Consider the following 230,686-nt stretch of genomic DNA (forward strand, 5'->3'; position numbering starts at 1 on the left):
TCCTGTTCACAATACTGGACTCCGGAAAGGCCGGAGGACTGGAAGCGTTGGAGCTGGGCTTGCCAGTACGCCAGACGCCCATCTTGACCTGGATTCATCGTGTTCTCCCATGCAATCTGTTGCTGATGGGCTGAGTGTCCGGGATTACGTGGGGCGCTGAAAGGAGGGGGATTTAGAAGCGCTTACGCTCACCAATTTTTAGCAAAAATACCTTAGCCCCAAAAAATATTAGAATTCGCTTAGGTACATTAGAGACTGACATTATCGAGAAACCAATAGGGCATATTTTATAGGCTCAAAAGCAAATTGGGAAGATATTGAAGGTAAACTACCCCAATATAAAGAATATGAACCAAGTAGAAAATAAATTAATAATCACAAGCGGAGAGTATATATTTATATCAGCGGCTATTTAATTTTCAGGGTCTTAACAATCCTTCGTTCTAATTCAATAAAAGATCAAGAATTGGTGGATGCCTAATCATTCATGGTTTTAACAATTTACCGTGCCAACCCAACAAAAGATCAAGAATTGGTGATAGCCCAATGGTTCATGAGTCTGACAATGCGCCGTGCCAAACCCAACAAGCCAAGAATTGGTGTCACCCAATTTTTCAGGGCTTTAACGATTCGAGACGCCAACCCAATGCACAAAATAGAAGATAATTTTAATAGTTTCAAATAATTGGCTAACAATTATGTCGACGACGGACGCGGTGACAGCCCGCGACTCCGAACAATTTACTCCCCGCCGCGCCCGTCACACATGACGATAGCGCAGAACCGCTCGCGCGGTCCTGCGCTATCGCGTCGGAGTTGAGCTTCGCTCGCCCGGTTTGATAACCGCCGCGCTCCGCGCTCTGGCTATCAACCCGTTCGAGTGGACGCATTTGCGCCCGCGAGCGACTCCCCCCGGGAGTCACTTCGCAGCCACAAACGCGCCACTCAACTTCGACGCGTTGGCGTATTTCAAGATAGATTTCCCTCCGCACAAACCAATTGAAAAATATAAATTTGAAGACAATAGGCACACACATATGCTACCGTTACCGATATGAAGCCTATCAACTGGAATCCGACCAAAAATCAGACACTGATCGAAGAGCGGGATATTTCGTTTGAAGATGTGATATTTTCTCTACAATCAGGAGGTTTGCTAGATGACATGGCTCATCCCAACAAAGAAAAATTTTCCCATCAACGGATATTCGTTGTAGCCATTGATGAATATGCCTACTTGGTTCCATACGTTGAGAATGATGAAGAAATATTCTTAAAGACAATCATCCCAAGTAGAAAAGCAACCAAGCATTACCTTGGAGATAAAGATGAAAGAATATAAATTAGACACAGAAGAACAGAACATCTTGGACGCTTTCGATGCTGATGAGTTTCGGTCAGATATGACCTCCTCTCGTCGGGAGTCTATTAAAAAATCTGCGGTTCACGCATCAAAAAAGGATAAAAGAATAAATATAAGAATATCAAGTCGTGATCTGGCTGTTCTTCAAAGAAGAGCCTTAACAGAGGGTATGCCTTACCAAACACTGTTATCAAGCATTCTACACAAATATGCTTCAGGCACTCTTTACGATGTTACGGCAAATAAATAGCCAACAATTTATTCGACGACGGACGCGGTGACAGCCCGCGATTCTTAATTTCTACTCCCCGCCGCGCCCGTCAATTCAGACGTTGGCCGCGTTAAAAACAAAGCCGCATCACAAGATTTAAAGACCGAATAAAGATGTTTTCATCATGCGCTAACGCGGGAAATAAAGTGCCAGATTCCAGAGCCGAAGAATTGGCCTCCCCGTTCGCTGATGCTCTGACAGGCCGTGCCACGTTCGCCGTGCCAGCCCAAAAAAATCGTGCGCTGATGCGTGACAGATCGTGCCAGACTGACAGGCTAAAAATAGAACGGTTGCACTTCGCTACAACAAAAGTGGTTCTATTCATTTACCAAAAATTGGCCTCCCCGTTCGCTGATGCTCTGACAGGCCGTGCCGCGTTCGCCGTGCCAGCCCACAAAAATCGTGCGCTGATGCGTGATAGATCGTGCCAGACTGACAGCCTAAAAATAGAACGGTTGCACTTCGCTACAACAAAATGGGTTCTGTTCATTTGCCAAAAATTGGCCTCCCCGTTCGCTGATGCTCTGACAGGCCGTGCCACGTTCGCCGTGCCAACCCACAAAAATTGATCCGGCCCAGCACCTCCGGACACAGCAAGAAGTGAGTACACTGTAAGCGCCGTTAAATCGCCCTACTTGCCCTTGTCAAAAAAAGGGACTTTTTTCGCACATTTCTCCAGCGGCACATTCCATGGCAGGAGGGCCTCCCATTTTTCCAGGGTGTCGGCCTGGGCGATATGCTCCAGCAGATAGCGGATATAGGCATACGGTTCGAGGCCGTTGGCCTTGGCGGTTTCAATCAGGGAATAACAGGCGGCGCTGGCGCGCGCGCCATGCGGGGTGTCGGCAAACAGCCAGGCTTTGCGGCCCACGGCAAAGGGGCGGATGGCGTTCTCCGCCAGCACATTGCTGATATGCAGGTCGCCGCGTTGGCAGTAGCCACTCAGGTATTCCCACTGGTTGAGGCAGTATTCCATCGCCTTGCGGGTGAGGCCGCCTTTCATCACCTTGCCGACCTGCGTTTCCAGCCAGGTTTTCAGTTCGTTGAGCAGGGGCACGCTCAACTGCTGGCGCAGGCGGTATTTCTCCGCCGTGTCCAGGCCCTTGATGTTGTCCTCGATGCGGTAGAGCCTGCGGATCATGCCCAGGGCAATATCCGCCAGGGTGGGTTTGCCACGGGCCTGTTTGCCGCCCGCCGCCTTGACGGCCTCCACGAACTTGCGGCGGGCATGGTCCCAGCAGCCAATGCGGGTGATGGCGTTGTTGCGGCACACGGCGGCGTAACCGGAATAGCCGTCGGCCTGGAAAATGCCGTGGAAGTCCATCAGTAGGCGTTCGGGACGCTCCCGCCCGGCTGGGGTCGTATTCAAACAAGACCGCCACCTGGTTCGGCGGGCCGCCCCGCACCACCCACATCCATTTGTCGGCCTGGGCGGTTTTGCCGTCCTCCTTCAGCACCTGGATGCGGGTTTCATCGCCTTGCAGGTAAGCGCCGCTGTTCTGGGTTTCGCGCAGCAGGTTGAGCAGGGGTTTGAAGCTGTCCTCCAGACGGATGATCCAGTGGGCCATGCTGCTGCGGCTGAGTTCCGCGCCGTGGCGTTTGAAAATGCCCTCCAGGCGGTACAGGGGCAGGCCATCGGCGTATTTGGCGATGATGACCTGCGTCAGCAGGTTGAGGCTGGCATGGCATTTGCCCAACGGATGGGGCGGACGGGCGGCGGCGACCAGCGTTGGCCCGCCATCTGCCGTTGCCGGGGCGGGATCCTGGCTGGCCCCGGCGGCAAACACGGCTTTTCCTGCCAGTATTCCAGCACCACCAGTTGCGCCGGGATGTAGTCCAGCTCTTCCTTGACCTTGGTGAAAACGTGCGGGTCGCCCCGGCTTTTCCGCATCACCCAACAACAGCTCCACCCGTTGGCGCTTCAGCCCGGGCGGGAAGCCGCGCTGGCGTTGGCTGGGGCGGGGCCTGGCGGGTTCCGCCTCCGGCAGTCGTCCGGCGATGTCCTCCAGCGCGGTTGCCAACTCGGCTTCATCAAACAGGTCAATCTGGAAGGGGAGCTTTTCAGACTGGGCGCTAAACCGCTGTATTTTGGCCAGGCGCAGCATTTCTTCCAGGAGCTGGATATGGTGGTCACGCTGTTTCAGGACGGCGGCAAATTCCGCCTCTTGCTGCGCCAGCAACTGGCGCAGGCGGGCAGCGTCCAGGTCGCTATGGGATGTGGTTTTGGGGGCTGGCGGCGGTGCTAAATCCATGGGTTAAATGATAACAAAATCATCAGGATAAGTCGCTAAAACAGCGCCCCGTAGCACAACTTTTATGCCCTTTGAGCAGGCTGATGTCATAACCGTCCAGCAGCCAGTTGATCTGCTGGGCCGTCAGCGCCATCACCCCGCCATCCCCCGTTTGCGGCCAATGGAACTTCTCTTCCGCCAGGGCTTTGTAATACAGCACAAAGCCATTGTCTTCCCAATACAGGCATTTGATTTTCGTGCGCTGGCGGTTGGTGAAGGCGTACAGCGCCCCGGCAAACGGGTCGTGGCCCAATTCCTGCGCCACGATCGCCGCCAGCCCCTGGGCGGCCTTGCGGAAATCAATGGGCGGGCGGTAAAGGTAAATGTCCGGCATCTCCCCGGCGGGGCGGAAATAACGGGCCATTACAACTGCCCCAGCAACCGGCGCAGCAAGGCCACATTGCCGGGGTGGATATTCCTGATCACCAGGCCATTCGGCAGGGACAGCTCCAGGCCATCGCCCGTCCGGGCGTCTGTCCCCGGCTGCGCCGGGCGGACAGTCACGAAACCGGAAGGCTCTGGCAATACCGGGCGTTTGCCATCCCCGGGCGGCTTGCCCGCCGTACCGCATAATTTGCGCCGCCAGTAGACAAAGCCGTGGTAACTCAACTGTTCCTGTTCACAATACTGGACTCCGGAAAGGCCGGAGGACTGGAAGCGTTGGAGCTGGGCTTGCCAGTACGCCAGACGCCCATCTTGACCTGGATTCATCGTGTTCTCCCATGCAATCTGTTGCTGATGGGCTGAGTGTCCGGGATTACGTGGGGCGCTGAAAGGAGGGGGATTTAGAAGCGCTTACGCTTAATCCCTACGATAAGGCCAAACTATTGGCTTGTGGGGTGGCTATAGATTCGACAGCCAAGGGCGGTAGCGTTTCCAAATAACCCAAAACAAAATAATAGGATAACAAGTCATATATGGTCTCCACAGTCAACCCTTTCCGGCAAAGATCCAATAAAAACCCTCAAGGCGCAGTTCCTGTGCCTTTTGGTGCAACAGCCTATGCTGATTTCTTTGCCTGAAACGCCGGTATTGTCAAGGAGGAGTCCCGCAGGGAAGCTCCTTGACAATGCCGGTGTGTAAGGCATCCTGCTGGCGGGCTGTTGTCTTCGTCATGTGTCTTTCCTCTGTATTGCGGGTGACGGTTTTGCTTAGGGACAGGCATTGAACAGACCAAACTGCATTCGTATATCCGGCTTCTTTACGCGGGGCGCATTGCCCCAGAGCCATCATGGAAACCGCGTAGCAGGTGCCTATCGTTCGACCGGGCTTGGATTGCGCCACTCTCGTTACCGGCTTTTCCTGCTACTGGTTTAACCTGTCAAACCATGAACGTACTGTCGTCAACGCAAGGTCAGGGAGAGGAAAACGGGGTATCAGGCTGGGCAATACCCCGCTTGGTAAGGTTTGCCGCTTTTCCAGCACGCCCACACGGTCCGCGCCAGTTTGTTGGCCAGTGCGACAGCGGTTTTGTTATGCCCGCTGCGCTGCTCCAGTTTGACCGCCCATTCCTGCAAGCGGCCAAGGGGTTTGCCGGATTTCGCCTGCCGCTTGGCAGCCACCAAAGCCGACCGCGCCCCGTGGACCAGCAAGGTACGCAAGTAGGTGTTGCCTTGTTTGGTGATGCTGCCCAGGAAACGGCGGTTGCCACTGCTGCTTTCGCGTGGGGTGATCCCCAGCCATGAGGCAAATTGGCGGGCGGACTGGAACTGTTCGGCTTTGCCGACCGCCGCGACCAGGGCAGTGCTGGTCAGCAACCCAATGCCGGGGATGGTTTGCAGGTTGGCAACCGTTTCATTCTGGCGGGTGGCATGGATGAGCTGCTGTTCCAGTCCTGCCATATGGGTTTCCAGCGTTTCCAGTTCCTGCATCAACGGGCGCAGCATGTACAAGGTGAGTGAGGACAACTGCCCCACATGAAGGTTGGCTTCCCGCAAGGCTTCGCGGTCACTGGCAGGCAACGGGATGCCCTGTTCGCGGAACACGCCGCGCAGGAAATTCATCCGTGCCACCTTGGTGCGTTTCCATTGTTCACGCAAGCGGTGCATCTGTTGCAGTTCCTGCTGCCCGATGCTTTTGATGGCCACCGGCTTGATCCCTTCACAGCGGTACGCTTCCAGCAGGGCTTCGCAATCGGTACGGTCGGTCTTGTTGCGGCGGCGGTAGGGGCGGACATATTGTGCGGGCAGCAACAGGGCTTCGTGTCCCCATTCACGGAATAACCTGCCCCAATGGTGGGCACTGCCGCAGGCTTCCATCACCAGCAGGGCTGGCTCTTGTTCATGGATAAACTGACGGAAAGCGTCGCGGTCAAGCCGCCGCCGCTGGGTGATGCGGTATTGTGGGGTGGCAATCGCCAACTCGAAAACAGAAGTGGCAAGGTCGATGGTGATAATGGTATTTTTCATGCTTGGTCTCCATGGTTTTCAGCGTTTAACAGTGGCACTATGATGCCGTGCTGGGGCTGTGGAGACCATTCCATCATTCGACGACGGACGGCGTGACAGCCCGCGATCCTTACTTTCTACTCCCCGCGCCGCCCGTCAATTCAGACGTTGGCTTCTTCTATAACCATCATCCACTAACAAACTTAAAAGGTTTAATTATGCTTAAGAATTTATTTATCATTTCAATGGCGACAATCGTATCAGGCTGCGTGACTACATACGTAAAAAAAGATAATCCATCAATGGTTGCATCTGAAGGTGATATATCTAAATGTAAAGTTGAAGCTTATGAAAAAGCTCCTCCTAAAATTCAAACACAAGATAATAGCTTAGCTGTATTAGGCTATATGATGAAAAATCCTCAAAGTTCTACAACATCCACATCATGTTATGGTGCGGGTAGTTATGCAAATTGCACAACAAATAAGAATAACTCAGGATACAATCCACCACCTCAAACTATAGAGAAAGACTTAAATGAGTCTTTACGTGATGACTTATTTAAAGTGTGCATGGATAAATCAGGGTATACACCCAAAAAATAAAACAATTGGTGCGCCGCACTGATGCGCGGGAACTGCCCTACCGCGAATCCATCTTGACAATCTGCATGATGTACATACAATGTAACTATGATGCAGTTCGAGTGGGATACTAAAAAATCAGCAGCCAACCTGAAAAAGCATGGCATCTCCTTTGAGGAGGCGCGGTCAGTTTTCTATGATGAGTTTGCTGTTCAATTTTACGATGATGATCATTCTGATGATGAAGATCGTTTTTTAATGCTTGGCTTGAGCTGCGAATCCAAAATATTGCTCGTTTGTCATTGTGAGCGTGATGCTGGTCAAACCATCAGAATCATCTCCGCCCGCAAAGCCACTAAGAATGAGCGTAAGCTTTACAAAGGTAGCGCGTTATGAAAGCAGAATATGATTTGTCAAAAATGAAACCCCGTAAAAACCCCTACGCTTCAAAATTAAAGAAATCAGTCACTATACGCTTAGGTGAAGATGTCGTTGATTATTTCAAAGACATGGCTGAAGAGTCGGGCGTTCCTTATCAAAGCCTGATCAACCTTTATCTGCGTGATTGTGTCCGACAACACCGCAAAGTTGATATTTCGTGGATGTCAAATCAGGCTTAAAAATTAAGAGCCAACAAGTTGCTCGACGACGGACGCGGTGACAGCCCGCGATTTTTAACAGCTTACTCCCCGCCGCGCCCGTCAATTGAGACGTTGGCTTTTCGTGAGCCGATAGTTTTCAACTGATTAGGCGAGCAAAAAGATAAAGAATTCGTAGTCGCGCTGGTGCGCGGAAAATATTTTTCCAAGCCCCAATCAAAGATTAAGAACTGGTGGTTGCCCAATCTTTCAGGGTTCGATAATGTGCCGTGCCGATTCAATCAAAGATAAAAAACTTGGTGCTTTCCCGATCTTTCAGGGCTTCAAGGATTCGCCGTGCTAGCCAGACCAGAGATAAAGAATTGGTAGTTGAGCGATCTTTAAGGGTTTTGGCAATGCGCCGTGCCAGCCTGATCAAAGATAAAGAATTGGCGGTTGGCCGATCTTTCATGGCTTTCACGATATGCCGAGCCAATCCGATCAAAGATAAAGAACTGGTGGCTGCCGAATATTTCAGAGTATTCCAGAATGTGCCGCGCCAACCCAACGAAAGATAAAGAATTGGTGGCTGCCCAATCTTTCAGGGCTTTCACGATAATGCGGAGACAGCCCAGAGAAAGATAAAGAATTGGTGGTTGACCAATCTTTCAGGGCTTCCACGATTTGCCGTGCCACCCTGATCAAAGATCAAGAATGGGTGGTTCCCGATCTTTCAGGGCTTTCATGATAGGTTGTGCCAGCCTGTGAATAGAGATCAAGAACTGGTGGTTCGCCGATCTTTCGAGGCTTTCAGGATATGGAATGCTAGGCCGATCAATGGGCGAGAGCGGGATTACGAGATTGTCATACTCTAGGACTTACGCATTGACGAAGCAGCCCTGTCTGTGTCAGGAATAAGTTTTTCACGCGACATAAAAGCCAATGATAAGAAGGCCCAAACGCCCACCGACAGCCAATTGCACCCTGCCAATGTACATGGGGTTTCTGATGAGTGAACCGAAATCAAGCACCTGCACCCGCCTGTCGGAAGTGATGGGCATCTCGCATGACAGTGTAAACCGCTTCCTGTTGCGGGAAGCCTATGAGCCAAAAGACCTGTTCAACGAAGCATCGCGGCTGCTGAACCTGGTGGGCGGGACATTGAATGTGGATGACAGTACGCTGGACAAACCCTACAGCCAGCATATGGAGCTGGTTGGACACTTCTGGTCAGGCAAGCACCACCGGGTGGTCAAGGGGCTGAACCTGATCACGTTGTATTACAGTGACCCGCAAGGGCGCAGCCTGCCGGTCAACTACCGGGTGTATGACAAGGCAGAGGGCAAGACCAAGAATGATTATTTCCTCGACATGCTGGAGGACGTGTTGGCATGGGGGCTGCAACCCGCCTTCATGACCGGGGATAGCTGGTATTCCTGTGTGGGCAACCTCAAAACGGTAAGAAACCACCGCATGGGGTTCCTGTTCGCTGTGGAAAGCAACCGCCGGGTATCCACCGAAAAGGGGTCATGGGTGCAGGTACAGAAACTGGACATCCCTGCTGACGGGCTGAGGGTCTGGTTACGCGAATTTGGCGAGGTAAAGCTGTTTCGGACGCAGTTAAAAGACCAACTGCGCCATTACGTGGTTTTCCTCCCGAATGCTGACGCCTATGACACCTTCCAGCAAGCGGATTTCCAGACCCTGCATGACCAGCATTGGCAGATTGAGCAATACCACCGCATGATCAAGCAGGTCTGCCATATCGAGAAATTCCAGGTACGCGGCAACGTCCCGATACGTAACCATATCTTTGCCGCCTTGTGCAGCTATGTCCACCTGCAACAGATGCAGTTTGTTGACATCATCAGCAACGCCTACCAATGGCAACGCGACTTGTACACGGATGCTGTGGCTGCTTTTGTCAGCCGCTTCATGCAAGGCAAGCAGCACCTCAACCCACAATTTCAGGCCGCCGTCAATGCGTAAGTCCTATATGAGTAAGTGGTTGTTCCGGTGGGTTGGGCTGGTTTTCTTGTCTGCCTGCGCCCCGCAATATGAAACCCGCTACGAACTCACCCCGCCTACCAGCACCGCAGGTCTGGCCTGCCTCAACCGCTGCCAGACGCAAACGCAAGCCTGTAACCAGCAATGCAGCCAGCAATACGCCCAATGTGGCGTGCAGGCCGGGCAACAGGCAAAGCTGGCTTTACCCGGCCAGTTGAAAGACTACGACAGCAAACTGAATGTCTGGCAAAATGACATGGAACGCTACGAATCCGACCTGCGCTTTTACGAAATGGAAGTGCGCCAGCGCGAAGTGCTTGCCGACCTGAACCGGTTTGCTTGCGACCGTGATGGCAAGGATTCGGCAAGCTGCGTGCGCCATCCCTCCCGCCTGCACAGTTCCTGGCTGTATGAACCGCGCAGCCCCGGCTCGCCACCCTCCCGCCCGACCCTGGAAAGCGAAACCGCCCGCATCCGCAACCTGAGTTGCTCCCAGGATTGCAAATGTGACGGACAATACCGCCAGTGCTACGCCAGTTGCGGCGGCACGGTCAAGCCTTACCAGTTCTGCACGGATAATTGCCCGACACGTCAGTGATAATCACCCATTTACTGAGCAATCTGCTGGTAATCTGCCAGCAGGCTTTGTATGCTTCGCTCCTTTGATAATCAATCAGTAAGCCCGTGAGTGCCATGCAGGAACAGTACCACCACAAGTCGCTGGAAACCGAAGTCCAGCAATTCTGGGAACAAAACCGTACTTTTGAAGTGACCGAGGATCCGGACAAGGAAAAGTATTACTGCCTTTCCATGTTCCCGTACCCTAGCGGCGTCCTGCACATGGGGCATGTGCGCAATTACACCATCGGTGACGTCATAGCCCGCTTCCAGCGGATGCGCGGCAAGAATGTGCTGCAACCGATGGGTTGGGATGCATTCGGCCTGCCTGCCGAAAATGCTGCCATCAAGAACAACACGGCTCCGGCGGCGTGGACTTACAAGAACATCGACTACATGCGCGGCCAACTCAAATCCATGGGCTTGGGTATTGACTGGTCACGTGAAATCGCTACCTGCAAACCTGAGTATTACCGCTGGGAACAGTGGTTTTTCACCCAGTTGTACGAAAAAGGGCTGGTGTACCGCAAAAAGTCTACCGTCAACTGGGATCCGGTCGACCAGACAGTGCTGGCCAACGAGCAGGTGATCGACGGGCGTGGCTGGCGTTCTGGCGCACTGATCGAGCAGCGTGAAATTGACCAGTGGTTTCTGAGGATTACCGCCTATGCTGATGAATTGCTGGAAGAGATTGGCAAACTGCCAGGCTGGCCGCAACAAGTCCGCACCATGCAGGAAAACTGGATAGGGCGTTCCGAAGGTGTGGAACTCGAATTCGGCCTAGCCGGTTCCGACAGCAAGCTGACGGTTTTCACCACCCGCCCCGATACCCTGATGGGTGTGACCTACGTGGCGGTCGCCGCACAGCATCCGTTGGCGCTGAAAGCGGCGCAAAACAACCCGGAACTGGCGGCTTTCATCGACGAATGCAAGCAGGTTAAGGTGGCCGAAGCCGACATGGCGACCATGGAAAAGAAAGGCATGGCGACCGGCGAAATGGCTATTCATCCAGTTACAGGTGATACCGTGCCGGTGATGGTGGCCAATTTCGTGCTAATGTCTTACGGCTCCGGCGCGGTGATGGCTGTGCCTGCGCATGACCAGCGCGACTGGGAATTTGCCCAGGTTTACGGCTTGCCCGTCATTCAGGTCATTGCCCCAGCAGATGGCAGCGATATTGACCTGACTGCCGCTGCTTTCACCGACAAAGGTGTACTGGTCAATTCCGGTGACTTTACCGGTCTGACTTCCGTTGAAGCATTTGAAGCCATCGCCAACTGGTTGACAGAAAAGGGCAAAGGCCGCCGCCGGGTGAATTTCCGCCTGCGTGACTGGGGCGTATCCCGCCAGCGTTACTGGGGCTGCCCGATCCCGGTTATTTACTGCGATGACTGTGGCGCAGTGCCGGTTCCAGAGCAGGATTTGCCAGTGGTATTGCCGGAAGATGTGGCGTTCGACGAAACCGGTGGTTCCCCGATCAAAAAGATGCCGGAGTTCTACCAGACGACTTGCCCAACTTGTGGCAAGCCGGCCACCCGCGAAACAGATACTTTCGACACATTTTTCGAGTCATCTTGGTACTATGCCCGTTATACCTGCCCGAATTACAGCGAGGGGATGCTGAACCCACAGGCGGCCAACTACTGGTTGCCGGTTGACCAGTATATTGGCGGGATCGAACACGCCATCCTGCACCTACTGTATTCGCGTTTCTTTCACAAGCTGATGCGCGACAACGGGCTGGTGGATTCGGATGAGCCTTTCACCAACCTGCTGACCCAGGGCATGGTACTGGCCGAAACCTTCTACCGTGAGAAACCGGCGGGCGGCCAGGAATGGTTCCAGCCGACTGCGGTGAGTGTGGAGCGTGATGACAAGGGTCGCGTGACCGGCGCAACCCTGCTGGCGGACGGCCAACCGGTGATTCCGGGGGGCGTCACCAAAATGTCCAAATCCAAGAACAACGGCGTCGACCCACAGGAAATGATCGAGCGTTATGGCGCGGATACCCTGCGGCTGTTCTCCATGTTCGCCGCCCCGCCAGACCAGAGCATGGAATGGTCAGATTCTGGTGTGGAAGGCGCGCAACGTTTTCTGCGCCGTTTGTGGAAACAAGTATTTGACCACGTTTCTTCAGGCGTTACCGAAACTATGGAGGCCGGTAAACTGGACGACGCCCAACAAGCATTACGCCGCAAGGTTCACCAGACTGTGCAGAAAGTTGGTGATGACATGGCGCGCCGCCATACCTTCAACACCGCAGTCGCCGCCAACATGGAGCTGCTCAACGACATCGCCCGTTTTGCGGACGAAAGCACCCAAGGACGTGCAGTGCGGCAGGAGGCGCTGGAAATGGCAGTGCTGATGCTGGCTCCCATTACCCCGCACATCTGCCACGCGCTGTGGCAGGCATTGGGACATGACGAAGACGCCATTATTGATACCCTTTGGCCAGAAGTGGACGAAAGTGCCCTGGTACAAAACACGTTGGAACTGATCGTGCAGGTCAACGGCAAGGTGCGCGGCAAGGTACAAGTCAGCGCAACCGCCAGTGAGGACGACACCAAGGCGTTAGCACTGGCAAACGAAAACGTACAGAAATTCCTTGATGGCGTGAACGTACAAAAAGTCATCGTCGTCAAGGGGCGTCTGGTCAATATCGTGGCAAACTGATGAAAAAGCTGCTGCTCATCCTCAACGTGCTGGTCTGGCTGACTGCCTGCGGCGGCGAACCCTTTCACCTGCGCGGCGAAAAGCCGTTGCCTGCGGTGTTAAGCCAAGGCGTTTATCTGGCAGGCATCGACCCGCGCAGTGATTTCGGTATTGCCTTGCGTGACGGGTTGGAGGACGCCGGAGCCGAGATCAAGCAGGATGAGCAAGCCGCAGCAACCACCCTCACTATCCTCAAACTGGATGAAAGCCGTTCGGTATCCGGTTATTCCTCTACCCGGCAGGTGCGCGAGTTCAACCACTTCGTCAACGTCAATTTCAGGGTCAAGGCTCGTGGCATGGCGGAAGGGGTGGAGCGTTCCGTGAATGCAGAACGTTCTCAGGTATACGACGGCAAATACGTGCTTGGCACGGCGGAGGAAGAAGCCGTGATCAAGGAAGACTTGCGCCGGGAAGCTGTGCGGTTGATCCTGCTGCGTTTGCAGGCAGTTAAGCCTTGATCCGTTGCTGAACGATTTTCGCCAGCGCTGACGAATCCAGATCCCCATCCCCCTGATCCACCAACGCCTGCATGTAGTCGGCGGCACGGTGCGTGCCCGGCATGTTCAAGCCGAATGACGCAATCGTATCAGTGACGATGTGCATGTCCTTGTTGTGCAGTTTGGCCATGAAGCCGGGCTGGTAGTTTTCATCCAGAATCCGTTGCCCGTGCAGTTCCAATACCCGCGAATAAGCGAAACCGCCCAATAAGGCTGCCCGTACCTTGGCAGGGTCTACGCCCGCTGCTTTGGCCATTTCCAGTGCTTCGGTAACAGCCACAATGGTCTGCGCTGCAATTAACTGGTTGCAGGCTTTGGTCAATTGGCCTGCGCCGTGGCCGCCGATGTGGGTGATGGTTTTGCCCATGGTTTCGAGGGCAGGGCGGGCATATTCCAGATCGTCTGCGCTGCCGCCAACCATGATGGTGAGGGTTCCGGCAATTGCGCCGACATCGCCGCCGGAGACGGGGGCATCGAGGAAGCAGATGCCTTTTTCTGCCAGTTTCGCCGCGATTTCACGGGTGGTGACTGGGGAAATGGTACTCATGTCGATCACCAGCAGGCCGGGTTTTGCGCCTTCGATTACGCCGTTTTCACCCAAGAGTACGGCTTCCACATCCGGCGTGTCGGAAACCATCGAGATCACGATGTCGGCGTTGGCGGCGAGTTCCGCAGGGCTGGCGTAGAAGGCGGCTCCAAGGTCGGTGAGTTCCTGCGCGGATTCGGGGCGGCGAGCGTAAACAGCCAGTGGGAAACCGGCTTGCAACAGGTTTTTGCACATGGGGTTGCCCATGATGCCAGGGCCGATCCAGCCGATGGTGGGTTTAGTGGTTTGCATAAGCTTGCCTTGTTTTGCTACTTCTTGAGATGTCCGGAATTACTGGGATGGATCAGCCCCCTCCTTTGACTGAATCCTGTCCTCCTTCCCGGACAGCAGGTTGCGGATGTTGGACTGATGCCGCCAGAAAATCAGCACTGCCATGAATAGTACCCCCAAGGTAGGCCAGATATGTTGTGTGATGAACCAGAAATACAGGGGTGAAAGCGCAGTGGCAATTAATGCAGCAAGCGAGGAAATCTTGAAGCCTTTCGCCATTAGCAGCCAAGTCGCCACAAACGCCAAACCCGCATAGACATTGACGCCTAGGAACACGCCGATCGCCGTTGCGACGCCCTTGCCCCCCTTGAAGCGGTAGTAAAGCGGGTAAAGATGCCCCAGAAAGGCTGCGATGCCAATCAGGATCAACCAGTTATAGTTCAGGTCAAACAGCCTGCCGACCAGCACAGGGATCAGCCCCTTGAGCAAATCCCCCACCAGGGTGATAGCTGCCGCCTTCTTGCCGCCATGCCGCAATACATTGGTCGCACCGGGGTTGTTGGAGCCTATGGTGCGCGGGTCGGGCAGCCCCATCAGCTTGCAGGTGATGATGGCAGTGGAAATGGAGCCGAGCAGGTAGGCAAGCACAATCAGCAAGTATGGCATGGCGTTATCCGTGGTCAAAGGTCGATTATTGTAAAACCGTAATGCTAGCAGAGAAGCACAGTCCGTTGACATACAGTTTGCCAGTGTCAGCCCTGAGTATGGCCTGATGGCGAGCCAGCCTATCTGTGCTACAGTACGCCGCCATCAACGATACAAGACTTGGGCGGGGAACCAAATGACTGAAACAAAACCAAAAGCGGCGGCAAAACCGGCGGCAGAAGTACACATGAACACTGATCACGGGCTTGACGCAGCGCTGGAACAGATTCAGGAAGAAACCAGTAAGCACACCCGGCAGCAGCAGAAAATTATGCAGCAGCTGGCGCATGACATTGAAGCAACCTTCGGGCGTATCCAGCAAAACATCCAGAATCGCGAGCAAGTACAGCATCAAGTTACCGAGGAATTGCTCAACAGCATCCGTGCGCGATTCTCGGCTTATGACGAACAGCGCGAACACATCCTGGAAACCATGACCCAGCGTGAGCACGCGCAAAACACCATTACCCAGGAACTGCTGGAAAACATCAGCAAGCGCTTCGCCCTCCAGGAAGAGCAGCGTGAAAGCATCCTGCAAGGGCTGCGCAGCGCGTTCGAGCAGATCCAGCTTGATAACCAGGAGCGCGATTCACACCACGACTCCATGCTGGAAGCGTTGGCACAGCGGATGCGCGACATGAACCAAGAAATGCAGAACAGTAGTCAGGCGCGTGACCAAAGCCAGGAAAAAATGCTCCATTCGCTGACCGGCCATTTGAAGCTGATGCAGGAAGAGATGCGCCAGGAACAGCGCGAGCATGAAACCCTGATCAAGGCCGAGCGCGAACACCACGAGCGCAACTACCGGCGTGTCCGCTGGCTGGCCTTGCCCGGCATGGTGCTGGCTGGGCTGGCCGTGTTCTATATGGTGCACATCGTCAACGTCATGGAAGATGCGATGGGGTCAATGAGTGGTGACATGAAGGCCATCAAGGGAACCATGCAGGGCATGTCCACCAATATGGATCAGATCACCGCCTACACCGGCGACATGTCACAATCCGTCGGTAGTATGCAGCCGATGGCGGCGGACATGAAAACCATGAGTCAGGACATGGCCAACATGACGCAAAACGTGCAGGGGCTACACGACAGCACGCAGCAGATGAACCAGAACGTGGCCTACATGGGGCAGGATGTGAACCATATGAGCAGGCAGGTTGCCCCGACCATGAAGGGGATGCGGGCCATGATGCCTTGGGAATGGAAGTAACAGAAGGGGAGTATTGATTGCAGCACCTTTATTCACATACTGTTGGCAAAGGCAGGCCGCTGGTGCTTCTGCATGGCTGGGGAATGAACAGCCGCGTGTGGGGGCCTGTCCTGTCCGAGCTGGAAAAGCTTGCCCGGGTCACCTGCATCGACCTGCCGGGGCACGGCAACAACAGCCATTTGCCGCTTGGCTTGCTGGAAACCGCCATCGACCAACTTGCCGGTCACATTCCGCAAGACGCGATCATGATGGGCTGGTCGCTGGGCGGCCTGATTGCGCAAGGTCTGGCGCATGCCCTGCCGGACAAGGTTGCCGGTCTGGCCATGATTGCCAGCACCCCCAAATTCGTGGCGGAAGGCGGCTGGCAGCACGGTGTTAGCCCTGAGTTGCTCGCCACTTTCGGCAATAACCTGCAAGTTGACTATATGGGAACGGTACGGCGCTTTTTCGCCCTGCAATTTCTCAATACCAAAACCGATAGCCGTATGGTCAACGTCCTGCGGGAAACCATCATGGAACAGCCTGCCAGTATCAGCGCGCTGGAAGATGGCCTCAACATCTTACGTACTGCCGATTTTTCGCAGATGCCAGTCAAACAGCCCAGCCTGTGGATGCTGGGGAAGCTCGACAAGCTGATTCCGGTGTCGTTGGCTGACGCGCTGCCCGGTATGGGGTATGGGCATATCGCACTGATCAATAGCGCAGCACATGTGCCTTTCGTGACTCACCCGGCGATTTTCATGGGGCATGTTGGAGCATTTCTGAAAACATTCTGATGAGGTTGTGCTGGCTTATGCCATCAGTGTATAATCGCCGCCTTTTTAGCAACCCTTAAATCTGGAGCCTAGGCGAATGTCTCTGAGTGCAGAAGAAAAGGCTGGTGTTGTCGCGCAATACCGCCAATCAGATACAGATACCGGGTCCCCGGAGGTGCAGGTTGCGCTGCTGACAGCGCGTATCAAGCATCTGGCGGACCATTTTGCAAACCACAAACATGACCATCATTCCCGTCGCGGTATGCTGGCCATGGTAAACCAGCGCCGCAAGCTGCTGGATTACCTCAAGCGCAAGGATTTGGGCCGTTACCAAGCCCTGATCAGCAGCCTCGGCCTGCGTCGCTAATCCGATACAAGCCAGACAAAACACCGCCTTTGTGCGGTGTTTTGTTATATAGATTTTGATTTTTTAAAGTAAGTTCGTCACGCAGTAAGGTTGTTGAAAAGGGTTTTGCCATCAACCTTCGTCAAAATTCTTCTCAACAGCCTGCCCGTGACACCCCACAAAATCCAATGAATCCTTATAAGGAAAAGAAACGTAATGGCTAAAATTACCAAAACATTCCAGTACGGTAACAACACCGTCACTATCGAAACCGGCGAAATCGCCAAACAGGCCAGTGCTGCTGTTATCGTCAATATGGACGATACCTGCGTACTGGTCACCGTCGTAGGCCAGAAAAACGCGGTTGAAGGCCGTGATTTCTTCCCGATGACTGTTGATTATCAGGAAAAATTCTATGCAGCAGGTCGCATTCCCGGCGGTTTCTTCAAGCGTGAAACCCGCGCAACTGAAGAAGAAACGCTGGTTGCACGCCTGATCGACCGCCCGCTGCGCCCGCTGTTTCCGGATGGCTTCACCAACGAAGTTCAGGTTATCGCCATGGTTGTTTCCATGAACCCCGAAGTTCCGGCTGACATTCCGGCCATGATCGGTGCATCCGCTGCGATGGCGCTGTCCGGTATGCCTTTCCAAGGCCCTATCGGTGCTGCCCGTGTTGGCTACCGTAATGGTGAATACCTGTTGAACCCTTCCAAAGCTGACCTGGCCACTTCCGGTCTCGATTTGGTGATTGCCGGTACTGATGCAGCTGTACTGATGGTTGAATCCGAAGCGAAAGAACTGAGCGAAGATGTGATGCTGGGCTCTGTCATTTTCGGTCACGACCAGATGCAGGTTGTTATCAACGCGATTAACGAACTGACCAAGGAAGCTGGCACTGTTGCATGGGACTGGTCTGCACCAGAAGCCAATACTGCATTGCAGGCAGCCGTTGCTGGCGAGTGCGAAGCGCCTCTGACCGAAGCGTTCCAGATTGCTGACAAGCAACAGCGTTATGGCCGTATCGACGAAGTGCTGGTTGCTGCGGTGGAAAAACTGACCGCGAAAGAAGGCGAAGAAGGCTTCTCCGCTGACGACATCAAGGGCGAGTTCAAGAACGTTGAGAAGAAAATCGTGCGCGGCAGCATCCTCGACGGCAAGCCACGTATCGATGGTCGTGCACTGGATATGGTTCGCCCGATTACTGTCCGTCTGGGCGTGCTGCCACGCGCACACGGTTCCGCGCTGTTCACCCGTGGCGAAACCCAGGCGCTGGTTGTTACCACGCTGGGTACTGAGCGCGATGCACAGGTTATCGACGCAATTACCGGCGAATACAAGGATAACTTCCTGTTCAACTACAACTTCCCACCGTACTCTGTGGGTGAAGTTGGCCGTTTCGGCGCGCCAAAGCGTCGTGAAATCGGCCATGGCCGTCTGGCCAAACGTGGTGTGAAAGCCATGGTGCCGAACACGGATGATTTTCCGTACACCATCCGCTGCGTCTCCGAAATCACCGAATCCAACGGTTCCAGCTCCATGGCTAGCGTGTGCGGTAGTTCCCTGGCGATGATGGACGCAGGCGTTCCCTTGAAAGCGCCGGTTGCGGGTATCGCGATGGGTCTGATCAAGGAAGGCGACCGTTTCGCAGTTCTGTCCGACATTCTCGGTGATGAAGACCACCTCGGCGACATGGACTTCAAGGTAGCCGGTTCCTCCGAAGGCATCACCGCGCTGCAAATGGACATCAAAATCAACGGCATCACCAAGGAAATCATGCAGCAGGCACTGACCCAGGCGAAAGCGGGCCGTCTGCATATCCTCGGCGAAATGGCCAAAGGCATCGAAGCGCCACGTGACGAGATTTCCCAGTACGCGCCACGTTACGTCACCATGAAGATCAACCCGGAAAAAATCCGCGAAGTGATTGGCAAGGGTGGCGAAACCATCCGTGGTATTACCGAGAAGACCGGTTGCAGCATCGACATTAACGACGAAGGTTTTATCAAGATTGCGGCAGTTGATGCCAAGGCTGCTTACGAAGCGCGTGCCATCATTGAATCCATCACTGCCGAGGTGGAACTGAACAAGGTTTACGAAGGCAAGGTTGCACGCATCATGGACTTCGGCGCATTCGTCACCATCCTGCCGGGCAAGGACGGTCTGCTGCACATTTCCCAGATCAGCAACGAGCGTGTTGAGAACGTAACCGACCACCTGAACGTGGGTGACACTGTGCGCGTCAAAGTTATCGAGATTGACCGTCAGGGGCGTCTGCGTCTGAGCGCGAAAGCCATCGCTGAAGGCGAATAATCCGCACTTCCATCCTGCAAACCTTTCTTCCCTTGCTGGAGGAAGGGTTTTTAAATCAGTGGCTAATGCGTGATGTCTAAAGTTAATTGTAAGAACAGTTCACGTATCACCTTCTACATCCCCGGCTTGTTCCAGCCCCTAGGGTTGTGGTGTAAAGACTTTGCTTTTCAGCCAGTGGCAGAAAACCTGTTACGCCTGAGCGCAAATGCCGGTGTGGAAAACCTACCCGTGACCGGTCTGGAAAATACCTTGTTCCACTGTGCCGGGCATCCTGCTGACACCGAGCTTCCCTTTGCCCGCTACCGTTACCAACTGGATTTTGGCGCATTGCCACGGCAGCCATTGATGTGCGCTGACCCGGTTTTCCTGCAAAGCGGTATTGACCAGGTATTGCTGCACCCGGAATTACCGCTAATCTCACCGCAGGAGCTGGGGGAATTGCTGGCTCTGTTAAACCGCCATCTGGCCGAAGACGGTTTGCAGCTGGAGGCGCAGCACCCACAACGCTGGTATTTGCTGGGTGAAAGGGTAAATGACCCTACATTACGTACTACACCTCTTTCCCAGGTGCTGGGGCAGGGTATCTTCCAGCTACTACCGCAAGGTAACAAGCGCTACTGGCATTGCCTGCTGAACGAAATCCAGATGCTCCTGCACACCAGCGGCATCCCAGCCGTCAACGGCCTCTGGCTGTGGGGAGCCTCCAGCCCATTTTCACTCCCACCTTTGCAAAAGGGGGGGCAGGGGGGATTTCTCGGCCCATCCGTCACCGCCCAAACCTTGTCAATAGCGACTGATACCGCCCATCAACCCGTCAGCAAATGGGCGGAATGCACATTCGGTTCTGGCGAATACCAGATCATCCTCGACGATTTGCTAATCCCCTCGGTCAGCGATAACCCCCAGGCATGGCAACAGGCTGTCGATAAGCTGGAAAAAGACTGGTTTGCGCCCGCGCTTTCCACCATGAAAAGCGGCCAGTTTACTGTCAGCCTGACAGCCTGCGACGGGCGAATCTTTTATGCTGAACCGGCATCCGCCTGGAAATTCTGGCAAAAGCGATCTGCGGGCTGGGAACAGCTTATTTGATACTGGTAACAATGCTCTCGAAGCTACCGTCGTGCAATGTGGTGGAAACCGTTTCACCCAACCGGAGAGGAGTGGTGTTGCGTAAGACCTGCCCGGTTTGCGCATGGTGCACGATACTGTAGCCGCGTTCCAGCGTGCCCAAAGGACTCAATGCGTGTAACTGGCCTGCCTGCATCTGCAAACGGCGTCGGGCTTTTTCCAGTTGTTGCTGTATGTGCACGGCAAGCGTCTGACGGTTACGGGCAAGTTGTTCCTGCTGCTGGCGGATTTGCCGGGCAGGCGACTGGTTCCGCAGGCGGGTTTGCAGGTTGGCAAACCGCTCCTGCTGTTGTTGCAAGCGGCGGGTAAGGGCAGTACGTAGCCGCATGTCCAGTTCATCCAGTCGTTGGACTTTTTGTTGTAAGCGATTGGTAGGGCGCTGGTTCTCCAGCCGCTGTTGCAGACGGCGCAGTTGTTCGCCCACCAGTTGCAGCCTGCGCGCCTGGCTGCGTTGCAGTTGCAGGTACAGCCGCCGCAAATGGGTTTGGAGGGCAAGCATGTCGGGGCTGACCAGTTCGGCAGCGGCGGAGGGGGTAGGCGCGCGCACGTCGGCGACGAAATCGGCAATGGTGAAGTCAATTTCATGCCCCACGCCGCTGATGATAGGTGTTGTGCAAGCATAAACCGCCTGGGCGACGGATTCCTCGTTGAACGGCCACAGGTCTTCGATGGGGCCGCCACCGCGTGCCAGGATCAACACATCACAACGCTTATCATCGTCAGCCTGACGGACGGCCTTGACGATTTGCTCCTTCGCGCCATCACCTTGCACCAGCACCGGGTAGATGAGGACGGGAATCTGCGGGCAACGGCGTTTCAGCACATTGAGGATGTCACGAATGGCAGCCCCGGTGGGAGAGGTGATCACGCCAATGCAGCGCGGAAACGGGGGCAGGGGGAGCTTGTGTTCCGTAGCAAATAGGCCTTGCGCCTGTAACTTGCGCTTGAGTTCCTCAAACTGGCGTTGCAATGCGCCTTCGCCCACGTCTTCCATGTGTTCGATGATGAACTGGTATTCGCCACGCGGTTCATACAGCCCGACCTTGCCGCGCACCATGACTTTCAGGCCGTTGCGTGGCTGGAGTTTCAGGGATATGGCGCGGTTGCGGAACATGGCGCAGCGTACTTGTGCGCCAGCATCCTTCAGGCTGAAATAGAGATGGCCGGAAGCGGCACGCACGAAGTTGGAGATTTCACCTTCCACCCACAAGGTAGGGAAACCCTGCGCCAGCAGTTGGCCGACTTCGTTGTTGAGCTGGGAAACGCTGAGAATGGTTCGTTCGGTTTGCATGGGGGGAACATAGCAAAAAAGCCGGTACATTGTCCGGCTTTTCTGGGGTCTGCAAGAGACGGATTTAGAAGCGTGGGGCGGCGGTTTTGGCTGCTTCAGCCTGTTCCTGGGCAGCCTTGCCAGCAGCTGCAACTTTCTTGAAGATTTTCATGGCGTCTTCATCTTTACCGTCATTGGCGGCCTTGACGCCTGCTTCCAGCTGTTGTGATGCTGTCATATCACCCCAGAACCATCCAAAACCTTTCGGGACAGCGGCGTTTTCTTTCTCGGCAGCCTCATAGGCTGCTTTGAGTTCATCTGATGCGCCATCCTTGAGGGCGACCTTCTCTTCTTTTTTCTCCTCCTTCTTGCCTTCAGCAGGCTTGCTGTCGGCTGCTTTTGCTTCTGCCGGTTTCGCGTCGTCAGCTTTCTTGTCGTCTGCTGCAAATGCGACCGAAACCAAAAGGGACAGCGCCAGGCTTGTAAACAACGCTTTGAGTTTCATTTAACCTCCTCCGGTTATGTTAATGCGCTTTGAAAAAGTAAAACCTGAACGTCGGAAAACACATAAATATCAGTTTCCCGAAAACCGGTCAAACACTATTTTCGCAGTTCGGAGGTTGGTTTTTAAGTTATTGTTTATATTTGTTTTTCATTAATAAAAAGCCGGGAGATACCCGGCTTTCCCGGCTATTATGCAGTGGGGGAGCTTAGAAGCGTGGGCCTGCGCTTTTGCCTGCCTCGGCTTGCTTCACGCCATTTTCGGCAGCAGTCTTGACTTCAGCAGCCAGGTTTTTGGCCTTGTCATTATCACCGCCGTTCGCAGCCTTGATTGCGTCTTCGAGCTGTTTACCGCTGTCACGCCATGCAAAACCGGTTGGGACGTCACTGTTTGCTTTCTGGGCAGCTTCAATCGCTGCTTTTACTTCAGCGTCAACGCCATCTTTCAGGGTAGCTTTATCAGCAGCAAATGCGGAAGTGGCAATAGACAGAGCCAGCGCAGTGAACAGTGTTTTTAATTTCATCAACGGGTTCCTCCTCTCCGTAAAATTATATCAATGAGATAAATCAAATAATTGAATTATCACGGGTCTATTGATAGCAGTTTACCGGCTTGAGGTCAAACCTTATAATGAGTCGCTTCTTTTCAAAGACCGGACAAAAGCCCCATGCGTATCCTTCAGGAAGCCCTTACCTTTGACGATGTCCTTCTGGTGCCAGCACACTCCAGCGTACTGCCAGCGGACGCCAACCTCCAATCCCGTCTGACCCGTGACATCACCCTCAACATCCCCTTGCTGTCGGCAGCGATGGATACGGTAACGGAAGCCCGTTTGGCCATTGCACTGGCTCAGGAAGGCGGCATGGGCATCATCCACAAGAACATGAGCATCCAGGCACAGGCCGATCAGGTGCGCATGGTGAAAAAATACGAAAGTGGCATTATCAAGGATCCCTTCACCGTCAGCCCGACCACGACCATCCGCGAAGTGCTGGCCTTGACCCGCGCGCATAATATTTCCGGCGTACCCGTCGTGGAAGGTGAAGATCTGGTGGGCATCGTCACCGGGCGCGACCTGCGCTTTGAAATCCATCTGGATGAGCCGGTCAGTACCATCATGACCCCGAAAGAGCGGCTGGTAACGGTGGAAGAGGGCGCAAGCAAAGGGCAAATCCGCAAACTGTTGCACAAACACCGGATTGAAAAGGTATTGGTGATCAATGACAAATTCCAGTTGCGTGGCCTGATCACGGTCAAGGATATTCAGAAATCCACCGATTTCCCGAATGCCTGCAAGGATGATCAAGGCCGTTTGCGCGTTGGTGCGGCGGTCGGTGTGGGTTATGGCACGGAAGACCGGGTGCGCGCGCTGGTGGAAGCGGGGGTTGACGTAGTGGTGGTCGATACCGCGCATGGGCATTCCCAGGGCGTTATGGATCGCGTCAAATGGGTGAAAGACAACTTCCCGCAGGTGCAGGTGATCGGCGGCAATATCGCCACAGGCGAAGCAGCGCTGGATCTGGTCAAGATGGGCGCGGATGCGGTTAAGGTTGGCATTGGCCCCGGTTCCATCTGCACCACCCGTATCGTGGCTGGCGTGGGCGTCCCGCAGATTTCCGCTGTCATGAATGTGGCGAAAGCGCTGGAAGGCACGGGCGTCCCGCTCATTGCTGACGGTGGCATCCGTTATTCCGGCGACATTTCCAAGGCAATTGCTGCTGGGGCGCATACCGTGATGCTGGGCGGCATGTTCGCTGGTACTGAGGAAGCACCGGGTGAAGTCGAGTTGTTCCAGGGGCGTTCCTACAAGTCTTACCGGGGCATGGGTTCCCTGGGTGCGATGGCGAAAGGCTCCAGTGACCGTTACTTCCAGGAAGGCTCCGAAAACGCAGCCGATAAGCTGGTGCCGGAAGGTATCGAAGGCCGTGTGCCGTATAAAGGGCCGCTGGCTCCGATTATCCACCAGATGATGGGGGGCTTGCGTTCCAGCATGGGTTATGTCGGGTGTAAGGATTTGGAAGAAATGCGTACCAAGCCGCAGTTCGTGCGCATTTCCAGCGCTGGTATGCGTGAGTCCCACGTGCATGACGTAACCATTACCAAAGAATCACCAAACTATCGAGTGTAGTTGTTTACCCCCCTACCCCCAGCCCCTACCCCGCAAGGGGGAAGGGGAGCAAGAGAGTTACCATGACCCAAAATATTCATGCTGATCGCGTCCTGATCCTTGATTTCGGCTCCCAGTACACCCAGTTGATTGCCCGCCGGGTGCGGGAGGTGGGCGTTTATTGCGAAATTTACCCGTGGGATGTGGAGGCGCAGGCCGTTGCCGACTTTGGCGCGAAAGGCATTATCCTGTCAGGCGGCCCGGAATCGGTGACGGACGCGGAGCCACCCCGTGCGCCGGATACCGTATTCTCGTTGGGTGTGCCGGTACTGGGCATCTGCTACGGGATGCAGACCATGGCGGCACAACTGGGCGGCAAGGTGGAAGCTTCCAGCCATTGTGAGTTCGGTTATGCACAGGTGCGGGCGCGTGGCCATACCGAACTGCTGCGCGAAATCGAAGACCATGTTTCGCCGGAAGGTTTCGGCCTGCTGGATGTGTGGATGTCACACGGTGACAAGGTGACAGAATTGCCGACAGGCTTCAAGCTGATGGCCAGCACCGATTCCGCGCCGATTGCGGCGATGGCGGATGAAGCCCGTCATTTGTACGCCCTGCAATTCCACCCGGAAGTGACCCACACCAAACAGGGCAAGCGCATTCTGCAACGCTTTGTACGTGACATTTGCGGTTGTGAAGGCTTGTGGACGACAGCCAACATCATCGAAGACAACATCCAGAAAGTCCGTGAGCAGGTGGGTTCGGATGAGGTCATCCTTGGCCTGTCCGGCGGGGTGGATTCTTCCGTGGTTGCTGCGTTACTGCACAAGGCGATTGGCGACCAGTTGACCTGTGTATTCGTCGATACCGGCCTGTTACGTTACCGCGAAGGCGACCAGGTAATGGCGATGTTTGCCGAACACATGGGCGTGAAAGTTATCCGCGTGGATGCGGAAGCGCGTTTCCTTACTGCTCTCGAAGGTGTTACTGATCCGGAGAAAAAACGCAAGGTTATCGGCGGCATGTTCATCGATATTTTCGACGAGGAATCCGCCAAACTGACCTCTGCCAAATGGCTGGCGCAAGGCACGATTTACCCGGATGTGATCGAATCCGCCGGAGCCAAGACTGGCAAGGCGCACCTGATCAAGTCGCACCACAATGTCGGTGGTCTGCCGGAAAACATGAAACTGGGTCTGGTCGAGCCTCTACGTGAGCTGTTCAAAGACGAAGTGCGGGTGATGGGTGTAGAACTTGGCCTGCCACCGGAAATGGTCTACCGCCACCCGTTCCCCGGCCCTGGTCTGGGCGTGCGTATACTCGGTGAAGTGAAAAAAGAATATGCTGACCTGCTGCGTCTGGCTGACCACATTTTCATTGAAGAGCTGCGCAAGCACGACTTGTATGACAAGACTTCACAGGCGTTTGCGGTATTTCTACCAGTGAAATCGGTTGGTGTGACCGGCGATGGCCGCCGCTATGACTACGTGGTGGCGCTACGGGCGGTGGAAACCATTGACTTCATGACCGCGCGCTGGGCACACCTGCCTTACGACTTCCTTGATCTGGTTTCCCGCCGTGTCATCAATGAAATCAAGGGGATTTCACGGGTTGTTTACGACATCTCCGGGAAGCCGCCGGCCACGATTGAGTGGGAGTAAAAGCAAGCAGGGCGGACATTTCTGCCTCGCCCTGCGTTGGTTTTCAGGGAATAGGGCAGTGGCTTGTGCCACCCCCGTTCCTCTTACTCAGTCATCGGAATCCAAGCCGCCATGGAACTCCAGCCACATCACATTGATGATGCCGAAGGCGCAGGCCAGCAGGACGCCAAGTAACCAGGCAAAATACCACATGTTGAACCCTCCTCAATAAACCGCGTGGTCATTGTCGCGGATGAACTTGACCGTGACCTTGCCCCACAGCTGCCTGTAGCACCAGATGGTGTAGAACAGGATGATGGGCACAAAGATCATGGCCGCCCAGAACATGATCGCCAGCGTCAGATGGCTGGAGGCGGAATCCCAGATGGTCAGGCTATGGCTGGGGTTGAGGCTGGACGGCATCACAAACGGGAACAGCGAGACGCCCGCCGTCATGATCACGCCCACCACGCTCAGCGAACTGTTGAGGAAGCTCAGCACCGGGCGGTCTTTCCCTGCCAGCAGCAGCACGCCGAATGCGCCCAGGAAACCCGCCAGTGGCGCCATGACCGCCAGCGGGTACTTGCCATAGTTCGCCAGCCACGCACCCGCCATTGGCACAACCTCCTTCGCCACCGGGTTGGGCAGCGCGTTGTGGGAAGGCTCCCGGGTGATGGCATAGCCATCAACCCCCGCCCACAGCCAGATGCCGGCCAGGCCAAAGGTGACGAGCACACCCATGGCCGTCAGTTGCGCCGCCCTGCGGGAACGCCGGTAAACCGCCTCATCGGTGCGCATCATCAGGTAGGTCGCGCCCTGCATCATGAACATCAGCAGGCTGACCAGCCCCGCCAACACCGCAAACGGGTGGAACAGCGCAAACAGCGAGCCGTGGCTGGAGATGCGCAGGAACTCATCGAACTCAAACGGCACCCCCAGCAACAGGTTGCCAAACGCCACCCCGATCACCAGCGGCGGGATCACCCCGGCAGCCACCAGCCCCCAGTCCCAGGTATTGCGCCAAACCGGGTTGGCAATCTTGGAACGGTAATCAAAACCGACCGGGCGGAAGAACAGCGAAAACAGCGTCAGCACCAGCGCCCAGTAGAAGCTGGAGAACGATGCCCCGAAGGTGATCGGCCAGGCCGCAAAGATTGCACCCGCCGCCAGGATCAGCCACACCTGGTTGCCGTCCCAATGCGGCGCAATCGTGTTGATCGCCACCCGGCGCTCCTCATCCGTCTTGCCGACATAGCGCAGCAACGCACCCACGCCCATGTCAAAGCCATCCGTCAGGGCGAAACCGATAAACAACACCCCAACCAGCGCCCACCAGATGAGCTTGAAAGTTTCATAATCAAAAATCATGTCCGTACTCCTTACACCCGGCCGTTGAGTTTGTCAGCCATCACAGCGCCTGCGTGGCCACCACCGTTCTTCTCGAAATGGTAGCGCCCGGTATGCAGGCTGCTGGGGCCTTGCTTGGCAAACTTGACCATCAGGTACATCTCAACCACCAGCAGGATGGTGTAGAAGAACACAAAGCCCGCGATACTGCCGATCAAATCCCATTCCGTCAGGGTGGACGTGCCCAGGAAGGTCGGCAGCACCTCACCAATCGCCCACGGCTGGCGGCCAAACTCGGCCACAAACCAACCGGACTCAATCGCAACCCACGGCAATGGCAGGCTGAACAGCGCCACCCGCAGCAACCAGCGTTTGGTGCAGGCGGTTTTCTTGGCGGTGAAGTAGAACGCCAGGGCGAACACCAGCAGCATGGCGAAACCGGAGGCCACCATCAGGCGGAACGCCCAGAACAGCGGTGCAACCGCCGGCACGGTATCTTTCGCCGCCATCTGCACCTGCCCCTCAGTCGCATCCACCACATTGGGCGTATAGCGCTTCAGCAGCAGGCCATAGCCCAGGTCGTCCTTCAGGCGGTTGAAGCTTTCCACATCCACCTCCGTGGCAACACCCGCCCGCATCTTGGTGAACAGGTTATAGGCCAGGATACCGTTACGGATGCGCTGGGTGTTTTCTTCCACCAGGTCGTTGATGCCTTTGACTTCCCCGGTGAGGGAGCGGGTGGCAATCAGGCCAAGGGCGTAGGGGATTTTGACCGCAAACTCGTTTTCACCCTTTTCCTGGTTCGGCCGGGCGATCAGGTTGAAACCGGCAGGCGCAGGCTCGGTATGCCATTCCGCCTCAATGGCGGCCAGTTTCATCTTTTGTACGTCACCGGCTTCATAACCGCTTTCGTCGCCGAGCAGGATCACGGAGAGGATGGAGGCGAAACCGAAACCGGCAGCCACCGCAAATGAACGGCGCGCAAACCCAAGGTCACGGCCTTTGAGGATGTACCACGCGCTGATGGAGAGCACGAACATCGCCCCGGTCACATAACCGGCAGCCACCGTATGGATGAACTTCACCTGCGCCACCGGGTTGAGCAGCACGGCGGCAAAATCCACCATCTCCATGCGCATGGTCTCATAGCTGAACTCCGCCCCGACCGGGTTCTGCATCCAGCCATTGGCAATCAGTATCCACAGCGCCGACAGGTTGGTGCCAATCGCCATCAGCCAGGTCACGCCCAAATGCTGCACCTTGCCCAGGCGGTCCCAGCCGAAGAAGAACAGGCCAACAAAGGTGGACTCCAGGAAGAACGCCATCAGCCCCTCAATGGCCAGGGGCGCACCGAACACATCGCCGACGTAATGGGCATAGTAGGCCCAGTTCGTCCCGAACTGGAACTCCATGGTCAGGCCGGTGGTGACGCCGAGGGCAAAGTTGATGCCGAACAGCTTGCCCCAGAATTTGACCATGTCCTTGTAGACCTGCTTGCCGGTCATGACATACACCGACTCCATGATGGCCAGCATGAATGTCATCCCCAGCGTCAGCGGGACAAACAGGAAATGGTAAAGCGCGGTTACGGCAAATTGGAGCCGCGACAGCTCGACGACTGCATCAGTTATCATGTTACCTCCCTAATAAACTGATTTTGCAGGAGCCTGCCATATGGGCTTGGCTCCTGCAAAAGGTTCCACATGAATGTTTTTATTGGCTATTCGCTGGTGCTGCCGCGCTAGCGGCGGGAGCGGGAGCGGGAGCGGGAGCTGGCGTAGCGCCAGTTGGGCTTACTGCCGGAGCCGGTGCGGCTGGAGCCTGGCCTGATGGTATCGGTACCAGCATGTAACCAGGGGGGATCATCATCATCGGCGACTGCTGCATGGGCATCGGCATATAGTTTTGTGGCGGCATCATCGGCATCTGCATGTTAGGCGTACCACCTTGTGGGCCTTGCTGCATCATCGGCATACCACCCCAAGGGTTGCCCCAGCCATTAGCCTTCGAGCTATTACCGTAACCGGTCATATTATTGTAACCACTACCGTAGCCATAACCATTGCCTTGCATATTGCTGGCTGTATTGCCCCGTCCGCTACCGGCGGCATCGGAGGCCATGTCAGTCTTGCCTTTGCCTTTGAACGTTATGGAAAAGTCCACGTCACCGTCGGCATCTCCCTTGCCTTGCCCCCAGGCATTGGCGTCACCACTACCTGTACCGTAGCCTTGACCACTGCCAGACGTATTGCCAGCACCACTCCCCTGGCCACTGCCTGCGCCTGAACCGTTATCAAAACCATCAAAGAATTCAGCAGAAGCCGTTGTTGACAAAGCCAACAGGGCTGCCAAAACACTAATTGTTACTTTCATCTGAGCCATCCTCTCTAACGCTTTACAGATTTACTATCGTTTACTATTGAATCTTCGGCCTAATGATTGAAACCACCTCCATACAGGCAACAAGCAAGTTCCCAAATTTAAAAAGTGGCTCTAGAGGTGGCTGAAAAACAGGGGTTTCCCCAACATCCACCCTAGAGCCAAAAACCTCTCGTGTTAGGAGAAACGGAGGTATCCATTCATAATGCCTTCCCAGCGCTGACGCACCCGAGGGGGATAATCAGCAAGGTCAGCAAAGTAGCCACAGCCCCGCCAAAAATCAGCGAGACCGCCATTCCCTGAAAGATCGGGTCGGAAAGGATCACCATCGAGCCACCAAACAATGCTAGTGCCGTGATGATGATCGGGCGGGTACGTGCTTCGCAGGAATGGATCACCGCCTCCATCACGCTTTCGCCATTGACCACGGCTTCACGGGCAAAATCCACCAGCAGGATGGAGTTGCGCACAATGATCCCTGCCAGCGCGATGAAACCAATCATGGAGGTTGCGGTGAATTCCGCATCCATCAGCCAATGCCCCGGTACAATGCCGATCAGGGTCAACGGAATCGGAGCCATGATGATGGCAGGCAGGATGAAGTTACCGAACTGCGCCACAATCAGCATGTAAATCAGCACCAGCGCGGCGGCGAAGGCAATCCCCATGTCGCGGAAGGTTTCCCAGGTCACTGTCCATTCGCCGCCCCATTCAAAGGCAGACTTGCCCTCAACGCCTTGTGGCGTTTTCAGCCAATAGGCTGCGTCAGCCAGTTGCGTCCCGTCAGGCGTTACATACCCCTGGCCGTCGTTGGCGTTTCTTAGCAAATCTTCCACCTGGCTTTGCCCATAGACCGGGGCAGCCAGTCGGCCAACCGTTTCCGCCGTCACGAATTCAACCGGGCGTAGATCCTTGCGGTAAATTGGTTTGTCTTGCTTGTCGAATACGAAGGTTCCCAGCTCATGCAGGGGCACGGATTGACCCATCCGGTTGGCAACCGGCAATTGGGACAGGCGGTAAATCTGCGAACGCGCATTCAGCGGCACTTGCATGATGATTTTGGTCGGGTCAATCAGGGCATTTTTCTTGATGTCACCCAAAATGAAGCCACCCATCGCCATTTCCAGTGTGCGGTTCACGTCTTCCGCCGTGATGCCATTGCGTTGCGCTTTATCGGAGTCGACCATGAAACGCAGGATGTCATGCTCTGCGGTCATTAGGCTGTCGACATCATCCAGATTCTCGGCTTGTCTGAAGAAAGCCATCATGTCAGTCGCGACCTTGCGGCGGGTTGCCGCATCCGGCCCGTAGATTTCGGCCACCACCGATTGCAGCACCGGTGGGCCAGGCGGCATTTCGACCACTTGCAACTGGCCAGCCGTAGCTTTCAGTAATGGTTGTAACAAGGCGCGGGCTTCCACGGCAATCTGGTGGCTGGTGCGTTTGCGCTCATGCTTGCTGGTCAGTTGTACCTGGATGTCAGCCTGCCAGGGTTGGTTGCGCAGGTAGTAATGCCGTACCAAGCCATTGAAGTTATAGGGTGAAGCAGTGCCAACATAGGTTTGCAGCGCGGTCACTTCCGGAATGCCTTTCAGGGCGGTCGCCATGCTGTGCACGAGATTGGCCGTCACCGGCAGGGCTGTACCTTCCGGCATGTTCAGCACCACGTTGAATTCAGGCTTGTTATCCAGCGGCAGCATTTTCACCCGCACCGCTTTGAGCGGGTAAAACAGCGCCATGAACAGGAAGAAAACCACCACAATACTGGCCAGGAAGATCATGCCCTTCTTGCGGTTGGTCGCCAGCGGCACGATCATGCCACGGAACAGCTTTTCCAATCTGGCAGCCTGCTTGTGTTCTTTGGCTGCCGATTCCCGCAAACTGTTTAGGGATGGCTTGAAACGGTTGGTCAGCCACGGGGTAAAAGCAAACGCGGCAAACAACGAAATCACCATTGCCACCGAACCGAGTACCGGGATAGGCCGCATGTAAGGCCCCATCATTCCGCTGACAAACCCCATCGGCAGCAAGGCGGCAATCACCGTCGCCGTCGCCAGGATAGTCGGGTTGCCGACCTCACGTACTGCATCTACCGCTGTTGAAATATCGGTATCCTCAACCAGCAGCCAGCGTCGGTAAATGTTTTCCACCACCACGATGGCGTCATCCACCAAGATACCAATGGAGAAAATCAGCGCAAACAAGCTCACCCGGTCAATGGTCATGCCGAGTATCCAGGCCGCAAACACCGTGGTGGTAATAACTGCCGGAATCACGATCAACACCACGCCCGCCGCCCGGAAACCCAGGAAAAACCATACCAATATGGTTACAATACCGGTCGCTACGAACAGTTTGAAAATCAGTTCGTTGACCTTTTCCTTGGCACTCTCGCCGTAGTTACGGGTGATTTCGACATGCACATTATCGGGGATGACGCGGCCTTTCAGCATATCCAGCTTGGCCAGTATGGCATTCGCCACATCCACGCCGTTGGTACCGTGTTTTTTTGCCAGCGCTAGCGTGACTGCGGCAGCGTTATCCGCTTGTTCCGCACCTTCGGGGGTATCCTCAGTGATCGCGCCAGTGTAGTAAGCGACGGCATTGGAGGCTTCACTTGGGCTTTCTGTAACACTGGCGACATCACGCACATAAACCGGCTGGCCATTGACGACCGACACAATCAGGCGTTTCACGTCTTCAGCGGAATTCAGGAATGCGCCGCTGTAGATTTTGAATACCCGCTGGTCAGGCTCGACCGTGCCGGTATTGCGTTCGGAATTGGCCATTCGGATGGTGTTGGCAACCTGCCCCAGCGACACCCCGAAGGTCGCCAGACGTTCCGGCAGGATTTCCACCTTGAGTTCATCCCGACGCCCATCCACAATGAAACTCTGGCTGGTATTGACCACTTCCCGCAGGCTTTGCAACACGTCCAGACCGACCAGACGCAGGTTGGCGTCATCAACCTGGTTCGACCACAAGGTCAGGGTTACCAGCGGAACATCATCCGCGCCCTTGGGCTTGACCAGCGGCTGGTCGACACCTATCGGAATGCGGTCCCTGTTCGACTCCAGCTTGTCATAGAGTTTGACCAGGGATGGCTCCAGTTGCTGGCCGACAATGAATTGCACCGTGACCATCGACTGTTCGCGGGCGGAATAGGAATACACATGATCCACGCCGGTCATTTCCGACATGATGCTTTCCAGCGGGCGGGAAATCAGGTTTTCGACTTCCTGTGCCGATGCGCCAGGGTAGCGGACAAAAATATCCACCATCGGCACCGAAATCTGCGGGTCTTCCTGACGTGGGGTCATTTGCAGCCCGAGCAAGCCTACCGCAAAAAATGCCAGCAACAGCAATAGGGAAAGTGGTGAGGTAATGAATGCACGCGCCATCGCACCCGCCACGCCCAGGTTATGGTGTTGCGGGTGCTCAGCTTGTTGGGATTCGTCCATGGTGCCTACTGTAAAGGGTAAAGTTATTTATGGCTGGCGTTATTGTCGCCGCTGTTTGTTGCATCAGGCGTTGCTGCGGATCTGGATTCCGGCGGCATCCAGCCGGAAGACACCCCTACCGGCGGGCTATCAATAATGCGCTCACCTGCGGTCAGGCCGGAAACGATTTCAACCCGGTCATCCCCTTGCGATGAACCCAGGCGTACCATGCGCAGTTCGGAGGTGTTATCCGCCTTGACCACCAATACGGCGGGCAAGCTGCTCCCTTTCAGCAATGCACTGTTTGGAACGGTAATGACCTGTGAATCACCGCGTTTCGATTCCGGCAAATAGATTTCTGCATACATACCCGGCGCAGTACTGATTTCCATGGGGATGTCGAATTTCACGGTGACGGTATGGCGGCTGGCGTCTGCAACGGGGTAAATTTCCGATACCCGTACTGAAGTATGGGTGCTGCCGTCGATACGCGCCGGTACCAGCATATCCTGCTTAAGGCTACCGACCAGACCGGCAGGCACATCCGCCTGCAAGCGCTTGTATTTGACGTACCCGAATTTCACCAGTGGCTGGCCCGGTTGCACGGTATCACCCACTTCCACCATTTTTTCCATGATGATGCCTTCAAAGGGCGCGTAAGCGCTGGCATCACGCAGGGATGCATCAATTTCCTGCAACTGGGCATTGGCCTGCTGGAGCTGGCTTTGTGCCTGGGAAACATTGGCGGTTGCATTGGATAAATCCGCCTGCCGGATCGCGTCTGAGTCGTAGTTGCCCATGAACGATTTGGCGAACGGACGCACCGCCAGTTGGTCAAACATGGAAGGCATGGCAAAACCCGGCATCGCGCCAACATCCTTGCTGCGGGGCGAAGCCAGTTCACGGTAATACTGGCTCTGCGCATTGGTTACCCCGGCCTGCGCCTGACTGATCTGGGCAACCACGGCACTGCGTTTGGCACGTAATTGGGAATCGTCAACCTGAAAAACGACACCACCTTGCGGCAAGCTGGTACCAACCGCACCTGCCACGTATTTGACAACGCCCGGAATCTGGGCAGACAAGGTGACTTCCTTGTAAGGGATTACCGTGCTGCCCAAAACGGCATTGGATGAGGAACCCGTGGTTCCCACCGGAATGATTTCAGCAGCTTGCGCCGCCCACGATGAAACAAGACCCGCGAGCAGGGCAGCAGTGAAGCCCCGCCTCAGGATATTTTTGTTACCCACAGACCCTCCTCAAGATTCTGTGTTAGCAAACAACACCAAACTCACCCGTCAGAAACCCGACCTGCTCTCTCCACTTCAGGCCGGGTTCCAGTGCCATCATGCTTAGATACGGGTAATACCCAGCATTTTCATGATGGACTTTTCATAGAACGGCTCGGAACTGCCTTTTTTCATCTTACGGATGAAATATTTCTCGAAAGCAATTTTGGCCATGTGCACCCATTTGCCTTTCTTCGCCCAGACCATGTTGCGCGGCGGGATTTGCGGGATAGCCACGAAAGCAGCGCCGGTATCGCCAAAATCAGCCAGACAGATCGTGCTCCAGGTGCCAGTCGTGTGCGGTTCTTTACCTGCCAGCTCATCGGCAATATTATGCACGGCGGATGTGACCATCGACTCGATCATGTAGCCAGTTTTCGGCATACCGGTTGCCACCGGGGTGGGTTCCAGCGGTGGGATGGCAATACAGACGCCGGCAGAATAGATATTTTTGTATTTGGGGCTGCGGTGCAGCTCATCCACAATGACAAAACCGCGCGGGTTACACAGACCTTCCACTGCGGCAACTGCGTCCACGCCCTTGAACGCTGGCAGCATCATGGCGAAATCAAAGGCGATTTCGTGTTCCTTTTCGACTTCACCTTTGGCAGTCATTTCGGTGACGTACATTTTGCCTTCTTCGACCTTGTGGGTCTTGGCGTTGGTCAGCCAGTTGATATGGTGGTTACGTAACTCGGATTCCAGCATCCCTTTGGAGTCGCCCACACCACCCAAACCTAGGTGGCCGATATAAGGTTCGGAAGTCACGTAAGTCATCTTGAACTTGTCACGCACCTTACGCTTGCGCATGTCAGCGTCCAGAATAAAGGCGAATTCGTAAGCTGGGCCGAAACAGCTGGCGGCAGGCATTGCGCCCACGACAATGTGGCCACTGCCTTTTTCCAGCAGCTTCTGATACGCCTCGTAAGCCTTTTCTGCATGGGTGACATCACAAACCGACTGGGTATGGCCACCGTGCGGGCCGGCGCCTTCCACTTCGTCAAAGAACAGTTTTGGCCCAGTGGCGATAATCAGGTAGTCGTAGCTGACAACATCGCCGTTATCCAGATGCAAGCTACTAGCCTCGGCGTCAATCTTGTTGCAACGGCTGGCGATGAACTTGATTTTTTTCTTGCCCAGGTATTTCTCAATCGGAAAAATAATGTCAGCGCGGGTACGCCAACCAACAGCAATCCAGGGGTTGGAAGGGATGAACTGGAAATAATCCCGTTCATTGATGACAGTGATGTCATGCCCTTTACCAAGGATTTCCCGTAACTCATAAGCAGCAGGCATCCCGCCTGTACCAGCACCAAGAACGACAACGTGGGCCATATTGAACTCCTAGCGGTTTTTTTGAACATTTTGCATGTTGGCAGCACACACCCTGTGGGATAAAAAGATAGACCAACGCAAGCTCCAGATGGTTTTCCATCTAAACCCGATAAAACCATACCATGCACAAAAAGTCAAAAAATTATTTAAAATTCAATATGTTAGAATATTAATATGTATTAATATATCTGAATGTAATAATATTTTCATATTAAAAAAACAGCGAATACTAAAGATCTGCACTATCAAATATAACCTTCAACAAATCGCTTAGCCATCGGAAATACCTATGCATACAGGCTTAACCCCCACCCCCTAGTCGGGGGCTTAGTGCCTTGATTCTTTTTTCAATTTCGAGCGCTTCTTGTGCGAGTATTGATACCTGCAAGCCAACTTTGGTTGGAATAACACCTGTTCTGGTACGTACAAACAGCGCCACCCCTAAATATTCTTCAAATTTTATGATTTGTTCGGACAAGCTGGGTTGTGTCACATTACACATCTCTGCCGCTTGTCCAAAATGTCTTACATTTGTAGCTGCTACAACATATCTCAAAACCTGAAAGTTCATCGCTCCATCCCTAGCATCAGAATATTAAAGAATAATAATATAATTAAATTCTAATGTATAGGAAAAACCCCATGCAGACATTGAGTTGCAGTGTCTTACACCCTACTTTCCTGCAATGGATCCCAGTGCTGACGGCGAAAACATATCTGCCAACTCATTGCTTTGCTGACGCTGCATCCAACTGTAGATTTTTTTTGCATCCACATCATGTCTGGCCAAGACTGCTACTGCCATGTCCAAACCACGAGGGAAACTCCGTTGTATCACTGCTTGCATTCCTAACGCATTGAAACGCTTGCGTGCTGCTTCATCCTTGACTGCCACCATGAGGTTCAAGTCAGGGTGCTTTTCCAACACCAAAGGTGTCAACTGGCTGGAAATTTCGTAATTACTAAAGGTAATGACAATGGTTTGCGCATGTGACATCTTGATGGTGTGCATCAGGCGCAAATCGGTGGCATCGCCGAAACCGACATTGTAGCCATTCGTGCAAGCGTCCATGAAGCAATCATGGTTAACCTCAATCGAACGGTAGGGCAGGTCATGTGCATCCAGGGCATTGGCGACCCGCCGCCCGACCTCTGCCATGCCGACAATAATCACGGGTGTATCAGAAGGCTGATTGTCCGTTTGGGTTCGGCTATTATTCCAGTCTTCGTCAGCCCACTTGCGGGCAAGTTTTCTACCCAGCAGCACCAGAATTGGCGTAAGTGCCATACTCGCGGCGACACTGATAATCAGTATAGCTGCATATTCCGTTCCCAATGCCTGATTCACAGCCGGTATGGCAAAAATGACGAAAGCAAATTCACTGCCCTGCGAAAGCAGAATCCCCATTTGCAAGGCACTGCGTGCTGGTGTGCCAAGCAAGCGTGCCGCCACATAAATCAGCATTGCTTTAAGCCCGACCAGCGCCAGCGTGACCAGCAGGATTTCTCCCCAGCGATCAAACAGTACATCAAGGTTCAATGTCATCCCCACAGTGATGAAAAAGAACCCCAGCAACAAACCCCGGAACGGCTTCACCTCAGTCTGGATGATGTGGCGGTAACGGGTTTCCGAAATGATCATGCCAGCCAGAAATGCGCCCAATGTCAGGGAAAGTTCAAGCAAGCCGGTAGCCGCAGCAGTCGCCAGAACAATAAACAGTGCAGTAGCCGTGAAAACTTCATCATCCTTGTAACTGGCAATCCACTGGAATAACGGGCTAATCAGGAAGCGCCCAAGCATGATTGCAGCTCCAAAGGCAGCAACCGCTTTCAACGCAGCAAGACCGATGGTACTGGTTAGCGCAGCTTCATTGCCCCCCAATGAGTTGGCCAGAATCAGCAGGAAAATCGCGCAGATATCCTGAAAAATCAGTACGGCAGTAGCGGAAACCGACACAGGGCAACTGCTTTGCTGGTTATCCGCCAAAATCTGCGCAGCTACTGCTGTCGAAGAGAGCGCCAGCGTTGCGCCTGCCACGATAGCCACATCCAGACTTATACTCGCAAACAATACCGCCAGTATTGCCAGCAACAGCGTCGTCAGGACAATTTGTAACGGCCCCAGCCCAAGGATGTCCCGCCGCGCATCCCAGATATGGGCAATCGAAAAGTGCAAGCCTATGTCAAACAACAGGAATACAACCCCAAGCTCGGCCAGCAGATGGGTGGTTTCACTCTCCTCAATCCAGCCGAAGCCGTGTTCACCGATCAACATGCCCGCCAACAAGTAGCCAACAATCGGACTCATGTGCAGGGGGCGCATTACCACCACGGCCAGAATACCAATGATCAACAGGGTCAGAATGGGTTGTAGATGCAGTGCCTGTTCCATGTGGCAATCCTTTTGTCCTGAATAAAAAAGGGGATGTATGAAAACATCCCCTTTCTTTGCTTCAAATGCAACTCACGTTGCCATTTTTACGCTGTTTCAGTCATCGGAATCCAAGCCGCCATGGAACTCCAGCCACATCACATTGATGATGCCGAAGGCGCAGGCCAGCAGGACGCCAAGTAACCAGGCAAAATACCACATGTTGAACCCTCCTCAATAAACCGCGTGGTCATTGTCGCGGATGAACTTGACCGTGACCTTGCCCCACAGCTGCCTGTAGCACCAGATGGTGTAGAACAGGATGATGGGCACAAAGATCATGGCCGCCCAGAACATGATCGCCAGCGTCAGATGGCTGGAGGCGGAATCCCAGATGGTCAGGCTATGGCTGGGGTTGAGGCTGGACGGCATCACAAACGGGAACAGCGAGACGCCCGCCGTCATGATCACGCCCACCACGCTCAGCGAACTGTTGAGGAAGCTCAGCACCGGGCGGTCTTTCCCTGCCAGCAGCAGCACGCCGAATGCGCCCAGGAAACCCGCCAGTGGCGCCATGACCGCCAGCGGGTACTTGCCATAGTTCGCCAGCCACGCACCCGCCATTGGCACAACCTCCTTCGCCACCGGGTTGGGCAGCGCGTTGTGGGAAGGCTCCCGGGTGATGGCATAGCCATCAACCCCCGCCCACAGCCAGATGCCGGCCAGGCCAAAGGTGACGAGCACACCCATGGCCGTCAGTTGCGCCGCCCTGCGGGAACGCCGGTAAACCGCCTCATCGGTGCGCATCATCAGGTAGGTCGCGCCCTGCATCATGAACATCAGCAGGCTGACCAGCCCCGCCAACACCGCAAACGGGTGGAACAGCGCAAACAGCGAGCCGTGGCTGGAGATGCGCAGGAACTCATCGAACTCAAACGGCACCCCCAGCAACAGGTTGCCAAACGCCACCCCGATCACCAGCGGCGGGATCACCCCGGCAGCCACCAGCCCCCAGTCCCAGGTATTGCGCCAAACCGGGTTGGCAATCTTGGAACGGTAATCAAAACCGACCGGGCGGAAGAACAGCGAAAACAGCGTCAGCACCAGCGCCCAGTAGAAGCTGGAGAACGATGCCCCGAAGGTGATCGGCCAGGCCGCAAAGATTGCACCCGCCGCCAGGATCAGCCACACCTGGTTGCCGTCCCAATGCGGCGCAATCGTGTTGATCGCCACCCGGCGCTCCTCATCCGTCTTGCCGACATAGCGCAGCAACGCACCCACGCCCATGTCAAAGCCATCCGTCAGGGCGAAACCGATAAACAACACCCCAACCAGCGCCCACCAGATGAGCTTGAAAGTTTCATAATCAAAAATCATGTCCGTACTCCTTACACCCGGCCGTTGAGTTTGTCAGCCATCACAGCGCCTGCGTGGCCACCACCGTTCTTCTCGAAATGGTAGCGCCCGGTATGCAGGCTGCTGGGGCCTTGCTTGGCAAACTTGACCATCAGGTACATCTCAACCACCAGCAGGATGGTGTAGAAGAACACAAAGCCCGCGATACTGCCGATCAAATCCCATTCCGTCAGGGTGGACGTGCCCAGGAAGGTCGGCAGCACCTCACCAATCGCCCACGGCTGGCGGCCAAACTCGGCCACAAACCAACCGGACTCAATCGCAACCCACGGCAATGGCAGGCTGAACAGCGCCACCCGCAGCAACCAGCGTTTGGTGCAGGCGGTTTTCTTGGCGGTGAAGTAGAACGCCAGGGCGAACACCAGCAGCATGGCGAAACCGGAGGCCACCATCAGGCGGAACGCCCAGAACAGCGGTGCAACCGCCGGCACGGTATCTTTCGCCGCCATCTGCACCTGCCCCTCAGTCGCATCCACCACATTGGGCGTATAGCGCTTCAGCAGCAGGCCATAGCCCAGGTCGTCCTTCAGGCGGTTGAAGCTTTCCACATCCACCTCCGTGGCAACACCCGCCCGCATCTTGGTGAACAGGTTATAGGCCAGGATACCGTTACGGATGCGCTGGGTGTTTTCTTCCACCAGGTCGTTGATGCCTTTGACTTCCCCGGTGAGGGAGCGGGTGGCAATCAGGCCAAGGGCGTAGGGGATTTTGACCGCAAACTCGTTTTCACCCTTTTCCTGGTTCGGCCAGGCGATCAGGTTGAAACCGGCAGGCGCAGGCTCGGTATGCCATTCCGCCTCAATGGCGGCCAGTTTCATCTTTTGTACGTCACCGGCTTCATAACCGCTTTCGTCGCCGAGCAGGATCACGGAGAGGATGGAGGCGAAACCGAAACCGGCAGCCACCGCAAATGAACGGCGCGCAAACCCAAGGTCACGGCCTTTGAGGATGTACCACGCGCTGATGGAGAGCACGAACATCGCCCCGGTCACATAACCGGCAGCCACCGTATGGATGAACTTCACCTGCGCCACCGGGTTGAGCAGCACGGCGGCAAAATCCACCATCTCCATGCGCATGGTCTCATAGCTGAACTCCGCCCCGACCGGGTTCTGCATCCAGCCATTGGCAATCAGTATCCACAGCGCCGACAGGTTGGTGCCAATCGCCATCAGCCAGGTCACGCCCAAATGCTGCACCTTGCCCAGGCGGTCCCAGCCGAAGAAGAACAGGCCAACAAAGGTGGACTCCAGGAAGAACGCCATCAGCCCCTCAATGGCCAGGGGCGCACCGAACACATCGCCGACGTAATGGGCATAGTAGGCCCAGTTCGTCCCGAACTGGAACTCCATGGTCAGGCCGGTGGTGACGCCGAGGGCAAAGTTGATGCCGAACAGCTTGCCCCAGAATTTGACCATGTCCTTGTAGACCTGCTTGCCGGTCATGACATACACCGACTCCATGATGGCCAGCATGAATGTCATCCCCAGCGTCAGCGGGACAAACAGGAAATGGTAAAGCGCGGTTACGGCAAATTGGAGCCGCGACAGCTCGACGACTGCATCAGTTATCATGTTACCTCCTAAGCAATGACCTGATGTGTTGATTGAATATATGCCGGAAGCCTTTGTTTCAGCTCTCAATACCCTCGGCTTCACAGCATACCCAAGCAAACTACTCCAGATTGCGCCGCAACAACATTGATTAGCATCAAAATGCAAAATCTTTTTGGTCAATGGTTGCAGTGCGCCAGCCTTAAGTGCAGGTGGGGTGCAAAATGAGCGTGCTGTGTTAAAGTATTGCGCCATCAAGACAACCACCGGCACGGAGATCACAAGTGCGTCTGAGCGTAGAACAATACCGTCAATGGAAAACCAAACGGATCACCCTGCTGGGTATGTCCGGCGTGGGAAAAACCTACATTTCCAGCATGTTGCGTAACCATGGCTGGTTCCATTATTCCGGCGATTACCGAATCGGTACACGCTATCTGGATGAGGACATCCTCGACCTGATCAAGGAACAGGCAATGAAAGTGCCGTTCCTGCGCGAACTGTTACGCAGCGACTGGATTTATATCCGCAACAACATCCGCGTCAACGACTTGGGCCCGGTGCTGTCGTTTGTCGGCAAGCTAGGTAACCCTGAACTGGGCGGCGTGCCGCTGGATGATTTCATGAAACGTCAGGCGCAGTACCGTGAAGCCGAAATTGCCGCCATGCACGACGTGCCCGAGTTCATCCGCAAGGCGCAATTGATCTATGGCTATTCCCACTTCGTTAACGATGCCGGTGGCAGCCTGTGCGAACTGGAAGACCCCAGCGTATTTGAAACCCTGTCCGAAAACACCCTGATCCTGTACATCAAGGTCACGACCAAGGACGAGGAACAGAAGCTGATTGACCGCGCCCGCAGCGACCCTAAACCGCTCTACTACCGCCCCAATTTCCTGAAAGAGCACATGGCAGTGTATTTGCAGGAAAAAGGGCTGCAATACGCGGCGGAAATGGAACCGGACGAGTTCACCCGCTGGGTATTCCCGCGCCTGTTCCACTCGCGTATTCCGCGCTATGAAGCCATTGCCCGTGATTACGGCTATACCGTCACTTCGGAGGAAGTGACTCAGGTGCGTAACGAAGACGATTTCAACGCCCTGATCGAAATGGCCATCGGCCGTCATCAATAATCCGGGGGTGAAGGGAAGCAATGCCACTCGTCGCACATACCAGACTACCGACATTTGAGCGTCTGAAACAGGAAGGGCAGACCGTCCTGAGTGAGGATTATGCCTTCCAGCAAGACATCCGCGAGCTGCATATTGGCTTCCTCAACATGATGCCGGATGCAGCGCTGGCGGCGACCGAGCGGCAGTTCCTGCGGCTGGTGAATGAATCCAACCTGATTGCGCAGTTCCACATCCACCCGTTTACGCTGGGAACGTTGCCACGTGGCGACAAGGCGCAGGCGCATATTGCCCAATACTACGACAAGTTTGAGGATTTGCAGGAGCAGGGGCTGGATGCGTTGATCATTACCGGTGCAAACCCGGCGGCACCGCATCTGGAAGACGAACCATTCTGGGATGGCTTATGTGAGGTGGTGGCATGGGCGCAGGAAAATGTTACCTCCACCTTGTGTTCTTGCCTCGCCAGCCATGCGCTGGTGCAGCATTTGTGGGGCATCCGCCGCCGTCCGCTTGGTTTCAAGCGCTGGGGTGTTTACAGCCATGCCGTCACCATGCCCGAACACCCGCTGGTCAATGACCTGAATACCCGTTTCGACGTGCCACATTCGCGCTTTAACCAGATTGACCGCGAGCCGTTGGAGGCTGTAGGCGTGCAAGTGCTGGTGGAAAGCACGGAAGCGGGCGTACACATGGCCGTCAGCCCCGACTTGTTCCGCATGGTCTTCATGCAGGGGCATCCCGAATACGACACGGTGAGCCTGTTGAAGGAATATCGCCGCGAAGTCACCCGCTGGTTTGACGGTACGCGCGCGGATTACCCGCCGTTCCCGCAAAATTACCTGCGGCCCAAGGCCAAGGCTATCCTCAACGAATACCGGCTGGAGCAGGAAAAGGCCAAACGGCTGGGCAAGCCGTTGCCAGATTTCCCCGAAAAGCTATTGCTGCCGATGTTGCACAATACCTGGTGTGACACCGCCAAGGTGTTTTACAGCAACTGGATCGGCAAGGTTTACCAGCTGACCAACAACGACCGCCGCAAGCCCTTCATGGAAGGCGTTAACCCCGACGATCCGCTGGGATTACGCCAACAATTGGGGATTTGAGCTAAGCTTTCCGCATGAAAGCCTGGAACATATTGCTAACGCTGGTTTCTGCCCTGTTGCTGGTCGGCAGCATCAAGGCTGTGCTGGATTATTGGCAATACGATGAGCTGGCTGCCGATGTGGCGCAAATGATGCTGCACCAGGTCAGCGTGGAAGATGTCCGCCAGCAGGTGCGGGAAGCCATTGCCAGGGATGATCCTGCCGACGCCCGCATGTACCTGCGGCTTGCCGGGATGTTTGGTTACGCGCTTGACCCCGCCGAATTTGCTACCGAATTACAGCGTCTCGAATCCCCCTTGCATACCGCCCGGCGCACTGTGAACGATTTCGCCGCTGGGTTCCTGCAAGGGGAGGCTGCAAGTGGCGCGGGTGTGGCAGGCGCGTTGACCTCCGATTTCACTGTGGTAGGGGATGCGCGCGATCTGTGGGAACAATACCAGCTTTACGCCAAGGGGGAACCGGTCAATGAGCTGATCGTTACCCTGGCGGGCGTGGGTGTCGGCCTGACGGCGGCGACGGTTGCCAGCGCAGGGACAGCAACCTCGGCCAAGGGTGGGGTTTCCACTGCCAAACTGGCGGCGCGGACGGGCAGGCTGACGCCCAGATTCCAGAAATTCCTGCTGAAACAGGGCGGTGATGTCTTTGATTACAAGGCATTCCTGCTGGTAGCGCGTGCCGAAAAGAACCTGGATGGCCTTGGCAAGGCTGCACTCAAGGCTTATGACCCGCAAGCTGCCCGCGCCATCAAACAAACGGCGGAACAGTTGAACAATATCCGCCGCTCAAGCTCTATGGCTGATGTATTGCATTTGGTTCAATACGTTGACGATGCTGGTGACTTAAGCAGGCTGGAAAAAGTTAGCCTGAAATACGGGCAAGAAACCAAGGGCGTGATGAAGCTTTTGGGCAAAAGTGCCATCGGTACTGTTCGGGTATTACGTAAGTCTGGTGAGTTGCTGATCAGTGTCGCTAGTGCACTGATTTCACTCATCGCCTTTTTGGTATCGTTTAGCGGTATAAATAGAAAAAACGTATCGCTATAAATTATAATTTCGGTTAAACTTTGGCCTAAATTCGCATACTAATTACGCTATCATTAATATTATTTTTATCACGCTAATAGGGTCATGGGACTACTTGCTTTTAAAGATGCGGTTCATCTTGTGTCACGCACAGGGCTGGGTGCGGAGTGGGATGTTGCCAAAAAACTGGAGGGGCGATCCAGGCAAGATGCTGTGGATCAGGTGCTGTATGCGCCGCCAGCCCTAATAAAGCCTGCCCCGGCCATGACGCCGTGGTTCAAGCTTGAGCCGATGCGCCTGAATGATATGAAAAGCCGCAACTCGGCTTGGTCGATCGCGCAACACGAGGGGAAACGCTTGCAGGCATGGTGGGTGGAGCAGATGCTATTAACCCGCAACCCGTTCCACGAGCGTATGACCCTGTTCTGGCACAACCATTTCACGTCATCCATCCAAAAAACCCTGCAACCGAGCCTGCTCCATAAACAAAATCTGTTGTTGCGCCAACACGCGCTGGGCAATTTCGGTAATTTGCTGCACGCTGTCGCCCGCGACCCGGCCATGTTGGTCTACCTGGATTGTTACCAGAACACCAAAGACCAACCCAATGAAAACTTTGCCCGCGAATTGCTGGAGCTGTTTACTATTGGGCGTGGCCATTACCGCGAAGCTGATGTGAAAGCCGCTGCCAAAGCCTTTACCGGTTGGGGGGTTGATGATAATACTGGCAAATTTATTATACGCACGGCCAATCACGATGGTGGCAAGTCGGTTTTTCTCGGCAAAACCGGCAATTTTACGGGCGATGACATTATCGGCATACTGCTGGCGCATCCACGTACTGCTGAACGCATGACTGAAAAGTTTTGGTTGGCATTTGTCAGTAATCAGCCCAACCCTGCCGTTGTCAAAACCTGGGCACAGCAATTCCGCCAATCCGGTTATGACACCAAGACCCTGATGCGCACACTGTTGAACAGTGATGAGTTCTGGGCTGAACGCAATCGCGGCACGCTGGTCAAGTCACCGGTGGAGCTGGTGATAGGCACTCTCCGGATGCTGCCCTATCCGCGTGAATCAACCGGGGAAATGTTGAACTTGTGCCGCCTGCTGGGGCAGGAGTTGTTTGACCCCCCCAACGTGAAAGGCTGGAGTGGCGGTGACAATTGGATTAACACCCAGACGTTGCTGGTGCGTAATGCCTATCTGGCCAAATTGTCGCGCGGCAACCTGAATGAAAAAGCTGCAACAAATTTGAGATTGCCTGACGCGTCAGCAGAACAACTGATCGAGTGGATGTTGCCGGTCAAGCCGCTCAAGCCGCTGCCGGAAACGCCGGGCGCACGGCGTCTGGTGCGCTCCCTGTTGCTTGACCCCGCCTTTCAGGTGTCCTGACAACGATTATGATGAAGTGGATGTTGACTGAATGAATCGTCGAGAATTTCTGGGAATGGCGGCCTTGTTGCCGCTGCTTGGCTCTTTGCCTGCCGAGGTTATGGCTGCGTCTGGAAGCCGCCCGACCCAGCGCATCCTGGTGCTGGTCAAACTGGCCGGTGGCAATGATGGCCTCAATACCCTGGTTCCCTATACGGATCCCTTGTATCAACAGTACCGCCCTACCATCGGCATCCCCAAACATCAGGTGCTGGACATCGGTCAAGGTTATGGCATGAACCCTTACCTTAAGGTGCTCCAGCCATGGTGGGAAAAAGGTAACATGGCCTGGGTTCAGGGGGTCGGCTACCCTAACGCCAACCTGTCGCATTTCCGTTCCATTGACATCTGGGAAACCGCCTCCGATGCTGGCAACTACCAGGATATTGGCTGGCTGGGTTCGCTGCTGCCCGGTTGCAAGCCAGGATTACACGGTATCGTCATTGGCGACAGTAGCGGCCCGATGAGCGGCAAAAACTGCCATACCATCGCGATGGAAAGCCCACAGACTTTCCTCAGCCAGATCAAGTTGCTGGAAGACATGCCGCAGACCAATGCCAACCCGGTATTGGCGCATCTGGCCAACGTCCATCACCAGCTGTATGCTGCTGGTGAGCAATTGGGCACAAAGCTGCAACGTCCGACGCCATTGGGGGTGAATTTCTCCACCAGCGAAATTGGCCGCGATCTGGAAGCGGTTGCCAAAATGATCCTTTCCGGCGTTGACGCGACCGTTTACATGGTGACCCTGGACGGCTTTGATACCCACACCAACCAGAATAATGTCCAAAGCAACCTGCTGCACCACCTGGGCGGGGCGCTGGATTCGTTTGCCCAGGCCATGCAGCGCGGCGGGCGCTGGAACGATGTCATGCTGATGACTTATTCCGAATTCGGGCGGCGAGTGCAGGAAAACCACGGCAAAGGCACCGACCATGGTGCAGCCTCGGTGCAATTGGTGATGGGCGGTAAGGTTCGTGGCGGGATTTATGGCGACCGGCCTGACCTGAAACAACTGGATGCCGACGGCAACCTGCAACACACGGTTGATTTCCGCAAGGTTTATGCAACCGTGGCGCAAAACTGGTTAAGGCAAAAACATCCGTGGGGGAAATTTGGCACGCTGCCTTTTGTTTAAGTCTGCGAACCTTTCCGGCATAATCCGCCTTCCTGCAAGCAACAGAAAGGCGACCCCATGTGGTTCAAAAACCTCTACCTGCTCCGGTTGAATGCTGAGTTCAGCCTGACCCCCGAAGAACTGCACGAAGCCCTTGAAAGCAAGCCTTTCCAAGGGTGTGGCAAGGATCAGCGTGAGGCCAGCGGCTGGGTTTCCCCATTAGGCCGTGATAGCGACCAGCTCGCCCATGCCGCCAATGGCTATATGCTGATTACCCTGTCACATCAGGAAAAGATGTTGCCCGCCTCCGTCATCCGCGAGGAACTGGATGCAACCGTGGCTGAAATTGAGGCAAAGGAAGGACGCAAGGTCAGCAAGCGGGAAAAGCAGGATCTACGCGATGAAATCGAGTTTGAACTGCTGCCGCAAGCATTCACCCGCACCAAAAAGCTGGATGCCTGGATCGACCCGCAACACGGCTGGATGGTGATCAATACGTCCTCCAACACCCAGGGCGAGCGCCTGACCCATCTGCTGCGCAGTTGTCTGGGAAGTTTGCCGGTTGTCCCGCCCAAAACCGATATGTCCCCCGCGACCCTGATGACCCAATGGCTGGCGGAAGAGGGCAGCCTGCCCGCGCCATTTGTCTTGGGGGAAGATTGCGAACTGCGCAGCCAGGGCGATGAGCAGAGTGTGGCGGTGTTCAAGCGGCACGAGTTGACCACGGAAGAAGTACAAACCAACCTTGCCCATGGCAAGATGGTTTCCAAACTGGGTCTGGTGTGGGATGAAAAGATCAGTTTCATCCTCAGTGATGACCTCTCCATCCGCCGTGTGCGTTTCCTGGATGTGCTGGAAGACAGCCTCAAGGATGCCGACCCGCAGTCCCATGCGGAAAAGCTGGACATTGAATTCAGCCTGATGACGGGCGAAGTCACCCGTTTGCTAGCAGATTTGATGCAGTGCTTTACTGCGCCAGAGGCGGTTGCAGAGCCTGCCTGATTTTTTCAATCCTGGCTGTCTGGTTGGCCAGAGCAGCCTCGGGTATGCCGCCAAGGGCATACCACTGTTTCAGCAGGGGCAGCGCATCCAGCGCCGGGTCATGCTGTTGCTGGCGGCTGAGCATGGCCTGGGGCAATTGCGCGACCTGATACTTCATGCGTGACTGCTGGAATTCGGTTGGGGTTTCCACGCCGAGCAGGATTTCCAGTTGCAGGCACAGCAACTCACCGCTTGAGCGGTTGGCGATTTGCTCATTGGCACTGGTTTCTACCTGTTTATTGAGTAGAGACTGCGCGGCCAAGTTGTCCAGTTCCGCCAGTTGCTGTTGCTGGCGTTCCAGTTCCTGCTGGCGTTTGGCATCGGCTTGACGGGTTTCTTCGGCAGCGCGGGCGTCACGCTCCTGTTGTTGTTGCTGGCGTTCATCGCGGGCGCGGGCGAACAGGGTGTCCATCGGTTCGCGGAACTGTTTCCACAGGCGTTGTTCGTCAGACGGGCGGGAGCCGAGGGTAATTTGCCAGGCCGCTTGCAATGCCTTGGCCTGTTCAATGGCTTGGCTGGTGTCGGCTGATTCCAGCAGTGCGCGGGCTTGCATCACCAGTTGTTCGCGCTCTTGCCAGTTGCGGGTGCGCTCGACCTTGAAATGGGTTTCCAGGGCATCCATGGCGGCTTTGAAACGGGTATTGATGCTGCCCCAGGCTTTGTGGCTGACGGCTCCGGCGTCTTTCCATTGTTTGCGTAACTGGTTGGCCTGGGCTTGCAGGGCGCGCCAGTCGGCGTTATCCCAATCCGTTGTGTTGTCGAGCGTTTCCAGTTCGTTGCAGATTGCCTGGCGTTGTTTGAGGTTGGCTTCGCGTTGCTGACCCTGTTCGGCGAAATATTGTTTGCTGGGTTCATAGGCTGCGCTGACGGTGGAGTCAAATGTTTTCCATAGCAGGCGTTGTTGCGCAGGTTCCATTTGTGCCAGTTTGCGCCATTCTTCGCGTAAACCTTGAATTTTTCTGGCGCGTTCCTGTGGGTCAATTTCATCTTCTTCGCGCAGGTGTTCGGCGGTTTCGATCAGCTGGCGGCGTGCTTGATCCGTTCCCCAGCGCCGCCAGTCCTGAATCTCCCGCAGGAAGGGCGTCAGCATCTGGAGGCGGCGCTGGAAGAAGGCGAGATCCTTACCAGGCAAATCGGTTTCCTTCAGGTCGACCGTCAGCGCCTTGTGGATTTCGATGGCTTCGCCGTATTGCTCCGTTTCCAGATGGCCTTCCAGTTTTTTCAGGGATACGCGCAGTTCTTGCAGGGCATTTTCCTGCTGGCGTTTTTGCTTTTCCAAGCGGCTATTGAGGGTGCTGATGGAACGGTGGAATTGTTGTTCCAGTTCACCGAGGCTGTTGCGCAAGGTGCGGGGGCGTTTGCTGCCAGTCCATTCGCTTTGCAGGGTCAGAATGTCTTTGCTGTGAATGGGTTGCTGGCGGTTTTTCAAGTTGTCGGCAGCTGCACTCAGGCGGGTGAGCGTTTCCAGGGCTTGCAGATCCTCAGCCATGGCGTTGCGCAGGTGACTGATTTCTTGCTGGCGTTGCGCCCAGATGGTGTCCAGTTTGTCCTGCTCTGCAGCGGGTAGCTTGCCTTGCTGATCCCATTGTTGTTGCAGACCGGCAAGGGTGGCATCTAACCGGCCGAGGCTTTGTTGCTCCGGGGTATGCTGTAGCTGGCGTAGCAGTTCGGAAGCGGCAGCCAACAGCTGTTGGTGCTGATCCCGTAGTGGGCGCAGGCTGGCTTCCTGTTGTTCATGTGTGGCCAGCCGCTGGTTGAAATCTTCCCCGGCATCGGTAAAACGTTGCTGCTGGGTTGCGCTGGCGTTTCTGGACAGGCTGCGCCAGCTTTGTTGCATGACTTTCAGACGGGTTTTGTCCTGTTCCCAGGAACTATTTTTGCCCAGGTTTTCAGCTTCGGCACATAGCTTTTCAATGTCTGCCTGCCGTTGTTGCTGTTGCTGCTCCTGTTCCAGGCGTTCCTTGATCAGCTGGCGTAGGCGCTTGTTGTTCTTGCCGTGGGTTTTTTCCAGTTCTTTCAGCTTTTCAATGTCATCCAGATGTTGTGCAGCCAGGTACTGGATTTCACGGGAAGTATCGTTGCTGGCAATGCTGAACAGCAATTCCTGGTCTGCAATGACGCCAATGGCCTGATGGCGCAGTTTTACGCCACGGGTAGGGTCGCGGGCGATGCTGCGTAACAGGGCAGGGTTGTTTAGCCAGTGGAAAACATCAGCCAGCAAGTGGTCGTGGTGGTGGTCAGTGCTCGCCAGCCCAACCAGCCGCTGACGGGCGCGCTCGCCGATGGAGCCAGGCGAATGCCCCAGTTGCACCAGGGTCGGCAAGTGGGTCAGACGCACGACGGCTTCCATGCGGACGGCGCTGTGCGGATCGGTTTGTGCTAGCCGGATCAGCTCAATGCTGTCACCGGCCAGGGTATCCAGTGCCTGAATACGCACTGTTGCGTCAGCATGTTGCCACTTTGGTTTGAAAAAATTGCCTAACATACGCTTTTTTGTCTTCTTTTGGTGCGATTATTTGACGCGCATTCCGGGCTCCGCACCCGTGTCTGGCGTCAATATAAACAGGTCTTTGCCGCCAGGGCCTGCTGCCAACACCATGCCTTCGGAAACACCGAAACGCATTTTACGTGGGGCAAGGTTGGCAACCATGACGGTCAGGCGGCCTTCCAGATCGGCAGGATCATACGCTGATTTGATGCCTGCGAATACATGGCGGGTTTCCCCACCCAGATCGAGAGTCAGTTGAACCAGTTTGTCTGCCCCTTCGACAGACCCGGCCTTGATGATTTTGGCCACGCGCAAGTCGAGTTTGGCAAAATCGTCATACTGGATGGTTGCGCTGATGGGGTCATCGGCCAGCGGGCCGCTTGCTTTGATGGTTTCTGTTGGTACAGGTATGGCCTGTTGATTGTCTTCAAGCATGGCATCCACCATCGCTGTTTCCACGCGGGTCATGAGGGCGGTGAACTTGGCGATTTCGTGGCCAACCAACGGGGTGGCCGTGCTTGCCCAGGTCAGTTCACCGGCATTCAGGAAGCTTTCTGCATCCGCCGCCAGTTGCGGCAGCACCGGCTTCAGGTAGGTGACAATGGCGCGGAACATATTGATGCCTTGGGTGCAGACATCCTGCACTTCGGCCAGTTTGTCGGGGGCTTTGGCCAGCACCCAGGGTTTTTGTTCGTCAACGTACTGGTTAGCTTTATCCGCCAACGCCATGATTTCACGCATGGCCTGGTTGTAGCGGCGGGTTTCGTAAAGCTCGGCGATACGTTCGGAAGCGTCGCTAAACTCCTGATAAAGCGCACTATCTGGCAGACTGGCTGACAGTTTGTTGTCAAAGCGCTTGCTGATGAAACCGGCGCAGCGCGAGGCGATGTTGACCACCTTGCCTACCAAGTCGCTGTTGACCCGCGCCACGAAATCTTCGAGGTTGAGGTCGATGTCATCCACACCATTGCTAAGCTTGCTGGCAAAGTAGTAACGCAGCCATTCCGGGTTCAGGTGCTTGAGGTAGCTTTCCGCCTGGATGAAGGTACCGCGTGATTTGGACATTTTCGCCCCGTTGACGGTCAGAAAGCCGTGGCAATGGACGGCTGTCGGGGTACGGAAACCCGCCCCGTGCAGCAGCGCAGGCCAGAACAGGGTATGGAAGTAGGCGATGTCCTTGCCGATGAAATGATACACTTCGGCATCACTATCCGGTTTCCAGAACGCATCGAAATCCAGACCCACGCGTTCACACAGGTTCTTGAAACTGGCCAGATAACCGATTGGCGCATCCAGCCATACGTAGAAGTATTTGTCGTCGGTGTCCGGGATTTTGAAACCCCAGTAAGGCGCATCGCGGGAAACATCCCAGTCGCTCAAGCCTTGGTCGGACTCAAACCATTCCATCTGCTTGTTGGCGATTTCCTTTTGTACTGCGCCGCTGCCCAGGAATTCGCGCAGGAATGCCTCGAAATGCCCGAGCTTGAAGAAATAGTGTTCGGTTTCCTTCTCGACTGGCTTCGTACCTGAGATGGCGGAAACGGCATTTTTCAGATCGGTCGGGGAATAGGTCGCGCCACAGGCTTCACAGTTGTCGCCATACTGGTCGGGCGCGCCGCAGCGCGGGCATTCGCCCTTGATGAAGCGGTCGGGCAGGAACATTTTCGCCTGCTCGTCGTAAGCTTGACGGATGGTGCGTTTTTCAATATGCCCGTTGTCACGCGCCGCCTTGTAAATGAATTCGGCGAAATAACGGTTTTCGTCGGAATGCGTGCTGTAGTAATTGTCGAAACCGACATTGAAACCGGCGAAATCACGCTGGTGTTCCTCACCAATACGGGCAATCAGTTGTTCCGGCGTGATGCCTTCCTGCTGGGCGCGCAGCATGATGGGCGTGCCGTGGGTGTCATCGGCGCAGACGTAATAGCATTCGTTGCCGCGCAGCCGCTGGAACCTTGCCCAAATGTCGGTTTGGATATATTCAACCATGTGGCCGAGGTGGATGGGGCCGTTGGCATAGGGAAGGGCGCTGGTGATGAGTATTCTTCTTGGCTTCATTGCTTGCGTCTGATTGTCCTGATGAGAGCGTGATAAGGTATCAGGTTGCAGGGGATTGTGCTACTGCCTTTACCCTGGCCATAAAAGGCGGTTAGGGTAAAAAAGGGCGACCAAGCCTACAATACAATCTTCAGAGCAGGAGTTAATAGGAGCTGATAATGGGTGAAAACGCGAAAATGAGCCTGACGGCCAAGGTTCTGGTTGGCATGGTGCTGGGCATTCTGGTGGGTTTGTTGATCAATGTGACCGGTTTGAACGCGCCGGGCAGTTTTATCAACGAATTCGTGGTAAACGGTTTGTTTCATGTGGTTGGCAAGCTGTTTGTCAATGCCCTGAAAATGCTGGTGGTGCCGCTGGTGCTGTTCTCGCTGATCTGCGGCGTGTGCGGGATCGGCAACCTCAATACGCTGGGGCGGGTGGGTTCCAAAGCTTTCTTGTTGTACATCATGACGACCGCTATCGCCATTGCCACCGCCATACTGTTCGCCGCTTCGGCAGGTATCGGCCAGGGTATGGGGGTAAGGTCTGATGCGGCATTTACGGGCAAGGAAGCGCCGCCGCTGACGGATGTTTTCATCAACATCATTCCGGGTAACCCGATTGCCGCGATGGTCAATGGTGAAATGTTGCAGGTCATTTTTTTTGCCATCCTGGTTGGTGTTAGCCTGTTAATGGTGGGCAGGAAGGCGAAAAGCTTCATTGCAGGCGCTGAAATTGGCAATGAAATCATGATGAAAATGGTCGGCATTGTGATGGCGGCGGCACCTTACGCGGTGTTCGCCCTGATTGCCAAGTCGATGGCGGAACTGGGGCTGGATTTGCTGGCGCAACTGGCGGGTTATGTGCTGGTATAGTCTTTTCATTTTAGTCAGCTACAATAGGACGGATGATCAACTTCCCCATCCTTCATCATGCCGACTTACTACTCTAAGGATCTCCGTGAACGTGTTGTTGCTGCCTATGACAAGAGCAAACATAAATCCCACGTTTGTGGGACGTTTTCCATAGCCCGCAGCACCCTGGACAAATGGTTGGCCCTGAGGGAAGAAACCGGCAGCCTCCAACCCCGGACACATCCCCGCCCTGGGCACAGCCATAAGGTGAAAGACGTTGAAGCTTTTCGGCAATGGGTGGAGAGCGAAACCCCGTTTGAACGCATCGAGGATTTGCTGCCACGCTTTGAAGCGCATTATGGCAAGGCCATTTCTTATCGTGGCCTGCATAAATGGCTGCAACGGATCGGTTGGAGCCATAAAAAAAACGTTCTTTCTACCAGCAAGCCAAACCGCTAGACCGCTGGGTTTTCCTGTGGCTACTTGGGCATCTGGAGAAAAAATACGGTCAGGATCATATCCTGTTTGCGGACGAGGCAGGATTCTACAGCACCGAACGCTATGAGTGGGGCTGGGCAAAAAAAGGGGAGCCTTGTGACATCCCCCGCCCTGGAGGCCGGGGACATAAACGCAACTGGATCAGCGCTATCCGCGCCTCTGATCAAAGCTGGCAAATGCCGTGGGTAGTGACCGGCAACATTAACCGGATGATTGTTGAACAATGGTTGGAAGCCTTGGGAAAATCGTTGCAGCAAGGTCAGGAAAAGCCCAAACCTTATGTGCTTGTCTGGGACAATGCGAGCTTCCATTTAGGCGGTGACCTGGAGGCGATTGCCATGAAATACCAGATTCGTATCATTCAGTTACCCGCTTATTCGCCTGATCTCAACCCCATCGAGCAATGCTGGGCAACCTTGAAACATTATGCGCGTCTGGCCATGGGAAAAGGTAGCACCCTGGACGACGCGATTGATTACGCATTCAACAGACAAAGTGTAGCCGACTAAAATGAAAAGACTATACTGGTTGCCGCCCTGTTCTTCCACCTGTTCATTACCCTGATGCTGACGCTGAAACTGTTGTCGGGGCTGAACCCCTTCACCTTTATCAGCAAAATGCGCAATGTGCAGGTGTTTGCGTTCAGCACTGCCAGTTCCAACGCCACCATTCCTGTCACTTTGCGCACTGTGACCGAACGCCTGGGCGTCAATAATTCGGTGGCGTCTTTTACCGTGCCGTTTGGTGCGACCATCAACATGGATGGCACCGCCATCATGCAGGGGGTGGCGACGGTTTTCATCGCCAATGTCTATGACGTGGAACTGGGCATGAGCGGTTACCTGACCGTGATTGCCATGGCGGTGTTGGCTTCGATTGGTACGGCTGGGGTACCGGGCGTTGGCCTGATCATGCTTTCGATGGTGTTCACCCAGGTGGGTTTGCCGGTGGAAGGGATTGGCCTGATCCTGGGGGTTGACCGCTTGCTGGACATGATCCGTACTGCTGTCAATGTTTCCGGCGATGCCGTGGTTTCCACCATCGTTGCCAAAAGCGAGGGCAAGCTGGATCAGTCGGTGTATGACGATCCGGATGCCGGCGTGGTTACGGATGATGCCCTGGAACTGGATGAAGCGGTGGAGCAGGAACTTGCTGGTGTGGTTGAGGCTACCCATTCACGTAAGGAATAGTGTGCTGAAGACCCTCACCCCCCAACCCCCTTTCCCAGAGGTAGAGGGGGAGCAAGAGAGGTGATGCTTTTCTTAGCCACTCTACCTCTAGGGGTTGGGGTGAGGGATGTAAATCCCCTTACTGGTACAACCCCCCCCGCACAATGTAGTTGGCGGCAAAGTCAGTGTTGAGCGGGTGCAGGATAATGTTGCCCACCAGCAGGCTGGCGTCATTGTTTGGCCCGCTGGAGAGGGTTTTGCCGTCCATGTTGAGGTCGCTCGCCAGATAACCGCGCATGATGAAGTTGGTGTTCGCCTGCTGGTTTTCCGTGTCGGTGATGACATTGCCCAGCAGGGTGGTGACATCGTTGCCTGGCCCGTTGGCCGTCAGGGTGTTACTGGCGTTGAGGTCGCCTGCCCACATCATGGCAACTTTGCCGACAACTAGGCGGCTGTCTTCCCCCTTGACCGCAGTTGAGGATGACGCCAGGTTAAGCAGCCTGGCGGAATGGTCGAGGCTGATGGGGCTGGCGCTGACAATGCCCAGATGGTTGCGGTGGCGCACGCTCACGTAGTAGCTGCCTGCCGGGGTATTGGCGAAATGCAGGTCGGGGGAACCGGTTTGCGGATCCACCAGGTCGCCGTCACGCTGCAACATGACTGCGCGGGTGGCGGCAATCGTGCCCAAGCTGCTGCGCAGGTCGACCAGCGCCCAATCCACGATGGCGTTATTGCCGGTGGCTTCCCGCACCATCGCACTGAGGGTTTCAGTTCCCGCGTGGTTGAATGGCGCGGCCTTGTAGGGTTGCTGGGCTGGCAGCAAGCCCTGGGTGTTCAGCGCATCCGACATCAGGCCGGAAGCGCTGTCGTAAGCCCCCTGTAGCAAGGTGCGAACATTGAGTAATACCCCATCGTCGGTACTATTATTCACGACCGTGACCTTGAAAGTTTTCTTGCCGCTAAGGCCGCCGTCATCGGTAACGGTGACTTCCACTTCGTACAGGTTGTCGCGGTTGGTGTCCGTCGGCGCATCGTAATCCGGGATGCCACGGAAGCGCAGGATGCCGGTTGCGGGCGCAACCTCGAACCGGCTGGCGTCGACGCCACCGGTAATGCTGTAGGTGAGGCCGCTGCCTTCCGCCGTGCCAGCATCCGGGTCTTGTGAAATGATGTCCAGCACATTGGCGGACGAGTCTTCATTGAACGTGACTGCCGCAGCCGAGGTGATGATGGGCGCTTCGTTGACATCCATGACCTGGATGCTGAAATCGCGGGTGTATTGTTGCCCGTTGGCGTAGGTCGCCGTGATCTGGAACTGGTAGACATTGTCCTTGTCGCTGTCCATCGGCACTTCGTAGTTGCCGGGCGCAGGCAGGTAGCCGGGCGGCACGATAGCACGGGTTTCGGCATCAGCACGGGCAGACTTGGTGATGACGATGTTCGGGTTAACCATCTGGATGGTCTGGCAATCCGCTGTGGTTGAGCTGCCAGTAGTAATGGTGAAATATTTTCCATCATTGCCCTTCAGCGCATAGGTAATGGTATTACCGCTTGCATCCTTGGCTTTGATGAAGGCAACGATGTTGCTGTTTTCATCTATGACCAGGTCGGCTGGTGGGAGGGACGGGTCGTTGACCCACTCTTCACAGACCGTGGTGGTGGTGCCGGTGACGGTTCCCGAGAATTCGGAGGTTTCCCTGAATTCTGCGCCTTCCATGCGGGTCAGGGTCACGGCCAGTTTGTCCGTGCCGTTCAAGACCTGGTTGGCGTTGAAGGAGCCTTTGTAATTCTGGTTGCCGCTGGTGGTAACGGTAATGTTGCGTCCACCCAGGTAAATCTGGCCTTCACCGTGGCCGCTGGCGTCTGCTGTGCCGTTCTTGAAGAATTCCATCCGGTAGGTTCCGGATACCACATCAAGGTCAAAGTCATAGGTGATGATCTTGCTGCCATTGGTGATGCCCAGGGTCTTGAACTCAGGGTAGTTAAGCAGGCTGTTCGGGCCGTTGTCAGTATCGCCGACATCATTTTCAGTTACGCCGTAAGCGTCTTCAGTACCACCAACAAGACCAACAAGATCAATACCTAGCCCGCCATTGCCGTGGATACTGTTGCCCAGGATGCTGTTGCTGTTTGTGCTGCCCTGCACATTGACGCCATCACCGCTGAAATGGGTAATTTCCAGACTGCGGATTTGGCTGCCGGTGCTGCCAGCGACCAGCGTCAGGCCATTGCCAGCACCGCCGTTGCCGTTCAGTTCAATCACGGGTACGGCGGTGGTGCTGTTGAAAGTGGCCTGTTTGCTGCCGTCCAGGATCAGGGGTTGGTTGATGTCAGGCAGGAAACTGTTCAGGGTAATGGTCCAGACGCCGCCGCTGTAGTTCGGGTCGGTGGTCGCGAGTTTCAGGACGGCGTTTTCCTTGCCTGCTGGCAAACCGGCCTGTTGCAAGGCTGCGTCACCACCCAGCAGGTTGGCATTGAGGATGAACTGGCGCAGGGAACCCGCGCCGCTATCATTGGTGTTGCTCACCGTATCGAAGTTGAAACCGAAATTCACGTTGGTGAGATCACTTGCTGCCACGGTGACGGCTTGTGCTGCTGTAGCACCCGCCGTGGTTGCCAGGGCTGAATCACTACGGTAGGTGATGACGCCCAGTTCCGTACCTGCGCCATTGTGGGGGCGGGTAGACCCGACGCTGTTAACGTCCAGCCGCACGGTATAGCTGCCTGCCAGGATGCCGGTGAACGTGTAATTGCCGCCGCCCGCCGTTGTGGTAGTGGCAACGATGGTATTGGAGCTGTCGAGCAATTCCACGGTTGCGCCATCAATACCGGCCATGCCCTGGGTTGCGTCGAAGCTACGCGCGGTTCCGCCGTAATTCACGTCTTCAAACACTTTGCCGGACAGATTCTTGGCCGCTGCTGCCGTAACTGCTGCCGAGAATTCGGAGGTATTGTTGCTGGCATCTGTCGCTGTGGAGGTAATGTAGGTTCCGGAAGCAACCGTTGGCAGGGAAACCGTGAAGCTTGCATTGCCGCTGGCGTTGGTTGTAACCGTAGTATTGCCCAAATAGCGCTCACCCTCGCCGTAACCGGTCGGATCAGCCGTGGTATTGGCGAAGAATTCAAGCGTAAATGTCGCGTTGGCAATGCTGTTTAATGTACCGGAAACTGATGTATTGGCTCCGGTCAGGGTTGCACTTGCCAGAACCGGGTAGTTTTGTAATGCGTTCGGGGCGGATGCCGGGTCAGTGTCTCCCACATCGTTCGGCGTCACGCCGTCCAGTTCCCACGGCGGTGTGGAACTGCCGCCTTCCAGGTCGATGCCGATACCACCGTTGGAATGAATCGAGTTGCCGCTGATGCGGATATTACGCCCTGCCGGGCCCGTCCAGAATGAGCCAATCCCGGCGCTGGTATTATGGGCGATGATGTTACACGTACCGGTACATGCGCCGTTGACGGTAACACCCGCAGTGCCGCCAATCAGGCCGACGCCATCCGTATTGTAATAACCGATACCGAATCCGCTATTGCCGAGGGCGGTTGTGCCATCAGCGCCCACGCCGATGTAGTTGCCCTGAACCACGCCATTGGTGGAACCGCCACCGTAGAAATAGATACCAAATGCGCCGTTGCCGGAAATGATGTTGCGCTTGTCAGCAGTCGTGCCACCGATTTTCATGCTGTCGCCTTCGGCAGCAATACCACCCAGCATATTCGGCTTGGCGACCAGACCGCTGGCGCTTACACCAATGTAACTACATTCCACCGTGTTGTTGGTTTGCAGCGTATTGCTGGTCGGGAAGTTGATCGGGAAGCGCGACAACAGGATGCCATAGCGGCTGAAGTCATTGATGATCAGACCCTTGACGGTGCTGTTGGATGCATACAAACCAAGACCATCTACGTTGACGCCAGCCGAACCACCGTTGATTTCAATCAGTGGTTTGGGGCAGGTCGTGCCCGGCTGGGATGCACCATCAATGATCACTGACTGGGTGATGCCCGGTAATGCTGATGTCGGTTTGATCGACCAGTATTCATCACCGTTGCTGGCTATACCATCCGGGTTGGTATAGCCCGGCTGGGAAGTCGGGATATTGAAGGTGATGGTATCGGTTGCCGGTGTCGAGTTGGCGCATTCGAGTGCATCCCGCAAAGAGCCTGAACTGTTGGTGGCATTGTCCGTATCCGCCGTCGTGGTGACTACCAGTGAACAGGGGGTGGTATATACCACCGTTGGTGAGAATTCGGACGTACCCGTGCCACCAAGGGTCGCGGTTGCGGTCAGAATATCACCTTCCACTACGCCAACAGGGGTTGGAATCGTGATACTGAAAGCTTTCATGCCTGTCTGGTTGTTGCCGTCGGCATCCGTTGCCAGCGCACAGTTGCTGCTGTCGGCATCGGCGGCGCTGCCTTCCACGAAACTGGTCAGGTAGGTTTGGCCTTCGCCGTAATCGTTGGATAAACTAAACTTGTTGTCACCGACTGCCGCCGCCCCGCCAGGGCTGACATCCGCTTCAAACAGTTCTACGGTTGCTCCTGTTGGTGCACAGCCTTTGAGGATCAGGTTGCTGCCAGACAAGGATACTTGTGAAAAGATCGGGAAGTTGAGCAAGCTGTTCGCGCCCGTGTCGGCATCATTGACATCGTTGGTTGTGATGCTGCCGTTGGTGTCGCCAGCCTCAAGGTTGATGCCCAGACCACCGTTAGCGTAGATGCTATTTTGGGAAATAATCGCGGCTTTTGCGGTGCCGCCACCATTGAAGTTCCAGGCATGAATGCCATCCCAGCCGTTGTGGGCAATCAGGTTGTCACTAATGAGGTTTAAGTCGGCGGAGCTGATGATCTCGATACCGTGTAGGTTGCCGATATTGGTGGCACTATGCAATGGGTCAGTACCAATGAAGTTGAAACTGACCGTATTGTTTTTGGAACTGCGGATTTTGACCCCCGCATTCTGGAAGCGGTTGATGGCGAGGTATTTGACGGTGCTGCCACCGTTAGTACCCGACAGGATCAGACCGTTATGCCATTGGTCCAGGTTTTTGACAATGGTGCCATCCAGTTCAATAACGGGGCGGTTGGCGAAGGCAAAGCCTGCCCGTGCCGGTTGTGTGGAGGCGTCAATGATTACATCGTCACCGATTTCTGGCATGGCTGTTGCCACCGCAATGCTCCAGTACTGGTTGGCGGCATTGAATTTGGGGTCGCTGGTGGGTAGCTCGAAAATGGCATTTTCTTTGCCAGCCGTGCGCCCGGTTTGTGCCAGCGTGGCTTCTCCACCCAGCAGGTTACTGTTGAGGATAAACTGGCGCAGGGAGCCTTGCAGGGCATCATTGGTGTTGACGACGGTATTGAAGTTGAAGCCGAAATCCACCCCGCTGATGTCGCTGCCGGAAAGGGTAAGCGGTGTGACAGATTGGGCCTGCTTGCCAGCCAGCGTACCGCCGCTGAAGGTAAATGTGGTGGTGTTCAGGGTTGCGATGCCATCGTGTACCTCGGCATCCGTGGCATCAGGCTTGCGCCCACCGACTTCGTTGGTTACAGCCGTCAGGCCGTTGGAGCGGTAGGTCTGGACGCCCAGTTCGGTGCCGTTGGAACCGGAACGGGTGGAGTTGACTGTGCTGTTGACGACGCGGACGTAGTAGGTGCCAGTGGGGACATTGGCCAGACTGTAGCTACCGTCTGCCGCCGTGCTGGTCGTGCTGACGAAATTGCCGCTGGCATCATACAGCTCAACCGTAGCGCCACCGACGCCTGCCGCACCGCTGGCGTTGGCATCACGGCCAGCGCCGCCGCCGTAGTTCACATCCTCAAAGACTTTACCTGAAAGGTTTTTGGCCGTACTTATAGTCAGTGCATAATCCTCCACCTCGCCGTCGCTGGCGGCGGCAGTACTGCTTAGGCCGGTATCAGTAGACAAGCGGAAACGTGCGAAGGTGCCTGTAATAGTGTTCGGCACAGCGGCAAAACCCGTAAAGCTGAGTGCTGCTGCCGGGTTGGTCGCGCCGCTTGGTACAGAGACGCTGGCGCTTTCCCCCGCATCCGCAAAGTCGCCATCGCCGTTGAAGTCGATGAAGCCGTACAGCGTCGCCGCGCCGCCGGTGGTGTTGCTGACGCTGATATTGGCTGCCGGAATGCTGTAGCTGGTGTCGCCCTGGGCCAGATCTGGGAAGGTGCTGATGCCGTCTTCGTCATCCGTACCGTCTGTGTCATCACCATCGGCATTGGCGCTGGCCAGGGAGGTGCTATCGGGGTCAATGGTTGCACCCAACCGGATGCCGTTGACAATCGTATGTGTCGCCTCACCGTAGGCCGTTGCACCTGCTGTGCCATCCGGTGCTGTCGAGCCATCGGCAGGGGCATCAGAAGAATCATGCTCACCGCAGGCGCAGCCCGGCAGGCTCTTGAAGCCCAGCGAAGCTGTAATCACCCGATTGGGCGTGTCATCAATATTGTAGGTGATGGATTCGCCACAGCTACGCGCCGCCGCCCCAACCGTTATGCCTGGGCTGTCACCGAATGCAATCGAATGTAACAGGGTAGTATCAGGGGATGTCGCGGTGAATGTCCGCAAACCTTTTCCTGACAGAATTGAGCTGAAAAGGAATGAAGATGAGCCCAACGCTGGTGTGGTGTAGGTTGTCCCTGGATTGGGATCCGCTACGCTGGAAAATTCCGGTGTCGCTGTCTGATCAATATTGAAGAAGGTATAGGCAGCGAGCATCCAGTCGGTTTCAGACCCGGCATCAATGCCGTTGTGATTATAATCCGGCGTTACCATAAAGGCATGGGGACCGCCGCTTGGTATGTCGGCTTCCTTGAGATACCAATAGGATTGCGCGCCATTGGCGATACCCGTGCCCATGCCCACGGTTTCATCACCAAGGTGGGTCATTGGCACGCCGCCGTAAGTGACGCCGGATATGGGCAGGTACGCATCTGTCGAGCCATCGATACCTTCGAAGCTGCTGACAAACACGAGTACTCTGTCACTGCCGGAAGGTGGTGTATATGTTAGGACATGACGTGACCAGTCATAGGACGTATCAACATAACCTACTTCGATGTGAGAGATACTGTTTGGCAGGATACCTGTGCATTGCCCGGAACCACCAACCTGTGGATTAGGTTCTTTTGTCGGCAAGCTGTATATGGCCAATGCATAGTCTTCCACCTCACCATCACTGGCGGTAGTGGTGCTGTTCAGCCCGCTATCGGTGGACAGACGGAAGCGTGCAATCGTGCTGGAGATGGACGGCACTACTGCAAAGCCGCTGAAGGTGAGGGCAGAAGACGGATTTGTTGCGCCATTCGCCACTGTAGCGGTAGCTGTTTCACCCGCATCTGCAAAGTCGCCATCGCCGTTGAAGTCGATGAATCCATACAGGGTTGCATTGCCACCTGTGGTATTGGTCACGCTGATATTGGCTGCTGGGATGCTGTAGCTGGTATTCCCTTGCGTCAATACAGGGAAGGTACTGATGCTGTCTTCGTCATCGCTGCCGTTAGTATCATCTCCATCAGCATTGGTGCTTGCCTGGCTAACGCTATCAGCGTCGATGGTTGCGCCCAACTGGATGCTGGAAACAATGGTATGCGTGGCTTCACCGTATGCATTGGTGTTGTTGCCGTTGGGCGCGGTTCCACTTATGGGGGCATCGCCACGATCAACAACATTACAACTGGAACCTGCTGCATAAATGGCGGGCACAACAATATCCTGACGGTCGCTGCTAGTTGTGTTCCACAGCCAGAAAATGTCTTGTACCGGGTACTGGGTTTCACCATTCACGCCGTTCACCCGGTCAGCCACCTTCCCGGCCAGGGCTTTCATGGCGACACGTTGCTCAGCCGTGTAATTGCTGTTGGTGTCGAGGTGGGCAGCGCTCATGCCGTCAAGGTCTTCAGCGTAGTAGGTGTAGAACCAGGTCATGTAATGCAGCAGGTCATCCAGTCGTCGCTGGTTGTTGCCGCTGCCAAATGCGCTGGCGATGCCAAACACGATGTCCGGGTCAGTCAGGGCGGCATAACTACGGGCGATTTTTTCACGCTGGAGCGCCGTCAGCCCTTGCCGGTCGGAAGCATTTACCGAGTAGTTGTCTCCTGCTTGCGGGTCGCCTTCCGTGCGTTCTGAACAGAAACCCACGACATGTTTGCCATCGAATTCAAAGTCATAGGTGTTGGGGTGGGAATTGGCGATACTGTCATTGGAAATACCGGTCGCGCCATTGTTCAGGCAGCCGGTAGCGACAGTATTAGTCAGGCCGAACCCATAGCCGGATGTTTGTACACCGGTTGCCGGGCTGGTCAGCGCAATAGTCCAGTAGCTGCCCGACAGGCTGGCGTCAGAATCCAGCGTCGTGTCCGAACCTGCGTGCAGTGTGGTTATTGCCCAGCCAGATACAGGTGACTGGTTATCCAGTTTGGATATGCGTAACTGGTAGTTGGTGGAAACTTGCAAGCCATCTGTGCTGCTGAACTGATATTGGCCATTGGTATCGGTGATAGTGCTGGCAACAACGGTACTGGTGGCCGGGTCATATAGCTCGACGCTAGCCCCCTGAATGTAACTACCCGCACCATCGTTTTGGATGCCATCGCTATTCGCATCGAACCAGACTTTGCCACTTAACCCACTTTTGCTTGCAGAGGCGCAAAATTCAAGGCTGGAAGCCCCCCCCGTTGGGACGTTGTCACCATAAAGGGAATTGCTGGTGATCAGGGTTGCAATGGCTGTTGCATTATCTACCCGGTAAAAATCATTGAAGGTCAGAATAAAGAGATTACCCTTGCCATCATTGAACAGGGGGTTGGTTCCCGTAATGCTTGATCCATTCGTTCTTTTAATTATTTTATTGAAAAGGATATTCCCTGTACCTGAGTCAATTTTGATGAGGTGTGTAGTCGTGTCAGGAGCCTGGACTGTCCAGTAAAGATAGCCGTCACTCCACGCCAGGTCACCACCGTTGCCAGGCGAATGAATACTGACGGAACTCACATCAACCACCTGTGTAACCAGTGACGGGGTTTCCGGTTTAAATTTGACAATGGATAGTTTGGACGCATAGAAGGCCTGGGTATAGAGATAGCCCTCAGTGTCTCCCACAAATGCTGTACTGCCATTGGCTCCGGTGATCGTACCGTGATTGGCGATGATTTTATTGGCGGTACTTTTTGAAAGGTCAACTTCAAGAACCTGATCATTGTTATTCAATATAAAGACACGCCCGCTACTATCGTAAGTAACATCGTGATACTGGCTCAGTCCGGCAGTTGTGGACGACAAACCGGAAGCTTGTAAGGTAGTGTTATTCCAGTCGAACGATACGATCTGGTCTGCATTATATTTTGACAGCAGCATTTTTTCATTTGATGAAGTGGTGCAGGCTGGTGGAATGCCGTTATCAATTCCGAAGTTTTGGTCAGCGGTAGTATTTCCAGCAGTGACGTTAACGTTTGCCAACGGATTGGTCGTACCGATAGTGGAACCCGCTGGCAATTCAGGATCTGTCGTATCAACCTCAACCTGATAGGTATCCGGGGCGACGCCAGTGAAAGAATACGCCCCGTTGGTATCCGTTACCGCCGTTTGAAGTTCTGTGGTTTTGGTGCTGTCAAACAGTCTGACGGTAATGTTGGGCAGTTTGCTTTCGGCAGCATCCAGCGTGTCGTTGTTGGGATTATTGTCGGTGTAGACCGTGCCGGTGATGATGCCGGTCGGGCAGCTGGTTTCGCCGTCACGGCCATCGTCGGTGGTATTCAGGATGGTGTAAACATGCCGACCAGAGGCCGCCGGAGCGGTGAAGCTGACCACAATTTGCGAAACCAGTACATCCGGCGTCAGCAGGCCGAAGCTGCGGTGATCATTGGCATTATCGGTGCTGGTCAGGGTCGCTGTCGCTGCATTCCATGCCGGAGCTTGTGCAACCGGATCAGGATTTGCCCATACACTCAGGTCTCCAGTGCGATAACGCCAGCCGCTGAAATCAGTAATGGTATTGCCGCTACTGTCTTTGGCGGTAAGAGTAACTGTGTCGTCTTCATCCAAATCCAGTAACAACAGGTCAACGTTACCGGTCGGTTGGTCGAAATCGTAAGTGACCGTGGTAGTACCGCCACTTCCCGGCCCCATATAAATGGCAGTGCCGCTGGCAGGCAGGTTTTCATCCAGCCAGGATTGTTGGCGTGCGCCGCTATCAATGGCAGTGTCGCTCGCATAATGTGCACCACTGTCCTGGGTAACGGTGATGTCGACCGTGCCGTAGCCCGGTAATACCCGATCCGCGTAAGTAAACGAATTGATGCCACTGACCAGACTGGTAGGCATGTCACCGAGTTCCAGTAAGCCGGTGCTACCGGAAGGCGTTACACAATAATTGTTACTGTAAGAGGAGTAACTGTAACCAAAATCCAGCCCGTGGTTGTTTTCCCCGGCACTACCGACAGTAAAGCTGATTTCTGCCGTACCGCTATTATCCACAGCATCTGAATCACGGATGTCGGTAAAGCTGCTATTGTCTGTCTTGGCATCCGCGTCCTGCGTGGTTAATGTGTAGCTATTCAAGGTGGCCTGGCTACTGTCGATCTTCAGGGTACAGTTTTCGCCAGCATCCATGAACATGGCGTTGCCGCCCGGATTGATACCTGAAGCCGGTTTATTGGAAAAGTAGTACTCACCATTGGCATCGGTTGTAGCAGTTTCCGAATCAATGCCACATTGCAGGGTAACATCAACGCTGGCGATACCAGCCTCATCAGCGTCCTGGATGCCATCGCTGTCGCTGTCCAGCCAGACGCGGTTGCCGATTTCGGTGGGGGCAGGGTCACACAACACTTCCAGTTCACCCATGCCGGTGCTTTTGCCCAGCGTTGCCCATGAAATGTGGTAGCTGTTGTCTTTAGCCCCGGTACGGTTGTTTAACCAGACTACGCCATTGGAACCCCAGCTATTCGCATCGTAAGCCGATGCCAGTACATGTTCCTTGCCTGGCGCGAATGCCAGGCCACCAGCAGCGATTTCATTCATGCTTTCCCAGGCATTATCCGACGGGCCCAAATCACCCCAGTAATACTCCTGCGTACTTTTGCTGTCTTTGGGAATGGCGGTGCTACAGCCCGGTTCGGAATCAGTCAGGTAGCCTGTATCGGTTTTACACAGGCGCAGCACATCACCCATGGTATCGGCATAATCCAGGGTTGGGTCGTCACAGGCTGGTTCATCATACGAATTCGTGCCTTTTTGCAGTCCTGCGCGGTCAATAATTCCCACAATGATCGAGCCATCAGTGTCGAACTCAAGGTTGGCCACAATGGGGGAATGGAATTGCGGGCGAACATTCACGGCATCTGCCTGCGGCAACCAGCCTGACCATGCATCAGGGCTGTTGGTTCCATAACGGCTACGTGGCTGATTGATGGCGAAATCTTTCACATGACTGAAACCAGACGCTGCATTGGCAGGGTCAAAGCGCAGTATATGCCCCCGAACCAGACTTGGATTGTAAGGGTCACTGGCGGCATCACACACACCGCCCACATACACATAGCCACGATGGTATTTGACTGCCCATGGGCGGAATGTCCCTGAGGTGCAACTCTGGTTCATGGCATAACCACCCAATACATCTGCTGCTGTAGGGCTGGTGGCTGGGCTGGCATTGTTGATGCCATAGAGCTTGCGGTCATTCAGGTTGACCAGCCACAAACGGTTGTTGGGTTCATCATAGTCGATGTCGCCTACCCCACGTTTACCGACCATATCCCAGGCAGCGACATCATGTGAAGGCAACCAGGGGCCGTTGGCGAGGTTATTGCAGCTATCAGCAGGATTCCTTACATCATCACCTGTGTCGATACCAATGGTGCGCAAGTCAACATAAGCGGCTGCGCCAGTATATGCAGCACCGGGATCCGTCATATCAATCTTGTAAATACCGCCAGTACCTAATGGCCCCAAACCGCTGAAACGCCGCATGGTTGCCGAGGCATACAAGGTTTTGGTGGTTTTTTGGTAAGCCATTCCCCACAGCGCCCCTGTCTGGCTGGTGTTGGCTTTAGTGACCGGGGGCGGAGTCTGGTTATCATGATTGCCTGTTGCGTCGTAAGGGAAGGTGAACAGGCTGGCATAATTGCCAACATCGGCAATGTCAGGGTCGCCGTTGACAAAGTTGAATGCGGCAACCGCCGGGGTGGCCTGACAGTATTCTACCGGGTCACTGACACCCAGGTTAGCTGCACAGTTGCCGCTGGCCGTGACAAAGCGCACTGTACTTGCGGCATCTGTACCGACTACGCCGGGGTGGAGTCCGTTGGGCAAATTGGTGTATTCCAGCCGGTATGGTGCCCCCGCTGTTAGCCCGACCAAAGTATACCAGCCCCGTGAGTCAGTAGTGGCAGTAGCTGCTAACGTATCCGTACTGTCGTAAGCCGTAACCACAACCCCGGCAACCCCTTCTTCCTGGCGTTCGCGTATACCGTTTTGGTTGTAATCGCGGAAGGCAATCCCGCCAAACTCTCCCGCGCTGGCATTACATGCCAGATCAAACCCAAAGTCCTGGTTGGCCAGTGTGCTGTTGGGGGTAACCACCACGTCTGCCAGCGGGTTGGTAGTGCCGATATGGGCACTCGCTGGCAAGTCAGCGTCACGGGTGTCGACCTCAATCCGGTAATGCAGTGCAGGGCTGATGTCGGTAAAGCTGTAAGTACCGTCCGTTGTGGTCGTCGTCGTTGTTACCTGAGTGTCATCGTTGGTTATGGTCGCTGTGCCATTATTGTCATACAGCATGACCGTGACATTGGCCAGGCCACTGTCTGTGCCAGCGTTAAAGGTGTCACTGCTGTCAGTGTCCGCATACACCGTGCCGGAAATGTTGCTGGTAGGGCAGGTGGAAGCAACGGCTACGGCCACGTCGTCAATGATTAACTCGTTACCCTTTTTGTCAATCGGGAACCCGCCCACCGTACACCATGCCCCGGAAATGCTGGAGTTCGGGTCACACCAGCCGCCATCGGTACCAATATGCCCGTAATTCACAAAGCGGATGGTGGATGATGTGCCGACAGCGGTAAATTCGATACGGTATCGCTGGATGCCTTCGCCTTGCCCAGGTGCTTTGAAATGTACCGACCCACTCGGTGTATCCACCCGCATGACGCCGGACGACCATGTACCACCTTCAGGAATGGCAGAGAAATACAAGCGGTAGCGCTGCCCAGGCGTTGAAGAAAAAGTACGCGACAGCATGACGGGTTCGGGGCCCCAGTCAGATTCCCCTAAATTGACACCGGGCGTTACATCATCGGGGTCAGTGCGCAACTCGATGGCGTCAGGTGGGTTGAGCATCCTGCCATTGCCATCAAACTCCAGGGCTGCCCCTGTGTCGGGGTAATACCGGCGTATCATGCCATTACCGAAGTAGATGGAGCGCCCTTGGGTTGCGGTAAACGGCGAGACTTCCACCGTGCGAGCGTAGGTATCGTTACCACCGCCAGTGGCAGTCCAGCCGCCGCGGATCACAAAGGGGGTTGCCGACGTATGTTCCCCGAAATATTGTTCGGTGGCCAAATCATCAAAGTTATCACTGAAAATGGTGCTGCTACAGGTTTGCTCTTCACCGCGCACAATGGTGACATCAGGGCTGTCGGGGGGAATATCCATTGCCACCGCAATTGGAAAATCTTCCACTTCACCATTGCTGGCATGATTAGCTGGTGTGCTGGCCGTGACGGTTACATCGGTAGTCAGGCGCAAACGTATAAACGTTGTACCCAACTCAATGTCACTCGGAATGGTATTCCAGGTTAATGTAACTGTTGCATCGGTATTATCTGCTACGCTGATCGAAGCGGCTTCATCCAGATCAAATGCACCATTTTGGTCAAAGTCAATCCAGCCATAGAGGTTTCCAGCCGAGCCAGTCGTATTGGTTGTCTTGATGTCGATACTGTAGCTGAGCGCTGTCATTTTCAGGATAGGAAACAGCGTGATGGCTGGGTTGCCATATTGTTTGGGCGCGCCATCCTCATCATCCCCGTCGCCCATCGCATTATGGGTGTTCTGGCTGGCCGTTTCAGCATCGGGGGCATTATTTCCCAGGTGGATGCCTGCCACGATATGGTGGCTGGCATCGCCATAGCTGGCTGGTGCATCGCCATAATCCTTGTCAGTCAATACAGGGTCAAAGCCAAAGTTCTTGTTGGCGGTTGTTCCACCAGCAGGTATGACGACCAGTGTCAGTGGGTTGTCAGTACCAATGACTGCACCTGCTGGCAGGTCGGTATCTGTGGTATCCACCACCAGCCGGTAGGTCTGGTTGGGATCCAGGCCATTGAAGCTGTAGGAACCATCCGTTGTGGAGGTGTCGGCATAAGCGATGAAGGTGTCATCCGCCGTATTGGAGGGCGTGAAGTTCTCGTTATAGAGCGTCACCCGGATATTGCCTAGCCCTGAATCACCAGCGTCGTAGCTATCGCTGCCATTGCTGTCAAGATACACCTGGCCACTGATACCACCAGTAACAGGGTTGCCGGTAAAGTCCAGCCAGACCCGCCGGAATGTCCCACTGGTGCTGGAACCATAATCATCACAAACACCCAGCACCCAGTCGCCCTGGGCATTTTCACCATTGAAGCTGGCCAATGTGGCAGAACCTTCCGGATTGAACTGATTTTCGTAATAGGGGCTGGATGTGTTGTGGTTGGTCGCTGTGGTTGTGCCAATGGCAGAGGCAATATCATTACTAAAACTGTCATCCAGCAGAATGTCGATATGGTCAGCATTGCCCCCGACATCGGTGAACAGGAATATGCTGGTTCCGCTTGGGGAGGTCAGTTTGACATCCAGATCCTGACGGCGGGCGTGAGAAATGGTGATGCCAACATTCAGATCGGTGACTGTAAAGTTATCGCCAACAGGAATGGTGATATTGGTGTAACCACTGGAACATCCACCGTTTGGGATGCTAGTTGATGTCGTGTTCTGGTAAGTAAAGGCCGCAGCATTTGCCGACCCGCCTGATACGACTGTCAATAGCAGCCAGACAAACAGGATTTGCAGGGCAAAACCCAATGTGTTTCCGTAGAATCGGTTCTCGGGCATTGAGGTCTTCATTGTAATCATTCCGTTATCATTATGATTATTCGGCATTTATTGTTTTACCCAATTTATATTTTATAATTATTATTTATAAGTATATCATTCCAGGATATTAGTTCAAATAACTTTGATGGTTGCAGGGGTGCATCCCGTTACCTGTTTACAAGCCCCCTTTCACGATGTAGTTGGCGGCATTGTTGCCATTGAGCGGATGCAGGATCACGTTACCAATCAGGTTGTTGATGTCATTGCCCGGGCCGCTGAACAGGGTCTTGCCATCCATGTTCAGGTCGGTTGGTAAATAACCATGCAGGGCATAGTTGGTATGGGCTGCGGGGTTTTCATTGCTGGTCAGGATAGCGCTCAGCATGACGGTGGTGTCATTGCCTGGGCCGCTGGTGGTCAGGGTGTTGCTGGCGTTGATGTCGCCCACCCACAGCAGCGCCGTGCTGCCGGTAATATAACGCGCATCCGTCCCCTTGGTTGCGGTCGTGGTCAGGCTGAAATCGACCAGCGTTGCCGCGCTGCCTAGGCTGACCGGGCTGGCGGTGATGACCCCGAGGTGGTTGCGGTGTCGCAGGCTGACGTAGTAATTGCCCGCCGGGATGCCGCCAAAGCTCAGGATGCTGGAACCGGTTTGCGGATCCACCAGATCGCCGTCGCCCTGGATGGCCACGGCCCGTGAGCTGACAACCGTGGCGGAGCTGGAACGCAGTTCCACCAGTATCCAGTCGACCATGGCGTCGTTGCCGGTCGCTTCCCTGACCGGTATGCCTAGCGTTTCCGCGCCTGCATGGTTGAACGGCGCGGTGGAATACGGTTGCGCATCCGGCAACAGGCCGAGTGTATTGAGTTTCGCCGCCATCATGCCGCTGCTGCTGTCGTAAGCGCCTTGCAGCAACGCGCGTGCTTGCAGTTTCACCCCGTCATCCACCGCCCGGTTAAGGACGGTAATGTTGAAGGTCTTTTCCGTTTCCAGCCCGCCATGATCCGTAACCGTCACGCTGACTTCGTAAACGTTGTCCTGGTTCTGGTCGGTGGGGGCGTCATGGTCAGGAACGGCCTTGAAGTTGAGCACGCCGGTCTGGTTGTCGAGCGTGAATTGGTGCTGGTCTGCGCCGCCACTGAGGGAATAGGCCAGACCGTCGCCCTCGACATCGCCCGCATCCTGATCCTGGCTGTTGATGTCCAGTGCCAGTTTGGAACCATCTTCCTCCACACTGACCGCCGCGCTGCTGGTAATGAGCGGTGCTTCATTGACATCCATGACCCCCATGCTCAGGGTGCGGACGTATTTCTGGCCATTGCTGTCGGTTGCGGTGATTTCGAGGTCGTAAACGTTATCCTTGCCCTGATCCAGCGGCACTTCAAAGTTGCCGGGCGCTGGCAGGCCACCGGGGATGACCGCGCGGGCCTGTGCAGGCGCATTTTTGATGATCACGTTTTTGACGAACTGTAGCTGGCTGCAATCCACCGTACCATTGACGGGTGGGGCAATGGTGAACATGTTGCCATCCACGCCGCCACTGATGGCGTAGGTAATCGGGTTGCCGCTGCTGTCCCTGGCTTTCAGGTAAGTGATGACCGCTGCGTTTTCATCAATCATCAGGTTGGGCAGGGCTGCACCGGGGTTGCTGAGCAGGTCGGTGCAAACCAGCGCAGTGTTGTTGGTGGCCGCGCCGGAAAATTCCGAGGTGCTGCCATAGGTGGCCGCGCCGGTTTTCCGGGTAACGGTGACGGTGATGAATTCAGCGCTGGAAACTGCCTGATTGGCATTGAAACTGCCCTTGAAGTTAAGCGCGCCCGTACCTGGATGACTGAAATCCTTGCCACCGAGGAAGGTTTGCCCCTCACCGTTGCCGCTGGGGTCTTTGCTGGTACTTTTGAAAAATTCAATCCGGTAATCACCTGCTGGCACATCCAGGATGAAGTCATGGGTAATGATTTTGGAACCGTTCGCGCCAAATGACGCGGCCTGCACATCCGGGTAATTGAGCAGGTCGTTGGCACCGCTGTCATTGTCGCCAACATCATTGGCGGTTACGCCGAATGCATTGTCAGACCCGTCGACCAGATTGATGCCCAGGCGGCCATTGTCATGGATGCTGTTGCCCAGGATGGCGTTACCAGCCGTGCCGCCCTGCACATTGACACCATCGCCGCTGAATTGGGTGATTGCCAGGCTGCGGATTTGGCTGCCAGAGCTACCAGCGACGAGTGTCAGGCCATTGCCCGCGCCTCCCTTGCCGTTCAACTCAATCACGGGTACACCAGTGGCGCTGTTGAACGTGGCCTGCTTGCTGCCGTCCAGCACCAGCGGTTTACTGATGTCTTGCAACGTGCTGGCAAGCGTGATTTTCCAGGCACCGCCGCTGTAATTCGGGTCGTTGGCTGGCAGCATCAGGATGGCGTTTTCCTTGCCTGCCACCCGCCCGGACTGGGTCAGGGAAGCATCACCAGCCAGCAGGTTGGCGTTCAGCAGGAACTGGCGCAACGAGCCTTGCCCATCGTTATTGGTATTGACGATGGTGTCGAAGTTGAAACCAAAACTGACGCCGGAAATATCACTGCCCGTGACACTGACCGGTTGCACCGACTGCGCCTGCGTATTGCCGGGGAAGGTGAAATTACTGGTGTTCAGTTTCAGGTTGGTGGTATTGGCGGCGGCATCAGCGACGGCAGGTTTGTGCCCACCGATTTCATTGCTTGTCGCGCTTGCGCCATTGCTCCGGTAAGTTTGCACAGGCAGTTCCGAGCCGTCAGAGCCGCTGCGGCTGGAGGATACGGAATCGTTTACCACCCGGATAAAGTAATTGCCGTCGGGCAATTCGCCAAAGGTATAAGTACCACCAGCGCCAGTGGTGGTATAGCGCAGGTATTGCCCCGATGCGTTGTAAAGCTCAACCCGCGCGCCGCTTACACCCACGGTTCCGGCGGTACCGAAGGGGCGGCCAGCATCGCCGCCGTAATTGACATCTTCAAAGATAACGCCGCTGACATCGCTGGTGCTGACCTGCGTGTCGCATTCCAGCGCGCCGAAATGTTTGAATGATGCTGCATCGGCATAGATGAAAATACTGCGGGCGCTGGAGCCGTTGTCATCCACCACCAGTCCCTTGGTGCGGAAACTGGTGATATTGCTGTATACCGCGCCTGCCGCGTAAGCCGGGTCAACGGCGCTTGGGTCGTCGATGCCCCTGGCTGATGGGGGTAGGGTATAGCGGATGCTGCCACCCATGTCCACGGCTTGCAGCTTGCTGCCAGCGCCACTGAAGGTGGCGGCAGTGCTGAAATATTCAATGCCGTCGGAATACGGCTCACCCGCCGAGCCATCCAGGTCAAAACTCATCAGCACCAGATCGACCGGGCTGATCGCGGTGGATGTGCCGGTGTTGACCAGATTGACGGTCATGTCGAAATATTTGTCGGCTTGCGCGCCGCGTAACTTGCCGCCGAGATCACCTTCCAGCCAGCGTTCCAGCAGATCGGCTTGCAAGGCATTCAGCGTCACCAGGGCGTCCACGCCGCTGGTGACGCTGCTGAAACGGTAAACAGAGCCGGGTTGCTTGGCCGTTCCTGAAACCAGGGTTGCCGTGCCGGAGAAATCCAGCTCCAGCGGGTTATCAACGGTTTGGCCGCAAATTTGTGTTGGGAACAACGGGTCAAAACCAAAATCCTGGCCGGTGGTTGTGTCGCCTGCCGTCACGGTAACGCCTGCCAGCGGGTTGGGCGTGCCAATGGTTTTGCCACCGAGATCAGTATCCGCCGTATCCACGCTGATCCGGTAAGTCAGTGCCGGGTCAACATTGCTGAAGCTGTACTGACCATCCGCCGCTGTGCTGACGGTGGCAACGACTGCCCCGCTGGCCTGGTTAAGCAGGTTGACTGTTACCGCCCCGATGCCGGGTTCCGCCCCAGCGTCGTAGCTATCATCGCCGTTGTTATCAGTGTAGATTGTGCCGCTGATTGCCCCTGTCGTCGCTTTGAGGGTAAAAGCTTTGTAGGTGACGGAACAGTTGTTTGGCGCATCCATCTCCGTTGGGCGGGCAAAAACAGTACGGACTGTATTGGTAGGCGTAACACCAATTACATCGAAAATCTGTGCGCCAGTCTGTGTCTCATCATAGAAGGTGATATTGTCAGCAATACTGTTACCGTCAAATGGCCCTTGATTACGGGTATCGCCGGAAAAGATCATCCTGCCACCACCCGTGAAAGTGCTGTTATTGATGAAGTTTCCACCAGCAATTTTGGCGTTTGAGCCGTTGTGGAATGCCTGGTTGTTTTGCCACGAGCCACCCGGTGTTCCTGCGGCTGTTGTAATCAGGATAGTGCCCTCATTATCCATCAATGGGCTATTGTTGTTGAACCCATCATAAGAAACCAGGGTGCAATAGTTGGAAACATCCGAATTGGCATTGATATTCATGAATTTCTTGGCATAGACACGTCCATAGTTGTCAAACTTGCCATCCGGGTTGAAATTGCCCTCCAGTTCCAGCCGGTGGTTGTTGGTCAGGGTGGTGCCGTTTTGGGTGTTGAAATCCTGCTGTGCCACCACCAGACCGTCATTGATGAAGGTGGAGTTGTTACCCAACTGGAAACTGTTGGCCATGTTCATGGTGGCGTTGGTGCGGTTGCGGAAAGTGGTCGCGCCATTGGTATTCAGGCCGCCGACGAAGCTGAGCGTCCCGTAGTTGTCGATGACTGTGCCGCTGTTGTAGGAAAAGGTTTGCAGGCTGGCCGTACCGTAGTTGGTCAAGGTTCCGGCGGCATTGTTGAGGTTGCCGGGTGCGAAGCTTGCGCCGGTTTCCACGCAAATGCTTGCGCCAGTACCGAATTCAACTGTACCCGTATACGTACCGCTGGCAATTTTGAGCGACTGCCCCGCATTCAAGGTGTAATTGTTCCCTGTTCCGGTATCGGTGTGGGAGTAACTGCCGGTACAACTGCTTGCCCATACCTGCCCACTCAGGTTGTACAGCAAGACGAGTGTCAACAGGAAATACTGACCGGATACCGGTTGGAGGCTTTTCATGATGTCATACACTAATTTTGGTTATTATTTGATGATAAATATTTTTATTATCTCAGGGTAAGTATAACAGCATAATAAGCTGATTCAATTATCATTGGTCTTTTGTTAAATCACTGCCCACTTGCACGCACGCCTTTATCCCGCTAGATTGCACGGCAGATTACAGGAGGCCCCATGAGCGATACCGTCACCATTTACCACAACCCGCGTTGTTCCAAATCACGCCAGACACTGGAACTATTGGAAGGCGAGGGCATTTCCCCCAGCGTTATCAAATATCTGGAAACTCCGCCGGATGCCGCGACCCTGGACAGGCTGCTCGACATGCTCGGCCTCCAGCCCCGCGACCTGATGCGCAGGAAAGAAACTGAATACAGCGAACTCAAGCTGGATAACCCGGCATTGACCCGCGCCCAACTGATCCAGGCCATGGTGGAACACCCGCGCCTGATCGAACGCCCCATCGTGGTCAAGGGCGGCAAGGCCGCTTTGGGCCGTCCACCGGAACAGGTGCTCGACATCCTATGAAAACTGTCCTGATCCTGTACTACAGCCGCCACGGTTCGGTGGCGAAGATGGCGCAACAGATCGCCCGCGGCGTGGAAAGCGTCCCCGACAGCACGGCCATGCTGCGTACTGTGCCGGAAGTTTCTGAAGTTTGTGAAGCCGTGGCTGACAGCATCCCCGACAGCGGAGCGCCCTATGTCACGCTGGACGACCTGAAAACCTGCGATGCGCTGGCGCTGGGTAGCCCGGGGCGTTTCGGCAACATGGCCGCGCCGCTGAAATATTTTCTGGAAAAGACCAGCAGCCTGTGGCTTTCCGGCACGCTGACCGGCAAACCTGCTGGGGTATTCACCTCCACCTCCAGTCTGCACGGCGGGCAGGAAAGCACCCTGCTGTCGATGATGCTGCCGCTGCTGCACCACGGCATGGTCATTTCCGGCCTGCCTTATGCAGAAGCCGACCTGATCAGCACCCAAAGCGGCGGTACACCCTACGGCCCTTCGCATGTGTCCGGCAGCGACAGCTCCCGCCCGCTGACCGATGAAGAAAAACGCCTGTGCAATGCACTCGGCAAACGTCTGGCCCAACTGGCGCATAAACTATGAAACTGTTACTGCTGTGGCGCACGCTGTCCGTTGGCGGCCTGCTCGGCCTGATCCTGCTGGTGATCCTGTGGAACGGGTGGCTGACCCCGATCCAGCACATGCCACGCTGGCTGGAGTTGCTGATCCTGCTTGCCCCCCTGCTGTATCTGGTGCGCGGCATCCTGCACGGGCGCATTTCCACCAGTGTCCACGCTATCCTGATTTCTTTACCCTATGCCACCCTTGGCGTCTGGTATGCGGTCAGCCCGCCTGAACAGCTTTACGGCTACCTAATGTTGGCCTTGAGTGTTGCGCTTTATCTTGGCAGTTTCATGAGCGTCAAGCTTGTGGGGAAAAAAGCCGTGCAGGAGTCAGCTCCATGATGCGCATAGGTCACGGCTATGACGTACATGCTTTCACTGAAGGCGACCATATCGTGCTGGGAGGCGTCAGTATTCCCCACACCCACGCCTTCAAGGCGCACTCTGATGGCGACGTGTTGCTGCACGCCATTTGCGACGCGCTGCTTGGTGCGCTGGCGCTGGGGGACATTGGCCAGCATTTTCCCGATACTGCCGCCGAATATGAAAACATCGACAGCCGCATCCTGTTGCGCCATGTTTATGGTTTGGTGAAAGCCAGGGGGTATGCCATCAACAACCTTGACAGCACCATCATTGCGCAAGCCCCGAAAATGTTGCCGCACATCCCGGCCATGCGCGCCCACATCGCCGCCGACCTTGAATGTGCAGTAGAACAGGTAAACGTCAAAGCCACCACCACCGAAAAACTGGGGTTTACTGGCCGCAAGGAAGGCCTTGCCGCCCACGCCGTTGTATTATTGGGAGTAAATCATGACTGAAAAACTCACTGACGAAGCCCTTGCCAGCATTCTGGAAGGCTTGCCCGGCTGGGTGCTGCGCGAAAACAAGCTGCACCGTGTCCTCAATTTTGTCGACTTCGTGGAAGCTTTTGGTTTCATGTCCCAGGTCGCCCTGATCGCCGAACGCATGAACCACCATCCCGAATGGTGCAATGTTTACAAAACCGTTGCTATCAGCCTCACCACCCACGATGCCGGTGGTATTACGCAAAAAGATATTGAGTTGGCCCAATCTGTGAACAGGTTGGCAGGTTATCCTGCCTGAGTCAGATGAGCCAGTGCGTCACCGGCAACCTCACGGACTTCACTGTCTTCATCCGTTTCATGGCAGGTTTGCAGAAACATGATGGCGCTTTGATCAGCGCTAAGCCCCAGGTAATGGCAGGCATCTGCCCGTATGCGCGCGTCCGGATGTCCTGCCAGTTTACCCAGTTTTGGCACCTGCTGGCGCAATAATGCCGTACCGGCCAAATCCTCCATCACCACCCCAATCCCGATCCGGGTACTCAAAGCCGTGCGGGGATCCCCCAACAGTTTCAGCAACACCTGCATGGTAGCCGGTTCCCGCTGTATCCGTTCCGTTACCTCTGCCGCCCGCCCTGTCGATAGCTGCGCATTGAAACGAATATCCGTTTCGTGCTCCTCCAGCATCCAGCGAGGAAAAGTACGCCAGTTGTTGTCTGTCATGCCCACACCTGTGTTTTGCTGATTTTCGTCATATCCCAGTTTGCTATCGCCCAGTCCCAGAATGCCGTCAAGTTGGCGAATGCGCCCATCTCCGGGCAAGGTTGCCCGAGAAAGCGCAGGCTGGCAACCAGCCGCTGCAAGCGGTCTGTGGTACGGATAGCCGGAGCAAGATTCTGCTTGCTGAGTTTCTGCCCGGAAGCGTTCAGCACCAGCGGCACATGCACGTAATCAGGCCGGGGAAACCCTAGCAGTTGCTGCAACCAGATTTGCCGGGGCGTATTGTCCAGCAGGTCAGCGCCCCGCACCACCTGGTTTACCCCCTGGAAAGCGTCATCCACCACGACTGCAAGCTGGTAGGCAAACAAACCGTCTGCCCGCAGGATCACGAAATCGCCCAGTTCACTTTCCAGTCGCTGGCAATATTCGCCCTGAATCCTGTCTGTAAAACAGATGGGTTCGTCATGGGTGCGCAAACGGATGGCGTGTTGGCTGGAATGGTTTGGTGCAAGTTTGCCGCGACAGGTTCCCGGATAGACCGTCCCGAACGCGCCCATATGGCCATGTGCCTGTATGTCTTTACGCGAACAGGTGCAGGGGTAGGTATGCCCGTGCAAACTGGCAAGCGCCTCGTGATAGGCGTCCAGCCGCTGGCTTTGGTAGAGGATATCCCCATCCCACCCGAAACCGTAAGCGGTAAGGGTATGGATGATGCTATCAGCAGCACCCGACTGCTCGCGCGGTTTGTCGATGTCTTCGATGCGGAGCAGCCATTTTCCCCCGGCTTGCCGTGCCGCCAGATAACTGGCGGTAGCCGCAACCAGCGAACCGAAATGCAGGGGGCCGGTAGGGGAGGGTGCAAATCTGCCAATAACAGGCAAGGTCTTCAGGAGCCGGTTCAGACAGCCATCTGCTTTTCCTTGATTTCCTGGGTAGTTTTGCAGTCAATGCAGAGTTCGGCGGTGGGGCGGACTTCCAGACGTTGCAGGCCGATTTCAATCCCGCAGGCATCACAATAACCATAGTCATCTTCATCCAGACGGGCGATGGTTTTTTCAATCTTGCGGATCAGCTTGCGTTCACGGTCGCGGGCGCGCAGTTCCAGGGCGAATTCTTCTTCCTGGGTGGCGCGGTCGGCGGGGTCAGAAAAGTTGGTCGCGTCTTCCTTCATGTGGTCAACCGTGCGGTCAACTTCTTCCATCAAGGATTTTTTCCAGGCGACCAGGATATTGCGGAAATGCTCAAGCTGCTTTTCGTTCATATACTCTTCACCCGGCTCCGGGATGTAAGGTTCGATGCCTTCAACAGGCAGGGCAGCTTTTCTTTTCAGATAGGCGACGTTGTCAGTTGCCATTTTTCTCTCCAACAAGTTAAGTGGCGGTGGCCAGATTATTTGTTAATGACATATTGTCTTTTTTCATGCATGACCAATAATTCGCGCGGCGCATTATAACGGAATTGAACCGGATGAACATGATTTTTCTCGACTATTTATGCATCAACCTGTAAATCCATGGTATTTCCCCTGTTTTGTTCACATAAAGCGGAACTGAAAACGGACAGCCTCCTCACCTGGGTCTGAAATATTCAGCAGTAATTCCTGGGGGATTCCAACCGGTATCAATTGCCCTTCATGGTCAGGGATGTATTCGTCCGGCTGGAAGCGGCGCAGGGCGAGGACTTCATTCTGCTTGTTCAGGAAACTGATTTCGATCAGGGGATAAGTCTGCGGAAAACCGGCATCATTCTGGATGGAAGCGCTGATCGTCAGCACATCGGGGGTATTCGGGTGGGAGTAGACATTCCGGCTCAGCAAATGGATTTTATCCACTGCACGGGGAATCCTGATGTCACAGCCAAGAACCAGACATATCTGCCGGGTGGCTGCTGCGGTCATGGGCTGCCGCGCTAGCCAGTTGCGGCTGGAATACAGGAGTTGCAATAGCAACAGCAGAGCCAAAGCGGCAATCCCGACGTACAGGAATAGGTGGGAAGACGATTTCCGCTGAGCCGGGCGTTGGATAGCTTTTTTTTCAGGTAGTGCAGTGCTTGCTTTAGGCTTGCGGGATAAAAAGTGCCAGTCAAAGTCAGGAGGAGATATTTTCGGCTTGAGTCCGGCCTTTTCTGGTTCAGGCAGGGAGGCAGGCGTGGCAACACCCAGCTGGGCAAAACGGCGCTCTTCCGGTAGGGTGGTGCTGAGCATTTTCATCGCATCAAAAATGGCGTCGCATTCACCACAGCGCAACAGACCTTGTGCGGCAGTCAGCTCTTTCATGGTGACGCGAAAAATCGCGTTGCAGTGGTTACACTGGGTATACATGATTCCACGCCATCTAAGTAATCGCTTTATTTTAGTTGTTATGTTTCAGGAATTCACATCCGAAGGTGTAGAAAATAACACCGACTAGCGCTTTTTTACAAAAAATACAGATTAACGGGTGGGCTAGCGGCGAATGCCTGTTACCCTGATCCAGTCTTCTTTTTGGATAATGGTGAAATCAGCCAAGGCAGGCTGATAAGCAGCACGGATGGCGTCGGCCTGTTCCGCCAAAATACCTGACAACACCAGCTGGCCACCGGGGCACAAGGCTGACAGCAGGGTCGGGGCAAGCTCCACCAACGGCCCGGCGAGGATGTTGGCCATGACCAGATCATACGTGCGGGTGGGCAAATCCTCGGGGTAACAAACTGGTAGGAGGGCGGGGTTGATGCCATTGCGTCCGGCATTATCCCGGGTGGCTTGCAAGGCTTGCGGGTCAATATCCGTACCGACTGCCAGTTGTGCTCCCAGCTTGAGGGCGGCAATGGCCAGGATGCCAGAGCCACAGCCGTAATCCAGCGTTTCCTTACCCGTCAGTTCCTGGCCATCCAACCATTCCAGGCACAGGGCAGTCGTTGGGTGGGTGCCAGTGCCGAAAGCAAGGCCAGGGTCGAGCAGCAGTTTCACGCTGCCATCGTCCGGCAATTCGTACCAGCTTGGGTAAATCCACAGGCGCTGGCCGAAGCACATCGGCTGGAAATTATCCATCCACGCGCGTTCCCATGGTTGGTCTTCGACGGTTTCCACAACGGTGGAGGCAATATGCCAGTCAGCCTTACGGGCTTCCAGCATCAACAACAGGTTGCTGAGGTCGGTGTCTTCTTCGTACAGGGCGGTGATGACCAGATTGTCCCACAGGCGCATTTCACCCGGTTTGGGTTCGAGGATGGGGTCATCCTCGGCATCTTGCCAAGTGATGGAAATCGCATCGGCGGCTTCCATCTGTTCCACGATCTCGTCCTGGAAGCGGGAAGTGGTTTGGCAGACCAGTTGTCGCCAGCTCATTTCATACCCAGCATTTTTTCGAGGTAGTGGATGTCAGCACCACCGGTTTGGAACGCGGGGTCTTCCATGATACGGGTTTGCAGTGGGATGTTGGTCTTGATGCCTTCCACCAGCATTTCGCTGAGTGCGCCGTGCATACGGCTGATGGCAGTGGCGCGGTTTTCGCCATGCACGATCAGCTTGCCGATCATGGAGTCGTAGTAAGGTGGCACGCTGTAGTCGGTGTAGATGTGGGAATCCACCCGCACGCCGAGGCCACCCGGCGCATGGTAACGGGTGATCTTGCCCGGTGATGGAGCGAATGTCCTGGGGTCTTCCGCATTGATGCGGCATTCGATGGCGTGGCCGTGGGGCGTGATGTCTTCCTGTTTGATCTCCAGTTTTTCACCGGCAGCAATCAACAGTTGCTGTTTGACCAGATCCACGCCGGTGATCAGTTCGGTGACTGGGTGTTCCACCTGCAAGCGGGTGTTCATCTCGATGAAATAGAACTCGCCGTCTTCAAACAGGAACTCAAACGTACCCGCGCCACGGTAGCCGATGCGTCGGCAGGCTTCCGTGACCTGCTCGCCGATGCGGGCACGTTGTTCAGGCGTGATGCCGGGGGCAGGGGCTTCTTCCACCACTTTCTGGTTGCGGCGCTGCATGGAGCAGTCGCGTTCACACAGGTGGATAGCGTTACCGTGGGAATCGGCCAGCACTTGCAACTCGATGTGGCGTGGATGCTGGAGGAATTTTTCCATGAACACTACGTCATTGCCGAAAGCGGTTTTGGCTTCCGCGCGGGTCATGGCGACTGCACCAACCAGCTCGTCCGGGGCGTTGACGACGCGCATCCCGCGTCCACCGCCGCCGCCAGTGGCTTTGACGATCAGTGGGTAGCCGATGCGGGAACCCATTTTGAGGATTTCCTCCGGCTCATCTGGCGTGCCGCCTTCGGAGCCGGGTACACACGGTACGCCTGCGGCAATCATGGCTTCCTTGGCGCAGATCTTGTCACCCATCAGGCGGATGGTTTCCGCGCGAGGGCCAATGAAGATGAAGCCGCTGGATTCCACCCGTTCGGCAAAGTCGGCGTTCTCCGACAGGAAGCCGTAGCCGGGGTGGATAGCGTCAGCGCCAGTCACTTCCGCCGCGCTGATAATGGCGGGGATGTTCAGGTAGCTGTCGATGGAGCGTGGCGGGCCGATACAGACGGACTCATCCGCCAGCCGCACGTGTTTCAGGTCACGGTCAGCAGTGGAATGGACGGCTACAGTCTTGATGCCGAGTTCACGGCAGGCACGCAAAATGCGCAGGGCGATTTCACCCCGGTTTGCGATCAGTACTTTTTTTAACATGTTTTCACCTCAAAGGTGTTTTACCCAATCACAAACTTTATTCAATGATGAACAGCGGCTGGCCAAATTCGACCGGTTGCTCGTTTTCAACCAGGATTGCCTTGACCGCGCCAGCCTTGTCGGACTGGATTTGGTTAAGCATTTTCATCGCTTCAATGATGCACAAGGTATCGCCAACCTTGACGCTTTGGCCAACTTCGACGAAAGGCTTGGCAGTGGGTGAGGAAGCGCGGTAGAAGGTTCCCACCATGGGGGATTCGACTGTGTGCCCGGTGGGTGCGGCGGCGGGCGTTGCTGCCGGGGCATCTGCAACGGGAGCCAGGGCGGCTGGTGCGGCAAGCTGGGCTGGCGGCGCGTAAAACTGTTGGGGCGCAACGGCCATGCCGGAATTGATACGGCTGATACGGACAGAATCCTCGCCTTCCTTGATTTCGATTTCTGCGACATCGCTGCCTTCTAGCAAGCTGATCAATTTTTGTATTTTACGGACGTCCATCATGGGTTAATGCTCTGTCGTGTTTGTTGAGTTTCTGTATAGCGGCATACAGTGCGAGTTCATAGCCCAGTGCACCCAGCCCCAGGATAACGCCGTCGGCAATATCGGAAAGGTAGGAATGATGGCGGAAAGCTTCCCGCCGGTACACATTGGACAAATGTATTTCGATAAATGGGATGGCAACCCCCAGTAGGGCGTCGCGCACGGCAATACTGGTATGGGTATAGGCACCGGGGTTGATGAGGATAAAATCCACCTGTTCATCCATGGCCTGGTGGATGCGGTCAACCAGCGCGCCTTCTGAATTGCTTTGGAAACAGAGCAGGTTGTGCTGCTGCTGGTTCGCCAGGTTGGTCAGGCGGGCTTCGATTTCCGTCAGGGTCAGGCTGCCGTAGTGGCCTGGCTCACGCTTTCCCAGCAGGTTCAGGTTTGGCCCATTGAGTAGCAGCATGGTTGCCATTAAAGTCCGCCTTTCTGTTCTGAAATACCCATAAAAGGACGGCATTCTACACCGAACTGCGGCGATATGCAGCAATTCGGTGTGAAAATTGGAGATATGCAAAGCTGAGGGGATACCCTTGGTTAGCGCCCCTTGAACAGAGAACCGAGGATGCCGCGCACGATCTGGGTACCAATCCTGCGCCCTGCGCTGGAGGTGGCGGCACGGACTGCGTTCTTGACCATGGTTTCGCCGATATTGCCGAGGAAGTTGTCCTCCTGGCGTGCGTTGCCAGCGGATTTGGCAGCGCGGCGGGCGGCTTTTTCCTCTTCCTGTTGTGCTTTCAGTGCCGCTGCTTCGGTTGCAGCCGCTTCGGCACGTTTTTGCAACAGTTCGTAGGCGGATTCACGGTCAATGGTGGTGTCGTAACGCCCCGTGAACGGGCTGGAGCGCAATAGGCCAGCACGTTCCGCGTCGGCCAGTGGCCCCATGCGTGATTGCGGCGGGCGGATCAGGGTGCGTTGCACGACACTGGGGATACCTTTGTCTTCCAGCACCGACACCAGTGCTTCGCCCACACCCATCTGCATGATGGTTTCGGCGGTATCCAGGTTCGGGTTCTGGCGGAAAGTTTCTGCTGCGGTGCGCACGGCTTTCTGGTCACGCGGGGTGAAGGCGCGCAGGGCGTGCTGGATACGGTTGCCCAACTGGCCGAGTACCGATTCCGGCACATCCAGCGGGTTCTGGGTGATGAAATAGATACCCACACCTTTGGATCGGATCAGTTTGACTACCTGTTCCACCTTGTCGACCAGCGCTTTGGGGGCGTCATCGAACAACAGGTGGGCTTCATCGAAGAAAAACACCAGGCGCGGTTTGTCGAGGTCACCGACTTCCGGCAAGTCTTCAAACAGTTCCGCCAGCAGCCACAGCAGGAAAGTGGCGTACAGGCGCGGGGTATTGATCAGCCGGTCGGCGGCGAGGATGTTGACATGCCCATAGCCGCCCGCACCGGTGCGCATGAAATCCCACAAGTCCAGTGCCGGTTCGCCAAAGAACTGGTCTGCACCTTGTTGTTCCAACACCAGCAGGGCGCGCTGGATGGCGCCGATGGAGGCGGAACTGACATTGCCGTAGGTGTTGCTGAATTGCTTGCTGTTTTCCCCCAGGAACTGGAGCATGGCACGTAAATCTTTCAAATCCAGCAGTAACATGCCCTGATCATCAGCCACCTTGAAGGCAATGTTGAGCACACCTTCCTGGGTGTTGTTCAAATCCAGCAGGCGAGCCAGCAGCAGCGGCCCCATGTCGGACATGGTGGCACGTACCGGGTGGCCACGTTCGCCGGACAAATCCCAGATGACGGTCGGGCAGCCCTCGAACCTGAAATCATCAATGCCGATTGTCTGTACGCGCTCGTCAATTTTGGGGTGAGGGTTACCGGCTGCGGCAATGCCGGTCAGGTCGCCCTTGATGTCAGCCATGAAGACGGGGACGCCAATACGCGAAAAGCCTTCCGCCAGCACTTGCAGGGAAATGGTCTTGCCGGTGCCGGTAGCACCTGCAATCAGGCCGTGGCGGTTGGCGAAACGCGGATTCAGGTAGATGTTGTCTTCACCCTTGCCGATCAGGATTCCGCTCTGTGCTGACATGAATGACTCCTTTGGTTCTAGTATTTTTAGGCAGTTAAGAGTGTAGCAGGAAACCGGCCCCGTTCTCTATCGGAGGTGCAATTTTCGCAGGGTTTCCAGCGTGATGGCTCCGGCGGCAAGCTGGTTATTCTCCTGGTAGCGGGTGAGGGCAGCGCGGGTTTTTGGCCCCAGCACGCCGTCTGGCGTGCCCTGATAGTAACCTTGTTGCTGCAGGTGGCCCTGAAGTTGCAGGATGGTGTCGTGGCTGACGCTGGTTTCACACAGCGCGGGCATTTGCACGATGCGTTCCGGGCGGGTTTGCTTGTGGCTGGGGATGGCCTGGGTTTTGGCCGGAAGCTGGGTGGTGACGACCTTGGAGGGCTGTTCCACACGCGCCAGTTTGACGGTGGTGTAAACGGCGGGCATTTCCTTGCGCACGACCTTGGCGGGTTCCACCAGCACTTTGCGGATCACCGTTTCGGTGCGGGCAGGAATGATTTTCTTAATGGTGCGGGCAGGGGTGTCAATGACTTCACGGGTCACTTCCGTGTATTCCGCCGGTACTGCCAGCAGGCAGTAGGGGGGAACCTGTTGTCCGGTATCTGACTGCACTTGTGGGCAGGCGGGGTTCCAGCGCTGGGTGGCTTCCTTCACCTTGATGCGTTTGGTTTCGGTGCGGTAGGTGGGGGGCAGGGTTTCGATTTCGACCCGTTCACGCTCGACCTCGATGGTTTCGGTGACCTCTTTGAAAACGGCGGGGATAATGCTGTATTCCACGTAGGCATCCGCTATTTTTACCTTGCGTCCGCCGTAGCCCATTTGTACCGGGGTGGTCGAATAGGCCGCGCCTGCTTCAAACACCGTGACGTTTTCGCTGCTGGTTTGATAGCTGGCCGGAGCCAGTACCTGTGCCTGGCAGATAATGTCTTCCTGGGCTTTAGCGCTGGCAGCAGGTAGGGTTGTCAAGGTGGCAACCAGTAGGATGGCGGGTTTGATAGGGGTGTGTGGAAGTGGTCGTAAAAATTTCATGGCATGTTCTGGTGGACTGCAATTCGGGTTAAATTTCAGGTGGGGATTCTAAACAAAAACAACGTAAAAAACCTGATGTGCTAGTATTTTTCTTTTTCTGATTGCCAGACATTACCCATGCAAGTCCGCGCCGAACAGATCGAAGACCATCTCCAGCGTTCCCTCGCCCCGGTTTACCTGGTGGCGGGTGATGAGCCGTTGCAGGTGATGGAAACCGCTGATGCCATCCGCAAAGCTGCGCTGAGCCAGGGTTTCAGCGAGCGCGACGTGCTCAATGTTGACGCCCAGTTTAACTGGAATATTCTGTACGATGCGGCAGGCGCGCTTTCCCTGTTTGCCGACCGCAAACTGCTGGATGTGCGTATGGCGAGCTGCAAGGCTGGGCAGTCTGGCGTCAAGGCATTGGCGCATTATCTGGACTGCCTGCCCAGTGATAAAATTCTGTTGCTCCAGACCGGCAGGCTGGATAAAGCCTGTAAAAGTAATGCCTGGGTAAAGAAAGTTGAACAGTTGGGCGTGCTGGTGCAAGTGTGGGATCTTTCACCCGCGCAAACCCTGGCCTGGATCGCGCGGCGGATGCGCCAGACAGGCTTGCAGCCCGACAACGAAGCGGTGCGCTACCTGACCGAGAGGGTGGAAGGTAACCTGCTGGCAGCGGTGCAGGAAATCGGCAAGCTGGCCTTACTGTTCGGCAGCCAGCCGCTTACGGCCAGCGACATCATGACCGTGGTGGCCGACAGTTCCCGCTTCAGCGTGTTTGATCTGGCCGATGCTATCCTGGCGCAGGATGCCCGCCGTATCTGCCATATCATGCGGGTGTTGCAGGAAGAGGATACGGCAGCCCCGCTGCTGGTGTGGGCGCTTTCCGACCTGTTGCGCCAGTTGTATGCAGGCCGTGAAAACATCCGCAGCAACCTTTCCATCCAGCCCTTGCTGATGCGGATGCCGAAACCGCGTCAGGCGCTGTTCCAGAATGCCCTGCGGCGGATGATGGCGGCAGATTGGCCGCAGTTGTTTGCCCATGCTGCGCGGCTAGACCGGCATAGCAAGGGGGTGGGGCAGGATGCTTCACGCCATCCGCAGCGGCTGTGGGATGAAATGCTGGATTTGGCGCTGGCGTTGGCTGGGCAGCGGATGACTACTCCACCTTGATGCCATGGCTGGCATACCAGCTGCGGTCGATTTCCCACTGTATATCTTGGATGCCGGGTTGTTCCTTGGCTAATTTCCCCGCCTTTTCCTGTACGTGCGCCAGTTCCTTTTGCGCGGCGATCATTGCCGGGCTGTCAGGGTTGCTGGTATCCAGGCCGGGTTTGGCGATATTGAAGAAATGCAGCACCGATACCTGTGCAGAGCGCGGGCTACTGAGGGTGGCAATGCCGTTTTCCACTTTTATGGCCCGGAACGGGTAAGGGTAAGCCTGTAGCTCAGTATCGGCCTTCAACATCCCATTCAGCTGGTTGAGGGTAGGATCCTGCTTGAGGAACCACAGCAGGGCAAGGCCAAGGAACAGGGCGAGAACAATCAGGAATTGCTGTTTGTTGGACATGGTAAATATACCTTCAACAGGAAGCTTGCTTTACGGTAGAAGATAGATTAGCATTTAATTATATTCTAAATCAAAAAATATATAATATAGTGATGAACCAATATGACTGTGGTAGCGACTTATAGGCCGTCTTTCGTAAGGGGAAGGTATAGCCAACACGAGTGAAAGGTATTGGCTATACCCTCCTAGCGGTTGGGCGTCCTTCGGGGCGCCCTTTTTTATGTGCGTTTCCCGCTGAGATTGACTGCCAGATCAATCGCTTCCCGTAAACTGCCTGTTTCCGCCTTGCCTGTCCCTGCCAGCTCCAGCGCCGTGCCGTGATCCACTGATGTGCGGATAACCGGCAAGCCCAGCGTAATATTGATCGCTTTGCCGAAACCGGCGTGTTTGAGCACCGGCAGCCCCTGGTCGTGGTACATGGCCAGTACCGCATCAGCGCCTTGCAGGTTGCGGGGCGTGAACAGGGTATCGGCGGGCAGGGGGCCGGTCAGGTGCATCCCTTGCTGTTGCAGGCGCTGTAGTGTGGGGATGATAACATCCAGTTCCTCTGTTCCCAGATGCCCGCCTTCGCCAGCGTGGGGGTTGAGGCCGCATACCAGGATATGGGGTTCGGGGATGGCAAATTTTGCCTGCAAGTCATGGCGCAGGATATTCAGCACCTGGGTCAGCAGTGCCTGCGTGATCAGGGAACTGACCCTGCTGAGCGGCACATGCGTGGTTGCGAGCGCTACCCGCAGTTTGTCAGCGGCCAGCATCATCACCGGCAGGGGCGTACCGGTCAGTTCGGCCAGGAATTCGGTGTGGCCGGTGAAGGGTATGCCCGCTTCATTGATAATGCCTTTGTGCAACGGCGCTGTTACCATGGCGGCAAACTCACCGCTCAGGCAACCTGCTGTTGCCCGCCGCAGGGTTTGCAGGACGTACCCGGCATTGGCAGGGTTGAGGACGCCCGCTTCAACCGGTTCAGCGCACGCAATCGGCAGGATGAAGCATTCCCCGGCTGCACAGGGCGTTTGCGGCTCTTCCGGGGAATAGGGGCGCAAGCGGACGTTGATGCCCAGTTGCCGGGCGCGTTCCTGCATGACGGCGGGGTCGGCAATGATCACCAGGTCGGTGGGCCATTGCTGTTGCTGCAACAACATCAGGATGATGTCGGGGCCTATCCCGGCGGGTTCCCCGACGGTGATGGCGAGGCGTGGGCGCTGTGCCATGGTTAGTGCAATTTCAGGCCGCTGCCGGTTTCAACCGGGATGCGGTATTCGATATAAGCCCCGTTGCGTAGTTCCAGCAACCATGCCTGATACTGCTGTTCCACTGCGGCATCACTTTCCTGTGCGCCGGAGGCTTGTAGGCGGTTGCGCAGTTCACGCTTGCGCAGGGCGTCGGCCATCAGTTTGCGGCGGGTTTGTTCGCGGAATTCGGCATAGTCGATGCCTTCCTGTTGCAAGGCTTGTTGGAAAGCGGGCAGGCTCAGCTTGTTCTGGCTGGCAATGCTTTCAATCGCCTTGTTGAGGGTGACATCATCAATCTGGATGCCGGACGCTTCCGCCTTTTGCGTTTGCAGGCGTTCCATGATCAGGTTGTCGACCGCCGTTTTGAGCAGCGCCTGCGGGGCAAGGCTGGCGGCAGCCTTGCTGGAAGTGCGCAATACCTGCGCCCGTTGGTGGGCTTCGCTCAGCATCACGACATCACTGTTGACGACTGCTGCAATCTGGTCGAGTGGGACGCTGTTGTCGGCGCGTAGCGGCGGGCTGGCCAGTACCAGGAAAAGTGCGGTTGCGCCCAGTCGTGGGAGAAATTTTGCCTTATTCATATCCATACACCCTATCTCGCAGCAGGTCACGGGTTCCGCTGCCGAAGTTGCCCAGCCCTTTCAGTTCCAGCTCAACGAACACCGCGTTGTCGCGGGTGGTGTTGTCGGGAAGCAGGTAGTTGCGGCTGGCGACACGGGTTTTCCAGCAGCAGCTTTCATATTCTGCACCGATGACGGTTTCCAGGTCACGGTCATTCTGCAAATCGTGTTCCCACGCGCCGATGGCCTTCCAGCGTGGGTTGACCGGCACTGAGAATGACAGGCTGGCGGATTCAAAGTCATCCTTGCGCTGGGCGTAACCGACATTGACGATACGTTGTTTGTCATCCTTGTAACGCAGGCGTACTTCTCCGGCGTTGAAAGTGTTTTCCCCGCTGTCCCAGTAAGCAGTGCTGCTGAGGCGGGTACGCGGGTTGATTTCGCCAGCGGCTTCGAGGATGAGTTCGGATTTGTCACCCTGTACCGGTGCTTCATCCGGTAGGGTCACTTTGCGGTCGTCGAAATAATACATCTGGCCGATACTGGCGCGGAACAGCTCACGCCCGTCGTCTGGCGACTGGACACGGGTGGTGAGGGAGGCTGACAGGCGGTTGGTGTCGCCGATCCGATCCTTGCCGGTGAAACGGTTTTCCGCAAACAACTGGTCGTAACTGAGACTGCGCTTGGATGAGTCAAACACCGGAATGTTGCTTTGGTCGCGGTAGGGCGTGTAAGTGTAGAACAGGCGAGGTTCCAGTGTCTGCACGTAGCGGCCATCCTTGATATTGCGCTCAAAAAACAGGCCAGTATCGAGACTGGCACTGGGAAGGCTGCGGGTAATGCGTGTTTCGGTGGCATTATCCAGATCATATTCGGTGTGGTGCAGGGTCAGGGATGGGCGGATGTAAGCAGCGTCAGTGGAAAATTTCTTGCTCACGCGGGCACTCAAGTCGAGGCGAGTGCCATTGGTTTCCGTTTTGCTGCCGGAAAAGTGGGTGAACTCGGTTTCGGTGCTCAGGTTGAGGCCATTGCCGCGTTGCGGCGGGCGATAACGCAGCAGCAGCTGCGGCAGCCGGGCATGGGGCGCAACTCCGCCATCCAGCACTTGATAGTTTTGCAGCAGGCTGGAAAAAGACCAGTTTTCCCCGGCAGTGCGGTATTCCAGACGCCGCTCCAGGTTGACCACACTGGTGGATTCCAGGGAATTGCCCAAGTCGACGAAATACTGGTCATCCGACACGCCTTCCGCTTTCAGTTCCAGGCTGGACACAGACCCTAGCCGGGTGTTGTTTTGCACGTTGAAATAATAACGGTTGTTCTTGTCGCTGGCGCGATCATCCGGCAGTAGCGCATAAGTTAAGGTTCCCTTGTGCTTTTCTGTCAGGTAACGGTATTCACTGCCCAGTTGCAGGCCGCGCCGCCCCAGCAGGGTGGGGGTGAGGGTCAGGTCGTAATTGGGCGCAAGGTTGAAATAGTAAGGGATGCTCAGTTGTAGCCCGGAACGTTCATTGCTACCGATGATCGGCCACAGGAAGCCGGATTTACGCGCGTCCGTCAGCGGAAAGGAAAAGTATGGCAGATACAGCACCGGCACATTGCGTATTTTCAGGGTAGCGTTACTGGCGGTTCCGCGCTCTTCATCGTGGAGCAGGTTGATGGTAGTGGCGTTTAAACTCCAGTCTGGGCTGTCGGCGGGGCAGGTTGTGTAGGTGGAATTTTCCAGACGTGTCAGCCCGGGGGGGTCCTGCACTACGCGCTTGCTGTAACCGTGACCATCGGCCTGTTGCAGGTAGTACTCCGCATCCTGCATTTCCCCGGTTTCCTTGCCCAGGTCGTAATGCAGTTCACTGCTGCGCAACTGCATGTTGCCGCTGCTGAAACCGACATTACCGGAGCCGCTGACAATCCCCTCCGGCTGCTGGTAACTGGCACGGTCTGCGCGCAGGGCTTTGTCACCCTGGGATACATGCACATTGCCTTCCATAGTTGACAGCCCTTGTGCGCGGAACAGGGCAGTATCCGCCTCTATATAGACGGCTTGCGGTGGGAGGCTGGATGGGCGTTGGTCACTGCCAACCGGGATGGTTTCCGGAACCGGGCACTCCATCCACTCGGTCTGGGCAAAAACGACCACTGGACTGCACGACAGGCTTATTAATACGCAGCGCAAGCAATGCTGTTGTAGTCTGGTTACCATGCGTTATGTGCGGCATTCAAAGCGCCCTAACATCGCATACTCTGGGGATGGACTCAATCGAAAATATCCCTCTGTCTGGTTCATTTTCGTTGAAACCGTAACACGTAAAAGTGTAACCTACCCGCACTTGCGACGGGTAGCCCGAAAATTCTGGTGACATTCCCAAAATGCAGTAGTTTCTAGCTCAGAAATAAATAAAGTTATTTATTTCTGAATAAATTTAACATATGATATTGAAATGTTGAATAATTATTCAGATAATAGTTATTTAGTCATAATCAAGTAGCAAGCTGATTTGTTGGTTCTTGAGAGGGAGACGCAGTGAGAACTACTGAATATTCAAATGGGATGTCAAACCTGACGGGGTTTGAGGCAAAAAGCCACGACAATGAAACAGGACATAAACCCATGCAGCCAGATGATTCAAATACAAAGCGTAGCCGAGGGCGTCCCAAGGGCGCGACTTCCAGCACCTTGGCCGAAGTCCGGGCACAGGCTGCGGAAGAAAAACGCAAAATCAGGGAAGAGTTGAGCCACAAGATCAATGTGTTACGCCATCAGCTGGATGAAATGGACAACAGCTATAAGGACGAAGTGCGTGAACTGCGCGAAGCCCTGCGCATGAGCGAGCAGCGTGAAGCCTTTTACCGGGCGGCTTTGGAAGAGCGTTTGCTGATCGTCGCTGATCACGTCCACAAGAGCCTGACTGAATGGGCTGCTGCGGAACTGGAAGAAGGCCAGATTACCCAGCGTAAACGCGGGCGTCCGCGCAAAACGTTTAAATAGGACGGGGAACACACGGTCGGTTTAATGCATGTTTTTGCGCCATTTAAACGGATGGCGCAGTCAGCAGGCTTTCCAGTATTTTCTGGTAGATAATCGCCAGTGCATCCAGGTCAGCGACTGACACGCGCTCGTTGACTTTATGGATGGTCTTGTTGACCGGCCCCAGTTCCATTACCTGCGCACCGGTTGGCGCGATGAAACGCCCATCCGATGTGCCGCCAGATGTCGACAGCTCCGTATCTTGCCCGTTAACGTTGCGGATTGCCTCGACACTGGCAGCAACCAGCTCACCACGCGGTGTGAGGAACGGGTTGCCGGATAATGTCCATTTCAGCTCGTAATGCAAGCCGTGCCGCTTGAAGATGGATTCCACCTGTTCACGTAGACCAGCTTCTGTCTGTTCTGTCGAGAAGCGGAAGTTGAACTCAACCGTTACCGTACCCGGAATCACATTGTTCGCGCCCGTACCACCCCGGATGTTGGAAATTTGAAAACTGGTCGGCGGGAAAAACGCGTTGCCCTTGTCCCACTCAATGCTGACCAGCTCCGCCAGTGCTGGTGCAGCGCGATGGATGGGGTTATCCGCCAAGTGCGGGTAGGCGACATGCCCTTGCTGGCCAACCACGGTCAGGATGCCGTTGAGCGAACCGCGCCGCCCGTTTTTCACTACGTCGCCCACGCAGCAGGTGCTGGAAGGTTCACCCACCAGACACCAGTCAATCTTTTCGTTACGCTTTTCCAGCGCTTCCACTACCTTGACCGTACCGTTGATGGAAGGGCCTTCTTCGTCACTGGTAATCAGGAAAGCAATGGAACCCTGATGATTGGGGTTTGCGCGCACGAAGTTTTCAGCAGCCACTACGAAGGCGGCGATACTGCCTTTCATGTCTGCCGCACCACGCCCGTACAGCAACCCGTCGCGGATTTCCGGCTGGAACGGGTGGCTGTCCCAAGCTTCCAGCGGGCCGGTAGGCACTACATCGGTGTGTCCGGCAAAGCAGAAAACAGGAGACTGCGTGCCCTTACGCAACCACAGGTTGTCGACATCACCGAAACGCATGTGCTCGGCAACGAAATCGAGAGGGGCAAGCCTGTCAGCAATCAGTTGTTGGCAGCCTTCATCCAGCGGGGTGACGGAAGGGCGTGAGATCAGGTCGATGGCAAGATCAAGAGTAGCAGACATTCTTTTCCTTAATTCTGAAACAGTTCGCGGTAAGTATCCGGCGAAAAACCAACAACGTGACGAGCACCCAAATCCAGCAACGGGCGTTTGATGATAGCAGGGTTTTCCTCCATCACCACCAGCGCCAGGGTTTCATCCATGTTCGCGCGGGTTTCTTCCGGCAGATTGCGCCAAGTCGTGCCACGTTTGTTGACCAGCGTTTCCCAGCCGAATTCTGCTGTCCATTCACGCAGCCACACCGGGTTCAGGCCATCCTTGCGGAAGTCGTGGAAGGTGTAGGGAATGGCACGCTCTTCCATCCACGCGCGGGCTTTTTTCACCGTGTCGCAGTTGCTGATGCCGTACAGGATGGTCATTTGTCGTACCACTTGTGATAGGAGCGGCGGCGGCCAGCGCGTTGGGTGATCACGCCTTCGATACGATCCATGCCGCTGATTTCGAGGGGTGGGTAGCTTGCGTTGAGCGCGACCAGGATGTGTTTGCCGTCAACGATGCGCAACTGGCGGAAGATGTATTCGTCCTTGTTGTCAACGGCGAATACATACGCGCCATCGCGCACGATACCGGTCGGGTCGATGATAATGATACAGCCCTTGGCAAATTCCGGTTCCATGCTGTCGTCGATGACTTGCAGGGCGTAGGGTTCAGATTCGGCGCAACTGCCGAGTTCACCCATGCCTCCACCTTGTTTGAAATTCGGTTGCAGGTTTTGTTTGAAGGTTTCAACATTGATGCGGGTTTCGGACATGGTTTATGCCTCCACGGGGGTGTTGCGGCTGAATTCACTGGCGATGACATGGCGCTGCGGTTCGTACCAGTGCAATTTGTCATGCAGTTGCACGACTTCACCGACGATGGTTAGGGTAGGGGCGCGCACGCCGCGTTCCTTCACCAGTTGTGGCAGGGTAGCGATGGTGCCGATGTGGATGCGCTGGTTGCGGGTAGTGCCTTGTTCCACCAGTGCGGCAGGTGTGTCGCCGGAGCGGCCAAATTCCTGCAATTTCTGGCTGATGACTTCGATGCCGGTCAGACCCATGTAGAACACTACGGTCTGGTTGGGCTGGGCAAGCTGCGGCCAGTTCAGGTCGATGGTGCCGTCTTTGAGGTGGCCGGTAGCGAAGGTGCAGGACTGTGCGTAATCGCGATGGGTGAGCGGAATACCGGCGTAGGATGAGCAACCGGCAGCGGCGGTAATACCGGGTACAACCTGAAAGGGAATGCCATTCTCCGCCAGCGTTTCGATTTCTTCGCCGCCACGCCCGAAGATGAACGGGTCGCCACCTTTGAGGCGCAGGACACGTTTACCCTGTTTGGCAAGTTCCACCAGCAAGTCATTGATTTTATCTTGAGGAACCGCGTGGTTAGCTTTTTCCTTACCCACGTAAATGCGCTCGGCATTTTGGTTGGCCATGTCCAGGATCGACTTGGAAACCAGCCGGTCGTAAACCATCACATCGGCCTGCTGCATCAGGCGCAGCGCCTTGAAGGTGAGCAAATCCGGGTCGCCGGGGCCTGCGCCGACCAGATAGACTTCACCGATGCTGTGTTCGGATGGGTATTTGTCGAGCATTTCATCCAGCAAGCGGCGGGCGTCGGCTTCGTGTCCGGCATACACCAGTTCGGCAAACGGGCCTTTCAGCGCCTGTTCCCAGAAACCTTTGCGCTGCTCTTCTGGCAGGCGTTTTTTTACGATGTCGCGGTATTCTTCGGTGATCCCGGCCAGTTGGCCGCAACTGGAGGAAATCATGGTTTCCAGCCGCATCCGCAACTGCCGAGCCAGTACCGGGGATGCGCCACCGGTGGAAACCGCGACGATAACCGGGGAACGGTCAACCACGGAGGGCACAATGAAACTGCATAGCGACTGGTCATCCACCACATTGACCGGAATATTGCGTTTGTCTGCCAGCGCAGCCACATGCGCATTGACCCGCTCGTTGTTGGTAGCGGCGATAATCAGGAATTGGCTTTCAATATCGCTATCCGCAAATTCACGCGCCTGCCAGACAGCATTTTGCTGGTCGAGGGTATTACGCATTTCGTCAGTAATGGCTGGGGAAATCACCGTGACATGCGCGCCAGCTTTGAGCAGGCTATCAGCCTTGCGTTCGGCAACCTTGCCGCCACCGACGACCAGACAATTACGGCCATGCAAATCGAGGAATACGGGAAAACGATCCATTAATCACCTGAGAATAACTATTTACCGCGCTTCGGGCGGCTTTCGTAATGAACGACACCCTTGACCAGTTCGCCATACGGGAAATCGGCAATGTTACCGTATTTTGACAGGCCGATGTTGAGCAATTCGTAAATGTCCTGCACCGACTTTTCACCCGCCAAAGCCGGAAATAGCTCCAGTTGCAGCGATAAGGTTCCGCCGGCCTGCACTTTCAGCTCCTTGTTGTGCGGCAAGGGGCCGTCAATGAAGGTTTCGCGCAGGGCAAAGCGGGAATTCTCGCGCAAGGTGTTCAGAAAGACGGTGCAGTTGGCGAGACTGGGTTCCGAGCGGCAACCGATACCCTCCCGCGTGGCCAGCAGGAAGCGGCTTTTGCGGCTGCAATCGCAGCGGCGGTTGTTGATGGCTTTCTCGAATACGCAACGGTTTTCGTTGATTTCGTGATAGACGGCGCGGAACTGGTCTTCATCCATAACGTTAGCGGCTTACTTTTCCCATTCCATGAGGATAGGCTTTTCGCGGTGTTCCAGCAGGCGTTCTTCGGCTTCCAGCTGACTGGCGGCCATGATCAGTTTGTAAGTGGCCTTGTCGCCGGGTTCCTGTTGGGCGCGCAGGTTACGCGCGGCTTCGCGGGCTTCCTTGTAGGTTTCGCAAGTCTGTTTCAGATCCAGGTTTTTGATCAGCTGGGTCGGCTGGGTGATACGGAAAACGTAGTAGGGCATGGGGCTTACCTATTTCAATAAAACTTTGATCTGTGCCAGCAACGGGTCGGTCAGCGGTTCCAGACGCTTGCGCATCACCGAACCGACCGAATCATTGCCGCCAAAATACGGGATCAGGGTATCTTCTCCCATTTGCGCCAATATTAGCATGGACTTAAATAAGGGTAGAGTCTCCGCATTCAAGTTTTCCAGCACGGTTTTTATGTCGGGCGGGCAATCACCGCTGCATAATTGTTCTGCGCGTTGTAAAGCCGTATCGATTTCACGCACGCCGCGGAATTCGGGGAACGGCAGCTTGAAATGTGCGCCCAGTGCGATGAACAGGGCAATTACCACGTCTTGGTCGACGGGTTTGTCCAGCGCCAGTTGCAGGGTACGTAGCCAGTTCTGGCCATTGGCATCCAACAGGTTGGCAAGGGTTTGCGCCCAGGGGTTGGCAGTGGCCAGCGGTTCGGCCAGTTGCGTGCTGACGTCGGTGTAACGCCGGTTGGCTTTGGCGGGCAGCGGGATCAGGGTCGGCTTGGCGAACAGGAAACCGACATAGAACGGGTTCTTGCGTTTGGCGCGGTTCCACAGGCTTTCACGCTCTGCGGCGGAAATCAGCTCGGCTTGCAGGCACAGGCGCACGCTGTCGACCACATCCAGCTGTACTTCTTCGAAAGGCAGGAATTCCAGCAGGTAGGCGGCGAGTTCCTTGCCCAGCGGGCCTGCCACCACGTCAGGCTTTTCCAACAGGCGGCGGGCGTTGTGGGCGCTAGGACTGGCCCACCAAGCGCGGCGGCCAATTTCGTGGGTCAGGGTTGGGGCGTGGACGACGGCAACTACCGCTTCCGGCTCGCCCAGCAGCAGCATTTGCTCCAGGTTGTTGCGGGTGTGGCCCATGCGCGTCCAGCGTTTCAGGAACACAGGGTAGCCGCCGGGGGAACCGGTCACTTTGGTGGATAGAAGTTCGCGCACCCAACGCAGGTATTGCTCATCGCGGGTGGTAGGATTCAGGCGCACCTTGGCTTCGCCTTTTTCCGTCAATGCGTGTACGGTCATGGTGGCCTCGTTGATACGCACTGCCTGCAAGGGCTGGGCAAGCAGTACGTTCAGGCGCAGGTTGTCTTCGTTGGAAAGCTGCAAGGTGTGGTGTTCCTTTTCCCAGATAACTACTAGGAATTATCGGGGCAGGGGGGGCAGAAGCCAATAACCCTGTTGTGGTAGGGGTTAGCCTGTAACCGCTCCCCACACAGCATACACTGGGTCGGAAAGATGAGTTTCGCGGCTGTGTTTGTCGTCCTCCGGGCGTGGCAGCCCGCGGATGGATTCGGTGTGTAACTCCGTCAATCCATCGGTTTTGAGGAAATAATCCAGCACCAGCCCTTGGCGTTCAAACGGATGCATTTCCGGCCAGATGTCGATGACCTTGGGTGGGAACCAGCGTTCGGAGAAGGTCATGACCACCACGCCGCCAGTGCTGGTAACGCGGGCGAGTTCGCGCATGACTGCCAGTGGTTGGGTGAGGTATTCGACCGAGACGGTGCAGATCACGGCGTCGAAGTTGTTGTCGGCAAACGGCAGTTGCGGGTTCTGGTTCAGGTCTTGCACGACGGAGGCATTCAGGCGTGGGTTGGCGTCCAGTTCCGCCTGATTCATGCCGAGGCCGGTGACGTGCAGATCGGTGAGGGAAGCGGGCAGGTGGGAAACCCAACTGCTCATCAGGTCAAGCACCTTCATACCCGGTTTGAGCAGTTTGGCGTAGATGGCGCTGACTTCGGCGATGGCGGTTTTGTCCAGATGGTTGACCAGGCGTTCGTTGGTGTAGAACAGCGCATCCTCTCGTTCGTCCATACGGGTAAACGGGTAGGTGGCGTAGAAATCAGTGGCGACGCCGGGGTAGGGAGCCTGCAAGCCGGGGCCTTTTTCCGTCACCATTTCGGCAATGTCATTGCACGCGCCACCGTGTTCCTCAATCGGTGGCAGGGTTTCCACATAGCGGGCTTGTAGGGTCAGCGGGTAGCGCGCTAATGGATGGTTGGGGTCACCGGCCAACTTGCCCTCTGCCTTGCCGATCACGCGGAAGGGCTGGAAATTACCCTTGTAGCAGTTGAGCGCCTGCCACGCGAAACCCTGTGGGTAGAACCTGCCGACTCGTGGCTCAATCAGCATGAAGCGCTGTTTGCCCTCGAACTGGCTGGCGGCGAAGGTGGCGACACGGCGGGCTTCGTGGGCGGGAACCAGTTCCCCGGCAGGGAAGGCTTGCGTGCAGCTTTGCCCCGGCTCCAGCTGGTTGATGCAGGTTTCCATGCTGAAGGGGAAAATGTCGCGCCAGTAGCTGACCTTGCCCGCATAATAGCGGTCGCAATGGCTGGCGGCTTCGCTTTGCCAGGTAAGGGTGAACTCGAATGCTGCGCGCTTGGCTCGATCCATGGTGGTGCTGACCTTGTAGTTGTGCTACCGCCAAACTGTATTATTCTTTCAGCTTGATTAGCAAATGCCCTTCCTCTACGTGTATGTCTTCAATACCGGCAGCAAAGGATTTCCAGAAGCCTTCCCCATTGCCGAATTCGTTGACCAGATCGACATTTTTCAGATTGCCCAGCCAGGCGTTGGGTAGTGGTAAGCCCCACACGCTGACACCCTTGAGCCTGACAATGGGGCGGTTGTTGGCGTAGGCCAGCTCCAAGCCGGTATTCACTTTCAGGGTTTTGCCGCCGATGAAGGGAAAGTCGGGGTCTAGCGGCAGCAATATTTTGGCACTGGCGAGGTTGTCAGCCAGGTCGATGACGGCTTTTTCCCCCAGCTCGGTTTTGGTCGCCAGCAGCGCGTTCAGTTCTTTTTCCGTGAAGGAGACCTCACGTTTTACGCCTGCTTCGCTGTAAGGTTCTGGGGTTAGGTCTTCAGCCGACTGCTGGCTTGTTTCCAGCAGGTCTGGCAGGCCGATTTGCTGAAGTTTGCGTTCCAGCATGGTTTCTTCCTGCTGGTCGAGCTTGATGGGTTTGAAAGGCTTTGGGGACAGGAAATACTGCACAACCCATAAGGTAACGCTCACGGAGAGCAGCACGGCCAGTAGCATCAACCCAATCAGATGTAAGCACCCTATTTTTTGCTTTGAATTTGTATCCATTTATATTCCAGCAAGAAAGTAACCGCTTGGGGTCATCGTATGCTAAAGCTTTAGCATCATATCGCTGGCCGGGTTTGTGAAAATCTGCCAGAGTTCAGGATTTGACGATTAACGGGTGGTAGTATGTCGGAATTTGAGCTGATCCGCGAATACTTTTTTTGGCAGGACATACCCGGTTCCGTGCAGGTTGGGGTGGGTGATGATGGTGCGGTGTTGCGCGTGCCAGTAAACCGGGAGCTGGTTGTTTCCGTTGATACTTTTAACGCGGGTGTCCATTTTCCGCTGGAAACCCCACCACATGCCATTGGCTACAAGGCGCTGGCGGTGAACCTGAGCGATCTGGCTGCGATGGGGGCGGAACCGGCCTGGTTTACCCTGGCAATTTCCATGCCGGAAGCCGACCGCCAATGGGTAAGTTGCTTCACGCGCGGGTTGCGGGAACTGGCGCAACAACACGGTATTTTCCTGATTGGTGGTGACACCACGCGCGGCCCGCTGAGCGTTTCTATCCAGGTTATGGGCTGGGTAGAACCCGGGCAGGCACTGTTGCGCAGTGGTGCGCGTCATGGCGACCTGATTTGCGTTTCGGGTACGCTGGGGGATGCGGCTGCGGGGTTGGCGATTGTGCAGCAACGTTTGCAACTGTCCGGGGGTGCGGCTGAGCATTGCGTCCAGCGTTTGAACTGCCCATCCCCCCGCTTGCAACTGGGTGCAAGCCTGCGGGGCAGGGCCAGCGCCTGCATGGATATTTCCGATGGCTTGCTGGCGGATCTTGGCCATATCCTGAAGGCTTCCGGTGTGGGCGCGTATTTACGGCACGGGGCGTTACCGTTATCTCCCGCACTGCAACAACTTGAGCTTGCGCAAAGACTGGACTTCGCACTCAGGGGCGGCGATGATTACGAGTTACTGTTCACTCTCCCAACAGATTGTTTACGTGAGGTGATGGAGTCAGCGGATAACCTGGGTATCCGGGTGACAGTTATCGGTGTAATTGACGCCAACCAGCCGGGGCTGTCGCTGGATTACACTTTTCATGACGAACGGAGCGGTTATGAACATTTTTCTCAATAATGCCATCTTGTATGGGAACCTTTGTAAATATACGATTGTCTACCAAAACAACAATCACATAGGGCTTTGACACATGGACAACAGAATGAAAACAGGGGCTGCGGCCCTGGCTCTGGCAGCACTGATCTCTGGTTGCGCCCCGGTTCCGGGTACGACGCCTCAGGCGGGTGCTACGACTGGGGATTACAACGGTTATACGTCGTATGGGACTACCGGTACAAACACCAATACCTCAACCAACTACGGGTATAATACCGGGACTAATACCAATACCTCCTATTATGACTACGGTACGGGTAGCGCATCTTCCACTGCTGCTACGACCACTACGCCTGGCTATGATTATTCCGCCGGGGGCAGCTATGGTACGGGTAGCAGTACCAGTAGCACCGGTTCCTACGGTTCAACTTACTACGATTACAACTCATCCGGCAGCAGCGGCGGCACAGCCAGCAACTCTGTAGGTGGGGCTTATGCTGTGCAGGTGGTGGCAAGCCCTAACCGCAGCACTGCTGATGCCATGGTCAGCCAGATGCAGTCCATGGGCTTCAATGCCGTGGTTGATAACGTGGGCGGTTATAACAAGGTGCGTGTTCCGTTCAACAGCGAGAGTGAAGCAAAAGCGAACTTGGGGCGTATCCGCTCAAGCGTTCCGGACGCTTTCTACACAGTGCGTTAATCGCCATCCATCCCTACAATGCCCCCGCTCATGGGGGCATTGCGCGTCTCGTAACAGCATTTCATCCGTTCTTCCATCTGGTTTGGGATTTCCTGATTAATTAGTGATAAAAAATTTATGTGTTGAACATAACGGGTTTTTTAGATTATGTCCGTCACCCAAGCTAAATATTTTATTGCACTGGTTTTTCACCTTATTATTGTATCCAGCGCTGACGCCGGGTTGTACCGCTGGGTTGATGCGGAAGGCAATGTCCATTATTCGGACGTGATCCCCGCTGAAACCAACAGTCGGGAACACAGTGAACTGAATGAGCAGGGCATGACCGTCAAAACGTTTCCGGCAGCACCAACGCCAGAAGAAACCGCTGCCCGCCAACGTCAGGAAACGCTGGCTAAATTGCGTAATGCACTGGAAAACAAGCAGCAGGAACAAGATAAGTACCTGCTGGCCAACTATGAGGATGTGGCAGAGCTGGATGCGGTTTTCAACAGCAAGCTGGAAGTGCTGGACAAGAACACCCGCTCGATACAGGAGCGCCGCAGTTCACTCGCCAGCCGTCTGGAGGCAATCAGGATGCAGGCACGCAAGTTGGAAAGCGCCGCAGAACGCAAGAAACTGACAGGTTACATGCAAGAGGCGGAGCAAACGCTGGCCAGTTACGACTATGCTTTGCAGGAAAACCAGACCGAGCAGGATCGCCTGCGCCAGCGTTATGAGAAAGACCGCCAGCGTCTGAAAAAGCTGCTCAGCGCGTCACCATTGTCCCCACGCCCTGATCCGTCAAAAGCTCCAGCAACACTGCATGTGGCACTCGACCGTCAATGATGCTGGCATTTTTCGCACCACCGGCAATGGCATCCATCGCGCAGGCGAGTTTGGGTAACATGCCGCCTTGAATGGTGTCATCGGCAATCAGATCCTGGATGTCCTGCTGGCTGAGGCGTTCGATCAGGACACCCTGCTTGTCGAGTACGCCGGGGGTGTTGGTCAGCAGTAGCAGGCGTTCAGCATTCAGCACTTCCGCCATTTTGCCTGCCACGATGTCGGCATTGATGTTGTAGCTGGTTCCATCCTTGCCTACACCTACCGGGGCAATCACCGGGATGAAACGGTCTTCTTCCAGCATCCGCACCACACTGGCGTCGATGTCGGTGACTTCGCCGACATGGCCGAGGTCGATGATTTCAGATGGCTGGTTTTCGGCGGCCTTACGTTCCAACACCATCTTTTTGGCAATGATCATATTGCCATCCTTGCCGGTAAGGCCGATGGCGCGCCCGCCTGCCTGATTGATCATGTTGACGATCTGCTTGTTGACCAGCCCGCCCAGCACCATTTGAACCACATCCATGGTTTCGGCGTCAGTGACGCGCATCCCGTCGATGAAATGGCTTTCCTTGCCAATCTGTTTCAACAGGTTGCCGATCTGCGGGCCGCCGCCATGGACAACCACCGGGTTGATGCCGACCTGTTTCAGCAGCACGATGTCACGGGCGAAACCTTGTTGTAATTCCGGGTCAGTCATGGCGTTGCCACCGTATTTGACCACGATGGTTTTGCCAGCGTATTTCTGGATGTAGGGCAACGCCTCCATCAGGATGGAGGCGGTATTATTCGGGCTGGTGTTCGTCATGCTTGATGTAAACCTTGTAGTTGTCCTTGAAATCGCGCAGGTTGTCGCCGAGCATGTGGCGGAACTGCTTGCTGAGGTAATCCATGGCTTCGTCCATGTCGGCGATGTATTCCTTGCGGTCAACCGATGCTGAGGCGACCACGAAGGCATTGAAGCGGGCAGCGGCGTACAGCATGGCAGCGCCAATCTTGCCGGGGTCGCTGTGTTCCAGCGCGGTATTGGCTTGCTCAACGAAGGTTTCGGCAAGATTCCAGAATTCCTGGTCGTTGTCTTGCGGGCTGGGGCCTTTTTTCTTGCTCATTACGCAAATCCTCGGGGTCAAGGGGGGCAAGATTAAAACGGCAGCGGCTCCGTGGTCAATTGCAGGCGCTGAATATCGTTGTGGAAACGGGCGCGGATCACCTCCAGTTGCTCCTGTGTATCCGCCTCAAAACGCAGCGTCAGGCAAGGGCAGGTATTGGAAGCCCTCGCCAATCCCCAACCATCAGCGTATTCGGCGCGGATGCCGTCGATCAGGATCAGGCGCTGCGCTTGCAGTTGCTGTTCCTGTTTCCAGATGTCCATGGCTGCGTTAGCCGCTTCGTAGGAGCCGAAACAGAGTTTCAGTTCCGGCGTGCTATAGCCTTCCGGGATGCGGGCAAATACTTCTGTCGGGCTGACGGTTTCATGTGACAGGGTTTCCAGCAGGCGGGCGGCGATGTACATGCCGTCGTCGTATTCCATGCCCCGGTCGCGCAGCACAATGTGTCCACTGAATTCACCACCCAGTACAGCGTTGTTATCATGAACAAATTTTTTCAGCAGGGAATGCCCGCTGATGCACATGGCAGGTACACCTCCGGCTTGACGGATCAGCTGATCCAGCCGGTGGCTGCATTTCACATCATAGGCCACCATTCGCCCTGGCTGTTCACGCAGCACTGACTGTGCCAGTAGCATCAGGATGCGGTCAGGCCAAATGATATGACCGGAACTATCCACCGCAATCATGCGGTCGCCATCACCGTCAAAGGCAATGCCAATATCCAGCCGATGTTGCCGGATCAGGGTTTGCAGTGCTTGCAGGTTGGCTGGCTGGGTCGGGTCAGGGGAATGGTTGGGGAAAGAACCATCTACCTCGCAAAACAAGGGGTAAACTTCGCAGCCAAGGTCACGGAACAGATGTGCTGCCAGCAGTGCGGTAGCGCCATTGCCACAGTCCAGCCCAATGTGCAAGCGGCGTTGCAGGTGAATCTGCTGACAAATGGCGTGCTGGTAACTGTGCAGGATGCTGGCGGTTCGCAGTTTGCCTGCCTGTGGCTGATGCCAAAGCTCGCCGCGCACAATACGCTCATATAGGCGCTGGATACGCTCGTTGTACAATGATTCGCCGTTGATGACGATCTTGATGCCGTTCTGGTCGGGTGGGTTATGGCTGCCGGTAATCATCACGCCATGTGGGGCAAACCCGGATTGCACGGCGAAATACAATACTGGCGTCGGTATCAGCCCGAGATCAATGACATGGCAGCCAGTTTCCAGCAGACCTTCAATCGCCGCCTGTGTCAGTGAAGGGCTGGAAAGCCGCCCGTCACGCCCCAGCAGCACGCTTTGTTCCCCCATGTCGCGCAGCTGCGAACCGATGGCTTGCCCGATCAGGCGCACGCTGCGTTCGGTGAGGTTATCCGCATACACGCCGCGCACGTCATAGGCGCGGAACAGCGAGTGGGCGACAACGGGGTGCAGAATCGTCATGGTCTGGCTCAGTGGCGTCCGGAGTGCCCGAAACCGCCATCGCCACGGTGCGACTGGTCGAAATCATCCACCTGTTGCAAGGCAACCTGCACGACCGGCACGAATACCAGTTGGGCAATGCGTTCACCCGGCTCGACAGTGAACCTGTCTTTGCTACGGTTCCAACAGGAAATGAACAGTTGCCCCTGATAGTCGGAATCAATCAAACCAACCAGATTGCCCAGTACAATACCGTGCTTATGGCCCAGTCCGGAACGCGGCAGGATCACGGCGGCCAAGCCCGGGTCGCCGATATGGATGGCAATACCGGTTGGTATCAGGACAGTATCGCCCGGATGCAGGGTGATTGCTTTGTCCAGGCAGGCGCGCAAGTCCATCCCCGCAGAACCACTGGTCGCGTATTCCGGCAAGGGAAATTCAGTGCCGATACGGGCATCCAGGATTTTGTATTCAATCGTTGCCATTAGCCTGTTGTGTTCCGTTGGTTATATTGTGCCGCCACCAGTTTCATCAGGGCTTCCGCCAGTTGATGTTTATCCATTTCCGGCAATGAATAATGGCCATCTTGCCATACCACTTCCAGCGCATTGGTGGGTTGGTCGAAAGCTTTGCCGTCGGCGACGGAATTGGCGGCGATCATGTCGATTCCCTTGCGTTCCAGCTTGCTGCGGGCATATGCCATCAGGTCGTGGGTTTCAGCAGCAAAGCCGACTGTGAACAGGTTGGGGTATTCCTGCTTGATTGTAGCCAAAATATCAACAGTACGCTTCATTTCAAGATGAAGGGTATCGGCGTTTTTCTTGATTTTCCGGTCAGCGACGGCAACAGGGGTGTAATCGGCGACAGCAGCTGTGGCGATAAACAGGTGTGACTGACGGGCATATTCGCAGGTCGCTTTGAGCATGTCGGCGGCGGATTCGGTAATGACGCGCTGTACGCCGGGGGGGCAATCCAGCGCGACATGGCCGGAAACCAGTATCACTTCCGCGCCCATTTTCGCAGCAGCCTGAGCGACGGCATAACCCATCTTGCCGGAACTGCGGTTGGTCAGGAAACGCACTGGGTCAATCGCTTCGCGGGTGGGGCCGGCAGTAATCAGCACCCGCACTCCCTGAAGCAGGACGTTGGTGGCGCAACATTCCTCCAGTTCCTGCAATAGGCTGGCAGGTTCCAGCATTCGCCCTGGGCCGGTATCACCACACGCCTGTTCGCCTTCGGCAGGGCCAAATACACGGATACCGCGTTCCATCAACAGACGGACATTGTGCTGGGTCGCCGGATTTTTCCACATTTGCTGGTTCATGGCCGGAGCCACCGCCTGTTGAGCCTTCGACGCCAGACAAACCGCGCCCAGCAAGTCATCCGCCAGCCCCCACGCCAATTTCGCCAGCGTATTCGCGGTTGCAGGCGCAATCAGGATGTAATCCGCCCAACGTGCCAGTTCGATATGCCCCATCCCCATTTCCGCAGCAGGGTCAAGCAGTTCTGTATGCACCGGGTTGCCTGATAGCGCCTGTAGGGTCAGTGGGGTAATGAATGCCTGCGCCCCAGCCGTCATGCAGACCCGCACGTTCGCTCCCTGCTTGATGAGCAGCCGTGTCAGTTCGGCGGATTTGTAGGATGCAATGCCGCCACTTATCCCTAAAAGAATGTTTTTGCCGGGGAGGAATGACATAAGATTTAGCCTCTGACCCAATGAATAAAAAGCAATAAACTATGGCAATCACTGACTGGCCGGTCGATGAACGTCCGCGCGAAAAGCTGCTGTCACGCGGTGCTCAAGCCCTGTCTGACGCCGAACTGTTGGCAATTTTCCTGCGTGTAGGTATTCGCGGAAAGACTGCCGTTGACCTTGCGCGCGAGTTGCTGCAAGGCTTCGGTAGTTTACGACAATTGTTTGACGCAGATGCACAAAATTTTTGTGCAGTGCAAGGTATGGGGGAAGCTAAGTACGTCCAGCTTCAGGCGGTGTTGGAAATGTCGCGCCGCTATCTGGCGGAAAAGATGCGCCGTGGCGACCCGCTAAGCGACCCGGAAGCGGTACGTTTTTACCTGACCTCCAAATTGCGTGACTACCGTTTCGAGGTGTTTGCCTGTCTGTTTCTGGATAACCGCCACCGGGTTATCCAGTATGAGGAGTTGTTCCGTGGCACGATTGACGGCGCTAGCGTGCACCCGCGCGAAGTGGTGCGGCGCGCGTTGCACCACAATGCAGCAGCGGTCATTTTTGCCCACAACCACCCATCCGGGGTGGCGGAGCCGAGCCAGGCGGACGAGCGCATTACCCGTAAGCTTCAGGACGCCTTGCACCTGATTGATGTGCGGGTACTGGATCATTTCATCATTGGGGATCATGTTGTTTCCTTTGCTGAACGCGGCTTGATCTGACAGGTTTCCCGCATGGCAAATGATGAGCAAATATGACAGACGTGCTAACATGTATGTATATGACCAATAATTTTTCTTACCCCATCAAAAGGACTTAGCCGTGATTACAACGGAACAGGAAAAACAAGTCAGTGGCACCATGGAATTGCTGAGCGCCTACATCGCCAAGCCCCCATGGGAAGAGTGGATGGTTGAAGTCTTTTCCGACGCCATTGCCTACGCAGCCGAGATGCTGGAGTTGTCAGGCGATGAAGTGCTGGACTACCTGGAGGAAGAACCTCAGGGGCAAATGGCGCATTCCCACGTTTTTGAACACTTTGTCACCACCGAAACCAATGAAGATGGCGAAAGTGTGTTGCAGGAATTCATGCGCGCCCGCGTCCAGCAAGAGGAAAAATCCTTTGCCTGCCAGTATCTGGAGGCGCTTAGCCAGTCACGCCTGGGTTTGTGGGAAGTGGTCGGCAAAACCGGGCAATCTGTTGATGTGCGTCAGCTGGGGAGCGCTGAACCTGCTGTGCGGGTGAGCCTGGATGCAGGCAAAATCCCGGCCAATATCTGCATTGCCTCCCGTGTCCTTGATTTGCCGGGTGATGAACATGTATTCAGTTTCGGCATGTTGCCCATTGAGCGCAGCGAGGCCGAAGACATTATTGCCTATCTGGAACAAGTGCGCGGTGAAATGCTGGAGGCGGCGCAGGGTGAAGATGGGCAGGCATACGATGCCGAGGATATTGAAGCTGCGATCGAAGAAGAATTGGGTGATTTGATGTTCCAGGAAACGCTGACGGCGTGGGTCGGGCAGGGTTTTGAAACTTGACTGGAACAATGTGAAAAAAAAGCCGCTATCAAAGCGGCTTTTGAACAGATTTTTCTACGTTTTTCTAAACAGGTTTTAGTAGTAGTTACGTTGTTACAACGTCGAAGGGGTGCTTGCATTTCCTCCTAGCTATGCGTCTGAGCGCCTTCCAGTGCAAGCACGGTGCAAATTATAGATAGGGTGGCTGGTGTTGCCTACTGGGAACAGGCAAGCTCCTGCAAGGGTATGCCCTAAGGCTGGATCAGGATTCCTTCGATATGGTCATATTCATGCTGGATAATGCGGGCAATAAAGCCGTGATAACGTGTTTCCACTGCTTGACCATCGCGGGTCAGATAGCGCACCTGTAGCTGTTCCGCCCGTTCCATGGGCACACGGGTATCCGGCACGCTCAGGCAACCTTCGTCATACAGGCTGGTTTCTGCTGACCGCCAGAGGATTTCTGGATTGACCAGGGCTAGCGGTTCCATTAGGGGTGCATCCGGATAGCGCTGGTTGGGGCGTGAGGCAACAATGATGATGCGTAGCGGGGAGAAGACTTGCGGCGCTGCGATGCCGACGCCATTGGCTGCCAGCATCGTCGCCAGCATATTGTCGATCAACTGCTGGATGGCGGGGTCATGTACATTGCTGACAGTGTGTGCACGTTGTTGCAGGATGGGTTCCCCGCGTTTGGCGATGGGAAGGATGTGTGGTTCATGCATGGGAAATAGTATCCCCGTGCCGATTTAACCAGTCAATGCCATAAACACCTGCGGCAATCTTTCCGGCAAGCGCTGCACATTATCAATCACCGTAAACCGTTTGCCGAAAATATCCCGTACATATTCATCCGCGCGCGGATCCAGGCTGATGCAGTAGGTGTAAATGCCTTTCTGGTCGAGTTCCTTCACCGCCTGCCGGGTGTCCTGCGTCAGCAGTTGCGGATCGTCCACATCAATGTCAGATGGCTCCCCATCGGTCAGGATCAGCATCAGTTTTTTGTCAGCCTGCTGGTTTTCCAGATAGTGGGCAGCATGACGTACCGCCGCGCCCATACGGGTGGAATAACCCGCATCCATCGCCGCCAGACGCGATTTCACAGAGTCGCCCCAAGATTCCTTGAAGCCCTTGATGTGCTGATAACGCACTTCATGGCGGGTGTTGGATGCAAACCCGGCAATCGCGAATGGGTCGCCCAGCGCTTCAATCGCCCATGCCAGCAGCGACACCGCTTCCTGGCTCAGTTCGAGAATGCTTTGGGTAGCACCTTCCGGCACTTCGCTGATGGAAGCTGACAAATCCAGCAACAACATGACTGCGATATTACGCCCGTCATGTTTATGGCTCATGTTGATGCGCGGATCAGGATTTGCCCCGCCCTTGAAATCGATCAGCGAACGGATCGCCACATCCAGATCGAGTTCGCTGCCCTCTTCCTGATAACGTACCCGCGTGTAATTCTGTGGCTTGAGCAGATCGACAATCTGCTTGAGACGCTTTGCCAGCGCCGCGTGTTTCTGCAACAGGCTGTCAATCACTGCCGGATTACCCGGAGGATGCAGGCTTTCATACACGCTTGTCCAGTCAGGGCGGTAGGTCTGGCTGTTGTAATCCCATTCCGGGTAATGGCGTGGCGGCAGACCTTCCACTTCCTGGCTGTGGGAGGTTTTGTGCTCGTCGAAAAATTCTTCGTCGTCGCTTTCCTCGATGTACTGCCACAAATGGCGGTTGTCATCACGGTAAGGGATGGCGGTCTTGTTGAAATACACGCTCGGTAACTGGTCGGATTGCAGGCGCGTTTTCGCCACAAACAGCAGCGCCAGATTCACCATATCCTGCATGGTCGCGTTACCTTCCGCCATCTTCTCGTGGAAACGGCGGGAGAATTCCACAACTTGCGGGTGCTGATAGCCATGTTCAGGATTTAGAATTGCATACGACAGCATTGCCAAGCGGTGACGCAGGCAGGATTCCTTGGTGACATCACATTCGCCTTCATCGGGAACCGGGTGCAGGGCCATGAAAATACGCCGTAAACCCGGGTATTCCTGCATGGCCAGCCATTCGACGCGGCTGTCTTCAAAACGCTCGATGGCGATGCGCTGCTGTGGACTGAAATTATCCACTACCACTTTTTCCGACCAGCGCCGGTGCGCCGCCATGTGCGCCAGTACCGCTCGATAACGGTCAATCCCGCGCACACCATTGAGGTCATCGAATACGTCAGGGATACGAATACCGTGCTCGTCGAAATACGGCTGTTGTGCCCGCATGTCACGGAAGTCGATGGAATAGGGAACCAGCAGTTCGTTTTCTTTCCAACAGGCTTGCAGATACAGGTTCAGCTTACGCTCGTTGTGGGTAAACAGCGTACCGTGACGCTCATGCTGCAACATCGCCTTGGCGTCGGCGGATTGCAGGCCGAAATACTCTTCCTGCCGCTGCGGGTGTTTGCCATAGTTGCGAATGCCGTATTCGATCCAGTTTTTCAGACCACCAAGCGCCAACTGGTTGATCAGGTAAGGCATTTGCTCCAGCAGTTTGGGTAGGCCGGGGCTGGGAATGGTGGTGTGGAAGCCGTGGATGGAGCCGGTGGTGCGTTCCATCATGTCGAACAGGATGTCGATGTAATTGCCAACCAGCTCTTCGCTATCGAGGCGTCGGCAGACTTCCGGCAATACCTGCATGAAGACCGGAATGGCACGCCCATTGGGTGTGCGCGACATTTTCCACACAGTCTGACTGACGCGAGTGAGCGTGCCTTCGCCCAGCTTGTAGGCGATGGTCGGCATTTCTTCGAGGTAGGTCAGTACCGGGTCGAAACCGCGCCCGATTTTGCATACCAGTGATGCGCCTTCGAGGTAGTTGTCAATAGCTTCCTCACTCAACAGAGCGAGGGCATCCTGCATACAGGCGGCAAAAGCGTCATCAAGCTGCTTGAAGTTGCAACTCAGTTTTTCACGGTAACGGGCGGTGACCTCATCCATCAGGATCACCCGAAGATGGCGTCGATGCTGTGATTCAGGGTGCTGCGGATGTCGGCGTCATCGGTAATCGGGCTGACCAGTGCCATACGGCAGGCGTCACCGGCTTCGATGCCGTCCTTGATCAGGTTGGCTGCGTAGACCAGCAGGCGGGTGGAAATGCCTTCGTCCAGACCATGACCTTTCAGGTTACGTGCGGTGTGGGCAATTTTGACCAGTTTGTCCGCGATGTCAGCACCAACGCCAGTTTCAGCTTGCAGGATGCTGGATTCTTTTTCCGTTGTTGGGTAGTCGAAATCAAATGCGACAAAGCGTTGCTTGGTGGATTGCTTGAGGTCTTTCATCAAGCTCTGGTATCCCGGATTGTAGGAGATGACCAGTTGAAAATCGGAGTGTGCCTGCACCAGTTCGCCCTTCTTGTCGAGTGGCAGGGTGCGGCGGTGGTCGGTCAGCGGATGGATCACCACGGTGGTGTCCTGACGCGCTTCGACAATTTCATCGAGGTAACAGATGGCACCGATACGGGCTGCGGTGGTCAGCGAGCCATCCAGCCAGCGGGTGCCGTTGGCTTCCAGCAAATAACGACCTACCAGATCGGATGCGGTCATGTCCTCGTTACAGGCAACCGTGATCAGCGGTTTGCCCAGTTTCCACGCCATGTGTTCGACGAAACGGGATTTACCGCAACCGGTCGGGCCTTTCACCATTACGGGCAGGCGGGAACGGTAGGCAGCCTGGTAAAGCTCCACTTCGCGTCCGGTGGCCTGATAGAACGGCTCTTGCTGGATGAGGTATTGGTTGGTGTCGGTCATGGCGAAGATCCTTCAATGGGGAGAGATGATGAGAGGCGCATGTGCGCCCCTCAACCCTACTACTGTGGTTGCTTGCGGCTTACTTGTGTACGCCTAACTTTTCGCGCCAGCCTGGGTACAGCTTGTCAGCATCGCCAGGGAAGGATTCGAACGCGCGGGCAAATTCCTTGTGCTCTTTCGCGAATTCGATCGGGTCAGCACCGGATTTCCAGCACTCGTAAGATTGGCGCAGGGAAATTGCACCAGCCGCCGGGCTGTCGATGTGGCCGTAAGAACCACCACCGGATGTGTTGATAACGTTACCATGACCCAGGTTCGCAAAGAAGCCTGGCAGACGCAGTGCGTTCATACCGCCGGAGATGATTGGGGTAGTTGGCTTCATGCCGTACCATTTCTGGTAGTAAGCAGGGCCTTGGCACTCGTCACGCTCAATCATGTAAGCAATGATCTTGTCGGAAGCATCGCCTTCCATTTTGCCGTAGCCCATGGTGCCGACGTGGATACCGGAAGCACCTTGCAGACGGGACATCTTGGCCAGAACGAATGCCGTGTAACCACGCTTGGCAGATGGGGAAGTGACCGCACCGTGACCGGCACGATGGTAGTGCAGGTACTGGCTAGGGTACTGGCGACGAGCAGTCGTTACCATGCCTGGGCCACCCACGTAACCGTCAACCAGGAATGCAACCTTGTCAGCGTCAGGGCCAAAGGTTTCCAGGATGAAGTCAGCACGAGCACACATTTCGTAGTGGTCGTCAGCCGTGATGTTGGCGGAGAACAGTTTAGCCTGGCCGGTTTCGTCCTGCGCGCGCTTCAGTGCATCATAAACGAGTGGGTAAACTTTCTTGGCTGGGCAGAATACCTGGTTGCCTTGCGGTTCATCGTTCTTGATGAAGTCGCCACCGAGCCAGAACTGGTAAGCAGCGTGAGCAAACGGCTCAGGACGCAGACCCAGCTTGGGCTTGATGATAGTACCCGCGATGTAACCACCGTCAACAACCGGACGGCCCAGGATACGCCACATGTCAGAGATGTCTTTGGATGGGCCATCGAACAGCTGGATAGCACGCTCAGGCATGTAGAAGTCGTACATCTTGGCGTGTTCAACGTCGCCCATGCCCTGGTTGTTACCGATAGCCAGGGTCAGGAAAGAAACCAGCATCATGCGACCGTCAGTAACGTTGCGGTCGAACAGCTCCAGAGGGTATGCGATGCGCATTTCTTCGGTAGCTTCGTCGATGTGGTAAACCAGTGCGTCAACGCCTTTGGTGAAGTCGTCAGTGGTGCAAACTTCAACGTTGGTACCAGTGGAAGATTCAGCAGCAAAGTGGGCAGCTACTTCCAGGTAGCCATAGCCAGCAGCAGGCTTCATTTTGTAGGCAACCAGAATGTGCTTGCCACCTGCAATCAGGTCTTCTTCCTTCAAGCTCAGGTCAGCATAACGGCCGGATTGGTCCATGATTTCTCTCCTCAATAAGTAAAAACTACTTCAAAACCTTGCGAACGGTGTGGATTATAAGTGAATGATAAGATAAGTAAAACTCATTTATACTGATTTAAACATAATGATTAATTATGTTATGATATTTGCAATAAACCCCATATTTCTGAGTAAATTAGTCGGATGCATATTTCATTTCGTCAGATACAGGTTTTTCAGGCGGTTGCCCAAACCGAGAATTTCACCCGTGCCGCAGAATTGTTACACATGACCCAGCCCGCCATTTCGATGCAGGTCAAACAACTGGAAGATAATACGGAACTTTCCCTGTTTGAACGTCAGGGCAAGCGCATTGTGATGACCGCAGCGGGGCGGGCAATGCACGCTTATACTTGCGAGATCCTCGCCCAGTACCAGGGCATGGTCGAGACGCTGAAAGAGCTAAAAAACGTCCATCAGGGCTATATCAAGGTATCGGCAGCCACGACTTCGATCTATTTCATCACCAAAATGCTGGCGAGTTTTTCCCGGATACATGAGGGCATCACGGTTTCGTTGCACATCACCAACCGCAAGACGCTGGTGGAACAATTGCAGAACTACGAAGCTGACCTGGTGGTGATGGGGGAACCGCCCGCCAACCTTGACCTGTATTCGCAGCGCTTGATGTGCAACCCGTTGGTGATGATTGCGCCCGCCAGCCATGCCCTGGCTGGCCGTAAAGGTATTCCCATTGGGGAAATCGTCGCAGAAAAATTCGTGGTGCGCGAACAGGGCTCAGGCACGCGCGCCGCCATCGAGCGTTTCTTTGCCGAACACGGCCACACTTTTTCCAGTACGCTGGAAATGGGCAGCAACGAATCCATCAAATATTCGGTGATTGCGGGGCTGGGATTGGGCATTGTGTCCTTGCACAGCATCAGGCTGGAGCTGGAAACACGGTCGCTGGCGATATTGGATGTGGGGGGCTTTCCTATCCAGCGCTATTGGCATATCGTGACCCGCGACGGCAAATGGCTGTCCCCGGCGGCGCAGGCATTCAAGGAATACGTCATCGCCGAGGCGGCAACCTACGCGCAGGATTACCAGCAGTTGCTGCTGTAACTACTGGCTGGTGTTTGCATAACCATCCGTCAGTGTTGCCAGGAAGCTTGCAAGGGTATCCATTTCTGCATCCGTCAGCCCCAGGTTGCCGACCCGGGCATCCAGGTTCTCGGCCACTTCCGGTAATTCCCAGCGGCCAGTACCCGCGTCGCGGGCATTGTGGTAGGCAATCATTTCCTTCAGGTCGCTGAACATGCCGTTATGCCCATACGGTGCAGTGATGGCGATATTACGCAAGGTAGGGATCTTGAACTTGCCGCGTTCGGAAGGCGGCATGTCCACCCTGCCGCCCAACCCATAATCCCGGAAATCCATGGCATCAGGGTCCACGCCTGCCGGAATATTTATGTTAAATGGCAGGCCAATATTGGCGTAGCCGAAGGTGGTGAACAGTGGTGGCGTGTTGTCTGCTTGCGGCGTGGAAGGGTGGCAAGCGGCGCAATTGCCTTTTGCCGGGTCGTTGAAAAGTTGCAGCCCATAAGCCTCCTGTTCCGTCAAAATCGCCTTGCCAGCCAGATACTGGTCATATTTGGAATTGAACGGATGGAACAGGGCGGTGCGTTCAAACGCGGCAATAGCATCGGCAATGCTTTGGTAGGCCGTCACAGTGTCGGCAAACACACTGTCCCCGTAAACTTGTGTCATCAGGCTGGCGTAACTGGCTGCTTTTACCTTGCTGACAACGCTGGCAGGATCCGGGTTGGCCATTTCCAGCGGTTCCAGGAAGGGGCCTTTTGCCTGCATGGTCAGGTCGTTGGCGCGCCCGTCCCAGAATTGCCCGCCGATAAATTCACCCAACGTGGCATCGAAATGGAATGCCGGGCTGTAAAGGGCATAGGCCGCGCTCGGCGTATGGCGCTCATCAAACAGACTTGTGTTTGCGCCCACCGACGTGGGTGATTCCTGGTCTGGGTCAGTAAATGCCTGCGCGGGGTCATGGCAGCTGGCGCAAGCCTGCCCGGCAGGGGAGGATAAATTGGTGTCGAAAAACAGCTTCTGCCCCAAAGCCTCTTTGGCTGCCCGCGCGGAATCGGTGGACAATATGGTATCCGTACCGTCGTTGCAGGCGGTACACAGGATGGCGAGCAGAACGCTGGCGCTGGCTAACTGGATTTTCACGGCTTAAAGCCCTGCCTGTTTATCGCTATGTTTCATGGGTTTGTGATTGTCTGACAAAGCCAGTCTATCAGGTTTTTTCAATCATACCGTTAAGATAAGTCAATAGTCATAATCTATGGCCGTAGCGGTAGGGAACCCCTGACAACGGGCGCACACAACCTTATATTTTCTGATATAATCCCGCTCTTCATGATTTAGGTGATCGAACAATAATATGGCCACATTCGCCAAGGAAATTCTCCCTGTAAATCTCGAAGACGAAATGCGCCAGTCCTACCTGGCTTACTCGATGAGTGTCATTGTCGGGCGTGCATTACCAGATGTTCGGGATGGTCTGAAACCGGTTCACCGCCGTGTCCTGTTTGCCATGAGTGAGCTGGGCAACGACTGGAATAAACCCTACAAGAAATCTGCCCGCGTCGTCGGCGACGTGATCGGTAAATATCACCCACACGGTGACACGGCTGTTTACGATACCGTGGTACGTATGGCGCAACCGTTTTCATTGCGCTACATGCTGGTGGATGGGCAGGGTAACTTCGGTTCCGTGGATGGCGACGCGCCTGCTGCGATGCGTTACACCGAAGTGCGTATGTCGAAGATTGCGCACGAATTGCAACTCGACATCGACAAGGAAACGGTTGATTTCGTCCCCAACTACGATGGCAACGAGAAAGAGCCTTCTGTATTCCCGACCCGCATCCCCAACCTGCTGGTGAATGGTTCCTCCGGTATCGCAGTTGGCATGGCGACCAATATTCCGCCGCATAATCTGACAGAAACGGTTAATGCCGCTCTCGCGCTGCTGGCCGATGCGGATATGGAAATTGCCGATTTGATGGAATACCTGCCCGGCCCGGACTTCCCGACCGCAGGCATTATCAACGGCGCACGCGGCATCCGCGAGGCGTACCATACTGGCAAAGGCCGTATTTATGTACGTGCCCGTGCCGACATCGAAGTCGATGAACGCACCAGCCGCGAAACCATCATCGTCACCGAGCTGCCTTATCAGGTCAACAAGGCGCGTTTGCTGGAAAAGATCGCCGAACTGGTCAAAGAGAAAAAGATCGAGGGCATTTCCGAACTGCGTGATGAGTCCGACAAGGACGGTATGCGCATGGTCATCGAACTCAAGCGCGGCGAATCCGGGGATGTGGTGCTGAACAACCTCTACAAGCAGACCCAGATGCAGAGCGTGTTCGGCATCAACATGGTGGCGCTGGTGGACGGCCAACCCCGTCTGCTGAATCTCAAGGAGGTGTTGGAAGCTTTCCTGCGTCACCGCCGCGAAATTGTTACCCGCCGAACCATCTTTGAAGTGCGCAAGGCGCGTGAACGTGCCCATATCCTCGAAGGTCTGGCGATTGCGCTGTCCAACATCGACGACATCATCGAGCTGATCAAGGCTGCCCCCAGCCCGGCGGATGCGAAAGCCGGTTTGCTGGCGCGCGCCTGGAATCCTGGCATTGTTACCGACATGCTGACCCGTTCCGGCGCTGATACCTGCCGCCCGGATGATCTGCCTGCGCAATACGGCATCCACGAAGACGGCTACTGGCTATCAGAAGTACAAGCGCAAGCCATCCTCGACCTGCGCCTGCATCGCCTGACCGGTCTGGAAAAAGACAAGATTCTGGCCGAATACCGCGAGTTGCTCGACAAGATTGCCGATTTGCTGGAAATCCTTGCCAACCCTGACCGCCTGATCCAGGTGATCCGCGATGAACTGCTGGCGGTGCGTGATGCCTACGGTGATGAACGCCGCACCGAAATTAACGTGGTCGGCGAAGACCTGAGTATGGAAGACCTGATCGCCGACGAAGAAGTCATGGTCACGCTTTCCCACGAAGGCTACGCCAAGTCACAGACGCTGGATACTTACCGAGCGCAAAAACGCGGTGGGCGCGGCAAGGCAGCCACTTCCATGAAGGATGAAGACTTTATCGAAAAGCTGTTTGTCGCCAGCACCCACGACACCATCCTGTGCTTCTCCAGCCGTGGCCGCATGTACTGGCTCAAGGTTTACCAGTTGCCGGTCGGCGGGCGTGGCGCGCGCGGCAAGCCGATGGTGAATCTGCTGCCGCTGGAAGAGGGCGAACGCATCAATGCGGTGCTGCCGATCCGTGAATACGCCGAAGACAAGTATGTATTCATGGCAACCTCCAACGGCACAGTGAAAAAGACGCCGTTGACTGAATTCTCGCGCCCCCGCACCGCCGGGATCATCGCTGTTGACCTGCGTGACGGCGACAAGCTGGTGGATGTGGCTGTCACTAACGGCGATAACGACGTGATGTTGTTCAGCACTTCCGGCAAAGCCATCCGTTTCCACGAATCCGATGTACGTGCCATGGGGCGTACTGCTACCGGTGTACGCGGCATCCGTCTGGAGGAAGGGCAGGAGGTCAACGCGCTGATTATCGTCGGCGAAGGTGAGTTGCTGATTGCCACTGAAAACGGTTACGGCAAGCGTACCCGCGTGGATGAGTTCTCTACGCAAGGCCGGGGTGGGCAGGGTGTCATCGCCATCCAGACCTCCGAACGCAATGGCGACTCCATCGGCGCGGTGCAGGTTCGTGATGAATGTCAGATCATGCTGATCACCGATGGTGGTACGCTGGTGCGCACGCCGGTGGCGGACGTTTCCATCGTTGGCCGCAACACCCAGGGCGTCACCCTGATCCGCCTCAATGCAGGCGAAAAGCTGGTGCAGATTGCCCCGATCCTGACTGAAAACAGCGATGACCTGCCAGAAGGCGACGAAGACAGTCCCACAGATACAACCGAAGACCAGGAATAAGCACACATGAAACGAGTATTCAATTTCAGCGCTGGCCCGGCAATGCTGCCGCAGGCCGTCCTTGAACAAGCCCAGGCCGAAATGCTGGACTGGAACGGCAGCGGTATGTCCGTGATGGAAATGAGCCATCGCGGCAAGGAGTTCATGTCCATCGCTGCCCAAGCCGAAGCTGACCTGCGCGAAATCATGGCTATTCCGGCCAACTACAAGGTGCTGTTCCTGCAAGGCGGTGCGAGCAGCCAGTTCGCGATGATTCCGATAAATTTGCTGCGTGGCAAGACCACTGCCGATTACGTCGATACCGGTGACTGGTCAGCCAAGGCGATCAAGGAAGCCAAGCGTTACGGTGAGGTCAACGTGGTCGCTTCCACCAAGGAAGGTAATTACACCAGCGTTCCGGCGTTTGATATCTGGAAATGTGATCCGAATGCTGCCTATTTGCATTACACCCCGAACGAAACCATCCGTGGCGTTGAGTTCGCCTGGGTTCCGGAAACCGGCGATGTACCGTTAGTGGCCGACATGTCTTCCACTATTCTGTCCCGCCCGGTCGATGTCAGCCAATTCGGCCTGATTTATGCGGGTGCGCAGAAAAATATCGGCCCGGCTGGCTTGACCATTGTCATCGTGCGTGAAGACCTGATTGGCGAAACCATCGCCGGTACACCGGCGATGTTCGATTACAAGATTCATGCTGACAACGAATCCATGTATAACACCCCGCCCACCTATGCATGGTATCTGGCGGGTTTGGTGTTCCAGTGGATCAAGCAGCAGGGCGGCTTGACCGGCATGGCGGCCATCAACGAGCGCAAGGCGCAGAAACTGTATGCGGCGATTGAAGCCTCCGGTGGTTTCTACAACAGCCCGGTTGCGGCGGATTGCCGTTCGTGGATGAATGTGCCGTTCACGCTGGCGAATGCTGATCTGGACAAGCCATTCCTGACGGAGGCTGCGCAGGCAGGTTTGACCACGCTGAAAGGCCACCGCTCGGTTGGTGGTATGCGTGCCAGCATCTACAACGCGATGCCGGAGGCTGGTGTGGAAGCACTGGTCAGCTTCATGCAGGACTTCGCGCAGAAGAACGGTTAAACACGCCTACGTTACCCCCCATACCCGACCCTTCCCCCGCAAGGGGGGAAGGGAGTAAGAAGGAAAAACATTCACACCACAGGACTAGCCCCATGTATAAAATTCAGACCCTTAACGCCATTTCCCCCAAAGGTTTGAACCGCCTCCCCACCGATAAATATTCCGTTTCCGATAACCAGTCTGATGCCGATGCTATCCTGCTGCGTTCCTTTAAACTCCATGATTACCCGTTTTCTAACAACCTTCTGGCAGTAGGCCGTGCTGGTTCCGGTACCAACAATGTGCCGACTGTAAAACTGTCTGAACGTGGCGTGGTGGTATTCAATGCCCCTGGCGCAAACGCCAATGCGGTGAAGGAACTGGTCATTGCAGGTATGTTGATGGGCTGTCGCAATATTGGCCCCGCTATGAACTTCGTCAACGGCCTGAAAGGCAGCGATGAGGAAATGCACGTTGCTGTTGAAGCGGGCAAAAAACAGTTTGGCGGTTTTGAGTTGCCTGGCAAAACTCTGGGGGTCGTCGGCTTGGGTGCTATTGGTGTAAAAATTGCCAATGCTGCCCGCAGTTTGGGCATGAATGTCATCGGTTACGACCCAACCATTACCATCGAACGCGCCTGGCAACTGGATTCCGATGTGGAAGCCGCGCCCAATATCGACACGTTGTTGGCGCAGTCTGATTTCATCACCTTCCATGTCCCCCTGATCGACAGCACCCGCAACCTGATCAGCACTGAGAGCCTGTCCAAACTGAAAGATGGCGTGGTGCTGCTCAATTTCGCCCGTGATGGCATCGTCAATGACAGCGCGGTGCTGGCTGGTCTGGAAAGTGGCAAGGTGTATGCCTATGTGTGCGATTTCCCGAGCAACGTGCTGCGTACCAATCCGCGTGTGATTTCGTTGCCGCATTTGGGTGCTTCCACCCGCGAAGCCGAGGAAAATTGCGCTATCATGGTGGCCGACCAAGTGCGGGATTATCTGGAAAACGGCAACATCACCAACTCAGTCAACCTGCCAAATGTAAAATTACCGCGCGCAGGACTTGCGCGGATTTCGTTGGTCAACCAGAATAACCCCGACATGTTGGGCAAGATTTCTCACGTTATGGGGCAGGCCGGCATCAACATCAAACACATGCTGAACGATTCCAAAGGCGACATGGCTTATACGCTGATGGATGTGGATTCGGTAGTGGCTGATGATACGCTGGCAGCGTTGGCGGCTATCCCCGGAGTCCTGAAGGTACGATTGCTTTGAGTAACACGACTGATGTTTCCGCCACTCATGCAGGGCTAGCCGCCCTGCGTGAGCGTATTGATGCCCTGGATACGCAAATCCTGGGGCTACTGAACGAGCGTGCGCGCTGTGCCGAGGAGGTGGCGCACACCAAGCTGGCGGAAGACCCGAACGCCAAATTCTACCGTCCGGAGCGGGAGGCGCAAATCCTGACCCGGATGCAGTCATTGAATAACGGCCCGTTACGCAACGAACAGATCACGCACCTGTTCCGCGAAATCATTTCCTCCTGCCTGGCGTTGGAAGAATCCATGCGCATCGCCTATCTGGGGCCAGCCGGGACGTTTACGCAGGAAGCTACCCACAAGCATTTTGGGCAAGCGGTCGCCACCTTGCCGGTGGAGTCCATTCCGCAGGTCTTCCGTGAGGTGGAAGCGGGTAGGGTGCGTTACGGCGTAGTGCCGATTGAGAACTCTACTGATGGCGTGATTACCCATACGCTGGATATGTTTGTGCAATCAAACCTGCGGGTGTGCGGGGAAATTTCCCTGCGCATCCACCAGAACCTGATGTGCCAGCACGCCAGCTGGCAAAGCGTGCAGAAGGTTTATTCCCATGCGCAGTCGCTGGCGCAATGCCGTTTCTGGCTGGACAAGCATTTGCCCCAAGCGGAACGCATTCCGGTCAGCAGCAATGCGGAAGCAGCGCGGCTGGCCTCGCTGGATGATACGGCTGCTGCCATCGGCGGTATCCAGGCTGCGCCCATTTATGGTTTGCAAATTGTCCACGACAATATCGAAGACAACCCCAACAACACTACCCGTTTCCTGGTGATCGGTGATCAGGTGGTGTCCCCGAGCGGTAATGACCGTACCTCCCTGTTGGTTTCTACCCGTAACCAGCCCGGTTCCCTCTACAAATTGCTGAAGCCATTGTCTGAAAACGGTGTCGACATGACCCGCATTGAATCACGGCCTTCGCGCACCACCAATTGGGAATATTTCTTTTTCCTGGATGTGCGCGGGCATGAACAGGATGCGGCCATCAGCAAGGCATTGGAGGCACTGCGGCAGGAAGCAGAAGTGGTACGGGTGCTGGGTTCCTACCCTGTCGCCATCATGTGAGCCTGACCCCGGGAGGAGTGTAAACCTTAGGCTATCGTATTGATAATGCAGTAGCAAACCAGGAGGGGATCTTTGCAAGGGTAATGGTCACCTCTAAACCCGATGGTGTTATACTGCGCCGATCCTCATCGCTGGAAACGACTGATGCCGCTGGACAATGACAACACCAATGCCGGGCTTCTTCCCCATTTTCCTTCCCGGCAACCACGAATGCGTTGGGAAAACCTGCTGCCATTGGCGACCCGGCTGCTGGTGTGGATGATCCTGTTTGGCCTGTTGTATCTGCTGGGTTCCTTCTTCACACTGATTTTCCTGACCTTTGTGTTTGCCTACCTGCAATCCGGCATTGTTGATGTGCTGGCTAAGCGCGTGCGCCATCTGCGGGTGCCGATGGTGTTCCTGACAGGCACACTGTTCCTGAGCGTCATTATTGCTGTGACAGTATTCCTCGCCCCGCAGGTCTACCAGCAGGCAGCGGGCTTTGCCAAGGGGTTCGGCGTCTACATGCAACGGTTGGATGTGGAATTGCTGGATCTGGCCGAGAAATATCCGTTGTTGCAAGAGGCTATCCCTGAGTTGCGCAAGCCCGCCCCAACACCAGTTGCTACCAGCACTGCGCCTGCATGGGCAATGCCGGGGCAGCCGAACCCTCCGCCTGCTGTCTCCCTGCCTGCGCCGCGCACGTTTAGCGAGACGCCCAGCGGGGCTTTGCTGGAATTGCTGAGTGGGGCAGGGGATTCTGCCAGTGGCCGGGATGTCATCAAGGCGGGGCTGGATCGGCTGGCGAATATCAGCCGCCAGACGGCTGGCATGTTGGCGACTTTCCTGCTGGCCTTGCTGTTTTCGTTCCTGATTGTGCTGGACTTGCCGCGCCTCTCTGCCAGTGTGCGTGAGCTGGAAAATACCCGCCTACGCTTCATTTATGTGGAGGCTGCTGACAATATCTATCAGTTTGGCAAGGTGCTGGGGCACGCGATGCAGGCACAGTTTTACATCGCCATTGTCAACACTTTCCTGACAGCTGTAGGGCTACATTTGATGGGGCTGGGAAATGATGTGGCTTTCCTGTCTGTGATCGTGTTCTTGTGCAGTTTTATTCCGGTGGCGGGGGTGTTCATCAGTTCTGTACCCATTTGCCTGATTGCCCTGAATGCGGGCGGTGTCAATCTGGTGTTGCTGGCCATCGGCATGATTACCTTCATCCACATGGTGGAAGGTTACATCCTCAACCCCCTGATTTATGGGGCGCGTTTGCGTCTTAATCCGGTGATTGTGCTGATCATCCTGACAGTTGGGGGCAAGTTGTTCCACATCTGGGGTTTGATTCTGGGTTTGCCGGTGTGTACTTACCTGTTCAGTTACGCGATTCGCTATCGGGAGGGTGAGGCTGTGCCGGGTAAGGTTAAGGTTTCCCACCATTAAGATAGTAATGCTTACGGCATGGAATTATTACTAGCCCTCTTCATCGTCGCCATCATTGCCGGCTGGGTCGACTCCATCGGTGGCGGCGGCGGCCTGATCAGCATCCCTGCCCTGTTGTGGGCAGGCTTTCTGCCGCTGGAAGCGCTGGCGACCAACAAGCTGCAAGCCAGTTTCGGTTCCTCAACCGCTGCCATCAATTATACCCGCCACGGGTTAGTGGATGTAAGTGGGCAAAAACTGGCAGTGGGACTGACCTTTCTAGGCTCGGTGTGCGGCACGTTGCTGGTGCAGCAGATAGATTCCAGCCTGCTGGAAAAGGCCATTCCGGTGCTGTTGATGCTGTTTGCCTTGTACTTTCTGTTTTCACCTAACATAAGCGACCTGGATAAGCATCAGGTCATTTCTCCAGCCACTTTCGCGACGACAGTTGGGTTTGGGGTCGGTTTCTATGACGGCTTCTTTGGCCCCGGAACGGGAACATTTTTCACCATGAGTTACGTGGCCCTGTTGGGCTATGGCTTGCCGAAGGCGACCGGCAACACCAAACTGCTAAATTTCACCAGCAACTTTGCGTCGCTGCTTTTCTTCGCGCTTTCCGGGCATATCGTCTGGGCGGTGGGGCTGGTGATGGGGGTGGGGCAAATGATCGGCAGTTACATCGGCTCGCACATGGCAGTCAGGCATGGGACACGCCTGATCCGCCCGGTGCTGGTAGTGGTGTCAGTGCTGATGTCACTCAAGCTGCTGCTGGGTTGAAGTAAGTGTCGCGGAAGGAGCTGAACGGGTAGTCCAGTAGCAGACGGCGTAGTTTACCTTCCACGCTGCCACGAAGGGCAAACTGGTGGATGGCCATTTTGGCCGGGATTTCCACCTGTCGGGAAACTTCACGGTATTCGTGGCTATCCAGGTCATAGGGGTGGATATAGAAAATACTGCTTTCCTGATCCAGGTTGCGGGATAGCCACTGGGTTAGCCAGTAGGGGTAAATGCGGAAATAGCCCCCGCCAAGCACGGGGATGTTTTTACCTAGCACCCGGCTGACGCTCATCGGGTAGCTGCGTAGCCCCTGTTCAGCCATGCGTTGCAGGATGCCAGCGTCGCCCACGCCATAGCAGCCGCGCACGGTCGACAGCATGATGGAGGAGTCATACACGATACCTTCCGTTTTCAGTGCATCGCAATACCAGCCCAGGATCTTTTCGCGGACGGAAAAGGTGGGGGCACGGAAGCCCAGGATCTTTTCGCCGCCAATGTCTTCCAGAATGGCGACGGAGCGGTGCAGTTCGGCGCGGAATTGTGCTTCTGTCAGGTTGTAAAGACGTCGGTGGGTATGGGAATGGCAGGCAAGCTCATGCCCCGCCCGGCTGATCGAGCTGACCAGTTGCGGGAATTTTTCCGCCACCATGCCCTGCACGAAGAAAGTGCCGGTTACGTCATGCTCGTCAAGAATGTCCAGCAAACGGCTGGTGTTATAGAGCACGCGGCTGGAAACTTCGCGGTCGAAATCGTAAACGGATTGCTGCCAGTCTTCGATGTCTGCGCTGAAAATCATGCTTTCGCCTCCTGGGAAGGAATGTTTGGCTCACCCTTGCCGGGAGAGGTGTCAGGGGTTTGGGTACAAGAAAGGTAAATGTCACTGAGGATGTCCAGCACCCGTGCTTCGGAGAAATGCTGCTCGACATGGGCGCGGGCGGTCTTGCCCATCGCCAGACGCTGCGAAGGGTTGCGGATGAGCCACAACATGTGCCCAGCCAATGTCTCCGGCGCATCCAGCGGCGTTTTGAAACCGGTTTCGCGGTCGATGACAGCTTCTCGGCTACCTTTGACATCGGTACAGATTACCGGCTTGCCGCAGGCCATCGGTTCGATCAGGGCGCGGGGGATGCCTTCGGCAAACGAGGTCAACATCCCCACGTCAATGCTTTGGTAGAAAGCCGGCATGTCATTGCTGTAGGCGAGGATTTCCACTACATCCTCTAATCCTTTGGCGCGGATAGTAGCCTCTACATCTGCCAGCAAATGCCCCTGCCCAATCAGTTTCACCCTGAAATGACGGGTCTGTTTTGCCAGCAGTCCCACTGCATCCAGCAGCAGCGTATGGTTCTTGATCGGCTCAAACCGTGCCACCATCCCGAACACAGTCGGATGCTCTTCGCTCCCTTCCCCCCTTGCGGGGGAAGGGGTGGGGATGATGGGGGGAACGTTCGGCGAAAACCTCCCCAAATCAATCCCGTTCCCCAAAAACACCATCTGCGCCTCTTCCAGTAGCCTGTATTCCCGTGCCAGTTCCATGTCACTGCGCAACTGGAACAGCGAGTAGCGCACCGTCGGTTTGAGTAGCTTTTCGATCAGCAGGAATACTTTGCGCGCCAGCACACCGGTATTTTCCGCGATGCTGTAGCCGTGGCTCTGGTAAATCCAAACGGTTTGGCGGTCAAAAAAAGCCAGAAAACGCCCCACCAGCCCCGGCACGCCGAAGTGCAGGTGCACTGCGTCATAGCCGCCAGCACGGATAGCACGGCGCAAATTCCAGGCGGAACGCATCAGTTGCAGCGGGTTCAGGCTGCGGTGCAGGGCGGTAGTTACCACGTTCATGCCCTGTTCCTGCATCAGCGCCACCTCAGGGCCGTCGATACACAGCAGATCAACCCTGACTTTACCTGCAAGCCGCTGGTTGAGTGCGCATGCACGGTGGAAAACCAGTGCGTAGGCGGAACTGCTGACGGTACAAACTTCCAGTATTTTCATCTTGTTGGCCTTGTCAGTAATAGCGGTGTAGTAGGGTGCGGGCAAGCCCATCCATCACGATGGCAGGGGTGTTACGTATCAGCCAGGAAGCCGCATTCTGCACACGGGAACGCGCCTTGCGTGGTGGCTTGATATTGATCCGGTAGTAGTAAATCCGGTGCGAGCGGTTGGCCAGTTTCAGCTTGAACTGGTGCTGGTTGCCGCCTGCTGAAGAGCGCCCGAGGTTATAAGTTTTGCGCCCGGTGGCTGCGCAGTGTTCGGTGATTTTCCAGAGCATGGCCAGGAACACGTTGTGTTTTTTGTAATCACGGTGGATGCCTGCCCACGCGCCATAGATTTCATCCTGGCTGGTGAAATTGAATGATGCCACCACCGGTTTGCCTTCCATGTAGCCCACAAAAATATCGGTCTGGTTGGGGCATTGCGCCAGCAGGTCGGTAAAAAAGTGCCGGGGATGGGGTAGGCTGCCAATGTCATGCAAGCTCATGCGGTACAAGGTGTAGAACTCGTCCAATAGTTCGGGCGTACTGCCGGTCACTGCGCTGAAACCTTGTCTCAACGGGCGTCGGATATTCTTGCGGGTATTGCCGGACAATTGGCTCCAGAGCTGTTCCAGCGAGGGCTGGAGGTCGATATTCAGTTCCACCTTGTCTGATTCGTCCACCAGGCAGGGGATATGTTGTGCTGTACGGATTTCCAGCATCCTGATGCCGGTGCTTGCCAGTTCATTTACCAGTTGCCCGATCATCGGGGTGTAATCGGTATCCGCAATACCGGGGATGTAGCCGGTCTTGTCAAAGCCCGCGCCAAGGATCAGGGTTTTGTTCCCCAGCAGGTTGTCGCGCGCAAAGGCTGGTATGGTGAATGGTTTCCCATCAGTGGACAATTCCAGTTGTACCGCCTGCAAGCGAAATTCACGGGCGATGAGGGCGCGGAAGGCGTGGCTGGCAAAAATGCTGTCGGTATCTGCACTTGTCAATATGACCGGGTCGGGAATAATGGCTAGGCTCATGCTTTCAGGCCAAGATTATTATTTTGATTGTCCCCCTTATACGGTTGAGGCCATGTAAACGCCACCATTGCCTGACCAGCGGGGAGTTTGGATGAATGGACGGTGATAAAGCGTAAATGTTTTCCGCTTATCCACAAAATGCTTACGACCGCAAGGTATCCTTTGCGGTATTGCGGGTTGTGGTGGGAGAATGAAGCCACTATTAAACTAAAGAACTACCTCGCCCCGGGAAACATGTTAACTGTCACCAATAAAAACAACCTTCCCCAGCATCCGTTCCATGCTAGCGCGCCCTCTCCACAGGTTACAGCGCTTGCAACCCCTGGTCGCGCCTTGACACTGGAAGATATTTGGCGGCGGTTGATGCGGCAAAAATGGGTCTTGCTGCTGACGGCACTTTCCATTCTGCTGTTGACGGCTTATATCACCTGGACAACGACACCCACTTACCGTTCCGGTGCCACCATACAGATCGAAAAAGACGGCGTGCAAATCGTGAATTTTGGCGCTGTCACCAGCCTGTCGCCCGACATGGGGGAGCAGGATCCATTTTTCCGCACCCAATACGAGCAATTGAAAAGCCGCAAATTGGCAGAAAGGGTCATTGCCGACTTGGATTTGCAGGCACGCCTGTTTGAGCGTCCTGAAAAAGTCACGCTGCTGAAAGCGCTCGCCAGTTTCGTGAAAAGCCTGCTCACTTCGCTGTTGCCCGTTGGGGATACTGCTGGCAAGCCACCCGCGACGATGGACTATGCCGAAGCATTCCAGAAACAACTGTACGTGGAACCGATTGAAAAGACCCACCTAGTCAAAGTGTTCTTTGAAAGCCCTGACCCTGTACTGTCGGCGGAAATTGTCAATGCCCTAATCAATGCCTTCATCAAGGACAACATCAGCTCACAAAGCGAAACCGACACCTACGCCAAGGAATTTCTGGAGCAGGAACTGGAAAAGGCACGCAGCCGCCTGACCTTGCAGGAAGCCAAGCTGATCGAATACGCCAAGCAGAACGGCATCCTCGAAGTTAACAACAGCCAGTCCAGCCAGGAACGCAAGCTGGATGAATTGTATTCCGCCTTGGGTGAGGCCGAGCGCAACCGCATCCAGGCCGAAAGCCAGATGATTTCGGGGCGCAAGCACGGCAATGTGCGTGAAGTCCTCAACAACCCGGTGGTGGAAGGTATCAAGCAAAATCTGGTGACGCTGGAAGCCGACTACCAGGAAAAACTGAAACTGTTCAAGCCCGCTTACCCCGACATGCAACGCCTGCAACAGCAAATCCTGGAAACCCGCCGCCAGTTGCAGAAAGAGGTTGGCGGCCTCAAGCAGTCGCTGGATGCCGAATACGTTTCTGCCAAAAAACTGGAAGATGATCTACGTGCCGAACTCGATACGTTCAAGGGCGAACTGGTTGACCAGCGTGACCGTGGCATTGAATACAATGCCCTCAAACGTGAGGTAGAAAGCAGCCGTGACCTTTACGATGGCCTGTTGCAACGCCTGAAGGAAGTCAATGTTGCTGCCAATGTCACCAGCAGCAACATCCGGGTGGTGGATGTGGCCGCACCTGCCAGTGATATTTTCCGCCCCAAGAAAGCCCTCAACCTCATTCTGGGCGGCCTGGTGGGGCTGATGCTGGGGATAGGCGCTGCTTTACTGCGTGAAACGCTCAGCCAGAGCGTCGCCTCGGTGGGTGAATTGCAGGCGCTCAGCGGCCTACCGGTACTGGGAACCATCCCGCATGTGCGCAACCGTTCGGAAAGCCATCTGGCGTTGGCAACCGCGCGCGATGCCGGTTCCCTGCTGGCCGAAGCCTATCGGGTAGCAGCGGCGAACCTGCGCTTCGTGCTGCCGGGCGGCATGGCACCGCGCGTGACCCTGATTGCCAGCGTTAACCCGGCGGAAGGCAAATCCACCTCAGCGGTTAATATTGCACTGAGCCAAGCGCAGCAGGGCATGAAGGTGCTGCTGATTGACGCCGATTTGCGCAAGCCTTCCATCCACGTCAAGATGGGCTTGCCGAATGCCAGAGGTTTGAGCAATTTCCTCAGTGGCGAAACGGATGTTGCCAGCGTCACCCACCCTTCCCGTGAACTCAAAGGTTTGTATTTCATCACGGCAGGGACTCTGATCGCCGACCCGGTAAGGATGGTTTCCAGCCCGGCGATGGCGCGCTTGCTTAATCTTGCCTCCAAGCATTTTGACAGCGTGATTGTGGATGGGCCGCCGGTTGCCGGGTTTGCTGACGCCATTTACCTGTCTTCGATGGCGGAAGCCACGGTGATTGTTGCCGATGAGGATCATATCAACCGCAAACGCCTGTTGAACGTCATTGAGCAATTGCGCCGGGTCAAGCCCAACGTGGTTGGCTTCCTGATGGTCAAGTCACAGGATGACGTGACCGACTACCGTTATTACGACCGCTACCAGACGCGCATACCTTCCTCCGGACGTCCTGCCAAAAAAGCACCGAAAGGCAAAGGCAAGGGTCTGAATCTGGCTCCTGTGCTTTAATGCTGGATGATTTCTGAACGTCTTCTTCTCGCCGATGTCACAATGGCTATACTTTGTGTAATGGCAGCGGGCTTGCGGGGGAAGGTTATTATGTTCAAGACATACTTTTTCAGGTATTGCAGCATTATCTGCTTGGCGGTGGCGCTAGGTTTATTGTTGCCAGCTTGTGGCAACCGGCCTGAGACAGCGCCTGCGCCGGAAGAAGCCCCCGTCGTTTATTCAATGCAAGAAGCGCCACCAGCGGAAGACGCGCTTGGGGAAGAAGCACCAGCGATGCTGGCTCCAGCACCGCCACCTGTGGCTGCCGAAAAAATAATGTTGGAACCAGAATTCGGCAATATTCTGTTCAACCCACCCACCGAGATGACTAGGGACAAAACCGAGCGGATCGAAGTCAGGATCAGCCGTGAAGCCCTTGATGATGCTGGGCTGATCGGCAGGGGAGAGGTTATCCGCGATACGGTACGGGTCAGCAACCTCATGTCGGTGGCGTTGTACGGCGACAAATTCCAGGTGGCCAGCATCACTGATGAGAAGCAACTCGTCGAACCGACCGGTTATACCGAGTGGTCATTTGACGTAACGCCACTGGTAGTAGCCAAGGGTCAGATACTGACACTGAAAGTTTCCATTCACCTGCCCTCCGGCGTGAAAAACAAATTGGTGTACTCCCGCCCGATCAGCATTGATGTCGATGGTAAAAGCGCGATCCTGAAATGGTTGGTGGAAAACTGGAAACTGCTGGTGTTGTTGGCATTTGTGGCAGCGCTGGTGTCTTACCTGGTTAGGAACCTGCAAAAAGCTAAAAAGCCCTACAAGCGTTCCGGCAACGAAGCCGTGTTCATCAGTTACCGCCGCGATGACAGCAGTGGCTACACGCTTGCGATCTATGAGCAGCTCAAGAAAGCGTTGGGTGACGACGCCGTTTTCATGGATCTGGATGATATTCCCCACGGCGAGGATTTTGTCGAGCACATTGAAAAAGTGCTTGCCAAGGCCAACACCCTGCTGGTCATGATTGGGGAACGCTGGGTCAACGCAGCCAATGCCAAGGGGCGGCGGCTGGACGACCCGGGCGATTTTGTGCGTCTGGAAGTGGCCAAGGCACTGCACCGCAATATCCGGGTGATTCCGGTGCTGTTGAAAAACGCCCAGATGCCAGGGGTGGATGAGTTGCCGGAAGACTTACACAAGCTGACCCGTAAAAATGGCATCCGTATCCATGATGACCAGTTTGAGGCGAGTGTGCAGCGGTTGCTTGAGGCAATTGCGGCTCAATGATCTGTACGCTAACGGTGACTGACATCTTGTAAATTTTTGGCAGACGCCGTGGATTGCTTATACACTGCTGGTATCAAAATCAGGCAAGGAACAAGTGCATGGCGTTTCAGGATTCGGCCTTACGCAAGGCTTTCCCCAATGGCCTCAACGGCGAAATTGCACGCGGCGCAAGCGGCACGACAGTCGTTGCCATACAGTATGCGTTAGGAAGGCTCGGCCACCTGCACGACCTGTGCGATGGCAAGTTTGGCGGCAATACCGAAAACGCGGTGAAAGCGTTCCAGACAGCCGTCGCGGTTGCGCCAACCGGCAAGGTGACATCCATTCTGCTGACCTTGTTGGACATCGCTGTTGCATGGCTGGATTTACGCACTCCAGCGATGAAGGCGGTTGATCCGCTGGCGTTCCTCTCCAATTTCCGCGCACTGGCCATGCCGGAAATCCGCCTCAACAGTAGCAGTGAAATTTTTTCCTGGACTAGCCCGGCGATTCAGACGGCCTACGGTAGCTGGGTCGGGCATTACTGGGAAGTGATCAAGCAGAACCGGGTGGAGGCTGATTGCAAGGGCATGGCGCTGTTCCTGATGGATCAGTTCCGCAAGCAGATCAGGGAAGACCGTTTCGTCAACCTGCCGCACCCCGTGTTGCGCGGTGCAGCGGAAAAAACCTGGATCGTGGCGACCCGCGACAAGACGCGCGGTTTTTTCAGTCGTTCGGATAACAGCGCCCAGGTCAGGCGTACTGGCTATGAGGCAGTGTTGAATGTGGAAAAGCTTGATCCCCAGCAATCCATGCTGTCCGGCGTAGCGGTGCATTACCCCGAAATTAGCGCCCATCAGGTAGCCCGTGCTTGTCCCCGTGTATGGGACTGGAACCCGGCCTTCAGCAATGATGGAGACACCGGCAAGCCGGAAATACCGGTCAACCAGTTGCAACCCGGCCACCTGATTTTCATCGACCACACCGGCAATGGCAGCTTTGACCACACCGTCAACGTCATCAAGGTGGAACGTGATGCCAACAACCGTACCCGTAAGCTGGTGATGGCGGTTGGCTCGTTTGATGATGTGCGGGATAATTTCTCCGACACCGAACCCAACAGCCTCTCGCAGATCAACACCTACGCCGAGGAAGTGACGGTGGAACTGGATGCCAGCGGGCGTATTACCAACTCCCTCGTAAGCTGGTCATCCGAGCCGGATTACCTCGTTAAAACCCGTTACAGCGCGCGCACCACCCTGATGGAGCAAAAACCAGGTGGCAAGCTAATTATTGGCCGCTGGGGCTGAGGCGAAAAAAAGCGGCCCGCAGGCCGCCGAGGAGTTACACAGATACCGCTTTGAGAGGAGGAGGATCGCGCTTTCGGTATCAGATTTGCCGTACTTGAATATTTAGAGTCTGGATACGGTAGGCAATTTGTCGTGGCGTCATGTTCAGCAAGCGGGCAGCTTTGGCTTGCACCCAACCGGCTTCTTCCAATGCGGCGATGACGCGCTCACGTTCGTCAATATCAGGGTCATTCAGGTCGATCTTTGCGTTATTGGTGGAACCGTTGCTTTCCGACATTGAATACGCCGGGGCGCTGTCCAGCCCGCTGAGGCGGATCACCTGCGCGTCAATGTGCCCGTCGGGGCTGAGGATGGCGGCGCGTTCCATGCAGTTTTCCAGCTCACGCACATTGCCCGGCCAGCCATGGTGCATGAGGGCACGGATGGCGCTGTCGCCGATTTCCAGTGGTCGCCCCTGTTTCTGACTGATTTTGTTGACCAGAAAGCGGGCGAGGTCGGGCACGTCTTCCAGCCGTTCGCGCAACGGCGGCATGATGATAGGCATGACGTTGAGGCGGTAATACAGGTCTTCGCGGAAATCGCCCGCGCGCACTTCCTCTTCCAGATTGCGATTCGTGGCGGCGATCACGCGCACGTCGACCTGCAAGGTTTTGCTGCCACCGACGCGCTCGAATTCGCCTTCCTGCAATACCCGTAGCAACTTGGCCTGGAAAGCGGGGGTGATTTCACCGATTTCGTCGAGGAACAGCGTGCCGCCGTCAGCTTGCTCGAAACGCCCTTTGCGCTGGCTGACCGCGCCGGTAAATGCGCCTTTTTCATGGCCGAACAGTTCCGACTCCAGCAGGTTGTCGGGCAGGGCGGCGCAGTTGAGTTTGACGAAAGCATTGTTGGCACGCGGGGAATGGTAGTGGATGGCGTTAGCGATAAGCTCTTTACCGGTACCGGACTCGCCACGGATCAGCACGGTGGTGTTCCATTTCGCCACCTGTCGTGCCTGATCAAACACGATCTGCATCACGCGGGTGCGGCCAATCAGGTTGGCGAAGCCGGATTCGCCCTTGACCTTGCGGCGCAATGAGTCGCGTTCTTTTTGCAGTTCCTGTTTATCGCTGGCGACCTGGGTGACGAGTACCACATTCTGACCAATCAGGTTGCCAACCATTTCGAGGAAGCGGCGACGTTCGGCCAATACATGCAGCTCTGCCGGGGGCTGCGCTGCCAGTACGCCAACGATTTCATCGCCACGTGCGCGGATTGGCACCGCAATCAGAGGCAGGGCGGAATTGTACACGCCCAGCCGGTCGAGGAAGCGCGGTTCATCAGCCAGTTTGCGGATGATCAGGGGTTTGTCCATTTCCATGACTAGCCCCATGATGCCTTCGCCGGAACGGTAGCGCACGTTTTCCACAGTCGGCTTGTTCTGCCGGTGCAGTTCGCACAGCAACAGGTCGCCGCTGGCTTCATCCAGCAAGCTGACCATGCCGTGTTCCAGCTGCCCTTGTTCATGCAGCACGCGCAGCACTTCACGCAGGCTTTCGTGCAGATTCAGGGAGCGGTTAAGCACCTTGCTGACTTCATAAATGCAGGCCAGCTCGTCTTCCAGCAGGGTTAGGGTGCGCTCCAGTTGTGCGGAATCATGCCGGTCGGTCATTCCATGGCCTCGCTTCGGTATTTGATCGGCAGGTTGATCAGGATGCGGCAGCCATCGGTGTAATCCGGGTCGATGCGGATGCCTCCGCCGTGGCTGTTGACGATTTCCTGCGCCATGCTCAGACCCATGCCGGCCTTGCCCCGCCCGCGTTTCCAGGCGCTTTGGAAGGGTTCAAACACTTTCAGGCGCTGTTTGGGGGGGATGCCAACACCGTTGTCGGTAATTTCCACGAAAATGGTGTCATCCTTCAGGCAGGTGTGGATGTGTAGCTCCGGGTTTTTGCGCCCGGCCTCCTCCAGTGACAGCAGGGCGTTATCAAGCAGGTAGTGGAACATGCGGCGCAACGAGGCTTCGCTGCCATTGATGGCGGGCAGCACGGGTTCCGGCTTCCATTCCACTACCGCGCCGACAGAGAGCAGACGATCAGTGGAAATGACCAGCAAATCCTTGAGTGTCTGATTGATGTTGACCAGGAAATGACGCTCCTGCTCAACACGCGGCAGCACTTTGCGCATGGCGTCGATGGCGCGTTGTGAGGAGTCCAGCACCTGTCGCAGAATGGGGTAGAGCGCTTCCGGCGAGGAGTGTGGCATGGATAGCGCGGCCTGGATGACGTTGACGGGTGTTTCCAGTTGGAAAATGGCTCCGGACAGGGTTTCGCGGATGCTTTGGGTCAGTTCCTGTTCCGCCATCTGTACCTTGAGTTGCTGGAGGCGGGCGCGTTCGGCTTCGGCCTTGCGGGTGGTGATGTCGGTGGCAACCAGCAGCAGGTAGTGGCCGCTTTCATTGCCAGCCTTGAAATAGCTTTGCGCGGCGTGGTCGAGTTCTTCCACCTGAATGCCGGACACGGCGAACCAGCATTCTGCGCCGTTGGGGGCATCGAAGCGCACCTGTATGTCGTTGAAACCGCCGAAGGGATTGTCTCCCAGCCGGTCGGCGAGGGCATCCATGAACAGGTGGGCGGGTTCGGTATCACCAAAACCGGCTTTGAGTTGTTTGTACGTCTGATTGTCGAGCAGCACGTTGCGTTTGCTGTCCAGCAGCACCACGATGGTGGGGGCGAGGTCGAGAATGGTTTCCGACAGTGCTTTCTGGTGCTTGAGTTCCTGCTCCAGTTGGTGAAGGGTGGTGATGTCGCGGTGCATCCCGAGGAAGTTGGTGACTTGCCCTTTGGCGTCTGTGACCGGGGCGATGGTGACTTCTGCCAGATAGCTTTTGCCATCCTTGGTGCGGTTGACCAGTGCGCCGCGCCATACCTTGCCGCTCTGGATGGTTCGCCACAGTTCGCGGTACAGCTCCAGCGGGGTGGTTTTGCAGGAAAGGACGGATTCGTTCTGCCCGCTGATTTCATGGCGGGTGTAGCCGGTCAGTGTCTCGAAATTGGCGTTGACGTAGAGGATGTTGGCGCGGGTGTCGGTGATGGAAATCGCTACCGGAGCCTGTTCCACGGTTTCGAGGATGGCTTGCAGCGACAGGCCGGGGCCGACATGCTCGAAACCGGGAATGCCGGTGAAATCCGCGTGCAGTTCGTTCAGCGGTGTCGCAATTATCTGGTTCGGCATTGGCATGGCGTCCTCACAACATCAGAATGTTCTAATGTTGCTAAGCAATATGTATGCCATGGAAGGAAAGCCGCAAAGAAACCCCTCCCGGCCTCCCCTTATCAGGGGAAGGGCGTTCTTGTACTGCGGCGGTAGAGGCGTCTTGTCCCTCCCCTGATAAGGGGAGGTTAGGAGGGGTTTCTTCATTGTCATGAATACGACAAAACAGGAAATTGTCAGAAACACGACAACCCGCAACAGCCATGGAAAAATGTCGCAAACACCACAGCCTCGCAATTGATGTCGTAAACAGCACCAATAAATAGATTATGAAAGTCTATATAATTCAATATATTATTTGTAATTCTTGTGGCTGGCACGCTCCCTGCATCATTACCTCCACTGACGAATTTCAGGGAATGCGCAATGGAATACTTCATGCTCCTGCTGGGAACCGTACTGGTGAATAACGTGGTGCTGGTCAAGTTCCTCGGCCTGTGCCCGTTCATGGGCGTTTCCAAACAGATTGATTCCGCCATTGGCATGGGCATGGCGACCACCTTCGTGCTGACGCTGGCCTCGGTGGCAGGCTGGATGCTGGAACATTGGGTGTTGCAACCGCTTGATCTGGGTTTCCTGCGTATCCTGTCTTTCATCCTGGTGATTGCCGCGACGGTGCAGTTTACCGAAATGGTGATCAAGAAGATTTCGCCCGCGCTGTATCAGGTGCTGGGGATTTTCCTGCCGCTGATTACCACCAATTGCGCGGTGCTGGGCGTGGCGCTGTTGAACGTGCAGGAACAGCACAGTTTTGTGCAAACCCTGTTGTATGGCTTTGGGTCGGCGGTGGGTTTCACGCTGGTGCTAGTGATTTTTGCCGGTTTACGCGAACGGCTGGCACTGGCGCAGGTGCCGGCGGCCTTCAGTGGCTTGCCGATTGCGTTTGTGGTGGCCGGTCTGCTGTCGCTGGCGTTCATGGGCTTTGCCGGTCTGGCGGCGCATTGAGTAAGGGAGGTGTTGTGATGAGTGCAATTCTGATGCTGATGACTCTGGGGCTGGTGCTGGGCGGTTTGCTGGGTGTTGCGGCCCGCTACCTGAAGGTGGAAGGCAACCCGTTGCAGGCTGAAATTGAATCCTTACTGCCCGGTTCGCAATGTGGGCAGTGCGGTTATCCCGGCTGCTCGCCATTAGCGGAAGCGGTTGCCAGCGGGCAGGCTCCGGTGACGGCTTGCCCGCCTGGTGGCAAGGCATTGGCGGAAATATTGGCGGCGAAACTGGGTGTGAGTATTGATCTCTCCGGTGTGGAAGACAAAGGGCCAATGATTGCCTACGTGCATGAAAACCTGTGCATCGGTTGCACTAAATGTTTCAAACGCTGTCCAACTGATGCGATTTTGGGTGGGCCAAAGCAGATTCATGCGGTATTTGCCGATGCTTGCACGGGTTGCGAGAAGTGCTTTGATGTGTGCCCGACTGAATGCATTGAAATGCGCCCGCTGACACCGACTTTACAAACTTGGTATTGGCCGAGTCCGGCTGTGGCAGTTGCCTGATGTTGTTTCTATGCCTGTAGAAGAATATGGGGGGGCTGATATTTTCCCAGTTAGTGGTCTGTATGACCCTGTTTCACCTGATACTCGGCATCAATTACCCGGCCTTCGCGTTCGCGCAGGATGACAGTTGTTGCACCTGGCTGTTGCAGTTTTTTGCACATCTACCACAGTCTCAGCACACTGTCAAGACCTGTGTGATTATAGACTCTACAGTCATGTTAAACTCCAGCAGGCACGGCAGGTACTACGCAGTTTGAGGCTCATTATGTGTTTCGGGGTCTTAGCCCATCAGCAGGGACAACAAGGAATGTAGAGCAGCTTGTCCGCGTTTCCTGATGTTATGCAGGCACTCGAAGAAAGCCCACTATACTTTAACCGCCCATAATTGCTGATTTTCCGAAGGTCTGAAAATTGAGGGTTAGCAATGAATCCAGTGCTTTCTTATGGGTCGTGTGGGTTTGCGCCAAACATGCATCAATGGTCTGGGTAAACCCGGCAAAGGTTTCATGGTAGCGGGAATACAGGCATTCCTTTTTCACAAACTTCCATAAGCGTTCAATCAGGTTCAGGTTGGGTGAGTAAGCGGGCAGGAACAGCAACGGTTTCCCCCAAGCCCTGCACCCGTTGGCAACGCTGGTAACGGGCATTGTCCAGCACCAGCGTCACCGGAATGTCCAAGGCCATGGCATGGATTTGCCTGAGCAACAGGCAAACACTGTCGGCATTGATGTAGCTGTCATTGGTGACGGTGATCAGTTCATGCGTGATGGCATTTAACGCACCGAGTACATTGTAACGCTGGCGTCCGGCAGGGGCACGGATGAACAGCCGGGTAAAGCACCACAGGAACCCCAGGAATGGGGCGAGTACAAAATGGGCGGCATCGACAAAGAAAACGGCGCGTTTCCCGGCTTTGGCGTCCTCAAGGCGTGGTTCCAACTCTTTTTTTAAATGTGTCCTGGACTGTTGGATCGGCTTTTGCGGGTATCATCCCCACTTTCCTGACCGACAAACCCAGACTATGCAGGAACATGCGCACGGCTTCCTGTTTGAGTCCGATGCCGGTTAAACGGTGTATCTCGGCTATCGCCTGCGTGATCCGGGTAGGGGGATGACGTTCAAAATGGCTTTTCAGTTGTTCCCGGAAAGGTTCCAGCTGGCTGACCGGGCGATAGAAATCCATTTGTTCCAGGGCGGTGACCCCGCCTTGTTGATAACGTTTCAGGTAACGGGTGACTGTCGTTGAGCTGACCTGCGCCAGCCGCTCAATCTCACCATGTGCCAGCCCCTGGCTTTTTAGCCACAACACCTCCATCCGTAGCTATGGACAGGCTGAGTATAATACCTTAGCGAGGTGTCCGGGATTATTAGACCAGATCACCTGACAACGGCGGCTGACATCAGACACTGTTGAGTTCACCAGCATTTTCAGCAGCCACTAGTCCAGGGCTTTGGTATGCGGGCTGTTGGGGGTATACCAATCCAGTTGCTGCGTGGTGGTCGGGTCACCTTCGCAATGGCGGCAACGGTAGCGTTTGGGACGCAGTTCAATCAAGACCTTGCGCTCAAAAATCAGCAGATGCTGTAAACGGATGGGGCGGTCGTAACCATGAAAATCACTGATTTTGCGGCCGCAGCAACGGCAATGCGTGTAATCCAGCATGCTTTTCACTCCAGGATCAGGGAGCCTTTCTCACCGTTTTGCACCGACAGGATTTCTACATCTGGAATGTCCAGGGGGATTTGAAAACTGGCAGGCATCGGCTTTCCTTGCTAATGGTCTGGATGGCTCAGGATACTACATCTTGTGTGTGACCACGGGAAATCCCAAAGAACCTTCGCAATCTCGCGGCAAATCCTATAATCTGCTGTTTTCCCACACCGGATTAAGACAGAACAATGCGTGTATCCCGATTCCCCATTTCCACCCTGCGTGAAACCCCGGCGGATGCTGAAGTCATCAGTCACCAACTGATGTTGCGGGCGGGCATGATCCGCCGCCTTGCCTCCGGCCTGTATACCTGGATGCCCTATGGCTTGCGTGTGCTACGCAAGGTCGAGGCCATCGTGCGCGAAGAGATGAACAACGCCGGAGCCATCGAGGTGCTGATGCCATCGGTACAGCCAGCGGAGCTGTGGCAGGAATCAGGGCGTTGGGAAAAATACGGGGCGGAACTGCTGCGCATCAAGGATCGCCACGCGCGGGATTTCTGCTACGGCCCGACCCACGAGGAAATCATCACCGACTACGCACGCAAGGAACTCGGCAGCTACAAGCAATTGCCAGTCAATTTCTACCAGATCCAGACCAAGTTCCGCGATGAAGTGCGCCCGCGTTTTGGCGTGATGCGCGCACGCGAATTCCTGATGAAGGATGCCTACTCCTTCCACCTGACGCAGGAGTCCTTGCAGGAAACCTACGACGCCATGTTTGCCGCTTACTCACGCATTTTCCAGCGGCTGGGGCTGGATTTCCGCCCGGTGCAGGCGGATACCGGCTCCATCGGCGGCAATGCCTCGCACGAATTCCACGTACTGGCGGAATCCGGGGAAGATGCCATCGCGTTTGCCAGCGGCAGCAACTACGCCGCCAACATCGAGCTGGCCGAAGCGGTTGCGCTGCTGGCTGAGCGTGCTGCGCCATCCGAAGACATGCGCGAAGTCGACACCCCCAACGCCAAAACCATCGAGGAGCTGGTCACACAATTCGGCTTACCGGTCGAAAAAACGGTCAAGACCCTGATCGTGGCCGCTGCAGATGATGTTGATGCTGATTTCGTGGCGCTGCTGGTACGTGGCGACCATACCCTCAACGAAATCAAGGCGGAAAAGCTGCCGGAAGTCGCTTCCCCGCTACGCTTCGCCCGCGAAGACGAAATCCGCGCCATTATCGGTGCAGGCCCTGGCTCCCTCGGCCCGGTCAACCTGCCCATTCCGTGCATTGCCGACCGCACGGTTGCCAACATGGCTGACTTTGGCGCTGGTGCCAATAGCGACGGCAAGCACTATTTCGGCATCAACTGGGGACGCGATGTGGCGCTGCCAGCAGTTGCCGACCTGCGCAATGTGGTGGCGGGTGACCCTAGCCCAGATGGTTGCGGCACGCTCTCCATCGTGCGCGGCATCGAGGTTGGCCACATCTTCCAGTTGGGCAGGAAATATTCCGAAGCCATGAACGCCACGGTGCTGGATGAAAGTGGCCGTGCGCAGGTGATGACCATGGGCTGTTATGGCATCGGCGTTTCCCGTGTGGTTGCTTCCGCCATTGAGCAGAACAATGACGGATACGGCATCCGTTGGCCGGACGCGATTGCGCCGTTTACTGTGGTTATTGCGCCCTTAAACATGCAGAAGTCGCCGGAAGTCGCCGCCAAGGCCGAAGATCTGTATGCGCAATTACAGGCGGCGGGCGTGGATGTGTTGCTGGATGACCGTGCGCTGCGCCCCGGCGCGATGTTTGCCGACCATGAGCTGCTGGGTATTCCGCATCGCGTGATCATTTCCGAGCGCGGTTTGCAGGCGGGCGAAATCGAGTACAAGGCACGCAGCGGCGGGGATGCACAGAAAGTGCCGTTGGCCGAAGCGTTATCCTTTATTCAGGGATGCTTGCAAGGCTGACAGTATTCACCTGGAGATTTTTATGGAACATGTCAGGGTGTTGCTGGCTGCGGCATCCTGACAATACATTGGCTGAATTTTTTACACACCTGCGTCCGAGGCGTATTGACAGCGGCCTGAAATTTATAGGTTAAGGTTATGCCCAACTTGTTTGCAGATATCCCCGTTGACCTACCCGAAGAACTGTTTGAAACCCTGTTGGAAGCCTCCTCAGTCAAAATCGAGCGCATCGTTTCGCGCGGTCACGCTAGCCCGCCGGATTTCTGGTACGACCAGGAACAGGATGAGTGGGTCATAGTGCTGCAAGGCGAAGCAGGTCTGGCGTTTGCCGACCAGGAAGGGGAACTGACTCTACGACCAGGGGATTACGTGTTGATCAAGGCACACGCCAAGCACCGGGTTACCTTTACTGCACCAGACAGGGATACCATTTGGCTGGCGGTGTTTCTGAATTCCGATAACCAAGGGTAGGGCATGGAATGGCTACCAGCCCTCTTGTGATTAAGGTGAAATTATGAACTCAAGCTCATATTCTAAGTATAATACGCGCCATTATGAGATTGTATGACCTGTTCACCAAATGGAAATCTGCACACTGGGCGCACTGGCTATGGCGCGTCCCGCTGTTGCTGTTTTTGGCGTTGTGTGCGTGGCTGCTGATTTTCCGTTGGGTTCCAGTGCCGACTTCAGCATTCATGTTGCAGCAGGATGTTGTTGCGTTATTCGACAAGGAAACGCCGTTTGTGCGCCACGACTGGGTGAGCCTTGGGCAGATTCCGCGCCATATGCAATTGGCGGTGATCGCTTCCGAAGACCAGCGCTTTGCCGAGCATTGGGGAATAGATGTGGAAGCGACCCAGGCCGCCATCCAGGCCGAGCTGAAAGGCAAGGGTAAAGGCGGCGGTAGTACCATCACCCAGCAGCTGGCAAAAAACCTGTTCCTGTGGGAAGGCCGCAGTTATGTCCGCAAGGGACTGGAATGGATGATCGCCAGCCTGATCGAAATCTTCTGGTCGAAGGAGCGGATTCTGGAGGTTTACCTGAACAGCGCGCAGTTTGGCCAAGCTGATTACGGCGTGGGGGCAGCCGCGCAAAACCTGCTGAGAAAACCGGCCAACAAGCTAAGTGCGGCAGATGCGGCGCTGCTGGCGGCTGTCCTGCCTGCCCCTGAACATTACAGTGCCACCAAGCCTTCTGCTTACGTGCGTTCGCGCCAGAATCGTATCCTGCGGCAAATGCGCTCACTCGGTGGAGCGTCCTATCTGCAAAAACTGGATTAGGGTAACACTACCTGCACCGATTCCGATGGCCGCAGCAATTCCTTGCCACTGCGCTTGAAAATGATGTCGAGTTCGTAAATCGCGCCCTCCGGCTCAATCCGCACCGCTTCCACGCCCTGGCTGTAGACCTTGCCGCTGCGGGCATCGCCATTCACGACAACTTGCGCAGACGCACCTACCGGGTAACGCCGCAACACGTCCGCCGTTACCAGTACCCGCGCCAGCATCTGGTCATCAGGTGCCACCGACACCAGCGGCTGGTCTTGCTTGCCAGCAAAAATGACCGCGCCTTGCCACGCCGTATTGGAAACCACAATACCGGCAAACGGCGCTTTCAGTTCGGTGTGTTCCAGTGCTACCTGCGCGGCTTCTTCCGCAGCCTTGGCGGATTCCATTTCAGATTGGGCGACCGCTTGCTTGAGTTCGCTGCCTTTCAGTTCCTCCTCGGCAATCAGGCCACGGTCGAACAGCTCCTGGGTGCGGTTCATGTCGCGCTCGGCTTCATCCGTGCTCAGTTGGGCGCGGGCAATGCGGGCTTTGGCTTCCTTCAATTCGGCTTGTTGCTTGCGTTGGTCCATCTGTAACAGCAGCTCGCCCTTGTTGACATGTTGCCCGCTGGTGACATTGACCTTTTCAATCACGCCACTGTCGGTTACGCGCATGTCGACCTTGTGTACCCATTCCAGCCGACCTTTCAGTTCCAGTGCTTGCGCCGACAGGCTCGCCAGCAGACCTGCCAGCAATAAACCGGTTGTCAGGATCGTCTTCATTCAGGTTTTTCCTCTTTTTTCTTTTCCGGTTTGGGTAATGGCCAGACGGGTTTGCCTTGCAGGGCATTCAGTTGCGCAAGGGCTAACGTCCGGCAAAACTGGATTTGTTGCTTCTGCAAGCGTGCCTTGCTCTGCTGGGTCATGGCATCGCCGAGGTCGGATTTGACTTCCTGCTCATACAGGGTACGGCTACGTTCCAGATAATAGTCCCGCCACAGGATTTCAGATTCGGCGCGAGCCGCCGCTACCCGGAAAATATCCAGCCGTAACAGCAGTTCGATGATCGTCTGACGCAGTTCCATGTCGATGATGGCACGTTCATCACTGCTGGCGTCATCACGCCGGTCGTCCAGCCATGTGTTGCTTTGCAGGCTGGCTTCGGCCAGTTCCTCTGTGGTGGGCATTTCACTGGGAAATTCCCCGATCTCCGGTGGGTTCAGGTCGCTGGGCAGTTTGAGCGGGTTGTTGATGGCTTGTGCCAGCAGCGAGCGGGTCAAGCGTTGTGAGGCAATACTGGCGGATGTCTGCTGGCGTACCACCTGATATTCCGCATCCAGTTCCGCCACGTCCAGTTCGGAAAACTCTTTCAGTTCCATGCGCGTGCGGGTGCGGTCGAGCGGGATGTAATACACCGCCTGGTTTTCGTTGTCACGCACGGCGCTGGAATCAGCCAGCAGCACATCGAAGAAGCGTTGCATGATTTCCAGACGCTGTGCTTCCAGCGGGGAAATCAGCGTTGGCAGCAATTGGTCACGCTGCCGGTCGGGGGTGGCGTTATTATTGTAGGCGAGGTTGTGGCAGTCCAGATACAAGGGTTCCGGCTGCGGATGGCGTTGGGCAATGTCCGCTGCCAGTTGGGTGCGCGGGTGGCCTTGCGCATAGTTGAGCGCCTGATCCAGACTGATAGGGTCGGGCACTTCAGCGGCTTGGGTAAAAGAGGTCAGCAGCAGGCCGTAGAGCAGGATTATCCCCGCATGAGGTTTAACTCTTGGCATCATCTGCCTTCAGTGCTGCTCCTTGTTCGCGCTTGAATTTGGAAAAGGGTGTTTCCTCATACTTCTTGCCGACAATGTATTGGCCGAACAGCATGAATTCACCTGCATCCTTGGTTGCGCCGGTCAAACGCCCATTCTTGATCGGTGTGCCATCCAAGCCGATGAACTGGAATACCGGCGTGGCACGGACGCGAAATTCCTTCAGGGCAAAATCCTTCTGGCTGATACTTTCGCCCTTGAAATCTGTCATTTCCAGATCACCTTCGATGTCAACACTGATGATGCGGAAGTGATCCTTGAAATAATCCTGAATATCACTGCGGTTAAGCACCGTGGTTTTCATGCGGTGGCAGAATGGGCACTCATCCATCTCAAACATGATCAACAAGGCTTCCTTGCCGTCCTCTTTGGCCGTGGCGATTTCATCCTGCATATTGCCGAAACTGTCGTCAAAGAACTGGCTGACATCACGCACTTCGACTTTGCCTGAATCTGCCGTATCTGTGGTGGTCTCGGTCTTGTTCTCTTCGGCCTTATCCGGTGCGGCTACCTCGGTGGATTTGTTAGCGGCTGGCTTATCGGCGCTGGAAGCGCTCGCGGCAGCCGCGTCTGCGTCAGCCGGTTTTTCTTCCGCCAAAACGGTGGGGATGGAAATGCTCAATGACACGAGCATGGTCAGCAAAATCTTGCGTAACACGTGAAATCCTCCTGAATTTATTATGTGCCAAATGACGTTTTGCTTGTGACGAATACGGCAAGGAAAATATTCCCGCATTCAAGCCAGGGTTTACCCTAGCTTCACTAATGGGTTAACGCGAAGTATAGCACGGCAGGAATGATGATCAGGCTGGCAAGATTGCCCAGCAACACAATAGAGGCGACCCGTTGCGGTTCCTGCTGGTATTGTTCCGCCACCAACACATTCAGCACGGCTGGCGGTAAGGCAGCGAAAATCAGCAATTGTGCGTGTTGGTTGGCATCCAGCGTCAGCAGCGGGCTAACCAGGAATACGCTGGCAATACCGGCGGCAGGCCCGACGATAGCTCCGAATGTCCCCAGCTTCCAGTCGCGGAAATTCACATCCAGTAGCCGCACGCCCAACGAAAATAGCAGCAACGGAATCGACACTTGCCCCAGCAGCTTGACGGTATTCGCCAGCGCATCCGGTAAGGTCACATGCAGGCTGCTGAACAGCAGGCCAAGGATGGTCGCCTGGATCATCGGCATTTTCAGCAAGCGCAATGGCTTGGTGCGATGGTCAAGGATGTAGAAACCGACCGTGAAGTGCAACACCATTTCGATGATGAACAGCACCACGGCAGCCTGTAATGCCTGCTCCCCGAATGCAAACAGCACCAGCGGAATGCCCATGTTGCCGGAGTTGTTGAACATCATCGGCGGCAGGAAGGTTTTCAGGTTGATGCGCAACAGCCACCCCAGCGGCCACAGCAGCAGCCCGGAACCGAGGATAACGGCAACCCCACCAATAGCCAGATCACGGAACGCTAGGAAATCGAACGGCTTGTCCATCAATGCCCAGAAAACCAGGAAGGGGGCGAAAAATTCCATGTTGAGGCGGTTGACCACCGCCATATCCGGGCGGTGGCGGTAGCCGTAGGCAGCGCCCAGTCCCGCGCAGGCGAAGACCGGGAAGATGATGCTGAAAATGCGCAGGGTGGTTTCGAGCATGACGGGCTCAGAACGCTTTCACCCAGGAAACCGTTCCCGGGCCGATCATCCAGTGCCCCGTCTGTATGCCTACTGCAGCCCCCAGCGCATCCCACGCCAGATCCTTGCCGCTGAAATCGTTGTTGTCCTGCTGGCTGTCGGCAACTTCCTTAAGGATGCCAGGAATCATTGCCAGTCCAAAAGCCTTGGCACGGTCGTGGGTATGGGAATAAGCAGCCACCCCCAGTACAGCAGAAACCGCGAAGTGCAGTTGTTTGTCTTTTCCCGTCCATTCATCGGCCAGGGCAAGGGAGGGCAGGCAATACACTAGCCCTATCAACGGGGCAGCCAGTAAAGTCTTCAGTTTGTTCATGTGCGCCTTGGCTCAGTTGGTTATGCGTAGCGCCATTACAACATGAAACTTGCATACTAGCATCTGGCATTCTAGCGAATAGAGACAACTTTCCGGTGTAAATGGATGTTGTCCGGGCAGTTCGGTACACTGGCTGGACTATAAAAGAGAGAGGAGGAATCAGCGTGGGCGTTCGTCCAAAAGTTTTGCATTTCTTGTCAGGGATGGTGCTGATTAGTTGTTGTTGGTTGTTGGGAATATCTGCTGTCATGGCGGAACCCAATGGTTTGGCGACGATTCAGGCCATTGCGAAGAATGAAGCCACCGACAGCAGTTTTGATTTCGGCGATGACGGCAGTTTGACTAGCGAGGAAGCCTTTGCGCTTGGGCAGCCGTCCCTGGATGGTGATACCCTGATCATTCCCTGGGCAATTGCGCCGGATCACTACCTGTACAAGGACAAATTCCTGGTCAAGGCACATGACCCCAAAGGCGTGACGATAGGCGAGCCGCAGCTGCCCAGTGGTGAGGTGAAACAGGACGAATTTTACGGCACGATCGAGGCGATCCACGATCAGGCGGAAATTCGTTTGCCTGTGCAGCGTACCGAATCCGGCAAGGCAGGCAGTTTCCTGCTGGAGCTCGGTTGGCAAGGTTGCGCGGAAAACGTATTGTGCTATCCGGCAGAACTGAAAGCCTTTCAGGTGAGTCTGCCGGCACCCAAAGCGGGTGAACAGGCAACGGTTGCCTGGTCAGAAACCAAACCGCCCGAAGCCATCGCTGCTGCTGTCGGCAAGGGCGAAACCTTACTTTCGGAGCAGGATCAGATCGCGGCAAAACTGGCTAGCGGCAATACGCTGCTGACCTTGCTGGGTTTCCTCGGCTTCGGTTTGTTGCTGGCGTTTACGCCGTGCGTGTTCCCGATGATCCCCATCCTTTCCGGCATTATTGTCGGGCAGAAAAACCTGACTCCGCGCAAGGCGTTTTTCCTCTCATTGGCCTATGTGCTGGCAATGGCGCTGACCTATACGGTAGCGGGGGTGTTGGCGGGCTTGTTTGGGCAAAACTTGCAAGCGATGTTCCAGAACCCGTGGGTGCTGGGTGTTTTCAGCGCTATTTTCGTGCTGTTGGCGCTCTCCATGTTTGGGTTTTATGACTTGCAGATGCCCTCCAGCATCCAGACCCGCTTGAACAACCTCAGCAATCAGCAGGAAGGCGGCAGTCTGATTGGGGTTGCCATCATGGGTGCGTTGTCGGCCTTGATCGTGGGGCCGTGCGTGGCCGCGCCGCTAGCGGGGGCGCTGATCTACATCGGCCAGACCGGGGATGCGCTGCTGGGTGGCATGGCGCTGTTCGCCCTGAGTATTGGCATGGGCATTCCGCTGTTGCTGGTGGGGACTTCCGCAGGCAAATGGTTGCCACGCGCCGGTATGTGGATGGAAGTGATCAAAGCTGTTTTCGGTGTGATGATGCTGGGGGTTGCCATCTGGTTACTGGAACGCATCCTGCCCGAATCAATCGCCTTGCTGCTGTGGGCGGCACTGTTCGTGATTTCGGCGATTTTCCTCGGCGCGCTCACCCATTTGCCGGAAGGCAGCAGCGGCTGGCGCAAATTCTGGAAGGGAACCGGCATCCTGCTGCTGCTGTACGGCAGTTTGTTGATGGTGGGCAGCACGACCGGCAAGGGCGATTTGTGGCAGCCCCTGCGCGGGCTGGCGCTGGGGCAGGTGAGTGCCGGGCAAGGCAGTGCAGCGCTGGAGTTACCTTTCAACACGGTCAAAACGCTGGCGGCACTCCAGCAAGCAGTCGCGGATGCCAAAGGCCAGCCGGTGATGGTGGATTTCTACGCAGACTGGTGTGTGACCTGCAAGGAGATGGAGAAATACACGTTCTCTGACCCGTCAGTACAGGTACAATTGCGCAATGCGATTTTGATCAAGGCGGATGTAACCAAGACGACGGCAGAAAGCAAAGCGTTGCTGGCCAATTTCAAGATTCCGGGGCCACCTGCTATCTTGTTTTACAACAAGGATGGTGAGGAACTAAGGCAATACCGGCAGGTAGGGTTCATGCCCGCCGAGGCGTTTGCAACCCATTTGAGCAAGGCGTTGCAGTAAGGCTGGGGGTTCCTCACTCCATCAAATCCGCCGGGAAGCCGTGTTCTGCCAGCACTTCCCGGCGGTGTTGCAGGTAGCGCTGGAATTCCGGCTGCCATTGGTATGCGCCGGAAATTACATAGTCCATCGCCCCATGGGTGTGGAACGCCTTGAGGTAGGCTTCGGTGCGGAACGTTTCCTTGCCGTCGGCGTCGAAGAACACCAGGCTGGGGCTGTACTGGATGTTCAGCGCTTTAGCCCATTCCGCAATTTTCATGTCTTTGCCATCCGGCGTCTGGATGTCGCTGGTGTCATCGGGGTTCACCACCACCACATCCAGGTTGCTCAGGCTGTAGGCCAGTTCCTTGCGCTTGAAAATGTCGTTGAATAGTTCGTCGCAGGTGTCGCAATCCTGCTGGGCGAAGACCACCATCAGCGGGCGCTTATCGTCCTTGCGTACATCCTGCAAGCGTAGTGGGGCAGGTAAGCTGCCGGGCAGGGCGTAGGTTTGATCCTTGCTGGCAACCTTGCCTTCCGCCTTCAGTTTGGCGTAGTAGTCCTTGAAACTGCCTTCCTTGTCGTGTTTCCCTGCGGAATAATCCAGAGCCAGCTCGAATTTGTCAGGGGCGTAGTAGCCGTTGACCCGTAGTACCACCTTGCCGCCTTCATCCAGGAACAGCATGGTCGGGGTGTATTGTACTTTCAAGTCGGTAGCGAAGGCTTTTTCCGTGGTTTCCTTGCCATCAAAATCGGTCACGCTGCGGTCGCCCCACATATTGATCGAGATGACGTCGAAATTTTTCTGGGTTTTGTCGGCGATGTCCTGTTTGCCGAAGTTGTCCTTCAGCAGCTTGGTGCAGTAGGGGCAACCATCCTGGTAGAAATACAGGATCGCGCGCTTGTTGGCGGCGGTGGCCTCCTTGATGTCTTCGCGGATGTCGAGGAAGGATTCCTTGAACCAGGCCGGTTTTTCTTCATAGCCGGGGTTGACTAACCCCGCGCCGAGGGCGGATGCGTTGGCAGGCGGTTCTTCTGCCCAGGCAAGGTTGGCGAGAAGCATCAGGGCAAACAGCAGGGCATACTTCATGTAAGGTCTCCTCGGCGGTAATATTCGGTAGGGAAATTATTAGTTTATTGGGAGTAGTCTAGCATTGTGGACAGGATTTTTTGATAGTCCATAAATTCTTGGCGATAAGTGATCTGGTCTAATAATCCCGGTCACTACCCACGGCATTTGCCAGCTTTGATCAGAGGCGCGGATAGCGCTGATCCAGTTGCGTTTATGTCCCCGGCCTCCAGGGCGGGGGTTCCGCAATACCCGCAACCTCATCAACATGGTTTACTTCCTGTGCGGCAAACTGGAGTTCAGTTACCCACGGTATTCCACATAGAGCCTTTTTTTTATGGCTCCAGCCGATCCGTTGCAGCCATTTATGCAGGCCACGATAAGAAATGGCCTTGCCATAATGCGCTTCAAAGCGTGGCAGCAAATCCTCGATGCGTTCAAACGGGGTTTCGCTCTCCACCCATTGCCGAAAAGCTTCAACGTCTTTCACCTTATGGCTGTGCCCAGGGCGGGGATGTGTCCGGGGTTGGAGGCTGCCGGTTTCTTCCCTCAGGGCCAACCATTTGTCCAGGGTGCTGCGGGCTATGGAAAACGTCCCACAAACGTGGGATTTATGTTTGCTCTTGTCATAGGCAGCAACAACACGTTCACGGAGATCCTTAGAGTAGTAAGTCGGCATGATGAAGGATGGGGAAGTTGATCATCCGTCCTATTGTAGCTGACTAAAATGAAAAGACTATAATGATGGTCACAACATCTTCACTTCAACACTGACGTGCATTTTGGGATGTGGCTCGGGTTTGCCTACATAAGAACCTGATACCGGCGGGATTGCTTCCGGATGGCGATGATGCGCCACGGCGATATGTTCGTTGGCGACCCGCAAGCCGCTGGTTGAATCAAAGCCCCACCAGCCCGAACCGGGCAGGTACACTTCCGACCAGGCATGGGTAGCCCCGTGTTGATCCTGCGGGCCATCACCGGGTTGCAGCAGATAACCGCTGACGAAGCGGCTGGCCAGCCCCAATGCGCGGCAGGATTCGATGAACAAAACCGCCAGATCGCGGCAGGAGCCGGAACCCAGGGTAATAGTCTGGCGCGGCGATTGCACGCCGGGTTCCTCCCGTGCGGTGTACTTGAATTCCTCAGCGATGGTTTTATTGAGTGTGTCGAGCAAGCTGACGGTCTTGTTCAAGGTGCTGGGCTGGTAAATCTTTTCCAGCCATTGTTGCACCACCGGGTAGTCGCGAGGAAACACCGCCATTTGGTAGGCAATTAGGTCGACCTGTTCCAGCGGGTCGTAATGGAAGGGGTAGAGCAGGGCGGATTCATCCATCCCAAATTCCAGCGGCGGCGTCCCGTAGTGCTGCACCACCACCCTGCTGGTAATGTCCAGTGTCTGGCTTTTGCCGAGAAACTCCACCAGCGCGAGTGAATTGTTGTAAATGTCCCGTTCCCAGAAGATCCGGTAGTCGGGCGCAATCGTCAGTTGTGAGGACTCGATACGGATGTCGTGGCCTTCGCGCGGGCGGATGTGCAGCTTATGCAGTTTAAACGTAACCGCTTCGGCGTATTCGTAGCGAGTATTGTGGGTGATCTGAATGCGGCGCATAGTGTTTCGTCCAGCATTGGTTGGGGGCAATTGCCACAGATTCTATAGGCATAACCCTGCCAATGTATATTTGCCAGAATGTTGTAGGGGAAGCCTATAATCGTCCCATCACAAAATGCAGGATGGTGGCGTGATGGAAGCGACTGAATTCAAACATATTCTCAAAGCTCAGGACGAGCAGGTCTGTGCCACCGGGGTGGATGTCTGGGTTGGCATGGAACCCACCTTCACGCAACGTTTCGCCGAAACCCCGGAGTGGCTGAATACGGCATTAGGCCCTGAAAAACCTGACTATGCCGACAGGCTCCTGCGCGAAGTTTGCCTGCGCCAACCCGGCGGCGTGGTACTGCGCACCCTGGGCAGGCAATACGGGGGTGAAGACATGCCACGCTGGAGCTTCGGCTATTACCAGGCGCGCCAGCAGCAATTTCGCTGGGATGGTCCGCCCGACCCCTTGCTGGCTCCTTTGCCTGAAGAAGCAGCTCCGCAAGTGGACAGCGAGGCATTCTGGCGGGCGCTGAATACGGCGCTGCTCCAAACCGGCTGGCAGTCATCCGCTTTCACGCTGGAACAAGCCTTACCCTACCGCGTGTTGTTCCGCTGTGATGGCAAAGCCGCGCAGGCCAATGTCCTGAGCAAGCCTGAACTGACGCGCGCCTCGGTACATGCGCAAAAGATTCCGCTGGATGGTCTGCTGGATCCGCTGGCGCAGGAAGGTGATTTTTTATTGTGTCTGGATGCCTTGCCCCCGGATGCAGCGCACCCCAACCCGTCAGGTATACTGATCGAATTGCCAGCCCTGCCTTCGGTGGCAGTTTTTGTGCAATTGCTGCAAGCCATCACGCGGGCAGCCAGGGAAACCGCCGTCCCGAGTGTGTTGATGCAGGGTTTCCCGCCACCGGTGGATGCCAGCGTAGCGTGGACGACGATTACCCCTGACCCTGCCGTGATTGAAATCAATCAGGCACCGGAACCGGACGCCGAGCATTTTTACGCACGCTGTGAGCTGTTCTACAGCGCGGCACGGGATGTCGGCCTGCACCCCTACCGCTTGCACTACAATGGTGTGGTGTCCGACTCCGGTGGTGGTGGCCAATTCACGCTGGGTGGCACGGAACCGATGGGCAGCCCGTTTATCCGCTATCCGCAGTTGTTGCCGCGCCTGATCCGTTACCTCAACGCCCACCCGGCGCTATCTTACTGGTTTGCGCCACCGTCGATCGGCAGCTCCAGCCAGTCGCCGCGCGTGGATGAAAACTTGCGCGAATCCTTCAACGAGCTGGCTATCGCGCTGGAGCAACTGGAGAGGCTCGAAAACCCCTCGGCGGAATTCATCTGGCGCAGCCTTAGCCCGTTTCTGGTCGACCCTTCCGGCAACCCGCACCGCAGCGAGCTGAATATCGAAAAGCTCTGGAACCCTTATTTACCGGGGCGTGGTTGTCTGGGGTTGGTGGAATTCCGCGCCTTCCGCATGTCGCGCAGCCCGGAATGCGCCGCCGCAATTGCGGTACTGCTGCGTAGCATCTTGGCCATGTTAAGCACCGACGACAAGGTAATGGCCTTGTTGGATCATGGCGCGGATTTACATGACAAATATGCCCTGCCGTTTTATATGCAAAAGGATTTACAGGCGGTGTTTGCGGATCTGGCACAGGCGCACTTGCCACTGCATGAGGAAATACAGAACCTGCTGTTGCAGGAACCGGTACGTTTCCTAGGCAAAGCCGTGTTTCATGGCTGTTATCTGGAGTTGCATCAAGCCCTGGAGTTCTGGCCGCTGGTGGGGGATGTGGCTTCGCAGGAGCGTGGCGGTTCGCGCCTGATCGACGCCAGCACCACGCGTTTGCAGATTACCCTGGGCATGGAAACGCACAACCCCATCCAGATCGAGGGCTGGGAAGTGTGGGTGGATGGCTATCGCGTTCCCATGCAGGTGGAGCAGGATGCGTATGGCTTGGTCAAAGTCACCGGTGTGCGTTACCGTCATTTCCAGCCGATGATTGGCTTGCATCCCGGCATTGCCGCGCGCAATACGGTTGGTTTTGTTCTCAGGCACAAGGGGCTGGATGAGGCGCTGGAAGTGACCTACCACGAATGGCAGCCGCAAGGGTTGCCTTATCCCGGTTTGCCTGCTGACATGGAAGAGGCCACGCAGCGCCGTAACGAGCGCTTTATCTGTCAGGTTGTTCCGTGTGACGCAGGTATCCATCCAAAATTGCCGCCTGACAGTGCTGTCAGCGCTTATTGTCTGGATTTGCGGCGCTTGTCGGATTCTCTACCCTGATCCAAAGTGGAATTTTGTGTTTCCAGTCCACCCTTTCCATTTCACGCAACGCATAGCCCCGTAAAGCGACACGTACTTTGGTCAGTGTATAAACACCCTGTTCCAGCCGGTGATCCAGCAATAAGGTGCGCTTCAGATTCTCGGGCAATGCCGGGTTCGGGATAAAATGTAAAGCTTCGACAGTGTTCCACTCGGCATCTTCTTCCGAAGAAACCCAGTCTTCGGTGGCGGCCTCTGCTTCCAATATCCGTGACAATACCAGATCAATGAAGCGGTTGCGTTCATGACAATAGGCGCGTGCATGGTAGCGCCCGCTGGCATAAACCAGCTGATTGGGGGAAATGGTCAGGCTCTCAAAACCACCCAGTTTGGCGTGGTAATAGATTTCGAGTGTTTTGTGTTCCCGTATGGCAGTGACAACCCTGCTGATAATGGCTCCCTCAAGGTGCGGTTTGAACAGATTGTCAACATCTGTGACGGTTAAGTGCCCCCATTCTTCATCTTCCCAAAAATGGTTGGTTAGGGAGTTGCCGCGCAGGTAATCCAGATAGCGCAAGGGATCCTGGCTGATGTAATGCGGCTGGAAACCACTGGCAATCTCATGGCGTTTGGTCGATGGGTTATAAACCATGCTATCTGGATGTTGCTGGCGGTATGCCTCAATGCTGGCCTGGGCATTCTGGCGGGCAATGCCAAATGTTTTACCGAGTTGCCCGGCAGTGATGCCTTCACCCCAATATAAACAGGCTTCGATGTAAGCGAACCTTCTGTAGCTGTCTCTTTTTAAAAGCTTATTTTTTAATATGTCATGTTTCATGTCATGTATTTTTTCCGTTAGGTTTGACGTGAAAAAATCAGGTGCTATTCTAATCAAAAATCAGGCAACAGGACAGAAAACCTTATGTTACGAATCCGTCTACAACTTCCCAAGCATGAGCCGCTACAGCAATACGACCACCTTGATCTTATCCACGATGCTTTGGTGAATGCACTGGTGGCTGCCGGGGCTGATAGCAATGAGGTGATCGGGCATCAGGCAAAGCCATGGACATTTGCGCCATTAGGTTGGCATCGCAAGCATACGGGGCTTACCCATGGGCTGGTTGTATCCACGGCTGACGCTGGGCTGGCGCGTATTCTTTCACGTCTTGACCCGGCACGGGTGGTTAAGCGCCGCTGGGATACGGCCAGTGTCAACTTCGCCGCAGCCACGGTCAGCATGGAGCCTGACCCGATTTTACCCAAGCAGCACAGCCTGGGTTGCTTGATGCTTTCCCCACTGGTTTTACATGATGACAGCCACATCGGCAAAGGCAAGCGCTGGCACCGCGACCTGAATGACCTGAGTTCCAGCCTCGGTGAAATCATCAACCGTAAACTGTCTTTTGTGGCCGGGCGGGACGTGCAACTGGGCATTTACCCTGACTCCCTCTATTTACGCGCCAACCCGCAGCACTCCGTATTGGTCAATCTGAAAACCTTCAGGGATGGGCGCAAGAGTTTCGTGATCGGCATGCAGGCCCCGTTGTTGCTGGAGGGTAGTGAGGAGGATTTGCGCCTGGCGTGGTATGCGGGGATCGGGGAGAAAACCCGTAGCGGGTTTGGATGTCTGGGGTTGATTGAGCAGGGGGTAGGGCGATGAATAAACCGTATGCACGCGCCAATCAACTGGCAGCACAGGTTTTCAGGGACTTCATGGCGCAGGTGGTCGAGCAGCATGTCCTGAATGAGCGCGTTTTTCCGGTCAAAGAGATTGATAAGAAGCCCTTAGCAGAGGGAAAAATCATCAATCTGGATACCATCAAGTTGATGAGCCTCAGTGGCAAAGGTGGATATTCCGCTGATCCGGAAAAATTTGCCCGCTATCGTAAGAACAGCAATATCACCCTGCTGGATCACATGCTATCGGTCACGCGCGGGGCATTGGTACTGGCGGTGTTGAGCTGGTTACAGGCTAATCCCGAGATGGATGAGGCCGTTGTGATTGAACGACTGAAAGTGCTGGCAGTAACGGCATTTCTGCACGATCTGGACAAGATGTTGCAACTGCCGCGCAATGAGGCATTAACGCTGGAACATGTGGAATTGGCGATGCAGCGTTATGGCATTGTTGAATTTCTGGGGGATATTCAACTCAGTGCCGAGCAACTACGCTTTCTCATTGAACAGGTTGAAACCTCACAGGCGTTTCGCCACCCCTGCCAGCAAGAGCCGAAACATGCCTATGGTGTGGATGCCAAGCGCTATGCACAACTGGCAGACAAGCTGGATGGTCTGTGGTGTGCGGATGGTTCGCGGCAGGGGCTGGAGGCTATCATGACGTATATGCAAGGCAGTAATGCGCTTGCCAGCGATCTGTTAAGCCAGTGGCAGGCGGTGGATATTTTTGACCCGCACCATCCGTTTTTGCTGGATGAATTACAACGCAATTTATCGTATGCCTGCCGGATGGAGTCGGGTATTCCGCCCTTGCTGGAAACGCATCAGGATGGGCGTTTGTTTATGTTGCTGCCAGCCAGTTATGGGCAAGCCGTGATAAAGCGGGGGATTGCCCGCTTACTGGATTGTCTACCTTTCAATCTGGAGCTGATCATTTCCAATCGTGGTATCCCGGAACTACGCAATGGCCAGCCTGACGTTGAACGCTATCGGCATTTCATTGAAGCAGCAGAGCAAAGGCGAGAATTAGGACGCTTATTTCTGCTGAGCAATAGCCTGATTGATGCGCTGACGCCTGCAATGGATGCCAACTTTAGCTGCGTGAGTTTACAGCCGCGTTGGCCGGGGAAAATCACCGGGCAAATGAGCACACCTTATCCGAACCCTGATGAACTGGATTATCAGGGGCTGCAAGCCTTGTTCAAGGCAGCACAACTCACCTTGCTGCTGACCTTGAAGCTTCCCGTCACCAAAAAGAACGGTTTACCGGATTACACCCAGCGCGAACAGCAATTACTGGATACGCTGGATATGGCATTGCCCGTGTGGTTGGAGTCGTTAACGGATGCACAATCCAAACGCATTTTGCTCGGTATTTGGGCAGTTGCGGTGACACATGATGATGTGGATAAACAGGCACGTATCTGGGGCGAGCAGGGCTTGCTGCAAACTTGGCTGGAAGGTACGGAAGGGCAGGACGGTTTTAATCAGCACTTTGCCGGGGAAGGTGTTGATGCATTGAATGCTGTGAAGCGGCATTTCTCGCAGTTGCTGAACCAGCGGCGGCTTAGCCCTGAAGATGAGGCAGCGACCGGGCGTTGCCTGTTTACGGATAGCCCAACAAACACCCTGATTTCCAGTAGCCTGAATCTTTACGAGGTCAAGGTATCCGCGTTTACCGGGCGAGAGGGCAAGCCGGATTCGATTACTGCACCTGCCAGCGGCGAAGTGCCGATCAGCTTGGTTTCACTGGCTGAGCATAAGCTGAGACAGCAGGTGTTTGTGGTTCAGGGTGGTAAACCTTCGGGTGTGCCAACCCTGGTTTCCTCACCCGTTACCACCGGCTTGTTTGGTGCATTGGTACTAGATAACAAGCTGTTATTCAAAGCCTTATCCAGCTATGACTTAAGTCGTAAAAAAGAAGAAGGCAAAGCCGTTTATCGTGGGTTGGAAATTTATCGTTACCGCTATCGTATGGCAAGGCTGGAACGCATTCCCGAACGCACCGAAGACCAGATTCAAACTTTGCGCTTGTTATTGCAAGGCTGTTTACGAGTTGGTCGCCCTCTGCACTTATTCCGTGGCTTGCCAACGCCACAAAAAGCCTTTTTCTACTTTGATGCCATGCCGCGTATTTTACAAAACCTGATTGGTGCTAATGAATTGCGGCTGGAGGAGATTCCGGCAGCCATCAAACGCCTGGAAATCGCGGAAACCATCAGTGCGGCAACAGGTCTGGGTTATGATGTGCTAACCCTGTATGCCTTGAAGCAGACCCGCTTTGCGGCTTGTGCGCTGATCTGGGGCTATGCCGAGGACAAGCTGGATGACAAAAAGCTGGCAAATGCCATGCACTATTTGCAGAACCAAATGATTCAATCCCAACAGGAGAGTGAAATGAGTGAACAGGACGGCGCTTTGGTGCGCCTTGGGCGGGCGGCGACGGTAATCCAGTACATGCCGACCAAGCATAGCCACAGTGAAGAGTTACTGGTTTTTAACCTCTGTATGGAAACGGCAGCTTCTTCATTATCCCTGAAAAACCCGCAGTCAGATCGCAGCAGTTTAATCAATGGTATTGCAGGTTTTTTGGCGGTCAATTTGGATCGAAAAGATAAACGTGGTTTCGGTTTAAATCGGGATGATCTGTTAGAGGAAGCCTGCCTAAAATTTGCCGAACAATTTGTCGATGAGGTGTGGTTTAGCGTGTTGGGTGGCAAACCACCGGCACAAAAGGAAAAACGCTTATTGGCTGCCATTTACCGCATGGCGTTTATCCAGACACATCGTGAAGCAGCGAAACAGCGCAAGGCTGAGAAAACACAGCAAACAGAAAATTCAACAGCAATGAGTGAGGCTTAATATGAATACCGAGACTTTAAACAACTACCTGGCGGATATTAATCACCTGACCGACCAGAGCACGGTCGATGGTAAGAAATACTATGTTCATCCCAAGCTGAAAAATCTGGGCTGCGTGAATTTGGTGGTGATTCGGGAAGCACTTGCTCCTGTGGTATTCCGCAATGCAGAACAGGAAATTACCGATATTGAGGTAGACGGTGATGTCTATGTGCGTGCCGTACCCAATAAATTCAAATACGTGGAGCGCGGGCGTGGTTTGCAGATTTTGCGTGCCCTAGGTGTGGGTGGCAAACAGGCCCAGAACAAGACTGTGCTCTATAAAGGGCAGCAGCCATCAGATGCCTTCGATTTGAATGCACTGGTGTTTGGGGATTCCGCCAATTTTGATAGCCGTGTGTTGCCCGTCAAGGCAGCGGTGCACTACTCCGATGCCCTGAGCTTGCAAAGCAAGCACTTGTGTGTGGATGAGACCTTCCATAACCGAGCGATGGAAGATGGGACGTTGTACGATGCCGAAAAAGGCAAGAACTCGGATAACCTGTTTACCCGCCACTTTATCAAGCCGGGAACACTGATGGTTCAGGTGCTGAGTTCACGCGGCAAAATGCTGCCAGAGATTGCCCTGAAGCATTTATTGCTGAGTGTTGGCATGGCGGGTTCCTATGGTGGTCAAACTTCCGTGACAGGAACTAATATCCGCACCCATATTGTCGGTTTGTATGCCGATCAATTCGAGAAAGCCATCACCTCGCCTTATGCGCTGCTGGCAAAGATTAGTAATCAGGGGCTGGATGTGATGACGACCCAGGCTACGCTGCACGAATTGTTGGCGCCGGAACATGCATTGAGTATCGCCGGAGGCGAAGTTACCCAATGGCAGCAGGCACTGATTGAAGCCTTCAATCAAACAGGCAGCGAGTTGGAAAAGGAATACCAGCAAGCCCGACCCAAGGTTGCCGAATTGTTCGATCAATGGTTCCAGTAAACAGGCGGCTTAGGCATGAACAAGCTTATTACCGGCATACAGGCGGAGACGCTGACTCCCTTTACCTATCATTCCCTGATGGTGCAACAAGGCACGGCGACCTTGCCCGAATTGATCAGCGACCATGCGATTATGTTTGGTTTGGCAGCCAGTCTGGGCATGATGGATGCCAGCCCCTGTTTACCAAACAAGGATTATCGGAGGGATGTCACGCAAATGCCGTGGCGGGCATCGGTGTTTACCACCGATGAGCCACGTTTGTTGCCACCTCTGGTGCGGCGTTTGAACCTGACCGAGGAGGCAGGCTACCGCAAACGCATTCAGGATGTGGTGAAAAAAGGCAATTTGAAAGACTACTTCACCACCCAGGAAGTCCCACCCGGTGTGATTTTCCGGGGTGCGTTATTTGGCTATGACCCGTTTGCCGTAACAGGGCAAGATGAAATCATTATCCGCATTGGTCTGCACCGCAATGGCATGGTACGCCTGAGCAAGCCGGGTCGGAATAAGGGCGAACTGGCTATTGAGCAAGTGCAACTCAATGCCGCTACCGCGCACCTGTTCCAGCGCGAACTGCCCGTGGCACGTTACCTGCTGCACGGCATCCAGCTCAGCCCCGCCATGTCGCTGGCGGAAGCGCGGGATGAGGTCTTGCAATGGGTGTAGCGATGGAAGTCATGATTACCAGACACAGCGTTGCCAAACGCCCGGAAGATGGTTTATCGCCACTGCAATACCGCTTGCTGCACGAGAAAAAGCGCATCCGCATTGTCGATGCGCCTACAGGGGCGGGCAAAAGCTACGCCTTCCAGAAAGCCTTGCTGGAAGGGCAGCGCATCCTGTTTATCGTGCCTACCCGTCGGTTGGCACAGAATCTGGCGGCAGGTCTGATGCATGAACTGGTGCAGCAGGGCGAGCCGTGGACAGAGGCACTGGCGCGAAAAAAGGTGGCGGTGTTTACCTCGGATCAGACTCGCCAGCTACGTGAACAGGGGGAGCGGCGGATTAGCGGCTATCGGTTGCGCCAACTGGACGCACTCGATGAAACCTGTGATGAAGGCGAAATGATTATCGCCGTGCCTGAAGTCATCAGTAACCTGTTGCACCGCCCTCGGGAAGCGCTCACCAAAGGCAGTGCCGGGGATGGGGTATTTTCACTGTTGAGCCAGTTTGATCATATTGTTTTTGATGAATTCCACACGATTGAGGCGCAAGGTTTTGGGCTGGCAGCCTTGTTTGCCAAGCTCGCCAGTATTGAATTATCGGACGGCACGGCATTCGGCAAAGCAAAAATCAGTTTCCTGTCGGCGACACCCTTGGAGATTTACCCCACGCTGGAAAAGCTGGGGGTGGCAAAATCTGCGGTGGCACGATTGGAAGAAGAACTGGTGGATACTGCGGATGCTCGCCCTTTGCATGGCGATGTGTGTCTGACCCTTATGGCAGAAGAGTCCTTGCCTGCCTGTCTGCAACAGCATCATGAGTTGATCCAGCAGGAAGTCGCGGCAAACCGTCAGGTGGTGGTGATTTACAATGCGCTGGCTGACCTGCGGCGGGATTTGCCACGTTTGAAACGGCAACTTCAGCAATGGGGTATCAGTGCAAATAAAGTGCTGGTCATTAACAGCATCGACGATAGCGGCGAAAACCGCCAGACCCGTTATGGTTTTGCTAGCGGCAGGCAGCAAAACCCGGATCAGTTCAACATTCTGATTGCCACCGCCAGCGTGGAAATGGGCGTGACGTTCCGTGAAGCAAACGTGATGTTTATGGAGCCTGGATTTGCGCCGATGAGCTTCCTGCAACGCTACGGGCGTGCTGCACGGCGCGGAAAGGATGGGCAGGTGTTTGTGCGGCTGGATGAGGCAATAAGCAACCGTTTTCCTTGGCAACGAGAATTACGACAATGGCTTGAAGCGCTTCAGGGACAGTCGGTTAATGTGCTGGATTTCAACCGCATGTTAAGCGCATCAGCACAGTCGCGTTTTGAAACGGATGCCGAGCCAGATACTGAAACCAGACAGGATGAGGCAACGCATACGCCCCACTTTGGCAGCCTGTCGCATTATGCCAATTACTCTAGTGGTTTGTATTGGCAACAGCTCATTCAACATTCCAGCAACAAGGGGCATCGTGCTGGGCATTTGCGTACTTACCAACCACCAAGCAGTGCGCATGTGTACCAGTTACTAAAGGCTATTCAGCCGTTGCTGGATGACCCCGACTACCAGCGTTCTGCACGGGAATGGTATCGCTGGTTTATGCAACGGGCGCTGATGCTGCGTGATATTGGCAAGCGCGTTACGGTTATCGAGGGCGATGGTTTCAAATTGCAGGCAGATCGGGTGTGGCTGGCGCGTGAAACCTCGGTGCTAAGGCTACCCTTGCTGCAAGATGCACAGAAAAATGACTACTTCCAACTGGAAGGTGATCTGGATGATTACCTGCTGCCGGAAGATGAGCGCCAGCGCGTGCAGCGCATGATGAAAGTGTACTACCCGCATAAGCCGGTTATTGATGAGCTGAAGGTAGATGCGAGCCTTGTGCGGGAATGGCTGAGGGTGTTTGAGGACAGGCGTCGGTGTATTGACACTGACGAGGCTTGGGAAACCTACCCTGAAGCAATGCAGGCGGTGGATACGCTGGTGCGCCTGACGGGTTGTGTGGCGGGGCATGATGTGGATATTGCGGCGGATGCAGTATGTGGGGTTTTGGGCTGAACATGCTAAATGAGCATAGTAGATACCAGAGTATATACCGTGTTTTTGCGGCTGGGAAGTTGTCGGTGCTGGCTCTATGAAAGCCGATTTCCACTGGCCGCTGGCAACAACGTTTTACCAACGCATCGAGCGCCTCAACCTGCACGGCTTGCACTTCCAGCATGTTGCCTTGTGTGAACGGCGTGCCTGGATGTATTTGCACAAGGTGAATTTCGCGCAATGGTATTCGCGGGTGCAGACCGGCAATGCGCTGCACGCCACCAGTTACCAGCGTGATCATTCGGTGCGGGGGTTGTTTGGTTTGGCTCCTGACCGGATCGACTGGGAAAACAGCATTGTCTACGAGAACAAGGGCAGCGCAGGGGCGGTGGATGCATCCAGCGAGCAGACGGCTTTCTATGCGCTGATGCTGTCGATCACTACCGGCAAGTGCTGGCGTGCCTATACGCATGTACTGACTTCGCGCCGCAAGCGGGAGGTGATGCTGGATGCCAAGCGCTTGCAGACATTATGGAATGCCTCCGTGAGGCTGGAGCAACTGGCGGAGCAGGAAAGTGTACCTGCTGCGAGGCGTATCGGTTTGTGCCAGACCTGTTCGCTGGCAGCATTTTGTGGCTTTGATTAAGGATGCCAGATGGAAACCCTGTTCGTTTCAAAGGAAGCGCAGTTGCGCCAGCATGAGAACACGCTGCAAATCAAGGTGGGCGACCAGAAGCGATCCCTGCCGATTGAAAAGCTGTCGCATGTGGTGCTGCTGTCGGAAAGCCGCCTGAATTCCCGCCTGTTGGGATTATGTGGGAAACACGGTGTGCGGCTGTCGGTTTTCGACTACTACGGCTATTTCAAGGGCGCGTTTGAACCGGCGGACAAGAGTCCGGCGGGTAAGGTCAAACTCAAACAGGCTGAATTGCTGCTGGATGATGCCCGCCGCATGGCGGTAGCGCGCGAGATTGTGCGCGGCGCGAGCCATAACATGCTGGCCAACCTGCGTTACTACCAGTACCGGGGTAACGAGGGTATGAAGCAGCCGGTAGCCGATATGCAGCAACTGCTGGCCTCTATCCCCAAAGCTAAGGATACCAACAGCCTGATGGGGATCGAGGGGCAATTGCACCAGTATTATTATGCAGCCTGGCCGTCTATCCACCCTGAGTTGGGGTTTGGCAAGCGGGTACGGCGTCCGCCCAATAATCCGGTCAATTGCCTGTTGTCGTTCCTGAATCAGCTGGTTTATACGGTGGTGCGGCATGAAATCAGCAAGACGCATCTGGAGGAAACCTTCAGCCTGCTACATGCTCCGGGTTATGGTCGCGCTTCCCTCAGTCTTGATCTGGCCGAGCCGTTCAAGCCGGTGCTGACCGACATGCTGATTTTCCGCATGGTGCAACGGCGGATGGTGGATGCCAGCTGGTTTGAGCAGCATGATCAGGTATGTCTGCTGAGTGAAACCGGGCGGCGGCAGGTGGCGGAACAGTTTTCCCTGCGTCTGGAGGAACAGTATCAGGGGCGCAGTTTCCGCAACTGGATTTACCACGAAGCCCTGGTGCTGGAACGCGAGGTGCTGGGCATGGCCGAATACGAATCCTTCAAACGGAGAGTCTGATGTTCATGCTGGTCACGTATGATGTGGAGGCCAAGCGCACGGAGAAAATGAACATCCCCGGGGCAAGCCCTCTCCCTTCGGTCGACTTTCTCGTTTCACTCGAAAGCGGGGTATCACTTCACTTCGCTCACACACTGCGTGGCTCGCTACGTTCAACAGCGCCTTCCGACGCTGTTTGAAGAATCGCCCCAAGGGGCGGGGAATAAGACCCGAAGCGATTCAAAAAGCTGTTGCGCCGTTTTCTGAACCACGAGCAATATTCTGTTTTTACCGGCGACATCACCGATGCACAGGCTATCAGGCTCCAGCATGAACTGAGCCGCTTGATGATTCCGGGGGATCGTGTCACGGAAATACGCGCTGCCAACCGGCAGAATATTGAGGTCAGCCATCTTGCCAAGAGCGAAGCAGGGAAGGGGGAATTGAAACGGACGCCGCTTGATGACCACCGCCGTGATTTTACGGTTCTGTAAGCTGACTTCGACCTTGGATGAAGCCAAAACTACCTGCCTTTGATGTCTATTGTGTTTCTGTTCGTGCTATTTTTATCTGGTCTGGTTTCGAGCTGGGTGCTGAGTTTGGCTTGGAATCGGGTGTTCCGAATCCCCATGAGGGGTTATGAGAGCCGATGTTCACGTCCTGCAACAGCGGGTTGGCGGGTTCCGAATCCCCATGAGGGGTTATGAGACAATCATCGGATTCCGCACTGGCCATCAGGCGCAGGTTCCGAATCCCCATGAGGGGTTATGAGCAAAAATGAAATACATCTGTAGCAAATGCGATACTGAGTTCCGAATCCCCATGAGGGGTTATGAGGATGGGTATACGTCATGAGCGCGGCAGGCGAACTCAGTTCCGAATCCCCATGAGGGGTTATGAGAAGCACAAAAGCGAATGTCATAAACATACGTTTCTCGTTCCGAATCCCCATGAGGGGTTATGAGGTGCAGATCAACAGGCCGGACATCATCAGCATGGACGTTCCGAATCCCCATGAGGGGTTATGAGCGGAATTGCTGAATGCGTCCACCGGCACGGTACTGACGTTCCGAATCCCCATGAGGGGTTATGAGTCAGCAGGTGTTCGACCGCCTACTTTTTCCTGCAACGTTCCGAATCCCCATGAGGGGTTATGAGAAGCAAGGCGATCTGACCCTGCTGACTACTGACGAAAGTTCCGAATCCCCATGAGGGGTTATGAGAGCTTAACCAGGCAGGTCGTAATGGTCATCTGGATGGTTCCGAATCCCCATGAGGGGTTATGAGAGCAGGTTATCATCGGTTAATCTGCCGATTGCTCCGGTTCCGAATCCCCATGAGGGGTTATGAGTCTCAATAAAGGGTGCGGGCACTTCGGTCTGACACAGTTCCGAATCCCCATGAGGGGTTATGAGTGGTAAAGCTGGCAGAGGCTGGGGAGAACTTGAGGGGTTCCGAATCCCCATGAGGGGTTATGAGATGATGGAGCGTCATATTCAGCCAGCCAATAGCTGAGTTCCGAATCCCCATGAGGGGTTATGAGCAGAGGATTATGTCTGGTTGCGCAACGGAATCGTGGGTTCCGAATCCCCATGAGGGGTTATGAGCGCGACTTGACGGCTGGCGAACAGCACATCCAGCGCGTTCCGAATCCCCATGAGGGGTTATGAGGCCGCGCCGCAGCCCTGCTGAAAAGCAGCCGCAAAGGTTCCGAATCCCCATGAGGGGTTATGAGTTGCTGCGAAGATTGCGAAAGCAGAACAGGTGTACGTGTTCCGAATCCCCATGAGGGGTTATGAGTTGTATGCCAGAAGCCTTGCAACAATTCACATTAATAGTTCCGAATCCCCATGAGGGGTTATGAGAGTCAGAACACGGAAAAACTGCCGGGCAAGTTGAAGTGTTCCGAATCCCCATGAGGGGTTATGAGGATACATTGGCGGGATTGCAGGCGGCGTTCATGTCTGTTCCGAATCCCCATGAGGGGTTATGAGACTGATTTCACCAGTAGCGGGTCGACGCCGAATTCAGGTTCCGAATCCCCATGAGGGGTTATGAGCGCCGCGTTGACCGGCGCGGCGGGGAGTAGATTGGGGTTCCGAATCCCCATGAGGGGTTATGAGGATTTAACCGGCATTGGCGCAGGCTGTGGTTCCCGGGTTCCGAATCCCCATGAGGGGTTATGAGACGCGCAACTGCTGGCGCTGGCGGAAATCATGGTGGGTTCCGAATCCCCATGAGGGGTTATGAGAGCTTAACCAGGCAGGTCGTAATGGTCATCTGGATGGTTCCGAATCCCCATGAGGGGTTATGAGAGCAGGTTATCATCGGTTAATCGTAAGCGCCGTTAAATCGCCCTACTTGCCCTTGTCAAAAAAAGGGACTTTTTTCGCACATTTCTCCAGCGGCACATTCCATGGCAGGAGGGCCTCCCATTTTTCCAGGGTGTCGGCCTGGGCGATATGCTCCAGCAGATAGCGGATATAGGCATACGGTTCGAGGCCGTTGGCCTTGGCGGTTTCAATCAGGGAATAACAGGCGGCGCTGGCGCGCGCGCCATGCGGGGTGTCGGCAAACAGCCAGGCTTTGCGGCCCACGGCAAAGGGGCGGATGGCGTTCTCCGCCAGCACATTGCTGATATGCAGGTCGCCGCGTTGGCAGTAGCCACTCAGGTATTCCCACTGGTTGAGGCAGTATTCCATCGCCTTGCGGGTGAGGCCGCCTTTCATCACCTTGCCGACCTGCGTTTCCAGCCAGGTTTTCAGTTCGTTGAGCAGGGGGCACGCTCAACTGCTGGCGCAGGCGGTATTTCTCCGCCGTGTCCAGACCCTTGATGTTGTCCTCGATGCGGTAGAGCCTGCGGATCATGCCCAGGGCAATATCCGCCAGGGTGGGTTTGCCACGGGCCTGTTTGCCGCCCGCCGCCTTGACGGCCTCCACGAACTTGCGGCGGGCATGGTCCCAGCAGCCAATGCGGGTGATGGCGTTGTTGCGGCACACGGCGGCGTAACCGGAATAGCCGTCGGCCTGGAAAATGCCGTGGAAGTCCATCAGTAGGCGTTCGGGGACGCTCCCCGCCCGGCTGGGGTCGTATTCAAACAAGACCGCCACCTGGTTCGGCGGGCCGCCCCGCACCACCCACATCCATTTGTCGGCCTGGGCGGTTTGCCGTCCTCCTTCAGCACCTGGATGCGGGTTTCATCGCCTTGCAGGTAAGCGCCGCTGTTCTGGGTTTCGCGCAGCAGGTTGAGCAGGGGTTTGAAGCTGTCCTCCAGACGGATGATCCAGTGGGCCATGCTGCTGCGGCTGAGTTCCGCGCCGTGGCGTTTGAAAATGCCCTCCAGGCGGTACAGGGCAGGCCATCGGCGTATTTGGCGATGATGACCTGCGTCAGCAGGTTGAGGCTGGCATGGCATTTGCCCAACGGATGGGGCGGACGGGCGGCGGCGACCAGCGTTGGCCCGCCATCTGCCGTTGCCGGGGCGGGATCCTGGCTGGCCCCGGCGGCAAACACGGCTTTTTCCTGCCAGTATTCCAGCACCACCAGTTGCGCCGGGATGTAGTCCAGCTCTTCCTTGACCTTGGTGAAAAACGTGCGGGTCGCCCCGGCTTTTTCCGCATCACCCAACAACAGCTCCACCCGTTGGCGCTTCAGCCCGGGCGGGAAGCCGCGCTGGCGTTGGCTGGGGCGGGGCCTGGCGGGTTCCGCCTCCGGCAGTCGTCCGGCGATGTCCTCCAGCGCGGTTGCCAACTCGGCTTCATCAAACAGGTCAATCTGGAAGGGGAGCTTTTCAGACTGGGCGCTAAACCGCTGTATTTTGGCCAGGCGCAGCATTTCTTCCAGGAGCTGGATATGGTGGTCACGCTGTTTCAGGACGGCGGCAAATTCCGCCTCTTGCTGCGCCAGCAACTGGCGCAGGCGGGCAGCGTCCAGGTCGCTATGGGATGTGGTTTTGGGGGCTGGCGGCGGTGCTAAATCCATGGGTTAAATGATAACAAAATCATCAGGATAAGTCGCTAAAACAGCGCCCCGTAGCACAACTTTTTATGCCCTTTGAGCAGGCTGATGTCATAACCGTCCAGCAGCCAGTTGATCTGCTGGGCCGTCAGCGCCATCACCCCGCCATCCCCCGTTTGCGGCCAATGGAACTTCTCTTCCGCCAGGGCTTTGTAATACAGCACAAAGCCATTGTCTTCCCAATACAGGCATTTGATTTTCGTGCGCTGGCGGTTGGTGAAGGCGTACAGCGCCCCGGCAAACGGGTCGTGGCCCAATTCCTGCGCCACGATCGCCGCCAGCCCCTGGGCGGCCTTGCGGAAATCAATGGGCGGGCGGTAAAGGTAAATGTCCGGCATCTCCCCGGCGGGGCGGAAATAACGGGCCATTACAACTGCCCCAGCAACCGGCGCAGCAAGGCCACATTGCCGGGGTGGATATTCCTGATCACCAGGCCATTCGGCAGGGACAGCTCCAGGCCATCGCCCGTCCGGGCGTCTGTCCCCGGCTGCGCCGGGCGGACAGTCACGAAACCGGAAGGCTCTGGCAATACCGGGCGTTTGCCATCCCCGGGCGGCTTGCCCGCCGTACCGCATAATTTGCGCCGCCAGTAGACAAAGCCGTGGTAACTCAACTGTTCCTGTTCACAATACTGGACTCCGGAAAGGCCGGAGGACTGGAAGCGTTGGAGCTGGGCTTGCCAGTACGCCAGACGCCCATCTTGACCTGGATTCATCGTGTTCTCCCATGCAATCTGTTGCTGATGGGCTGAGTGTCCGGGATTACGTGGGGCGCTGAAAGGAGGGGGATTTAGAAGCGCTTACGGTTAATCTGCCGATTGCTCCGGTTCCGAATCCCCATGAGGGGTTATGAGTCTCAATAAAGGGTGCGGGCACTTCGGTCTGACACAGTTCCGAATCCCCATGAGGGGTTATGAGAATCAATCAGCTCAACATCCACACTATTTAGCCTCGGTTCCGAATCCCCATGAGGGGTTATGAGTTCACCCTATGATAGTTTCCAATGCACTGGATAATTGTTCCGAATCCCCATGAGGGGTTATGAGATTGTGCCGAAAATTCCGGTGCATAAGTGCTATGTGGTTCCGAATCCCCATGAGGGGTTATGAGTTTCCCGGCGAGGTTTACCCGCCATTGAAAGACGCGGTTCCGAATCCCCATGAGGGGTTATGAGCCAACTACCGTCCCCACCTGGGGGAACCCGAACAGCGTTCCGAATCCCCATGAGGGGTTATGAGCTGGCGCTGGAAAAAGCTGGATTATGCTGCAAAATAGTTCCGAATCCCCATGAGGGGTTATGAGGGGCCATGAAGAAACACCGCATTGCAGCCCCGCACCGTTCCGAATCCCCATGAGGGGTTATGAGTGCTGGATGCACTGGGTTTGTCCGGTTACGTGCTGCGTTCCGAATCCCCATGAGGGGTTATGAGGATAAACTGGCGTTCAATTTTGCGTGTGATGTCCCAGTTCCGAATCCCCATGAGGGGTTATGAGCAGCCAACCACCAGCCGTATCACTGCGCAACCCTCTGTTCCGAATCCCCATGAGGGGTTATGAGAATTTCCTGAGCAACCCGGCAGGGGTGCTCAACCCGGGTTCCGAATCCCCATGAGGGGTTATGAGAAGAGCCTAACGACGACATCGACGACGGACGCGGGGGTTCCGAATCCCCATGAGGGGTTATGAGTTGAACAAATTCCAGAATAAGGCGTATTTCAACGGGTTCCGAATCCCCATGAGGGGTTATGAGAAAGCAACAAAGCCAACTCTGTTGTGCAGCGTACCCGGTTCCGAATCCCCATGAGGGGTTATGAGTTGTCGACAAGGTTGGATGGGGTTGTCGACAAGGTTGTTCCGAATCCCCATGAGGGGTTATGAGCGCAGTTGGGACAAAACCTTCACCCGCAATACTCCCGTTACGGGAGTGTGCTACTATCGGCGCGACCCACCCAACCACAGGACGCAGCATGAATATCGCACAACTCACTACAGATTTCGCCATCGCCGACCAACTGGCCTTTGTCGAAGGCAAAGGCGGTGTGCCCTGCATCCAGGTCAGCAACAGCCACGCCGATGCACTGATTTCGATATACGCCGGGCAGCTGCTGTCATACACCCCCAAAGGCGCGGCGGATGTGCTGTTTGTCAGCGACAAGGCATATTACGCAAGTGGCAAGGCAATCAAGGGCGGCGTGCCGATTTGTTGGCCATGGTTCGGCGCAGACCCCGAAGGCAAGGGCCGCCCGGCGCACGGTTTCATGCGCAACCGCATGTGGGACGTGTGGGCAACCCGTGGGAATGCTGACGGTTCCACCACCGTAATCCTCGGCGTGGAATCTTCCCCGGAAACACTGGCTATCTGGCCACACGCCTTCAAGCTGGCGGTGGAAATCACCGTAGGCAACACCCTGCAACTGGCACTGGTGACGCAAAACACGGGTGACGCAGCCTTTACCCTCACGCAAGCCCTGCACACCTACTTCTCGGTCGGTGACATTGCCCAAACCACCGTGACCGGTCTGGAAGGCAGGCAATACATCGACAAGGCAGCAGGCGCAGGCGACGCAATCAGACCACAAGCTGGCGCAGTGACCATCGCGGCAGAAGTTGATCGGGTTTACCTCAACGTCCCGGCGGCACTGGCGATTCAGGACGGGGCGCAAAACCGCACTATCCACATCACTTCCTCTGGCAATAAAACAGCCGTGGTGTGGAACCCGTGGGCAAAAATCGCAGCAGAAATGGCCGACTTGCAGGACGATGACTACACCCGTTTTGTCTGCGTGGAAACCACCAACGCCGTGGATGACGTGGTGGAGGTTCCGGCGGGTAGTGAATTCCGTTTGGTAGCAGAATACGCGGTATAAATGACAACACAGACCGAACCCAAACGCGGCAAGCCCGACCCCGCGATCACCACCGCCCTCACCAACTGGAAAGCACATTCCGGCTTCTGGCTGAAAGCCGCAGTCGCCGTTGGCCTCGTTTCCGGCCTGTTGCTGATTGCGCAGGCATGGTTGTTGGCGACCACCGTCAATGCGGTCGTTTTCAACAAAGCGGTGCTGGCGGATGTCATGCCTTGGCTGTGGGGGATGTTGGCCATTTTCCTGCTGCGCGCCGGGTTGGCGTGGGCGTCGGAACAGGCTGCCTTCCACGCAGCCATCCAGGTCAAACTCGCCATCCGCGAGCAACTTTACCGGCACGTGCAGCAACTCGGCCCCGCCTGGCTGAGTGGTGAACGCTCCGGCGACATCATCAACTCCCTCAGCGACGGGGTGGAGGCGCTGGAAGCCTATTACGCCCGTTACATCCCCGCCATGTCGCTGATCGCGCTGGTGCCACTGGCGATACTGGCGTTCGTGTTTGGCAGTGACTGGCTGTCTGGCCTGATCATGTTGGTGACTGCGCCGCTGATCCCGGTGTTCATGATTTTGATCGGCAAGGGCACGGAAAAGCGTAACCAGCAGCAGTGGAAATCCCTCGCCCGCATGAGCGCCCATTTCCTCGACGTAATCCAGGGGCTGACCACCCTCAAGCTGTTCAATGCCAGCCGCCGCGAAGCGCAGATGGTGGCGCAAATTTCCGACCAGTACCGCCAGTCCACTATGTCGGTGCTGCGGATCGCGTTTCTTTCATCGTTCGCGCTCGAATTCCTGGCCACCGTCAGCATTGCGCTGGTCGCCGTGTTTATCGGCTTCCGTTTGTTCTGGGGGGAAATGGATTTCTTCTACGGTCTGTTTGTGCTGCTGCTCGCACCTGAATTCTACCTGCCGCTGCGCAATATGGGCACGCAGTACCATGCGCGCATGGAGGCGATCGGGGCGGCGGAGCGGATAATGGGGATATTGGCAGAAACCCCTCCCCAGCCCTCCCCTTATCAGGGGAGGTTGGGAGGGGTTTCTTTCAACGCTGTCAATTTCACCTACCCCGACGGCAGGCAAGCCCTGAATAATGTATCGCTGGAAATCCACCCCAACGAAACCCTCGCCATCGTCGGCCCCAGCGGCGCAGGCAAAACCACCCTGACCAACCTGCTGATGGGTTTCCTGCAACCGCAAAGCGGGCAAATCCTCGTCGGCGGCCAGCCGTTACAAGGCATTACACTGGAGGAATGGCGCAAGCAATTCGCCTGGCTGCCACAAAAGCCGCAACTATTCCCCGGCACGGTGGCTGACAACATCCGCCTCGGCCACCCGCAGGCCAGTCTGGAAGCGGTGCAAGCCGCCGCCGAACAGGCGCAAGCCCACGCCTTCATCGCTGCCTTGCCCAAAGGCTACGATACCGTCGTCGGCGAAGCGGGGCAGGGGCTTTCCGGTGGCCAAATCCAGCGGATTGCACTGGCACGTGCTTTCCTCAAGGATGCGCCGCTGGTGATCCTCGACGAAGCCACCGCCAATCTGGATATGGAAAGCGAAACCCTCGTCCACCGTGCCGTGCAACAACTGGCGCAAGGCCGCACCCTGATCATGATTGCCCACCGTCTGCGTACCGTGCGTGATGCCGACCGTATTGTCGTGGTTGATGGCGGGCAGGTGGCGCAAGCCGGAACCCATGCCGAATTGCTGGCAACATCCCCTGTCTACCGCCAGATGGTGCAAGCTTACGGGGGTGAAGCATGAACGACCTGCTGCGTTTGCTGCGTCTGTTCAAGCCTTATCATGGCTGGATGGCGCTGGGCGCGTTTCTCTCGTTCATCACCTTGTTGGCGAATGTGGGGCTGATGGCGGTTTCCGGCTGGTTCATTACCGCCATGGCGATGGCGGGCGTGGCCGGGGTGACGATGAACTATTTCACCCCGTCTGCACTGATCCGGCTGGCGGCGATTGTGCGTACCGCCGGGCGCTACGGGGAACGGCTGGTCACGCACGAAGCCACTTTCCGCCTGTTGGCCGAACTGCGGGTATGGTTCTACCAAAAGCTGGAACCGCTGGCCCCAGCACGGCTGGAAGCCTTCCGTAGCGGCGACTTGCTCAGCCGTATCCGCGCCGACATCGACAAGCTGGATACGGTCTACTTGCGTCTGTTGGTGCCGCTGCTGGTGGCATTGCTGGCAACGCTGGTATTCGTAGTGGTGCTCTTGTTCTACCACCCACTGCTAGCGCTGGTCGAGGGTGGCTTGTTACTGATTGCCGGTATTTTCATCCCGTGGCTGATGAACCGGCTGGGGCATCGCACCGGCCAGCAAATGGTGATGACCAAGGCGCAGATGCGTGCGGCGCTGGTGAATGACTTGCAGGGCATGGGTGAACTGCTGGTGTATGGTGCGGATGCACGCCATGCCAGTGAAATCCAGCGCCTTTCCCAGCAATTGGCGCAACAGCAGCAGAAAATGAGCGGCTTGCAAGGTATCTCGCAGGGCGCGCTCGGCCTGTGCGCCAATCTGGCGATGTGGGGCATGATGCTGGTGGCGATTCCACTGGTTTCCTCCGGCAGTCTGGCCCCGCCAGAGCTGGCAATGCTGGCGCTGTTCGCGCTGGCGAGTTTCGAGGCGGTAATGCCGCTGCCACTGGCATTCCAGACGTTGGGGGAAACACTGGCAGCACTGCGGCGTATTTTCGAGCTAGTGGATATGCAACCAGCCGTGCAGGAACCAGCACAGCCGTTGCCCATGCCGGAAGCGTTCCATTTTACGTTTCAGGATGTGGGTTTCCGCTACGGCGAAGCTGCCGATACCCTGCAAAACATCACGCTCGATTTCCCGCCCGCCAGCAAACTGGCCATTGTCGGCGCTACTGGCTCCGGTAAAAGCACGTTGGCCAGCCTGTTGCTGCGTTTCCGCGAGCCTGCCAGTGGTGAACTGCTGCTGGCTGGCCAGCCGATCCAGCGCTACAGTGGCGAAGCTCTCCGCCAGCACATTGCGGTTGTTTCCCAGCAAACCCATTTGTTTAACGCCACCCTCCGCGACAACCTGCTATTGGCAAAACCGGATGCAAGTCAGGGTGAAATCGAAACAGCCTGTCAGCTGGCCTTGCTCCACGATTTCATTGCCAACCAGCCGGAGGGCTACGACACCTGGGCTGGCGAAACCGGGGTACGGTTGTCGGGCGGGCAGGCCAAACGGGTTGCCATTGCGCGCGCCCTGCTGAAAAATGCGCCTGTGCTGATCCTCGACGAGCCAACCGAGGGGCTGGATCCGGAAACTGCCCGGTTGGTCATGCGCAATATCATCCAGCATGTGCAACGCAACCGGCACAGCCTGCTGCTGATTACCCACCGCCTGCACGGTCTGGAGCAGATGGATGGCATTCATGTCATGGACAAAGGCCGTATTATCGAGTCCGGAACCCAGGCAGAATTGCTGGCGGCACAAGGCCATTTCCATTATCTGGCAGAAAACAGCAAGTTATTGGGCGCGCAAATAAAACGCTAAAATGTTTGCGAATTCACAATGCGACTTTATCAGCAAGCTCTAATATGAAGCGCTGATATTGGAGGATTTGAATGATGGAACAGCAGGCAAGCGTGGATCAAGCTACACACTGTCCAGTCAACGAACTGCCCATTTTTGCCGGATTGGGGGATAAATTCCGCGAAGCGCTCAAGAAGGTCGAGAGTGACGCGGTTAATTATTCGGCGGCTGAGACCATTTATAGTGCTGGCGCAGAAGCCCAAAACTTTTACGTGGTGCGTGACGGTTATGTCAAGCTGTTCAAAACCACCCTGAGCGGCAAGGATCAGATCATCCGCATCGTCAAACCCGGCGAGCTGTTCGGCTTCGACGGTTTGGTTGACGTGCTTTACAACCACAGTGCTGTCCCCCTCAAGCACGCCACGGTCTGCCGCATCCCGGTCGAACGCCTGCGCACCTTGGGCGATCAACGCCCCGAAGTTGAACGCCTGATCATGGTGCGTTGCATCAAGGAACTGCAACATGCCGATGAACGCCTGCTGGAACTTGGCGCAAAACGCTCAGCCGAACGGCTGGCCAGTTTCTTGTTGTCTTGGTGCGGGGGTACGCCATCCGGCAAGTGGACGCCGCTCGTCCTTTCCCGTCTCGAAATCGCCCAGTTGCTGGGTTTGACCATTGAAACCGTCAGCCGCCTGTTTGCCCAGTGGAAGCGCGCCAGTTTGGTGGAGGAAAAGCGCCAGGCCCTGCGTATCTTGGATCTGAAGCTGCTGCAACAGGTTGCCGACAGCCGCGAGTAAGTGCGGTTTTCCCCTCCCCACAGAGTTGGGAAGCTTGCAGGCTGCGCCTACAACAGTCTGGTAGTTTCGGCTATCATACCTAGCTTGATGAACTGCCCCCTTGGTTGAAACCTATGCTGATCCTCCCCGGTAGCGTTGCCCTTTCCGATTTCCGCCGCACCAAGCTGCTGAATACCTTACAAGCCGCCGTGCCAGCGGTCACTGGCCTGCAAGCCGAGTATGCCCATTTCGTGCGTACCGCGCGGGAGCTGAATGCAGGGGAAAAGGATCGCCTGCAAGCCCTGCTGACCTATGAAGAGCGGCAAGGTAGCCACGATTTCAGCGGAACCCTGTTCCTGGTCACCCCGCGCACCGGCACCATCTCGCCGTGGTCGAGCAAGGCCACCGACATCGCCCACAATTGCGGCCTCGGCATGGTGGAGCGGATCGAACGCGGGATTGCCTACGACGTGCAAACCAGCACCTCGCTATCGGATGCTGAACGCGCCCATATCGCCCAGCTGCTGCATGACCGCATGACCGAAATGGTGCTGCCAGACATGCAGGATGCGGTAATCCTGTTCAGCCAGGCCGAGCCTGCACTATTACGCCACGTCGACATTTCTGGCGATGCCGTCACCGCTTTGCAACAAGCCAACGTAGAATGGGGTCTGGCGCTGTCGCCGGATGAGATCGAGTATCTGGCCGAAAACTACGCCGAGCTGGGGCGCAACCCCACCGACGTGGAGCTGATGATGTTCGCGCAGGCCAACTCGGAACACTGCCGCCACAAGATCTTTAATGCCGACTGGATCATCGACGGGCAGGAGCAGCCCAAGTCGCTGTTCGGCATGATCCGCAATACCTACCGGCACGCACCGGAAGGTATCCTTTCTGCTTACAAGGATAATGCCTCGGTCATCGAAGGCCCGCTGGCAACCCGTTTCCTCACCGACGTAAAAAGCGGCGAATACCACTACACCAACGAGCCGGTGCACATCCTGATGAAGGTGGAAACCCACAACCACCCGACTGCGATTTCCCCGTTCCCCGGCGCGGCGACCGGCTCCGGCGGTGAAATCCGTGACGAGGGGGCGACCGGTAACGGCTCCAAACCCAAGGCGGGTTTGTGCGGCTTCTCGGTTTCTAACCTGCGCATTCCAGGCTACCAACAGCCATGGGAACATGATTTTGGCAAGCCGGGGCGCATCGTTTCCGCGCTCGACATCATGCTGGAAGGGCCGATCGGTGCGGCAGCCTTCAACAACGAATTTGGCCGCCCCAATATCGCCGGTTATTTCCGTACCTTCGAAATGCAGGCCCCCGGCGCAAAGGGCATGGAACTGCGTGGCTACCACAAGCCGATCATGCTGGCGGGCGGTTTGGGCAATATCCGCGAAAACAATATTGAAAAGAACCCGTTGCCGGAAGGTACGCCCATCATCGTGCTGGGTGGCCCGGTGATGCTGATCGGTTTGGGCGGTGGTGCGGCTTCCTCCATGGCCAGCGGCACCAGCGCAGAAAACCTCGACTTTGCCTCCGTACAGCGCGGCAACCCGGAAATGCAGCGCCGCTGTCAGGAAGTCATCGACCGCTGTGTGGCGCTGGGCGCTGACAACCCTATCCTCTCTATTCATGACGTAGGTGCGGGCGGTATTTCCAACGCCATTCCGGAAATCATTAATGATGCCGGGCGCGGCGGGCGCATCGAGCTGCGCACTGTGCCCAATGACGAGCCGGGCATGTCGCCGATGGAAATCTGGAGCAACGAATCGCAGGAACGCTACGTGCTGGCGATTGCCGAAGAGCGTCTGGAAACCTTCCGCGCCCTGTGCGAACGCGAACGCGCCATCTACGCCGTGGTCGGTACAGCAACCAAGGAGCAGCAACTGCTGGTCGGTGATTCCCTGTTCGACAACTACCCGGTCGACCTGCCGATGAACGTGCTGCTCGGCAAACCGCCGAAAATGCTGCGCGACGTGCATCACCAGACTTTCCACAAGCCGGAAGTCGATCTGTCAGGGATTGATCTGGGCGATGCCATTGAGCGCGTGTTGCGCCTACCTACCGTGGCGTCCAAATCCTTCCTGATCACCATTGGTGACCGCACCGTAACGGGTATGGTGGCACGTGACCAGATGGTCGGCCCGTGGCAGGTTCCGGTAGCGGATGTGGCAGTCACAGCCACCGATTACACCACGAATTACGGCGAAGCGATGGCGATGGGCGAGCGCACCCCGATTGCGCTGGTGAACCCGGCGGCTTCCGGGCGTATGGCTATTGGTGAAGCGCTGACCAATATCGCGGCGGCGGATATTGCCGACATCCGCAACATCCGCCTTTCCGCCAACTGGATGGCGGCTGCGGGCTACCCCGGCGAAGACGCAGCCCTGTTTGATACCGTTAAGGCAGTAGGCGAAGATTTGTGCCCGCGCCTCGGCCTCGCCATTCCGGTTGGCAAGGATTCCCTGTCGATGAAAACCGTCTGGCAGCAGGATGGCGAAGACCGCGAAATGGCTGCGCCCCTGTCGCTGATCGTTTCCGCCTTCTCGCCCGCGCAGGATGTACGCAAGACCCTGACCCCTCAATTGTGTACGGGCAAGGGCGACACCGACCTGATCCTGGTCGACCTCGGCAAAGGCAAAAACCGGTTGGCTGCGTCGGCGCTAGCGCAAGTTTACGGACAGGTAGGGCACTACGCGCCTGATCTGGATAACCCCGACGCGCTCACGGCATTTTTCGGCACCATTCAGGATTTGCGTACTGAAAACCTGATCCTGGCCTATCACGACCGTTCTGATGGAGGCCTGCTGGCAACGCTCGCGGAAATGAGCTTTGCCGGGCACGTGGGTGTGACCGCTTGCATTGGCCTGCTCGGTGACGAACTGCTGCCTGCCCTGTTCAGCGAGGAACTGGGTGCGGTGCTGCAAGTGCGCCACTGCGATACTGACGCGGTGCTGGAAGCTTTCCGTGAGGCCGGTCTGGCGCATTGCACCCATGTCATCGGTGAACTCAATGACAGTGACGAACTGGTGCTGAAATTTGCCCACGAAGAAGTCTACCGCGCCCCTCGCGCCCGCTTGCAGAAAATCTGGGCGGAAACCAGCTACCAGATGCAGGCATTACGCGACAATGCCGATTGCGCGGCTCAGGAGTTCGGGCGGCTGGATGATGCGCGCGACCCCGGTTTGCCGTTCAGCCTCGGCTATGACCCGGATGGGGATGTCGCCGCGCCTTACATCAGGACTGGCGTGCGCCCGGCGATGGCGATCCTGCGCGAACAAGGGGTGAACGGGCAACTGGAAATGGCGGCAGCATTTGACCGTGCCGGTTTCAAAACCATCGATGTGCACATGACCGACATTATCAGCGGGCGTGTCAGCCTCAAGGATTTCAAGGGGTTGGTCGCATGTGGTGGTTTCTCTTACGGTGACGTACTGGGCGCGGGCGGTGGTTGGGCGAAAACCATCTTGATGAACCCGCAAGCAAGCGATGAATTTGCTGCTTTCTTTGCGCGGGAAGATTCCTTCGGGCTGGGGGTGTGCAACGGCTGCCAGATGTTCTCGCAGTTGCGTGGCATGATCCCCGGCGCAGCGCACTGGCCACGTTTCTACCGCAACCGTTCCGAGCAGTTCGAGGCGCGTTATACGGCGGTGGAAGTGCTGAAATCACCATCGCTGTTCCTGCAAGGCATGGAAGGCTCACGGCTGCCGATTGCAGTGGCGCATGGCGAAGGGCGTGCTGTGTTTGACGTCGGCGTTACGCCGGAAAGCGTGCTGGCGGAAGGTCTGGTGGGGCTGTGCTACATCGACAGTTATGGCAACGCGACCGAACATTACCCGGAAAACCCGAACGGTTCGCCGTTGGGGATTACTGGCCTGACGACCTCTGACGGGCGTTTCACCATCATGATGCCGCATCCGGAACGTTTGTTCCGGGCAGTGCAACATTCCTGGCAGCCGGAAGGTGTGCTGGGTGAAGATGGCGCCTGGCTCAGGATGTTCCGTAATGCTCGGGTGTGGGTGGGTTAATCATCCGTTGACTACATTAGCTCATGTGCGCATACTTATGCGTATGAACATTGGTGGGAGAGACTATCGTGCAGGCCATTTACGACATTCGTGCCCCTAAAAAAGCGGCGAACCTGAGCATTAACAGTGATTTGTTGCAGAAAGCACGGTCGCTGAATATTAATCTGTCGGCTGCGCTGGAAACCACATTGCAGCAAATGCTTGCCCAGCAGCAGGCCGAGCAGTGGACGGTCGAAAACAAGATGGCAATTGCTGCTTATAACCGCTTTGTGGAAGAAAATGGCTGTTTGGGTGACGAGTACCGGACTTTCTGATGCACCAGTTCGACGTTTACACCAACCCTAATCCCGCCAGCCGCAAGGCTTATCCCTACATCGTTGATGTGCAGCATTCGGTGCTGGATGAGCTTGCCACTCGCATTGTTATTCCACTGGGAAGGCTGTCGGCTTTCAACAACGAGAGCATGAAAATACTCTCGCCGGTTGTTGAATATGAGGGTGAAAAACTGGTTTTGCTCACGTCGCAGATTGCATCGATGCCCGCCCGGCTATTGAAGAATCCGGTTGGTTCACTCAGTCATTTGCGGGAAGATATTCTTGTGGCTATCGACTTTGCGGTGACGGGGATTTAGCCTGGTTTTCACTCATTTTGTTATTAAGATAAATCGAGGTTTGGTTTCTCCCGATTTCCTCATAAATTAATGATATTGTGAGTAACATACGCTCAAATAAGAACTTTCGGCAGAGCTTGCTTTACTTGTGCATTTCTCATGGTCACTACCGCCGTAGGTAGGGCCAAACCAGCCATCCCTTGTATGACTCATGCCGCAGGGTTTTGCAAATTTTGACGGGGCATCGCTCCCCGTCCATAAAGTTGTATACTTCCCCCGCTTGTTACCCACCCGGAGACTTCCATGGATCATCGCGGGGCATTGTTGGATGCCATCTGACCCTTCCAACCCCTACCTGCTGGACAAACGCAAAACCCGCCTGGGTTTTGAACGCGCCGCCAACACCTACGACGCCAACGCTGTTCTGCAACGCGAAGTCGGTAGCCGCCTGCTGGAACGGCTCGACCTGATCAAGATGCAGCCCGCAACCGTGCTCGACCTTGGTTGCGGCACGGGCGCGGTCAGCGAACACCTGCTCAAGCGCTACAAGAAAGCCCGCATCATCGGCATCGATCTGGCGCTGAACATGGCGCAGAAAACCTGCCAGCGCGGTGGCTGGTTCCGTAAGCCACGCGCAGTATGCGCCGACGCCGCCCGTTTGCCTTTCCAGCCGCAATGCGCCGACATGCTGGTGTCCAACCTGATGCTGCAATGGTGCAATGACCTGCCCGCCGTGTTCAGCGAATTCGCACAAGCATTGAAACCGGAAGGGCTGCTGATGTTTTCCACCTTCGGCCCTGACACCCTCAAGGAGCTGCGCGCCAGTTGGGGGAGGGTGGATGGCTATACCCACGCCAGCCGTTTCACCGACATGCACGACGTGGGCGACGCCCTGTTGCAGGCCGGTTTCCGTGATCCGGTGGTGGATATGGAAATCATCACCCTGACTTACGCCGATGTGCGTGGCTTGCTACGTGACCTCAAAGGTATCGGCGCGAATAATGCCACCTACGGGCGCAACCACGGTTTGACCGGCAAAGCGCGCCTACAGGCATTCTTGCAGGCTTACGAATACTTCCGTCTGGAGGATGGGCATTATCCGGCGACTTATGAGGTGGTGTATGGTCATGCATGGGCATCCAAGCTGTTGCCCTCGAAATTGCCGGAAAAATTCATCCCCATTATGAGGAGCCAACCATGACCGAACCTGTCATCGCGCAGAAAAAGCCGTGTGTAATGGAGCTGGAACCCGGAACCCGCTATTGGTGGTGCGCCTGCGGGCGTTCCGCCAACCAGCCGTTTTGCGACGGTTCACACGCGGGAACCAGTATCGAACCGCTGGAATTCACTGTGCCGGAAAAGAAAAAATACGGCTTGTGCGCCTGCAAGCACACCCGCAATGCGCCGTTCTGTGATGCAACTCATCGTAATCTGGATTAAAGCCCGAAATGCCTGTGCTAGACTGACAGCGTTTCCACGCTATCTGGTTTATAACAATGAAAAAAACCTATACGATCCAGACAGTCACGCACACCGTCATTTCCCCAGGGAAGGGTTCCATTATTTGGGAGTTGCTGGATGCCGCCGATGACCGCCAGCGTAAAATCAATGGGATCACCACTTTGGACAAGGATGGGGTGATTGAGGTTGCCCGTTCAATCTACACCCGAGAATCGCCATTGGTTGAAGAGCTGCTGCTGCATAACGAAGGTGATACCTTCACCATCGACTTTACCGAGTTCAACAAGGCGCAGGGGTATATCAACCGGGAAATCTACGCCAACATGAAAAAATGTGAGCGTATGGCTTGCTTGGCACAACGGGTAGGGCAAGTACTTGCGGTGGCAGCAGCGGTGGCAGTACTCTGGCTGGGTTGGACGCTATTTGCCAGCGTCAATGAGTTTGCCCAACAACAACCCCTGACACACCATGTACCTTGACCGAATCCAAACCTGCAACAATTTTGACCCTACCCACTACCGCGCCCTGCTGGTCGACGGCAAAACTTATGGCCAGGTGCACCCTGCTTTCGCCGAGCAGCTAGCCGGGTGGCCGGAAGTTTTTACGGTAACTACCACGCAGGTGGTGCTGAACCCAGAGCTGGCTGACTATTTTTCCCGCACGGAAGCCGTAGCTCCAGTCTTCCGTAACCTGCATGAAGCTGGCGTGATCGACACCTGGGTGGCAGAAGCTTACCCCATCACGCTGGAATTTGGCGGCCATGCTGAACTGGAAATCGAACGCGCCGCCACCCAGTTCATGGGGGTGAAAACCTTCGGTATCCACCTCAACGGCCTGGTGAAAAAAAGCGACGGCATCCATGTCTGGGTTGGCACGCGCTCGCTGGACAAGCCTTTCTGGCCCGGCCAGCTCGACCAGATGGTTGCGGGTGGCCAGCCGGTCGGCCTGGGCTTGCTGGAAAACGTTATCAAGGAAGCGCAGGAAGAGGCAAATATCCCGCCAGAACTGGCGAGGCAATCACAGGCCGTAGGAACCATACCCTACCGGCAGGAAGGCTGGCGCGGGCTGGACAATTCCACTATCCATGTGTACGACTTGTGGCTGCCGGAAGACTTTGTGCCGGAAAATACCGATGGCGAAGTGATCGGCTTTGAACTGATGCCATTGGCTGAAATCGCCCGTCTGACCGAAACGACCGAAGAATTCAAGGATAATTGCAATCTGGTCAATATTGATCTTCTATTGCGTATGGGTGTGATTACACCGCAACATCCCGAATATGCTGCTATCCTCAATAGCCTATACAATGCTGGTAATACAAAAGAGATAAAAAATGCGACAAGGACAACCTAAAACCGTTTTGCTGCGCGATTATACTGCGCCTGCTTACAGTGTCGATGCCCTCTCACTGGTATTCGAACTGGGCGAAGATTCCACCAAAGTGACCAGCGTCGCCAATTACCGGCGCAACCGGGATGTGCCTGCTGATGCACTGCTGGAACTGTACGGGGAGGAACTGGAACTGCTTGAGCTGCGCCTCAACGGCCTGCCGCTCAAGGAAGGCGATTACACCCTGACCGACGCAGGCATGAGCATTCCCAATGTATCCGCCATGTGCACGCTGGAGGTTGTTACCCGCATTTATCCGCAGAAAAATACCTCGCTGGAAGGGCTGTACCAGTCCAGCGGCAACTTCTGCACCCAGTGCGAAGCGCAGGGTTTCCGCAAGATCACCTATTACCCCGACCGTCCGGATGTGATGGCGGTGTTCACTACCCAGATTCTGGCTGACAAGCAGAAATATCCGGTACTGCTATCGAATGGTAACCTCACCGGTAGCGGCGACCTGCCCGACGGGCGTCACTGGGCGCGTTGGGAAGACCCGTTCCGCAAGCCTGCCTACCTGTTTGCGTTGGTGGCGGGCAACTTGCAGCATGTGGAAGGCCGTTACACCACCGCCTCCGGGCGCGACGTGACCCTGCGCATCTACACCGAAGCGCACAATATCGACAAGTGCGACCACGCCATGCAGTCGCTGAAACGGGCGATGCACTGGGATGAAGAGCGTTTCGGGCTGGAATACGACCTCGACATCTACATGATCGTCGCCGTCGACGACTTCAACATGGGGGCGATGGAAAACAAGGGGCTGAACGTTTTCAATTCCAAACTGGTGTTCGCCAGCCCGGCAACGGCGACCGACATGGATTACGTTAGCATCGAAGCGGTCATCGGCCACGAATATTTCCACAACTGGACTGGCAACCGCGTTACCTGCCGCGACTGGTTCCAGTTGTCGCTGAAAGAAGGCTTGACGGTGTTCCGCGACCAGGAATTTACCTCCGACTTGCATTCGCGCCCAGTCAAACGCATTGAGGACGTGCGGGCATTGCGTACCTTTCAGTTTACTGAGGATGCCAGCCCGATGGCACACCCGATTCGCCCGTCGTCCTACATGGAGATCAACAACTTTTACACCGTGACCGTGTATGAAAAGGGCGCGGAAGTGGTGCGCATGTACCAGACCCTGCTGGGGCGCGACGGCTTCCGTAAGGGCATGGATTTGTACTTCCAGCGCCACGATGGGCAAGCGGTTTCCACCGAAAATTTCCTCGCGGCGATGGCGGATGCGAACGGAACCGACCTCAGCCAGTTTCAGCGTTGGTACGACCAGGCCGGTACGCCGCAGGTCACGGCGTGGATGGAGTATGACGCCGCCGCGCAGGCTTGCACCTTGCATTTCACCCAGACCTGCCCGCCAACGCCAGAAGCCGACAGCAAGCAGCCGTTCCTGATTCCGCTGGAAGTGGGCTTGCTGGATAGTCAGGGGCAGGACATCATCGGTACGCAAGTCCTACGCCTGACCGATGCCGAACAGTCTTTCCGCTTCGATAATGTGCCGGAACAGCCAGTGCCATCCCTGCTACGGGGCTTCTCTGCGCCAGTGAAACTGGAATATCCGTATAGTGACGCCGACCTTGCGTTCCTCATGAAACACGACAGCGATGCCTTCAATCGCTGGGATGCGGGGCAGCGGCTGGCGATGGGAACCATCCTCAAGCTGTTGCAATCCAGCCAGCAACAGGAAGCATTCGGTTTGGAAGATAACTTTATCAGCGCTTTCCAGTCTGTGCTGAATGATGACTCGCTGGATCATGCCTTGCGTGCCGAAGCACTGCAATTGCCGTCCGAAGCGGATATTGCCGAAGTGGCGCGGCCTTCCGACCCGGAAGCCATCCATGTCGTGCGCGAATTCATCCATGCTACCCTGGCCAAGGCGCTGCGCCTCGATCTGGAGCGCCTGTACGCCGAATTGCATGAAACCGGCGAATATTCCCCGGATGCTGCCAGCATTGGCCGCCGCAGCTTGAAAAACGTCTGTCTGGCTTACCTGGGGCGCATCCAGGATCACGGTATCCACGCGCTTTGCCAGCAGCAATACAGGCAGGCTGGCAATATGACCGATGCAATGGCGGCACTCTCCGTACTCAGCCGTACCGACTGCCCGGAACGTGAGGAAGCCTTGCAGCATTTCCACGACCGCTGGCAACACGACCCGCTGGTGATGGACAAATGGTTTGCGCTGCAAGCCACCTCGTCGCTGCCGGGTACGCTGGGGCAGGTGCAAGGGCTGATGCAGCACAAACTGTTCACCCTCAGCAACCCCAACAAGGTACGCGCCCTGATCGGCAGTTTCGCCATGCGTAACCCGCTGCATTTCCACGCGCAGGACGGCAGCGGCTACAGTTTTCTGACCGACAATGTGCTGGAACTGGATGCGATGAACCCACAAATCGCCTCACGCATGGTGCGCCCGTTGATGAACTGGCGGCATTACGAACCCACCCGCAGCGCCTTGATGAAGGTGCAACTGGAACGTATCCAGGCGCACAGCGGTTTATCGGCAGATGTATACGAAATTGTCAGCAAGAGTCTGGTATAATCGGCGGGCTAATTCACAAAGGGAGAGCAGGATTGATGAAAAACAAGCTGTTGAAATCGCTGGGGCTGGCGACTGTCTTGATGCTTGGGGTTAATGCCGCCAGCGCCGATGAAATCTGGAACAGTAATGTAGGCCGTATCGTGTATGCAGATGAAATCGGCCCGACCGCCGTATTTGCCTACGGCCCTGAAGACGACCCGGGCGTGGTGTATGTGCTGGGTCTGGCCAAGGTGTACCAGAACCGTGGCACGTATGACGGTTACTGGGCCAAGAACAAGGCCAAAGTGGAATGCAAGACCGAGCGCCCCGGCATTTTTGGCAAAATGACCAAATACTGGGGGCGTTTCCAGGTCAAGTTCGTTGATGCCAACTTCCCGTCACGCTGGGAAGGCACTTGGAGCTACTGCGACGGTGAAGCCGAGAAAGTGAAGATTCAGGCGACCCCGGCCATTGGCGAAGCCGCTGTGCCGAAGCAGGACAAAGACTAAACTGCAAGCAGCCTTGCGGCTCCTATCGCGGCCTGTCCCAGTGACAGGCCGCCGTCGTTGGTGGGTACGCTGCTGTGGGTCAGCACGTTCAATCCCATCCCTTCCAGTGTTTTCAGCAAACCCTTGAACAGCAGGGCGTTCTGGAATACGCCGCCTGACAAGGCAATCGCCCGGATTTCAGGCATTTCCTCACACAACTTCCCGGCAAGCTCGCTGATGACATGGATCAAACCCTGGTGGAATTGCGCCGAAATGGCGGCGCGGTTGTAGCCGGTTTGCAGGTCTTTCAACAGTTCGTACCACATGGGTGCAGGGTCGATTTCCCATGTGCCGGAAAGTGTTTGTTCCAGCAGGAAGGGGTAGGGTGGAACGATATTCAGCAGGCAGGGCGGGGTGGCGGCTTCCAGTTCGATGGCAGCTTGCCCTTCGTAGCTGATGGCGTTGCGGCTGAAGCCGAGGGCGGCGGCCACGGCGTCGAACAAGCGCCCGCAGGAACTGGTTAGGGGGGAGTTGATGCCGCGTTCCTGCATTACTGCAAGTGTTGCCAGTGCTTGCTGTTGCAAGTGCTGGATCATTTCCAGGCTGGAAAATTGCTCTTCGACAGACTTCCAACCGAGGTTTTGCAGGTGCGCCCAGGTGTTGCGCCAGGGTTGCAGGATGGCTTGTGTGCCGCCGGGCATGGGGGTGGGTTTGAAATGACCCAAGCGCTGGTAGTCGGTGTAGTCTGCCAGCAGGAATTCACCGCCCCAGATCGTGCCATCGTCGCCGTAGCCCAGACCGTCCAGAACGATGCCGAGGACTTTTCCGCCCTCCAGCGGCCAGTTGTTTTCGGCCATGCAGGCGGCGACATGGGCATGATGGTGCTGGGCTTCGATCAGCGGTAAAGCGTGTTCCCTTGCCCATTGCTGGCCTAACTGCGTGGAGCGGTAGCCGGGGTGTTGGTCGACGATAATGGCTGCTGGCTGATGCTCAAAGAGTTGCTGGTAGAGGTGCAGGGTGTGTTCGTATTCTTTCCAGGTACGGGCGTCTTCAAGGTCGCCGAGGTGTTGGGAAAGGATAGCCTGGCCGTCGCGTACCAAGGCGAAAGTATTTTTGAGTTCGCCGCCCATGGCTAGTAGTGGGGAGGTGTTCCCGAAACCAGTGGGCAGGGTGAGCGGTTCCGGTGCATAGCCCCGGGCGCGGCGCAGGATGCGTGGCTTGCCAGTCAGTACCCGCGTAACAGCATCATCCACCCGGTTGACGATGAGGCGGTTGTGCAACAGCAGGTAATCAGCAATGCCTTGCATCCGCTGGCGGGTTTCTTCCACGCTGATGCATTGTGGTTCCTCGGTCAGGTTGGCGCTGGTCATCACCAGTGGCGTTTCCCAGGTTTCCAGTAACAGGGCATGCAGTGGGGTGTAGGGGAGCATGAAACCGAGTAAGAAACCCCTCCCCAGCCCTCCCCTTATCAGGGGAGGGAGCAAAGCCGCACTCTGCTCCTCTTGTCCCTCCCCTGATAAGGGGAGGTTAGGAGGGGTTTCTTCCAACAACACAATCGGCGCATGTTTACTTTGCAGTAATGCGGCTTCATCCTCACTCACATGGCAATAACGCTGAATCACCGCCAAATCCCGTGCCATCAACGCCAACGGTTTCTGGTAACGGCGCTTACGACGCCGCAGCTCCGCAACAGCACGTTCATTACTAGCGTCACAAGTCAGATGCACGCCGCCCAAACCCATGATGGCAAGGATATGTCCTGCCCGCAGCAAACGGCTGGCGCTGTCGATGCAATCCCGTTCGCTTTCATCCGGTTCAACCCGTTGCCCCGTCATGTCTTCCAGCCACAGTTGCGGCCCACAAACCGCGCAGGCATTAGGCTGAGCGTGAAAGCGCCGGTCGGAGGGGTCGATATATTCCTGCTGGCAATCTGGGCAGAGGGTGAAACCGGCCATGCTGGTATTGGCACGATCATAGGGAATGCCGCGCACAATGCTCAGACGTGGGCCACAGTGGGTGCAGTTGGTGAATGGGTAGCGGTAACGCCGGTTATGCGGTTCAAAAATATCTGCACGGCAAGCAGGGCATATCGCCGCATCCGGCAAGATACCGGTGTGAATATCGCCGGATTCACTGGCAATGATGCGGAAATCACCGTGAGGGCAAGGCGCATCCAGCGCCTCGACTTGTACGCCGTCTATCCGTGCCAGTGGAGGAATGTCAGCCCGTAACACCTGCTGGAAAGTCACCAGTCTGGAAGCATCACCCCAAGCCTCAACCAGCACACCGGCACTGTCGTTGCGCACTGTCCCGGCAATACCATGGGTGCGCGCCAGCCGCCAGACATTGGGGCGAAAGCCGACGCCTTGCACCAGGCCAGTAATACGGATACGGCAGGACTCCACCGGGTCACCTCTTGTGGTTAGGAAACAATCTCCAAGGCTACCGCAAGTTGGGATGCCGGTCTGCTGTTATTTACCGCTTGGTTGGGCACAAATGAAAAGGGATCAATCCACCTTCGTGGATTGATCCCTAGCCCCTTTAAATTTTAGCCCTTAGCCCCTTTTGGAATAATAGGTATCAACGCTTGGCGTTTGGCGTCTGATGGCCATTGTTTTGCTCAAACTGGACTTTTCTACCTTGGTCAGGTTTAGCTGGTGCTGGGCGATGTCCGTCACGTTTATCATCACGCTTGCCATCATGCTTTTTGACCACTTCCTTGTTGTTGGCCAGTTTGGTGATGTGCTTGCTCAACGCGGCTTCCTTGCCTTCCAGGCTGGTGCGTTCACGCTTGGTAACTTTGTGGTCTTTCAGCGCAGCTTTTACGGATGCGCCCAGTTGACGCAGTTCAGTACGCAGTACACGCTCTTCGCCTTGGGTCAGCTTGCCGCTCTTGACGCCTGCGTCAATGCGCATTTCCAATTTTGGCATGTTGACATCAACGCGGTTGTGATTGGGTTGTGGTGCTGCCATGGCGGCAGAAGAGGCGAACAGTACGCTGGCAACCAGTGCGCCGGAAAAGATGGATGTCATTTTCATGGAGTTACTCCTGTTTAGGTCAGTTTAAATTTTGAAAGCTTTTTGCCTTTCGACAGGTGTAACTCTATGCCCCAATCTCGCAACAATTATGCCGTGATTGTGCAAAGATAATGGAAGTGCCGTGGGAAAAATGGCGGGGTAATTCAGCCCTCAATCCGTGCCGCCAGATGCGCCCAGTCGATTTCCTGCAAGACCCGCGCCTGGTTCTGGATGTAGTTGTGTTTCATCGCTTCGCGTTTCTGTTCCGCAGTCGTGAAACCGTGGAAGGGCAGCATGGCCTCAAAAGCAGCGTCCTGATGTGACTTGATGGGCGTGAGCACATCTTCACGGCGGGTGTGGAAAGCGTCTTCCCCTTCCGCACAGACCTGATCGAACACATTGAAATGACGGCAGGCCAGCGGGCGCATAGGGTGGACGGAACACGCGCCATCCAGCAGGAACGGGCAAACGCCGCTGCTGGCATGGTTTTCCAATTGCGGCTTGAGGCGGGCGCGTTTGTCCGGCGACATCATTTTGGTGACATACCAGTACAAACCGAGCAGTTCCAACGGGAAAATGGGGATGGTGGTGTGGCTCCGACAGCAACTGGAGCAGCCCTTGGCGCAAGCGAGTTTGCGGCCTTTATGCTCTTCCTGCTTGATGCCTTTAGCGACGCCGACATCGGCGCGGTAATAAGCCTCCAGCGCGTGGCTTAGCCATTGGTGTTCAGCTTCTGCGCCGGGAAACCGCAAGCGTTGGGGTTTGGGGTATGCCTTGGCCATCAATCATTCCCTGTTGCTGTTGTTGCCTGAAATACACGTCCCGTGCACGGCGAAGGGCTGGGTTTCGTCGGGTGATTAACCCCGTTCAGGATTGCCTGTCGTATACTCCAGTGAGTAAGTAACGGTATTGCCTGAAGATTTGCGAGGAGATACGTCATTTCTGCTGTAACCCTTTACCGCACGGTTAGCCAGTATACCCTGATTGCCGCCGCTGCGTCGCTGCTCCTAACCGGCCTGTTCGTGTGGTGGTTCCAGCCACCCTGGTTGCTGGTGGGCGGTTATGCGCTGCTGGCTTTGCTGGCCGTAGCCAGTATTCCGCTCATGTACCGCCTGTTCGGCTACCGTGCCCACGACGAAGCGGTCTGGCTGCACGAGCGTAATGTACGCGAACACCATGCATTGCTGGGTCGCCTGCAACATGCGCGTGAAAGCCTGCAAGAACTCGGCATACAGGAAGGCGTGCAGCAGGCTGATAAACTGATGGCGATTCTGGATGACTACCGTTCGGTGGTGGAAACCCGCTTCATTGGCAAAAAATTTACGCCGCTGACTTATTTGAGTGCTGCCCGCAGCGTGCAGGAACACGTCATCCAGAACCTGACCGACATGGTGGCAGTAGGCCATAGCCTGGCAGGGCTGAGCCGCCACGCCAACCAGCCCGACTTGCAGCAGGAACAGCAGCAACGCATCCATACCCTGCAGGCAGAAAACGATGAATTTTTCTCTGCCCTGAATGAAACAGCGGTGGAAATCGCCAATATCCGCTCCGTCAACCAGTTCGCCCGGCTCGACACCCTGGCGCGGTTGGTGAGTCTGGCGCAAACCGCTTCCAACACAGGAAAAAACTGACCATGAACCTGAAGAAAAACAGCGCCCTGTTTGCCCCACTCTTGCTGTTATCTGCCCTGCTGGGTGCTTGTAGTGAAAGTGTGGACACCCCGGAAAAAGCAGCCGCCAAAGTCCACGAACTGGTGCAGAACGACATCCGCCCCACCCATAACGAAAACCAGTACCGCGCCAATATCCAGCTAACCCGCACCAATTTGCTGGCCATGCTGCCTGATCTGGGAGAATTCCCGATTCTGACCAATGTAGCTGACAGCGACACCACCGAAGTGGCGGAAATCTTCACCTCGTCCGACAAAGCGGGCAAAGGCAAGGATGGTGTGTATCTGGAACTAGCCGACCGCTTCAACCGGCAAGGCCAGACCCTCAGTAACGGTAAGAAAGCCGCTATTGCTATCCGCAAGCTCGACTCCGGGCTGGGTGCGCAATTCATCATGACCGGGCAATACGTGGCGGAAGGCTATTCCCCCGCGAATACGTTGTGGGGCAGCCTGGTCAATGGCAGCGGTAGCCAGCTCACCACCATTGCCGACGTAACCGCACCTAGCGTGGCTGGCGTCATCGCCCGTAAATCCAAGCTGGATCAGATCACCACCGACGGCAAACTGGACATCGCCAAACTGCTCACCAATGTCAGCAACGGCTCGTTTGCCATGGGTTACACCAACCCTTATCAGTCCGCCACCGGGCTGAATTTCCTGATCACCGTACTGGATGCCTTCGCCCACGGCGACCAGTCGCAGATGCTGTCGCCGGATGTTGCCAGCGCGTTTGAAGCCTTCCAATTGGGCGTACCATTCGTGGCGCAGAACACCCTGCAAATGCGTGACGCGGCCATGGGCAGTGGGGTGCTGGACGGATTTGTCGGCAGCGAACAGACCTGGCTGAGCACCACCGGTATGGATGATTACCAGTTCGTACCGTTCGGCGTGCGCCACGACAACCCGCTATATGCCACCAGCGCGGCAGACCCGGCAGAACGCGAAGTGCTGCAACGCTTTGCCGATTTCATCGCCACCCAACAGGATGTGCTGAAACAGTACGGCTTCGTCACTAGCATGGATTACAAGGATTCCTACAAAATCCCGGATGGCAGCACCATCGCGCAGGCGCAAAAGCTGTGGAAGCAGAAAAAATCCGGCGGCAAACCGATCGCAGCGGTTTTCGTTACCGACATTTCTGGTTCGATGGAAGGCACCCGCATCAAGAACCTGAAAAAGGCCCTGATCGAATCCTCCGACCTGATCAGCGCCAACAATGCTATCGGGTTGGTGTCCTATAGCACTGGCGTGAATGTGGATTTGCCGATCAGCCCGTTCAATGTCCAGCAGAAATCCCTGTTCAACGGCGCTGTGGAACAGCTGACTGTTGGTGGCAAAACGGCCACCTATAGCGCTACGTTGGCAGCAGCTGACCTATTGCTGGAGTATAAGAAAACTCACCCTGGCCATAAACTGGTGATTTTTGTGCTGTCGGATGGCGAAACCAATATGGGGCTTGATTTCGACAGCACCCGCTTGCTGCTGGAGCAGGTAGGTATTCCTATCCACACCATTGCTTACGAACTCAGCTCCCCTGAACTCAAGGAAATGGCCAGCTGGGCGGAAGGCGCTTACACCGAATCCAGCACCGGTTCCGCCTCGTTCCGCATTGGCAACCTGCTGAACGCGGAAATGTAGCGGGAGGACTGTTTTTTGAAAGCACTGAAAGTCTTCGCCCTGTTCATCATTCTGCACCTGGCAGGGTGGGTGGGGGCGCATGTATACCTGACGCAGCACCCGACACAGGTGCTGCTGGTGGTGGATACTTCCTACGCACTCAAGCCGCAATTCGTGGCGATGGAGGCGTGGATCAATCGCTTACAATCAGACAGCCGCTACCAGCAAGTCATGGTGGGAACCGACAAGGCTATGCTGGGGGCACTGGACAGCATTCCATCCAAGGCGAACATTTTCCGCACGGCTTTTGGGCGTATGACGGCTGATAACCTGCAACGTTATGAAAACACGCCAGCCAGCCGGAAGATTCTGTTGTCTGATGGCAGCATTCGCCCTGCCGGTTGGGAAGTAGTCACTTTCCCGCAATAATCAGCAGATGCGCGGCAATTGCTCGCCGGGAAGCATGTCGACGATGCGCTCGCCACCGAACGCGGTTTGTAGGATGACATGGCCATCGCCTTCCACCGCTTCACCGATGATGCAGGCGTCACGACCCTCAGGAATGTGTTTCATCGCATCCAGTACAGCGGGTGCTGCATCAGCAGGAACAACAGCTACCAACTTGCCTTCGTTGGCGAGATAGAGTGGGTCTAACCCCAGGATTTCGCACATGCCGCGCACCGGCGTGCGGATCGGCAGGTATTCTTCCTTCAGCACGAAATCAACGCCGGAGCGCTCGGCAAACTCGTTCAACACAGTCGCCAGCCCGCCACGGGTAGCATCACGCAGGCAGTGAATGTCGGGGCAAACGGCAAACATCGCCTCTGTCAGCCGGTTGAGCGGAGCGCAATCGGTTTCGATGTCGGCATCCAGCGCCAGATCACCGCGCGCATTGAGAATAGCCACGCCGTGGTCGCCCAGCCAGCCGTTGACGATGATAACATCCCCTGCTTGTGCACTTCCGGCAGATGGGCTGAAACCAGCCGGAATGACACCGACCCCGGCGGTGTTGATGAATAGTTTATCTGCCCCACCGCGTTGCACTACCTTGGTATCGCCAGTAACAATTTGTACCCCTGCCTCATCTGCCGCCAGCTTCATGGCTTGCAGGATGCGGGCGAAGGTTTCCAGCGCCAAGCCTTCTTCGATGATGAAACCGCAGCTTAGATACAACGGTTTCGCGCCACCCACCGCCAGATCGTTGACCGTACCGTTGATAGCGAGTGTGCCGATATTGCCGCCGGGAAATTCCAGCGGGGTGACGACGTAGGAATCGGTGGTGAATGCCAGCCGGTCACCGTTGGCGGTGAGTTCGGTGAGTGGAATCCGTGCCTGATCTTCACCTTCCGCCAGCAATGGATTAGTAAAGGTTTGGCGGATCAGGTCATCGACCAGTTGGTGCATGGCGCGCCCGCCGCTACCGTGGGCAAGGGTGATGGAGCCGGTGAGGTTCATGCAGTTTCTCCAGCGGTTTGCAAGACTTTGTGGATCAGGGAGGCAGACAAGCGGTAATCCTCCTGCTGTAATTTGGCAATCAACGGGGAGAGGCTGGCGATTACCCCTGACTGCCTGGCTTTGAGCAATACGCCCAGGACACCAACAACAGGGATCAGGTAACTCTGTGCCACTCGCCGCCCTGAGAGTTCATCCATCAGCACACCGCACGCAAGTTTTTTTGCCAGATGCAATGCCTGGACTTCCCCTTCATCCAATGTCTGGCGCAGTTTCACGCAAAAATCATTGTCAGCGTCAGGATGCAGGGTGAAATGTTCATGGGCGAAATCACGGATCAGGCAGGCGTCGGTACGTTGCAGATGACAGGTGGCTTCATCCAATACTTTTTGTGGCAAATGAATGGCAGCAAAGATGGCAGGCAGTAATTCCAGCTGCCGTAATTTCGCCAGTGCAATCAACGGGCTGGTGTCGGCAACAATAATGGGCTTCATGTATTGAGGTAGGCCAGTTCCTGATCCAGTTCGGCGGGGTCGTAATCAACCACAGGAATACCCAGACGGCTAACATGCTCGGTGAATTCGGCGATGGACATCCGCGCCAGTTTAGCGGCCTTGCCAAGACTCATGCTGTGGGACTGGAATAGTTGGGTGGCAAGGGCAACATGGACACCAAAAGCCAGCAGGCTTTCACTGAACGGAATGCCAACAAACAACGGTTGCCCGTGTTTCGTCACCAGCGTCAGATGACCTTGTTCAACGGTGCGGCTTAACTCGCCGGTATGTTCGCGCAGGTCGCGGATGGTGAAGGTTTGCATGGTGTTGCCCTCGTGAATTTGTTACCACACATGATAGCACAAATCTGTCATGCACTCCGTTTCGCCAGCTTCCCGTATGCGTAATACGCCGCACACGACCCTTCCGGCGACACCATCAATGCCCCCAACGGTGTCTGCGGGTTGCATTCCCTGCCAAACGCAGGGCATTCCCACGGTTTCATGACACCACGTAATACGTTCGCGCATTTGAGGTGCTCCGGGTCGTGCGAACTGGCAGCCGCCTGCAAACCAAACTTTTTCTCGGCATCGTAAGCGGCATACGCTTCCCGAATCCGGATACCAGCATCGCCGATATTCCCCAGCCCGCGAAACTCGCTGTGCTCACGGGTTTCGTAGACTTCATGGATGGCTTTCAACCCAGCCACATTACCAGCCTGCGGTACAATGCGGGCGTACTGGTTTTCGACTTCACAACGACCTTCGGCAAGCTGTTTCACCAGCATCCACATGGCTTGCAGGATGTCGAGCGGCTCGAAGCCGGTAATCACCAATGGCTTGCGGTAATCACGGGTGACGAAATCATACGGTTCCACGCCAATCACCATACTGACATGACCGGGCGCGAGAAACCCATCCAGCTTCAAATCCGGGTCGGTCAGGATCGCCCGCATGGTGGCGGACGTGGTGATGTGATTGCAGAAAAGGGAAAAGTTTTTCAGCCCTTCGCGGTGCGCCTGTAACAGGGTCAACGCGGTGCTGGGCATGGTGGTTTCAAATCCGAGGGCGAAAAACACCACTTCGCGGTCAGGGTGCTTGCGAGCCAGCGCCAGCGCATCCATCGGCGAATACACCATGCGTACATCACAGCCATCAGCCTTGGCCTGCAATAGACTTTTGCGGGTTCCGGGCACGCGCATCGCATCACCGAAAGTCGTGAAAATCACATCGGGCTGTTCGGCTATCGCCACGCAGTCATCCACCCGTGCCATCGGCAACACGCACACCGGGCAGCCAGGACCGTGCACCATTTCGATGTTGTCCGGCAGCATGGATTCGATGCCGTATTTGAACAGGGTGTGAGTGTGGCCACCGCAGAATTCCATGATCTGCAAAGGTTGGCTTCGGCTACGCTCAGCCAATGGCTTCGAGGCAGCCAGTTTCTGGATCTCGTCAACCAGCTTTCTGGCTTTGGTAGGGTCGCGGAATTCATCGATGTATTTCATGCCTGCCCCTCCATTTGCCGCATGGTGTCGAGTTCGGCCTGCATGTCGCCGAGTTCTTCCAGCAGGGCGAGGGTGCGCGCGGCTTCTTCTTCGTCGAGGCGGCTCATGGCGAAACCGACGTGCACCAGCACCCAGTCACCGACGCAGTTTTCAGCCGGATGCTCGTCATCCACGATGCAGGCAATGTTGACCTCGCGCTTGACGCCGCCGACATCGACTTTGGCAAGCAGGTTGTCAGCGTCGATGATTTCGGTGATCTGACCGGGGATGCCAAGGCACATGATGCTTCTCCTTATGAAAACTTGCCGCGCAAAAAGTCCCGCCGTGAAACAGGAGACGTTTTGCCCTGCGCAATCACCGGATTATGCCCCCGATGGTCTGTCACTGCCAGCATCACATGCCGGGCGGTCAGCACTGCTGCCGCCTGATCTGCAAACTGTAAAACCGGTGAAAACAGCGAGCAGGTGTAGAAATCACCCGTTGTCGGCGCATGGTTACGCTGGCATTTATATGCGCCGGAGGGCAATTCAAGGGTAAGCGTATCCGGTGCAGCCACCACCCCCGTTTCAACCGACGGCAACCACACCAGATTCATGAACCACGGGCTGATCAACACGCCCAGCCAGCCATCGTCAAGCGGCTGAAAGCTGACCGCCTCAACTTGCAAACGCGGATTGAGGATTGGCACATCACGCATCCGGGTGTGTTCCACCTCCCGGAAATACGTCTCCAGCCCTGCAATGTGAGGATCAGCCTGCATCGTGCAACACCATGAACTGGTGCTTATCGCCGTCACATTCCGGGCAGCGCCAGTGATCGGGCAGTGCGGCGAATGGCGTTCCGGCGGGAATCTGCCAGTAGTCATCGCCTGCCGCCGGGTCGTACACATGCCAGCAGATTTTGCATTCCATGCGCGCATCCGCCGGAATACGCTCAGCATGACCAAGGTAAGAGCCTTCAAACGTGTTCAGTGATGTGCTCATTGCAGCGCCTCACGGATTTCGCGCAGACGTTCCGCACTGTCTTCCAGGTCTTCAGGTGAAGCACAAGCCACCAGTGGCACTTCCACCACTTCCAGCGTATTCAGGATCAGGGTGTCGGTGGAGTTGTAATACTGCACCCACCAGACATTTTCCACATGGGTAGCCGTGATACGGCAGTTGCCGTAACCGCGTGAGAGAATGGCGGTTTTACCGATTCCCAGTTGTTGGGTAATCAGGCCCAGATCGTCCTCGCTTAGTGGCAACAGACTCAGGTTGATGACATGGCCGAAATTCTGTTTCTGCACTTGCTCCTGCAATTCGGCCAGCAACCACGGTGCATTGATGATGGTTTCCGGCAGGCTGGCAGCATCAGGCAGTGGCACATCCATGCGGGCGAAATCGAAAGTGCCTTCGCGCACCAGTTGCGGAATCAGACCGACCTCCAGTGTTTCATACTGGCATTCCTTGTTTTCATCCAGCATGCGGTGCCACCATACGCCGGGCAAACCACTTTCCTGGATTTCTATGTGGCCGCCATCGCCAGTATCAAACAGGATGCCGACTTCACCTTCAGCCAGGATTTGTGCCAGCAACTGCTTTTCCACCGTCTGCACCCCTTCCAGTGTCAGGAAGCGCTCGGTGCCAGCCGCACCTGCGACCCGGTTGTTCAGCAGATACTGAAGCTGTTGTAACAGGTTCAGCACTCTGGGGTAATCCTGCAAATCCTCACTTTCCGGCAGGATGGCTGGCCGATAGGTCGCCATATCCTTGGGCATGGACAGGTAGTTCAGCTCCTCGTCTTCAGTCGGCTGGGAACCGATGCCGACCACAGGAATCCCCATCAGGTTCATATTCCTCATCATGCGGCTCCTTTAGTGGCAACCCGCAGCCAGAGGCGCGCCGACAACGGGAATGCCGATGCCGGGCGCTTTCGCTGGGACGGAGGAGGAAAGAAAGGCATTAATCTTGCTGAGATATACATCCCAGTTGCGCATTCGTGTAATCGTGCCGAGGTACTCGCCGTGACGCAGAAACAGCAGCGCAGGCCACTCGGTGATGCTGTATTTCGCCGCCAATTCTTTGGCGAAATTCATGTCTGCCACTCCGGCAGTCATCCGCCCGCTGAATACCTTCACGAATTCGGGCAGCACGATCGCCACATCCAGCGTTTCCGGGTAATGCTGCGGATTGGCGGGCAGAAACACCACGCTGTTTTCCTGCGTAGCGGCAAAAGCTTCCAGACTGGCCTGATCGGTCAGCAGCGGGTAGCCCAGATCAGCGGTCAAACGGTCAATCAGGTTCATGTCAGTTCCTCAAATGTTCCGGTAATTGCGGCTCACGTTCGATCAGATCGGCGAAGAAGTGCTCGAAATCCTGCCCGTCGCGGATGGCCGCCAGTGCCTGCACCGCTTGTAGGATTTGCCGGGCGCGTGTTTCCGGCAGGTATTCGCGTGCCGCGCCCTTGTACACCAGCACCCAGTCGCCTTCCTTCAGATCACACAGCAGTGAAATATCGATGGTTTCCTGTTGCCCGCCTTCGCGGCATAAGGCTACCCGATCGTCGATGGCCATGATTTGCATGGGAATGCCGATACACATCAGCCCACCAACCTTGCCAGAAAGCGTTCGTCGCCGATGCGGCAGGCTTCCTCTGCGCTGGGGCGCTGGGTTTCGTAATCGTGCAGATGCAGGGCGCTGTGGCCGGGTAAACCGCCTTGCAGCCTTTCCGCCCGTGGCGTGGCGCGGATGCCAAGTTTCGCCAGATAGTCCAGCGCAATCTGCACCGCTGGCCCGATCTGTGCTTTCACCGCCGGACGCAGGCTGCCGCCGAAATCTTCCAGTTCCACCGGCTGCACACCAACCAGCAGCAGGTGTTTGGGGTAGCGATCAAGCAGTTGCGCCATCGCCAGCACTTCCTGGAAGCCGGTCTGGTGCAGGCTCATCTTTTTCGCACCCATGAAACGCGGCACTTCGTCGTCTTCCACCAGTTTGAGCGTGCCGGGTTCGAGGCCGTAATCGATGGCGTCGAATACCACCAGTACATCAGCCTCTTCGACATGCTGCACGAGGTAGATGCCTTGCGTGCCGCCGTCCAGTAACTGCACGTTGTCGGGGAAGTTGTAGTGTGCGTGCAGGTGCTCGACTGCACGCACGCCGAAGCCTTCGTCCGCCCACAACAGGTTGCCGATTCCCAGGATCAGAACATTAGGCTGGCTCATGGGCGGTTATCCTTGAACATGCGCCAGCCGCTGATCATGGTGCTGACCAGACTCTGGCGGGACATGATGTCTTCACGGATCGCCACGTAAATGTGGGTCATGACGAACAGGATGATGTACCACATGCCCAGGTGGTGCCAGGTATGCACATCCTGACTTTGCCCGAACAGCGGGATGACCCAGCCGAAGAAAAAGCCGAACCAACTATCCGTGCCCGCGCCTTCGCTGTACAGCGCAAACCCGGTCAGGATCATGAACAGGCTGCCCATGGTCAGCATCAGGAACATGACGCCCTGTGCCAGCGGATTGTGGCCGACGTACTTGCGCGGCTCCTTTTCCAGGAACAAATACCAGCGCAGTTCAACCCAGGCCTCTTTCCAGAACTCTGCCCTGAACAGCGGGATACGGAACAACTGTCTGGCGTGATGATTGCCCACGAATGACCAGTAAAACCGCCCGACAAAACCGATGGCGAACACAAACGCCGCCGCAAAGTGGGCAAAGCGGATGTAACCCATCAGGAAGTTGGCGCTTGCCTCGCCCGGCATGGTCGGTAGCGGGCTGCCAATAAAGTAACCCGTCACCGCCAGCACGAGAATCGAGAAAGCATTAATCCAGTGCCACAGACGCACCGGCGTTTCATAGACGTAAACCGCCTGTTGTGTAGCCATGACTTACCTCCCGCGCCTGACGCTCCAGATAATGCCAACCGCCAGCAACACCGCGCCTGCTGCGACCACACCGAAGTGGAGCGGGCTGCTCATGAAGTGCTCCAGCACCGCCCAGTTGCCCATATCAGCGTGGGATCCGGGGTGCGCCAGTGCACTGCCCGCTACCGGCAACAGCGCCAGCAGGGCAAAACGGCTTTGATTGAGTTTCAGCATGATTCTTTCTCCTCCTTAGCGCACTTTGATATTGGCCATTTCCTGACCGTCAGGACTTATGACATGGGTGGAACACGCCAGACACGGGTCGAAACTGTGCAGGGTGCGCAGGATTTCCAGCGGCTGGTCGGCCACTTCCACCTTGGTATTCATGAGGGAGGCTTCAAACGCGCCGATATTGCCCGCCGGGTCACGCGGCGAACCATTCCAGGTAGTCGGAACCACACACTGGTAGTTTTTGATCTTGGTGTCTTCGATCACCACCCAGTGACCGAGCGCACCACGCGGCGCTTCAGTGAAACCAACGCCCTTGGCGGATTTCGGCCAGCTGGTCGGCTCCCACTTGTCGATATTGGCCGTCGCCAGATCGCCTGCCTTGATATTGGCCACCAGCTTGTCCTGGAAGTAACGCATCTTGTGCGCTGCCCAGGAAGCTTCCAGCCCTCGCGCTGCAGTACGGCCCAGTGTGGAGAACAGGGCATTCAGCGGCAGGCCGAGGGTGGAAAGCAGACGATCGACGGGTTCCTTGAACTCAGGGTTGCCCTGTGCGTAACCGATGATATAACGCGCTAGCGGGCCGACCTCCATGGCATGACCTTTCCAGCGCGGAGCCTTGATCCAGGAGTACTTGGCGGCTTCGTCGAGGGACTCAATATTAGTGCTGCTTCCTTTGGTGTTCGGCCCCAGCTGGTAATTTGGCTCGGTGACACCATCCCACGGATGCAGCCCCTTGCTTTCATCCGGGTACTGATACCAGGAGTGGGTAACAAACTCCTGAATCTCCTCCGGATTGCGCAGGTCAATCGGGTGGATTTCATTCAGGTTGCCGTTAATGATGGCGCCATGCGGCATCAACAGATTGGACGGAGAGTAATCGTTGGCCTTGTCGGGAATGTCACCGTAAGACATGACGGAGGTCGAAGACAAACCACCGCCGTACAGCCAGCCCTTGTAGAACGAGGCAATCGCGATCAGGTCAGGAATGTAAACCTTGTCGATGAACTCGATGGTCTGGTCGATAATGCTGGAAACCAGATTCAGGCGTTCAATATTCACCGCGCCAACCGCGCCGGTATCGTGGACGTTGATCGCGCACGGCATCCCGCCCACCAACCAGTTCGGATGCGGATTTTTACCCCCATAAACGGTATGGATCTTGACCAACTCTTTCTGGAAATCGAGTGCTTCCAGATAGTGGGTGACTGCCATCAGGTTGGCTTCCGGCGGCAATTTGTAGGCCGGATTGCCCCAGTAACCGTTCATGAAAGGCCCAAGCTGGCCGGATTCCACGAATTTCTTGATACGGTTCTGGATGTCACGGAAATAACCGGGCGATGACCTCGGCCAATCAGAAATGCTTTGCGCCAGCTCGGAAGTCGCTTTCGGGTCGGCATTCAACGCCGACACCACATCCACCCAGTCAAGCGCATGCAGGTGATAGAAATGCACCAGATGGTCATGCACCTGCAAACACAACTGCATGATGTTACGGATGGAATTGGCATTTTCCGGAATCTGGATACCCAACGCATCTTCCACCGCGCGGCAGGAAGTCAGCGCGTGCGTGCCGGTACAAACACCACATATCCGTTCGGTGAATGCCCATGCGTCGCGGGGATCACGACCACGCAGGATCACTTCCAGCCCACGCCACATGGTACCGGTGGAAACCGCATTGCGGATGACATTGTTCTCGTCGAGATTGACCTCGCAACGCATGTGGCCTTCGATGCGTGTCACCGGATCGACGACCACGCGACGGCCACTGTTATCCAGGTTGAAACCGTTGGGTGTATTGAGTGTGCCCATTATTGATCACCTCCCTTGTCCTTGCGTTGCGCATGTTTGACAGCGCTGATGGCAGCGTGCGCAGCAACAGCAGCACCTACCACGCCAGCGACACCCATACCCACCTGATCAGCATTGGCTTCGATACCAAACTGGTTAATGTCTGTCAGACGGTCATAGAAACTGCCCTTATCCCAGAAACCGTCTTCAGAGCAGCCGATACAGCCATGCCCGGACTGGATCGGAAACGACACCCCGCCATTCCAGCGCACCGTCGAACAGGCGTTGTAAGTGGTCGGGCCTTTGCAACCGACTTTGTACAGGCAATAACCTTTGCGGGCGGACTCGTCGTCCCACTGTTCCACAAACTGCCCGGCATCAAAGTGCGGGCGGCGGTAACATTTGTCGTGGATACGCTGGCCGTAAAACATTTTCGGGCGACCCTGACGGTCAAGCTCGGGAATACGGTCAAAGGTGAGCATGTAGGTAATTACCCCGGTCATGACTTCCGCAATCGGCGGGCAACCGGGAACCTTGATGATCGGCTTGTCGGTAATGACTTTATGTACCGGCGTGGCACGGGTCGGGTTCGGTTTGGCAGCCTGCACACAACCCCAGGACGCACAGGAACCCCAGGAAATAATGGCTTTACAATCCTTGGCGGCCCGTTTCAGCTGCTCGACGAATGGTTTGCCGCCGATAATACAGGACATGCCATCCTGGTTTAGCGGCGGGTTCCCCTCAACCGCGAGGATGTAGTTGCCTTTGTATTTTTCGATAATCTCGTCGAGGATCGCTTCGGCCTGATGCCCTGCTGCGGCCATCAGCGTATCGTCGTAATCCAGCGAAATCATCGACAGCACCACGTCTTTCGCCAGCGGGTGCGCGGAACGGATGAAGGATTCCGAGCAACAGGTGCATTCCAGCCCGTGCAACCACAGGACAGGAGTACGCGGTTTGGTTTCCATCGCTGCGACGATTTTCGGTGCGAATGCTGGCCCCAGCCCCAAAGCGGCGGCAGTCAGGCTACAGTATTTCAGGAAGCTACGACGGGTAATGCCCTGGCGGCGCATCACGTCGTAAAAGGTTTCTAGTTCAGGCATGTTACTCCTCCTACCTGCCATGTGATTACCAGTGGGGTAATGCATTGAGGTATAGCAAGAGCCGTGCCATTCGGTTATATGGCTGTTTTTACTGAGGATTCTTTATTTTTTTGATGTCTCAATGGAAAGCTTGTTTGCAGTTCCAGAAACACGAGCGGAAGGACTATAACCACCATCTCATGAAAACGGGTTGATGATGGTCAGCGTCTCAATTTTCTGCTGGTGCTGTAAATCTTCACTGTAGAGTGTGTGACACCCACACTCCAGCGCAGCGGTGATGATCAGCGAATCATACCAACTGAACCGCCAGCGTTCTTTTATACCCAGCCCGCGTCGGTAGAAATCCTCGCCAGGATAATAGTCACATAACCAGTTCAGAGTGGTTTGCTGGTAATGCTGAGCCTGTTCCGCTGTCATGGGTGGCTCGAATTTACGCAAAGCCGTGTTCAGAAACTCCTGCATGACCTGAAAGCTGATGCAGCCTTTGCCCAGCAAAGCTTCCTCCACCAGATGGATAGCAACTGATTGTTTGGCGGGAGCCGTTTTGTCAAACGTATACAGCAGGATATTGGTATCGAGGAAAAACTTACCGTCTTTCATTCATCTCATCCCGGCTGAATTTACGCCCGCCGGTGGAAACGCCCGACAAATCCTGCATTAGCTGACGGTATGCCTGCACCCGTTGACGCCCTTCGCTTTCCGTATCGGTATATTGCCGTAGCCATTTGCGGAACTCGGCATTCAGCGTTGTCTTTTGGGCGCGGGCTTTTTCCCGCGCGGATTCAATCAGGTAGCCGTCAGCACTGAGGGTAATGTTGCGCATGGGATTCGGCCTCATTAGGTAACACGATCTCCAGTGTACACGATTTTCGTGTTATCTTCACCCTATTGGGAAAACCACCGGATTTGTAACAGCTCAGTGCGCGGTGCAAACCATGCAGGGGTCAAATGAACGCACGACATGCTGCACACTGACCGGCTCGCTTTCATCGGGGCGGATGGGTGCATTAACCAGTGCCTGTTCCAGCGCCCCCGGCACACCCTTGCAATCACGCGGGGAAAAATTCCAGCTGGTCGGCGCGACAATCTGGTAATTGAAGATGTATTTGTGACGCACCGTCACCCAGTGGCCGAGGCTGCCACGGGCAGCTTCCACCAGCCCTGCGCCGCTGGCGTCTGCCGGTAATTTGGCTGGCTGGTAAAACGGCTCGCCGGGTTGAATGGCTTTGATCCACTGTTCCATCTGCAGGATCACCAGCGTCAGTTCCAACAGGCGGGCAATCACACGATTTTGCACATTGCCGCCAGACTGGGCGACAAGGGCGCGGATCAGCGGATGCCCGTTCACCATCTGCCGCGCCAGCGCGCCGGTTTCGACCACTTGGCCAGCAAGACGCGGAGCCTTGTTCCAGCTATACGCTTCCGGTTTGTTGTAATCGGGTAAGGTAACGCCCTGACTGGGGTGTAAGGGTTCGCTGCCGCCACTCATCCAGCTGGCGTGCAGGTCTTCGTGAATCTGGTCGAAAGGGATGGCTTGTACGCTGCCTGTATCCGGCTGCCAAACGCCTTGCGCGAACAGATGGCTACCCTGCTCTCCCGCCTGCCGGTATGCGCCGTAGCTCATGAAACGGTCGGTCGCCCTGCCCAGCTTTTCCAGTTCCAACGCGCGGGCGATATGCAGGAAATGGCGGAAATCACTGCCCACCGGATTGCCGTTTTCCAGCCAGCTTTCCAGTGCAGGGATAGCGTCGAGTGCGGCCACAGCCTCCAACGTATCGCCGAACAGCGTGGTTTCCAGAAAGCGGCGGAATTGCTGCACGATCGTCAGCAGGCGAACTTTTTCACGGCTGTCGACACCCTTGCTCACCCCGCCGGGTTGCAGGTTGAGGGTATGCGGCCAGTGTCCGCCGAGTGTGCCCATCAGGTGCATAAAGGCGGCGCGGGCGGGCAATACATCCCGTGTCGCCGTACCCTTGATGGCGGTGAAACGGTCGACGGCAGCGGCGTACCAGCTTTCCCCGGCATACACTTCGCGGGCGAAATCCGGCATGAAAAACAGGTAGAAATGTGTCAGGTGATCAGCGAGGTTTTCACAGGCCAGCAGCAGGTTGAGGCAGTACTGGCCATTGGGTGGGGCGGTGACTCCGGCCATGTCCGCCAGCGCGTAGGCGGCAGCGACCGACTGCGAGATGGAGCAGATGCCGCAGATGCGGGGGGTGATGACCAGCGCATCATCCGGTGTTTTGCCCTGCATGATCTGCTCGAAACCGCGATACATCGGCACGCGCACCCAGGCTTCGCGCACCCGGTCGGCGTCCATGTCGAGCTGGACTTCGAGGTCGCCTTCGACGCGGTTGAAAGGGCCGAGGAGTTTGCGGGTCATCAGCATCCATCCTCATTAAATTCCACATCCGAATGTAAATCGCCTTTTATTAACTTAATCTTTTTCCTAAAGTTTTCTGCCTTCGGGTGATTTTCTGGATTATCCGGCAACCTCACAAATGAATAAGAATCAATATTACTATTTTCTGAAATAACACGACCATCAGGCTCTATCATGATATGACCATATTCAAATAAATGATCATGATTCTTACACAACAATATTCCATTTCTTATTGTGTCATTACCTCCACATTTCACAGGGATAATATGAGCAGCGACCAAAGGATTTCTAGTTACACAAAGGGCACATTCACCACCATATGCATCGAAAACAATCTTTCTGAAAAATCCACTTCTAACAGGTCTTATTTGAATTTTTTCCTCAAAGGAACGCCCCAACCCATACGGCTGATCTGCATCAATATTGTTCAATGATTGAATTACTATTTTTCCATTCTCATACATTTTCAATATGGGCAATGATTCATAGCGTTTAGCTCCAACATCTAGAAGCTTCAACTTCCCCTTTACTAGAACGCCCAATCTCATTTCATTTTTATTATGATACATTTCCCATAAAACTATAAATAGGGAATCTTCAGGCTCATCAACGATCAGGGTTTTACTTATTAAGTATCCACGATTTTCTCTAAAAACGGCATCAATCGCATCAAGCAGCAATTGTTTGGTGAAATATTTTCTTTCAACACAGACGGACATCATGAGCTCCCTCTACTGATCCATACCTTTTGCCATCTTTCCCAATCAAAAACGCTCACCCCATACCGCATAAAGGTTCCTGAATTTAGAAGCCGTAGTTCATGTATAGTCTTTTCATTTTAGTCAGCTACAATAGGACGGATGATCAACTTCCCCATCCTTCATCATGCCGACTTACTACTCTAAGGATCTCCGTGAACGTGTTGTTGCTGCCTATGACAAGAGCAAACATAAATCCCACGTTTGTGGGACGTTTTCCATAGCCCGCAGCACCCTGGACAAATGGTTGGCCCTGAGGGAAGAAACCGGCAGCCTCCAACCCCGGACACATCCCCGCCCTGGGCACAGCCATAAGGTGAAAGACGTTGAAGCTTTTCGGCAATGGGTGGAGAGCGAAACCCCGTTTGAACGCATCGAGGATTTGCTGCCACGCTTTGAAGCGCATTATGGCAAGGCCATTTCTTATCGTGGCCTGCATAAATGGCTGCAACGGATCGGCTGGAGCCATAAAAAAAACGTGGCTCAATATGCGTTTCAGGGTCTTGTTTTCCCCGGCATTGCAAACGTGATGGATAGCGGTAAAGTTAGTCATTTCCGATAGCCAAGGAGAGGCTTTATGACCTCGCTCATCAGTATTTCCAGCCTGACCAGTGATGCCGCCTGTTTCGAGCAAGTCCGTTCCGTGCGTTGGCCTAATGGGGTGATTTGTCCGCACTGCGGTTCACAGGACACTATCCGTCGAGGCAAGGATGACACCCAGCAGGAACGCCAGCGTTACCAGTGTAAGGATTGCCAAAAGCGTTTTGATGACCTGACGGGAACGGTGTTTGAAGGCCACCACCAGCCGCTGAAGGTGTGGGTGTTGTGCCTGTACCTGATGTCGTTGAAACTGTCCAACCAACAAATCGCCCGCGAATTGGGGTTGAACAAGGATGATGTTCAGGCGATGACGGAACAGTTACGGCGTGGTGTCGAAGAAAAAAAACGCCAGTAAACCTGTTTGGGAATGTTGAATTTGATGAGGTTTATGTCAAGGCTGGACACAAGGGAAACCCCGAAGCCGTCGCGGATGCTGGGCGTGAAGGTCGCCGCCGCGCCCTGAAAGGTGCGCCGGGGCGTGGGACACTGGAAAAGGACAAACCACCCATTTTCGGCATGATCCAGCGTTCCGGGGAGGTCGTGATCCGTATGCTGGCGAATGTGAAACAGACGACGATCAAGCCGTTGATTGTGGAAACGGTGGCAGCAGGCACGCTGGTCTACACCGATGAGTACAACATTTACAGCCGATTGGAAGAATGGGGCTATGCCCACAAAACCGTCAACCATGGCGCAGGCGAATATGCCCGTGACGAAGATGGTGACGGTTTCCATGAAGTCCACGTCAATACGATGGAAGGTTTTTGGTCACTGTTACGCTCATGGTTACGACCTCATCGGGGGATCTCACAAGAAAAGCTACCGTGTTACCTTGCATTCTTCGAGTCTCTTCACAACATCAGGAAACGGGGGCAAGCTGCCTTACAGTCCTTGCTTTCGCTGCTGTTGGGATAAGACCCTGAAACGCATATTGAGCCAAAAACGTTCTTTCTACCAGCAAGCCAAACCGCTAGACCGCTGGGTTTTCCTGTGGCTACTTGGGCATCTGGAGAAAAAATACGGTCAGGATCATATCCTGTTTGCGGACGAGGCAGGATTCTACAGTACCGAACGCTATGAGTGGGGCTGGGCAAAAAAAGGGGAGCCTTGTGACATCCCCCGCCCTGGAGGCCGGGGACATAAACGCAACTGGATCAGCGCTATCCGCGCCTCTGATCAAAGCTGGCAAATGCCGTGGGTAGTGACCGGCAACATTAACCGGATGATTGTTGAACAATGGTTGGAAGCCTTGGGAAAATCGTTGCAGCAAGGTCAGGAAAAGCCCAAACCTTATGTGCTTGTCTGGGACAATGCGAGCTTCCATTTAGGCGGTGACCTGGAGGCGATTGCCATGAAATACCAGATTCGTATCATTCAGTTACCCGCTTATTCGCCTGATCTCAACCCCATCGAGCAATGCTGGGCAACCTTGAAACATTATGCGCGTCTGGCCATGGGAAAAGGTAGCACCCTGGACGACGCGATTGATTACGCATTCAACAGACAAAGTGTAGCCGACTAAAATGAAAAGACTATAGCAGAACTCCCCTCAGCAACTCTCTCTCAGAACCAACCATATATCCGTCAACAATATCGCATATCAGTTTATTAGGGTTTTCTTCAGGAGTGGTTACGATTGAATATATAACACTTCGAATTAGCGCTCTGTATTGAAGACGAGCAGGATTTTGCACATTCTGACAGTTAGCCATAAAAGTCGAAAGATAAAGCTGAAATACTATTGGCGCGATTATGGCGCATATTAATGATTCGCGCCAATGTGCGCCATCCGGCTGATCATTTCTTCCTCCCCGGCTGCACTACGATGTGATCCGCCTGTGAGTTCTCGCGCACCCGCTTCGGGGTGGCCGCCTTCGACAGTGAGGCCAGCGCCACAAACCACGCCTTCGGCATGTCGGTCGGCAGGCCGATCGGAATCCCTGCGATATTCGGCGTATGCAGGAACGCATGACCCGGCTCTTCAAATTCCGGCGCGGTGCAATTGATGCAGGCGTAACCGGCACGGGTGCAGGAACCCTGCCCGTTCCACAAGCGCAGGTTGCAATCCGCGTGCGCCTGCGTGCCGAGGCAGCCCATGTGTTCCATCATGCAGCCGAGGTCGGAAGGCTTTTCGGCGCTGGCCTTGTATTCGTAATACTCGTTGCGCGAGCAGCCGTGGTGTGCCAGATGGTCGCTGTAGAAACGCGGGCGGGCGAGGTTGTCAAGTTCGTCCGGCTGAATGCCCTGCATGGCCAGCAGCAACAGGGTTTCCGTGATCCAGCCGGGATGCGTGGGGCAACCGGCGACATTGATCACCGGCAATCCGGCGCGGCTGCGGTAATCCGCTCCCAGAGCGCCGCCCGACAGATGGCCATCGTATTGCAGACCGCAAGCGTCGGTCGGATTGTTTCCGGCAGCGGTCATACCGCCGAAAGCTGCGCACGTACCGATCGCCAACGTGTATTGCGCCTGCACCGCCAGTTTTTGCGCCCAGTGCAGCATGGCGGTATCGGTTCCGGCCAACTTGTGGAATGCACCGGTGCCGTTGGGGCCACGCAGAATTGATCCCTCTACGCACAGCACATCCAGCACCTGTTCACCTGTTGCCAGTTGTTCCAGCAGGGTAATGACTTCCGCGCCGCTGGCTTCGCTTAGCGACGGATGCCAGAGGAATTCAATACCGGCGGTGGCAAGAGTATCCAGCACGTTGGGGTTTTCGGCGCACAGCAGCGACATGGTGCAACCGCCGCAGCCACCGGATTGTAACCAGAGGACATTCATGCCTTACCCCCACTTTTTGGTAAGCGCAACGTAAACTCCGCCCCGCCCTTCGCACCATTCCGCACCAGCAACTTGCCGCCATGATTCGCCGCGATCCCGTAGCTGATCGACAGCCCCAGTCCGGTTCCCTGCCCGATCGGCTTGGTGGTGAAAAATGGGTCGAACACCCGCACCAGATTCTGCACTGCAATCCCCGACCCGTTGTCGCGGATACTGAGTTCCACAGCTTCCGCCGTTTGCGCCACTGCAATCGACAGGCGTGGTTTGACGGTCTGCTGCATCGCATCCAGCGCGTTCTGCACCAGATTGATGATGACCTGCTGGATTTGCCCCGGAATGCCTTCCACCAGCAGTGCATCGGGCAGTTCGCCGTAAACGATTTCCACATCCAGACGGCTGCCTTTCACCACCCAGCGCACCGAGGTTTCCAGCGTGTGCAACAGATCGAAACGCACCATCTTGTCGGTCTGGCTGGAGGAAAAACTACGCAGGTCGCTCACGATGTCGCTGACCCGTTCCGCGCCTTCCAGCGTGCCACCGACCAATGAGTCGAGGTCTTGCAGCAGGTGATCGATACGCAGTTGAGAACGCAGGGCTTCGCACTGTGCGGCGTGCTGGCCGCTGTGGATGCGGTCGAGGTATTCGCGGATGCGGGTAGCATAACGCTGCATCGCGTGCATGTTGGCGTAGACGAAACTGATCGGGTTGTTGAGTTCGTGCGCCACTCCGGCGACCAAGCGACCGAGTGCGGCCATTTTTTCGGAGTTGACCAGTTGCTGCTGGGTGCGTTGCAGTTCCTGATGCGCCTGATGCAGCGCGTCGAACGCCTTGCGCAATTCGCCGACCGGACGGCCAATCAGCACCATGCCTTCGATGCGCCCGCGCGCGTCGGTGCGCGAAGTACAGTTCATCGCCAGCGGCACCGACTCGTGCACGCCGCGCAGGGTGATTTCGCAGTCGTGGATGGCGCTTGCGCGGATTTTCTGCTGGAAACCGTTGACCAGCGGATAGCATTCCTCGGTAAACAAGGTCTGAAATGGCTGGTTGAGAAGTTCGGTAGAGGTCTTGCCGACAATGCGTTCCAGCGCGGCGTTGACCCGCTGGATACGCCCGTGGAAGTCGCACACGATCAGCACATCGGTCATGGCGACTTCGATGCTGGTAATGAATTGCTGGGCTTCTTCGAGTTCGGCGTTTTTGCGTTCGAGTTCGACCTGATGGTGCAACAGATCGGTGTAGGTCTCATCCATCTTCTGGATGACCTCGATCCATGCCTGCTCCTGCGGGGCAGTGAGGCTGATGTCAGTCGTCTTCGGCGATCCCATAACGCTCCAGTTTATTCCGCAAACCGACCCGCGACAAACCCAGTTCGTCCGCTGCACGGCTCTTGTTGCCGTGGTGGCGGTTGATGGCGGCGCGGATGATGTGGGTTTCCAGCAGTTCGACCTGATCCTTGAGGGTTCCGGCCAGCCCGTTGAGCGGCGGCATGAAGGCTGCGTTGGCGGAGAAGGTTTCCGCTTGCGCGCTGTTGTTGACATGCGGACTGAGAGTAGCGGCATCCAGCAGCTTGCCTTGCGCCATCACCAGCATCCGCTGCACTTCGTTGTAGAGTTCGCGCACATTGCCGGGCCAGGCGTAAGCCTGTAATGCCTGCAAGGCGTCGATGCCGAAGCCTTCCACCGGTTTGCCCATGCGCTGGCTGTGGTGTTGCAGCAACCAGTTGGCCAGCGGGGAAATATCCATGCGGCGTTCGCGCAAGGGCGGCAGTTCGATGGTCATGCCCGCCAGCCGGTAGTAAAGGTCTTCGCGGAAACGGCCTGCCTGCACTTCTGCCAGCAAATCGCGGTTGGTGGCGGCGATCACGCGCACGTTGACGTGGCGGCGCTGACTGCTACCGACCGGGCGGAAACTGCCGTCCTGCAACACACGCAGCAGCTTGACCTGAAACGCGGGGCTGGTTTCGCCGATTTCATCGAGGAAAATCGTGCCTTCGTGGGCTTGCTCGAACAGGCCGCTGTGATCGGCAATCGCACCGGTAAAGGCACCGCGTTTGTGGCCGAACAGTTCACTTTCCAGCAATTCGTCGGGCAGCGCACCGCAGTTTTCGATGATGAACACCTTGTCGGCACGGCAGCTGTTGTAGTGCAGGGCGCGGGCGAACAGCTCCTTGCCGGTGCCGGATTCGCCGGTCAGTAGCACCGATACATCATGTGGGGAAACTTTTTCCACCAGTTCCAGCGCGCGGTTCAAGGGGCTATCCGGGGCGCGGATGATGTTGTCAGTGCGGAAGGTTTGTTGCAGGCGCTGGCGCTGGTGGCGGGTATGTTCCTGCAAATTGTGGGTGCTGGCCTTGAGTTCTAGCGACAATAGTTCATTTTCGCGCTGAAGCTGATGCAGGCGGATGGCGTTGCGCACGGTGAGCAGCAGGTTGTCGGGGTGCCAGGGCTTGGAGATGTACTGGTAGATGCCCGCCGCGTTGACGCCCTGAATGATGTCTTCCGCGTCGGTGTAGCCGGAGATGATCATGCGCACGATGTCGGGGTAATCGCGGCGCACGCGGGTGAGGAATTCCACCCCGGTCATTTCCGGCATACGCTGGTCGGCGAGGATTACCTGCACCGGCTCATGCCTCAGCAGTTCCAGCGCGGAGGCGGCGCTGTAGGCCATGTGTACGTCGAATTCGTCGCTGAGTATCCGCGCCATGCTTTCGACGGAGCGGATTTCATCGTCGACCAGCAGCACGGCGGGGCGGGTGGTATTCATGCGCGTTCGCTACGCGGAAAGCGAGTGGCGCAGGGCTTGCATTTTGGCTTCCAGTGCCTGCATTTGTTGTTCGACCAGCCCCTTGCGTTGCTGTTGCAGCCAGGCTATCCAGCCCTCCATACCTTCGCCGCTGGTGGCGGACACGTGCAGGATTTGAATGTCCGGGTTGACCCGGCGGGCGTATTCCTCACACTTGGCCACGTCGAATTTGAGATAGGGCAGCAGGTCGATTTTGTTGAGGATCATCAGGTCGGCGGCGTGGAACATGTCAGGGTATTTGATCGGCTTGTCTTCGCCCTCGGTGACGGAGAGGATCGCGACCTTGTGCGCTTCGCCCAGATCGAAGGCCGCCGGGCACACCAGATTGCCTACGTTTTCGATGAACAGGATGCCACCGTCTTCCAGCGGCAGGGATTCGAGCGTGTGGCCGACCATGTGCGCATCCAAATGGCAGCCTTTGCCGGTGTTGATTTGTAGCGCGGGCACGCCGGTTGCGCGGATACGGTCGGCATCGTTGCTGGTTTGCTGGTCGCCTTCCACCACCGCCATTGGCAGCTTGCTCTGCAAACGGGTCAGGGTTTCGGTCAGCAGCGTGGTCTTGCCGGAACCGGGGCTGGAAACGAGGTTGAGCGCGAGGATGGCGTGTTGCGCGAAATGCTGACGATTGCGCGCGGCGTACTGATTGTTCTTGCCGAGAATGTCCTGCTCGATCTGCACCATGCGCGATTGCGATAGGCCGGGCGCGTGGGCGCGGGCGGGGTCTTGGCCGTAATCATGGGTGTGGGCGTCGTGGTGATGGTCATGCCCGTGATCGTGCCCGTGGTCATGATGATGATCGTGCGGGTGATCGTGGTCGTGATGGTGGTGATGTTGCCCCTGAACAGCCGAATGTGCATGGGGTTTTACCTGACCGCCGATGCCTTCGATTCTCAGCTCACCTTCGCCGCAGCCGCATACCGTACACATATCACTCTACCTCCAGTTCTTTTATGCACATTTCTTCCCCGCGCGTGACCTGTAGCTGATAGCTGCCGCAGTTGGGGCAGGCGTCGTAGCGCTGCTGCACCGTGACGGTTTGCGCGCAATTCAGGCACCACGCTTCGGCGGGGACTTCGATAATTTCCAGTGTAGCGCCATCCGCCAGCGTATGGCGAATGACGACATCAAAACAGAAGCGCATGGCTTCCACCTCAACCCCGGACATGCTGCCGATTTCCAGCCAGACGGTTTTGACCTTGTGGAACTGCTGGCGTTTGGCCTCGTCTTCCAGTACTTGCAGCACGCCTTCGCACAGGGACATTTCATGCATCGGGGATGATCTCCAGTTGGTAGTCCACGCAAGGGTCGAGGGCGGTGATGAGGATGCGGGCTTGCTGGGTGAGGTCGGTTTCGTCCCTGCCTTGCAGGGTCGCCAGCATGTTGTACAGGGAGCCGAGGGGGTGGAAATTCCATTCGGTGGGGGCGACGATTTGGTAATTGCAAATAATGGCGTTTTGTTGGGTGACGCGGTGGGTCAAGAGACCTCTTACGGTTTGCACCAAGGAAATTCCCGCCTGCGGCGTAGTACCCCCCATCCCCGGCCCTTCCCCCGCAAGGGGGGAAGGGAGTGAAGACGCACGGTTCGGGGTCGCCTCTTGTTCCTTCCCCCCTTGCGGGGGAAGGTTAGGATGGGGGGTAGAAACACTTTCCACCATATCCAACACCCGCGCGATCAACCGCGTCATCAACCCACTACCGTAATGCTCCCGCCAGACCTGCAAATCGGGATTTTCCCAATGCCGTGTCAGCGCCGAAGTTTCACAGGCTTGCCCATCCACCTCCGGTTCTGCCATGAAGTTTTCGGCATCAACAGCGATCAGTCGTTGCAGCCACCAATCAACAGGTAGTTCTGGAAGCGGATGTATTTCGACATCACCTAACCTATCCCAGCCCATTGCCTGTAAACTAGAAACAATATTTCCAATTCCCCCTTTCATGGAAAGTTTCTTTACATCACCTGCGTGACAACATTCCAACCATTCCGCCGTCGGCATTCCCAGCAAATGCGTTTCCATCCACTGCTGGATAGCCACCAAAACTGGCTGTAGATCAACTACCTGCAACAAGTCGCGTTTGAGCCTGAACAGGGCTTGTAACTCAGCAGGCGCTGGCGGCTCACAGCCCAATGCCATAGTCCAGTCCTGTGACAGACGCAGCAGGTGCTCGAACAGGGTTTCTCCCCTGACCTGAAAATCGCGCTGCTGTTCGGTTGCGGGGCTAACTGGCTGCCCCAATGCCTGTTCGCAGGCGCGGGCGGAGGCGACGGATTGCGCCGTGCCGCACAGGCTGAACAGCATTCCGACCAGTTTGGGGGCAGTTTCGACCGGCTTCCCGGCAAAAAAGCGGGGGCTGAGGCGCAGACGGTTGGAGTGGATGGAAACAGTGTTGACAGCGCACAGGTCGCCAGTCCTGCCGTAATGCAGGGTGATGTGTAGTTTGCCGCTTAAGGTTTCCAGTGATTGCATGGGGTGGATACTTGGTTTCCGCTTTTACCATTGTCCCCTATTTGGAGCAAATGCCGTGCCATTATGCGTCTGAGCGTTCCTGAAAAACACCGGTACGGATGGTTTGCAGCAACATCTCCCCATATTCCGGCAGCGGTTTTTCAATCACACCGTCCAGCCGTAACTGGATCATGCGAATCGCGCCGCCGAAAATACTGGAAGTCAGCACCCACGAATCCATATCCACAAACTCACCCGCTTCGATGCCGTTGCGCACAATGCTACGCATTTTACTGAATGCCGCCGAATGACACATCAGCGGGTCTTGCGAAATGAATTCCGTGTGCTTGGCGTGAAACACGAAGGCGATGATGTTGCGATGGGTTTCGGTGTGTTCAAACAACTGGCGGATGATGGCCTCGCACTGCTGCCACGGGGTCGGGAATTCCGCCATGACGGTTTCCACCAACTCGTCCATTTCGTTGAGGATGTGTTTGTACAGCGCCTGCGCAACCCCTTCCTTGCCACCGAAATGGTTATAGATCGAACCAATACTGACCTGCGCCCGCTTCTGCACTTCATGGATGGAAACATTGTGGAAACCGTTTTCCACGAACAAATCCAGCGCTGCGGTGAGGATACGGCAGTCGATCGGTTCAGGGACTGGAGGACACTTTTTCAGGTATGGCATAACGACAAGCCTAGCCAATACGCAGGCAAATGGCAATTGACAGAAATGAACATTCATTCTATTTTCTACAGACACATTGGAGCTTGAGGAAAATACAACATGAAATGCCGCGCCGCCGTTGCCTGGGAACCCAAAAAACCACTGGAAATTGAAGAAATCGAAGTCGGAAAGCCGCGCGAAGGCGAAGTGCTGCTGAAAGTGGTCGCTTCCGGCGTCTGCCACACTGACGCTTTCACCCTCTCCGGCGAAGACCCGGAAGGTGCATTCCCCTGCATCCTCGGCCACGAAGGTGGCTGCATCGTCGAAGAATGTGGCCCCGGCGTGAAAAACCTCAAACCCGGCGACCATGTAATTCCGCTGTACATCCCCGAATGTGGCGAGTGTGAATACTGCCGCTCTCCCAAAACCAATCTGTGCCAGTCGATTGCCGGAACGGTGTGGACAGGTTACATGCCTGACCATACCCGTCGTTTCACCTGTAAAGGGCAACCGATTTACCACTACATGGGCTGTTCCACTTTCTCGGAATACACCGTCGTGCCGGAAATCGCACTGGCGAAAATCAACCCTGCCGCCCCACTGGACAAGGTTTGCCTGCTGGGTTGCGGTGTCACCACCGGTATTGGCGCAGTGCTGAATACCGCAAAAGTGGAACCCGGTTCCACCGTGGCTGTGTTTGGTCTTGGCGGTATTGGCCTGTCGTGCATTCAGGGAGCAGTCATGGCACAAGCCGGGCGCATCATTGCCGTCGATATCAACCCCGGCAAATGGGAAATGGCCAAGGCACTGGGCGCAACCGATTTCGTCAATCCCAAGGCCATCAACGGCTCGGTCGTCGAATACATCAAGGATCTGACCAACGGCGGGGTCGACCACTCGTTCGAATGCATCGGCAACGTGCACGTCATGCGTGACGCGCTGGAATGCACCCACATGGGCTGGGGCGTTTCCACCATCATCGGCGTGGCGGGCGCGGGTCAGGAAATTGCCACCCGCCCCTTCCAACTGGTGACAGGCCGCACCTGGAAAGGCACCGCATTCGGCGGCGTCAAAGGCCGTACCGAACTGCCCGGTTACGTTGACCGATACCTCAACGGGCAGATCGAACTGGACAGCATGGTTACCCACACCATGCCGCTGGAAGACATCAACCGCGCGTTCGACCTGATGCACGCGGGCGAAAGCATCCGCTCCGTGATCATTTTCTAAGGCTGAAGGCATGAAACTGGTTGAAAGCATCAAGGAATCCGGCGGATTTCTAAACCGTTACACACATGAGTCGGCAAGCTGCCGGTGCAGCATGACCTTCTCGGTTTTTCTGCCACCACAAGCGACGGATGGCCGGGTGCCAGCGCTGTACTGGCTGTCTGGCCTGACCTGCACGGATGACAACTTCCGCGTCAAAGCTGGGGCACAACGTTACGCCGCCGAACACGGCATTGCGCTGATCATCCCCGACACCAGCCCGCGCGGGGCAAACGTGCCGGATGTGCCGGAGCGTTACGACCTCGGCCAGGGTGCCGGTTTCTACGTCAACGCAACGCAGGAGCCCTGGTCAACGCATTACCACCTGTACGACTACGTGACCGCCGAACTGCCAGCATTGGTGGAACAGCACCTGCCACTGATTCCCGGCGTGCGTTCCATCAGCGGGCACTCAATGGGCGGGCATGGTGCGTTGATCTGTGCGCTGAAAAATCCCGGCATGTACCGCTCGGTTTCGGCCTTTGCCCCTATTTGCCACCCAACCGAATGCGGCTGGGGCCAAGGCTGTTTTTCTGCCTATCTGGGTGACGACAAATCTCTGTGGGAAGCTTATGACGCCACCTGCCTGATCCGGGTCGGCGCATCCATACCTGAGATTTTCATCGACCAGGGCACTGCGGATGAATTCCTGCTGGAAGGCCAGTTGCTGCCGGAAAGCCTGGCCGCCGCCTGCCAGCAGGCAGAAGTGCCGTTAACACTGCGTATGCAGGCAGGCTACGATCATAGTTACCATTTCATCGCTACCTTCATTGGCGAACATATTGCTTGGCACGCGCAGGCGATGGCCTGACACACACTAACATCATCTATTTGGGCAGTTAAGCGTGCCTTGCGCGCTGGATGCAGAGATTGTCTGTGACGCCACACCACTGTTACGGGGCTTGTACCCTAACCCAGGAGTTGCCCATGCGCTTTCCCCGACTTCCCCGTACTGTCTGGATGCTCGGTCTGGTCAGCCTGTTCATGGATATGTCATCGGAATTTATCCATGCTGTGTTGCCGGTTTACCTCACGACCACGCTGGGGCTGTCAGTCCTGGCGGTGGGGATTGTGGAGGGTATTGCCGAGGCGACCGCTTCCATCATGAAAGTGTTTTCCGGTGTCATTTCCGACCGTTTCCGCAAGCGTAAGGCACTGGTGCTGACCGGTTACGGGCTGGCGGCACTGACCAAGCCGGTGTTCCCGCTGGCGAATACTGCTTTGGAAGTGGTGACGGCGCGTTTCGTTGACCGTATCGGCAAGGGTATCCGGGGAGCGCCAAGAGATGCGTTGATGGCGGATGTGACGCCACCTGCGTTGCTGAACACGGCTTATGGCATCCGCCAGTCGCTGGATACGGTGGGGGCGTTTGCCGGGCCATTGTTGGCGATGTTGATGTTGTACTGGTATTCGCACGATCTGCGGCTGGTGATGTGGGTAGCGGTGATTCCGGCGCTGGCCTGCGTGGGGCTGATTTTGTGGGGTGTGCGGGAGCCGGATGGAATAGGGGAGGGTAACAGCAAACCGCGCCTGCACTGGCGGGATGCCCGCAAGTTGCCGTTTACCTACTGGCTGCTATTAGTGCTGACGGGGGTGGTGACGCTGGCAAGAATGACGGATGCGTTACTGGTGTTACGGGCGCAGGAAAACGGTTTGCAGCTGGTGTGGATTCCCTTGGTGCTGGTGGTTTACAGCGCGGTTTATGCCGTGAGCGTGTGGCCGGTGGGGGTGCTGGCGGAACGCATCGGGCAGCGCGGTTTGTTGCTGGTGGGTATGGCGTGTCTGGCAATTTCACAATGGTCGCTGGCGGAAGCTGCAACGACCGGGGCGCTTTTCTGGCTGGGGATCAGCCTGTGGGGTTTGCACATGGGGCTGACGCAAGGTTTGCTGGCTGCAAGGGTGGCGCAGCTTGCTCCGGGGGAATTGCGCGGCACATCATTCGGGTTGTTTCATCTCACGATCGGGGTGATGCAGTTATTGGCCGGGGTCGGTTTTGGCTGGTTGTGGGTGGCTTTTTCAGCAGGCACGGCATTTCAGGTGGCGGCTGTTGTTTCGCTGGCAAGCCTGCCGTTGTTGTGGATGGCATGGTCTCCACAAGAGGTAAAGCCTGCCGCCTAAGTCAGGGCTAAGTTTTGCTGGGTAAGCTTTCCCCAGTCCAATGTGGACAGAGAGCAAACTCAGGAGTCTTACCAACATGAACGAAATGGCCGCTAATTCGGCGCTGGTCAAGGTGCCGGTCATCGTTACCTTTTAGGGGATTTCCCTGAAAGATTCCCCCGCAATGGCTACACTTGTCTTATCGACAAGCGGAGTCCCTATCCCCATGCCCCCCGAACCCCAAACAGCTAACCCGATCCTGAGTGAATCCCAGATAGCCGACCTGAAACTGGCGGCCTCGAAAATGTCTGGCAGCACCCGCCGTGCGTTCCAGGCGGACATGAGCCGGAAATATTGTGCAGGCAACGCCCGCCAGACTGAAAGGTGTTTTGGCTGGGGTCGGGAGGGGGTGCAGTTGGGTTTGGAGGAACAGCGCAGCGGCATGGTTTGCGTGGGTGCGCAGGCGGCGTATTGTGGCCAGAAGCGCTGGGAGGAAACCCAGCCGGAAGCGGCAGCCGCCTTGCTGGCGCTGGCGGAAGCACATAGCCAGCAAGACCCGACATTCCGCAGCAGCATCGCCTACACCCGCCTGACGGCGGCGGAAGCCATCCGGCAGTTACAGGCCATGGGTTTCAGCGGTGGACAAGTGCCCGCCCCCAGCACCATGGCGCGGATACTCAACCGGAATGGCTACCGCCTGCGCAAGGTGGAGAAAGCCAAGCCGCAAAAAAAATTCCAGAAACCGACGCCATCTTCGCCAATATCCAGGCCAACGATGGGCAGTTTGCCGATGGGGCGGTCAAACGCCTGAGCATGGACTGCAAGGCGACCGTCAACATCGGTGACTACTCACGGGGCGGGAAAACACGGGGTGACAATAAAGCCGCTGACCATGAGATGGGCTGCAAAGAGAAATACATCCCTTTTGGCGTACTGGATGAGGACAGTGGGCAGGTTTACCTGACCTTCGGCAGTTCCAGCAAAACCAGTGACTTCATCGTGGATTCCCTGTGCCGGGTATGGGAACAGATGCCTTCTGCTGACAAGGACGCCTGCCAGTGCATCCAGATCAAAGCGGACAATGGCCCGGAAAGCAGCGGGATCAGGACGCAATTCCTCAAGCGCATGGTGGAATTCGCCAACCATACCGGTAAGACAGTCCACCTGCTGTACTACCCGCCTTACCACAGCAAGTACAACCCGATTGAACGCTGCTGGGGGATTCTGGAACAACACTGGAACGGCACCCAGCTCAAGGATGCCGAAACCCTGCTGGAATGGGCAAAAACCATGACCTGGAAAGGCATCAACCCCATGGTCGAATTCAGTCGCAAGGTTTATGAGAAGGGTGTGACCCTCAGCAAAAAAGCTATGGAGGCTGTTGAGGCGAGGCTGGAAAGAAATGCTGCTTTACCAAAATGGGACATTCTGATTCGCCCTGTTTTTGGGTAATGTCTTTGAGGTAAATCACCTTATTTCTGGATCATCAAAATCCTCGCCACCACCGTGGGTGAAACCGGCGCGGATTTCCTGATTTTCAACCTTCACTTCGGCCTGCCTGCCACTTCCGCGTTGATGGGCGTGTTGCTGGCTGGCTTCCTGTTCGTACAGGTCAAAGCCAAACGCTATATCCCCTGGCTGTACTGGATGACTGTGGTGATGGTCAGTATCGTCGGTACGCTGATTACCGACAACCTGACAGATAACCTGGGCGTGCCGCTGGAAGTGTCCACCATCGCCTTCAGCGCCTTGCTGGTCGTGGCGTTCTGGCTGTGGTATAGCGTCGAGCAATCACTCTCCATTCACAGCATCTACACCGCGCGCCGGGAGCTGTTCTACTGGGCTGCCATCCTCTTCACCTTTGCGCTGGGGACTGCTGCTGGCGACCTGATGGCGGAATCTGTTGGGCTGGGTTATGCCACTTCTGCGTTGATCTTTGGTGTCGTGATTGCCCTGATTACTACCGGTTTCTATGCCTTCAAGCTGAACGGTGTGCTGGCGTTCTGGCTGGCGTACATCATTACCCGCCCGCTGGGTGCTTCCATTGGCGACTGGTTGTCGCAGGATGCCGCCAATGGTGGTTTGGGGTTGGGAACCGTGGGAACCACTGCCGTTTTCCTGGCCGCGATCCTGGGTTTGGTGGGCTACCTGACCGTTTCCCACGTTGATGCGCCCAGGTTGGCTGAAAACGCAGCCTGATTTTTTACAATATGACGAGACGAAAAAACACCATGACTACGAATGTAACAACCATGGATGCCCGCGCAGTGGACACCCTCATTAACCGTGTTCCGCACATCATCCTGCTGTACTGGGTGATCAAGATTGCCTCCACCACACTGGGGGAAACCGGGGCGGACATGTTTTCCATGACTTATGACTTCGGCTACGGTACGACCATCCTGATTTTTCTGGGACTGTTTGCCGTGTTCCTAGGGGGCAAGCTGGCGATCAAGCGTTATGAACCGGTGACCTACTGGCTGACCTTCACCGCCACCGCCATTGCGGGAACGGCCATTTCCGATTTCATCGACCGCACCTTGGGGCTTGGTTATGCGGCAGGTTCCGCGCTGTTGGTAACGCTGCTGTTGATTGTGTTGCTGGCGTGGTATGTGAAAGAAAAGAGCATCAATGTGGAATATGTCACCAAAATGTGGAATATGTCACCAATACCCCGGTGGAAGTGTTCTACTGGCTGGCGTTCCTGATTGCCAATACCTTGGGTACGGCTGCCGGTGACTTTTTGGCGGACACGCTGGGTTTGGGGTTCGGTACTAGCGCCATGCTGATTACCGGTATGCTGGTGGCGATTGCCTTGTTGCACTTCTACACTAAAGTATCCGGTACCTTGCTGTTCTGGCTGGCCTTTGTGCTGACCCGCCCGTTTGGTGCAACCTTCGGCGACCTTCTGACCAAAACGCATGAGAAAGGAGGGCTTGATCTTGGTACAGTAGGTTCATCCGCGTTTTTTGCCATCATTCTGGTGCTGGCGGTTTACCGGGAAATACAGGTGGAGAAATCAGGGAAAGCCATTCCCGAATTGGACTGATACAGGAGCATCATGCGTATTTTGCTTGCCGAAGACGACCGGCTGATCGGCACAGCCATCCAGCAAGCCTTCAGGGATGCGGCTTATGCGCTTGATTGGGTGCGGGATGGCGAGTCTGCTATCACCGCTATCACTGCACAGGCTTATGACTTGCTGCTGCTTGATCTGGGGTTGCCACGCAGGGATGGCCTGGCAGTCCTGGAGCAGCTACGTCAGGCACGGCACATGCTGCCAGTGATCATCATTACCGCGCGGGATAGCTTGGAAGACCGTATTCAGGGCTTGGACTTGGGGGCAGACGATTTCATTGTCAAACCTTTCGCCATGAATGAGTTGCTGGCACGTATCCGCGCAGTTTCCCGGCGTCATCAGGGGAGTGGCAGCCCCATCCTGGGGAATGGCATCCTTGAACTTGACCCTGCCTCCCATGAGGTCACGCGGGGTGAAGCCACTTTTACGCTGCCTGCCCGTGAATTTGCCTTGTTGCAGGCTTTATTGCTGCGCCCCGGAACCATCCTTTCCCGCGCGGAACTGGAAGACCGTATCTACGGCTGGAATGAGGAAGTGGAAAGCAATGCCGTCGAATTCATCATCCATTCCCTGCGCAAAAAGTTGGGCAGTGACGCCATCAAAAATGTACGGGGTGTGGGATGGATGGTGGCGAAAGGCAACTGAACCGTTCACTTCAGCAGAACCTGAACCGCTGGATATTGTCGGCGGTGCTGGCGTTTTCCCTGCTGGCGGGCGTTGTTTCCGGCTGGACTGCGTTCGATGAAGCGCGGGAATTGCAGGATTCCCTGTTGCAGCAGGTGGGGGCGCTGGTCGCAAGCCGCACGCGCAGCATCAGCCTGCCGGGCGACGTTGACCCGGAAGATACCTTGGTGGTGCAGCGGTTGGGCGATAGGGACACGCAAAGCCTGCCGATTCCCGCAGACTTGCCGGATGGCTTGCATACGCTGGATTTGGCGGGAACAGGCTGGCGGGTGTTTGTTTATACCGCGCCAACCTCGGCGGCAGGTCAGGGGGGGCGCTTTGCGGTCAGCCAGCAAACCGAAGTGCGCGACGAAGTGGCGTGGGGAAGCAGCCTGCGCACCTTGTTACCCGTATTGCTACTGGCTCCCGTTCTGATGGCGGTGGTCAGTTTTGCGGTGAACCGGAGTTTTCTACCGGTGCGGGCGCTTGCTAATGCGGTAGACAAGCGTGATGAAAACCGTCTGGATGCCTTGCCTGACCAGCGTGTACCGCTGGAATTGCTGCCGTTCACCCATTCCCTCAACCGCCTGCTGGAACGCTTGCGGCAAGCCATTACCCAGCAGCAGCGCTTTGTCGCCGATGCCGCGCATGAATTGCGTACCCCTGTAACCGCTATCTCCCTGCTGGTTGAAAACCTGGCCAAGGCCGATACGCTGGAAGCATCCCGCAAGCGGCTGCTGCCGGTGCAGGAAGGCATGGAACGTTTGCGTACCCTGGTTGCCCATCTGCTCAATCTTGCACGCTTGCAAGGGGAAAACCAGCCGGAAGCCACCCAGATTAATTTTCGCCAAACCGTGCAGGAAACCATTGCGGAGTTGATCCCGCTGGCAGAAGCCAAGTCCATTGACCTGGGGATGCTGCGCAATGAAAACCTGTTGGTGCAGGATAGGGCGGGTAACCTCAGTGTGCTGGTACGCAATGCCGTCGAAAATGCCATCCGCTACACACCGGCAGGCGGGCAGGTGGATATCAGCCTGTTTGCGGACGACGGGCAGGCTGTACTGCAAGTGGCGGATACAGGTTGTGGTATTCCGCAAGAAGAATTGCCGCAGGTATTTGAACCCTTCTACCGCGTTGGTGTCAGTGCTGAACCCGGTAACGGGTTAGGGTTGGCGATCAGTCAGGAGATTGCCAAACGGCTAGGGGGAAGCATTCGGCTGGCAAACCGGAAGGGCGGCGGACTGCTGTTTGAGTATTGTCAATCGCTCCAGCAATAAAGCCCCCTCCGACTTTGAATGGTCGCAAGGGGCAACCTCTGCTTAGCCAATCGGCAAAGGAGGAAAATTACTTCATGACAACACGTGCGTCGAGTGGTTGCACAGGGCGGTTGTTAGGGTGGCCCATGATGTCGGCAAAGATTTTCACCTGATCAGCAGTGGCGACAACAGGTTGTTTCATGACCAGCCAGGTCACGCCTTCCGTGCAGGGAGGCGTGGTGAGGGAGCCGTTGAAGCGGTAGTAATCATGGTCGGCTGGCAGCAGGGCGGATACGTCCACCTTGTCGGTCAGCGCAACGGTATTGTCGGCTTCTTTCGGCATTTGCGGCCAGAACTGCTTCAGGCCAGCATTGGCCTCTGCGCCTTCCTCAAACATGACGGCGACAACTGCCAGGTTGCCATCCTTGTCGGCATGAACCAGATGCGCTTCCATAGGGTAGTTTTTGCCGTCGAACTGGTTTTCGCTTGGTGAGTGGAAATGGAACTGCTTCAATTCGTAATCGTGCCCATCCAGTGTCAGGGTGCTGCCCGGCTCGTACTTGACCTGGATGGTGTGGCCATTGTTGAGGACTTCGTTGCCACCAGCCTGATAAGCCAGCGTCAGGGGGGAAAGTTCAGCTTCAACTTCGGCTTTGCTGTCGAGGTTGACGGGGGACTGGTTTTTGCCGATGGCGCACTCTTTGTAGGCGTCGGCCAGTTCACCCCAATGTTCGGGGCCTTCCGCGCCTTCATAAGTCCAGTGTGCTGCCTGTTCGGCATTGGCGACTGCGGAGGAAAGCAGCAGTGCGCCAGTAATCAGCCATTGTTTCATGTGGTGTTCCTTTCGTTGTTGCGAAAAAACTTGGTTATGGGTATTGCCCTTACGCGCCCGGTAGTTTGGCGCATTCGCGGAAGATGCGTTTGGTGCAGGTTGCGCAAATGTCTGGATTCATACGCAGGCTCAGGGAGTGCAGGGCGGCTTCCTTGCTGGAGAAGATATTGCCCTCACCAAAGTCGGCCAGGAAGTCGATGCGGTCCATGAAGTCGAACACCTTGTTCTTGACGCCCTGGATGTAAAGGCCACCGCCGATGGCCTTGAGGCTTTTGGCTTCCTGGATCAGCATTTCAGCGCCAGCCAGGTCAATGAAGTTGATGCCTTCGCCCACGATCAGCACATGCTTGATGCCCTGTTTTTCGGCAATACAGGCCAGCTCGCGTTGCACCTTGTCCAGTGAACCAAAATAGATCGACATGTCGATACGGATAATCTTGAGCTGGGGGCATTCCGGCAGGCCGACTTCGGCAACTTCCGCCAGTTTGTGGCGCGGCTCGTTCGGGTCTGGGGCCAGATCCGCGATGTTGGGCAGGGAAGTGCGCATCAGGAAAATGACCAGCGACAGGATCACGCCGATGTAAATGGCAAATTCCAGCTCCAGGAACAGGGTGGCGAAGAAGGTGGTCGCCAGGATCGAGGTTTCTGATCTGCTGCTTTCCAGAATGTGCTTGATGTGGTGGAAATCAATCAGGTTATAGGCAACCAGCAGGATAATCCCGCCCATGGCGGCTACTGGCAGGTAAGCCGCCAGTGGCGCGACCAGTAACACAATCAGGGCGAGGAAAATGGCGGCGAAAATGGCCGACATTGGCGTTTTCGCCCCGGAAGAATAGTTGATGCCGGAGCGGGTAAAGGAGCCAGAACCTGCATAGCTGGAGAAGAAACTGCCAACGATGTTCGACAAGCCCTGGCCGATGAATTCCTGGTTACCATCCAGCCGCTGATGTGATTTGGTGGCGATGGAACGGGCGATGGAAACAGCTTCGATCAGACCCAGCAGCGCCACGGCAAATGCACCGGAAGCCAGCTGTTTGATGGCTGCAAATGAAAATTCAGGGAGCGACAGCGGCGGCAGATGGCCAGGGATTTCGCCTACGTATTTGATGCCATTCGCTTCGCCACCTAGCACCATGCTGGCGAGGCTGCCCATCACCATGCCGAACAACAGATGCGGCATTTTCGGCAGGTAGCGTTTCATAACCAGCGCAGATAGCATGGTAAATATGGCCACGCCCAGAATGGATAGGTTGATGCTAGGAATCCCCATGAACACATCCATCCATGTATGCACAAAGGATTCACCCTGCGGAATCTTGATACCGAGTACATGTTTCATCTGACTGGTGGCAATCAGGATAGCCGCGCCCGCCGTAAAGCCGATCACCACCGTATGCGACACAAAGTTGACTACTTTGCCCATTTTCACCAGACCCAATACCAGTTGGTAAATACCGGCAAGAAATGTCAGGGTCAGCACCATCTGGACGAATTGCGCGCTTCCCGGCTCAGCATAACGGCTGATGGCGGAAAATACTACCAGTGAAATGGCGGTGGTCGGGCCTGAAATCAGGTGCAGGGAGGAGCCAAACAAACCGGCGATGATCGGCGTGATCATGGCGGTATACAAACCGTATTCGGGAGGCAGGCCAGCGATGGCGGCAAAGGCAACGCCTTGGGGAAGTACGATAACCGCGCCGGTTAACCCGGCAAAGAAGTCAGCTTTCAGGGTGTCTTTGTTGATTAGCCCAAACCAGGTCAAAAAAGGCAGGAAAATCTCTCTCATGGTGCAGAAGCCTCGGGATGCCGCGAATGGGGGCGAATCTTAACACATCAGAATTCCCTAATGTAGGGTGAATCCGCATTGGTCATGTTGTTTTAGGCGTGTTTATTATCGATCGCCGCAAAAATTTCGTCATAATGCGCCCAAGCGATGGCAGCTTCCTTTGCTGTCACTTTTTGCATGACCTGCCCCAGGCTGATCATGACGTAATCACCTACCGCGATTTCTTCGCCCTGCGACATCAGCAAACCGGCTTCCCGCTCGATTCCACGTGCCTCACAGCGCACGCTCAGGCCGCTATCGTCAACGGCTATCACTTGCATGGGAATGGCCAGACACATGCGATTTTTCCTAATTCAGGTCAAGGTTTTCCAATCTTACCGCGCAGATACCGGCTTGTTTTGACCAATGTCAAACGAATGGGGAGAAAAGGGTAGACAATGGCTCATCTTGTTAACGAAACCGAATAAGTGCAAAACAATGTTGGTATTGGGTATTGGTAATATTCTGTTACGGGACGAAGGCGTCGGGATTCATTTATTGAAATTCATGCAGAGATATTTTGATGCGTTTCCCGATGTAACCTATATGGATGGTGGCACACTGAGCTTTTCCCTTGCCGGTGAAATAGAAAGCCACGATCACTTGCTGGTGCTGGACGCCGTTGAGCTGAATGCGCCACCCGGTACTTTGTGCTGCTACGAGGATGAGGCCATGGATCATTTCCTCGGGACAGCCAAACGCAGCGCCCATGAAGTCGGTTTGCTGGATCTGATGGACATTGCCCGGCTATCAGGGCATCTGCCCAGGCATCGTGCGCTAGTCGGCATCCAGTATGAAACGTTTGATTGGGGGGAGGAGCCGACCCCTGAGGTAAAAGAAAACATTCCATTGGCGGGTCGTCTGGCCGCCAACCTGTTGCAGAAGTGGGAGCTGGAGGAGCACCCACCCTGCCGACAACATAAAGCACCCAAGTTGGAGATAGCCAAATGACATTGAATGATATTCCAGTCCAGTCCGAAGCAGTAGCAACCGGCAACCTGCGTCCCGTGATGCATGAAATCCATCATGCACTGAGCGGGTTCGTTACCAGCGGAACGCATGGCATGATCGATTTGCATAGCCTGCCTTTTTCCCCGCAGGAGTTTGCACAACTGGATGAGTTTCTGGGTGAAGGCGAGGTGGACATTACCCTCAATGTGCTGGGTAAAACCCGCTTGCGGGAAAGTGGCTACGCAGGTGTGTGGCGGGTAGAACACTTCGACGACAGTGGGCAGCGGATTGGCTATTTCGTCGAAATCGGTCATACGCCGGAAATCCTGCGTTCCCAATGTGATGATATCAAGGAAGGGCTGGCTACGATGAGCACAATTCTCGCGATGGAGGAAGGCAATGAGGATGAAACAACATGATGAGGTTCCCCGTCACCCAACTGTAGGGGAGCAACTGCGCTCGCAAGGCATCTCGCGGCGCGGTTTCCTGAAGTTCTGCACCCTGCTGGCGTCGAGCATGGCGCTTGCCCCGGCGATGGTTCCCAAAATCGCGGCTGCGCTGGAGCAGGCCAAACGCCCGTCGGTGATCTGGCTTTCCTTCCAGGAATGCACCGGCTGCACCGAATCCCTGACCCGTTCCCATAGCCCGAGTATCGAAGGGCTGATCTTCGACGCCATTTCGCTGGATTACCACCATACCCTACAGGCCGCATCAGGCTATGGCGCAGAAGCAGCCCGCGAAGAAGCGATCAAGGAAAACTACGGCAAATATGTGCTGGTGGTGGATGGCTCCATTCCGCTCGACAACCCTGGCTTTTCCACCATCGCAGGCATCAGCAATGTGGATATGCTGAGGGAAGCGGCGGCGGGCGCGGCGGCTATTGTGGCAGTCGGCACATGCGCGGCATTTGGTGGCTTGCCGAAAGCGAACCCGAATCCGACCGGTGCGGCGTCTGTTGCCGACATCATCAAGGACAAGCCGATTATCAATGTGTCCGGTTGCCCACCGATTCCAGTGGTGATTACCGGTGTATTGGCTCATTTCCTCACTTTCGGTTTACCGGAACTGGATAGCCTGGGTCGTCCGAAAGCCTTCTATGGGCAGAACATCCACGACCGTTGCTATCGCCGTCCGTTCTATGAGCGTGGCCTGTTTGCTGAAACCTTCGATGACAAAGGCGCGAAAGCAGGCTGGTGTCTGTACAAGCTGGGCTGCAAAGGGCCGGTGACTTACAACGCCTGCGCCACCACCAAATGGAATGAGGGAACCAGTTTCCCGATCCAGTCCGGGCATGGTTGCATTGGTTGTTCCGAACCCGATTTCTGGGATTTCGGTGGTTTGTACCAGGCTTTGTCGGTTCCCTCCGGTGCTTCCGGGAAGACGGTGGTTTACGCCGCTGCTGCGGGTATCGCCGCCGGGGTTGCGGTGGCTGCCGTGAACAAGAAAACCAAGGCGGATGCAGCAGGTTTACACAAGACCGTGACGGTCGAAGAACTGAATCAGGAGTCACAGTCATGAATGAAGTCGATTTCCTGTTGTGGGTAAAAGGGCCTGCGTTTACCGCAGCAGTTGTGATCTTTATCGCAGGGCTGGCGTTACGCCTGTTTGAAATCCTCTCGCTGGGGCGCAAACACAATTTCGCCGTGTCACGCAGCGACCCGATGAAGGGTGGGTTGCGGGAAATGTGGCGGCGTTCGCTGCCGGTGGATCGGGCGACGTTCGACCGCTCCATGTTTACCATCGTCAGCGGGTATGTGTTCCATATCGGCCTGTTCGTGGTGATCTTCATGCTGGCGGCGCATGTGGAATTGTTCAAGAGCGTGATCGGGTTCGGCTGGCCGAATCTTTCCACCCCGGTGGTGGATGCGTTTGCCGTCGTCACCATGATCGCGTTGATTGCGGTGTTGGTGCATCGTTTGCATCATCCGGTCAAGCGCTTCCTGTCGACTCCCTCTGATTATCTGGTGTGGGGCGCAACCTTCGTGCCGCTGCTGACCGGCTACATGGCTTACCACCATCTGCTGCTGTCGCCGCAACTGATGCAGGCGCTGCACATCCTGAGCGTGGAATTCCTGCTGGTGATCTTCCCCTTCACCAAGCTGATGCATACCTTCACGCTGTTCCTGTCCCGCTGGTATAACGGCGCATCCATGGGGATGCGGGGGGTGAAGTCATGAGCACGCTGACACTCGAACGCGGCCTCAACGAATTCAAGGCGCAACTCGACGCGCCGATGGCCAGTTTCTTCTCCTCCTGCGTGCATTGCGGGATGTGTGCGGAAGCCTGTTTGTTCTACACCGAAAACCCTGACCCCAAATTCACGCCCATCTACAAGCTGGAGCCGATGCGCCGCGTGTGGGAACAGGAATACACCCTGATCGGCAAACTGAAAAAAGCCCTGGGGCTAAGCAAGCCTGTCACGGATACCGAACTCGCCGAATGGCAGGAGCTGGTTTACAACAACTGCTCCCTGTGCGGACGTTGCTCGGCGGTTTGCCCGGTCGGCAACGACATCACCTACATGATCCGCAAGATGCGTGAAGGCATGGTCGCTTCCGGACACGTGCCGGAAGGGCTGGTCGGTGCTTCCACCCGTGCCGTGCAGATCGGTAGCCCGATGGGTGTGCGCCTGCCAGCCCTGCAAGCGCAGGTCAAACACATTGAGAAAGCCACCGGTCTGGAAGTGCCTTTCGACAAGGAGGGCGCGGAATACCTGTTGATGTTGTCCTCGATGGAAATCATGAACTACCCGGAATATCTGGAAGCCGTCGGCAAAATCCTCACCAACGCAGGCAAGACCTGGACGCTGAGTTCGGATTGTTTCGAGGCCACCAACTCCGGCATCCAGATTGGCTCGTCAGACATTGCGAGGGAGCTGGTCAGCCGCATCGTCAACGCCGCCGAAAAGCTGAAAGTCAAAACCGTGATCAGCCCCGAATGTGGGCACGCCTATACCGCGTTGCGCTGGGAAGGCCCCAATCTGATCGGGCGGCCTTACACTTTCGCGGCGAAGCACATCGTCGAGGTTCTGGATGAATTGCGGGCGGAAGGTCTGCTGCAAACCGAAGGTTTCGAGGACGCCAAAATGACCTTCCACGACCCCTGCCAGTTGGTGCGCCGTGGCGGTGTCATCGAGCAACCCCGTAACCTGCTCAACATGGTGGCGAAAAACTTCGTGGAAATGTCCGACCATGGCTACATGAACTGGTGTTGCGGTGCTGGTGGTGGTGTGTCTGCCAACGAAGACGCCGAAGAGGTCAAGCTCAAAGCCTTCCAGCGCAAGAAAAAGCAACTGGACGAACTGGGCGTCGACACGCTGGTGACAGCCTGTGCCAACTGCCGCATCCAGTTGGAGGAAGGACTGGAAGTCAACCAGATGGATATGCCGGTGGTTGGCCTGACGGAAATGATCGCTGACCATTTGAAGAAAATCCCCCTCAATCCCCCTTTTGCAAAGGGGGAGGCAAGAGAGAGTGGCACGGATCAGGTTCCCCCCTTTGAAAAAGGGGGGTTAGGGGGGATTTCTCTTTCTGACAAGGGAGGTGCGGCATGATCACCAATGACGCTGATTTCCGCAAGGAACTGGAACAACTGAGTCTGGCGCAACAACGCCGGGTAGGCGCTGCCTTCGTGCGCAATGTGCTGGAGTTGACCGCTGACCCTGCCGTTGGCAAGGTGCTGGACGCCGCCGCCAATGCCGAAACCATTGCCGATGATGAACTAGCGCTGGCTTTCAGGAATGCCAAGGCCGCCGCGCTGGAAAGCCACACCCGCTGCGGCGCGGATTGTGACTGGGCTTCACAGGCCGGTTACTTCGTCGCCCGCGCCGCCTCCGCTTTGGTTGCACCTGCGAAAGAAGCCAAAGCCCCAGCTTGGGAAGCCGCTGCCAATGCGCGCATGGCGCGTACCTGCGGCATGATCGAATCCGCCGACGCCACCATGCACGAGGAAAGCGAGGTACAGTACCGCATCCTTGAGCAGTTCCTGAACGACATTTGAGGACAAGAACATGACAGACCGTGTCGTTGTAGACCCCATCACCCGCATCGAAGGCCACCTGCGCATCGAAGCGCAAATGAACGGCAACACCATCGAGCAGGCGTATTCTGCCGGAACCATGGTGCGCGGCATCGAAATCATCCTGCGCGGGCGCGACCCACGTGATGCCTGGGCGTATGCGCAACGCATCTGTGGCGTGTGCACGCTGGTGCACGGCATTGCCTCGGTGCGTTCGGTGGAAAACGCGCTGAATTACACCATTCCGCCCAACGCGCAACTAATCCGCAACCTGATGATCGCGGCGCAATACGTGCATGACCATGTGATGCATTTCTATCATTTGCACGCGCTCGACTGGGTGGATGTGGTGTCGGCGCTCAAGGCCGATCCGAAGGCGACCTCCGAGCTGGCGCAGAAGATTTCGCCGAGCTGGCCGAATGCCTCCGCCGGTTATTTCGCCGATCAGCAGACCAAGCTGAAGAAATTCGTCGAGGCCGGGCAACTGGGCATTTTCGCCAAGGCTTACTGGGGGCATCCGGCCTACAAGCTGCCGCCGGAAGCCAACCTGATGGCGGTTTCGCACTACCTCGAAGCCCTGCAATGGCAGCGCGATGTGGCCAAATTGCACGCCATTTTCGGCGGCAAAAACCCGCACCCTAACTTCCTGGTGGGCGGCGTACCGTGCGCGATTGACCTGAATTCTGATTCCGCCATCAACATGGAACGGCTGGCGCAGGTGCAGACCATCATCAAGCAGATGCAAACCTTCGTCGATCAGGTGTATGTGCCCGACACGCTGGCCATCGCCAGTTTCTACAAGGACTGGTTCAAGCAGGGCGAAGGCTTGGGCAACTTCATGACCTACGGCGATTTCCCGGAAAAGGGTATGGATGATCCGTCTTCCTTCCTGATTCCGGCGGGCGTGATCCTCAACCGCGACCTGTCGAAAATCCACCCCGTCGACCTGAATGCGGAAGACCAGATTCAGGAATTCGTCGCGCATTCGTGGTACGACTACAGCGGCGGCAAGCAGCAGGGTTTGCATCCGTATGCGGGTGAAACCGAACTCAATTACACCGGCCCCAAACCGCCGTACACCCAACTGGAAGTGGATCAGTCCTATTCCTGGATGAAATCACCGCGTTGGAAAGGTCAGCCAGTCGAGGTCGGGCCACTGGCGCGGGTGCTGATGCTGTATGCCACCGGCCACGAACACACCAAGGCGCTGGTCGATTACTCGCTGAAATACCTGGATGCGCCGATCGAAGCGCTGTTTTCCACCTTGGGCCGCACCGCCGCACGCACGCTGGAAACCAAGATCATCGCCGACAAAATGCAGACCTGGTTCGACAACCTCGTCGCCAACATCAAGGCGGGCGACACCAAGACCTTCAACGAAACCTTGTGGGAGCCTTCCAGCTGGCCATCCAAAGCGCAGGGCGTCGGTTACATGGAAGCCCCGCGCGGCGCACTCGCGCACTGGATCGTGATCAAGGATCAAAAGATCGACAACTATCAGGCAGTCGTTCCCAGCACCTGGAACGCCGGGCCGCGTGACGTGCAGAACCAGCCGGGCGCGTATGAGGCTTCGCTGGCAGG

At 55.8% G+C, this 230,686-nt stretch carries 207 protein-coding genes, 4 pseudogenes and 2 CRISPR repeat arrays (1 of these 213 running past the window's edge); of the genes and pseudogenes, 100 read left to right on the plus strand and 111 right to left on the minus strand.

What is annotated here, in order from left to right:
* Positions 1-487: 487 nt before the first annotated feature.
* The 3 genes from THINI_RS24845 (at position 488) to THINI_RS00385 (ending at position 1,613) form a co-directional block, all read left to right on the plus strand.
* Positions 488-685, plus strand: a complete 198-nt coding sequence (locus THINI_RS24845; protein WP_154724307.1) for a hypothetical protein — start codon at positions 488-490, stop codon at positions 683-685.
* Positions 686-1,054: 369 nt separating this feature from the next.
* Positions 1,055-1,342 (plus strand): BrnT family toxin, encoded by a 288-nt coding sequence (locus THINI_RS00380; RefSeq protein ID WP_002706632.1) that lies wholly within the window; start codon positions 1,055-1,057, stop codon positions 1,340-1,342.
* Positions 1,329-1,613 (plus strand): hypothetical protein, encoded by a 285-nt coding sequence (locus tag THINI_RS00385; RefSeq protein ID WP_002706634.1) that lies wholly within the window; start codon positions 1,329-1,331, stop codon positions 1,611-1,613. The genes THINI_RS00380 and THINI_RS00385 overlap by 14 nt, the downstream gene beginning before the upstream one ends.
* A 652-nt stretch (positions 1,614-2,265) precedes the next feature.
* Here the strand turns inward: THINI_RS00385 and tnpC (THINI_RS00395) are convergent.
* From tnpC (THINI_RS00395) to THINI_RS00410, 4 genes and pseudogenes are all read right to left on the minus strand, one after another.
* A pseudogene (gene tnpC, locus THINI_RS00395) lies at positions 2,266-3,886 on the minus strand (IS66 family transposase).
* Between the two features lie 22 nt (positions 3,887-3,908).
* Positions 3,909-4,289 (minus strand): IS66 family insertion sequence element accessory protein TnpB, encoded by a 381-nt coding sequence (gene tnpB, locus THINI_RS25520; protein WP_002706636.1) that lies wholly within the window; start codon positions 4,287-4,289, stop codon positions 3,909-3,911.
* Positions 4,289-4,636 carry an IS66 family insertion sequence element accessory protein TnpA gene (gene tnpA, locus THINI_RS25525; protein WP_002706643.1) on the minus strand — a complete coding sequence of 116 codons (348 nt, stop codon included), beginning with the start codon at positions 4,634-4,636 and terminating at the stop codon, positions 4,289-4,291. Before tnpA (THINI_RS25525) ends, tnpB (THINI_RS25520) begins: the two co-directional genes overlap by 1 nt.
* A 665-nt stretch (positions 4,637-5,301) precedes the next feature.
* Positions 5,302-6,333, minus strand: a complete 1,032-nt coding sequence (locus THINI_RS00410) for an IS110 family RNA-guided transposase (RefSeq protein ID WP_002706646.1) — start codon at positions 6,331-6,333, stop codon at positions 5,302-5,304.
* Between the two features lie 92 nt (positions 6,334-6,425).
* Between THINI_RS00410 and THINI_RS24855 the strand changes: the two genes are divergently transcribed.
* The 8 genes from THINI_RS24855 (at position 6,426) to THINI_RS00440 (ending at position 13,269) form a co-directional block, all read left to right on the plus strand.
* On the plus strand, positions 6,426-6,917 hold the full coding sequence (locus THINI_RS24855; RefSeq protein WP_154724309.1) for a hypothetical protein: 492 nt from the start codon (positions 6,426-6,428) through the stop codon (positions 6,915-6,917).
* Positions 6,918-7,004: 87 nt separating this feature from the next.
* Positions 7,005-7,292, plus strand: a complete 288-nt coding sequence (locus THINI_RS00415; protein WP_002706649.1) for a BrnT family toxin — start codon at positions 7,005-7,007, stop codon at positions 7,290-7,292.
* The gene (locus tag THINI_RS00420; protein ID WP_002706651.1) at positions 7,289-7,516 is read left to right on the plus strand and encodes a BrnA antitoxin family protein; all 228 of its coding nucleotides are present in this window, start codon (positions 7,289-7,291) and stop codon (positions 7,514-7,516) included. Before THINI_RS00415 ends, THINI_RS00420 begins: the two co-directional genes overlap by 4 nt.
* A gap of 248 nt (positions 7,517-7,764) precedes the next feature.
* Positions 7,765-8,052, plus strand: a complete 288-nt coding sequence (locus tag THINI_RS24860; RefSeq protein ID WP_154724310.1) for a hypothetical protein — start codon at positions 7,765-7,767, stop codon at positions 8,050-8,052.
* A gap of 367 nt (positions 8,053-8,419) precedes the next feature.
* On the plus strand, positions 8,420-9,463 hold the full coding sequence (locus THINI_RS00425) for an IS701 family transposase (protein WP_081485941.1): 1,044 nt from the start codon (positions 8,420-8,422) through the stop codon (positions 9,461-9,463).
* Between the two features lie 7 nt (positions 9,464-9,470).
* Positions 9,471-10,079, plus strand: a complete 609-nt coding sequence (locus THINI_RS00430) for a hypothetical protein (protein WP_154724311.1) — start codon at positions 9,471-9,473, stop codon at positions 10,077-10,079.
* A 95-nt stretch (positions 10,080-10,174) separates the two neighbouring features.
* On the plus strand, positions 10,175-12,772 hold the full coding sequence (gene leuS, locus THINI_RS00435) for a leucine--tRNA ligase (RefSeq protein WP_002706656.1): 2,598 nt from the start codon (positions 10,175-10,177) through the stop codon (positions 12,770-12,772).
* A complete protein-coding gene (locus THINI_RS00440; protein WP_002706657.1) occupies positions 12,772-13,269 on the plus strand; it encodes an LPS-assembly lipoprotein LptE in 498 nt (165 codons plus the stop codon). Before leuS ends, THINI_RS00440 begins: the two co-directional genes overlap by 1 nt.
* Here THINI_RS00440 and THINI_RS00445 read toward each other — a convergent pair.
* Both THINI_RS00445 and plsY read right to left on the minus strand, forming a co-directional pair.
* Positions 13,259-14,146, minus strand: coding sequence for an NAD(P)-dependent oxidoreductase (locus THINI_RS00445; RefSeq protein ID WP_002706658.1), 888 nt, complete (start codon positions 14,144-14,146; stop codon positions 13,259-13,261). The genes THINI_RS00440 and THINI_RS00445 overlap by 11 nt on opposite strands.
* Before the next feature lie 39 nt (positions 14,147-14,185).
* Positions 14,186-14,791, minus strand: a complete 606-nt coding sequence (gene plsY / locus THINI_RS00450; protein ID WP_002706659.1) for a glycerol-3-phosphate 1-O-acyltransferase PlsY — start codon at positions 14,789-14,791, stop codon at positions 14,186-14,188.
* A gap of 175 nt (positions 14,792-14,966) precedes the next feature.
* On the opposite strand from plsY, the gene THINI_RS00455 reads away from it, so the two are divergent.
* From THINI_RS00455 to THINI_RS22985, 5 genes are all read left to right on the plus strand, one after another.
* Positions 14,967-16,043, plus strand: a complete 1,077-nt coding sequence (locus THINI_RS00455) for a hypothetical protein (RefSeq protein ID WP_002706660.1) — start codon at positions 14,967-14,969, stop codon at positions 16,041-16,043.
* 17 nt (positions 16,044-16,060) lie between these two features.
* Positions 16,061-16,819 (plus strand): alpha/beta fold hydrolase, encoded by a 759-nt coding sequence (locus THINI_RS00460; protein ID WP_002706661.1) that lies wholly within the window; start codon positions 16,061-16,063, stop codon positions 16,817-16,819.
* Positions 16,820-16,895: 76 nt separating this feature from the next.
* Entirely contained in the window at positions 16,896-17,165 is a 270-nt protein-coding gene (gene rpsO, locus THINI_RS00465; RefSeq protein ID WP_002706662.1) for a 30S ribosomal protein S15, read from the plus strand.
* A gap of 195 nt (positions 17,166-17,360) precedes the next feature.
* Positions 17,361-19,454, plus strand: a complete 2,094-nt coding sequence (pnp, locus tag THINI_RS00470; protein ID WP_002706663.1) for a polyribonucleotide nucleotidyltransferase — start codon at positions 17,361-17,363, stop codon at positions 19,452-19,454.
* A 72-nt stretch (positions 19,455-19,526) separates the two neighbouring features.
* Positions 19,527-20,543, plus strand: coding sequence for a hypothetical protein (locus THINI_RS22985; protein WP_002706666.1), 1,017 nt, complete (start codon positions 19,527-19,529; stop codon positions 20,541-20,543).
* On the opposite strand, the gene xseA is transcribed toward THINI_RS22985, so the two are convergent.
* From xseA to THINI_RS00490, 3 genes are all read right to left on the minus strand, one after another.
* Positions 20,536-21,873, minus strand: a complete 1,338-nt coding sequence (xseA, locus tag THINI_RS00480) for an exodeoxyribonuclease VII large subunit (protein ID WP_002706667.1) — start codon at positions 21,871-21,873, stop codon at positions 20,536-20,538. The genes THINI_RS22985 and xseA overlap by 8 nt on opposite strands.
* 64 nt (positions 21,874-21,937) lie before the next feature.
* Positions 21,938-22,357, minus strand: a complete 420-nt coding sequence (locus THINI_RS00485) for a hypothetical protein (protein WP_002706669.1) — start codon at positions 22,355-22,357, stop codon at positions 21,938-21,940.
* A 205-nt stretch (positions 22,358-22,562) separates the two neighbouring features.
* Positions 22,563-22,877 (minus strand): hypothetical protein, encoded by a 315-nt coding sequence (locus THINI_RS00490; RefSeq protein WP_002706671.1) that lies wholly within the window; start codon positions 22,875-22,877, stop codon positions 22,563-22,565.
* Positions 22,878-23,021: 144 nt separating this feature from the next.
* Here THINI_RS00490 and guaB point away from each other — a divergent pair, with 144 nt between their 5' ends.
* Both guaB and guaA read left to right on the plus strand, forming a co-directional pair.
* Positions 23,022-24,482, plus strand: a complete 1,461-nt coding sequence (gene guaB / locus THINI_RS00495) for an IMP dehydrogenase (protein ID WP_002706673.1) — start codon at positions 23,022-23,024, stop codon at positions 24,480-24,482.
* A 62-nt stretch (positions 24,483-24,544) separates the two neighbouring features.
* Positions 24,545-26,122: a glutamine-hydrolyzing GMP synthase gene (guaA, locus tag THINI_RS00500; protein ID WP_002706674.1), complete on the plus strand. Its 1,578-nt coding sequence runs from the start codon at positions 24,545-24,547 to the stop codon at positions 26,120-26,122.
* An 87-nt stretch (positions 26,123-26,209) separates the two neighbouring features.
* On the opposite strand, the gene cydX (THINI_RS23965) is transcribed toward guaA, so the two are convergent.
* The 12 genes from cydX (THINI_RS23965) to THINI_RS00565 all read right to left on the minus strand — a co-directional run bounded on the left by cydX (THINI_RS23965) (position 26,210) and on the right by THINI_RS00565 (position 41,252).
* Positions 26,210-26,314, minus strand: coding sequence for a cytochrome bd-I oxidase subunit CydX (gene cydX, locus THINI_RS23965; RefSeq protein WP_002706679.1), 105 nt, complete (start codon positions 26,312-26,314; stop codon positions 26,210-26,212).
* Between the two features lie 12 nt (positions 26,315-26,326).
* Positions 26,327-27,469: a cytochrome d ubiquinol oxidase subunit II gene (gene cydB, locus THINI_RS00510; RefSeq protein ID WP_002706681.1), complete on the minus strand. Its 1,143-nt coding sequence runs from the start codon at positions 27,467-27,469 to the stop codon at positions 26,327-26,329.
* Positions 27,470-27,480: 11 nt separating this feature from the next.
* A complete protein-coding gene (locus THINI_RS00515) occupies positions 27,481-29,082 on the minus strand; it encodes a cytochrome ubiquinol oxidase subunit I (protein ID WP_002706683.1) in 1,602 nt (533 codons plus the stop codon).
* 79 nt (positions 29,083-29,161) lie between these two features.
* Positions 29,162-29,821 carry a hypothetical protein gene (locus tag THINI_RS00520; RefSeq protein ID WP_002706685.1) on the minus strand — a complete coding sequence of 220 codons (660 nt, stop codon included), beginning with the start codon at positions 29,819-29,821 and terminating at the stop codon, positions 29,162-29,164.
* Positions 29,822-30,027: 206 nt separating this feature from the next.
* On the minus strand, positions 30,028-33,288 hold the full coding sequence (locus THINI_RS00525) for an efflux RND transporter permease subunit (RefSeq protein ID WP_002706687.1): 3,261 nt from the start codon (positions 33,286-33,288) through the stop codon (positions 30,028-30,030).
* 23 nt (positions 33,289-33,311) lie between these two features.
* Entirely contained in the window at positions 33,312-34,517 is a 1,206-nt protein-coding gene (locus tag THINI_RS00530) for an efflux RND transporter periplasmic adaptor subunit (protein ID WP_002706690.1), read from the minus strand.
* A gap of 102 nt (positions 34,518-34,619) precedes the next feature.
* Positions 34,620-35,891, minus strand: a complete 1,272-nt coding sequence (locus tag THINI_RS00535) for an NAD(P)/FAD-dependent oxidoreductase (protein ID WP_002706691.1) — start codon at positions 35,889-35,891, stop codon at positions 34,620-34,622.
* 301 nt (positions 35,892-36,192) lie between these two features.
* On the minus strand, positions 36,193-36,462 hold the full coding sequence (locus tag THINI_RS26940) for a LysR family transcriptional regulator (RefSeq protein ID WP_002706693.1): 270 nt from the start codon (positions 36,460-36,462) through the stop codon (positions 36,193-36,195).
* A gap of 102 nt (positions 36,463-36,564) precedes the next feature.
* Complete coding sequence (locus THINI_RS00550) at positions 36,565-38,283, minus strand: cation:proton antiporter domain-containing protein (protein WP_002706695.1); 1,719 nt, start codon at positions 38,281-38,283, stop codon at positions 36,565-36,567.
* A 96-nt stretch (positions 38,284-38,379) separates the two neighbouring features.
* The gene (gene cydX, locus THINI_RS23970; protein ID WP_002706679.1) at positions 38,380-38,484 is read right to left on the minus strand and encodes a cytochrome bd-I oxidase subunit CydX; all 105 of its coding nucleotides are present in this window, start codon (positions 38,482-38,484) and stop codon (positions 38,380-38,382) included.
* Positions 38,485-38,496: 12 nt separating this feature from the next.
* On the minus strand, positions 38,497-39,639 hold the full coding sequence (gene cydB, locus THINI_RS00560; RefSeq protein WP_002706681.1) for a cytochrome d ubiquinol oxidase subunit II: 1,143 nt from the start codon (positions 39,637-39,639) through the stop codon (positions 38,497-38,499).
* 11 nt (positions 39,640-39,650) lie between these two features.
* Positions 39,651-41,252: a cytochrome ubiquinol oxidase subunit I gene (locus THINI_RS00565; RefSeq protein WP_002706697.1), complete on the minus strand. Its 1,602-nt coding sequence runs from the start codon at positions 41,250-41,252 to the stop codon at positions 39,651-39,653.
* Between the two features lie 263 nt (positions 41,253-41,515).
* Here THINI_RS00565 and THINI_RS00570 point away from each other — a divergent pair, with 263 nt between their 5' ends.
* The 6 genes from THINI_RS00570 to THINI_RS00595 all read left to right on the plus strand — a co-directional run bounded on the left by THINI_RS00570 (position 41,516) and on the right by THINI_RS00595 (position 48,042).
* On the plus strand, positions 41,516-42,364 hold the full coding sequence (locus THINI_RS00570) for a hypothetical protein (RefSeq protein WP_002706698.1): 849 nt from the start codon (positions 41,516-41,518) through the stop codon (positions 42,362-42,364).
* A 20-nt stretch (positions 42,365-42,384) separates the two neighbouring features.
* Positions 42,385-43,467, plus strand: coding sequence for a homoserine O-succinyltransferase MetA (gene metA / locus THINI_RS00575; protein ID WP_002706699.1), 1,083 nt, complete (start codon positions 42,385-42,387; stop codon positions 43,465-43,467).
* A gap of 14 nt (positions 43,468-43,481) precedes the next feature.
* On the plus strand, positions 43,482-44,510 hold the full coding sequence (locus THINI_RS00580) for a hypothetical protein (RefSeq protein ID WP_002706700.1): 1,029 nt from the start codon (positions 43,482-43,484) through the stop codon (positions 44,508-44,510).
* A 120-nt stretch (positions 44,511-44,630) separates the two neighbouring features.
* A complete protein-coding gene (locus THINI_RS00585; RefSeq protein WP_245536559.1) occupies positions 44,631-45,884 on the plus strand; it encodes a DUF1800 domain-containing protein in 1,254 nt (417 codons plus the stop codon).
* A gap of 31 nt (positions 45,885-45,915) precedes the next feature.
* The gene (locus THINI_RS00590) at positions 45,916-47,061 is read left to right on the plus strand and encodes a DUF1501 domain-containing protein (RefSeq protein WP_040838907.1); all 1,146 of its coding nucleotides are present in this window, start codon (positions 45,916-45,918) and stop codon (positions 47,059-47,061) included.
* A 57-nt stretch (positions 47,062-47,118) separates the two neighbouring features.
* Complete coding sequence (locus tag THINI_RS00595) at positions 47,119-48,042, plus strand: recombination-associated protein RdgC (RefSeq protein ID WP_002706703.1); 924 nt, start codon at positions 47,119-47,121, stop codon at positions 48,040-48,042.
* Here the strand turns inward: THINI_RS00595 and THINI_RS00600 are convergent.
* Both THINI_RS00600 and metG read right to left on the minus strand, forming a co-directional pair.
* Entirely contained in the window at positions 48,008-50,566 is a 2,559-nt protein-coding gene (locus THINI_RS00600; protein ID WP_002706705.1) for a DUF349 domain-containing protein, read from the minus strand. The genes THINI_RS00595 and THINI_RS00600 overlap by 35 nt on opposite strands.
* Positions 50,567-50,593: 27 nt before the next feature.
* Positions 50,594-52,627 (minus strand): methionine--tRNA ligase, encoded by a 2,034-nt coding sequence (metG, locus tag THINI_RS00605; RefSeq protein WP_002706707.1) that lies wholly within the window; start codon positions 52,625-52,627, stop codon positions 50,594-50,596.
* A 158-nt stretch (positions 52,628-52,785) separates the two neighbouring features.
* Between metG and THINI_RS00610 the strand changes: the two genes are divergently transcribed.
* The 4 genes from THINI_RS00610 (at position 52,786) to THINI_RS00625 (ending at position 55,148) form a co-directional block, all read left to right on the plus strand.
* A complete protein-coding gene (locus THINI_RS00610) occupies positions 52,786-53,481 on the plus strand; it encodes a dicarboxylate/amino acid:cation symporter (protein WP_040839774.1) in 696 nt (231 codons plus the stop codon).
* 57 nt (positions 53,482-53,538) lie between these two features.
* Positions 53,539-53,919: a helix-turn-helix domain-containing protein gene (locus THINI_RS26160; RefSeq protein WP_040838909.1), complete on the plus strand. Its 381-nt coding sequence runs from the start codon at positions 53,539-53,541 to the stop codon at positions 53,917-53,919.
* A 62-nt stretch (positions 53,920-53,981) separates the two neighbouring features.
* Positions 53,982-54,467, plus strand: a complete 486-nt coding sequence (locus THINI_RS26165) for a transposase (protein WP_245536675.1) — start codon at positions 53,982-53,984, stop codon at positions 54,465-54,467.
* Between the two features lie 15 nt (positions 54,468-54,482).
* Complete coding sequence (locus tag THINI_RS00625) at positions 54,483-55,148, plus strand: dicarboxylate/amino acid:cation symporter (protein ID WP_281054684.1); 666 nt, start codon at positions 54,483-54,485, stop codon at positions 55,146-55,148.
* Positions 55,149-55,266: 118 nt separating this feature from the next.
* Here the strand turns inward: THINI_RS00625 and THINI_RS00630 are convergent, their stop codons facing one another.
* Positions 55,267-70,233: an SdrD B-like domain-containing protein gene (locus THINI_RS00630; RefSeq protein WP_169314572.1), complete on the minus strand. Its 14,967-nt coding sequence runs from the start codon at positions 70,231-70,233 to the stop codon at positions 55,267-55,269.
* 157 nt (positions 70,234-70,390) lie between these two features.
* A complete protein-coding gene (locus THINI_RS00635) occupies positions 70,391-75,268 on the minus strand; it encodes a beta strand repeat-containing protein (RefSeq protein WP_002706715.1) in 4,878 nt (1,625 codons plus the stop codon).
* Positions 75,269-75,442: 174 nt separating this feature from the next.
* On the opposite strand from THINI_RS00635, the gene arsC reads away from it, so the two are divergent.
* Genes arsC through THINI_RS00660 form a run of 5 tightly spaced genes read left to right on the plus strand, consistent with a single transcriptional unit; the run spans position 75,443 to position 77,507 of the window.
* Entirely contained in the window at positions 75,443-75,796 is a 354-nt protein-coding gene (arsC, locus tag THINI_RS00640; protein ID WP_002706717.1) for an arsenate reductase (glutaredoxin), read from the plus strand.
* The gene (gene wrbA, locus THINI_RS00645; RefSeq protein WP_002706720.1) at positions 75,793-76,380 is read left to right on the plus strand and encodes an NAD(P)H:quinone oxidoreductase; all 588 of its coding nucleotides are present in this window, start codon (positions 75,793-75,795) and stop codon (positions 76,378-76,380) included. Before arsC ends, wrbA begins: the two co-directional genes overlap by 4 nt.
* Positions 76,377-76,742: a DUF2069 domain-containing protein gene (locus THINI_RS00650; RefSeq protein WP_002706722.1), complete on the plus strand. Its 366-nt coding sequence runs from the start codon at positions 76,377-76,379 to the stop codon at positions 76,740-76,742. The genes wrbA and THINI_RS00650 overlap by 4 nt, the downstream gene beginning before the upstream one ends.
* Complete coding sequence (gene ispF / locus THINI_RS00655; RefSeq protein WP_040839780.1) at positions 76,742-77,221, plus strand: 2-C-methyl-D-erythritol 2,4-cyclodiphosphate synthase; 480 nt, start codon at positions 76,742-76,744, stop codon at positions 77,219-77,221. The genes THINI_RS00650 and ispF overlap by 1 nt, the downstream gene beginning before the upstream one ends.
* The gene (locus THINI_RS00660; protein WP_002706727.1) at positions 77,214-77,507 is read left to right on the plus strand and encodes a 4a-hydroxytetrahydrobiopterin dehydratase; all 294 of its coding nucleotides are present in this window, start codon (positions 77,214-77,216) and stop codon (positions 77,505-77,507) included. The genes ispF and THINI_RS00660 overlap by 8 nt, the downstream gene beginning before the upstream one ends.
* Here THINI_RS00660 and THINI_RS00665 read toward each other — a convergent pair.
* The 10 genes from THINI_RS00665 to THINI_RS00710 form a co-directional block, all read right to left on the minus strand.
* Complete coding sequence (locus THINI_RS00665; protein WP_002706728.1) at positions 77,495-77,929, minus strand: HEAT repeat domain-containing protein; 435 nt, start codon at positions 77,927-77,929, stop codon at positions 77,495-77,497. The two genes, THINI_RS00660 and THINI_RS00665, sit on opposite strands and share 13 nt — an antisense overlap.
* Positions 77,926-78,807, minus strand: coding sequence for a tRNA glutamyl-Q(34) synthetase GluQRS (gene gluQRS / locus THINI_RS00670; RefSeq protein ID WP_002706730.1), 882 nt, complete (start codon positions 78,805-78,807; stop codon positions 77,926-77,928). The genes THINI_RS00665 and gluQRS overlap by 4 nt, the downstream gene beginning before the upstream one ends.
* A 17-nt stretch (positions 78,808-78,824) precedes the next feature.
* Positions 78,825-79,280 carry an RNA polymerase-binding protein DksA gene (gene dksA / locus THINI_RS00675; RefSeq protein WP_002706732.1) on the minus strand — a complete coding sequence of 152 codons (456 nt, stop codon included), beginning with the start codon at positions 79,278-79,280 and terminating at the stop codon, positions 78,825-78,827.
* Between the two features lie 180 nt (positions 79,281-79,460).
* Positions 79,461-80,246: a zinc-ribbon and DUF3426 domain-containing protein gene (locus THINI_RS00680; protein ID WP_002706735.1), complete on the minus strand. Its 786-nt coding sequence runs from the start codon at positions 80,244-80,246 to the stop codon at positions 79,461-79,463.
* Between the two features lie 123 nt (positions 80,247-80,369).
* Complete coding sequence (gene prmA, locus THINI_RS00685) at positions 80,370-81,251, minus strand: 50S ribosomal protein L11 methyltransferase (RefSeq protein ID WP_002706738.1); 882 nt, start codon at positions 81,249-81,251, stop codon at positions 80,370-80,372.
* The gene (accC, locus tag THINI_RS00690) at positions 81,248-82,591 is read right to left on the minus strand and encodes an acetyl-CoA carboxylase biotin carboxylase subunit (protein WP_002706740.1); all 1,344 of its coding nucleotides are present in this window, start codon (positions 82,589-82,591) and stop codon (positions 81,248-81,250) included. The genes prmA and accC overlap by 4 nt, the downstream gene beginning before the upstream one ends.
* 37 nt (positions 82,592-82,628) lie before the next feature.
* Positions 82,629-83,090, minus strand: coding sequence for an acetyl-CoA carboxylase biotin carboxyl carrier protein (gene accB / locus THINI_RS00695; protein WP_002706742.1), 462 nt, complete (start codon positions 83,088-83,090; stop codon positions 82,629-82,631).
* Positions 83,074-83,547 carry a type II 3-dehydroquinate dehydratase gene (aroQ, locus tag THINI_RS00700; RefSeq protein ID WP_002706744.1) on the minus strand — a complete coding sequence of 158 codons (474 nt, stop codon included), beginning with the start codon at positions 83,545-83,547 and terminating at the stop codon, positions 83,074-83,076. The genes accB and aroQ overlap by 17 nt, the downstream gene beginning before the upstream one ends.
* Positions 83,548-83,669: 122 nt before the next feature.
* A complete protein-coding gene (locus THINI_RS00705) occupies positions 83,670-85,178 on the minus strand; it encodes a helicase HerA-like domain-containing protein (RefSeq protein ID WP_002706746.1) in 1,509 nt (502 codons plus the stop codon).
* Between the two features lie 66 nt (positions 85,179-85,244).
* On the minus strand, positions 85,245-86,186 hold the full coding sequence (locus THINI_RS00710) for a peptidoglycan-binding domain-containing protein (RefSeq protein ID WP_002706754.1): 942 nt from the start codon (positions 86,184-86,186) through the stop codon (positions 85,245-85,247).
* A gap of 117 nt (positions 86,187-86,303) precedes the next feature.
* Between THINI_RS00710 and holA the strand changes: the two genes are divergently transcribed.
* Complete coding sequence (holA, locus tag THINI_RS00715) at positions 86,304-87,338, plus strand: DNA polymerase III subunit delta (RefSeq protein WP_002706756.1); 1,035 nt, start codon at positions 86,304-86,306, stop codon at positions 87,336-87,338.
* On the opposite strand, the gene THINI_RS00720 is transcribed toward holA, so the two are convergent.
* The 4 genes from THINI_RS00720 to THINI_RS00735 all read right to left on the minus strand — a co-directional run bounded on the left by THINI_RS00720 (position 87,325) and on the right by THINI_RS00735 (position 91,724).
* Positions 87,325-87,735 (minus strand): hypothetical protein, encoded by a 411-nt coding sequence (locus THINI_RS00720; RefSeq protein ID WP_002706758.1) that lies wholly within the window; start codon positions 87,733-87,735, stop codon positions 87,325-87,327. The genes holA and THINI_RS00720 overlap by 14 nt on opposite strands.
* Before the next feature lie 218 nt (positions 87,736-87,953).
* Entirely contained in the window at positions 87,954-88,946 is a 993-nt protein-coding gene (gene pdxA, locus THINI_RS00725; RefSeq protein ID WP_002706760.1) for a 4-hydroxythreonine-4-phosphate dehydrogenase PdxA, read from the minus strand.
* A gap of 2 nt (positions 88,947-88,948) precedes the next feature.
* Positions 88,949-89,548 carry a SurA N-terminal domain-containing protein gene (locus THINI_RS00730; protein ID WP_050987965.1) on the minus strand — a complete coding sequence of 200 codons (600 nt, stop codon included), beginning with the start codon at positions 89,546-89,548 and terminating at the stop codon, positions 88,949-88,951.
* Positions 89,541-91,724, minus strand: coding sequence for an LPS-assembly protein LptD (locus THINI_RS00735; RefSeq protein WP_002706767.1), 2,184 nt, complete (start codon positions 91,722-91,724; stop codon positions 89,541-89,543). Before THINI_RS00735 ends, THINI_RS00730 begins: the two co-directional genes overlap by 8 nt.
* A gap of 408 nt (positions 91,725-92,132) precedes the next feature.
* Here THINI_RS00735 and THINI_RS00740 point away from each other — a divergent pair, with 408 nt between their 5' ends.
* A complete protein-coding gene (locus THINI_RS00740) occupies positions 92,133-92,510 on the plus strand; it encodes an AT hook, DNA-binding domain-containing protein (RefSeq protein WP_002706770.1) in 378 nt (125 codons plus the stop codon).
* 43 nt (positions 92,511-92,553) lie between these two features.
* Here THINI_RS00740 and dapE read toward each other — a convergent pair whose 3' ends face one another.
* The 9 genes from dapE to THINI_RS00785 all read right to left on the minus strand — a co-directional run bounded on the left by dapE (position 92,554) and on the right by THINI_RS00785 (position 99,652).
* Positions 92,554-93,693, minus strand: coding sequence for a succinyl-diaminopimelate desuccinylase (dapE, locus tag THINI_RS00745; RefSeq protein WP_002706772.1), 1,140 nt, complete (start codon positions 93,691-93,693; stop codon positions 92,554-92,556).
* Between the two features lie 8 nt (positions 93,694-93,701).
* Positions 93,702-94,049 (minus strand): ArsC family reductase, encoded by a 348-nt coding sequence (locus tag THINI_RS00750; RefSeq protein WP_002706774.1) that lies wholly within the window; start codon positions 94,047-94,049, stop codon positions 93,702-93,704.
* Positions 94,046-94,441 carry a S24 family peptidase gene (locus tag THINI_RS00755; protein ID WP_002706777.1) on the minus strand — a complete coding sequence of 132 codons (396 nt, stop codon included), beginning with the start codon at positions 94,439-94,441 and terminating at the stop codon, positions 94,046-94,048. The genes THINI_RS00750 and THINI_RS00755 overlap by 4 nt, the downstream gene beginning before the upstream one ends.
* 3 nt (positions 94,442-94,444) lie before the next feature.
* A complete protein-coding gene (gene cysG, locus THINI_RS00760) occupies positions 94,445-95,875 on the minus strand; it encodes a siroheme synthase CysG (RefSeq protein ID WP_002706779.1) in 1,431 nt (476 codons plus the stop codon).
* Positions 95,876-95,892: 17 nt separating this feature from the next.
* Positions 95,893-96,345 carry a hypothetical protein gene (locus tag THINI_RS00765; RefSeq protein ID WP_002706781.1) on the minus strand — a complete coding sequence of 151 codons (453 nt, stop codon included), beginning with the start codon at positions 96,343-96,345 and terminating at the stop codon, positions 95,893-95,895.
* Between the two features lie 12 nt (positions 96,346-96,357).
* Complete coding sequence (locus THINI_RS00770; protein WP_002706782.1) at positions 96,358-96,594, minus strand: hypothetical protein; 237 nt, start codon at positions 96,592-96,594, stop codon at positions 96,358-96,360.
* A 9-nt stretch (positions 96,595-96,603) separates the two neighbouring features.
* On the minus strand, positions 96,604-97,719 hold the full coding sequence (locus tag THINI_RS00775; protein WP_002706783.1) for a hypothetical protein: 1,116 nt from the start codon (positions 97,717-97,719) through the stop codon (positions 96,604-96,606).
* 84 nt (positions 97,720-97,803) lie between these two features.
* Positions 97,804-99,006 (minus strand): class I SAM-dependent methyltransferase, encoded by a 1,203-nt coding sequence (locus THINI_RS00780; RefSeq protein WP_002706784.1) that lies wholly within the window; start codon positions 99,004-99,006, stop codon positions 97,804-97,806.
* A 40-nt stretch (positions 99,007-99,046) separates the two neighbouring features.
* Positions 99,047-99,652, minus strand: a complete 606-nt coding sequence (locus THINI_RS00785) for an arginine N-succinyltransferase (RefSeq protein WP_211206950.1) — start codon at positions 99,650-99,652, stop codon at positions 99,047-99,049.
* Positions 99,653-99,826: 174 nt separating this feature from the next.
* Here THINI_RS00785 and thiL point away from each other — a divergent pair, with 174 nt between their 5' ends.
* The 3 genes from thiL to THINI_RS22995 all read left to right on the plus strand — a co-directional run bounded on the left by thiL (position 99,827) and on the right by THINI_RS22995 (position 102,284).
* Positions 99,827-100,777 carry a thiamine-phosphate kinase gene (thiL, locus tag THINI_RS00790; protein WP_002706786.1) on the plus strand — a complete coding sequence of 317 codons (951 nt, stop codon included), beginning with the start codon at positions 99,827-99,829 and terminating at the stop codon, positions 100,775-100,777.
* A gap of 85 nt (positions 100,778-100,862) precedes the next feature.
* Entirely contained in the window at positions 100,863-101,456 is a 594-nt protein-coding gene (locus THINI_RS22990) for an SPOR domain-containing protein (protein ID WP_050987966.1), read from the plus strand.
* 147 nt (positions 101,457-101,603) lie between these two features.
* On the plus strand, positions 101,604-102,284 hold the full coding sequence (locus THINI_RS22995; RefSeq protein WP_002706788.1) for a DUF4124 domain-containing protein: 681 nt from the start codon (positions 101,604-101,606) through the stop codon (positions 102,282-102,284).
* Here the strand turns inward: THINI_RS22995 and argB are convergent.
* Genes argB through coaBC form a run of 5 tightly spaced genes read right to left on the minus strand, consistent with a single transcriptional unit; the run spans position 102,205 to position 106,501 of the window.
* Complete coding sequence (gene argB, locus THINI_RS00805) at positions 102,205-103,092, minus strand: acetylglutamate kinase (RefSeq protein ID WP_002706789.1); 888 nt, start codon at positions 103,090-103,092, stop codon at positions 102,205-102,207. The genes THINI_RS22995 and argB overlap by 80 nt on opposite strands.
* Positions 103,070-103,393, minus strand: coding sequence for a DUF3144 domain-containing protein (locus THINI_RS00810; RefSeq protein ID WP_002706790.1), 324 nt, complete (start codon positions 103,391-103,393; stop codon positions 103,070-103,072). Before THINI_RS00810 ends, argB begins: the two co-directional genes overlap by 23 nt.
* Positions 103,394-103,425: 32 nt before the next feature.
* Positions 103,426-104,826, minus strand: a complete 1,401-nt coding sequence (locus THINI_RS00815; RefSeq protein WP_002706791.1) for a phosphomannomutase/phosphoglucomutase — start codon at positions 104,824-104,826, stop codon at positions 103,426-103,428.
* 8 nt (positions 104,827-104,834) lie between these two features.
* Positions 104,835-105,290, minus strand: a complete 456-nt coding sequence (gene dut, locus THINI_RS00820; protein ID WP_002706792.1) for a dUTP diphosphatase — start codon at positions 105,288-105,290, stop codon at positions 104,835-104,837.
* Complete coding sequence (gene coaBC, locus THINI_RS00825; protein ID WP_002706793.1) at positions 105,290-106,501, minus strand: bifunctional phosphopantothenoylcysteine decarboxylase/phosphopantothenate--cysteine ligase CoaBC; 1,212 nt, start codon at positions 106,499-106,501, stop codon at positions 105,290-105,292. Before coaBC ends, dut begins: the two co-directional genes overlap by 1 nt.
* A 41-nt stretch (positions 106,502-106,542) precedes the next feature.
* Between coaBC and radC the strand changes: the two genes are divergently transcribed.
* Complete coding sequence (gene radC / locus THINI_RS00830; protein ID WP_002706794.1) at positions 106,543-107,214, plus strand: RadC family protein; 672 nt, start codon at positions 106,543-106,545, stop codon at positions 107,212-107,214.
* Between the two features lie 100 nt (positions 107,215-107,314).
* Entirely contained in the window at positions 107,315-108,031 is a 717-nt protein-coding gene (locus THINI_RS00835; protein WP_002706795.1) for a hypothetical protein, read from the plus strand.
* Positions 108,032-108,261: 230 nt separating this feature from the next.
* Here the strand turns inward: THINI_RS00835 and def are convergent, their stop codons facing one another.
* The 4 genes from def to THINI_RS00855 form a co-directional block, all read right to left on the minus strand.
* Complete coding sequence (def, locus tag THINI_RS00840) at positions 108,262-108,735, minus strand: peptide deformylase (RefSeq protein ID WP_002706796.1); 474 nt, start codon at positions 108,733-108,735, stop codon at positions 108,262-108,264.
* 24 nt (positions 108,736-108,759) lie between these two features.
* A complete protein-coding gene (locus THINI_RS00845; RefSeq protein ID WP_002706797.1) occupies positions 108,760-111,000 on the minus strand; it encodes a nitric oxide reductase activation protein NorD in 2,241 nt (746 codons plus the stop codon).
* Between the two features lie 5 nt (positions 111,001-111,005).
* On the minus strand, positions 111,006-111,809 hold the full coding sequence (locus THINI_RS00850) for a CbbQ/NirQ/NorQ/GpvN family protein (protein WP_002706798.1): 804 nt from the start codon (positions 111,807-111,809) through the stop codon (positions 111,006-111,008).
* A 79-nt stretch (positions 111,810-111,888) separates the two neighbouring features.
* The gene (locus tag THINI_RS00855) at positions 111,889-113,268 is read right to left on the minus strand and encodes a ribulose-bisphosphate carboxylase (RefSeq protein WP_002706799.1); all 1,380 of its coding nucleotides are present in this window, start codon (positions 113,266-113,268) and stop codon (positions 111,889-111,891) included.
* 165 nt (positions 113,269-113,433) lie between these two features.
* Between THINI_RS00855 and THINI_RS00860 the strand changes: the two genes are divergently transcribed.
* Positions 113,434-114,354, plus strand: coding sequence for a LysR family transcriptional regulator (locus THINI_RS00860; RefSeq protein ID WP_002706800.1), 921 nt, complete (start codon positions 113,434-113,436; stop codon positions 114,352-114,354).
* Here THINI_RS00860 and THINI_RS00865 read toward each other — a convergent pair whose 3' ends face one another.
* Positions 114,355-115,473: a cytochrome-c peroxidase gene (locus THINI_RS00865; protein ID WP_002706801.1), complete on the minus strand. Its 1,119-nt coding sequence runs from the start codon at positions 115,471-115,473 to the stop codon at positions 114,355-114,357.
* Positions 115,474-115,687: 214 nt separating this feature from the next.
* Between THINI_RS00865 and gyrA the strand changes: the two genes are divergently transcribed.
* The 6 genes from gyrA to THINI_RS00895 all read left to right on the plus strand — a co-directional run bounded on the left by gyrA (position 115,688) and on the right by THINI_RS00895 (position 123,905).
* Positions 115,688-118,276 (plus strand): DNA gyrase subunit A, encoded by a 2,589-nt coding sequence (gene gyrA, locus THINI_RS00870; RefSeq protein ID WP_002706802.1) that lies wholly within the window; start codon positions 115,688-115,690, stop codon positions 118,274-118,276.
* 6 nt (positions 118,277-118,282) lie between these two features.
* Entirely contained in the window at positions 118,283-119,368 is a 1,086-nt protein-coding gene (gene serC / locus THINI_RS00875; RefSeq protein ID WP_002706803.1) for a 3-phosphoserine/phosphohydroxythreonine transaminase, read from the plus strand.
* Positions 119,369-119,460: 92 nt separating this feature from the next.
* On the plus strand, positions 119,461-120,624 hold the full coding sequence (locus tag THINI_RS00880; RefSeq protein ID WP_002706804.1) for a 3-phosphoglycerate dehydrogenase family protein: 1,164 nt from the start codon (positions 119,461-119,463) through the stop codon (positions 120,622-120,624).
* Positions 120,621-121,727 carry a prephenate dehydratase gene (pheA, locus tag THINI_RS00885; RefSeq protein WP_002706805.1) on the plus strand — a complete coding sequence of 369 codons (1,107 nt, stop codon included), beginning with the start codon at positions 120,621-120,623 and terminating at the stop codon, positions 121,725-121,727. Before THINI_RS00880 ends, pheA begins: the two co-directional genes overlap by 4 nt.
* Positions 121,728-121,871: 144 nt before the next feature.
* Positions 121,872-123,149, plus strand: coding sequence for an AI-2E family transporter (locus tag THINI_RS23000; protein ID WP_002706806.1), 1,278 nt, complete (start codon positions 121,872-121,874; stop codon positions 123,147-123,149).
* Positions 123,150-123,167: 18 nt separating this feature from the next.
* Complete coding sequence (locus THINI_RS00895; RefSeq protein ID WP_002706807.1) at positions 123,168-123,905, plus strand: TSUP family transporter; 738 nt, start codon at positions 123,168-123,170, stop codon at positions 123,903-123,905.
* Here THINI_RS00895 and THINI_RS00900 read toward each other — a convergent pair.
* The 3 genes from THINI_RS00900 to THINI_RS00910 are packed head-to-tail and all read right to left on the minus strand — an operon-like array spanning position 123,886 to position 126,909.
* Complete coding sequence (locus THINI_RS00900) at positions 123,886-124,701, minus strand: polysaccharide deacetylase family protein (RefSeq protein ID WP_002706808.1); 816 nt, start codon at positions 124,699-124,701, stop codon at positions 123,886-123,888. The two genes, THINI_RS00895 and THINI_RS00900, sit on opposite strands and share 20 nt — an antisense overlap.
* Positions 124,698-125,942: a glycosyltransferase family 4 protein gene (locus THINI_RS00905; RefSeq protein ID WP_169314573.1), complete on the minus strand. Its 1,245-nt coding sequence runs from the start codon at positions 125,940-125,942 to the stop codon at positions 124,698-124,700. The genes THINI_RS00900 and THINI_RS00905 overlap by 4 nt, the downstream gene beginning before the upstream one ends.
* Positions 125,911-126,909, minus strand: coding sequence for a GNAT family N-acetyltransferase (locus THINI_RS00910; RefSeq protein WP_002706810.1), 999 nt, complete (start codon positions 126,907-126,909; stop codon positions 125,911-125,913). Before THINI_RS00910 ends, THINI_RS00905 begins: the two co-directional genes overlap by 32 nt.
* A gap of 234 nt (positions 126,910-127,143) precedes the next feature.
* Here THINI_RS00910 and THINI_RS00915 point away from each other — a divergent pair, with 234 nt between their 5' ends.
* The 3 genes from THINI_RS00915 (at position 127,144) to THINI_RS00925 (ending at position 131,993) form a co-directional block, all read left to right on the plus strand.
* Positions 127,144-129,423, plus strand: a complete 2,280-nt coding sequence (locus THINI_RS00915) for a GumC family protein (protein WP_281054665.1) — start codon at positions 127,144-127,146, stop codon at positions 129,421-129,423.
* 90 nt (positions 129,424-129,513) lie between these two features.
* Positions 129,514-130,704 (plus strand): toll/interleukin-1 receptor domain-containing protein, encoded by a 1,191-nt coding sequence (locus THINI_RS25535; RefSeq protein WP_002706812.1) that lies wholly within the window; start codon positions 129,514-129,516, stop codon positions 130,702-130,704.
* Between the two features lie 98 nt (positions 130,705-130,802).
* Positions 130,803-131,993 (plus strand): peptidoglycan-binding domain-containing protein, encoded by a 1,191-nt coding sequence (locus THINI_RS00925; protein ID WP_002706813.1) that lies wholly within the window; start codon positions 130,803-130,805, stop codon positions 131,991-131,993.
* A gap of 79 nt (positions 131,994-132,072) precedes the next feature.
* Here the strand turns inward: THINI_RS00925 and nifA are convergent, their stop codons facing one another.
* On the minus strand, positions 132,073-133,644 hold the full coding sequence (gene nifA, locus THINI_RS00930) for a nif-specific transcriptional activator NifA (protein WP_002706814.1): 1,572 nt from the start codon (positions 133,642-133,644) through the stop codon (positions 132,073-132,075).
* On the minus strand, positions 133,641-135,206 hold the full coding sequence (nifL, locus tag THINI_RS00935; RefSeq protein ID WP_050987967.1) for a nitrogen fixation negative regulator NifL: 1,566 nt from the start codon (positions 135,204-135,206) through the stop codon (positions 133,641-133,643). Before nifL ends, nifA begins: the two co-directional genes overlap by 4 nt.
* Before the next feature lie 405 nt (positions 135,207-135,611).
* Here nifL and rsxA point away from each other — a divergent pair, with 405 nt between their 5' ends.
* Both rsxA and rsxB read left to right on the plus strand, forming a co-directional pair.
* Entirely contained in the window at positions 135,612-136,190 is a 579-nt protein-coding gene (gene rsxA, locus THINI_RS00940) for an electron transport complex subunit RsxA (RefSeq protein ID WP_002706816.1), read from the plus strand.
* Between the two features lie 17 nt (positions 136,191-136,207).
* A complete protein-coding gene (rsxB, locus tag THINI_RS00945) occupies positions 136,208-136,738 on the plus strand; it encodes an electron transport complex subunit RsxB (protein WP_002706817.1) in 531 nt (176 codons plus the stop codon).
* Positions 136,739-137,109: 371 nt separating this feature from the next.
* Here the strand turns inward: rsxB and THINI_RS24870 are convergent, their stop codons facing one another.
* The 4 genes from THINI_RS24870 to THINI_RS00960 form a co-directional block, all read right to left on the minus strand.
* On the minus strand, positions 137,110-137,337 hold the full coding sequence (locus THINI_RS24870) for a transposase (protein WP_169314574.1): 228 nt from the start codon (positions 137,335-137,337) through the stop codon (positions 137,110-137,112).
* Positions 137,294-137,677 (minus strand): transposase, encoded by a 384-nt coding sequence (locus THINI_RS24875; RefSeq protein ID WP_050987968.1) that lies wholly within the window; start codon positions 137,675-137,677, stop codon positions 137,294-137,296. The genes THINI_RS24870 and THINI_RS24875 overlap by 44 nt, the downstream gene beginning before the upstream one ends.
* Complete coding sequence (locus THINI_RS24880) at positions 137,661-138,044, minus strand: hypothetical protein (RefSeq protein WP_154724314.1); 384 nt, start codon at positions 138,042-138,044, stop codon at positions 137,661-137,663. Before THINI_RS24880 ends, THINI_RS24875 begins: the two co-directional genes overlap by 17 nt.
* Before the next feature lie 132 nt (positions 138,045-138,176).
* The gene (locus THINI_RS00960; protein WP_040838922.1) at positions 138,177-138,401 is read right to left on the minus strand and encodes an ISL3 family transposase; all 225 of its coding nucleotides are present in this window, start codon (positions 138,399-138,401) and stop codon (positions 138,177-138,179) included.
* Positions 138,402-138,637: 236 nt separating this feature from the next.
* Here THINI_RS00960 and THINI_RS00965 point away from each other — a divergent pair, with 236 nt between their 5' ends.
* From THINI_RS00965 to mtgA, 3 genes are all read left to right on the plus strand, one after another.
* Positions 138,638-140,356, plus strand: a complete 1,719-nt coding sequence (locus THINI_RS00965; protein ID WP_002706819.1) for a proline--tRNA ligase — start codon at positions 138,638-138,640, stop codon at positions 140,354-140,356.
* 138 nt (positions 140,357-140,494) lie between these two features.
* Complete coding sequence (locus THINI_RS00970) at positions 140,495-140,827, plus strand: cupin domain-containing protein (protein WP_002706820.1); 333 nt, start codon at positions 140,495-140,497, stop codon at positions 140,825-140,827.
* A gap of 83 nt (positions 140,828-140,910) precedes the next feature.
* A complete protein-coding gene (gene mtgA / locus THINI_RS00975; RefSeq protein ID WP_002706821.1) occupies positions 140,911-141,636 on the plus strand; it encodes a monofunctional biosynthetic peptidoglycan transglycosylase in 726 nt (241 codons plus the stop codon).
* Here mtgA and THINI_RS00980 read toward each other — a convergent pair.
* From THINI_RS00980 to THINI_RS01000, 5 genes are all read right to left on the minus strand, one after another.
* Complete coding sequence (locus tag THINI_RS00980) at positions 141,633-142,406, minus strand: efflux RND transporter periplasmic adaptor subunit (protein ID WP_002706822.1); 774 nt, start codon at positions 142,404-142,406, stop codon at positions 141,633-141,635. The two genes, mtgA and THINI_RS00980, sit on opposite strands and share 4 nt — an antisense overlap.
* A complete protein-coding gene (locus THINI_RS00985; protein WP_040838925.1) occupies positions 142,403-143,404 on the minus strand; it encodes a TolC family protein in 1,002 nt (333 codons plus the stop codon). The genes THINI_RS00980 and THINI_RS00985 overlap by 4 nt, the downstream gene beginning before the upstream one ends.
* Entirely contained in the window at positions 143,388-144,098 is a 711-nt protein-coding gene (locus tag THINI_RS00990; protein ID WP_002706824.1) for a thioredoxin family protein, read from the minus strand. The genes THINI_RS00985 and THINI_RS00990 overlap by 17 nt, the downstream gene beginning before the upstream one ends.
* A 104-nt stretch (positions 144,099-144,202) precedes the next feature.
* Positions 144,203-145,090, minus strand: coding sequence for an AEC family transporter (locus tag THINI_RS00995; protein WP_002706825.1), 888 nt, complete (start codon positions 145,088-145,090; stop codon positions 144,203-144,205).
* Positions 145,091-145,097: 7 nt separating this feature from the next.
* Positions 145,098-145,442, minus strand: a complete 345-nt coding sequence (locus THINI_RS01000) for a YfiM family lipoprotein (RefSeq protein ID WP_002706826.1) — start codon at positions 145,440-145,442, stop codon at positions 145,098-145,100.
* Between the two features lie 248 nt (positions 145,443-145,690).
* Here THINI_RS01000 and dsbD point away from each other — a divergent pair, with 248 nt between their 5' ends.
* Entirely contained in the window at positions 145,691-147,538 is a 1,848-nt protein-coding gene (dsbD, locus tag THINI_RS01005) for a protein-disulfide reductase DsbD (RefSeq protein ID WP_211206952.1), read from the plus strand.
* 13 nt (positions 147,539-147,551) lie between these two features.
* Here the strand turns inward: dsbD and THINI_RS01010 are convergent, their stop codons facing one another.
* From THINI_RS01010 to THINI_RS01020, 3 genes are all read right to left on the minus strand, one after another.
* Complete coding sequence (locus tag THINI_RS01010) at positions 147,552-148,604, minus strand: thioredoxin family protein (protein ID WP_002706828.1); 1,053 nt, start codon at positions 148,602-148,604, stop codon at positions 147,552-147,554.
* A 193-nt stretch (positions 148,605-148,797) separates the two neighbouring features.
* Positions 148,798-149,262 carry a helix-turn-helix domain-containing protein gene (locus THINI_RS01015; RefSeq protein ID WP_050987970.1) on the minus strand — a complete coding sequence of 155 codons (465 nt, stop codon included), beginning with the start codon at positions 149,260-149,262 and terminating at the stop codon, positions 148,798-148,800.
* A 69-nt stretch (positions 149,263-149,331) separates the two neighbouring features.
* Positions 149,332-150,195, minus strand: a complete 864-nt coding sequence (locus THINI_RS01020) for a transglutaminase family protein (RefSeq protein WP_002706829.1) — start codon at positions 150,193-150,195, stop codon at positions 149,332-149,334.
* Positions 150,196-150,328: 133 nt separating this feature from the next.
* On the opposite strand from THINI_RS01020, the gene THINI_RS01025 reads away from it, so the two are divergent.
* Positions 150,329-152,479 (plus strand): transglutaminase family protein, encoded by a 2,151-nt coding sequence (locus THINI_RS01025; protein ID WP_002706830.1) that lies wholly within the window; start codon positions 150,329-150,331, stop codon positions 152,477-152,479.
* Here the strand turns inward: THINI_RS01025 and THINI_RS01030 are convergent.
* Positions 152,430-153,296, minus strand: coding sequence for a WYL domain-containing protein (locus tag THINI_RS01030; protein WP_002706831.1), 867 nt, complete (start codon positions 153,294-153,296; stop codon positions 152,430-152,432). The genes THINI_RS01025 and THINI_RS01030 overlap by 50 nt on opposite strands.
* 84 nt (positions 153,297-153,380) lie before the next feature.
* Here THINI_RS01030 and THINI_RS01035 point away from each other — a divergent pair, with 84 nt between their 5' ends.
* The 8 genes from THINI_RS01035 (at position 153,381) to THINI_RS01075 (ending at position 162,784) form a co-directional block, all read left to right on the plus strand.
* The gene (locus tag THINI_RS01035) at positions 153,381-154,121 is read left to right on the plus strand and encodes a CRISPR-associated endoribonuclease Cas6 (RefSeq protein ID WP_002706832.1); all 741 of its coding nucleotides are present in this window, start codon (positions 153,381-153,383) and stop codon (positions 154,119-154,121) included.
* Complete coding sequence (locus THINI_RS01040; protein ID WP_002706833.1) at positions 154,118-157,000, plus strand: hypothetical protein; 2,883 nt, start codon at positions 154,118-154,120, stop codon at positions 156,998-157,000. The genes THINI_RS01035 and THINI_RS01040 overlap by 4 nt, the downstream gene beginning before the upstream one ends.
* A 1-nt stretch (position 157,001) precedes the next feature.
* Positions 157,002-157,988 (plus strand): type I-D CRISPR-associated protein Cas7/Csc2, encoded by a 987-nt coding sequence (gene cas7d / locus THINI_RS01045; protein ID WP_002706834.1) that lies wholly within the window; start codon positions 157,002-157,004, stop codon positions 157,986-157,988.
* A gap of 15 nt (positions 157,989-158,003) precedes the next feature.
* The gene (locus THINI_RS01050; protein WP_002706835.1) at positions 158,004-158,654 is read left to right on the plus strand and encodes a hypothetical protein; all 651 of its coding nucleotides are present in this window, start codon (positions 158,004-158,006) and stop codon (positions 158,652-158,654) included.
* Positions 158,645-160,708: a DEAD/DEAH box helicase gene (locus THINI_RS01055; protein ID WP_002706836.1), complete on the plus strand. Its 2,064-nt coding sequence runs from the start codon at positions 158,645-158,647 to the stop codon at positions 160,706-160,708. The genes THINI_RS01050 and THINI_RS01055 overlap by 10 nt, the downstream gene beginning before the upstream one ends.
* Positions 160,709-160,784: 76 nt before the next feature.
* A complete protein-coding gene (locus tag THINI_RS01060; RefSeq protein WP_002706837.1) occupies positions 160,785-161,333 on the plus strand; it encodes a CRISPR-associated protein Cas4 in 549 nt (182 codons plus the stop codon).
* Between the two features lie 9 nt (positions 161,334-161,342).
* Positions 161,343-162,311: a CRISPR-associated endonuclease Cas1 gene (gene cas1, locus THINI_RS01065; RefSeq protein ID WP_002706838.1), complete on the plus strand. Its 969-nt coding sequence runs from the start codon at positions 161,343-161,345 to the stop codon at positions 162,309-162,311.
* A gap of 227 nt (positions 162,312-162,538) precedes the next feature.
* Positions 162,539-162,784 carry a CRISPR-associated endonuclease Cas2 gene (locus THINI_RS01075; RefSeq protein WP_154724316.1) on the plus strand — a complete coding sequence of 82 codons (246 nt, stop codon included), beginning with the start codon at positions 162,539-162,541 and terminating at the stop codon, positions 162,782-162,784.
* A 122-nt stretch (positions 162,785-162,906) separates the two neighbouring features.
* Positions 162,907-164,605: direct repeats of the CRISPR family, unit length 28 nt; unit sequence GTTCCGAATCCCCATGAGGGGTTATGAG.
* Between the two features lie 42 nt (positions 164,606-164,647).
* Here the strand turns inward: THINI_RS01075 and tnpC (THINI_RS01080) are convergent.
* The 3 genes and pseudogenes from tnpC (THINI_RS01080) to tnpA (THINI_RS25545) form a co-directional block, all read right to left on the minus strand.
* A pseudogene (tnpC, locus tag THINI_RS01080) lies at positions 164,648-166,272 on the minus strand (IS66 family transposase).
* Between the two features lie 35 nt (positions 166,273-166,307).
* On the minus strand, positions 166,308-166,676 hold the full coding sequence (gene tnpB, locus THINI_RS25540; RefSeq protein ID WP_002706841.1) for an IS66 family insertion sequence element accessory protein TnpB: 369 nt from the start codon (positions 166,674-166,676) through the stop codon (positions 166,308-166,310).
* Positions 166,676-167,023 carry an IS66 family insertion sequence element accessory protein TnpA gene (tnpA, locus tag THINI_RS25545; protein ID WP_002706643.1) on the minus strand — a complete coding sequence of 116 codons (348 nt, stop codon included), beginning with the start codon at positions 167,021-167,023 and terminating at the stop codon, positions 166,676-166,678. The genes tnpB (THINI_RS25540) and tnpA (THINI_RS25545) overlap by 1 nt, the downstream gene beginning before the upstream one ends.
* A gap of 110 nt (positions 167,024-167,133) precedes the next feature.
* Positions 167,134-168,186: direct repeats of the CRISPR family, unit length 28 nt; unit sequence GTTCCGAATCCCCATGAGGGGTTATGAG.
* Between the two features lie 88 nt (positions 168,187-168,274).
* Here tnpA (THINI_RS25545) and THINI_RS01095 point away from each other — a divergent pair.
* The 13 genes from THINI_RS01095 (at position 168,275) to THINI_RS01155 (ending at position 183,965) form a co-directional block, all read left to right on the plus strand.
* Positions 168,275-169,174 (plus strand): D-hexose-6-phosphate mutarotase, encoded by a 900-nt coding sequence (locus THINI_RS01095; protein ID WP_002706842.1) that lies wholly within the window; start codon positions 168,275-168,277, stop codon positions 169,172-169,174.
* A complete protein-coding gene (gene cydD, locus THINI_RS01100) occupies positions 169,175-170,926 on the plus strand; it encodes a thiol reductant ABC exporter subunit CydD (protein WP_002706843.1) in 1,752 nt (583 codons plus the stop codon).
* Positions 170,923-172,677, plus strand: coding sequence for a thiol reductant ABC exporter subunit CydC (gene cydC / locus THINI_RS01105; RefSeq protein WP_002706844.1), 1,755 nt, complete (start codon positions 170,923-170,925; stop codon positions 172,675-172,677). Before cydD ends, cydC begins: the two co-directional genes overlap by 4 nt.
* Positions 172,678-172,748: 71 nt before the next feature.
* The gene (locus THINI_RS01110; RefSeq protein ID WP_002706845.1) at positions 172,749-173,453 is read left to right on the plus strand and encodes a Crp/Fnr family transcriptional regulator; all 705 of its coding nucleotides are present in this window, start codon (positions 172,749-172,751) and stop codon (positions 173,451-173,453) included.
* Between the two features lie 113 nt (positions 173,454-173,566).
* Positions 173,567-177,463: a phosphoribosylformylglycinamidine synthase gene (gene purL, locus THINI_RS01115; protein WP_002706846.1), complete on the plus strand. Its 3,897-nt coding sequence runs from the start codon at positions 173,567-173,569 to the stop codon at positions 177,461-177,463.
* A 68-nt stretch (positions 177,464-177,531) separates the two neighbouring features.
* Complete coding sequence (locus THINI_RS01120; RefSeq protein ID WP_002706847.1) at positions 177,532-177,777, plus strand: type II toxin-antitoxin system CcdA family antitoxin; 246 nt, start codon at positions 177,532-177,534, stop codon at positions 177,775-177,777.
* Positions 177,777-178,094 (plus strand): CcdB family protein, encoded by a 318-nt coding sequence (locus THINI_RS01125; RefSeq protein WP_002706848.1) that lies wholly within the window; start codon positions 177,777-177,779, stop codon positions 178,092-178,094. Before THINI_RS01120 ends, THINI_RS01125 begins: the two co-directional genes overlap by 1 nt.
* Positions 178,095-178,401: 307 nt before the next feature.
* On the plus strand, positions 178,402-179,274 hold the full coding sequence (gene bioC / locus THINI_RS01130) for a malonyl-ACP O-methyltransferase BioC (RefSeq protein ID WP_002706849.1): 873 nt from the start codon (positions 178,402-178,404) through the stop codon (positions 179,272-179,274).
* A complete protein-coding gene (locus THINI_RS01135; RefSeq protein WP_002706850.1) occupies positions 179,271-179,513 on the plus strand; it encodes a CDGSH iron-sulfur domain-containing protein in 243 nt (80 codons plus the stop codon). The genes bioC and THINI_RS01135 overlap by 4 nt, the downstream gene beginning before the upstream one ends.
* Before the next feature lie 56 nt (positions 179,514-179,569).
* Entirely contained in the window at positions 179,570-180,013 is a 444-nt protein-coding gene (locus tag THINI_RS01140) for a hypothetical protein (RefSeq protein WP_002706851.1), read from the plus strand.
* Positions 180,003-180,887 (plus strand): NUDIX hydrolase, encoded by an 885-nt coding sequence (locus THINI_RS01145; RefSeq protein WP_002706852.1) that lies wholly within the window; start codon positions 180,003-180,005, stop codon positions 180,885-180,887. The genes THINI_RS01140 and THINI_RS01145 overlap by 11 nt, the downstream gene beginning before the upstream one ends.
* Positions 180,868-183,477 (plus strand): aminopeptidase N, encoded by a 2,610-nt coding sequence (gene pepN, locus THINI_RS01150; protein ID WP_002706853.1) that lies wholly within the window; start codon positions 180,868-180,870, stop codon positions 183,475-183,477. The genes THINI_RS01145 and pepN overlap by 20 nt, the downstream gene beginning before the upstream one ends.
* Before the next feature lie 35 nt (positions 183,478-183,512).
* Positions 183,513-183,965, plus strand: coding sequence for a hypothetical protein (locus tag THINI_RS01155; RefSeq protein WP_002706854.1), 453 nt, complete (start codon positions 183,513-183,515; stop codon positions 183,963-183,965).
* Here the strand turns inward: THINI_RS01155 and hypF are convergent.
* The 3 genes from hypF to THINI_RS01170 all read right to left on the minus strand — a co-directional run bounded on the left by hypF (position 183,962) and on the right by THINI_RS01170 (position 187,744).
* Complete coding sequence (gene hypF, locus THINI_RS01160) at positions 183,962-186,349, minus strand: carbamoyltransferase HypF (RefSeq protein ID WP_002706855.1); 2,388 nt, start codon at positions 186,347-186,349, stop codon at positions 183,962-183,964. The two genes, THINI_RS01155 and hypF, sit on opposite strands and share 4 nt — an antisense overlap.
* Before the next feature lie 175 nt (positions 186,350-186,524).
* Positions 186,525-186,983: a hypothetical protein gene (locus THINI_RS01165; RefSeq protein WP_002706856.1), complete on the minus strand. Its 459-nt coding sequence runs from the start codon at positions 186,981-186,983 to the stop codon at positions 186,525-186,527.
* Between the two features lie 143 nt (positions 186,984-187,126).
* The gene (locus THINI_RS01170) at positions 187,127-187,744 is read right to left on the minus strand and encodes a YkgJ family cysteine cluster protein (RefSeq protein ID WP_002706857.1); all 618 of its coding nucleotides are present in this window, start codon (positions 187,742-187,744) and stop codon (positions 187,127-187,129) included.
* A 240-nt stretch (positions 187,745-187,984) separates the two neighbouring features.
* On the opposite strand from THINI_RS01170, the gene THINI_RS01175 reads away from it, so the two are divergent.
* The 3 genes from THINI_RS01175 to THINI_RS01185 are packed head-to-tail and all read left to right on the plus strand — an operon-like array spanning position 187,985 to position 190,677.
* Positions 187,985-188,593: a hypothetical protein gene (locus tag THINI_RS01175; protein WP_002706858.1), complete on the plus strand. Its 609-nt coding sequence runs from the start codon at positions 187,985-187,987 to the stop codon at positions 188,591-188,593.
* A gap of 2 nt (positions 188,594-188,595) precedes the next feature.
* The gene (locus THINI_RS01180; protein WP_002706859.1) at positions 188,596-190,269 is read left to right on the plus strand and encodes a VWA domain-containing protein; all 1,674 of its coding nucleotides are present in this window, start codon (positions 188,596-188,598) and stop codon (positions 190,267-190,269) included.
* Positions 190,270-190,284: 15 nt separating this feature from the next.
* Positions 190,285-190,677, plus strand: coding sequence for a hypothetical protein (locus THINI_RS01185; RefSeq protein ID WP_002706860.1), 393 nt, complete (start codon positions 190,285-190,287; stop codon positions 190,675-190,677).
* Here THINI_RS01185 and hypE read toward each other — a convergent pair whose 3' ends face one another.
* The 19 genes from hypE to THINI_RS23025 form a co-directional block, all read right to left on the minus strand.
* Positions 190,678-191,703 (minus strand): hydrogenase expression/formation protein HypE, encoded by a 1,026-nt coding sequence (gene hypE, locus THINI_RS01190; protein ID WP_002706861.1) that lies wholly within the window; start codon positions 191,701-191,703, stop codon positions 190,678-190,680.
* On the minus strand, positions 191,700-192,194 hold the full coding sequence (locus tag THINI_RS01195) for a PIN domain-containing protein (protein ID WP_002706862.1): 495 nt from the start codon (positions 192,192-192,194) through the stop codon (positions 191,700-191,702). The genes hypE and THINI_RS01195 overlap by 4 nt, the downstream gene beginning before the upstream one ends.
* Positions 192,191-192,517 carry a type II toxin-antitoxin system prevent-host-death family antitoxin gene (locus tag THINI_RS01200; protein WP_002706863.1) on the minus strand — a complete coding sequence of 109 codons (327 nt, stop codon included), beginning with the start codon at positions 192,515-192,517 and terminating at the stop codon, positions 192,191-192,193. Before THINI_RS01200 ends, THINI_RS01195 begins: the two co-directional genes overlap by 4 nt.
* A gap of 47 nt (positions 192,518-192,564) precedes the next feature.
* Positions 192,565-193,701 (minus strand): hydrogenase formation protein HypD, encoded by a 1,137-nt coding sequence (gene hypD, locus THINI_RS01205; protein ID WP_002706864.1) that lies wholly within the window; start codon positions 193,699-193,701, stop codon positions 192,565-192,567.
* A complete protein-coding gene (locus THINI_RS01210) occupies positions 193,698-193,982 on the minus strand; it encodes a HypC/HybG/HupF family hydrogenase formation chaperone (RefSeq protein WP_002706865.1) in 285 nt (94 codons plus the stop codon). The genes hypD and THINI_RS01210 overlap by 4 nt, the downstream gene beginning before the upstream one ends.
* A gap of 11 nt (positions 193,983-193,993) precedes the next feature.
* Positions 193,994-194,461 carry a [NiFe]-hydrogenase assembly chaperone HybE gene (hybE, locus tag THINI_RS01215; protein ID WP_040838936.1) on the minus strand — a complete coding sequence of 156 codons (468 nt, stop codon included), beginning with the start codon at positions 194,459-194,461 and terminating at the stop codon, positions 193,994-193,996.
* Entirely contained in the window at positions 194,451-194,684 is a 234-nt protein-coding gene (locus THINI_RS01220; protein WP_040838939.1) for a rubredoxin, read from the minus strand. Before THINI_RS01220 ends, hybE begins: the two co-directional genes overlap by 11 nt.
* Positions 194,681-195,547 carry a hydrogenase expression/formation protein gene (locus tag THINI_RS01225; RefSeq protein WP_081485735.1) on the minus strand — a complete coding sequence of 289 codons (867 nt, stop codon included), beginning with the start codon at positions 195,545-195,547 and terminating at the stop codon, positions 194,681-194,683. Before THINI_RS01225 ends, THINI_RS01220 begins: the two co-directional genes overlap by 4 nt.
* 9 nt (positions 195,548-195,556) lie before the next feature.
* Positions 195,557-195,988 carry a thioredoxin domain-containing protein gene (locus tag THINI_RS01230; RefSeq protein WP_002706867.1) on the minus strand — a complete coding sequence of 144 codons (432 nt, stop codon included), beginning with the start codon at positions 195,986-195,988 and terminating at the stop codon, positions 195,557-195,559.
* Position 195,989: 1 nt separating this feature from the next.
* Positions 195,990-196,283 (minus strand): HypC/HybG/HupF family hydrogenase formation chaperone, encoded by a 294-nt coding sequence (locus THINI_RS01235; protein ID WP_002706868.1) that lies wholly within the window; start codon positions 196,281-196,283, stop codon positions 195,990-195,992.
* Positions 196,283-196,903 carry a HyaD/HybD family hydrogenase maturation endopeptidase gene (locus tag THINI_RS01240; protein ID WP_002706869.1) on the minus strand — a complete coding sequence of 207 codons (621 nt, stop codon included), beginning with the start codon at positions 196,901-196,903 and terminating at the stop codon, positions 196,283-196,285. Before THINI_RS01240 ends, THINI_RS01235 begins: the two co-directional genes overlap by 1 nt.
* Complete coding sequence (gene cybH / locus THINI_RS01245; protein ID WP_002706870.1) at positions 196,900-197,574, minus strand: Ni/Fe-hydrogenase, b-type cytochrome subunit; 675 nt, start codon at positions 197,572-197,574, stop codon at positions 196,900-196,902. The genes THINI_RS01240 and cybH overlap by 4 nt, the downstream gene beginning before the upstream one ends.
* Positions 197,575-197,577: 3 nt before the next feature.
* A complete protein-coding gene (locus THINI_RS23020; protein ID WP_002706871.1) occupies positions 197,578-197,787 on the minus strand; it encodes a hypothetical protein in 210 nt (69 codons plus the stop codon).
* 15 nt (positions 197,788-197,802) lie between these two features.
* Complete coding sequence (locus THINI_RS01250; protein WP_002706872.1) at positions 197,803-199,596, minus strand: nickel-dependent hydrogenase large subunit; 1,794 nt, start codon at positions 199,594-199,596, stop codon at positions 197,803-197,805.
* A complete protein-coding gene (locus THINI_RS01255) occupies positions 199,596-200,678 on the minus strand; it encodes a hydrogenase small subunit (RefSeq protein WP_002706873.1) in 1,083 nt (360 codons plus the stop codon). Before THINI_RS01255 ends, THINI_RS01250 begins: the two co-directional genes overlap by 1 nt.
* Before the next feature lie 177 nt (positions 200,679-200,855).
* Positions 200,856-201,278 (minus strand): PIN domain-containing protein, encoded by a 423-nt coding sequence (locus THINI_RS01260; protein WP_002706874.1) that lies wholly within the window; start codon positions 201,276-201,278, stop codon positions 200,856-200,858.
* Positions 201,265-201,501 carry a hypothetical protein gene (locus THINI_RS01265; protein ID WP_002706875.1) on the minus strand — a complete coding sequence of 79 codons (237 nt, stop codon included), beginning with the start codon at positions 201,499-201,501 and terminating at the stop codon, positions 201,265-201,267. Before THINI_RS01265 ends, THINI_RS01260 begins: the two co-directional genes overlap by 14 nt.
* A gap of 93 nt (positions 201,502-201,594) precedes the next feature.
* Positions 201,595-203,061: a nickel-dependent hydrogenase large subunit gene (locus tag THINI_RS01270; RefSeq protein ID WP_002706876.1), complete on the minus strand. Its 1,467-nt coding sequence runs from the start codon at positions 203,059-203,061 to the stop codon at positions 201,595-201,597.
* Positions 203,061-203,786, minus strand: a complete 726-nt coding sequence (locus THINI_RS23025; RefSeq protein ID WP_002706877.1) for an HNH endonuclease — start codon at positions 203,784-203,786, stop codon at positions 203,061-203,063. Before THINI_RS23025 ends, THINI_RS01270 begins: the two co-directional genes overlap by 1 nt.
* Positions 203,787-203,949: 163 nt before the next feature.
* Here THINI_RS23025 and THINI_RS01280 point away from each other — a divergent pair, with 163 nt between their 5' ends.
* The 3 genes and pseudogenes from THINI_RS01280 to THINI_RS01295 all read left to right on the plus strand — a co-directional run bounded on the left by THINI_RS01280 (position 203,950) and on the right by THINI_RS01295 (position 205,944).
* The gene (locus tag THINI_RS01280; protein WP_050987972.1) at positions 203,950-204,384 is read left to right on the plus strand and encodes a helix-turn-helix domain-containing protein; all 435 of its coding nucleotides are present in this window, start codon (positions 203,950-203,952) and stop codon (positions 204,382-204,384) included.
* Between the two features lie 15 nt (positions 204,385-204,399).
* Positions 204,400-205,337, plus strand: a pseudogene (locus THINI_RS27110) (IS1595 family transposase).
* 16 nt (positions 205,338-205,353) lie between these two features.
* Positions 205,354-205,944, plus strand: coding sequence for an IS630 family transposase (locus tag THINI_RS01295; protein WP_050987973.1), 591 nt, complete (start codon positions 205,354-205,356; stop codon positions 205,942-205,944).
* A 275-nt stretch (positions 205,945-206,219) separates the two neighbouring features.
* Here THINI_RS01295 and THINI_RS01300 read toward each other — a convergent pair whose 3' ends face one another.
* From THINI_RS01300 to THINI_RS01330, 7 genes are all read right to left on the minus strand, one after another.
* Positions 206,220-207,203, minus strand: coding sequence for an NADH-quinone oxidoreductase subunit B family protein (locus THINI_RS01300; protein WP_002706879.1), 984 nt, complete (start codon positions 207,201-207,203; stop codon positions 206,220-206,222).
* Positions 207,200-208,528 carry a PAS domain-containing sensor histidine kinase gene (locus tag THINI_RS01305; RefSeq protein WP_002706880.1) on the minus strand — a complete coding sequence of 443 codons (1,329 nt, stop codon included), beginning with the start codon at positions 208,526-208,528 and terminating at the stop codon, positions 207,200-207,202. The genes THINI_RS01300 and THINI_RS01305 overlap by 4 nt, the downstream gene beginning before the upstream one ends.
* A complete protein-coding gene (locus tag THINI_RS01310; RefSeq protein ID WP_002706881.1) occupies positions 208,506-209,966 on the minus strand; it encodes a sigma-54-dependent transcriptional regulator in 1,461 nt (486 codons plus the stop codon). The genes THINI_RS01305 and THINI_RS01310 overlap by 23 nt, the downstream gene beginning before the upstream one ends.
* 9 nt (positions 209,967-209,975) lie before the next feature.
* A complete protein-coding gene (gene hypB / locus THINI_RS01315) occupies positions 209,976-210,932 on the minus strand; it encodes a hydrogenase nickel incorporation protein HypB (RefSeq protein ID WP_002706882.1) in 957 nt (318 codons plus the stop codon).
* Position 210,933: 1 nt separating this feature from the next.
* Positions 210,934-211,275: a hydrogenase maturation nickel metallochaperone HypA gene (hypA, locus tag THINI_RS01320; protein WP_002706883.1), complete on the minus strand. Its 342-nt coding sequence runs from the start codon at positions 211,273-211,275 to the stop codon at positions 210,934-210,936.
* Positions 211,268-212,470: a nickel-dependent hydrogenase large subunit gene (locus THINI_RS01325; RefSeq protein WP_002706884.1), complete on the minus strand. Its 1,203-nt coding sequence runs from the start codon at positions 212,468-212,470 to the stop codon at positions 211,268-211,270. Before THINI_RS01325 ends, hypA begins: the two co-directional genes overlap by 8 nt.
* A gap of 61 nt (positions 212,471-212,531) precedes the next feature.
* The gene (locus tag THINI_RS01330) at positions 212,532-213,140 is read right to left on the minus strand and encodes a TetR/AcrR family transcriptional regulator (protein ID WP_002706885.1); all 609 of its coding nucleotides are present in this window, start codon (positions 213,138-213,140) and stop codon (positions 212,532-212,534) included.
* A 99-nt stretch (positions 213,141-213,239) separates the two neighbouring features.
* Here THINI_RS01330 and THINI_RS01335 point away from each other — a divergent pair, with 99 nt between their 5' ends.
* The 9 genes and pseudogenes from THINI_RS01335 (at position 213,240) to THINI_RS01375 (ending at position 221,501) form a co-directional block, all read left to right on the plus strand.
* Positions 213,240-214,349 (plus strand): S-(hydroxymethyl)glutathione dehydrogenase/class III alcohol dehydrogenase, encoded by a 1,110-nt coding sequence (locus tag THINI_RS01335; RefSeq protein ID WP_002706886.1) that lies wholly within the window; start codon positions 213,240-213,242, stop codon positions 214,347-214,349.
* A 10-nt stretch (positions 214,350-214,359) separates the two neighbouring features.
* Positions 214,360-215,196, plus strand: a complete 837-nt coding sequence (gene fghA / locus THINI_RS01340) for an S-formylglutathione hydrolase (RefSeq protein WP_002706887.1) — start codon at positions 214,360-214,362, stop codon at positions 215,194-215,196.
* 116 nt (positions 215,197-215,312) lie between these two features.
* Entirely contained in the window at positions 215,313-216,503 is a 1,191-nt protein-coding gene (locus THINI_RS01345; protein ID WP_002706888.1) for an MFS transporter, read from the plus strand.
* A gap of 421 nt (positions 216,504-216,924) precedes the next feature.
* Positions 216,925-217,934: pseudogene (locus THINI_RS23990) on the plus strand (ISAzo13 family transposase).
* A gap of 33 nt (positions 217,935-217,967) precedes the next feature.
* Positions 217,968-218,681, plus strand: coding sequence for a COG4705 family protein (locus THINI_RS01360; protein ID WP_281054685.1), 714 nt, complete (start codon positions 217,968-217,970; stop codon positions 218,679-218,681).
* A 32-nt stretch (positions 218,682-218,713) separates the two neighbouring features.
* The gene (locus THINI_RS25890) at positions 218,714-219,190 is read left to right on the plus strand and encodes a COG4705 family protein (RefSeq protein WP_211206953.1); all 477 of its coding nucleotides are present in this window, start codon (positions 218,714-218,716) and stop codon (positions 219,188-219,190) included.
* Positions 219,136-219,531: a COG4705 family protein gene (locus THINI_RS25895; RefSeq protein WP_211206954.1), complete on the plus strand. Its 396-nt coding sequence runs from the start codon at positions 219,136-219,138 to the stop codon at positions 219,529-219,531. The genes THINI_RS25890 and THINI_RS25895 overlap by 55 nt, the downstream gene beginning before the upstream one ends.
* Positions 219,532-219,543: 12 nt before the next feature.
* A complete protein-coding gene (locus tag THINI_RS01370) occupies positions 219,544-220,206 on the plus strand; it encodes a response regulator (protein ID WP_002706891.1) in 663 nt (220 codons plus the stop codon).
* Positions 220,182-221,501 carry a sensor histidine kinase gene (locus THINI_RS01375; protein WP_002706892.1) on the plus strand — a complete coding sequence of 440 codons (1,320 nt, stop codon included), beginning with the start codon at positions 220,182-220,184 and terminating at the stop codon, positions 221,499-221,501. Before THINI_RS01370 ends, THINI_RS01375 begins: the two co-directional genes overlap by 25 nt.
* Positions 221,502-221,568: 67 nt before the next feature.
* Here THINI_RS01375 and THINI_RS01380 read toward each other — a convergent pair whose 3' ends face one another.
* The 3 genes from THINI_RS01380 to THINI_RS01390 all read right to left on the minus strand — a co-directional run bounded on the left by THINI_RS01380 (position 221,569) and on the right by THINI_RS01390 (position 224,436).
* Complete coding sequence (locus tag THINI_RS01380) at positions 221,569-222,312, minus strand: carbonic anhydrase (RefSeq protein WP_002706893.1); 744 nt, start codon at positions 222,310-222,312, stop codon at positions 221,569-221,571.
* A gap of 49 nt (positions 222,313-222,361) precedes the next feature.
* Positions 222,362-224,098 (minus strand): SulP family inorganic anion transporter, encoded by a 1,737-nt coding sequence (locus THINI_RS01385; RefSeq protein ID WP_002706894.1) that lies wholly within the window; start codon positions 224,096-224,098, stop codon positions 222,362-222,364.
* A gap of 92 nt (positions 224,099-224,190) precedes the next feature.
* Positions 224,191-224,436 (minus strand): HypC/HybG/HupF family hydrogenase formation chaperone, encoded by a 246-nt coding sequence (locus THINI_RS01390; protein ID WP_002706895.1) that lies wholly within the window; start codon positions 224,434-224,436, stop codon positions 224,191-224,193.
* A 139-nt stretch (positions 224,437-224,575) separates the two neighbouring features.
* Between THINI_RS01390 and THINI_RS01395 the strand changes: the two genes are divergently transcribed.
* The 7 genes in view from THINI_RS01395 to THINI_RS01425 are tightly spaced (at most 10 nt apart) and all read left to right on the plus strand, a layout consistent with a single transcriptional unit that may run on beyond the window.
* Positions 224,576-225,088: a HyaD/HybD family hydrogenase maturation endopeptidase gene (locus THINI_RS01395; protein ID WP_002706896.1), complete on the plus strand. Its 513-nt coding sequence runs from the start codon at positions 224,576-224,578 to the stop codon at positions 225,086-225,088.
* On the plus strand, positions 225,085-225,507 hold the full coding sequence (locus THINI_RS01400; protein WP_002706897.1) for a HupH hydrogenase expression protein: 423 nt from the start codon (positions 225,085-225,087) through the stop codon (positions 225,505-225,507). The genes THINI_RS01395 and THINI_RS01400 overlap by 4 nt, the downstream gene beginning before the upstream one ends.
* Entirely contained in the window at positions 225,494-226,606 is a 1,113-nt protein-coding gene (locus THINI_RS01405; RefSeq protein WP_040838955.1) for a hydrogenase small subunit, read from the plus strand. Before THINI_RS01400 ends, THINI_RS01405 begins: the two co-directional genes overlap by 14 nt.
* Positions 226,603-227,265, plus strand: coding sequence for a hypothetical protein (locus THINI_RS01410; RefSeq protein WP_002706899.1), 663 nt, complete (start codon positions 226,603-226,605; stop codon positions 227,263-227,265). Before THINI_RS01405 ends, THINI_RS01410 begins: the two co-directional genes overlap by 4 nt.
* A complete protein-coding gene (locus THINI_RS01415; RefSeq protein ID WP_002706900.1) occupies positions 227,262-228,641 on the plus strand; it encodes a (Fe-S)-binding protein in 1,380 nt (459 codons plus the stop codon). Before THINI_RS01410 ends, THINI_RS01415 begins: the two co-directional genes overlap by 4 nt.
* Positions 228,638-229,087, plus strand: a complete 450-nt coding sequence (locus tag THINI_RS01420) for a hypothetical protein (RefSeq protein WP_002706901.1) — start codon at positions 228,638-228,640, stop codon at positions 229,085-229,087. The genes THINI_RS01415 and THINI_RS01420 overlap by 4 nt, the downstream gene beginning before the upstream one ends.
* A gap of 10 nt (positions 229,088-229,097) precedes the next feature.
* Positions 229,098-230,686, plus strand: partial view of a nickel-dependent hydrogenase large subunit gene (locus THINI_RS01425; RefSeq protein WP_002706902.1) — the 5' portion only. Its footprint extends 133 nt past the window's final position; only the first 1,589 of its 1,722 coding nucleotides appear in the window; it begins with the start codon at positions 229,098-229,100; the stop codon falls past the right edge of the window.

The organism is Thiothrix nivea DSM 5205 (genome assembly GCF_000260135.1).
GTDB classification, from domain to species: Bacteria; Pseudomonadota; Gammaproteobacteria; order Thiotrichales; family Thiotrichaceae; genus Thiothrix; species Thiothrix nivea.

What these genes read in the sequence shown, in the direction of transcription:
- nifL (WP_050987967.1), bottom strand. Translation starts at nt 135,206, where the DNA reads ATGCCGAACCAGATAATTGCGACACCGCTGAACGAACTGCACGCGGAT.
- argB (WP_002706789.1), bottom strand. Translation starts at nt 103,092, where the DNA reads ATGACGAACACCAGCCCGAATAATACCGCCTCCATCCTGATGGAGGCG.
- THINI_RS01145 (WP_002706852.1), top strand. Translation starts at nt 180,003, where the DNA reads ATGTACCTTGACCGAATCCAAACCTGCAACAATTTTGACCCTACCCAC.
- hypE (WP_002706861.1), bottom strand. Translation starts at nt 191,703, where the DNA reads ATGAACCTCACCGGCTCCATCACCCTTGCCCACGGTAGCGGCGGGCGC.
- serC (WP_002706803.1), top strand. Translation starts at nt 118,283, where the DNA reads ATGAAACGAGTATTCAATTTCAGCGCTGGCCCGGCAATGCTGCCGCAG.
- THINI_RS25535 (WP_002706812.1), top strand. Translation starts at nt 129,514, where the DNA reads ATGTTCAAGACATACTTTTTCAGGTATTGCAGCATTATCTGCTTGGCG.
- THINI_RS00420 (WP_002706651.1), top strand. Translation starts at nt 7,289, where the DNA reads ATGAAAGCAGAATATGATTTGTCAAAAATGAAACCCCGTAAAAACCCC.
- THINI_RS00850 (WP_002706798.1), bottom strand. Translation starts at nt 111,809, where the DNA reads ATGACCGACACCAACCAATACCTCATCCAGCAAGAGCCGTTCTATCAG.
- THINI_RS01110 (WP_002706845.1), top strand. Translation starts at nt 172,749, where the DNA reads ATGATGGAACAGCAGGCAAGCGTGGATCAAGCTACACACTGTCCAGTC.
- THINI_RS26160 (WP_040838909.1), top strand. Translation starts at nt 53,539, where the DNA reads ATGCCGACTTACTACTCTAAGGATCTCCGTGAACGTGTTGTTGCTGCC.
- arsC (WP_002706717.1), top strand. Translation starts at nt 75,443, where the DNA reads ATGAGCGATACCGTCACCATTTACCACAACCCGCGTTGTTCCAAATCA.
- THINI_RS00755 (WP_002706777.1), bottom strand. Translation starts at nt 94,441, where the DNA reads ATGTCCGAAACCCGCATCAATGTTGAAACCTTCAAACAAAACCTGCAA.
- THINI_RS01405 (WP_040838955.1), top strand. Translation starts at nt 225,494, where the DNA reads ATGAAACAACATGATGAGGTTCCCCGTCACCCAACTGTAGGGGAGCAA.
- dapE (WP_002706772.1), bottom strand. Translation starts at nt 93,693, where the DNA reads ATGTCTGCTACTCTTGATCTTGCCATCGACCTGATCTCACGCCCTTCC.
- dsbD (WP_211206952.1), top strand. Translation starts at nt 145,691, where the DNA reads ATGGCGGAACCCAATGGTTTGGCGACGATTCAGGCCATTGCGAAGAAT.
- THINI_RS00985 (WP_040838925.1), bottom strand. Translation starts at nt 143,404, where the DNA reads ATGATGCCAAGAGTTAAACCTCATGCGGGGATAATCCTGCTCTACGGC.
- THINI_RS00770 (WP_002706782.1), bottom strand. Translation starts at nt 96,594, where the DNA reads ATGCCCTACTACGTTTTCCGTATCACCCAGCCGACCCAGCTGATCAAA.
- THINI_RS01305 (WP_002706880.1), bottom strand. Translation starts at nt 208,528, where the DNA reads ATGGGATCGCCGAAGACGACTGACATCAGCCTCACTGCCCCGCAGGAG.
- hybE (WP_040838936.1), bottom strand. Translation starts at nt 194,461, where the DNA reads ATGCAGGCTGATCCTCACATTGCAGGGCTGGAGACGTATTTCCGGGAG.
- hypB (WP_002706882.1), bottom strand. Translation starts at nt 210,932, where the DNA reads ATGTGTACGGTATGCGGCTGCGGCGAAGGTGAGCTGAGAATCGAAGGC.
- prmA (WP_002706738.1), bottom strand. Translation starts at nt 81,251, where the DNA reads ATGAGCTGGCGACAACTGGTCTGCCAAACCACTTCCCGCTTCCAGGAC.
- THINI_RS01400 (WP_002706897.1), top strand. Translation starts at nt 225,085, where the DNA reads ATGACATTGAATGATATTCCAGTCCAGTCCGAAGCAGTAGCAACCGGC.
- THINI_RS01180 (WP_002706859.1), top strand. Translation starts at nt 188,596, where the DNA reads ATGAACCTGAAGAAAAACAGCGCCCTGTTTGCCCCACTCTTGCTGTTA.
- cas7d (WP_002706834.1), top strand. Translation starts at nt 157,002, where the DNA reads ATGAATACCGAGACTTTAAACAACTACCTGGCGGATATTAATCACCTG.
- THINI_RS01335 (WP_002706886.1), top strand. Translation starts at nt 213,240, where the DNA reads ATGAAATGCCGCGCCGCCGTTGCCTGGGAACCCAAAAAACCACTGGAA.
- THINI_RS01260 (WP_002706874.1), bottom strand. Translation starts at nt 201,278, where the DNA reads ATGAAAGACGGTAAGTTTTTCCTCGATACCAATATCCTGCTGTATACG.
- THINI_RS00660 (WP_002706727.1), top strand. Translation starts at nt 77,214, where the DNA reads ATGACTGAAAAACTCACTGACGAAGCCCTTGCCAGCATTCTGGAAGGC.
- THINI_RS00680 (WP_002706735.1), bottom strand. Translation starts at nt 80,246, where the DNA reads ATGTATACCCAGTGTAACCACTGCAACGCGATTTTTCGCGTCACCATG.
- THINI_RS26940 (WP_002706693.1), bottom strand. Translation starts at nt 36,462, where the DNA reads ATGAACTTTCAGGTTTTGAGATATGTTGTAGCAGCTACAAATGTAAGA.
- THINI_RS01270 (WP_002706876.1), bottom strand. Translation starts at nt 203,061, where the DNA reads ATGACCCGCAAACTCCTCGGCCCTTTCAACCGCGTCGAAGGCGACCTC.
- THINI_RS00785 (WP_211206950.1), bottom strand. Translation starts at nt 99,652, where the DNA reads ATGCTACTGGCCGTGCTGCTCTCCGTGAGCGTTACCTTATGGGTTGTG.
- gyrA (WP_002706802.1), top strand. Translation starts at nt 115,688, where the DNA reads ATGGCCACATTCGCCAAGGAAATTCTCCCTGTAAATCTCGAAGACGAA.
- THINI_RS22995 (WP_002706788.1), top strand. Translation starts at nt 101,604, where the DNA reads ATGTCCGTCACCCAAGCTAAATATTTTATTGCACTGGTTTTTCACCTT.
- radC (WP_002706794.1), top strand. Translation starts at nt 106,543, where the DNA reads ATGGCAATCACTGACTGGCCGGTCGATGAACGTCCGCGCGAAAAGCTG.
- THINI_RS00925 (WP_002706813.1), top strand. Translation starts at nt 130,803, where the DNA reads ATGGCGTTTCAGGATTCGGCCTTACGCAAGGCTTTCCCCAATGGCCTC.
- THINI_RS01165 (WP_002706856.1), bottom strand. Translation starts at nt 186,983, where the DNA reads ATGAAAATGACATCCATCTTTTCCGGCGCACTGGTTGCCAGCGTACTG.
- cas1 (WP_002706838.1), top strand. Translation starts at nt 161,343, where the DNA reads ATGGAAACCCTGTTCGTTTCAAAGGAAGCGCAGTTGCGCCAGCATGAG.
- THINI_RS00735 (WP_002706767.1), bottom strand. Translation starts at nt 91,724, where the DNA reads ATGGTAACCAGACTACAACAGCATTGCTTGCGCTGCGTATTAATAAGC.
- THINI_RS00520 (WP_002706685.1), bottom strand. Translation starts at nt 29,821, where the DNA reads ATGAAAGTAACAATTAGTGTTTTGGCAGCCCTGTTGGCTTTGTCAACA.
- cybH (WP_002706870.1), bottom strand. Translation starts at nt 197,574, where the DNA reads ATGGCTACACAACAGGCGGTTTACGTCTATGAAACGCCGGTGCGTCTG.
- THINI_RS00610 (WP_040839774.1), top strand. Translation starts at nt 52,786, where the DNA reads ATGGGTGAAAACGCGAAAATGAGCCTGACGGCCAAGGTTCTGGTTGGC.
- THINI_RS01410 (WP_002706899.1), top strand. Translation starts at nt 226,603, where the DNA reads ATGAATGAAGTCGATTTCCTGTTGTGGGTAAAAGGGCCTGCGTTTACC.
- THINI_RS24845 (WP_154724307.1), top strand. Translation starts at nt 488, where the DNA reads ATGGTTTTAACAATTTACCGTGCCAACCCAACAAAAGATCAAGAATTG.
- THINI_RS01195 (WP_002706862.1), bottom strand. Translation starts at nt 192,194, where the DNA reads ATGAAGCCCATTATTGTTGCCGACACCAGCCCGTTGATTGCACTGGCG.
- THINI_RS23000 (WP_002706806.1), top strand. Translation starts at nt 121,872, where the DNA reads ATGCCGCTGGACAATGACAACACCAATGCCGGGCTTCTTCCCCATTTT.
- THINI_RS00515 (WP_002706683.1), bottom strand. Translation starts at nt 29,082, where the DNA reads ATGATAACTGATGCAGTCGTCGAGCTGTCGCGGCTCCAATTTGCCGTA.
- THINI_RS00960 (WP_040838922.1), bottom strand. Translation starts at nt 138,401, where the DNA reads ATGCTGGATTACACGCATTGCCGTTGCTGCGGCCGCAAAATCAGTGAT.
- nifA (WP_002706814.1), bottom strand. Translation starts at nt 133,644, where the DNA reads ATGACCGACCGGCATGATTCCGCACAACTGGAGCGCACCCTAACCCTG.
- THINI_RS01025 (WP_002706830.1), top strand. Translation starts at nt 150,329, where the DNA reads ATGGAAGCGACTGAATTCAAACATATTCTCAAAGCTCAGGACGAGCAG.
- THINI_RS01420 (WP_002706901.1), top strand. Translation starts at nt 228,638, where the DNA reads ATGATCACCAATGACGCTGATTTCCGCAAGGAACTGGAACAACTGAGT.
- tnpB (WP_002706636.1), bottom strand. Translation starts at nt 4,289, where the DNA reads ATGGCCCGTTATTTCCGCCCCGCCGGGGAGATGCCGGACATTTACCTT.
- rpsO (WP_002706662.1), top strand. Translation starts at nt 16,896, where the DNA reads ATGTCTCTGAGTGCAGAAGAAAAGGCTGGTGTTGTCGCGCAATACCGC.
- pnp (WP_002706663.1), top strand. Translation starts at nt 17,361, where the DNA reads ATGGCTAAAATTACCAAAACATTCCAGTACGGTAACAACACCGTCACT.
- THINI_RS00525 (WP_002706687.1), bottom strand. Translation starts at nt 33,288, where the DNA reads ATGGACGAATCCCAACAAGCTGAGCACCCGCAACACCATAACCTGGGC.
- pdxA (WP_002706760.1), bottom strand. Translation starts at nt 88,946, where the DNA reads ATGGCACAGCGCCCACGCCTCGCCATCACCGTCGGGGAACCCGCCGGG.
- thiL (WP_002706786.1), top strand. Translation starts at nt 99,827, where the DNA reads ATGTCGGAATTTGAGCTGATCCGCGAATACTTTTTTTGGCAGGACATA.
- ispF (WP_040839780.1), top strand. Translation starts at nt 76,742, where the DNA reads ATGCGCATAGGTCACGGCTATGACGTACATGCTTTCACTGAAGGCGAC.
- accC (WP_002706740.1), bottom strand. Translation starts at nt 82,591, where the DNA reads ATGTTAAAAAAAGTACTGATCGCAAACCGGGGTGAAATCGCCCTGCGC.
- leuS (WP_002706656.1), top strand. Translation starts at nt 10,175, where the DNA reads ATGCAGGAACAGTACCACCACAAGTCGCTGGAAACCGAAGTCCAGCAA.
- THINI_RS00810 (WP_002706790.1), bottom strand. Translation starts at nt 103,393, where the DNA reads ATGAGCAAGAAAAAAGGCCCCAGCCCGCAAGACAACGACCAGGAATTC.
- THINI_RS00910 (WP_002706810.1), bottom strand. Translation starts at nt 126,909, where the DNA reads ATGAGCCTAGCCATTATTCCCGACCCGGTCATATTGACAAGTGCAGAT.
- rsxB (WP_002706817.1), top strand. Translation starts at nt 136,208, where the DNA reads ATGAGTGCAATTCTGATGCTGATGACTCTGGGGCTGGTGCTGGGCGGT.
- THINI_RS00485 (WP_002706669.1), bottom strand. Translation starts at nt 22,357, where the DNA reads ATGAAACTCAAAGCGTTGTTTACAAGCCTGGCGCTGTCCCTTTTGGTT.
- def (WP_002706796.1), bottom strand. Translation starts at nt 108,735, where the DNA reads ATGCATGAACCACACATCCTTCCCATCGCCAAACGCGGGGAACCCATC.
- THINI_RS00915 (WP_281054665.1), top strand. Translation starts at nt 127,144, where the DNA reads ATGTTAACTGTCACCAATAAAAACAACCTTCCCCAGCATCCGTTCCAT.
- THINI_RS00440 (WP_002706657.1), top strand. Translation starts at nt 12,772, where the DNA reads ATGAAAAAGCTGCTGCTCATCCTCAACGTGCTGGTCTGGCTGACTGCC.
- THINI_RS01415 (WP_002706900.1), top strand. Translation starts at nt 227,262, where the DNA reads ATGAGCACGCTGACACTCGAACGCGGCCTCAACGAATTCAAGGCGCAA.
- THINI_RS01220 (WP_040838939.1), bottom strand. Translation starts at nt 194,684, where the DNA reads ATGAGCACATCACTGAACACGTTTGAAGGCTCTTACCTTGGTCATGCT.
- THINI_RS00710 (WP_002706754.1), bottom strand. Translation starts at nt 86,186, where the DNA reads ATGAAATTTTTACGACCACTTCCACACACCCCTATCAAACCCGCCATC.
- THINI_RS00415 (WP_002706649.1), top strand. Translation starts at nt 7,005, where the DNA reads ATGATGCAGTTCGAGTGGGATACTAAAAAATCAGCAGCCAACCTGAAA.
- tnpA (WP_002706643.1), bottom strand. Translation starts at nt 4,636, where the DNA reads ATGAATCCAGGTCAAGATGGGCGTCTGGCGTACTGGCAAGCCCAGCTC.
- THINI_RS00445 (WP_002706658.1), bottom strand. Translation starts at nt 14,146, where the DNA reads ATGCAAACCACTAAACCCACCATCGGCTGGATCGGCCCTGGCATCATG.
- coaBC (WP_002706793.1), bottom strand. Translation starts at nt 106,501, where the DNA reads ATGTCATTCCTCCCCGGCAAAAACATTCTTTTAGGGATAAGTGGCGGC.
- THINI_RS01250 (WP_002706872.1), bottom strand. Translation starts at nt 199,596, where the DNA reads ATGGGCACACTCAATACACCCAACGGTTTCAACCTGGATAACAGTGGC.
- THINI_RS00650 (WP_002706722.1), top strand. Translation starts at nt 76,377, where the DNA reads ATGAAACTGTTACTGCTGTGGCGCACGCTGTCCGTTGGCGGCCTGCTC.
- THINI_RS01230 (WP_002706867.1), bottom strand. Translation starts at nt 195,988, where the DNA reads ATGAACCTGATTGACCGTTTGACCGCTGATCTGGGCTACCCGCTGCTG.
- THINI_RS01380 (WP_002706893.1), bottom strand. Translation starts at nt 222,312, where the DNA reads ATGAAACAATGGCTGATTACTGGCGCACTGCTGCTTTCCTCCGCAGTC.
- THINI_RS01325 (WP_002706884.1), bottom strand. Translation starts at nt 212,470, where the DNA reads ATGCAATCACTGGAAACCTTAAGCGGCAAACTACACATCACCCTGCAT.
- THINI_RS01280 (WP_050987972.1), top strand. Translation starts at nt 203,950, where the DNA reads ATGCCGACTTACTACTCTAAGGATCTCCGTGAACGTGTTGTTGCTGCC.
- THINI_RS01235 (WP_002706868.1), bottom strand. Translation starts at nt 196,283, where the DNA reads ATGTGTATCGGCATTCCCATGCAAATCATGGCCATCGACGATCGGGTA.
- THINI_RS00665 (WP_002706728.1), bottom strand. Translation starts at nt 77,929, where the DNA reads ATGACAGACAACAACTGGCGTACTTTTCCTCGCTGGATGCTGGAGGAG.
- THINI_RS01390 (WP_002706895.1), bottom strand. Translation starts at nt 224,436, where the DNA reads ATGTGTCTGGCCATTCCCATGCAAGTGATAGCCGTTGACGATAGCGGC.
- THINI_RS01210 (WP_002706865.1), bottom strand. Translation starts at nt 193,982, where the DNA reads ATGTGCCTTGGCATCCCCGGTCAGATCACCGAAATCATCGACGCTGAC.
- THINI_RS00410 (WP_002706646.1), bottom strand. Translation starts at nt 6,333, where the DNA reads ATGAAAAATACCATTATCACCATCGACCTTGCCACTTCTGTTTTCGAG.
- THINI_RS00880 (WP_002706804.1), top strand. Translation starts at nt 119,461, where the DNA reads ATGTATAAAATTCAGACCCTTAACGCCATTTCCCCCAAAGGTTTGAAC.
- dut (WP_002706792.1), bottom strand. Translation starts at nt 105,290, where the DNA reads ATGGCAACGATTGAATACAAAATCCTGGATGCCCGTATCGGCACTGAA.
- THINI_RS00965 (WP_002706819.1), top strand. Translation starts at nt 138,638, where the DNA reads ATGCGTGTATCCCGATTCCCCATTTCCACCCTGCGTGAAACCCCGGCG.
- THINI_RS01155 (WP_002706854.1), top strand. Translation starts at nt 183,513, where the DNA reads ATGAAAAACAAGCTGTTGAAATCGCTGGGGCTGGCGACTGTCTTGATG.
- THINI_RS00385 (WP_002706634.1), top strand. Translation starts at nt 1,329, where the DNA reads ATGAAAGAATATAAATTAGACACAGAAGAACAGAACATCTTGGACGCT.
- THINI_RS00900 (WP_002706808.1), bottom strand. Translation starts at nt 124,701, where the DNA reads ATGATTTTCAGCGCAGACATCGAAGACTGGCAGCAATCCGTTTACGAT.
- THINI_RS00730 (WP_050987965.1), bottom strand. Translation starts at nt 89,548, where the DNA reads ATGAATAAGGCAAAATTTCTCCCACGACTGGGCGCAACCGCACTTTTC.
- THINI_RS00380 (WP_002706632.1), top strand. Translation starts at nt 1,055, where the DNA reads ATGAAGCCTATCAACTGGAATCCGACCAAAAATCAGACACTGATCGAA.
- THINI_RS00455 (WP_002706660.1), top strand. Translation starts at nt 14,967, where the DNA reads ATGACTGAAACAAAACCAAAAGCGGCGGCAAAACCGGCGGCAGAAGTA.
- THINI_RS01135 (WP_002706850.1), top strand. Translation starts at nt 179,271, where the DNA reads ATGACCGAACCTGTCATCGCGCAGAAAAAGCCGTGTGTAATGGAGCTG.
- plsY (WP_002706659.1), bottom strand. Translation starts at nt 14,791, where the DNA reads ATGCCATACTTGCTGATTGTGCTTGCCTACCTGCTCGGCTCCATTTCC.
- THINI_RS01050 (WP_002706835.1), top strand. Translation starts at nt 158,004, where the DNA reads ATGAACAAGCTTATTACCGGCATACAGGCGGAGACGCTGACTCCCTTT.
- hypD (WP_002706864.1), bottom strand. Translation starts at nt 193,701, where the DNA reads ATGAAATACATCGATGAATTCCGCGACCCTACCAAAGCCAGAAAGCTG.
- THINI_RS01200 (WP_002706863.1), bottom strand. Translation starts at nt 192,517, where the DNA reads ATGCAAACCTTCACCATCCGCGACCTGCGCGAACATACCGGCGAGTTA.
- THINI_RS00565 (WP_002706697.1), bottom strand. Translation starts at nt 41,252, where the DNA reads ATGATAACTGATGCAGTCGTCGAGCTGTCGCGGCTCCAATTTGCCGTA.
- THINI_RS01170 (WP_002706857.1), bottom strand. Translation starts at nt 187,744, where the DNA reads ATGGCCAAGGCATACCCCAAACCCCAACGCTTGCGGTTTCCCGGCGCA.
- cydD (WP_002706843.1), top strand. Translation starts at nt 169,175, where the DNA reads ATGACAACACAGACCGAACCCAAACGCGGCAAGCCCGACCCCGCGATC.
- THINI_RS01035 (WP_002706832.1), top strand. Translation starts at nt 153,381, where the DNA reads ATGTTACGAATCCGTCTACAACTTCCCAAGCATGAGCCGCTACAGCAA.
- THINI_RS01310 (WP_002706881.1), bottom strand. Translation starts at nt 209,966, where the DNA reads ATGAATACCACCCGCCCCGCCGTGCTGCTGGTCGACGATGAAATCCGC.
- THINI_RS22985 (WP_002706666.1), top strand. Translation starts at nt 19,527, where the DNA reads ATGTCTAAAGTTAATTGTAAGAACAGTTCACGTATCACCTTCTACATC.
- THINI_RS00980 (WP_002706822.1), bottom strand. Translation starts at nt 142,406, where the DNA reads ATGAAGACGATCCTGACAACCGGTTTATTGCTGGCAGGTCTGCTGGCG.
- holA (WP_002706756.1), top strand. Translation starts at nt 86,304, where the DNA reads ATGCAAGTCCGCGCCGAACAGATCGAAGACCATCTCCAGCGTTCCCTC.
- THINI_RS00780 (WP_002706784.1), bottom strand. Translation starts at nt 99,006, where the DNA reads ATGGATCGAGCCAAGCGCGCAGCATTCGAGTTCACCCTTACCTGGCAA.
- THINI_RS25890 (WP_211206953.1), top strand. Translation starts at nt 218,714, where the DNA reads ATGACTACGAATGTAACAACCATGGATGCCCGCGCAGTGGACACCCTC.
- THINI_RS00995 (WP_002706825.1), bottom strand. Translation starts at nt 145,090, where the DNA reads ATGCTCGAAACCACCCTGCGCATTTTCAGCATCATCTTCCCGGTCTTC.
- tnpB (WP_002706841.1), bottom strand. Translation starts at nt 166,676, where the DNA reads ATGGCCCGTTATTTCCGCCCCGCCGGGGAGATGCCGGACATTTACCTT.
- purL (WP_002706846.1), top strand. Translation starts at nt 173,567, where the DNA reads ATGCTGATCCTCCCCGGTAGCGTTGCCCTTTCCGATTTCCGCCGCACC.
- cydX (WP_002706679.1), bottom strand. Translation starts at nt 38,484, where the DNA reads ATGTGGTATTTTGCCTGGTTACTTGGCGTCCTGCTGGCCTGCGCCTTC.
- THINI_RS00600 (WP_002706705.1), bottom strand. Translation starts at nt 50,566, where the DNA reads ATGTTAGGCAATTTTTTCAAACCAAAGTGGCAACATGCTGACGCAACA.
- THINI_RS01000 (WP_002706826.1), bottom strand. Translation starts at nt 145,442, where the DNA reads ATGAACAAACTGAAGACTTTACTGGCTGCCCCGTTGATAGGGCTAGTG.
- THINI_RS00855 (WP_002706799.1), bottom strand. Translation starts at nt 113,268, where the DNA reads ATGGACCAATCCGGCCGTTATGCTGACCTGAGCTTGAAGGAAGAAGAC.
- THINI_RS23025 (WP_002706877.1), bottom strand. Translation starts at nt 203,786, where the DNA reads ATGATGTCCGTCTGTGTTGAAAGAAAATATTTCACCAAACAATTGCTG.
- dksA (WP_002706732.1), bottom strand. Translation starts at nt 79,280, where the DNA reads ATGGCAACTGACAACGTCGCCTATCTGAAAAGAAAAGCTGCCCTGCCT.
- THINI_RS00720 (WP_002706758.1), bottom strand. Translation starts at nt 87,735, where the DNA reads ATGTCCAACAAACAGCAATTCCTGATTGTTCTCGCCCTGTTCCTTGGC.
- fghA (WP_002706887.1), top strand. Translation starts at nt 214,360, where the DNA reads ATGAAACTGGTTGAAAGCATCAAGGAATCCGGCGGATTTCTAAACCGT.
- THINI_RS22990 (WP_050987966.1), top strand. Translation starts at nt 100,863, where the DNA reads ATGAAAACAGGGGCTGCGGCCCTGGCTCTGGCAGCACTGATCTCTGGT.
- cydB (WP_002706681.1), bottom strand. Translation starts at nt 39,639, where the DNA reads ATGATTTTTGATTATGAAACTTTCAAGCTCATCTGGTGGGCGCTGGTT.
- THINI_RS01255 (WP_002706873.1), bottom strand. Translation starts at nt 200,678, where the DNA reads ATGCCTGAACTAGAAACCTTTTACGACGTGATGCGCCGCCAGGGCATT.
- guaA (WP_002706674.1), top strand. Translation starts at nt 24,545, where the DNA reads ATGACCCAAAATATTCATGCTGATCGCGTCCTGATCCTTGATTTCGGC.
- hypA (WP_002706883.1), bottom strand. Translation starts at nt 211,275, where the DNA reads ATGCATGAAATGTCCCTGTGCGAAGGCGTGCTGCAAGTACTGGAAGAC.
- THINI_RS00550 (WP_002706695.1), bottom strand. Translation starts at nt 38,283, where the DNA reads ATGGAACAGGCACTGCATCTACAACCCATTCTGACCCTGTTGATCATT.
- THINI_RS00740 (WP_002706770.1), top strand. Translation starts at nt 92,133, where the DNA reads ATGCAGCCAGATGATTCAAATACAAAGCGTAGCCGAGGGCGTCCCAAG.
- THINI_RS00595 (WP_002706703.1), top strand. Translation starts at nt 47,119, where the DNA reads ATGTGGTTCAAAAACCTCTACCTGCTCCGGTTGAATGCTGAGTTCAGC.
- THINI_RS01385 (WP_002706894.1), bottom strand. Translation starts at nt 224,098, where the DNA reads ATGAGAGAGATTTTCCTGCCTTTTTTGACCTGGTTTGGGCTAATCAAC.
- THINI_RS00635 (WP_002706715.1), bottom strand. Translation starts at nt 75,268, where the DNA reads ATGAAAAGCCTCCAACCGGTATCCGGTCAGTATTTCCTGTTGACACTC.
- THINI_RS01240 (WP_002706869.1), bottom strand. Translation starts at nt 196,903, where the DNA reads ATGAGCCAGCCTAATGTTCTGATCCTGGGAATCGGCAACCTGTTGTGG.
- tnpA (WP_002706643.1), bottom strand. Translation starts at nt 167,023, where the DNA reads ATGAATCCAGGTCAAGATGGGCGTCTGGCGTACTGGCAAGCCCAGCTC.
- THINI_RS00580 (WP_002706700.1), top strand. Translation starts at nt 43,482, where the DNA reads ATGAAAGCCTGGAACATATTGCTAACGCTGGTTTCTGCCCTGTTGCTG.
- cydB (WP_002706681.1), bottom strand. Translation starts at nt 27,469, where the DNA reads ATGATTTTTGATTATGAAACTTTCAAGCTCATCTGGTGGGCGCTGGTT.
- rsxA (WP_002706816.1), top strand. Translation starts at nt 135,612, where the DNA reads ATGGAATACTTCATGCTCCTGCTGGGAACCGTACTGGTGAATAACGTG.
- THINI_RS01125 (WP_002706848.1), top strand. Translation starts at nt 177,777, where the DNA reads ATGCACCAGTTCGACGTTTACACCAACCCTAATCCCGCCAGCCGCAAG.
- THINI_RS01055 (WP_002706836.1), top strand. Translation starts at nt 158,645, where the DNA reads ATGGGTGTAGCGATGGAAGTCATGATTACCAGACACAGCGTTGCCAAA.
- THINI_RS00970 (WP_002706820.1), top strand. Translation starts at nt 140,495, where the DNA reads ATGCCCAACTTGTTTGCAGATATCCCCGTTGACCTACCCGAAGAACTG.
- pepN (WP_002706853.1), top strand. Translation starts at nt 180,868, where the DNA reads ATGCGACAAGGACAACCTAAAACCGTTTTGCTGCGCGATTATACTGCG.
- THINI_RS00590 (WP_040838907.1), top strand. Translation starts at nt 45,916, where the DNA reads ATGAATCGTCGAGAATTTCTGGGAATGGCGGCCTTGTTGCCGCTGCTT.
- THINI_RS01225 (WP_081485735.1), bottom strand. Translation starts at nt 195,547, where the DNA reads ATGATGAGGAATATGAACCTGATGGGGATTCCTGTGGTCGGCATCGGT.
- THINI_RS23020 (WP_002706871.1), bottom strand. Translation starts at nt 197,787, where the DNA reads ATGCTGAAACTCAATCAAAGCCGTTTTGCCCTGCTGGCGCTGTTGCCG.
- THINI_RS01330 (WP_002706885.1), bottom strand. Translation starts at nt 213,140, where the DNA reads ATGCCATACCTGAAAAAGTGTCCTCCAGTCCCTGAACCGATCGACTGC.
- xseA (WP_002706667.1), bottom strand. Translation starts at nt 21,873, where the DNA reads ATGCAAACCGAACGAACCATTCTCAGCGTTTCCCAGCTCAACAACGAA.
- cydX (WP_002706679.1), bottom strand. Translation starts at nt 26,314, where the DNA reads ATGTGGTATTTTGCCTGGTTACTTGGCGTCCTGCTGGCCTGCGCCTTC.
- bioC (WP_002706849.1), top strand. Translation starts at nt 178,402, where the DNA reads ATGCCATCTGACCCTTCCAACCCCTACCTGCTGGACAAACGCAAAACC.
- metG (WP_002706707.1), bottom strand. Translation starts at nt 52,627, where the DNA reads ATGAAGCCAAGAAGAATACTCATCACCAGCGCCCTTCCCTATGCCAAC.
- metA (WP_002706699.1), top strand. Translation starts at nt 42,385, where the DNA reads ATGCCACTCGTCGCACATACCAGACTACCGACATTTGAGCGTCTGAAA.
- THINI_RS00630 (WP_169314572.1), bottom strand. Translation starts at nt 70,233, where the DNA reads ATGCCCGAGAACCGATTCTACGGAAACACATTGGGTTTTGCCCTGCAA.
- THINI_RS00895 (WP_002706807.1), top strand. Translation starts at nt 123,168, where the DNA reads ATGGAATTATTACTAGCCCTCTTCATCGTCGCCATCATTGCCGGCTGG.
- THINI_RS01345 (WP_002706888.1), top strand. Translation starts at nt 215,313, where the DNA reads ATGCGCTTTCCCCGACTTCCCCGTACTGTCTGGATGCTCGGTCTGGTC.
- THINI_RS01395 (WP_002706896.1), top strand. Translation starts at nt 224,576, where the DNA reads ATGTTGGTATTGGGTATTGGTAATATTCTGTTACGGGACGAAGGCGTC.
- THINI_RS01060 (WP_002706837.1), top strand. Translation starts at nt 160,785, where the DNA reads ATGAAAGCCGATTTCCACTGGCCGCTGGCAACAACGTTTTACCAACGC.
- THINI_RS01140 (WP_002706851.1), top strand. Translation starts at nt 179,570, where the DNA reads ATGAAAAAAACCTATACGATCCAGACAGTCACGCACACCGTCATTTCC.
- THINI_RS01040 (WP_002706833.1), top strand. Translation starts at nt 154,118, where the DNA reads ATGAATAAACCGTATGCACGCGCCAATCAACTGGCAGCACAGGTTTTC.
- accB (WP_002706742.1), bottom strand. Translation starts at nt 83,090, where the DNA reads ATGATGGACGTCCGTAAAATACAAAAATTGATCAGCTTGCTAGAAGGC.
- THINI_RS01010 (WP_002706828.1), bottom strand. Translation starts at nt 148,604, where the DNA reads ATGAAGTATGCCCTGCTGTTTGCCCTGATGCTTCTCGCCAACCTTGCC.
- THINI_RS01375 (WP_002706892.1), top strand. Translation starts at nt 220,182, where the DNA reads ATGGATGGTGGCGAAAGGCAACTGAACCGTTCACTTCAGCAGAACCTG.
- THINI_RS00845 (WP_002706797.1), bottom strand. Translation starts at nt 111,000, where the DNA reads ATGGATGAGGTCACCGCCCGTTACCGTGAAAAACTGAGTTGCAACTTC.
- THINI_RS01300 (WP_002706879.1), bottom strand. Translation starts at nt 207,203, where the DNA reads ATGAATGTCCTCTGGTTACAATCCGGTGGCTGCGGCGGTTGCACCATG.
- THINI_RS01030 (WP_002706831.1), bottom strand. Translation starts at nt 153,296, where the DNA reads ATGAAACATGACATATTAAAAAATAAGCTTTTAAAAAGAGACAGCTAC.
- THINI_RS00750 (WP_002706774.1), bottom strand. Translation starts at nt 94,049, where the DNA reads ATGACCATCCTGTACGGCATCAGCAACTGCGACACGGTGAAAAAAGCC.
- THINI_RS01015 (WP_050987970.1), bottom strand. Translation starts at nt 149,262, where the DNA reads ATGCCGACTTACTACTCTAAGGATCTCCGTGAACGTGTTGTTGCTGCC.
- THINI_RS00860 (WP_002706800.1), top strand. Translation starts at nt 113,434, where the DNA reads ATGCATATTTCATTTCGTCAGATACAGGTTTTTCAGGCGGTTGCCCAA.
- THINI_RS01020 (WP_002706829.1), bottom strand. Translation starts at nt 150,195, where the DNA reads ATGCGCCGCATTCAGATCACCCACAATACTCGCTACGAATACGCCGAA.
- cydC (WP_002706844.1), top strand. Translation starts at nt 170,923, where the DNA reads ATGAACGACCTGCTGCGTTTGCTGCGTCTGTTCAAGCCTTATCATGGC.
- THINI_RS01370 (WP_002706891.1), top strand. Translation starts at nt 219,544, where the DNA reads ATGCGTATTTTGCTTGCCGAAGACGACCGGCTGATCGGCACAGCCATC.
- THINI_RS00430 (WP_154724311.1), top strand. Translation starts at nt 9,471, where the DNA reads ATGAGTAAGTGGTTGTTCCGGTGGGTTGGGCTGGTTTTCTTGTCTGCC.
- cysG (WP_002706779.1), bottom strand. Translation starts at nt 95,875, where the DNA reads ATGGATCGTTTTCCCGTATTCCTCGATTTGCATGGCCGTAATTGTCTG.
- THINI_RS01265 (WP_002706875.1), bottom strand. Translation starts at nt 201,501, where the DNA reads ATGCGCAACATTACCCTCAGTGCTGACGGCTACCTGATTGAATCCGCG.
- mtgA (WP_002706821.1), top strand. Translation starts at nt 140,911, where the DNA reads ATGAGATTGTATGACCTGTTCACCAAATGGAAATCTGCACACTGGGCG.
- aroQ (WP_002706744.1), bottom strand. Translation starts at nt 83,547, where the DNA reads ATGGCAACCATGCTGCTACTCAATGGGCCAAACCTGAACCTGCTGGGA.
- THINI_RS00490 (WP_002706671.1), bottom strand. Translation starts at nt 22,877, where the DNA reads ATGAAATTAAAAACACTGTTCACTGCGCTGGCTCTGTCTATTGCCACT.
- THINI_RS00705 (WP_002706746.1), bottom strand. Translation starts at nt 85,178, where the DNA reads ATGTCAGCACAGAGCGGAATCCTGATCGGCAAGGGTGAAGACAACATC.
- wrbA (WP_002706720.1), top strand. Translation starts at nt 75,793, where the DNA reads ATGAAAACTGTCCTGATCCTGTACTACAGCCGCCACGGTTCGGTGGCG.
- THINI_RS00765 (WP_002706781.1), bottom strand. Translation starts at nt 96,345, where the DNA reads ATGGATGAAGACCAGTTCCGCGCCGTCTATCACGAAATCAACGAAAAC.
- THINI_RS00535 (WP_002706691.1), bottom strand. Translation starts at nt 35,891, where the DNA reads ATGGCCCACGTTGTCGTTCTTGGTGCTGGTACAGGCGGGATGCCTGCT.
- THINI_RS01095 (WP_002706842.1), top strand. Translation starts at nt 168,275, where the DNA reads ATGAATATCGCACAACTCACTACAGATTTCGCCATCGCCGACCAACTG.
- guaB (WP_002706673.1), top strand. Translation starts at nt 23,022, where the DNA reads ATGCGTATCCTTCAGGAAGCCCTTACCTTTGACGATGTCCTTCTGGTG.
- THINI_RS00815 (WP_002706791.1), bottom strand. Translation starts at nt 104,826, where the DNA reads ATGACGATTCTGCACCCCGTTGTCGCCCACTCGCTGTTCCGCGCCTAT.